Genomic DNA, 225,218 nt, shown 5'->3' on the forward strand with positions numbered 1-225,218 from the left:
CTGACGCCGGGCTCCGACGTCACCATTCTCAACGTCCTGATGAACCCGACGCGTACAGGTCTTATTCTGACGCTGCAGGAAATGGGCGCCGATATCGAAGTGCAGAACGCACGGCTCGCCGGAGGTGAAGATGTCGCCGATCTGCGGGTAAGATATTCCGAGCTGAAGGGCGTTACAGTCCCGGCCGATCGCGCGCCGTCGATGATCGACGAATATCCGGTTCTGGCTGTTGCTGCCGCTTACGCATCCGGCACGACCACCATGCTTGGCCTCGAAGAATTGCGGGTGAAGGAATCTGATCGCCTTTCGGCTGTCGCGGAAGGTCTGAAGCTCAACGGCGTCGACTGCGATGAAGGCAAGGAAACGCTGGTTGTCCGCGGCCGTCCGGGCGGCAAGGGCTATGGCAATGCTGCCGGCAAGGCTGTCGTCACCCATCTCGATCACCGTATCGCGATGAGCTTCCTTGTGCTCGGTCTCGTATCCGAACATGCCGTGACGGTGGATGATGCCTCGATCATCGCCACCAGTTTTCCCGAATTCATGGATCTGATGACCGGTCTCGGCGCGAAGATCGAGCTCGTGGATGGTGAGGCAGCCTGATGGGCGTCGTTATCGCCATCGATGGGCCGGCGGCGGCGGGCAAGGGAACGTTGTCGCGCCAGATTGCCGAGGCCTACGGGTTTCACCACCTCGACACGGGCCTGACCTATCGCGCCACCGCCAAGGCGCTTCTCGACGCCGGCCTGCCGCTGGATGATGAGGTTGTGGCCGAAAGGATGGCTCGCGAGGTCGAACTCTCCGGCCTCGATCGCGATATCCTTTCAGCTCATGCCATCGGCGAGGCGGCGTCCAAGATCGCCGTGATGCCGAAAGTGCGCCGCGCGCTTGTCGAAGCCCAGCAGGCCTTTTCGAAAAGGACGCCCGGCACGGTTCTCGATGGCCGCGATATCGGCACCGTCGTCTGCCCCGATGCGCCGGTAAAACTCTATGTCACGGCATCAGCCGATGTGCGTGCAAGACGCCGTTATGACGAGATCATCGCCAAGGGCGGCGAGGCGGAGTATGATGATATCTTCGCGGACGTGACGAAGCGCGACGAGCGCGACATGGGCCGCGCCGACAGCCCGTTGAAGCCGGCGCAAGACGCGCACTTGCTTGATACGTCCAAAATGAGTATAGAGGCCGCGTTTCAGGCCGCAAAGTCGTTGATCGACGAAGCTCTGATCAAGAATTGACGAGTTGCCGGGAAGCCGGCTTTTCGTTCGCAGAGATCCCGCAGTTCAGTCCCAGCGCCGGATAGCCTCCCACGGTATGACCGATTGAGAGAGGCGGGCCTGGATTTCGGGCGTGTTTAACACGAACCACCGGCGCATGCGTGTCCTTGAATTAGGACACGATCAGGAGATTTCATGGCAGTAACTAACCCCACGCGCGAAGACTTTGCAGCTCTTCTCGAGGAATCCTTCGCATCCAACGATCTGGCCGAAGGCTACGTTACCAAAGGTCTGGTAACGGCAATCGAGAAGGACATGGCAGTTGTCGACGTCGGCCTCAAGGTCGAAGGTCGCATCGCGCTTAAGGAATTCGGCGCCAAGGGCAAAGACGGTTCGCTGAAGGTCGGCGACGAAGTCGAAGTCTATGTCGAGCGCATCGAAAACGCTCTCGGCGAAGCCGTTCTGTCGCGCGAAAAGGCTCGCCGCGAAGAGAGCTGGGTCAAGCTCGAAGCCAAGTTCGAAGCTGGCGAGCGCGTTGAAGGCGTTATCTTCAACCAGGTCAAGGGTGGCTTCACCGTCGATCTCGACGGCGCCGTTGCCTTCCTTCCGCGTTCGCAGGTCGACATCCGTCCGATCCGCGACGTTACCCCGCTGATGCACAACCCGCAGCCCTTCGAAATCCTCAAGATGGACAAGCGTCGCGGTAACATCGTTGTTTCGCGCCGTACGGTTCTTGAAGAGTCGCGTGCCGAGCAGCGTTCTGAAATCGTTCAGAACCTCGAAGAAGGCCAGGTTGTTGACGGCGTCGTCAAGAACATCACCGATTACGGTGCGTTCGTTGACCTCGGCGGCATTGACGGCCTGCTGCACGTCACCGACATGGCATGGCGCCGTGTGAACCATCCGTCGGAAATCCTGTCCATTGGCCAGTCGGTCAAGGTTCAGATCATCCGCATCAACCAGGAAACCCACCGCATCTCGCTCGGCATGAAGCAGCTCGAGTCGGATCCGTGGGATGGCATCGCGGCCAAGTACCCGATCGGCAAGAAGATCTCCGGTACCGTCACGAACATCACCGACTACGGTGCATTCGTAGAGCTGGAGCCGGGCATCGAAGGCCTGATCCACATCTCCGAAATGTCCTGGACCAAGAAGAACGTACATCCCGGCAAGATCCTGTCCACGAGCCAGGAAGTCGACGTTGTCGTTCTCGAAGTCGACCCGTCCAAGCGCCGTATTTCGCTCGGCCTCAAGCAGACGCTGGAAAACCCGTGGCAGGCATTCGCCTACTCGCATCCGGCCGGCACTGAAGTCGAAGGCGAAGTCAAGAACAAGACCGAATTCGGCCTGTTCATCGGACTCGAAGGCGACGTTGACGGCATGGTTCACCTTTCCGATCTGGATTGGAACCGTCCGGGCGAACAGGTCATCGAAGAGTTCAACAAGGGCGACGTCGTCAAGGCTGTCGTTCTCGATGTTGACGTCGAGAAGGAGCGTATCTCGCTCGGCATCAAGCAGCTCGGCAAGGATGCTGTTGGTGACGCAGCCGCTTCCGGCGACCTGCGCAAGAACGCTGTCGTTTCGGCTGAAATCATCGCCGTCAACGACGGTGGCATCGAAGTGAAGCTCGTTGCCCACGAAGACCTCGTAGCCTTCATCCGCCGCGCTGACCTCGCTCGCGACCGCGACGACCAGCGTCCGGAGCGTTTCTCGGTTGGCCAGGTTGTCGACGCCCGCGTCGTCAACTTCTCCAAGAAGGACCGCAAGGTCATGCTTTCCATCAAGGCGCTCGAAATCGCCGAAGAGAAGGAAGCAGTTGCACAGTTCGGTTCGTCCGACTCGGGCGCTTCGCTCGGCGACATTCTGGGCGCAGCCCTGAAGAACCGTGGCGGCAACGAATAATCGTTGTTTCCTGAAGAATAAGAAGCCGCCGGATCGAAAGGTCCGGCGGCTTTTTCATGGTCACTTGCAGAAGCCGAACACGTGCTCGGCAGATTTCCGGATTACGTCCAGCCGGCCATCCGCCAGTATAGATCGCTCGGTTGCACCTCGGGCACGTCCGCTTCCAGCCTGACCTCGCCGGCCCTATATCCGGCCGCCCTCTCCGCTCTGGTCATCGTATCGCTGACGATTTCCTCGCCTTCCGCATCGTTGTCCTGCGGCTCCTCACCTTCCGGCTCATGCTCGTCGCCAAAAGTGTGCTGCTTTGATGATTCGTCCTGCTCTTCGTCTTCCAGCGCCTCGATCGGTTCTGCCTGCCGCTCTTTATGTCTCGGTTCTTCATCGGCAGGTGGATAGGCTGCGACATAGGGCCAGGGAAGAGCTTCACGTGCCTGGGTCGGCACGGTGTTCGCAGCAACCGCCAGCGCGGCCATATTCTGTTCCGGCGCATCTGCTCTCGCCGCCGCCGCCGCCGCCGCGGCACGGGCGGCATCCGGCATGGCGCCATTGGTGGTTTGCGGTGACGCCGCCGCCTGTCCGCCATGAGATGTGCTTGCGGAAGGTACGTTGCTGGTCGCACGCTGTTGGTCGCCAAGCCCGTCATCCGCTGTAGCCTGGACCGCAGGCGAGGACATCGGCAGATGCTTGCTTTCCGGCAGATCGAGTTCGGACAGGACCGTTGCCAGCCAATTTGCCAGTTTCAGCAACGTTTGATCGGAAAGCGCCGACCAGAGACGCGCAGGCACCGGTATGTCCAGCTTGAACATTTCCACCGCGGTGCGCGCCAGAGCCTGCATTTCTTCGGGCTCGGCTGCCACTGCCTGCTGGGCGACCTGGGCTGCCGAGATTTGCAACTGATTGCTGATTACCGCCGCTGGTGTGCTGACACTGCCGGGATTGATTTCGGGTCGCACCGCATTCGCCTGGGATCCATCCTTCAAGGCAGAAACAGACATTGTCGGTTTTGCTGCAGCAACTGCTTCACTTGTCGGGGTAACTGGACGACTGGTTGGGGCTTGCGACGCCGCTGCATTGGCGGGGCCGGTCAGTGAGTCTGCGGGCTTTGACGCCTGCTCCGCCTGTTGCGGCTTGAGTTCAGGTGATGCGGTGGCCGGGGCTGGTGAACGCTGATTCTGACCTTCGCCAAGCTTCGGCGAGGCTTCGTTCCCGGTCGGCTGGCGAAGCGAGGCAATATGGTCGTCGTTCGAAGTTGTTTGTGATGGACCTATCCGGCCGGTCTGTGCAGTCGCAGGGCTCGCACCTTGCTGCAGACGCGGACCATTGCCCGCTGGCGGTGTGTCAGCACTTGCATTCTGCCGATAGAAACTGACGACCGTCTTGGCCGCGAGATCGCGCTGGGCAATGTTCGCGGTCTCGATATGGGCCGCAAGCCGGGCGGCTGCCGGGCCTGAAGGTTCTTTTAGGATTTCAGCCATCAACCGCAGGGAAATGCCCTTGACGATCTGGTTGAGCAGCCGCTCCACATTGGCGACCTCTTGCGGCTTCAGCGCCTGAACGGCTTCGAAAAGGCGTGCCGTATAGTCGATCAGCGTCTCGTTTTCTCGCCGCGGTGTCTTCAACAGCTTGCCGATCGTCTCGGCAAGGATGGAGGACCCCTGCGCCAGCTTGAGTTGAGCCGACAGGGAGGCGGCATCGAGCCGTGCGCCTGAAAGAAGAGTAGCGTTGCTTCCTGACTGCGACTGTGCGGTCATCAGCGATGAGGTCACACGCGCAGGAGTGACTGCAACCTGCGTCTGGTTATGGTAATCTGCAGTCGAACTCAACGCGGCACGAACGGGTGGCAGCATCGCATGCTCCATCTGTTATCTGCGACGGTGGAACAGTTCGGCCGTGTTTGGGTAATGGTGCGACGGCTGTCGCTACGCCTCATGGCGGGATGATGCCGATTGACAGACGTTAAACGAAAATGGTTAACGGTCGGCTAATTATCATCGAATTCGCGTCGGGAGCCCGGCAAACTGAGAGCGCCGCCTGCAGGAACAGGCGGCATGGCTCAGCTATGCGCGAAAATATCCGTCTCTTCCCAACCGAGAAGATCAAGCCTCGCGCGTGTCGGCAGGAACTCGAAGCAGGCGGCGGCAAGATCCGTGCGGTTGTCGCGGATCAGCCGCATGGTCAGCTTGTCGCGCAAGGCATGCAGATAAAGCACGTCCGAGGCCGCATATTCGAGTTGCGCCTGTGATAGCGTTTCGGCCGCCCAATCAGTCTGCTGCTGAGCCTTGGAAATGTCGACCTCGACCAGTTCCCGCAGATTGTCCTTTAGCCCGTGACGATCGGTATAGGTTCGGGTCAGGCGTGAAGCGATCTTGGTGCAGAAGACCGGCGTGGCCAATACCCCGAACGTATGGAAAAGCACGGCGATATCGAATCGGCCGTAGTGAAAGATTTTCTGCCGCGACGAATCAGCCAGAAGCGCGACGAGGTTGGGCGCCTGATTCTGTCCTGCAGCAATGCGAATGACGTCGGCCGTGCCGTCCCCGGGAGATAATTGCACAACACATAGGCGATCACGACGTGGGATAAGGCCAAGCGTTTCGGTATCGATTGCCACCGCACCCGTATAGCGGGCCGCTGCCGCCGCCGGAAGATCTCCCTCGTGATAGCGAATTTCAGCCATAATCCCGCCTTTCCAAGCATTTGAATCGATATTGCCTATAATCCAGCTTTGCGCATATCGATATAGCGATGATCCCTGCTATGATATCGACGCTATGGGCAAATGCTCAGCATTGCACCTATTGCATTGCTGCAATGCGCCTAACCGGCTTGGCGAGCATACCAGTATTAGCCTATATGTCAGTCATCGAACGACGCACTCCTCCTCCCAGTGTCGTTCGATACGGATCGACAACATCCTCCTCCTCCCAGTTGTCGATCAAGTTTAAAGCCTGGCGCATCCTCCTCCCGCGCCAGGCTTTTCGCTTTTCTGGAGGTAATTTTCCCGAAAGACAGTTGAACGACAGCGTTTGAAGCGCCTGGAGCCGGTGCCTTATGCATCTCTGTCGCTTGGCGGCCCTGGCCCCTCCATGCGAGGTTATCCCAGGGTGCCGCGTTATCGTCTTGCGATCAGCGAAGCGCGTCGATCGCCTTCAATACGTCGTCCTCGACTTCTATTCCATTTGCCATGGCATCAGCCCTCAGGCCTTTGCCGCGGCGGCCTGGAAGCCGCACGCCCTCCTGCCTGGCCATCTCTTCGGCAAGGGCTGCCATGCGCATGGCTGTACCGCCGCCATTGGCCGCGTCCGGGTCGATTGCGATGATCGAGTGGCCGAGTTCCGGCGGCGGCCCGTTTTCATCGAAGAGCGAGCTTGCCTCATGGGAGAAATTGGCGCCTGCAAGGCCTGCCGAGAGCACTTCCACCATCAGCGCCAGTGCAGCACCCTTTGCACCGCCAGAAGGCGCCATCGTGCCTTTAAGCGCCTCTGCAGCGTCTGTGGTGGGGTTTCCATCAATATCGAAGGCCCAGTCGTCGGGTATACTCGTTCCCTTCTGGTGGGCTTCCATGACCTTGCCACGTGCGACCTTTGAGAGCGCCAGATCAATGACCAGGGGATCGGCATTTGCGACAGGGACGGCGAAGGCAATCGGATTGGTGCCGAAGAGCGGGCTTCTGCCGCCCCAGGGCGCCATGGCGGCCGGTGCGTTTGCGAACATCATGGCGATCAGGCCCTGCTCGGCAAAACGCTCCACCGTCAGCGCCATCACCCCGGCATGATGCGAGCGGCCGATGGTCGCAAAAGCGATGCCCTGTTCGCGAACAATGGCGGGAAGTTCGGCGACCGCAAGATCGAGTGCCGGGTAGGCAAAGCCATGCGCGGCGTCGATCGACATCACCGCGGGGCGGGGGCGCGAGAGCTTGGGCTCCGCTTTGCCATCCACCTTGCCGGTGCGAACCTGCTTCACATAAGCCGGAACGCGGCGCAGGCCGTGGCCGGATTGACCGGCAGCTTCAGACTGCACAAGCGCACGGGCGACGGACAAGGATGTCGTGGGTAGCACGCCGTTATCTTCGAAGATGCCGCGAACCAGCATTCCGGCTTCAGTTAATGTCATATGCATGGGTGAGGGGGTCCAGAAATTCCATGTTGAGACGAGGGACCAGAAGTATCTGGCTCCCCTTCAGGGCGGAGTTTCTAGCCGGACCCTTCTATGCGGTCACTTGCATTCTACCAACTGAGTGAGCGTGCTTGCAACACCAGCGGGCGGTACCGGAATTGGCGAGGCCCTACGAATGGCCGAAGCCATATAATCGTCGATCTGGGCGTTGCCGGAGGAGCGTGAAACGGACACGCGTCCGATGTTTCCGCCATTGTCAAAGCTGAAATTGACCATCACCACACCCTTGTCGCCTCCCGGGCAACGGCGAGCGCTGCGGGCAATCTTCGCCCTGACGCGCGTCAGCCATCGGGCAGGAGGAACCGACGATGTTGCGACGGAGCCGGTTGAAGATTGGCTGGCGGCATTCCGGTCTGATTGCTGGACCTGCGCCTTGGCCTGAGCCAGCTCTTTTTGAGCTTGCTGCTGTTGCGGCTTGCGGCGTTCCACCTTCTTCTGCTCTTTTTTGGGTTCCGGTTTTTCCGCGATTTCCGGCGGCGGTGGTGGTGGGCGCACGACCGGTAGCGGGACCTCGACATTTTCTAGAGCTGCAGTCATCTGCTGCTCAAGCGGATCGGGCTCTTCGATCGTCTCCGGCGGAGGTTCGGGCAGAGGCTGGGCGATTTCAGGCTCTGGTGGTGTGGGCTCTTCCTTCACCACTTCTTCCGGCGGGGGCTCGACCGGATCCGGAATAGGCTCGGGCTCCTGCTGAACCTCTTCGACAGGCTTGAGCTGCTCGCTCTCCACCTTTTCGGAATCGGTCGAGTCGGGAGAAATCTGCTCTTCCTCCGTGTTCACAGCCTCCGGTTCAGGCGCAAGCTCGATCATGATTGCAGCCGGCGGCGAACTGTCTGCGTCGACGATCGGCTCTTCCTGCATCATCAGGGCAGCAGCAGCGATATGCGCAGTCAGCACGAATGCGCCGGCGCCTGCCCAGAGTGATATTTCGCCGATCTTCTGTACCCGGCTACGATAGGGGGCGGCTGGGTTCATCGCGAAACCCCTGGTGCTGGCGAAGCCGGTGAGGAAGGCTGACCTGCTGCGGGTTGACCCGCTGCAGACTGGGCAGCGGGTGCTGCGGCACCGGGAAGAGTTTCCAGTCCGACCAGCGCGATTTTCAAATAACCGGCGTCACGCAGAAGGTTCATCACTTCCATGAACTGGCCGTAGCCGACAGCCTTGTCGGCACGCAGGAAGATGCGGGTATCCTTGTTGCCGCCGGTAATCGTGTTCAGCCTGGTCGTCAGCTGCTCGCGCGCAACCTGGTCATTGCCGAGATTGAGCGTGAGATCTTCCTGAACCGTCAGATAGAGAGGTTCTTCAGGCCGCTGTGCGGGCTTTGCACTCGATGCGGGCAGGTCGACATTGACATCGACCGTGGAAAGCGGCGCGGCGACCATGAAGATGATCAGGAGCACCAGCATGACGTCAATAAAGGGCGTCACGTTGATCTCGTGGTTTTCCTGCAATTCCTCGCCGTGATGTTCGCGAATGCCGCCGGCCATGGACTTATTCTCCGGCCATCAGGGACATCGGGGTTGCCTTGCGGCCGCCCGGCGGAACCTTGCGGAAGTCGAGGTCGCGGCTCACCAGTCGCTCGACGCCGCTGGCTGCATCGGCAAGAAGCGCGCGATAGCCGGTAACCGAACGGGCAAACAGGTTGTAGATCACGACGGCGGGAATGGCGGCGACGAGGCCGATGGCCGTTGCAAGTAGCGCCTCGGCAATGCCGGGCGCGACGACGGCAAGATTGGTCGTCTGCGTTTCGGAAATGCCGATGAACGAATTCATGATGCCCCAGACCGTGCCGAATAGGCCGACAAAGGGAGCGACCGAGCCGATCGTCGCCAGAATGCCGGTGCCGCGGGCGATACGGCGACCGGCAAAGGCCTCGATGCGCGACAGGGAGGAGCCGACGCGTTCCTTGACGCCGTCACCTTCGACATGGTCGAGCGCATCCGCGGACATCTTTATTTCCTCGGCTGCGGCCTGGAGCATGTAGGCGGCAGGACCGCCGCGTCCAGCGGAGGCATCGACAGCTTCGGCGAGCGTACGGGAATTGCGGATGATCTTGATGATGCGACCGGCGCGGGTGCGGGCGCCGGCAAGCTCGAGCGTCTTAACCAGCCAAACGGTCCAGGTTGCCAGCGAAGCGATGGCAAGCCCGATCATGACGCTTTTAACAACCCAGTCCGCCGCCATGAACATGCCCCAGGGCGAAAGGTCGTGCGGGATTGTCAGTACCGGCGTTTCTTCTTCCGCCGGCACAAGGTCGGTTACCGTTTCCTGCGGCGCAGCCTGGGCCTGTGCGGGCTGGGATACGCCGGGAGCCGTTGTCTCGGTAGAGGGAGCAGGCTGGGCGGATTGTGCCGGAGCCTGAGCGGCGGGAGCCCCCTCTGTGGCGGTCGAGGCATCCGGCGCTGCAGGGCTGGCCGGTGCTGCATTTTCCGCCGGAGCGGAAGGCGCGGTCGGTGTCGTCGCCGGCGTTGTGGCGGGAGCCGTCCGGCCGGTGGTTGGTGCTGCAGACGAAGCCGGAGCCTGCTGCTGTGCACTATCCGCCTGCGAAGTGGTTTGTGCCTGAGGAGCCGGGGCAGGGGTCTGAGCCATCGCCATCGCGCTCAGAAGCGCAAGCGTCGCAGCCGTCATCCCGAGCTGTTTCGCGACCTTGCCAAGGTGGCGGTTTCCGGCAACGGCAGGGACAAGGGCAGCAGACATTTTAGGCGATACTCCGACTATTGCCGAAAGGCATTTTTGCCGGCTCGGCACGATATCATCAGGTCGCGGCCGGCATCGAGGCCAGCAACAGACTATGCTGCTATGCGATAATAAACATGAGTTCAAATGGCAACTAATAAATCTTGAGTGAAGCTGCCAATTTTACCTTCACGACGTCGGGGATGGCAGAGCTCAAGGCGAAAATGTATCTGCGCCACCGGAGATGGCGCAGATCAGGCATTCTAAAAGTGAGTTCGCGTAAAGACTTAGCGTGCCAGCCAGCCGCCATCCACGGGCAGCACGGTGCCGTGAATGTAGTCCGAGGCCGATGATGCGAGGAAGACGGCTGCACCACCAAGCTCTTCCGGTTTGCCCCAGTGCCCGGCTGGAATGCGCGCCAGAATGGCGGCGTTGCGGTCCGGGTCATCGCGAAGAGCTTCCGTATTGTTGGTCGAGAAATAACCGGGAGCAATGGCGTTGACGTTGATACCCTTGCCGGCCCATTCGCAGGCCAGGAGCCGGGTCAGGCCTGCAAGGCCGCTCTTGGACGCCGTATAGGAAGGAATACGGATGCCGCCCTGGAAGGAGAGAAGTGAAGCAATGTTGACGATCTTTCCGCCCTTATCGGCTGCGACAAGCCGCCGGGCGAAGGCTTGCGACAGGAAAAACACGTTCTTCAGGTTCACATCCATCACCGCATCCCAATCAGCCTCGCTGAATTCGAGGGCATCGGCGCGGCGAATAATCCCGGCATTGTTGACGAGAATATCAGCACCTCCAGACCAGGAAGTGGTTTCGTCGAGAATACGTTCGATCGGTTCGAGGGTGGAAAGGTCGGCCGATATGGCGAGGCTCTCGCCGCGGCTAGCGCTGATTGCGGCCTCGGTTTCCGCCATCGATGAGCGACCGACCAGCGCCACCTTGGCCCCGGCCTGGGCAAGGGCAACTGAAATGGCCTGGCCTAAACCGGTATTGGCGCCGGTGACAATCGCTGTCTTGCCGGTCAGATCGAACGAAATAGCCATAAAAACCTCCACATAAAAAACCGCCGGGAATTTCTCCCCGGCGGTTCCTAACATGACAATTGTCAAGCTTAAAGCGTGCGCGTGATATGTTCCACGCGGAAGCACTCGATCGTGTCGCCGGCGCGGATATCTTCGTAGTTTTCGAAGGCCATACCGCATTCCTGACCCATCGGCACTTCGGCAACTTCGTCCTTGAAGCGCTTGAGCGTCTTGAGCTTGCCTTCGTGGATGACCACGTTGTCGCGGATGAGGCGTACGCCTGCACCACGCTCGACCTTGCCTTCGACCACACGGCAACCGGCAACCTTGCCAACCTTGGTGATGTTGAAGACTTCCAGGATCTCGGCATTGCCGAGGAAGGTTTCGCGGCGTTCCGGCGACAGAAGACCCGACATGGCTGCCTTAACGTCATCCACCAGATCGTAGATGATGTTGTAGTAGCGGATGTCGAGGCCGTTACGCTCGGCGATCGTACGAGCCTGTGCATTGGCGCGGACGTTGAAGCCGATGATTGCGGCATCCGATGCCTCGGCGAGCGAGATATCCGACTCGGTGATCGCGCCGGCGCCCGAATGGACGATACGGGCACGAACTTCGTCGGTACCAAGCTTGTCGAGCGACGCTATGATCGCTTCGACCGAACCCTGCACGTCACCCTTGATGACCAGCGGGAATTCCTTGAAGCCGGTATTCTGCAGCTTGCTCATCATCTGCTCGAGCGAACCGCGCTGGCCGGACTGGCGGGCAACCGCCTTGTCGCGAGCAAGACGCTGGCGATACTCGGAGATTTCGCGGGCACGAGCTTCGTTTTCGACGACGGCGAAGCGGTCACCGGCAGCAGGCGTGCCAGATAGACCAAGCACTTCGACCGGGGTTGCCGGACCGGCTTCCTTGACGTGGTCGCCCTTGTCGGTGACGAGAGCACGAACACGGCCCCACTGATCGCCGGCAACGATGATCTGGCCCGGCTTCAGCGTACCCTTCTGGACGAGCACGGTCGCAACCGCACCACGACCACGGTCGAGTTGTGCTTCAATGACCGTACCTTCGGCAGTACGCGTCGGGTCGGCCTTCAGGTCGAGAATTTCGGCCTGTAGCAACACGGCTTCGAGCAGCTTGTCGAGGTTTGTCTTGTTCTTGGCCGAAACCTCGACGTCGAGCACTTCACCGCCGAGCGATTCGACGAAGACTTCGTGCTGCAGGAGCTGCTGACGAACCTTGTCCGGCTTGGCTTCATGCTTGTCGATCTTGTTGATTGCCACGATGATCGGTACACCCGCCGCCTTGGCATGGTTGATGGATTCGATCGTCTGCGGCATCACGCTGTCGTCGGCTGCAACCACCAGGATCGCGATATCCGTCGCCTGCGCACCACGGGCACGCATGGCCGTAAAGGCGGCGTGGCCGGGGGTGTCGATGAAGGTGATCTTCTGACCGTTCTTCTCGACCTGGTAGGCACCGATATGCTGGGTGATGCCGCCGGCCTCACCGGACACGACATTCGCCTGGCGGATAGCGTCGAGCAGCGAGGTCTTGCCGTGGTCGACGTGACCCATGATCGTAACGACCGGCGGGCGCGATACCATTTCGCCCGCATCGTCGGCCTTGTCAAAGATGCCTTCTTCGACGTCGGATTCCGAGACGCGCTTGACGGTATGGCCGAATTCGGCGGCGATGAGTTCTGCTAGATCGGCGTCAATGACGTCGCCCGGCTTCATCATCTGGCCTTCCTTCATCAGGTACTTGATGACGTCGACCGCGCGTTCGGACATGCGCTGCGACAGTTCCTGAATGGTGATCGTTTCCGGCAGGATGACTTCGCGGACAACCTTTTCACGGGTTTCCTGCATCTGGCTGCGGCGGAATTTTTCCTGACGACGGCGCATCGCGGCCATCGAACGGCCACGGGCGTTACCGTCCTCGTCCGAACCGGCAGTGGTGATGGTCAGCTTGCCCTGGCGACGGCCTTCGTCACCCTTCGGGCGTGCCGGCGGCTTGGCAGGAGCTGGAGCGACCACGCGGCCACGACCGGGCGCACCGGCGCTGCGGGACGGGCCACGGTCATCATCTTCGTCATTGGCACGGCGGCCACGTACGGCACCCGGCTGCGCTGCGGGAGCATCGGTGCCTGGGCGCGGCGACTGCGGACGACCGTCCTGCGGGCGGCCAGCGGCTCCACGATCGGCAGGTGCGCGATCGGTGTTGCGCTCGGGCGCACGGGCAGCGACCGGGGCCGGCTGAGGCGCGACGGGTTCAGGTTCCGGCTCTGGAGCCGGTTCGGCTGCACGACGAGCTGCTTCCGCAGCCTCTTCGGCCTTGCGGGCCTCTGCTTCGGCTGCACGGCGGGCTTCGTCTTCAGCGCGCTGCTTGGCTTCGATGACTTCGCGTGCCTGTGCTTCCACCAGAGCGCGGCGACGGGCTTCCATTTCGCCGGCGGAGAGATCGTGAAGCACGTTCGGGCGGTTCTGTTGCGGACGCTGACCGGACTGCTGCGGGCGTTGACCCTGCTGCGGACGCTGGCCCTGTTGCTGGCCGTAGTTGGAGCCCGGACGCTGGCCCTGGTGCGAACCGGGGCGCTGACCCTGCGGCTGCGCAGGGCGCTGTGCCTGTGGCGCAGGCTGGTGCACCGGCGCTGCCGGTTGCGGGCGCGGCTGCTGCGGAGCAGGCTGTGCTGCGGCTTCAACCGGGCGCGGAGCCGGGGCTGCAGGGGCCGCGATCGGGGTAATCGGCTTTTCGTCCTGCGGGCGGGTCGGGCGGCGTTTCACCGTTTCGACGACGACCGCTTTCGTGCGGCCGCGACCCATGTCCTGGCGCACAGTACCCTGGTTCATGCCGGATGGCTTGAGCGAGAGGGTCTTCTTCACGCCGAGTGTCTTGTCGTCTTTGTTGTCGGTCATTCCGTTCCTGTTCCTTCGTACAGGAACGGATGGAAGCCATCAGAACCTGTCGTTCAAGTCGTATAAATCGATCTGCGTCCGGCTAGAGCCGGTGACAGCGTCATGGTTTAGGCATGTCAAAGACATCCTTTGTCTGGGGCAGACCGCCTTTACGGTACTGCTCAAGTAGGTTTGCGCGCTTCACTACACCCTCACCTGCCTGCCCTGCAAGCGCGCAAGCATGGATAAAAGCATTCTCGCCCATCACTTCGTCCAATTCCGCCCCGGTGAGGAGCAAAAAGGCCGGAATGTCATGTTCGGCATCGGTGCCGAGCTTAAAGGCCTTTCGGGCCTGGTCTATCTTTCGAACGCCGTCTGCCGCGGCATCGGAAGCATGGAAAACGCCGGCGGCGGCTCCCGAGCGGACTGCGGCATCGACCTTCATCGCGCCGGAAACGAACTGACCTGCCTTACGCGCCATGTTCATCATTCCGGCAAGGTCGGCGACCAGAAGCCGATCGACCAGTGCGCCGAGATCGTCCGCCGCTTTCGTCTCGCTCTTGAAAGCGCGAGAAAACAGCTTCCGCTTCACCGCCCGGTCGACAAGCTCTCGTTCCGCCTTGATCCAGCAGCCCCGTCCGGGAAGCTGCCGTTTCAAATCCGGAACCACGCTCCCGTCGGGAGCGCGGACGAACCTGATAAGGTCCTTCGGGTCTGTCGCCTCGCGGGTGACGATGCAGGTACGGTCGTTCACGACGAAATCGTCCGGCCAAATATCTGCATCATCCGTACCATTGTCGTCCGCGATCATTCCTGATCGGCGGCGACGGCCTCCTCCTCGGCCTCATCATCAGCCTGTTCGTTGGCGAGATCTTCTTCGGTGATCCAGCCTGCGAGCAGACGGGCCTGAACGATCATGTTTTCAGCCTCGACGCGGGAAACGTCGAACTTCGAGAACGTGCCTTCGAACTTCTTGGTCTCGCCATCCTTGCGTTCCGACCAGCCGACGAGATCGTCAGCAGCGCAGCCGGCAAAGTCCTCGACCGTCTTGATGCCTTCTTCGCCGAGCGCGACCAGCATCTGAGCGGTGAGGCCTTCGATCTGCTTCAGCTCGTCCTGGACGCCGAGAGCAACGCGCTTGGCATCGTTTTCAGCTTCGATACGCTCCAGATACTCGCGGGCGCGGGTCTGGATCTCGTTGGCGGTGTCTTCGTCGAAGCCGTCGATCGACGAGATTTCGTCGAGGTTGGTGTAGGCCAGTTCCTCGACCTGGGCAAAGCCTTCCGAAGCAAGCACCTGGCCGACCATTTCGTCGACATCGAGAGCTTCCATGAACAGGTTGGTGCGCTCGTTGAATTCCTTCTGACGGCGTTCCGACTCTTCGGCTTCCGTCATGATGTCGATATCCCAGCCGGTCAGCTGCGAAGCGAGGCGAACGTTCTGGCCGCGGCGGCCGATGGCCAGCGACAGCTGCTCATCCGGAACCACGACTTCGATACGCTCTGCATCCTCGTCGAGAACGACCTTGGCGACTTCAGCCGGCTGCAGGGCGTTGACGATGAAGGAAGCCGGATCCTGGCTCCACGGAATGATGTCGATCTTTTCGCCCTGCAGTTCGCCGACAACGGCCTGAACGCGGGAACCGCGCATACCGACGCAGGCGCCGACCGGGTCGATCGACGAGTCGTTCGAGATGACGGCGATCTTGGCGCGCGAACCCGGGTCACGGGCAACCGACTTGATCTGGATGATGCCGTCGTAGATTTCCGGAACTTCCATGGTGAACAGCTTCACCATGAACTGAGGATGAGTACGCGACAGGAAGATCTGCGGGCCGCGCTGTTCGCGACGGACGTCGTAGACATAGGCGCGGACGCGATCGCCGTAACGCATGTTTTCGCGCGGGATCATCTCGTCACGACGGATGATGCCTTCGCCACGGCCGAGATCCACGATGACATTGCCGTACTCGACGCGCTTGACGGTGCCGTTGACGATTTCACCGACGCGATCCTTGAATTCGTCGAACTGACGGTCACGCTCGGCTTCGCGCACCTTCTGGACGATGACCTGCTTGGCGGACTGCGCGGCGATACGGCCGAAATCCATCGGCGGCAGCGGGTCGGCAATGAAGTCGCCGATCTTGGCATCAACATTGCGGTCGCGGGCCAAAACCAAAGGGATCTGCGTTCCGTAGTCTTCGGCGACTTCAACGACCTCAAGAAGGCGTTGCAGGCGGATTTCGCCGGTCTTGGAATTGATGTCGGCGCGGATATTGGTTTCCGAACCGTAACGCGAGCGGGCGGCCTTTTGGATGGCGTCAGCCATCGCAGCCAGCACGATCTCGCGGTCGATGACCTTTTCGCGGGCCACAGCGTCTGCGATCTGCAGAAGTTCAAGCCGGTTTGCGCTCACTGCCATTGTCGTTGGTCTCCGTAGGTCCAATTCTGGCGGCCCTCCCTCCTCGGAAAGGCCAGTGTGTTGGTCGATTATTCTTCGTCTTCAGCTTCGTCGTTCTGGTTCGCGGCCTGCTGCTTGGCGAGCTTGTCGGCGCGCAGCGCATCGCGGATCAGATCGTCCGTCAGGATCAGCTTGCCTTCGGCCAGCGCCGAGAACGGGATCGTTACGCGTGGTTCCTCACCATAGGCGACTTGGTCGCGCTCGACGGTGAAACCTTCTTCGTTGACTTCGGCGATCTTGCCGCGGAACCGCTTGCGGTTGTCGATCATGATCGACGTCTCGCATTTCACCAGATGGCCGGTCCAGCGTGCAAAATCCGACTTGCGCACCATCGGCCGGTCGATGCCCGGCGAAGACACTTCGAGATGATACTCGCGATCGATCGGATCTTCTACATCAAGAACGGGTGAGATGGCGACCGATACGGCTTCGCAGCCTTCGACATCCATCGTGCCGTCATTGCGCTCGGCCATGACCTGCAGGGTCATGCCGTTCAGGTTCAGCATGCGCACCCGGACCAGACGGTAATCCATGGCGGTCAGTACCGGCTCGATGATTTCGGCGATCCTGAGGTCGAGACCAGTCTCGACGATGAGACGCGGCTCGTGGTCTGTCTGCTGCATAAGCTCTCCGGTTCAATCCCCGCTCACAGTGCGGGTTGAAGCGATCGCCTAACAAAAAAGAGCGGGTCCGGTGTGGGCCCACTCTTCATCGGACGATCAAGAATATGGGCTGCATATACGCGCTTGGACCGGCAATTGCAAGACTTCCGCATTTCCGCCATTCAAAGCTGGAATTAGCCTGTTCGACGTCTATAACCGGTTCAGAGAGTCGGGAAGAGGAGCAAGAGCCACATCGTGCCGGACAGGATAGCCACACTCGCGCCGTTCAAGAACCAGACCTTCCGCACAATATGGATAGCGAGCCTTGCATCGAATTTCGGTGGCTTGATTCAGGCCGTCGGCGCCGCCTGGATGATGACCTCGATCTCCAATTCCCAGGACATGGTGGCGCTCGTCCAGTCTTCTACCACCCTGCCGATCATGTTGTTCTCGCTGATTGCGGGGGCTCTCGCCGACAATTTCAACCGACGCAGTATCATGCTGACGGCGCAGCTCTTCATGCTGGCCGTCTCTATAGCGCTGACTATCTTTGCCTATCTGGACCTGCTGACGCCCTGGCTGCTTCTCTGTTTCACCTTCCTGCTCGGGTGCGGCGTGGCGCTCAACAATCCCGCATGGCAGGCGTCCGTCGGCGATATCGTCTCGCGTGAAATGCTGCCCCAGGCCGTGACGCTCAACAGCGTCGGCTTCAACATTACCCGCAGTGTCGGACCGGCGATCGGCGGCGCTGTCGTCGCAGCGGCAGGTGCTGCTGCCGCCTTCGCCCTGAATGCCGCAAGTTACGTTGCGCTCATGTATGCGCTGTTGCGCTGGAAGCCGGAGCGTCGCGACGATGCGCTGCCACGCGAAACACTTCTAAGGGCGCTTTCGGCAGGTCTCGGCTATGTTTCCATGTCGCCGAACATCCTCAATGTTCTTTTGCGCGGCATGCTATTCGGCTTCTCTGCCAGCGCCATTCTGGCGCTTTTGCCGATCGTCGCGCGCGATCTCGTCTCGGGCGGGCCGTTGACATACGGCATTATGCTCGGCTGTTTCGGTGTCGGCGCGATCGGCGGCGCCATGTCGAATGCGCGGCTGCGCGAAAAGCTGACGAGCGAGAGGATTGTCCAGTTCGCTTTCCTCGGTTTTGCGGCAAGTTCCTCCGTCATAGCGCTCAGCACCAATACCGCGCTGACGGCGCTCGTGCTGATCGTGCCGGGGGCGTGCTGGGTTCTGGCCCTGTCGCTTTTCAACACGACCGTGCAGCTGTCGGCACCGCGCTGGGTTGTCGGCCGCGCACTATCCTTCTACCAGACGACGACATTCGGCGGCATGGCGGTCGGCAGCTGGATCTGGGGCGTTGGTGCTGAAAATCTCGGCGTTTCAGTCTCCTTGAGCCTCGCCAGCCTGGCGATGCTTGTAGGTGGACTAGCAGGTTTGAGGAATCCGCTGCCGCAGTTTACCGATATCGACCTGAGCCCGCTGAACAAGTTCAACGAACCGATGCTGCGGCTCGACCTGCAGCCACGAAGCGGCCCGATCGTGTTGCAGATCGACTATGAGATCGCCGAGCACGATATCCCCGAATTCCTCACCCTGATGGCGCGCCGCCGCCGGGTACGCATTCGTGATGGCGCACGCCAATGGGCCTTGATGCGCGATCTAGAACATCCAGAAATCTGGACGGAGACCTATCACACCGCCACCTGGGCAGATTATGTCCGCCATAACCGCCGCCGCCTGCAGATAGATGAGGAGATCTGGGATGCGATCCGAAAGCTTCACAAGGGCGTGGATGGACCACGGGTCCACCGTATGATCGAACGGCAGACCATCCCGCCCAAGGACGATATCTTTCACAAGCATCATGTCGATCTGCATTGAGGTCGAGGGATGTTCCGCAATGCAAGCTCCACCGATCTGCCCGCAATCATCACACTTCTGGCAGATGATCCGATCGGCGCAACCAGAGAGGTTGCGTCCAAGGAGATGGATCAAGCCTACTTGGAGGCTTTCGCCGCAATCGAAGCCGATCCCAACCAATTGCTGGCCGTTGCCGTCGATGACGATGGAGAGGTGATCGGCTGCCTGCAGCTCTCCTTCATTCCCGGCTTGTCACGCAAGGGCATGTGGCGAGGCCAGATCGAAAGCGTGAGGATTGCTGCAAGCCATCGTGGCGGCGGATTGGGCGCCGCCATGATCGAGTGGGCGGTCGAGCAGGCGAAAGAAAAGGGCTGCGGCCTTGTGCAACTGACGTCGGACAAACGGCGGCCAGATGCGATCCGTTTTTATGAAAGACAAGGTTTCGTCGCGAGCCACGAGGGGCTGAAACTCGACTTATCTTAACTTGGCCTTGAGCGAGGCATCCGGATAGCATGTTGGAGAAATGCCGGCCTTTGCCTGCCAGTCGCCGAGCGAGCGGCGGGTCTTGAAGCCCGGCAATCCGTCGACATTGCCGACATCATAACCCTTGGCGACCAGCGCCTTCTGCATCGCAAGTACATCGGAGCGCAGCATCTTGCCGACATCGCCCCACTTGGCCTGGAACGGGCCACCACCGTAAGCGATGCGATCAGCCAGATTGCCGATGAACAGCGCATAGAGGTCGGAATTGTTATATTCCTTCAGCACATAGAAATTCGGCGTGACGATGAATTCCGGCCCGTTTCTCCCTGCGGGAAGCAGCATCATCCCCGGCGCTTTCATTTCCGAAGCCGGAAAAGCCTTGCCGGAAATCCGCGTGATCCCGGTCGAATTCCAGGCGGAGATCGGCTTGGCAAGGTCCGGCCCTTCCTGCGCGCAGGAGACATTGGCGGGAATCGACACTTCGAAGCCCCAGTCGCGACCGCGCTGCCAGCCTTCATGCCTCAGATAGTTGGCTATGGAGGCGAGCGTGTCCGGCACCGAGTTCCAGATATCCGGATGGCCGTCCTTGTCGAAGTCGACGGCATATTTCAGATAGCTCGTGGGCATGAACTGCGGCTGGCCGAGCGCTCCGGCCCATGATCCCTTCATCGTCGCAGCACTGACATCGCCGCGCTCGATCATGGTCAGCGCCGCGATCAGCTCTTCGCGGAACATCGGCTTGCGGGTCGACATGAAGGCCTTGGTTGCCAGTACCTCGACCGCCGAATAGGGGAGTTTCGCCCTTCCAAAACCGGATTCACGGCCCCAGACAGCGATGATGATCTCGCCGGGAACGCCATAGGCTGCTTCGATCTTCTTCAGGCCCGCCGCATAGGTGCCGGCCAGCCCGCGCCCTGCCAAGCCCAGCGTCTGCAGCCGGTTCTCGTTGAAGTATGCGCCGGGAGAAGAAAATTCCGCCTGGCTCTGGTCCTGCTGCTTCGGCGGTTTGGAGCCTGGCGGAACGAGATCGGGCAGGCTCCAATTGAGCTTGATCCCGTCAAATGCCGCGCGCAGCGTCTTGTCCGAAATCCCCGCCTTGCGCGCCTCCGGTCCAAGATCGGTCGCGATCCACTGCTGGAACTGGCGCTCAACATCCGGCCGGTTCTGGGCGGAAGCGGGGAGAGGCGAGACGATGGCGGTGAGGGCCAGAAGCAGTGCTGCGGCGCGACGGCGGATACCCCCCTCTGCCCTGCCGGGCATCTCCCCCACACGGAGGGAGATCAGATGGGCGCGCTGGCCTGCCTCGTTCAACGGCAGTGCTGCCGCACAGCGTTTCGCAATTTGGGAATGGTGGTCGTGATGCTTGTGATCTCCCCCCTTGTGGGGGAGATGCCCGGCAGGGCAGAGGGGGGCTTGCTTCACCATCGTCGTCCTCCTCGAAAAATGTCAGATCGCCGTCCGTGCTCGCAGCGCTGCCGTCAGCGTGCCCTCGTCGAGATAATCGAGTTCGCCGCCGACCGGCACGCCATGGGCAAGCCGCGTTATCTTGACGTTGAAATCGGAAAGCTGGTCGGTGATGTAATGGGCCGTCGTCTGCCCTTCGACAGTCGCATTGACCGCGATGATGATCTCCTTCACCGTCCCTTCACTGACGCGATCGACAAGTGCGCGGATGTTCAGGTCATCGGGACCGACGCCATCGAGCGGCGATAGCGTACCGCCGAGAACATGATAGGCGGCATTCATCGCGCCGGCGCGTTCCAGCGCCCAGAGGTCGGAAACGTCTTCGCAGATGATCAGCATCGAGTGATCACGGCGGATATCGGTGCAGACGGTGCAGGGATCGGACGTATCGACATTGCCGCAGCGCGAGCAGATCTTCACCTTGTCATAGGCCTCGCCCATCGCATGAGACAAAGGACCGAGCAGCTGATCCTTCTTCTTGATCAGGTGCAGCGCTGCCCGGCGTGCAGACCGCGGACCAAGGCCGGGGACTTTTGCCAGAAGCTGGATGAGTTTTTCGATTTCGGGGCCGGTGACTCGCTTTGCCATGTGCTTCCTTTAGCCCATATGTCGGTTGAACGGAAAGACCGAAGGACCAGGACCCGCATGAAACTTGTCGCGATCTGCATCGGCCACGCGCAGCGTTTGCCGGGAAAGAGTTACAAGACGGGCATCTACAAGGCACCGGTCAACGGTCAGGTGCTGATCGACAAAGTCGGTCTGGTTGGAGATGCCGTCTGCAACAGGAAACATCACGGCGGGCCGGATCAGGCGATCTTGCTCGAAGGATCGCTGACACTTGACTGGTGGGCGGCAGAACTCGGGCGCGACCTGCCGCCCGGAACATTCGGCGAGAACCTTGTCATCAAGGGCCTCGACAATCGGGACGTGGCGGTGGGAGACAGGTTTCATGTGGGCGATGTCGTGCTTGAAGCCACCTCTCCGCGTTCGCCCTGCAATACGCTTACTGCTCGAATCGGCGATCCGGTATTTGGCAGGACCGTTCTCAAATCAGGTCGCCCCGGCATTTATTGCAGAGTTATCAACCCGGGGATGATCCAGGCAGGACACGATGTGAGTTACGAATTCTATCGCGGCGAGCGTGTACCTGTTGCCGAGCTTCTGGCGTCGATGGGGCGAAAGCTGTCTGAGGCCGAGACGCTCCGTTTTCTCTCCGCGCCGATCGCGAGCCGCTGGATAGAACGGTTTCAGCCGACCGTATAATATATCACGAAACCGTGATCTATGGTGATATGGTTGCTTAGGTTTAAGGCCCTATACCGCTTGATTGATGGCTATGCGGAGCTTTGTATGAGTTTTTTGAGACGCATCCCCTTCGGGTTCATGTCCGGCGCGCTGGTCGCGTATCTTGCGACCTCAGGTCTGGCTGCGGCCGAGGAAACCGATGTCGAGCACTCGATCTTCGCGTTCGGTGGAGCGATGGTCGATGGTGATATGGCCGAAGCGGCCAATCCTTTCGGTGTGGATTACGAGAACCGCCCGATCTTCGGCATCGGCTATCAATTTTTTCCCTACAGCATCGGTTCGGTAAAGCTGGGCCTTGAGGCAGGCCTTGCCGGGCGGTTCAACGGCAATACCAATGCGGAGATCTGGGGCGGTGTTGTCGGTCGTTACGATGCGATCGAGATTGCCAATACACTCCGCATCATTCCCTCATTCACCTTCGGCATCAGCCATGTGACCGGTACGATGAGCGGGCGTGAAAGACGCAATGAAATCGAGCGCGACGGCGATGCCTCGACGCTTTTCTATCTTGGGCCGGAACTGAGTTTCAGCAGCGTCACGAAACCGGAGCTAGAGCTTTTCTGGCGCCTGCATCACCGCTCCGGCGCTTGGGGCACGCTTGGCGACATGCATGGCGGCTCCAACGCCAATGTCGTCGGCGTCAGGTATAATTTCTGAGTTTTATCGGGTCGCGATGGCGGCAGCCGCACCGGCCATGGTGCCGGCCGAGATGCGGTTGGCAAGCTTCAGCGCGCGCGGGCTTTTCAGAAATTGCCGCGCCTTGTTCGCCAGCGTGATCCAGACGATATCGACGGTCGCAAGCACGATCAGCATCGCGGCGACCAGTTCCAGCCAGCCGATCAGCGTGACGCCGTTGAGATCGATGATCGACGGCAAAAGCGCGACATAGAACATCATGATCTTCGGGTTGCCGAGTGTCACGGTCAGTCCGGCGAAGAACATCCTTGCCGCAGAACGGCTTTCAGGCAGTTCGCCGTTAGCAGCATCTGTTCTGGCAAACCACATCTTCCAGGCGAGATAGAGAAGATAGGCGACGCCGATCCACTTGATTGCGACGAAGACGGGCTGAAAACTTTCGGCGATGGCGGAAAGGCCGGCAACCGCAAAGGATAGCCATACGGTCTCCCCCACCCACATCGCCATCAGGAAGGGCAAAACGTCACGCCAGCCCTTTGTCAGCACGCGCGAGACGAGCGCGGCGATGCTGGGGCCGGGAGAGCCCGCCGCGACGAACAGCGCGGCGGCAAATACGAGCACGGAAGCCAATGTCATCGGAACCGCCCTTCTCGAGACAGGATTAGAACGGCAGCTTCATGCCGGGCGGGATCGGCAGGCCGGCGGTCAGTTCCTTGGTCCTTTCGGCGGTAATCTGCTCAGCGCGATCCTTGGCCGACTTGTGTGCGGCAACGATCAGGTCTTCGAGTATCTCGATATCGTCTTCCTTGAACAGCGAAGGATCGATCTTCAGGCCGAGCATTTCGCCCTTGCCGTTCATCTTGACGGTCACGAGACCACCGCCAGCCGTGCCTTCGACTTCGAGAGCAGCGATATCCGCCTGCATCTTCTCCATCTTGGCCTGCATTTCCTTGACCTTGCCCATCATGCCCATGATGTCGCGCATCGGTAATTCCTCTTCTTCTTTATAGCTCGATGTCGTCGCCGGGCAGGATATCGCCCTCAGCGGATTCCACGATGGCCGGTGCCGGCGCATCCTCGACCTCGTTGTCTTCCTCAAGCACACGGATCCTGACGTCGGTGATCTTGGCGCCCGGAAATTGCGACAGGATCGCTGCGACATCCGGATCGGCCCGCGCATCGGTCATTCGTGCTTCGCGAGCGCTGGCATCAGCCTCCACCAGCGTCGGCTCGCCTTCGTCCTTGCTGAGCGTAACGATCCAGTGGATGCCGGTCCATTCCTTTAGCTTGACGCCGAGTTCACCGGGCAGCGTGCCGGGACCGCCATCCGTCATGCGGATATCGAGACGGCCGGGTTCGATCTTCACCAGCCGGACGAAATTGCGCACCAGCGCCTTCAGCCTCGGGTCGCGGTTCTCGGTGCAGAGGTCAACGACATCGTGCAGCGAACGGACGGCAACCTTCGGCTCCGGTCTCTCGGACGGGCGTTCTTCGATGCGGCCGACGGGCATTTCCCGAGGCGTCGTGTTTGGCACCGCCTGCAGCATGGCTGTCGGTCCGCCGGATGGAGCGCGCTGGCCTCCGCCATCGAAACCACGGGCGTTGACGGTCGTCTGCTGCGCCATCTGTGTGCCGCGCCCGCCGTCATTTCCGCCGCCGGCATTGGGCATAGGCTGGCCATCGCTATTGGCAAAATCCGCCAGCCGCCGCGCCGCATCCTCGGGGGAGGGGAGCGATGCCGCATGCGTCAGCCGGATCAGTACCATTTCGGCAGCACCTGCCGGGCGCGAAGAACCTTCCGCCTCCGGAATGCCCTTGAGCAGCATCTGCCAGATACGCGACAGCGCGCTGACCGCCACATTTTCGGAAAACTCCCGGCCGCGCACGCGCTCCACTTCGCTCAGCGAAGGATCGTCGGCAGCTTCGGGAATATATTTGAACCGGGTGACCAGATGGGTGAAATCGGCCAGATCCGTCAGGACGACGACCGGATTGGCGCCGGCCTCGTATTGAGCGTTGAATTCGGAAAGTGCAGCCGTGATATCGCCCTTCACAATATGCTCGAACAGGTCGACGATGCGGGCGCGGTCGGCAAGGCCCAGCATGCCGCGCACGGTATCCGCATGCACGCTGCCGCCGCCATGGGCGATCGACTGGTCGAGCAGCGAAAGGCCGTCGCGGGCGGAGCCTTCGGCGGCACGCGCGATCATCGCCAATGCTTCCTGCTCGGCAGGCACGCCTTCCTTCTCCAGAATGGTGGTAAACAGGCCGACCAGATCGGCAGCGCTGATACGGCGCAGATCAAAACGCTGGCAGCGGGAAAGGACAGTGATCGGAACCTTGCGGATTTCCGTCGTCGCGAAAATGAACTTCACATGTTCCGGCGGCTCTTCGAGTGTCTTCAACAGCCCGTTGAAGGCCTGCGTCGAGAGCATGTGCACTTCGTCGATGATATAGACCTTGTAGCGCGCCGAAACCGGGCGGTAGCGCACCTGCTCGATGATCTCTCTGATATCGTCGATACCGGTATGGGACGCGGCATCCATCTCGATCACGTCGACATGCCGGCCTTCCATGATCGCCTGGCAATGTTCGCCGGGTTCACGCAGGTCGATTGTCGGACGATCGATTTCGGCCGTCTTGTAGTTGAGCCCCCGAGCAAGAATACGTGCGGTGGTCGTCTTGCCGACACCGCGTACGCCCGTCAGCATATAGGCTTGCGCAATGCGGCCGGTCTCAAACGCATTGGTCAGCGTGCGGACCATCGGTTCCTGACCGACCATCAGGTCGGAGAAATCCTTCGGCCGGTACTTGCGGGCGAGTACCCGATATCCGGTGCTGCCCGAAGGGGCAGGGGATGAGGGATTGATTGATGTCGGCCCGCTATCGCTCATAAGGTCCTGACTATAGGCCCTCGGGCCTGTACGGCCATTCCGGCAGTCAGGCGATCTTGACCGGACCGGGCGTTGACCAAGATGAGAAGGTGGGAGGCTGGCACGGCGACCCGTGCCTGGCTCGTTAGGGCTGCTTCCTTCCGGACCTGACCCGGTTGGCGAGTGGCTCGTCCACCACCAACCTCCCGCCGCACATATCGGCAATAATGCTTCCAAATGCAAGCCAACCCTGTAAAAAACTATCAGTATCGAAAATCACAACACCGAAAATGCCGGGAGGATCGCTTGAGCGCCTTTGAACTGGATCCACGGCTTGCCAGGGATACCGAGCTTGTGGAGAGCTTCGGCCTCTGTCAGCTCAGGATGATGAAGGACAGCCGCTGGCCTTGGTTCATGCTGGTGCCGCAGCGCAATGATGTGAGCGAGCTGTTCGAGCTGACGCCGCTCGACCAGGCGCTTCTGACCTTCGAGACCAATATGGTGGCGGTCGCGCTGAAAAAGGCGACAGGGGCCGAAAAGATCAATGTGGCTGCGATCGGCAATATCGTTCGTCAGCTGCATGTGCATATCGTCGCACGGTTCGACCGTGACCCGAACTGGCCGGGACCGATCTGGGGTTATGGCCAGGCGGAGCCTTATGAAGATACAGCCAAGCAATTATTGATCAAAAGCCTGACGGAAAATCTCGTATCATGACAAGAAAACTTTTCGAGACGGATGCGCCTCATCCGGAGCCCGGCAACCTGACGGCCTTTTCCGGCAATAGGCTCGACCGTCGGGGCGAATATCGCGCCGACGACTGCGTTAGCGAGGCGCTGGCGATCGAGGGGACCCATATTCTCGCCTTCGCCGGTGCAAAGCTCATCCTCAAACATGACGAACAGGTTCTGGACCCGCTTTTCGCGGCTTACGAACTGGCGGAACTGAAGCCTGATTTCGACAATGCCATCCTGCTCGGCTACCGCGAAAACGGTGAGCCGCGCGTGGCGATTCCCGTCAATGTCCCGGCGGAAGAACTTGCCGGCCAGTACAAGCCCACGGATGCCCGCGCGCTCTACCGCGAAGCGCTGATCGACGCGGAGCTGCAGGGGGAGGTCGCCCAGGCGATCTCGCTTTTGTCCTGGAACGCGGCCAACCGCTTCTGCGGCAAATGCGGCTCGCCGACTGAAATGAAAATCGGCGGCTACAAGCGGGTCTGCACGGCGTGCGAACATATGATGTTTCCGCGCACCGATCCGGTCGTCATCATGCTGACGGTCGATGTCGAGAACGATCGCTGCCTGCTCGGCCGCAGCCATCATTTTCAGGAGGGCATGTATTCCTGCCTCGCCGGTTTCGTCGAACCGGGCGAAACGATCGAGCATGCGGTTCGCCGCGAGACGGTCGAGGAATCGGGCATCGAGGTCGGTCGCGTGCGGTATCACGCTTCCCAGCCCTGGCCCATGCCGCACTCGCTGATGATCGGCTGTTATTCCGAGGCGCTCTCCACCGAGATCACCATTGATCCGCAAGAAATGTCGGATGTCCGTTGGTTCACCCGTGATGAGGTCAGGCATATGCTCGACGCCGGCCCGGATATGAAACCCTTCGGCCCCGCCAGCGGCGCGATCGCCTATCGGCTGATGAAGGATTGGATCGACTGGCCGGATGAGCAATCGGGCGTCGCTTGAGTAACAGTTCTGCGGCCCGCGCGAGTAGGCTGGAAACCGGAGGCGCCTGATGACAGTGGCCCGCTCGGAGCGCCTTCTTGTCCTTCTACAGGTCATGCGGCGGTATCGGCAGCCGGTCAGCGGTGCAACGCTTGCCGCCGAAACCGGCGTCAGCCTCCGCACGCTCTACCGCGACATCGCCAGCCTTCAGGCGCAAGGGGCCTTGATCGAGGGAGAAGCTGGGCTCGGCTATATCCTGAAACCCGGTTTCATGCTGCCGCCGATGATGTTTTCGCAAGAGGAGATCGAGGCTCTCGTGCTCGGCTCCCGCTGGGTTGCGAAAATGGCCGATCCGATACTTGCAGCCGGTGCCGTGGATGCGCTGCAGAAGATCGCCGCAGTCCTGCCGGCCGAACTCAGGGAAGAGATCGATAATTCCACTCTGCTCGTGGCAGCGCCGCGAAACAGGGAGGACAGGAGCGATCTGGCGATGATCCGCAAGGCAATCCGCGCCGAACACATGCTCGACCTCGCCTATGAAGATGAAAAGGGTGCACTGACCGAGCGCCGCGTCTGGCCTTTTGCGCTCGGTTTTTTCGACAGTGTCCGGGTGATGGTAGGCTGGTGCGAGCTGCGACAGGGATTTCGCCATTTCCGCACGGACCGCATCGTCTCCGCGGTCTCGACAGGAAAGTGTTACCCGCGCCGCCGCCCGGCACTGCTGAAAGAGTGGCGACGCGCAGAAGGCATTCCCACGACCGACTAAATTGCTGCTGACAGAATTTGACAGCATGGTGGGCTAGATCCGAGTCGGTCTCAACAAGGAGCACTGACATGATCCATCCTGATTTCACTATTCTTTTCGTCGACAACCCGCTCGCAAGCGCTGCATTTTATCGCGATCTGCTCGGTGTTGAACCGGTGGAAAGCTCACCGACATTCGCACTGTTCGTACTGTCCAATGGCATGAAGCTCGGTCTGTGGTCGCGCCACACGGCGCAGCCGTCGGTGACGGCGGAAAGCGGCTCCATGGAAATCTGCTACCGGCTCGAAAAAACTGCTGATGTTGATCGCACCTATGGCGAATGGGCAAAGAAGGGCCTGCGTGTGCTGCAGACACCGGCGGAACTGGACTTCGGCTATACCTTCGTCGCGACCGATCCCGATGGCCATCGCCTGCGCGTCTATGCCAGGATCGAAGCGGTCTGAAACACAAAAGGCGGCGTTGAACACGCCGCCTTTTGCAAATCCCTTACTAGTCTTCCGATGCCTCGTTCTGGCTTAGCGCGTTGAAGCGCCTTATGCTTTCTGCAGCGCGCCGCGCATCGGGTGTCCCTTGTAGCTGCCGAGAATGCGGACCTTTTCGGAGAAGAATCGCAGCTCTTCCAGCGCCCGGCGCACCGGCGCGTCATCCGGATGGCCTTCGATATCGGCATAGAACTGGGTGGCGACGAACTTGCCACCCAGCTGGTAGCTTTCGAGCTTCGTCATGTTGATGCCGTTGGTCGCAAAACCGCCCATCGCCTTGTAGAGGGCTGCCGGGATGTTGCGCACATTGAAGACGAAGGTCGTGACGATCACGTCTTCCGGATTGTTCCGTTGTACCCACTTCTCGTCGCGCGACAGAACGACGAAGCGGGTTACGTTGTTTTCCGTATCCTCGACGTTTTCGGCCAGGATCTCGAGCTTGTAGAGATCCGCGGCAAGCCGCGGCGCAAGTGCCGCCATCGAGTGATCGCCCTTTTCAGCCACCATCTTGGCAGCCCCCGCCGTATCGCCGGCAACAACGGCTTTCCAGCCGTTCGAGCGGATGATTTTGCGGCATTGGCCCAGCGCATGGATATGGCTGTGAACCGTGCGGATCTCGTCATGCTTCACACCCGGCAGAACCATCAGCTGGAAGCGAATCGGCATGAAATATTCACCGATAATATGCAGCCGCGATTCCGGCAGCAGCGTGTGGATGTCCGCCACGCGCCCGGCAATCGTGTTTTCGATCGGGATCATCGCAAGATCGGCTTCGCCGCTTTCGAGCGCCTGGAAGGCATCTTCAAAGGTCGCGCAGGGCAGCGGCTCCATGTCGGGAAACATGTCGCGGCAAGCCATGTCGGAATTGGCGCCGTAGTCGCCCTGGAAGGCAATGCGATTGGTCAGCGTGGTCATCGGGTGCCTCTTTTCAGGATTGGCGCGACGTCAGGATTGCACGGGCTTTCTCAAGGTCGGCAGGGGTGTCGACGCCGAGCGGGATCGAGTGCACGATTTCGGCATCGATCCGCATGCCGGCCTCGAGTGCCCGAAGCTGCTCCAGCCGCTCGCGCATTTCCAAGGGGGACGGGCCGAGCGCGACGAATTTTTCCAGAGCCGCGCGGCGATAGGTGTAAAGGCCGATGTGATGGTAAAGCGGGCCATCACCATAGGGAGCGGTCGCGCGGGTGAAATAGAGGGCCTTCAGGCGGGTTTCGGAAATCGGCGAGCCGACGATCTTCACCACATTCGGATTGGTTTTCTCGTGTTCGTCGGTGATTTCGACGGTCAGAGTCGCGATATCGGTCGAGGGATTGTCGAGAAGCGGTCGAAGTGAAGCACGTACCACGTCCGCCTCGATCGTCGGCAGGTCGCCCTGGACGTTGATGACGAATTCCGCCTTGCCATCCGGGTCGGCCTTCTGCAGCGCCTCGTAGATGCGATCCGAGCCGGACTGGTGATCCTGGCGGGTCATGACGACATCGAAACCGGCTGCCTTGACGACATCGAACACGGCCTGATCGTCGACCGCCACGACAATGCGCCCGGCTTTTGCTTCCTCGGCGCGCTTTGCCACCTGAACGATCATCGGCAGGCCGGCGATGTCGGCGAGCGGCTTGTTCGGCAGTCGGGTCGAGGCCATTCGGGCCGGGATCAGGACCAGTGTTTTTTCTGCTGCCGGTTGTGTCATCGAAGGCCTTCTATTCTCGCGTCAAGAGTGTCAAATAGTCTCATGCGGCGCGTTTTGTTTCCAATTGCAACGATTTGGCAAAAGACATAGCTTCCGCGCGATTGCAAGATGGCCGTTTGTACCGCAAGTTGGTCCAGAGGGTAGTCAACGAGATGGGAAGGAGCTCTGGATGAACCCCTACGTGAATATGTCGGTTGGTGCGTTGCTTGCCACTGTTTTCGTGATGATGTCGGTTTCGATCGCTTCGGAGGGGATTTTTCACTCTCCCGTTCCTGAAAAGGAAGGTTTCGCGATTGCCGCAGCGGAGGAAGCATCGGGCGGCGAAGCAGCCGGCGCAGAAGCCGCACCCGCTGCCGTGCCTGTTGGCCAGCTCATGGCGAGCGCAGATGCCACCGCCGGCGCCGCCGTTTTCAAGAAGTGTCAGAGCTGTCACTCCATCGAGAAGGGAGGGCCGAACAAGGTTGGCCCTGACCTCTGGGGTCTTGTGAACCGTCCGGTCGCCACGCACGAGGGTTTTTCTTATTCTGCTGGGATGAAGGATTTTTCCAAGGGTGGCCAGGAAACCTGGACCTTCGATCATCTCAACCACTTCCTTGCCGGCCCGAAGGCTTATGTAAAGGGCACGGCCATGGGCTTTGCCGGTATCAAGAACGACAAGGAGCGCGCCAATCTGCTCGCCTATATACGCGAGCAGTCCGACAGCCCGGCGCCGCTGCCGGATCCGAACGCACCGGAACCAGCTACGAACTGATTTTACTTCTTGAGTTCCTAAGAGATAACGCCCGGCTCAGCCGGGCGTTTTGCATTCTGCCTCCGGTCAGGAAAGCAGCCAGGCCCACATGCTGACGGAGATGACACCGAAAGCGGTTGTGATGCTGATGACGGAAGCGGCAAGGCTCTGGCTGGAGCGGAAACGCTGTGCAATCAGCCAGGCATTGATGCCTGTCGGAACGGAAGAGGTCAGAACCAGCGCAGCGGTCCAGTCCGGCCGTAGGTTCAGTAGCTGGCAGGCCGCAAATACGGACGCCGGCATCAGGAATAGCTTGAGCACGGCCGCGGTAGATGAGAGCCCCAGATCGCCCTTGATCGGATAACGCGTCAGCGCCATCCCGATCGAAATCAGTGCGGCCGGGCTGGCAGAGCCGGCAATCTGGTCGACGACAAGGGCAACTGGTGCGTTCATCGACAGGCCGGAAAGATTGAAGGCAAGTCCGAGTGTCAAGGCGATGACGAGCGGATTACGCGCAAGGTTTGTCCCTACCTGCTTGAGAACAGCGACAATACCGCGGGCAGCCGTGCCATCCACCTTGGCTGAGGCGCTTTCCATAAGCACCGTACCGACAATCATCATGATCGGCAGATGGATTGCGAGAAGGATGGAGATGGCAACAAGCCCATCCTGACCGACGATATGATCGACCAGCGGAAGGCCGATGAAGACATTATTGGCGAAGCTTGCCGACATGCCTGCAATCACGGCAACTTTGGCATCACGCCCGAAGGCGCGTTTTGCCATAAAAGCCCCGATGGTCCAGGTGATCGCGACACCTATAAAATAGGCGGTCCACAGTCTGAAGGGCGAAACGCCTTCGAAATGCGCCGTTGCTAGCGTGCGGAAGATCAGCATGGGAACGGCGATCTTGAAGACAAATTCGCCCAGCGCATCGCCGGTCTCCGCTTTGAGAAGGCCGGATTTGGCGATCAGCCAGCCGAGCAGAATGAGAATGAAGACCGGGAGGACATTGGCGAGGACGAGCGACACGGTAGGACCTTGGAATATTCCGATCCTATGCGTCTAGCGCATAAGCTTCCGAGCAACAAATGCATATATGCAACCGTGCTCTGGTCCAGATCTGTAATGGAATGAAAAATCCGGCAGTCAGCCGCCAGTACATCCGTGGCAGCCAACCTTACCGGACGGGATCAACATATGCGAAAACCGTGACGGCCAGATGACAGATGATAAACTCACGACCAACCCGAAGCATAGTAGGCATGAATGGAGACATTTCTTCTTCCCTTGGGCGGAAAAGGCCACTACCCATGGCGCAGCTTGAACGCAAAAGGATGAAGAGTGAATGCCAAAGTTCGACGTGCTGACCATCGGCAACGCCATCGTCGATATCCTCGCCCGTTGCGAGGATTCGTTTCTTGAAGACAATGCGATTATCAAGGGCGCCATGAACCTGATCGATGCCGAGCGCGCCGAATTTCTTTATTCAAAGATGGGACCTGCGGTAGAGGCATCCGGTGGTTCGGCCGGCAATACGGCTGCCGGCATTGCAGGTTTTGGGGGCAAGGCCGCCTATTTCGGCAAGGTTGCCGAGGATCAGCTGGGCCAGATCTTCCAGCACGACATCCGCGCGCAGGGCGTTCATTACCAGACAAAGCCGGATGGTCTTCATCCCCCCACGGCTCGTTCGATGATCTTCGTCACGCCCGATGGCGAGCGTTCGATGAACACCTATCTCGGCGCCTGCGTCGAACTTGGCCCCGAACATGTCGAGGAAGACGTCGTCGCCGAAGCCAAGGTTACCTATTTCGAGGGTTATCTCTGGGATCCGCCGCGTGCCAAGGATGCTATTCGCGAGGCAGCTCGCATTGCCCACGCGCATGGCCGTGAAGTGTCCATGACGCTCTCCGACCCCTTCTGTGTTGGGCGCTACCGCTCGGAATTCCTCGATTTGATGACGTCCGGCACAGTCGATATCGTCTTTGCCAACAAGCACGAACTGCTGTCGCTCTACGAGACGGAAGACTTCGAACTGGCTCTCGGCAAGATCGCCGCAGACTGCAAGCTGGCCGCGGTCACGCTCAGCGAAGAGGGTGCCGTCATCGTTCGCGGTAGTGAGCGGGTAAACATCGATGCCTATGCAATCGACGAACTGGTCGATACGACTGGCGCCGGTGATCTCTTCGCCTCCGGCTTCCTTTATGGCTACACGCAGGGTCGTTCGCTGGAGGACTGCGGCAAGCTCGGTTGCCTCGCTGCAGCCGAAGTTATCCAGCAGATCGGCCCACGTCCGCTGGTATCGCTGAAAGAAGCGGCAGCCGAGGCAGGCCTTATTTAAAGGCTTCGCCCGGGTAAACGCCCCAGACTTCGCCCTGGGCTACCCAGCCCTCGGCACCACCGGTTTCCGCCTGGCACCAGTCACCGTTGCATTCCTTGATGGTGAGCTGAACGCCCGGCTGAAGCTTGGCGGTGATTGCGGCCGAGCTTTGCGGGTCGCGGCGCATGTTGACATAGATGTCCTGGCCCTTACCGCGCATCCATGGAGCCGCGACGGCCGTACGCTCGCCCGAAAGCAGCGCCTGGTTCACCCAGCCCTCGGTACCCTCGGCGTCACGCACGCGCCGCCAGTTGTCGTATTCCTGGATGATTTCCATGGGCGTACCTGCCTTCATGTACATCCATGAAACCGCATAGTCGGTGCTCGGCCCGATACGGATATTGACTTTCTTTGATTTCAGGCTGGCAAAACGCGGTAGCGGCAGGCCGCTCGCACCTTTCGCAGCACCCTGTGCATAGACTGGGACGATGGCGGAAAGCGTTGCGATCAGGGGAAAGCAGATGGCTACGATGATGATAATGAGGCGGCGCATTGTGTGGATCCTGACTGACGATCCGCGGATGTGCTTCATGGCCCGTTTGCGAGGTTTTGTTTGTCTTCGCCGGTGGGTCTGCTAGAACGCCCAAGGATAGGATCGACTATCGCGCGACTTGGTTAATGACCTGCTAAAATTGCGGTGGCGGAGCGATGACTGCGAAGAAAAGACCCAGGGTTTATATCACGCGCAAGCTGCCGGACGCCGTCGAGACGCGCATGCGCGAACTCTTCGACGCCGAGCTCAACATCGATGACCGGCCGCGTTCACGCGAAGAACTTGCGGCTGCGATGGCGAGTGTCGACGTACTTGTACCGACAATCGCGGACAAGATCGATGCCGAGCTTCTGGCCTCAGCAGGCCCGCAACTGAAGCTTATTGCCGGTTTTTCCAACGGTACGGATCACATCGATGTCGATGCGGCGGCTGAGAAGGGCATTACCGTCACCAATACGCCGAACGTCCTGACAGAGGACACGGCTGACATGACGATGGCGCTCATCCTCGCCGTCAACCGTCGCCTTGCTGAAGGCTCGCGCATTCTGACCGACAATCCCGGCGATTGGGCCGGCTGGAGCCCGACCTGGATGCTCGGACGCCGGATCTGGGGCAAACGGATCGGTATTATCGGGATGGGTCGGATCGGCACTGCGGTCGCAAGACGCGCCAAGGCTTTCGGTCTTTCCATCCACTATCACAACCGCAAGCCGGTCAATCAGGCGACCGAGAGCGAACTGGAGGCGACCTATTGGGACAGCCTCGATCAGATGCTGGCCCGCGTCGATATCGTTTCGGTGAATTGCCCATCGACGCCCGGAACCTTTCATCTTGTGTCAGCCCGGCGTCTGGCGCTGATGCAGCCGACGGCGATCATCGTCAACACGGCGCGTGGCGACATCATCGACGAGATGGCGATGATCAAGCTTCTGCGTGAAGGCAAGATCGCCGGTGCCGGTCTCGACGTCTATCAGAACGAGCCGGCGATCAACCCGAAACTCGTCAAGCTTGCGAATGAAGGCAAGGTCGTTCTGTTGCCCCATATGGGTTCGGCCACGATCGAGGGCCGGATCGACATGGGCGATAAGGTCATCATCAATATCCGAGCCTTTTTCGACGGCCACCGTCCGCCGAACCGTGTTCTGCCCGGCCGGAATTGAATTTAGGCCGGGGTCGGCTCGAGCTGCTTGCGCATTTCGATGAAGGTGATCCGGTCAAAGCCCAGATGGGATTTTTCGGCCGTTTTCTGAAATCCCCAGCGGCCGAAGGTCGTGTGGTTGCCGACAAGCTCGATGCGCGTTTCCAGCCTGAGCGCCGGCAGATTCAGCTCATGCGCAGTATCTTGCGCAACCTTTAGCAGCCGGCGACCGACACCCTTGCCTTGCTGGCCCGGCGCGACCGCGAGTTTCCCGACATAAAGGCAATCGGTTTCGGGTTTCAGGAACACGCAACCGACCAGACGGTCTTCCTCCAGTGCGGCGAAAGCAATCTCGCTCGTGGCCTTTTGCGCGAGTGAGGCAAGTGTCAGCCGGTGTGCCGAGGAAGGCGGATCGATGATCTCGTCCATATAGGAAAAGGACGAGAGGATAAGCGCGAGCAATTCGTCCCAGCGGCCAAAGCCGCTGTCGATTCTGGTAATGGCGATCATTCTGCCGACGACCTCTTTCTGCGTTTGTATCTGATCGTGTCGAACCGCGCCGAAAGCGCATCGTAGAGCATCAGTCGGCCGATCAGCGGTTCGCCGATGCCGGTGATCAGCTTGATGACCTCCATCGCCATCAGCGTACCGATGACGCCGGTCAGGGCACCAACGACGCCGGTCTCGGCGCAGGCTGGGATCAGGCCCTCCGGCGGCTTTTCGGGAAACAGGTCGCGATAGGTCGGGTTGAGCAAGCCGTCTGTGCTGCTTTCATAGGGCATAAGCGCCGTGACGGAACCGTCGAAGCGTCCGACGGCGCCGGTGACCAGCGGGATCTTCGCCATCTCTGCCGCATCTGCCGCAGCATAGCGCGTGTCGAAATTGTCGGAGCCATCGACAAGAAGATCGAAGCGCGGCAGATGCAGCCTCGCCCATTCAAGCGAAAACCGTTCCTCGAAATCGACGACCCGGACATGCGGATTGAGGCGGGCTATCTTGTCGCGCGCGCTCTTGGTCTTCATTTCACCGATCGTGCCGGAATCATGGATCACCTGGCGTTGCAGATTGGAAAGCGACACCCGGTCGTCGTCGGCGATGCCGATCGTGCCGATACCGGCTGCGGCGAGATATTCCAGCACGGGGGCGCCAAGTCCGCCGGCGCCGATCACCAGAACACGGGCGGCTTTCAGCTTCTGTTGGCCGGTTCCGCCGATTTCCGGCAGCAGGATATGGCGTTTGTACCGCTCGATCTCGTCCGGGGTGAGTGCCGTCTCCGGCAGTTGCGAAGCCTGGTTTTCCATGATCGATTTCATATCACCACCACCTCTTCCGGTTAAGCATCTATCGTCAGGCTTTTCCCGGCGTCACGCTTCCGTGGCTCACCGTAAAGAACTGTGCGCGGTCTCCGAGCGCTGCAAACATCGAGTGGTCGGTGCCGGTCATGAAGGCCTGGCCGCCGAGCCCGTCTACCAGATCGAACAATGTCGCACGCCGCCCCTCATCGAGATGCGCGGCGATTTCGTCGAGCAACAGGATCGGTGCGAAACCGGTCATATCCGCAGTTAATCGGGCATGGGCTAGAATGAGTCCGATCAGCAATGCCTTCTGCTCTCCGGTCGAGCATCGCGAAGCCTCGATATTCTTCTCCTGATGGCGCACGAGAAGATCGACGCGGTGCGGGCCTTCGAGTGTACGGCCCGCGGCCGCGTCACGCCCGCGTCCGTTGCGCAGGGCGATAAGATAATCCTCTTCCAGATCGGCCGCCGGGCGATCCATGCCGCCATCCATGAAACCTTCGAGTGCCAGTGCCGGTGTCGGAAACGGTGTCTCGGCGGAATGGACCGAGAGAGACTGGAGCAGACCCAACATTTCATGCCGTGCGGCAGCCATGGCTATCCCGAGTTCGGCCATCTGCGTTTCGATTGCCGTCAGCCATGCGGGATCGAAGCGGCCCTCTGAGAGAAGCCTGTTACGGCTGCGCATGGCACGCTCGAAGTCGCTTGCCCTTCGAGCGTGAGTGGGATCGAGTGAAAGCACAAGCCGGTCGAGAAAGCGCCGCCGGTCCGATGACGAGCCGGTAAACAGCCCATCCATCGACGGCGTCAGCCACAACACGTTCAGATGGTCGGAAAGCTCCTCGGTGGATTTAGCCGGCGTGCTGTTGATCCTCAGCTTGCGGCTGACACTCTCGCCGTCACCCGGCTCTGTGCCTGTGCCAATTGCAACCTCGCCCTGCATTCCGTCGAGATCGACAAAGATGGCAAAACCTCCGTCAGCACCCACCCGCGTCACGTCAGTAAGCACGGCGCGCCTGAAACCTCGCCCCGGTGAAAGGAAGGATATTGCCTCCATCAGGTTGGTCTTGCCGGCACCGTTTTCTCCCGTCAGCACCACATGCCTGCTGTCGAGCACAAGCGAAGCCGCCGCGTAATTGCGGAAGTCGGTAAGCTTGAGCCGTGAGATCGAAGTCTTTTGCGCCATGGAGAATCGCGGTTTGCCTGTTGCACAGGAGCTAAGGATTTGCACGGCAGAACGCAAGCGATTGGGTTGATCGAGCCAGTGAACCGCCCCGCGTGACTGAAGTCTCAATTCGTCGTCCGTTAGTATATCGGCAACAAGTTATGATTAATAAAAGCTTAGGGTGATTGGATAATAGTGAATTAAACTTTCGCGGGTAGACTTCATTGTAGAGTGATGCCGCGTGCAATCCGCAAAACCGCTCAACATGGGACCGGGGGCAAAATGAGAAATCAAGACCAGAAGGCCGTTCTTGCAGAGCGCCTGAATTTCGTCGGGCTCGGAGAGATTGAGCGCCGCCATCTCGCGAATGTCCAACCGGTAGTCACAAGCGCCGTTGGTCCGGCTCTTGACGCTTTCTATCAGAAAGCCAAGGCGCATCCGCATACCGCGAAATTCTTTTCCAGCGACGCTCACATCGCGCATGCGAAAGAACGCCAGGCGAGCCATTGGGACGTCATCTCGTCCGGTCGGTATAATGGCGATTATGTCGATGCGGTTTCCGCTATCGGCAAGACGCATGCCCGGCTTGGCCTTGAGCCGCGCTGGTATATCGGTGGTTATGCACTCATTCTCGACGGCATCATCCGTGCCGTTATTGCCAAGGAGATGAAGGGGTTCTTCCTCGACAAGAAGGCCGGTGTCCTGGCAGATCACCTTTCGGCAGTGGTCAAGGCGGCGATGGTCGACATGGACTATGCGATCTCGGTCTATCTGGAAGCGCTGGAAGACGGTCGGCGCAAGGTGGAGGCCGAACGCGTTGCGGCCAAGCAGGAGCAAGATGGCGCTCTCGAGGCGTTGGGGCAGGCGCTGAAGGGTCTTGCCGGTGGTGATCTCACGGCAGAGCTTGATCAGGAACTCGCGCCGAATTTCCATACCCTCAAGGCGAATTACAATTCCTCAGTTGCTGCACTGGATGCGGCTATGGGAGAAATCAATCAGTCTGTCGGTCAGGTTCGTGCAGAAGTTGGCGATATCTCAACTGCGGCGGACAACATGGCAAAGCGCACCGAACAGCAGGCTGCGTCGCTCGAGGAGACCGCAGCAGCGCTTGAGCAGATTACAGCACTGTCCGGTCAGGCGGCCAAGCGAACGCAGGAGGTGCAGTCCATCATCCGCGAATCGGCCGTAGAGACGCAGAGAAACGGAGAGGTTGTCCATCAGGCGATCTCCGCCATGGACGATATCGCTGAATCATCCCAGAAAATGACGCAGATCATCGGTGCAATTGACGAGATCGCATTCCAGACGAACCTGCTGGCGCTGAATGCTGGTGTTGAAGCGGCGCGTGCAGGTGAGCAGGGCAAGGGCTTTGCTGTCGTTGCCCAGGAAGTACGTGAACTGGCACAAAGATCGGCAGCGGCCGCAAAGGAAATCAAGGAACTGATCGATCGCTCCGCCGGCGACGTGCAGCGCGGCGTCGGTCTCGTCAACCGGGCCGGTGAAGCGCTGACCGGCATCGGCACGCGGGTGAAGGCGATCGACGAACATATAACCCTGATCGCCCATTCGGCACAGGAGCAGGCATCCGGCATCGATCAGATCAATGCGTCCGTCCGCAGCATGGACCAGATCACCCAGCAGAATGCTGCGCTGATGGAAGAAACGAATGCCGCAGCCCAGAGCCTTGTCGGCATCAGCGGCAGTCTTGCGGCGCTGGTGACGCGTTTCAGAACGAGCGGTTCGGCAAGTGTTTATCAGGAGCGTCCCAGGCTCCGTGCCTGATCGAAGGCTGGACCGCGCCAAAGGCATCCTCTACATCCCCGACTAGACAGGTTGGAAGATGAGAGGATTGCCGCCGTGAGCAACGAGACGAGACTGGTGCAGCTGGAAGAACTCGCTGCCCATCAGGCCAAGGTGATCGATGAACTGTCCGACCAACTTGCCGAGCAATGGAAAGTGGTTGAGCAGACCCGTGCCAAACTCGATCGGTTGACCGAACGGTTTCTAACACTGGAGGAATCGACCCGCGAGGCGGCGCCAGTGACGAGGCCTCCGCATTACTGATCAGAGCAACTCCGGCAAACGCGGGACCGGTCCTGCGTCCCCCAACTGCTTGCAAACTAATAGACGGATTGGTTTCGTATTTCGACGAAAGGCGGAAAACTTTAAGCAGACGCACGGCGAAATCGCCTAAGCGCTATATATTCCCAGAGGGCTACAGCAAGAAGAATGGCGGCCGCCATAAGCTGCAGCAGGAAATTTTCTGCGTAGGGAACAAAAATGAAACCCGCGAGAATGGCTGTGATCCCGGTGCAATGTGACCACGGCACGCTGCGGGACGATACCGTCTTCATCCATAGAGTGCCGGCAAGAAACAGCAGCGGGCCGCCGAGAATTGCCAACGCGTTGGCCTGATCACTCTGGTTGTGAGGATGCGTGAGCGTGAAATCCTCTCCCACCGCGGTCAGGATAATGCCTGCTACGATCGGTAGGTGCCCATAGGTGAAAAGATGGTCGGCTGTGTTTTGCGGCTCGGTCGCATCTTCCGCCGTGTCGGCGGCGCGTTCCTGTCCGTCGTGGAAATAAATCCACCACATCAAAACGGTTGTCAGGAATGCCAGGACGAGAACCAAAAAGATGATGCTGCCCTCATCGGCGTGGTCAGAGGCGGTCTTGCCGGTGGTGATGATCGTTTCGCCGAGCGCGATAATGACAAAAAGGGCGCATCGTTCGGCGAGGTGTTCGCCGTTTACATCAAGTGTTTCGGCAGGCGAGGCGCCGATCCCCGGCGTCCAGTAGCGAACGAGGGGTGCCGAATATTCGATTGCCAGTGCTGCGATCCAGAACGCGGCACGGCTTTCCGGACTGACGAGACCGCCAGCGACCCAGAAAGCGCTGGAGACGAGCAGCCACATCGTGATGCGCGCGAATGTCATGAACGAGCTGGCGTCGGTCCCTTTGAAGGCATAGAGCGCGAACAACGAACGGCTGAGCTGCATCGCCGCATAGGCCAGTGCGAAGACCAGCCCCGCCTCACCAAAGGCTTTGGGAAGGGCAATCGCCAGTACGATACCGAGAAACATCAGCCAAAACAGAAGCAATCTCACCGGCACGACTTCGGCATCGAGCAGGTTGGTCACCCATGTCGTGTGGATCCACACCCACCAGAGTGCGAAAATGAAGATCAGGGCATCAAATGCAATCCCAAAGGAGAAATCCGATGCCAGCGTCTGTGACAGCTGGATCAGCGCGAAGACAAAAACAAGGTCGAAAAACAGTTCGGGAAAGCTGGCCTTGGTCGATTCGGCGTCGTCCTTGCGCAACCAGTGATGTTTGCCTTCAGCCATTCTCGTTTTTATCCTTCATTGCATGGCAAGCCGAAGGAGGGATTTAGGGCGGCGAATCATAAGTGGAGAGGATGGTCGGGAATATTTGCTGGGCTACAGGGGGTAGAAAAACAAAAAGGCCGGGGCAAGCCCGACCTTTCCAATCCCGTTCATTGTGCCAGTACATCCGTGGTCACGTCAAACGGGTCAAGCATTCCGTCTCGGCTGCGTTTCTGATCGTTATGACCGCGCAGCTCTGTGGCACTCATCATCTCTGAAACAGGTTAATCGATCGTTAAGTGAATCCATTGCCCGTTTCGAAATGGCACGGTTGCCCGTATTCGCCTCAGTATTTGTCTGAAATGCCGTTAGATTTTAAATGGGATGGCGCTCAGGTCGTTTCAAGACGTCGCCGGGACCGATAAGTGACGGTGATCTGGAAGCTCGCGGCGACCGGGTCGCCGCGAGCAAAGCTTGATTAGGCAGCCTGCAGCTGGTCAGCAGCAACCTTGCCGGAACGGCGGTCCGTTACCAGCTCGAAAGAGAGCTTCTGGCCGTCCTGAAGCTGGCCGAGGCCTGCACGCTCAACAGCGGAAATGTGAACGAAAACGTCCGCACCGCCATCATCAGGAGAAATGAAGCCGTAACCCTTGGTCGCATTGAACCACTTAACTGTACCCGTCGCCATATCGATGCCTTTCTTTGCAATGACCGACAGCCCCTCCCGGAAAACCGGAAAGAACAGATTGAACTTCGAACTTTGCAGAGTAGAACGTCGCAAGCGTGGCAGTAGCCCGGTGCTGGCCATCAGACAAATTTCGATCATACGCACTTAGGGCTTGCCCCAATGTTCGTCAAGATTGATGCGATGCTGCGGGTGCGTATCAAACTGGAACTGCAATCTTTAAGGGTAATTGCGAAGTTATACGTAATATCAATAGCTTAATGGTGAGAAATCAGCATTGAAGGCGCTGGAGCGTACTCTCGATCGCTGTGAAAAAGGCATAAATACAGAAAACCCGGCGCGGGAGGAGGTGCGCCGGGTTTCTGAAACTGACCAACAACCGGGAGGAGGAGGTGTTGCTGGTCCCATCGAGGACACTGGGAGGAGGAGTGCGTCCGTCGATGATTTGACTATACAGGAGGCGAGCCTAAAAAACAGCCATGATTACGCACCGCAGTATTGCGCGTCGCGCATGGCTGCATACGGCTTGCCTAATAACAATTCATGCGCAATGTTTGCGACATGAGTCTCCTGTCGGTCCAAGCCTTTCTCGCCGAGCGCGCGCCAAACATCAAAGTAATCGTTACCGAAGCCAGTTCCGCGACGGTTCCTCTGGCTGCTGCCGCACATAGGGTAGAGCCGGATCAGATTGCCAAAAGCATATGTTTGCGCGCTGGCGAGGAAATCATGATCGTAGTAATGGCTGGCACTGCTCGCTTGGACAACAAGAAGTTCCGTTCCCGCTTCGGTACCAAGCCACGCATGCTCGGTGGGGAAGAGGTTGTTGAAATTACCGGCCACCCGGTCGGCGGCGTGTGCCCCTTCGGATTGGCTTCGCCGCTATCGGTGTATTGCGACATCTCTCTCAAGCGCTTCGACGAAGTCGTGCCAGCTGCCGGTGCTACCAATTCGGCAGTTCGGATCGATCCCGTCCAAATGGTCGAGTTGACGGGCGCCGTCTGGATCGACGTCGCCCAAGATGTAGTTGCGGCTAGTGAAATATCATCGCTGTGAAGGCAATCAGAAGCGGTCGCCCAGATAGCGCTGGTACCATGCCTGCTTGCTTTCCGCAGAGGCCGAAGCGACGGCATAACCGATTGCAAATCCTACCGCACCGATAAGGGTGAATAGGGTTGTCGTCGCTGCTGGGTGTTCTTTGATCGTACCTGCTACCGAATTGGCTTCCGAAGAGACATAACTTGCCGCACTGCTGGCACGATCTGCAACGCGCTCGTAAACCTCGCCAGTCTTTTCCGACATAAGTGCACGCAACCTGGATATCTCGGAACGCAGGCCCTGAATCTCTTCGGCGATTGCGCTGTCGCTCGGCTGATGATCGAATGAAGCGATAGCGTTTTCGCGGGTAAAGCTTTTGACTGACTCTGCCATTCCGGCCTCCATCATCTTGATCCTGGAGACCGTTCAACTTTCGACGCGACGATTAGGTTCCGTGGTCCGTCAAAATACCGCGCAAGAATTGGGACAGACTGCAATCAGCGCGTTTGTATCAACGCGCCGGCCAGAGCTTCCAACTGCTCTTTTTCAGCGGAACCTTTCTGAAGCGAGTTCACCAGAATCAGTGCGAGTGCTTCACCATCAGCGCTCGCCTTGTCGATGCCATGCTCAGCGCATGTTTCATCAAAGACTTGCTGTACAAGGGTGAGCTGTTCCGGATTAACCGGATTTCGGATCAACTGAGTCGGCATCAAACCCTCGCGTCGCGGTTGGGACCCAATGGCAGACAAGTCAGTTCCCGACTTTGCCTGGGCAGGTCAAAAAGCACGAGCACAGCCCTGCGAATTGCAAGCCTGTGTCAGCGAAATGTCCTTACCCGGGCGGCAATCTGATATCCGGTTGATAAAATGGCAACAACAAGTTAGCGCGGGTACGATTTGGGGGTTAAAAAACGCTGCCTGTTCTCTATCGCGATATGTAATCGGGTTCGGGCGGCGCATTACAGTGCTTCCGCCCGAAAGGCCTGAAGCCAATTTAGGCCATGCCAGCCGGATCGCCTGTCGGCAACAGAGCCGGATCGAGAACAGGGTCCTGCGGATTCTTGTTGTCGCCCTTGTCCTGCGCAGGTGTCAGGGGTGGCTTTTCCTGGATCCTGTCCGGCACTCCCCCGGTAGGTGTTGGCCCCCGTGGCGTATCTGCCGTCGGATTGGGGATCGGATCTCTGTGCGGCATTACAACCTCCTTTTCTGGATTTCATAGAACCCAACGGAGATCGGCTGACTAGGTTCCAGCTCTATTGCGGCTTGCTGCGCCGGACAAATGCCCGGCGCAGGGCATCGGTTATTGAGTGGCTTTCTGGCTATCAGCGGCAGGGTCGCTTGGTTGCCCCGCCTGCTTCATCTCCTGCTGCACTGGAGTGGAAGCAATGCTTGCGGTGGTGATTTCCTTGTCCACCGCATTGGAAGCCGTCACTTTATGACCGGCACAATCCGCAAGTGCTGCGGATGACGTGAGGCCCATGACGGCAGCGACGACGAGAAATGTCTTCATGTCCATTCTCCTTTCGCTTGTTGCACTGAGGAGGATAACAAGTAATCTCCAGCTGCCCAAATCACGAATACGCGTAAGCCTTGTGTAATCGGACACACAACGTCGATAGGACACAGTCACATCAGCTTCTGCAAGACCTCTCGGCCGACAAAGATATCCGTCTTGCCCGCTTCGTGTTCAGGATGGCTGAACTCGAAGACAAGTTTCTCGGACATTTCCAGGGCCTGCTTGAGATTGACGAGTGCTACTGGCACTCGCTGGTCGCCGTTCCGAACGACGGCCTCGAAGATTTTGTTCATGGCTCCCTCCCCGAGCGCTGAACGCGGCAGTCCGGAATTCTTCCCTTTATCTGCCTGACGCATAACTTCAGTAGCCCCTGATATTACCAAATCCGGAATTCTCTGGAAAGCCGTGGTTTTCAAGGTAGAAAGCCACGTCTCGAAACAGTTGGCTGAACATCTAGCTATCTTCTTCAGGTTCTGTTTGCCTTTTACCCCTCCTTAAATCGCCGCATTTAGAGTCCAGCGGAAACCTGATGGCAAAAGGCCTGCTGTTTTTCGCAGGCATAAGACGGGAGACCGCCGGCTCGCATGGTAGCCAGAGGCAAATCAGACAAGCGCGTCGAACCTTCCTTCGAAGCATCGCACGACGAAGATCAGGACGAATTTCGCCTTGAGGCTGACGATCGCATTGTCGGTCATCGCAAGGCGTCTAAACGTGCGCCCAAGTCTGATGCGAAGGTCGACACCGCCCGTCGCCAAAAACGGGGAGCCGCAAAATCTGGATCTCGCTGCGGCAGCGGTTCTGCCGGTGGCGGATTATTCGCTCCGTTGCGCAGGCTGATCTACTGGTGTGTCGTTCTCAGTATCTGGGGTGCAATCGGCATAGGTGGCCTTGTGCTTTATTACGGCGCGCAAATGCCTGCGGCCAGCAGCTGGTCGATTCCCGATCGTCCGCCGAACATGAAGATCACTGCGATCGACGGTTCCGTCATTGCCAATCGCGGCGCAACCGGCGGCGAGGCCTTGGCGCTGGAAGAGATGTCGCCCTACCTGCCTCAGGCGGTGATTTCGATCGAGGATCGGCGTTTCTATTCACATTTCGGCATTGACCCGTTGGGTCTTGCGCGTGCCTTCGTCAATAACCTGACCGGTCAACCGATCCAGGGTGGCTCGACGATTACCCAGCAGCTGGCAAAGAACCTGTTTCTCTCCCCGGATCGCACTTTCGAGCGAAAAATCCAGGAAGTGCTTCTGTCTTTCTGGCTGGAGCACAAGTTCACCAAGGACCAGATCCTCGCCATGTACCTTAACCGGGTTTTCTTCGGTTCTGGTGCCTATGGCGTCGAGGCGGCATCGAGGCGTTATTTCAACAAGTCTGCCCGCGATGTGAACCTCGGTGAGGCGGCGACGCTCGCCGGCCTTCTGAAGGCGCCTTCACGGCTCTCTCCTGCCCGCGATCCGAAAGCGGCCGAAGAGCGTGCTCAGGTCGTCCTCGGTACGATGCGCGAAGAAGGCTACATAACCGACAGCGATTTCAACAAGGCGATGGCGCAGCCGCCTTCCAATGCAAAGAGCTACTGGTCCGGTCCGCAGCATTATGCCGCCGATATGGTCGTGGACGAGGTTAAAAGCCTGATCGGCGAGCCGAAGGTTGATGTCACCGTTGAAACGACGATCGACCTCAAGCTTGAAGAAGCGGCCGACAAATCGCTGAACGACATCCTGAAAAAGGAAGGAAGCAAGCTGAACGCCTCCCAGGCTGCGCTGGTTTCGGTTGACGCGACGGGAGCGATCCGCGCCGTTGTCGGCGGGCGTGATTATGTCCAGAGCCAGTTCAATCGTGCCTTCAAGGCCAAGCGTCAGCCGGGATCGGCATTCAAGCCGTTTGTTTATGCCTCCGCACTCGAAGCCGGTTACGGTCCCGACACGATCGTCAACGACGCGCCGGTGAAGATCGGTAACTGGACGCCGGAAAACTATGAGAAGGAATATAAAGGTCCGGTTCCGCTCTCTTATGCCCTGACACATTCGCTGAACACGGTTGCGGCACAGCTGGTCATGGCCGTGGGACCGGAAAAAGTGGTCTCGATGGCGCATCGACTCGGCGTTGATTCCGATATCCAGCCAAATGCCTCGATTGCACTTGGTACTTCGGAAGTCTCGCTGGTGGAGCTGACGTCATCTTACGCAGCTTTCATGAACGGCGGCTACAAGGCGACGCCGCACATCGTCAAACGCATCACCGATCCGGATGGCAAGGTTCTGTACGAGGCCGATTACAGCAATCCGCCGCGTGTCTTGAGCGAGCCCATCGCCGCCACGATGAACGGCATGATGTCCGGTGTCATTCGCGAGGGTACCGGCAGGGCGGCACGGCTTGACGGCTGGCAGGCGGCCGGAAAATCCGGTACGACGCAGAATTCCCGAGATGCGCTTTTTGTCGGCTTTACCAGCATTCTGACGACCGGTGTGTGGTTTGGCAATGACGACGGCAGCTACATGAAGAGGGTTACCGGCGGCACGTTGCCTGCCAAGGCCTGGAAGGAATATATGACTGTGGCGATGAAGGGATACACGCCGACGCCCTTGTTTGGTTTCGGCAACGGCGCTCAGCTGCCGCCCGCAACCGATCAGCCGCAGTCGCCTTCGACCTCGATCGGCGACATCATTTCCGGTATCCTGCCCGGAGCCTCTCAGGAGCAGCCGGAATATTCGGGCTCTGACAGTTTTCCGCCGGCCCCACCGGCACCTGCCGGCTCGGATATCGTTCGCTCACGCCCGCTGCCGCCGATGCAGCCGCAGGCAGAGACTGCCTTGCCACCGGCCCGAAACTTCGATCGGTCGGCTTCACCGCAGCCTCCGGGCGCTATTCCCTGTGCTTATGGCGATAACGCCATTTGCAACAACGGCAATGGTGGCACGGTTTACGACAATCGGCAGCAGCGCCAATATCGCGGCAATACCGACGCCGAACAGGCCGGCGGCTACCGCGATTATCGCCAGTATAAAGGCCCGTATGATTCGCAGGCTCCCTTACCGCCCGGAAGCGTTGGCGGCGGCCCTGTGCCTCCCGGAGATGTCGGCGCTGACGGCGGCCATGTCTACCAGCCGCAGCAAGCTCGCAGGACCACATTGCTTGACGTAATCATGGGCCAGTAATGTCTCCGGCGGTATGCTTGCATGCGTCAGCAGATGAATCGCGCTTTTTGCCGGAAGGCTGGCGATTTCCTGCCTTGCAGTCGGAAAAACCCGTCCTTATATACGCCGCATGACGGCAGCACTGGCTGCCAAGGAATTCAAAAGACCATCCCAGTCGAGGAACTGTCAGTGGAATGCCTTTCGGGGTCCCGACGGTTCGCTTAAAGGAGAGAGAAGATATGGCTAAAGTAATTGGCATCGACCTCGGTACCACCAACTCCTGCGTTGCCATCATGGATGGCAAGGATGCGAAGGTCATCGAGAACGCCGAAGGCGCGCGCACCACGCCCTCCATGGTCGCATTCACCGAAGACGGCGAACGTCTCGTCGGCCAGCCGGCCAAGCGCCAGGCGGTGACCAACCCGACCAACACCCTGTTTGCAGTCAAGCGCCTGATCGGCCGCCGCTTCGAAGACCCGACGGTCGAGAAGGACAAGGGCCTTGTTCCGTTCGATATCGTCAAGGGCGATAACGGCGACGCATGGGTCAAGGCACACGACAAGAACTATTCCCCTGCTCAGGTTTCCGCGATGATCCTTCAGAAGATGAAGGAAACCGCTGAATCCTACCTCGGTGAAAAGGTCGAAAAGGCCGTCATCACCGTTCCGGCATACTTCAACGACGCGCAGCGCCAGGCAACCAAGGATGCCGGCCGCATCGCGGGTCTTGAAGTCCTCCGCATCATCAACGAGCCGACTGCTGCGGCCCTTGCCTACGGCATGGACAAGAAGGACGGCAAGACGATCGCCGTTTACGACTTGGGCGGCGGTACCTTCGATATCTCGGTTCTGGAAATCGGCGACGGCGTCTTCGAAGTGAAGTCGACCAACGGCGACACCTTCCTCGGCGGTGAAGACTTCGACATGCGTCTGGTCGAATATCTTGCAGCCGAGTTCAAGAAGGATCAGGGCATTGACCTGAAGAACGACAAGCTTGCGCTGCAGCGCCTCAAGGAAGCTGCCGAAAAGGCCAAGATCGAACTGTCGTCCTCGCAGCAGACCGAAATCAACCTGCCGTTCATCACGGCGGACGCGTCCGGTCCGAAGCACCTGACGCTGAAGCTGACCCGCGCCAAGTTCGAAAGCCTGGTCGATGATCTGGTTCAGCGCACTGTCGCACCGTGCAAGGCAGCGCTGAAGGATGCCGGCGTTACTGCAGCCGAGATCGACGAAGTCGTTCTCGTCGGCGGCATGAGCCGCATGCCGAAGGTGCAGGAAATCGTCAAGCAGCTGTTCGGCAAGGAGCCGCACAAGGGCGTCAACCCGGATGAAGTCGTAGCCCTCGGTGCTGCCATCCAGGGCGGCGTTCTCCAGGGCGACGTCAAGGACGTTCTGCTTCTCGACGTGACTCCGCTGTCGCTCGGCATCGAAACGCTCGGTGGCGTCTTCACCCGTCTGATCGACCGTAACACCACGATCCCGACCAAGAAGAGCCAAACCTTCTCGACCGCTGACGACAACCAGCAGGCCGTGACGATCCGCGTTTCCCAGGGTGAGCGCGAAATGGCGGCAGACAACAAGCTGCTCGGCCAGTTCGACCTCGTCGGCCTGCCGCCGGCACCGCGCGGCATGCCGCAGATCGAAGTCACCTTCGACATCGACGCCAACGGCATCGTCCAGGTTTCGGCCAAGGACAAGGGTACCGGCAAGGAACAGCAGATCCGGATCCAGGCTTCCGGTGGTCTTTCTGACGCCGACATCGAGAAGATGGTCAAGGACGCTGAAGCCAATGCCGAAGCCGACAAGAAGCGTCGTGCAGGCGTTGAAGCCAGGAACCAGGCCGAGAGCCTGATTCACTCCAGCGAGAAGTCGCTCCAGGAGTATGGCGACAAGGTCACCGAAGCCGACCGCAAGGCGATCGAAGATGCGATTGCTGCGCTGAAGACCTCGGTCGAAGCTTCCGAGCCGGATGCCGATGACATCCAGGCAAAGACTCAGACCCTCATGGAAGCTTCCATGAAGCTCGGCCAGGCCATCTACGAGGCCCAGCAGGCTGAAGGTGGAGCTGAAGGCGGCAAGGACGACGGTGTCGTTGATGCCGACTACGAGGAAATCAAGGACGACAAGAAGTCGGCCTAAGGCTCCGTTGACGGAAGCCTCAATATAGTCGACTAAAAGTTCCGGCTGCCTTGTGCAGCCGGACTACGTTTCCGGAGCCGGATACCTGAATGGCCAAAGCAGACTTTTACGAAATCCTGGGCGTCGCCAAATCGGCGGACGAGAAGGAGCTGAAGAGCGCCTTCCGCAAGATGGCCATGAAATACCACCCGGACAAGAATCCCGGTGACGCGGAGGCCGAAAAGAAGTTCAAGGAACTGAATGAGGCCTACGAAACCCTAAAGGACCCGCAGAAGCGCGCAGCCTATGATCGTTACGGTCATGCAGCCTTCGAACAGGGCGGCATGGGCGGTGGCGGCGGTTTCGGCGGTGGTGCCGGTGGCTTCTCTGATATCTTCGAAGACATCTTTGGCGAGATGATGGGCGGCGGTCGTGCGCGCCGTTCTTCCGGTGGCCGCGAACGCGGCGCCGATCTTCGCTACAACATGGAAATTTCGCTGGAAGAAGCATTTTCCGGTAAGACGGCGCAGATCCGGGTTCCGACCTCGATCACCTGCGACGTCTGCACCGGTTCTGGCGCCAAGCCCGGCACGCAGCCCAAGACCTGCGGCACCTGTCAGGGTTCGGGTCGCGTTCGCGCTTCCCAGGGCTTCTTCTCTGTTGAGCGCACCTGCCCGACCTGTCATGGCCGCGGCCAGACGATCACCGATCCCTGCACCAAGTGCCACGGCCAGGGCCGTGTGACCGAAGAGCGTTCGCTCTCAGTCAACATCCCGGCCGGCATCGAGGACGGTACCCGTATCCGCCTTCAGGGCGAGGGCGAAGCCGGTGCCCGTGGCGGCCCGGCGGGCGATCTCTATATCTTCCTGTCGGTTACGCCGCATGAATTCTTCCAGCGCGATGGCGCCGACCTTTATTGCGCCGTTCCGATCTCGATGACCACGGCAGCGCTTGGTGGCACGTTCGATGTCGGCACGCTGGACGGCTCGAAGTCGCGTGTGTCGGTGCCGGAAGGCACCCAGGCCGGCAAGCAGTTTCGTTTGAAGGGCAAGGGCATGCCGGTTCTGCGCTCTTCGCAGACGGGCGACCTTTACATTCAGATCGGCATCGAGACGCCGCAGAAGCTGACCAAGCGTCAGCGCGAACTGCTGCAGGAATTCGAGGAAATCTCGTCCAAGGAGAACAATCCGGAATCGACCGGCTTCTTCGCCCGGATGAAAGAATTCTTCGACAACTGATCGAAGACGATCCAGAAATTGAAAACGCCGGCTGAAGAGCCGGCGTTTTGCGTTTGTGGTAAAGTTGCAGGGCTTCGTTCCGGTCGTCATGCTCGGGCTCGTCCCGAGCATCTATTGTCGTTCAACCCAACCTCAACGTGAATGGACCCTCGGGACAAGCCCGAGGATGACGTCGAGAAAAATTACTTCTGAGCCAACGCCGTCATGATCCGTGCCCAGGAGCGGATGCCCTTGTGGTAGGACTTGAGATCATATTTCTCGTTCGGCGAATGGATACGGTCATCCACGAGACCGAAGCCGACCAGCAGCGAATCCATGCCGAGCTGCTTCTGGAAATCGCCGACGATTGGGATCGAGCCGCCCATACCAATGATGACGGCCGGGTTCTTCCACTCTTCCGAAAGGGCAGCTTTTGCCTTGGTCAACTCCGGCGAATCATAGGAAAGCTGGATGGCAGGTGATGCGCCATGTTCATGGAATTCCACCGAGCAATCGCCTGGGATTTTCGAGCGCACATAGGCGCGGAAGGCTTCGCGAATCTTTGCCGGGTTCTGATCTCCGACGAGGCGGAAGGAAACCTTGGCCGAGGCTTGGGCCGCGATCACAGTCTTGAAACCTTCGCCGGTATAGCCGCCGGTAATGCCGTTCACTTCGGCCGTTGGGCGTGCCCAGGTCAGTTCCAGCACGGAGCGGCCTTTTTCGCCGGACGGGATCGAAAGACCGACGCCGCCAAGAAAGCTCTCGGAGCTACGACCGAGCGTTTCCCAGCCTTCCTTGATATTGGTCGGCGTCTCTTCCACGCCCTCGTAAAAGCCTTCCAGCGTCACGCGACCGGTCTCGTCATGCAGGCCGGCGAGAATGTCGGTGAGGATGTGGATCGGGTTGGCGGCAGCTCCGCCGAACAGGCCGGAATGCAGGTCGCGATCGGCAGCCTTGATGACGATCTCTTCGCCGACTAGGCCACGCAATGCAGCTGCGATTGCCGGCGTATCGCCGTCCCACATGCCGGTATCGCAAACCAGCGCAAACTCGGCCTTGAGTTCTGCGGCATTGGCGTCGAGGAAGGGCTTCAGCGACGGCGAACCGGACTCTTCTTCGCCTTCAAACAGGATAGTGACGCGGATCGGCAGCGAACCGTTGATCTCCTTGTAGGCGCGGCAGGCCTCGACGAAGGTCATCAACTGGCCCTTGTCATCAGCGGTGCCGCGGCCGGTCAACACTTTACGGCCGGGTGAGATTTCCTTGATCTTCGGCTCAAACGGACTGTCCTCCCAGAGCTCGATCGGATCGACCGGTTGTACGTCGTAATGGCCGTAGAAAAGCACATGTGGGGCATCGGCTGTCGCGCCCTCGTGATGGGCGACAACCATCGGGTGCCCGGCCGTGTCGCGCACGGAGGCGTCAAAGCCGATACCCTTCAGTTCGGTAACCAACCATTCGGCTGCCTTGCGGCACTCGGCCTTGTAGGCCGGGTCCGTGGAGATGGACTGGATGCGGACGAGCGAAAAGAGGCGGTCGATGCTGTCTTGAAGGTTCTGGTCGGCGCGATCGAGAACGGCGGAAATATCGGTCATGGAAAATCACCTTGTCTTGGAGCGGTCGCACACGCGGGCGGCCAGCTTGCCTAAACTGTTAGCAAGCAAGGGCAGGGCGGCACAATGGCAAAAGCCGCTGCCGGTTCGCCGAATGCACGGGCAATGCAACTTTGGTCGAAGGAGTACAACTCTGGACTGTCGGCAAAGTGGAGATATATGCTCAAATTCGGACATCGTTTCGTCCGGCCTTGGGAGGGGCTTCAATGTGGAATCAAGTTTATGACCCCACGGGCAGCGCTGTTCTGTCCACCATACTCGCCGCAATTCCCGTTCTCATTCTTCTCGGCCTTATCGCAACCAATGTGGTGAAGGCACATATCGCAGCCATCATCGCGCTCATCATTGCCAATCTGATCGCAATCTTCATCTTCACCATGCCGGCAGCGATGTCGATCCGTGCCACTATTCTGGGAGCGATCACCGGCTTTTTCCCGATCGGCTGGATCGTCCTCAATGTCATCTTCCTCTACCGGCTGACGGTGGAGAAAGGGCAGTTCGAGAAGCTTCAACAGACGATCGGCAGCGTGACGGACGACCGCCGCATACAATTACTGCTCATCGCCTTTGCCTTTGGGGCTTTTTTCGAGGGCGCATCCGGCTTCGGTACGCCGGTAGCGGTTACTGGCGCGATCCTGATCGGCCTCGGCTTTTCGCCGCTCGCCGCTTCCGGCCTGTCTCTTATCGCCAATACCGCGCCGGTCGCCTATGGCGCGCTCGGCACGCCGATCCAGGGCCTGTCTCAGGTCACAGGCATCGATCCCTACCTGCTTGGTGCCATGGTCGGCAGGCAGCTGCCATTCTTCTCGGTGCTTGTGCCCTTCTGGCTGATCTGGGTTTTTGCCGGACGCAAGGGCATGATGCAGATCTGGCCGGCTATCCTGGTGACCGGCGCGTCCTTTGCCATTTCGCAGTTCGCCATCTCCAACTACATAAATCCATGGATCGTCGATATCGGCGCCTCACTGATCTCCATGGCATGCCTCATTGGCTTCCTGCAGGTCTGGCAGCCCAAGGAGGTCTGGACTTCACCCAAGCTGCGCGGCCACGATATTTCCGATGACGGCACATTGAAGGAAGCAAAACCGATCGTGCGCCCGTCGCGGGCCGAGATCCGTGCAGCACTGACACCCTGGGTAATCGTCTGCGTGATCCTTTTGATCTGGGGCACCGGTTTCTTCAAGTCGGCGGTCAATTCATGGGCGGTGTGGAACTATCCCGTCCCGGGCCTCGACAAGATGATCGCCAAGATGCCGCCCGTAGCGCCCGGGCCAACGCCGGAAGCCGCGACCTTCTCCTTCACCTGGCTGTCATACACGGGCACCGGCATGTTTATCGCAGCCGTACTTTCCGGCTTTGCCATGGGCTTCACTCCGTTGGCGATGCTGAAAACCTACGCCAGGACAATAAAACTCTGCGCCTATTCGCTGATTACGATCGCCGCGATGCTGGCGCTCGGTACGCTGACGAGACTGTCGGGCATCGACTCCACGCTCGGCCTTGCCTTTGCCGCGACCGGCGTCTTCTATCCGTTCTTCGGCACGCTGCTCGGCTGGTTGGGCGTGGCGCTGACCGGGTCCGATACGGCGTCGAACATCCTGTTCGGCAACCTGCAGAAGGTGACGTCGGAGCAGCTGGGGCTTTCGCCGATCCTGATGGGGGCTGCGAACTCGTCCGGCGGCGTCATGGGCAAGATGATCGACGCGCAGTCAATCGTCGTCGCATCCACTGCGACCGGCTGGTTCGGACACGAAGGCAGTATTCTGCGCTTCGTCTTCTGGCACTCGATCGTGCTTGCCTGCCTTGTCGGTGTGCTGGTGACGTTGCAAGCCTATGTCTGGCCATTCACGGCTATGGTCGTCGTTCAACCCTGATGGATTTGAGGAGGCATCGCTCGTTTTGGGCGGTGCCTCAGGCTTTTCGGCTGTTGCCAATAATAAGCCGCATATATTCCATCATCAGCTCCCGCTCGAATGAGCGGAAGCCGGAAAACAGCGCGCTGTCCGCCTCGGCGGCGGCATCGACAGCACTCGTTTCCAGCGATCTGCCGAGTTCCGTCAAAGTGATGATCTGGGCGCGTTTGTCGCTCGGGTGCGGTGTGCGCGCAATCAGCCCATCGCGCTCCATCCTTGCAAGCGTATTGGCGAGCGTTGCCTGCTCTACTTCAAGCTTGTCCAGAAGCTGTTTCTGCGTCAGCCCGTCTTCCTGCCAAAGTTCGAGCAGAACCGGAAACTGCCCGGGCGAAAAGCCGAGTGTTGACGCGCGCTTCTGCAGCGATCGTGAAAAAACCCTGGCGAGCTGACCGGCCAGATAGGTAGCCGACTGCGAGCGATCGAATCCCATGGCCTCCGCCACTACTTTCCCGGGGGAGCCAGCTTGGCTGGCAGACGATAATCGATATCAGGCAATGCTTTTATGGAGATTGGGGCACAGGTGCGGTGTTGGCAAGATGGGCACTGATAATTCGGCTGCCGATGTCGGAGGTAACGCAAACAAAAACGCCACGGCTGGGAGGGGGCAGCCGTGGCGTTTCTTATAGAAGGACAAAGACCCGGAGAGGGGGATAGGCCTTTGTCCGGTCTGGTGAGGCGGGGGACGGGCCTTCTGCCAGACTGCGGCGTTACGATCGCCGGTAACCCTGAGATGATAGGCGGATTGCGGCTTTTCAAGGGAAAGCTGGATTACAATTCGGTAAGGTAGAGCAAAGCTTGCCGGTGTGGTTCCGAAGAAGTTTTCGTGGACGCCGATCCTGTGCCACGCTATGCCATGCCCATGAAAAAAGGCGATCACCTCTTCCTAGTCGACGGTTCCGGCTTCATCTTTCGCGCGTTTCACGCGCTGCCACCGCTGACCCGAAAAACCGATGGCCTGCCGGTCGGCGCGGTCTCAGGCTTCTGTAACATGCTCTGGAAACTGCTGACCGATGCGCGTGATACGTCGGTCGGCGTGACGCCCACCCATTTCGCCGTCATCTTCGATTATTCGTCGAAAACGTTCCGCAAGGATCTCTACGACGCCTACAAGGCGAACCGCTCGGCCCCGCCGGAAGAACTGGTCCCGCAGTTCGGCCTGATCCGCCAGGCGACCCGTGCCTTCAACCTGCCCTGCATTGAGACCGAAGGTTTCGAGGCGGACGACATCATCGCGACTTATGCCCGTCAGGCAGAAGCCACCGGTGCAGACGTTACCATCGTGTCTTCCGACAAGGACCTGATGCAGCTCGTGACGCCGATGGTCCACATGTATGACAGCATGAAGGACAAGCAGATCGGCATTCCGGAAGTCGTCGAAAAATGGGGTGTGCCGCCGGAAAAGATGATCGATCTTCAGGCGCTGGTGGGTGACTCGGTCGACAACGTTCCGGGTATTCCCGGTATCGGACCGAAGACGGCGGCCCAGCTTCTGGAAGAGTTCGGCGATCTCGATACGCTGCTGACACGCGCGGGCGAAATCAAGCAGGTCAAACGTCGCGAAAACATCATTGCCAATGCGGATATGGCCCGCCTGTCCCGCCAGTTGGTGGAGTTGCGTACCGATGTGCCTCTGGATCTTGATCTCGACGCGCTGTTCCTCGAGCCACAAGATGGGCCAAAGCTGGTCGCATTCCTGAAGGCGATGGAATTCGGCACGCTGACCCGCCGCGTGGCCACGACCTGCGATTGCGATGCCAATACCATAGAGCCGGCCACGATCGAGGTGGAATGGGGCGCCGAGGCAAGAGGGCCGGATCTTGATGCCGGAACTTCCATCAATACCGGCGATGCCGTAGCCCAGGCACCTGCAAATCCCGCCAAGGCGGCTGTTGCCAAGGGCGCCGATGGAGCAACGCCGAGCGAGCTTGCGGATACGCGTATCGCCGCTTTTTCCACTGCGAAAATCGACACGACGAAATATGTCACGATCCGAGACGCTGCCGTTCTCGACGACTGGATCAAGGCCGCGCGCGAGACCGGTCTTGTCGGTTTCGATACCGAGACCAATTCGCTCGATCCGATGCAGACGGAGCTGGTCGGTTTTTCGCTCGCCATTGCCGACAATACCGATAATCCATCGGGGCTCGATGTCCGCGCCGCCTATGTGCCACTGACCCACAAGACCGGTGTCGGCGATCTCCTTGGCGGCGGAATGGCCGAAAACCAGCTTTCCACCCGCGATGCGCTGGATCGTCTGAAGCCTCTGCTCGAAGACCCGTCGGTCCTGAAGGTCGCCCAGAACCTGAAATTCGACTACCTCGTCATGAAGCGCCACGGCATCACCGTGCAGGGTTATGACGATACGATGTTGATGTCCTATGTGCTGGACGCCGGCAAGACCACGCACGGCATGGACACATTGTCCGAACGCTGGCTGAACCATAAGCCGATCGCGTTCAAGGATGTTGCCGGTTCGGGGAAGAGCGGTGTCACCTTCGATTTTGTCGATATCGAGCGTGCAACGACCTACGCCGCCGAAGATGCCGATGTGACGCTGAGGCTCTGGATGGTGCTGAAGCCGCAACTGGCGGCAATGGGCCTCACCCGCATCTACGAGCGGCTGGAACGTCCCCTCGTCGAAGTTCTGGCGCGCATGGAAGAGCGTGGCATATCCATCGACCGCCAAATTCTGTCGCGCCTCTCTGGTGAATTGGCCCAGAAGGCAGCTGCCTTCGAGCACGAGATCTACGAACTCGCCGGCGAAAAGTTCACCATCGGCTCGCCCAAACAGCTCGGTGATATCCTGTTCGGTAAAATGGGGCTTCCAGGCGGTTCCAAGACCAAAACCGGCCAGTGGTCGACTTCCGCGCAGGTTCTGGAAGATCTCGCAGCCGAAGGCGCGGAGCTGCCACGCAAGATCGTTGATTGGCGTCAGCTGACCAAGCTGAAATCTACCTACACGGATGCGCTTCCCGGTTATGTGCACCCTGAGACGAAGCGAGTCCACACCTCCTATTCGCTGGCTTCCACCACGACGGGGCGCCTGTCATCGTCCGAACCGAACCTGCAGAATATTCCGGTAAGGACGACGGAAGGCCGCAAGATCCGCACCGCTTTCATTGCGTCGCCGGGCCACAAGCTTCTGTCTGCGGATTACAGCCAGATCGAACTGCGCGTACTCGCCCATGTGGCCGACATTCCGCAGCTGCGCCAGGCCTTTGCCGACGGGATAGATATCCACGCCATGACCGCATCCGAGATGTTCGGCGTGCCGGTGGAAGGCATGCCGAGCGAAATCCGCCGCCGTGCCAAGGCGATCAATTTCGGCATCATTTACGGCATCTCCGCCTTCGGTCTTGCCAACCAGCTGTCGATCGAGCGCTCTGAAGCGAGCGATTACATCAAGAAGTATTTCGAGCGCTTCCCCGGCATTCGCGACTACATGGACAGCACCAAGGCCTTTGCCCGCGAGCACGGCTATGTGGAAACGATCTTCGGTCGCCGCGCCCATTACCCGGAAATCAAGTCGTCCAACCCCTCGATGCGCGCGTTTAACGAGCGTGCGGCGATCAACGCACCGATCCAGGGATCTGCGGCAGATATCATTCGCCGTGCCATGGTGAAGATGGAGCCGGTACTGGCTGAAGCCGGGCTTGGCGAACGTGTGCGCATGCTGCTTCAGGTCCACGACGAACTGATTTTCGAAGTCGAGGATGCGGACGTCGAAAAGGCCATGCCGATCATCGTCTCGACCATGGAACAGGCGGCAATGCCCGCGATTTCGATGAAAGTGCCGCTCAAGGTTGATGCGCGCGCCGCTTCCAACTGGGACGAGGCGCACTGAAAGTGCCGCTGATGTTTTCTGATCTGGCGATCAATGCGCAGATCAGGCTGACCCGGTTTCCGGATAAAGCGAAGCCAGTGCCGTGGAAAGCAGTTCCTCGGCATAGGTATCTGCCGTTTCCTGCGCACCTTTGGTTAGACCGACCTCGCGCGATCGTTGTCGCACCGTGTCTTGGATCAGGGCTGCTATACCGCGGGCCTGATCAGCATTGCCGTTCTCGGAGGTGTCGAGCGTCAACGCCAATGCGGTCATGGCAACGATCTCCAGCACGACTATTCGCGCTTCCAGATCATTGCTTGCCACACTGTCAGGGTCCGCTCCATCCCTTGCTCGTGTTTCTATCACCGCCCCAGCTCCAATTGGCCTAGCCTCCATTAGGCATGCCGAATAAAGCAGGTAGGGGAGCTATTGGAACTTTAAAGCGTGCCAGGTTTTATTTTTCTCTCGGAATGAAAGACTAGGATAATAAAGTCGAAACGGCGTCGACAATCGCTTTGCCCGAAATTTCTATTTCATCGCTATTATCGATCGTGATGACCTTATAGTCGCCGATCACGCCAAGCGAACTTCGTTTCAGCCGGCGCAGAATGTCTTCTCTGCTCTCTCGTCCGCGCGCTTCAAGCCGCAGTGCCAGCACTTCCGGGCGTGCTGTTACGTTGATGACGACGAGGTTCGGATAGGCTTGCCCGAACAGGCCGAGCGCCGAGCGCGATCCGTTTGCGATAACGACCGCGCCGCTCGCCACGGCATTCTTCGTCTCGACGGGTATGCCGTAATGCAATCCGTGAGCTTCCCATGAAACGGCAAAGCGGCCATCGGCTTTGAGCTTTTCGAACTCGGCTTCGCAGACGCCATCATGATTCTCGCCGCCGGCAGCAGCATCGCGGGTTATCACGCGACGGGCAAACACCACATCGGGGTTGCCCGAGAGGGCGCGGGCGGCGTAGGCCATCAATGTGTCCTTGCCGGCCCCACTGGGGCCGACGACCGCGACCATGCAGCCTTCACCGGCTTTTCTGCGGGGTTCGGATGATCCGTGCATTAGGCCACCCGGCGCCCTTGCCGCCAGACGGCGCGCGATACCGGCACGCCTGCCTCGCGATGAACCCGTACGAGGTCGGCACGCAACCCGGTCGCGATCCGGCCGCGATCGGCAAGGCCAGCTGTTCGGGCCGGTGTGGATGTCACCATGGAGATCGCCTTTGGCAAAGAGATCCCCTCGACATCGTCTGCAAGAATGAATGGCGCGTAAAGCAGGCTGAGAGGCACGTAGTCCGAGGAGAGGACATCGAGAACGTCTCCGGCAGCAAGATCGCGGGCGGCAATATTGCCGGAATGCGACTTGCCGCGCACGACGTTCGGCGCGCCCATCAGCACGTTCATGCCAGCCCTATGCGAGGCGGCGGCGGCTTCGAAACTGGTTGGGAATTCGGCAAGCTTGACGCCGTTTTCGATCGCCTCGTCGACATGGGCAAGCGTCGCATCGTCATGGCTTGCAACGGTGATACCGTGCTCGGCGCAATGCTTGGCAATCGCGATACGATGCGGCGTCGAATTGCGCTGCGATTCCGCCACGCGCTTGTCGACAAAGATCTTAAAGGCTTCGTCGGTCAGGCCGCGCTTCTTCTGATAGTAGAAGATATACTGATCCATTGTCTGGAACTGACGCTGACCGGGAGCGTGGTCCATCAGCGAGACGAGCCGCACATGGCTGTCATTCTCGAAATCGGCAAAATGCTCCAGCACGTTATCGGCCGAAACCTCGCAGCGGAGGTGGATCAGGTGCTCCGAGCGCAGCCGCCCTTCGCGTTCGGCCGCCTGGATCGCATCGGCCATGGCCCGCATCTCGCCATGCTCGAAGCCACCGTCCTCGTCCGATCCCATTCTCAGGCAATCGAAGACGGTCGTGATGCCGGAAGAGGCGATCTGGGCGTCATGTGCCTGGATCGCCGCCGTCGCATTCCAGCGCACGCCGGGACGCGGAGAATAATGCTGTTCCAGATGGTCGGTATGCAGTTCCACCAGACCCGGGATCAGATAGTCGCCCTCGAAATCCTCGCCCGTGTGAACGCTGCCTTCGGAAAAGTCAGCGATCTTGCCGTCACGGATCTGTACGGAGCCGGAAATAACGCTGTCTTCCAGCACGATGCGGGCATTCTTGAATACGGTCTCGGTCATGAGGCGGTCTTTCTGATCTCGGAAGCGGGCTTCAGGGGCAGCCAGCGATGGGCAATAAAATCTGCGCCGCGGGCAGGCTCGACGAAGAGCGCTATGCCGTTAATGGAGAGCGGCCTGTTGATGAATTCCGCAAAACGGAGCTCGAGAGCGGCGCGCATGGCAGGCGCCTGTTCGGGCGGAACCTGGCCGGACAGCGTCATGTGAAAGCGAAATTCTCCCATCACATGGGGATAACCCCAGCGCATCAGGTTGTCGCGATGCTGCGGCGACAGCGTTTCCGGCTTGCGACGGGCAATATCGGCATCCGACAGCGGCGCCCGGAATGGCTCGAAATCCTCAACGATGCGGGCAGCATAGTCCTGCAGCTCGGGATAGACCCGATCCGGCACCAGCGCGAAGAACCGTCCGAGCTGACCGACAATCAGGTTGGGTATATCGAATGCCTCAGTCGTCGCGGCAAACTCTTTGAAAGCTTCGATCAGTTCCGCTTCCGTCTTGCCGTTTGCGAGTTCGAACGGAGCCTTCAGTGTTGCGTGAAAGGCGTAGCGGCGAGGATCGGCGGTAAGCGCATGAACCTCGTCCACGGAAAGGCCGTTAACCTCGGGCGTGGGAAAGGCCTCGCCGGTATAGGCATCACGGCCGAGCCAACGGGATGCGGTCGTCGTCAGCGGATGGTCCGCAGCGGGGGAAAAGTAGAGGGCGTAACGCAAGGCATCATTCCGGAATCAGGAAGGGGCAGAGACGGAAGTCTAGACATCCGTCGTATCCGAAGACAGGCCCAGCGCCTAAAAGATTTCCATGACAGAATGATGATGCGGGCGCGCTTTAATGCGTCGGGCCGCCGATCAGTCGCGAGCGGATCGCATTAGACACGTTGTCGAACAGGAAGACCACGAAGAGGATGAGGAGAACCATATAGGCGACCTTGTCCCAGTCGGCATTGGTGCCCATCGCTTCGAGGAGCTTGAGGCCAATACCGCCTGCGCCGACGGCACCGATGACGGTGGCCGAGCGGGTATTCGATTCCCAGAAGTACAGCGACTGGGAGATAAACACCGGCAGGACCTGCGGCACCACGCCGAAGCGGTTGACGATGATTGGCGAGGCCCCGACCGATTTCACGCCCTCGCGCTGCTTGTCATCCACGTTCTCGACCGCTTCCGCATAAACCTTTCCAAGCGCGCCGGCATCGGTAAAGAAGATCGCCGCAATGCCGGGGATCGGCCCGGGGCCGAAGGAGCGGGTGAAGAACAGCGCCCAGATCAGCATGTCGACCGAGCGCAGGAAGTCGAACAGACGCTTCATGCCCCAGTTGGCGACGCGGCTTCGCGTGATGTTGCGCGCAGCGATGAACGCGAGCGGGAAGGCACAGAGCGTGCCGAGCAGCGTGCCAACGAAGGCCATGACCAGCGTCTGCATCAGCTTCGACAGGATGTCGGCATGCTGCCAGACATTGTTGCCGAGAAAATCGTCGACCATGTGCGAAACGTTGGAGCGCGCGGGATCGAGGCGTTCGCCGACCGTGGCAAGGCTGACCAGTTCGCCCCAGCTCTTGCCCCAGAAATCCGACTTGGTGTCGAACAGGAAGTTTGCCCAGCCGAGGAAACGGCGCTGGATATAGACCTGGGAGGTCCGGATTTCAGCCTGTCCCTCGAAGCCGTAGTCAACGATGACCTTGGCTCCGTCCTGGATGATCGCAGCCGGCGCGCCTGCCGGTGCTGTTGCTGCATCCTCGGTGATCGTGACGGGGTAAGCAGTACCGTTGACGTAGACATCGACGCGGCTTGACGAAACTTCCAGCCTGTCGTTGTCGCTGCCGTAGGTGACCGTATAGCCGCCACCCTGGGTCGGCTGCAGCCAGAATATGTCGGCGCCCGCGGCATATTGTCCGCGGCTTGACCACTGCGCCCGCACGGTGCCGTCATCCTGGAAGCGCAGGCGCGGCTGTGCGCGCCACGAATACCAGTCCTGGATATAGGAAGACGCACGATCCCACTGACCATTCTGGAAGGCGGGACCGACATTGAAGGCGAAGAAGCAGATCACGAGATAGGCAAAGACGATGCCTGAACCGATGACCAGCCCGTAGCGCTTCATGACCGAGCGGTGAAAGACCTCCGGATGGGCCGAGCGCAGCCGCTCGCGATCGGAAGCGTTGATGCTGGGGACCGAAGATGTCATCAGGCTGCTCCCCTGCCGAATTCGAAGGATTGTTGGCCGATCAGCCGGCGGCGAAGCCAGCTCGAGAACTGATCGATCGCGATCACGCTGACAAGTAGCAGGATGATGATCGCATAGGTCTTGGCGGCATGGTCGCGGCCGATCGCCAGACGAAACACTTCGCCGATGCCGCCGCCCCCGACAGCCCCGATGATTGTCGAGGCGCGCACGTTGATCTCGGCGCGCAGCAGCGTGTAGGAAACGAAATTCGGCAGCACCTGGGGAACGATGGCGAAGCGCACGCGCTCGACCCATGAAGCACCGGCGGCACGCAGGCCTTCATCCGGCCTCATGTCGGAATTTTCGACAACTTCGAAGAACAGCTTTCCGAGCGCACCGATCGTATGAACGGTGATCGCAATGATCGCGGCAATCGGGCCGATCGACAGGATCGCGGTCAGAAGCCCGGCAATGACGATTTCCGGGAAGGCGCGCATCACTTCCATGATCCGGCGCACGACGAAACGGGTAGCGCCGGCGCCCACCAGATTGGTCGAGGCGAAGAAGCACAGCAGGAAGGCAAGGGATGCGCCGACGATCGTTGAAACCAGCGCAATGTTGATCGTGATGATCAACTGGTAGAAGAAATTCGGAATGTAGAGCGTGTCGGTAATGTAGACCCGGTCGGCCGTGTAGTCGTATTTCAGCGATCCGTCGGCATAGGGCGACGGCAGGTCGAACATCGCTCGGAAAATTTCCATCGGGCTGTCCGGCACGAAGCTGCGGATGAAATCGAAGAAATAGGGCAGGCGTTCGAAGAACTTGCCCGCATTCGCGTCATTGGCGAATTGCAGCGAGTAGAAAAGTGCGATGAGAAAAATGCCGATCGAGATCGCGGTGTAGATCCGGCGTGTCCGAAGCTGCTGCCGGTAATGCTGCATCACCAGGGATGCGGCAGGGCCGAGCCCGCCAGAGGTATTTTCGCTGATGGTCGCCATGATCCGCGCTCTCGTTTGACGAACGGCGGCACTCAGGGAGTGCCGCCGTCAAAGGATGGAAAGAAGGATCAGCCGCCGATGACGGACTTACGAGCGTCGACGATCGTCTGGTAGAAGGACGGATCGACCTTGATGTATTCCTTGTTGTCGCCCTGGGTGTAGGACTTGAAGCAATCGTGGTCTTTCTTCGGAAGGTCCATGAAATAGGCTTCGACCTTGGCGCGCATGGCTTCCGGCAGCTTGTTGTTGACCATCAGCGGGCCGTTCGGGATCAGCGGCGACTTCCAGACTTCGACGATATCGTCCATGTCCAGGTTACCCTTGTTGACCATCTGGTGCAGGTTGCCGCCGGTGTAACCGTCTTCCCACTTGCCAACGCCCGAACCGAAGGTCGTACCGGCATCGAACTTCTTGTCGAGAACGGCAAGAACGAGGTTCTCGTGACCGCCGCCGAAGCCGGTTTCAGAGAAGTATTCCTTCACCGGTGCGCCGATTTCCTTCGGCAGGGCGACGTTCGGGACGAGATAGCCGGAGGTCGAGTCCGGGTCGGCGAAGCCGAGCTTCTTTCCCTTCAGGTCGGCGAGCGTCTTGATGCCCGAATCCTTGCGGGCGACCATGATCGAGTAGTAACCGCTGGAACCGTCCGACTGGGTGTAGGTCAGGATCGGGTCGACAGCTTTCGGGTCCTTGATTGCGATGGCGGCATAGGAGGAGGCGCCCATCGAAGCGATGTCGATCGTGCCGCCGAGCAGGCCCTGGATGACGCCGTTATAGTCCGGCGACGGGAAGATCTGGACTTCCGGAACGCCGGTCGCAGCCTTGAGGCCATCGGCAACACACTGGGTGTTGCGGATCTGGTCGGCTTCGTTTTCCGAGCCGTCGAGACCGATGCGCAGAACCTTGACGTCCTGTGCCATTGCGGAGCCGGCGAGCACGCTGAGTGCAACGGCAGCGAGAAGAGTTTTCTTCAGCATGGTGATCTCCTGTTTCCGGATCATCCGGAGTTGGGTCATGAATGAATGGTTTGCCCTTTACGCGGGCTGTCGATCTGGGTGCGGGTATCAGGCGCTGGCGCTCGCCAGCGAGCCGATCCCACCCGATTGCTGTTCCCGGCCAGCCTGGGCTGCGGGAATGTTGATGCTGGTCGAGGTCATCGTTTCGTCGATACCGGCGCCATCCTTGTCGGAGCCGTAGATTTCCTGCACGGCAGCCGCCGTGAGTTCAGCTGGAGTGCCGTCGAAGACAACGCTGCCATGAGCCATGCCGATGATGCGCTCGCAATAGCTGCGGGCGGTATCGAGCGTGTGCAGGTTGGTAATGACGGTAATGCCTTCACGCTCGTTGATATCGCGCAGCGCATCCATCACGATCTTGGCGTTGAGCGGATCGAGCGAAGCAATCGGCTCGTCGGCAAGCAGCATCTTCGGCGCCTGCATCAGCGCACGGGCAATCGCCACACGCTGTTGCTGGCCGCCCGAAAGCGTTCCGGCGCGCTGCATCGCGGTCTGTTCGATACCGAGACGTTCGAGCGCCGCAATGGCTGCTAGTCGCTCGTCGTCGGAAAAGATGTTGAGCAGGCTCAAGACCGTCGAGCGATGGTTCAGGCGGCCGAGCATAACATTGGTCAGCACGTCGAGGCGCGGCACGAGATTGAACTGCTGGAAGATCATCGCGCAGTCACGCTGCCAGTTGCGCAATCCGGCGCCTTTCAGCGAGGACACTTCGACGCTGCCGAAATGGATAGAGCCGGAGCTCGGCTCCTGCAGGCGGTTGATCATTCGCAGAAGGGTGGACTTGCCGGCACCGGACCGACCGATAATGCCGACCATCTGTCCCTGGGGAATCTCTACATTGACGGCATTGACCGCGATACGATCGCCGAAACGTCGAGTGATATTCCTCAGTTCAAACTTCATGTTCTGATGCCTGTTCAATCCCCTGGTGGGGATCGGATTAGACTTGGTTGATGAAGTCTGAATGTCGATTCGATGTCAGTTTGATTACAAGCGTGACGCTTCTGTAACGCTTTCGTTACAACGCATGACGCGCAAGAAAATCCTCTGCTGAAAGTGTCCTGAAATCTTCGAGTGCGCTGCGTAACTTCTTATGATCCCAATCCCACCAGGCGAGCCGGTCCATTTCTTCTCCGATTTTCTTGGTAAAGCGCTCGCGGATCAGTTTGGCCGGCACACCGCCGACGATGGTGTAAGGCGCGACATCCTTGGAGACGACAGCGCCGGCGCCGATCACCGCGCCATTTCCGACATTCACACCCGGCAGCAGAGTGGCGCCGTGGCCGATCCAGACGTCATGACCGATCGTGATCCGGCTTTCCCGACGCCAGTCGAAGAACTCCTTTTCCATATCCGCGTCATCCCAATAATAGGCGGCGCGATAGGTGAAATGATGCAGTGTGGCGCGCTGCATCGGATGGTTGGTGGCGTTGATGCGCACTGCGGCGGCAATGTTGACGAACTTGCCGATCGTGGCGCACCAGATCGAGCCATCGCGCTCGATATAGGAATAGTCACCGAATTCCACTTCATCCAGGCGGCAGCGCTCGGCCACTTCCGTGTAGTGTCCGAGCGTCGCGTTCGTCACGCTTGCCGTTTCGTGGATATTCGGCGCCTCGGTCAGTTTCCTGCTCATGCCGCAATGGCCTTTCGTGGAGAAAAGGCACTGACGTCGAGAATACGGTCTGCGACTGCCTCGCGTACTTCCTCGTCATGGAAGATACCAAGCATGGCGACGCCCTCTTCCTTCTTCGCTGCGATCATCTCGACCACGACGCGCCGGTTGGTGGCATCTAGCGAGGCGGTCGGCTCGTCGAGAAGCAGGATGCGATGGCTGGTGATGAAACCGCGAGCGATATTGACGCGCTGCTGCTCGCCGCCGGAGAAGGTAGATGGCGGCAGCGACCACAATTCGCGCGGCAGGTTGAGCCGGGAAAGCAGCTCGGCCGCATTCTCTTTGGCAACCGATGCCTCGACGCCGCGTATGACGAGTGGTTCGGCAACGACATCTATTGCTGCGACGCGCGGCACGGTGCGCAGGAACTGGCTGACATAACCCATCGTGTGACGGCGCACGTCGATGATCGTGCGCGGGTCGGCATTGGCGATATCGACGATCTTGTCTTTGTGATCGACGAGGATCTGGCCCGCATCTACCGCATAATTGCCGTAGAGCATTTTCAGGATCGAACTTTTGCCGATGCCGGACGGGCCGCCGAGCACGACGCATTCGCCGGCGGCGACGGAAAAGTTCACGTCGTTGACGACCGGCAGCTTGATACCGTCGCGCAGATGCATGGTGAAGCTCTTGAAGACTTCCGAGACGACGAGGGGAGTGGCCATCTGGATCTCCTATACTTGCAGGATCGAGGAAACGAGAAGCTGGGTGTAGGGCTCGCGTGGATCGTCGAGCACGCGGTCTGTCAGTCCGTGTTCGATCACATGTCCGTCCTTCATCACCATCATCCGGTGGGAGAGCAGGCGGGCGACCGCCAAGTCATGGGTGACGACGATTGCTGCAAGGCCCAGATCGTTGACGAGGCCGCGGACGAGATCGAGCAGGCGTGCCTGCACCGACACATCGAGACCGCCGGTCGGCTCGTCCATGAAGACGAGCCGCGGACCGGTGACGAGATTGCGGGCAATCTGCAGGCGCTGGCGCATGCCGCCGGAAAAGGCGCGCGGCTGGTCGTCGATCCGGTCTGCGGAAATTTCCACCCGGCCGAGCCAGTCCGTCGCCGTCTCGCGGATTTTGCCGTAATGCCGATCGCCGACTGCCATTAGCCGCTCGCCGACATTGGCACCGGCAGAAACCGCCATGCGCAATCCGTCCGCCGGGTTCTGGTGAACGAAACCCCAGTCGGTGCGCATCAGGAACCGGCGATCGGCCTCGCTCATGTGATAGAGATCGCGGAAATTGCCGTCGCGCATCCGGTACTCGACGCTGCCGGCGGTGGGCAGAAGACGAGTGGAGATGCAGTTCAGAAGCGTCGTCTTGCCCGAACCGGATTCACCCACGATGGCGAGAACTTCGCCCGGCCAAAGCTCGAAATTGACATCCTTGCAGCCGATCCGGCTGCCGTAGAATTTCGACACACCGCTGACTTTGAGAAGAGGGGTATCGGTCATTCCGCAGCCTCCTGATTAGGAGCAAGCATCGCCCCGACATGCCCGTGCTCGCGACGATCCTCGCAATGGTCGGTATCGGAGCAGACGAACATTCGCCCGCCCTTGTCGTCGAGCACGACTTCGTCGAGATAGACGCCATGCGCGCCGCATAGCGCGCAATCCTGTTCGAATGTCTGGATCTCGAACGGATAATCCTCGAAATCGAGACTGACCACTTCGGTATGCGGCGGCACCGCATAGATGCGCTTCTCACGCCCGGCACCGAAAAGCTGCAGCGCGTCCGACATGTGCATTTTCGGATTGTCGAATTTCGGTGTCGGTGACGGGTCCATCACATAACGGCCATCGACCTTCACCGGATAGGCATAGGTCTTGGAAATGCGGCCGTTGATGGCGATGTCTTCATAGAGCTTCACATGCATCAGGCCGTATTCTTCCAGCGCGTGCATCTTGCGCGTTTCGGTCTCGCGTGGCTCGAGGAAACGCAGCGGCTCGGGGATCGGCACCTGATAGACGAGAACCTGATTTTCGCCGAGCTTCTGTTCCGGAATGCGGTGACGTGTCTGGATGATCGTTGCATCCTTTGTATGCGTCGTCACCGCCACGTTTGCGACCTTCTGGAAGAAGGCGCGGATGGAGACGGCGTTGGTCGTGTCGTCGGCGCCCTGGTCGATCACCTTCAGCACGTCTTCCGGCCCGATGATCGAGGCGGTCACCTGCACGCCGCCGGTGCCCCAGCCATAGGGCATCGGCATTTCGCGCGATGCGAAGGGGACTTGATAGCCGGGTATCGATATTGCCTTGAGGATCGCGCGGCGGATCATCCGCTTCGTTTGTTCGTCCAGATAGGCGAAATTGTAGGTGGCGAGATCGGCACTCATTCGGCAGCATCCTTCATCACGGTTTCACCCCGGTCGGCAGTGCGCGCGGCTTCGATATCGGCGCGCATCTTGCGGACCATGGCGAGTTCCGCCTGGAAATCGACGTAATGCGGCAGCTTTAGGTGTTCGACGAAGCCGGTCGCCTGCACGTTGTCGGAATGGGAAATGACGAATTCCTCGTCCTGCGCCGGCGCGGTAACGTCCTCACCGAGTTCTTCTGCACGAAGCGCGCGATCGACGAGCGACATCGACATCGCCTTGCGCTCGCTCTGGCCGAAGACGAGGCCGTAACCGCGGGTAAACTGCGGCGGCGCCTTGGATGAACCCTTGAACTGGTTGACCATGTGGCATTCGGTCACGCGGATATGGCCAAGCGAAACGGCAAAGCCGAGTTCCGGTATCTCCATCTCCACCTCGACCTCGCCGATGCGGATTTCACCGACGAACGGATGGTTGCGGCCATAGCCGCGCTGGGTCGAATAACCGAGTGCCAGAAGAAAACCTTCATCGCCACGTGCCAGAGCCTGCAGGCGCAGGTCACGCCCCATCGGAAACTCCATCGGCTCACGCGTCAGATCGCCCGCTTGATGATCCTGCGGTAGTTCCCCATCGGCCTCGATCAGGCCCTCATGCGCGAGAATGTCGGAGACGCGCATGATCTCCTCGCCACCAGCCTCCCTGCGGGCAGGCTCTTCGACTGCTTCGTCCGACAGTAGTGAGGGGTCGAGAAGGCGATGGGTGTAGTCGAAGGTCGGGCCGAGCAGCTGTCCACCCGGCAGATCCTTGTAGGTCGCCGAAACGCGGCGTTCGACCTGCATCTCGGCAGTGTCGAGCGGCACTGAATTGCCGAAGCGGGGCAGGGTGGTGCGATAGGCGCGCAGCAGGAAGATCGCCTCGATCAGGTCGCCGCGAGACTGGCGTACCGCAAGCGCTGCAAGCGAACGGTCGTAAAGCGAGGCCTCCGCCATCACCCGATCAACGGCAAGGCCGAGCTGTTCGGCAATCTGGTCGATCGTGACGGAGGGGAGCGAACGATCGCCCCGGCGTCGGTCGGCGAGAAGCCGGTGAGCGTTGCTGATGGCAGCCTCGCCACCTTTGACGGCAACATACATGGTCTACTCTCCTTGAGGACTAAGCCACGATCTTCGTCGTGCGGGGCAGGCACAGAAAACTGCGTCCCGCCGTCAGGATGACATCGACACCGCGTGGAAACAGCGGCCGGTTGTCGGCCCACAAGCGCAGGAACGCCTCGGGCAATCCGGCAATCTCGACGGTCTTAAACTGAAGGATGCCCGGTCCCGACAGCGTGAAGGACTGGCCTTCACCAAGTCCCGCCACTTCGATGACCAGCGTCGTCGAACGATCCGGATATTCTTGGCTGCCGAGCGAAAACAGGCCGAAGGAAGAAGGCGTCACGCCCGCCTCGACGAAGGCAAAGCGTGCTTCGGCCTTTTCGCGGGTTATCGTCGCACCGGAATGGAAGCCGATCCATTCGCCGACCGCCGACTTGGCAAAGCCGGCGCTGAGCCAGGCCGGCGTGTCGTGGTCGCAAAGCGTCAGCGCGATTGCGCCGGCTGCCGCTCCGAGCGGATCGGGCTGTCCGGCATCATGCTCGATCGACCGGATCGATCCCGGCCGCGCCATGCCGTCCATCAGCATGCGAAATACGCTCTGGGACTGGAAGACCGGATCGGAAAAGCCACCGGTAAAGGCTTGTGTATTGGCAGACATCAGTCTTCTCCCCGAACCATTGTGAAGAAGTCGACGCGGGTGGCGGCAGTCTCTTCCGCCTTCGCTCGGTTTTCCGTCGCAACGCGATGTTCGATCGGAGCAAGTAGGACGTTTTCGACATGGTCTCTCGTGGCATCCTCCTGCCAGAGCGCATCGAATATCGCCGCAAGCTTCGCCTTCTGCTTATCCGTGCCGAGCGCTTGCGCGTGGCCGACCGTGCCCGATGCAAGTGCGATGGTCGCGCGTGTCACGGTCGCTTCGCCGAGATTGAACGGACTGCCGCCGCCGCCGATCCGGCCGCGGACCATCACCAGCCCGGTCTCCGGACCGCGAACGGGTTTTGTCTCGGGCTTGTCTTTCAATGCATCCCACGCGGCGCGAAGTTCATCCGTTGTCGCTACGGCGAGAAGGGAAGCGCACCGCCTGCGGCCTGCCTGTTCGGTTGGCAGGGTCTGCTCTGCAACACTCATGGCAACTCTCCAAAATGTCTATTGATATAGACAACTATACAAGATAACTTAGCCATAACTTTTGGATATAACAAGCGTGTGACATGGATATGCAGGAAGCGGCAGTTCGTCGGCAAAACGGTGTAGCGCTCTGGCGGCAGATTGCCGACCGGATACGCACGGCCATCGCCGGAGGCGACTATGACGATACCGGAAAAGTGCCGCCGGAAGTGGTGCTGGCGGCCCAGTTCAGCGTCAATCGCCATACAGTTCGCAGTGCTCTCGCAGCCCTTGCTCAGGAAGGTATCGTCCAGGCAGTGCAGGGGCGGGGAACGCTTATCCTGCGCAAGGAGAGGCTGAACTTTCCGATCTCGCGGCGCACACGGTTCAATCAGGGCATCGGCGATCAGGCGCGGGAAAAGGAAGGTATATTGCTCGCCTCATCCGAAGAGGCAGCAAGTGCCGACCTCGCAGCTCGGCTGCAATTGCCCTTGGGCTCAAGGCTCATCCGGCTCGAAACGCTGAGAAAGGCAGACCGCCGGCCCGTTTCCCGCGCAACCGCGTGGTTTCCCGCAGAACGCTTTGCCGGCATGGCCAATGCCTATCGCGACAGCGGCTCGATCACCGCCGCCTTTGCCGCTTCCGGCCTGCCGGACTATATCCGTGCCTCGACGGAAATCACCGCCGTCCACGCCGATAATGATGATCTCTCGTCTCTCGAACTGTCGCCGGGAGCGATCGTTCTCGTAACGCGGGCTCTGAATGTCGATCCTAATGGCGTACCGGTCCAATATGCCGTCAGCCGTTTCCCAGCAGACGCGGTGCAGTTTACAATTGAGAATTGAGCAATTCTGCAGTTGCATTGGTGATGCACCTAATTAGTATAAAAGTCTCGTCGCGTGTGGCTTTACAAATGACAATATCAGACTGGATGATCATATTTGCTACGTTGATTGGCCCTATACTTGCGGTCCAAAGCCAAAAATATCTTGAACGTAGCCGAGAAAAATCTGAACGAAGGCTTCAGATATTTCGAGTTTTGATGTCAACTAGAGCTGCATCATTATCTCAAGCTCATGTCGAAGCTCTCAATTCTATCGCCCTAGACTTCTATGGCAAAAAGAAGTCTTACAGAGCCGTCGTGGATGCTTGGAAAAACTATCTAGATCATCTTTCCCCAAATACGACTGATCCAGCAGTTTGGGGGCAGAGGCGTTTAGAGCTCTTTATTGAACTCTTATATAAAATGGCGCCAACTGTCGGTTATGAGTTCTCGAAGGTAGAAATTAGCCGTGAGATATATTCGCCAACAGCTCACGAAAAAATGGAGCTGCAACAGCAGGCTATCCGAGACGGCATGGCCGATCTATTGAATGGCGAAAAAACCTTGAGGGTTGAGATTGTAGATCACAATCCTCAAGGTTCAAACACTGCGTAATTTTGGAGTTGGTCAGTCGCGCTTAGGCTAAACTTAATGCGCGCCGGACATGTCGCCGAGCACTTCCTTGGAAGCGACGGTGGAGTCGGCGTTGAGCTTGTAGACCATAGGAACGCCCGTTGCGAGGTTGACGCCGAGGATCTGTTCCTTGGTGAGCTTGTCGAGCACCATGACCAGCGAGCGCAGCGAATTGCCGTGGGCCGCAACCAGCACCTTTTCGCCGCGAAGGACGCGGGGCAGGATTTCGGTCAGGTAATAAGGCCAGACGCGGGCACCGGTATCACGCAGGCTTTCGCCGCCCGGAGGCGGGACGTCATAGGAACGGCGCCAGATGTGAACCTGCTCCTCGCCCCACTTGGCGCGTGCGTCGTCCTTGTTGAGGCCGGAGAGATCGCCGTAGTCGCGTTCGTTGAGCGCCTGGTCCTTGATCGTTTCAAGGTCCGGCTGGCCGACCTTGTCGAGCACGATCTTCAGCGTCTTCTGCGCGCGCTGAAGGTCGGAGGTAAAGGCGATGTCGAACTTAATGCCGGTTTCGGCAAGTGCCTTACCGCCGGTCTCGGCTTCCTGGATCCCGAGCGGGGTCAGGTCAGGGTCCTTCCAGCCGGTGAACAGATTTTTGAGATTCCAGTCGCTCTGGCCGTGGCGAACGAGGACAAGAGTACCGCTCATGAGAAAGACCTCCGTATATTATTGATTTGAGAGCCCGAGCACGTCGAGCATCGAATATTGACCGGGCTTCTTATTACGCGCCCAGAGTGCGGCTGCAACTGCCCCGCGTGCGAAAATAGAGCGGTCCCGGGCACTGTGCGACAATGTAACCAGTTCGCCTTCACCGGCGAGAATGACGGAATGATCGCCGACGACGGAGCCGCCGCGCAGCGTTGCAAAGCCGATCGTGCCGCCCGGGCGCGGGCCGGTATGACCATCACGAACGCGCACGGACTGGGAAGCAAGGTCGATGCCGCGCCCCTCGGCAGCCGCTTCGCCGAGCAGCAATGCGGTGCCCGACGGCGCATCCACCTTGTGCTTGTGGTGCATCTCGATGATTTCGATATCCCAGCCCTCTGCCGGCAAGGCACGCGCGGCCTGCTTGGTCAGGACGCTCAAAAGATTGACGCCGAGGCTCATGTTGCCGGACTTCACCACTCGCGCATGACGGCTTGCTGCGGTGAACTTCTCTTCGTCGTCGATGGAGCAGCCGGTCGTGCCGATCACATGCACGATGCGCGCCTGCGCAGCGAGCCCGGCAAAGGTGACGCTGGCAGCAGGCGCGGTGAAATCGACCACGCCCTCGGCATTGAGAAAGGCCTGAAGCGGATCGCTGGTTACCGCAACGCCGATCGATCCAACACCCGACAATTCACCTGCATCCTTGCCGAGGAACGGAGAGCCTTCGCGCTCGATGGCTGCATGAAGAGTGACGCCGGGCGTTTCGTGGATCACGCGGATCAGGGTCTGGCCCATTCGACCGCCGGCACCCACGACGACCAGCTTCATCTCGTTTTCACTCATGTCCTGCCTGTTCCTGCTTAATGGTGTTCCGGCGATTGCAGATTGTTGAGCCGAGCGTAGAGACCGTTCTTGCGCTGGGCAAGGTCCTCATGCGTGCCTTCCTCGACAACGCGGCCTTCCTGCATCACCACGATCTTGTCGGCATTGACGACGGTCGACAGCCGGTGCGCGATGACGATCACGGTGCGACCCTGCATGGCTGTATCGAGCGCCTTCTGCACGGCTGCTTCAGACTCGTTGTCGAGCGCCGATGTCGCCTCGTCAAGCAGCAGGATCGGTGCATTGCGCACCAGTGCGCGGGCAATCGAAAGTCTCTGCCGCTGGCCGCCGGAAAGCGTCACGCCGTTTTCGCCGACCGATGTGTCATAGCCTTCGGACTGGGCAATGATGAATTCATGCGCGTGCGCGAGCTTCGCTGCCTCCTCGACCTCTTCGTCGGTTGCGTCCGGACGTCCGTATCGGATGTTGTCGCGGATCGAGCCTTCGAACATGTAGGGCTGTTGCGAGACATAAGCGAGCTGGTGGCGAAGCGAGGATTTCGTAACGTCGGCGATATTTTGTCCGTCGATCAGGATCTCGCCTTCCGCCGGATCGTAGAAGCGCGGAATGAGGTTGATAATGGTCGATTTGCCGGCACCTGAAGGTCCGACAAGCGCAGTCGTTTTGCCGCCTTCGGCGACAAGGCTCACTCCGCGAAGGATCGGTGAACCTGTCGCATAGGAAAAAACGACATCCTTGAGTTCGACCTTGGCCTCGGTGATCGCAAGAGCAGGTGCGCTGGGCTTTTCGCGTTGCGCGGGCTGCAGATCGAGAAGGGCATAGATCATCTGCGCGTTGACCACGGCGCGGTCCATCTGCACCTGCAGCTTGGCAAGCCGGCGTGCCGGATCATAGGCCAACAGCAAGGCGGTGACGAAGGCGAAGAAAGCCCCTGGCGGCACGTTGTCGTAGATCGAACGGAATGCGGCATAGGCCAGCACGCTCGCGATGGAAAAGCCGGCAAAGGTTTCCGTCAGCGGCGAGGTGCGCTCGGAAAGCCGCGCGATGCGGTTGGAGCGGGCCTCAGCCGTCTGGATGATCTTGTTGACCTTCTTCTCGAGCTCCTGCTCCATAGTGAAGGCCTTCACCACCGCAATGCCCTGCACCGTTTCCTGCATGGCGCCAAGAACGCGGCTGTTGATCTCGATCGACTCCCTGGTCGCCAGTCGAAGTCGGCGAGACACATAACGGAGCGCATAAAGGAGCGGCGGCGCGACGGCAAAGACGATCAGCGATAGAACCCAGTCCTTGGAAATCATAACGCCGACAAGCGAGACGAGCGTCAGGAGATCGCGTGCTGTCGAGGTGACCGTCAGGTTCATCACATCGCGGATGCCCGAAATGTTCTGACTGATCTGTGCTGCCAGATGTGCGGAACGGGCTTCGGAGAAGAAGCCGACCGAGAGCGACATCATGTGGCTGTAGAGCCGGCGCTGGTAACGCGCCACGATATTGTTGCTGATCTTCGACAGCGCAACCGCCTGCCCATAGGTGGCGAAGCCGCGAAGCACGAAAGCGGCCAGGATAGAGCCGCAGATCAGCCAGACGATGTCGGCACGACGGTTGGCAAAAGCCTCGTTGACCACCTTCTCCATGATCCAGGCGGTGAATGCGGTCGATAGCGCCACGACGATGAGGCAGCTGATGGCGAATGCGTATCCGCGAACATGGTCGCGGCCATTTTCCGATATGATCCGCTTCAGCACGCTGACGACGGTACCGGAATCAACGTGGCGTTTTTTTTCTTTTTCAGCCTTCAATGGAAAGTCCCAATTCGGCAGGGTTACTGCGCGGTCCAAAAGTAGGGGCTTGTTAGCCCCTTAAGCCTGGTTTTGCCAGCCGACCCTGCCGGATTCGTGAATGGTGTGACTTTCCGGCATTCACCGGCGCCAGCACCGACCTTCGGTAGCGATACCATAAGAGGCAGGCGTGCGGGCATAGCTGGCAAGGCCGGCAAGTGCTGCCTGCGGATGCGTGACGACGAAGGTCGGGATCGTCTTCATCAGTTCCTTATGCGGTGCCTTGTCCTCGAAAGCGGCGCGGAACAGCGGTTTCTTCAGCTCCGGCAGTATTTTTGGCGAAATACCGCCACCAAGGAAAACGCCGCCGCGCGCCATGAAGATGAGGGCCAGATCGCCGGCGAGACGGCCGAGATAGGTCACGAACAGTTCGAGTGCCTCCGCAGCCTGGGCGTTCTTCCCGTTCAGACCCTCTTCGGTCACATCCTTGGGCTGGCTGACGCTCGGTGTAACGCCGTCAGCCGCGCAGACCGCATTGTAGATATGCAGGAGGCCGCGTCCGGAAATGATTTCCTCGGCCGAGACACGCCCCTCGATGGTGACGAGATGCGGAAAGATTTCGAGATCGCGCGGCGTGCGCGGGCCGATATCGACATGGCCGCCTTCACCCGGCACGGGAAACCAAGTGTCTTGGGCGTGAAGCAGGCCTGCAACGCCAAGACCAGTGCCGGGGCCAAGTACGACCCGTGTTGCATCGACGGCAGGCGCATTCGGGCCGATCTGTTCGCGGTCGCTATCGGTCAAGCTGGCAACTGCGAGCGCCTGAGCCTCGAAGTCGTTGAGGACGAGCACCGCGTCAAAGCCGAGTTCGCCGATCATTTTCTTCGGCCGAACGATCCAGTCGCAATTGGTCAGATCGATTTCGTCGCCGTCGACCGGACCGGCAATGGCAAGAATTGCCGAACGCGGCTTGGCAAGCTCGGGATTGTTGAAGACCTTGTCGACGATCGCGTCGTCGATTGTCTCGTAATCCGCAGTCTGCACGTGGACGAAGTCCGTTGCCTTGCTTTCGGCATCGACAAGAATGGAGAAGCGGGCATTGGTGCCGCCGATATCTCCGATCAGGATAGGAAAGGGCAGTGCCTCGGAATGAACATTGGCCATGGGGAGCGGATCTCGCGGATTACTGAAAGTCGATGAGATGTTCTGCAGTGGCGCGATTGAGCGCCATCGGGATGTCATAGACGGTTGCAAGCCGCGTAAGCGCCTTGACGTCGACATCGTGCGGAAGTGCAGAGAGCGGATCGATGAAAAAGACCAGCATGCTGACCTCGCCGGTTGCGATCATGGCACCGATCTGCTGATCGCCGCCCAGCGGCCCGCTTTTCAGTCGCGTAACATCGAGACCTGGAGCAGCTTCCTGCACGCGGCCGCCGGTCGTTCCTGTTGCGACGATGCGAAACTTCGATAATGCCGTCTGGCGTTGGCGGGCAAAATCCGCCATGTCGTCTTTTTTCAGATCATGCGCGATGAGCGCGATGCACGGCTTGGCCGATTCCAAGGCATTCCTCCATCGGGCCTTTGCAGGCCACCTTAATTTGCCTTGGCTTTCTATCGTGCCGTTGCCGATAAGGGAAGGCTCGGCGTTGTCGCTGCAGCTTACGGATGCCAAACGGGCTTACCGGAAAGGCCGCTCGCGTGGCAACGGTATGTCTGCCGGAACATTGGCCGGATTGGAGCTGATCGCATCCATCTGATCGACGGCTTGAGGCACGGAAGGCTGGCTCGAATAGGCGACAGGCTGGCCCCCGAAGGTCGCGTCGGCTTCGGAGCGAGACGGGCCGGCAAGCACTGCAGAACAGGCCTTTGGCAGGTCCGACAGCATGACCTGGCGCGGCTTGACCGGTTTCTTGTTGGGGTCGGCCGGTTTCGGCGGTGCCCATGGTTCCTTGGTGAACCACCATGCGAGCGCCTTGCTGTCGCAATCGTCGGTGACAGGTGTCGCCGCCTGCCTTTCGCAGCCTGTGGCACCTGGCGGGCAGTTCATGCGGATATGAAAATGCTCGTCATGTCCGTAGACCGGTCGCACCTTGCCGAGCAGGCTGCGGTCGCCGGTCCAGGTCTGGCAAAGCTTCTTCTTGATGGCCGGGTTAACGAAAACCCGCTGCACCTGGGGATAGCTGGCGGCCTGCATCACGAGGCGAGCATGCGTGCTCGTCCACTTGCGCGAATCGACAGTCAGGAACTTGCTCTTGTCCAGCATCGAGGTGAACGGCAGGTCTTCCCGCTGCTGCACGCTCATCGGCTGGGCCGGTTTCGGTGTGAACCAGACATCCGCATCGAGCCCGATCTGGTGCGAGGCATGGCCATTGATCATCGGGCCGCCGCGAGGCTGGGAAATATCACCGACCAGAATGCCGGTCCCCCAGCCGAGGCTTGCGGCATCGCGGGAAAACTGTTCGAGCAGATCGATCATTGCCGGGTTGCCCCAGCGCCGATTGCGCGAAAGGCGCATGGCCTGCCATGTCGGGCCGTCCGTCGGTAGTGCGACGGCACCGGACATGCAGCCCTTGGCGTAGAAGCCGAGAGGTGCCGGCGAAGCAGCGTTCGGCAATTTCACCGCGCCGAAGAGCTGCTTGGCCGGAGTACCGTCCTGTGCCATCGACGGATCCGCGATGGAACCGCATAACAGAGCCGTCGCCGCCAGTCCGAGGACCATCTTCGAAATCGATTTCATGAACTTCCGCCGCAAATCACTTTTATCGCCAGTTTAGTCTGGAATGAGACTTTGGTGAAATGGAGATCTCGCCCGTGAGCTGCAGGCGATAAATCGCTTGTGAGCGGCGCCTCCTGTTTTTCGCCCTCTTTTGCCCTATGCTTCGCTGCAACAAATCAATTTCACAAAGGGAAAAGCATGGATTTGACCCGGCTCCGCAAAGGTCTTGTTGTCGCATTGGCAGCGTCATTCATGGCGCCATGGGCGATGGCCGATGAGCCGAAATGGCGTTACGGCATGGCCGTTGTCGGCGAGCCGCAATTGCCGGCGGATTTCCAGGCGCTTCCCTATGTCGACGTCAACGCTCCCAAAACCGGCGAACTCAAGCTTGCCCAGGAAGGCACGTTCGACAACCTCAATCCGGTAATTGACAGGGGCGCCATCGCTTCCAGCGTGACGATGATCTTCGAAACGTTGATGAAGCGTTCGGAAGACGAGGTCTTCGGCACCTACGGATTATTGGCTGAAGCCGTTGCCTACCCTGACGACATGTCGTCCGTAACCTTCCGACTGCGGCCGGAAGCCAAATGGGCTGACGGTCAGCCGGTGACCCCGGAAGACGTCGTCTTCAGCCTGAATATGCTCAAACAGCACAGCGCCCTTTATTCCGGTTATTACCAGCATGTGACCGGAGCGGAAAAGACCGGTGATCGCGAAGTGACCTTCCGCTTCGACGAGAAGAACAACAAGGAACTACCCTCGATCGTAGGCGATTTCCCGATCATGCCGAAACATTGGTGGGAAGGGACAGACAGCCAGGGTAAGGCGCGCGATATTTCGCGCACGTCGCTGGAAGTGCCGATGGCGTCCGGCCCCTACAAGGTTGCTTCGGTTCAGCCCGGATCGGGCATTCGCTATGAGTTGCGCGACGACTACTGGGGCAAGGACCTGCCAATCAACCGCGGCCAGTATAATTTCCGTACCATCAGCTACACCTATTTCTCCGACACCGACGTGCAGTTCGAGGCGTTCCGGGCCGGCAATGTCGACTACCGGCAGGAAAACAGCTCCAGCCGCTGGGCGACCCGCTACGATTTCGACGCGGTCAAGGATGGCCGGGTGACGAAGGAGGCGCTGACGAACCCATTCAAGGCTGTCGGCGTGATGCAGGCATTCGTGCCGAACATGCGCCGCGACATCTTCAAGGATGCGCGGGTCCGTGAGGCCTTGAATTACGCGTATGATTTCGAGGACCTCAACAAGAACCTCGCCTTTGGTGGCCTGAAACGAGTCGACAGTTTCTTCTGGGGCACGGAGCTTGCGACCTCCGGCCTGCCTGAGGGCAAGGAGCTCGAAATCCTCAATGAACTGAAGGACAAGGTCCCGCCGGAAGTCTTCACCAAACCCTACGCAAACCCGGTCAATGGCGATCCGAACAAGGTGCGCGACAACCTTCGCACCGCAGTTGGTCTGCTTAAGCAGGCTGGCTACGAGTTGAAGGGCAACCGCATGGTCAACAGCAAGACCGGCCAGCCCCTGGGGTTTGAAATCCTGCTGAGCAATGCCGGTCAGGAGCGGACTGTCACTCCCTATATCAACAGCCTCAAGAGAATCGGTATCGATGCACGCATCCGCACAGTGGACGCCTCACAATATATCAACCGTGTCCGCAGCTTCGACTACGACATCATTTTCGGTGTCTGGGCGCAGACGATGAACCCCGGCAACGAACAGAACGACTATTGGGGTTCGGCATCAGTCGATCGTCAGGGATCGCGCAACTATGCCGGGATCGCCGATCCTGCCGTCGACATCCTGATTCGCAAGATCGTCTTCCCTCCAAGCCGCGAGGAACAGGTGGCGGCGATCAAGGCCATGGACCGCGTGCTGCTCGCCAACCACTATGTCGTGCCGATGTTCTATTCCGGCGAGGAAAAGATCGCCTATTGGAACCGGATCGCGCATCCGGAAAAGCTGCCGGAATACGGCACCGCTTTCCCCGAAGCATGGTTTGCCAAACAGCCCGGTAAGTAAGATGCTTGCACCTTGAAGGGGCAACTGTTCCAAATGGCCGGATTGATTCGCCTAGAGATGAAGGAAGCCCGCTTGATCGTTGCGCAGACCCGCGGTGATATGCCCGAAACGTTCGGCAAGGTGTCCTGATGGGCGCCTATATTCTACGCCGCCTGCTGCTGATGATCCCGACCATTGTCGGCATCATGGCTATTTCCTTCCTTGTCGTGCAGTTTGCGCCGGGCGGGCCGGTCGAGCAGATCATCGCTCAGGTCCAGGGGCAGGATTCAGGTGACCGCCTGTCGGGAGCCAGCAACGATCTGTCGGCTCAGGGCATAAGCTCTGAATCGAATTACCGCGGCGCCCAAGGGCTCGATCTGGAATTCATCAAGAAGCTCGAGCAGCAGTTCGGTTTCGACAAGCCGCCGCTAACGCGTTTCCTCGACATGATGTGGAACTATATCCGTTTCGATTTCGGCGAGAGCTTCTTCCGCAACACGCCGGTCATCGACCTGATCATCGACAAGCTGCCGGTCTCTATCTCGCTCGGCTTCTGGATCCTGATCGTCTCCTATCTGATTTCCATCCCGCTCGGCATCCGCAAGGCGGTGAAGGACGGGTCGAGCTTCGATATCTGGACCTCGGGCATCATCATCGTCGGTTATGCGGTTCCGAGCTTCCTTTTCGGCATTCTGCTGATCGTCATGTTCGCCGGCGGTTCCTTCTTCGACTGGTTCCCGTTGCGCGGTCTCGTCTCCGACAATTTCGACGATCTCACCTGGTATCAGAAGATCGGCGACTATTTCTGGCACCTCACTTTGCCGCTGATCGCCATGTCGCTCTCGGCCTTTGCCACCACGACGCTGCTGACGAAAAACTCCTTCATCGACGAGATCAAGAAACAATATGTCACGACGGCGCGCGCCAAGGGCCTCAACGAACGGCAGGTTCTCTATGGGCACGTCTTCCGCAACGCAATGCTGATCGTCATCGCCGGTTTTCCGGGCGCCTTCATCTCCGCCTTCTTCACCGGTTCGCTGCTGATCGAGAACATTTTCTCGCTCGATGGGCTGGGACGGCTCGGTTATCTCTCCATCGTCAATCGTGATTATCCGATCGTCTTCGGCACGCTCTTCATCTTCTCGCTGATGGGCCTCGTTGTGAACCTGATTTCCGACCTGATCTATACCTGGATCGACCCGCGCATCGATTTCGAGCGGAGGGACGTCTGATGAACGCAACTTCCGTCACGACGCCGATCGCGGCAGCGCCGCCCGCCAAGCGTCCCTTCCTGTCGCCGACCAGCAAGCGCCGGCTTGCCAATTTCAAAGCAAACAAGCGCGGTTTCTGGTCCTTCTGGATTTTTCTGGTCCTCTTCACGCTCAGCCTGTTTGCCGAATTCATCGCCAATGACCGGCCGATCGTCGCCTCTTACAAGGGCGAGATCCTCTATCCGGTTCTGGTCGATTACCCGGAGGAAAAGTTCGGCGGCTTCCTCGCGACGACGGACTATCGATCGGACTTCATCCAGGGAGAAATCAATGCCAATGGCTGGATGATCTGGCCGCCGATCCGCTATTCCTATCAGACGGTCAATTCGCAGATCCCCCATTCCGCCCCGACCGAACCTTTCTGGCTGATGGCCAAGGCCGATCGCTGCAAGGCCTATCCGCAAGGCGATCAGGACCCCAACTGCATTCTCGGCAACATGAACTGGCTCGGCACCGACGATCAGGCGCGTGATGTCATGGCCCGGATGATCTACGGTTTCCGCATCTCCGTCCTGTTCGGTCTGGCACTCACCATCTGCTCGGCCATCATCGGCGTCGGAGCCGGTGCCGTGCAGGGCTATTTCGGCGGCTGGACGGATCTTCTGATGCAGCGTTTCATCGAGATCTGGTCGGCCATGCCGGTTCTCTACATCCTGCTGATCATCGCTTCGATATTGCCGCCCGGCTTTTTCATTCTGCTCGGCATATTGCTGCTCTTCTCCTGGGTCAGCCTCGTCGGCGTGGTCAGGGCGGAGTTCCTGCGTGCCCGCAATTTCGAATATGTGCGTGCGGCCCGTGCGCTCGGCGTCGGCAACTGGACGATCATGTATCGCCACCTCCTGCCCAACGCGATGGTGGCGACGCTCACCTTCCTGCCCTTCATCCTTTCCGGCTCGATCGCGACGCTGACGTCGCTGGACTTCCTCGGCTTCGGCATGCCGCCCGGCTCGCCGTCGCTGGGTGAAATGATCGCTCAGGGTAAGAACAACCTCCAGGCGCCATGGCTCGGCCTGACGGCCTTCTTCACCATGTCGATCATGTTGTCTCTGCTGATCTTCATCGGCGAGGCCGTGCGTGATGCCTTCGACCCCCGCAAGACGTTCCGGTGATATGATGACAGACGCACTCCTCTCCGTTCGTGATCTGTCCGTCGCCTTCCATCAGGGGGAAACGGAAACGCTCGCCGTCGATCACGTGTCATTCGACATAAAGCCGGGTGAAGTCCTGGCTCTGGTCGGCGAATCCGGCTCGGGCAAATCGGTCTCTGCCAATTCCATCCTGAAACTTCTGCCCTATCCGGCCGCAAGCCACCCCTCGGGCGAAATCCTGTTTCAGGGCAAGGATCTTCTGAAGGCATCGGAAGCGGAACTGCGCCATGTGCGCGGCAATGACATAACGATGATCTTTCAGGAGCCGATGACATCGCTCAATCCGCTTCACTCGATCGAGAAGCAGATCGGTGAGATCCTGGAAATGCACCAGGCGATGGTAGGCACCGCTGCCCGCAGCCGAATCCTGGAACTGCTCAATCAGGTCGGCATCCGAGAGCCGGAAAAACGCCTGACCGCCTATCCGCACGAACTGTCAGGCGGCCAGCGCCAGCGCGTGATGATCGCCATGGCGCTTGCCAACCGGCCGAAGCTTCTGATCGCCGACGAGCCGACAACCGCTCTCGACGTTACGGTTCAGGCACAGATCCTCGAGCTTTTGCGCAAGCTGAAGGGCGACCACGGCATGTCCATGCTGTTCATCACCCACGATCTCGGCATCGTCCGCAAGTTCGCCGACCGCGTCTGCGTCATGACCAAGGGCAAGATCGTCGAGGAAGGTTCGGTCGCTGATGTTTTCGAACATCCGCAGCATCCCTATACCCAGCATCTGCTGGCCTCCGAACCGCGCGGCGAACCACCGGTAGCCGATCCGGCACATCCGGTCGTCATGGAAGCCAAGGACTTGCGCGTCTGGTTCCCGATCAAGGCCGGTTTCATGCGCCGTGTCGTCGATCACGTTAAAGCGGTCGATGGTGTGGATCTGACGCTGCGTGCCGGCGAAACGCTCGGCATCGTCGGCGAATCCGGCTCGGGCAAGACGACACTCGGCTTGGCCTTGGCAAGGCTGATCGCATCGGAGGGTCGGATCGTTTTCATCGGCGATGCGATCAACGGCCACTCTTTCAAGCAGATGCTGCCCTATCGCAAACGCCTGCAGGTCGTCTTTCAGGATCCCTTCGGCTCGCTCAGTCCCCGTATGCCGGTGGGAGAGATCATCGCCGAAGGCCTGAAGGTCCACGAGCGGCAGCTGTCAGCAGACGAGCGCGATCAGCGTGTTGCCTGGGCGCTGCAGGAAGTCGGCCTCGACCCCGAGACCCGCTGGCGTTACCCGCACGAGTTCTCAGGCGGCCAGCGGCAGCGTATCGCCATTGCCCGTGCCATGGTGCTGAAGCCCCGCTTCGTCATGCTGGACGAGCCGACCTCGGCGCTCGACATGACGGTCCAGGCGCAGGTCGTCGACCTTCTGCGCGATCTGCAGGCCAGGCATGACCTCGCCTATCTCTTCATCAGCCATGACCTGAAAGTGGTGAAGGCGCTCGCCAACCACGTTATCGTCATGCGCACCGGAAAGGTGGTCGAGGAAGGTCCGTCCGAACAGATCTTCCGCGCGCCGAAGGAAGATTATACCAAGGCGCTTATGGCTGCGGCTTTCAATATCGAGGCGGTCGAAAACGGGGCCGTCGGCCAATAACAAAAGTGGGAATAGCTTTGTCTGAAAAAGGTTCTGTCGTTATCGACCTGAAATTCGAACGCCGTGATGTGGATCAGGCTCTGGTCGGCGCTCTCGCCGGACGCCAGATCCTGCACGCATCGGACAAATCGGCGGATCTTTCCAATGCAAGCTATGCTTTTCTCTGGAAGCCTGACCTCGATCTTTTCCATCGCGCCCCCAATCTGAAAGTGTTGTTCTCGGGCGGCGCCGGTGTCGATTCCATCCTCGCCACACCCGGCCTGCCGGATATCCCGATCATTCGTTTCGTCGATGAGAGCCTTACCACCCGCATGAGCGAGTGGGTCGTGCTTCAATGCCTCAGCCATCTGCGTCAGGCCCCGGCCTATCTCGTCCAGCAGCGCGTCCGCATCTGGAAGGAATTGCATCAGCCTGAAGCGAAGGACCTGATCGTCGGTGTCATGGGGTTAGGTGTGCTCGGCCAAGATAGTGTCCGTAAGCTGAAGATCATGGGTTTCAACGTCATCGGCTGGTCGCGGACGAAGAAGGCAATCGAGGGCATCGACACCTACGATGCGTCCGAACTCGATGCCTTTCTGGCCCGCACGGACATCCTCGTCGGGCTCTTGCCGCTGACGGGCGAGACGCAGGGCATCTTCAACGCCTCGCTCTTTTCCAGACTTCGCCAGAACGGCGCGCTCGGTGCGCCCGTCTTCATCAATGCCGGGCGTGGTGGCAGCCAGGTGGAGAAGGATCTCATCGCGGCTCTTGACGCCAAGATCCTGGGCGGCGCATCTCTCGATGTGTTCGAGCAGGAACCGCTGTCGCCGGACAGCCCATTCTGGTCCATGGATAATGTCATCGTCACGCCGCATGCTGCCTCTGCCTCCGATATCCGGGCCTTGCTCCGCAATGCGGAAGCTCAGATGGAGCGTTTCGAAAGAGGAGAGCCGCTACAGCACGTCGTCGACAGGACGACGGGTTACTGAAGCTTCCGGTTTATTTTCGGCAGTACCGCGACAGTTGAACTGCGTCTGGACTTAATCGATTTTTTTCACGATAAAGCTGCCGGGAGGTAGGATCGTTAGCTTGCCTCTATAGCGAGTGAGGCCGACCGGTCACAGGCGACCGGGACAGGGGCAGGCATGACCAAGACCGATATCGCAACCAGGGTGTATAACCACAGCTGGAAGCTCGATCCGATCATCCGCAGTCTGATCGACACCGACTTTTACAAACTTCTGATGTTACAGATGATCTGGAAGCTTTATCCGGACGTCGACGCGACATTCTCCGTGATCAATCGCACCACCAGCGTGAAACTGGCGGAAGAGATCGATGAAGGTGCCCTGCGGGAGCAACTTGACCACGCCCGCACGGTTAGTCTCTCCAAGAAGGAGATGATCTGGCTGGCAGGTAACACATTCTATGGCCGCAACCAGATCTTCGAACCCGAATTCCTGACCTGGCTTTCCAACTACAAGCTGCCGGAATACGAATTGTCCAAGCGCAATGGGCAATACGAGCTGAATTTCCATGGCAAGTGGATGGATACCACGATGTGGGAAATTCCGGCGCTGGCAATCATCAACGAGATGCGTTCCCGCACGGCCATGCGCTCGCTCGGTTACTTCACGCTCGATGTGATCTATGCTCGTGCCAAGGCCAGGATGTGGGAAAAGGTGCAGCGCCTGCGTGAATTGCCCGGCCTGCGGATTTCCGATTTCGGCACCCGCCGTCGCCACAGCTTCCTGTGGCAGCGCTGGTGCGTCGAGGCCTTGAAGGAAGGCATCGGCAGCGGATTTACCGGTACCAGCAACGTATTGCTTGCTATGGACAGCGATCTGGAAGCTGTCGGCACCAATGCACACGAGCTGCCGATGGTCGCAGCCGCCTTGGCGCAGACGGATGAAGAGCTGCGCAACTCCCCCTATCAGGTGCTGAAGGACTGGAACCGGCTTTATCACGGCAATCTGCTGATCGTTTTGCCGGATGCTTTCGGTACTGCCGCGTTTCTGAGGGATGCGCCGGACTGGGTCGCCGACTGGACGGGCTTCCGCCCCGACAGTGCCCCGCCGATCGAAGGCGGCGAAAAGATCATCGACTGGTGGAAGAAGGTAGGCCGAGATCCGAAGGAAAAGCTGCTTATCTTTTCAGACGGCCTCGATGTCGATGCAATCATTCAAACCTACAAGCATTTCGAGGGCCGGGTGAGAATGAGCTTCGGCTGGGGCACCAACCTTACCAACGACTTTGCCGGGTGCGCGCCAACCGAGATCAACGGATTGAAACCGATCTCGGTCGTCTGCAAGGTCAGCGAAGCCAATGGTCGCCCCGCCGTTAAGCTTTCGGACAATCCGCAGAAGGCGACCGGCGACGCGAAGGAAGTGCAGCGCTACCTCCGCCTGTTCGGCGAAGAGGATAGGATTAGCCAGACGCTGGTGGTCTGAGATCTCGTTTGGCAGTTTAACTGAAAAGCCCCGCATATGAAGCGGGGCTTTCGCATTGTGGGCGTTACTTGATAATCTGCACCACGGTATGGGTCTGCGGATCGACGATCACGCGCTGATTGTTGACCACCGTATAGGCATATCGGGTGTTGCTAGGAACTGGGGTTAGCACAACCGTCTCGGGAACCGGCTTGCCGACGGCGATCGGCTGTTCCACGGTCACGGCCGTGGTTGGCGCGGGCTGCTGTTCAACATAGGTAACCACTTCGCGTGGCGGCGGATCGATTGCCGTGCCGGCGATGGCACCGACAACACCGCCCACGGCTGCACCGACGGGACCACCGACCACAGCTCCGGTCACGGCACCACCGGCTGCGCCGGTCACCGTGCTCTGTTGTGCATAGGCCTGGCCTGCAAAGGTTGCTGCGAAGATTGCGCAGGAAGCAAGAATGATATTTTTCATGGTTCTTCTCCTCTTTTGACTTCCGGCAAGAGAACCCGCTTGTCGATAAAACGGTTCCGGATGCTTCCTCACCTTTCGCCCGACTCTGAAATATTTGGCGATCACTCAGTTGCCGTCTTCTGGCTCCTTGCGGGATCGTCGCATATGGGCCTGACGCGCAAAAACGCCGAGGTTCAAAGGCTTAACCACGCCCCTAAAAATGACCGCGATCTCTAAAGTACCTATTGCCAAGCGGCAAGCGCCGACTATTTGCCGCTTGAGTGATAGGAGAATGCGCGTGGAATATCGCTTTCTGATTGTCGAAGACAGCCTGCTAGTCGCCATGGACATAGAGGAGGCAGTTCAGCGTAGTGGACATGATGTGGTTGGCATCGCGCCTGATATGAAGGTGGCGCTCAACTACACGCGTGACACGGATATCGCTTTCGTCGACGTGCGGCTTGCCGATGGCGAGACGGGGCCGGAGATCGCCAAGGTCTTGGCCGAATACGGTATTGTCGTCATCATGATCACCGGAAACCCAGGCGTAGTGGCTTCTGGTGTGAACGGTGTTGTCGGCGTCATGGCCAAGCCTCTCACCGACCAGGCTTCGATGGATCTCATCCAGTTCGCTGTCGATCGCAAAAATGGCAAACCAGGGGTTCCACCGGCGCGCCTCAGGCTTTTCCATTAGCGGCTCGTTGCTTCGACCCGTTTGGTTGGGTATGTGATCCCCATCAACAGCGGAAGCGGACATGCGTTATTTCATCACCGGTACGGCGGGCTTCATCGGGTTTCATCTGGCGCGCAAGCTTTTGCAGGATGGTCACGAGGTTGTCGGCTTTGACGGGATGACGGCCTATTACAGCCTGCGCCTGAAGGAGGCCCGCAATGCCGGGCTGGCACAGTTTCCTTCCTTCCGCTTCGTACAGGGCATGCTGGAAGACAGAGCTTTGCTTGAAGAAGCGGTCAAGGGCTTCAATCCGGACGTTATCGTTCATCTGGCAGCTCAGGCAGGTGTTCGTTACAGCCTCGAAAATCCAAAGGCCTATCTCGACTCGAACCTCATAGGCTCGTGGAACATTCTTGAGATCGCCCGAGAAGTCGGTGTCGGACACCTGATGTTGGCGTCCACCTCTTCCGTCTACGGTGCCAATCAGGGCATTCCGTTCCGGGAAACAGACAAGGCTGACGAACCTCTGACTTTCTATGCTGCCAGCAAGAAGTCCATGGAGGTGATGGCTCATAGCTACGCCCATCTCTACAAGGTTCCGACGACGGCTTTCCGTTTCTTCACGGTTTATGGTCCCTGGGGCCGGCCGGACATGGCGCTGTTCAAGTTCGTCAAGGCGATGCTCGACGATCAGGAAATAGAGATCTATGGTGAAGGCAAGATGAGCCGTGACTTCACCTATATCGACGATCTCGTCGATTCGATCATTGATTTGTCCAGGGTTGCTCCATCCGAATCGAACCGTGTTGCTGATATCGATACGCTTTCGGAGCAAGGACCGTTCCGTACAGTCAATCTTGGCGGCGGTCAGCCGGTCGGGCTTCTCGATTTTATCGAGGTCATCGAAAAGACAATGGGCAAGCCGGCAAGGCGCAAGATGCTGCCGATGCAGAAAGGCGATGTGCCGCGCACATTCGCCAGCCCGGACCTTCTGCTGGCGCTGACCGGGCGTAAGCCGGAAACCGGATTGGATGAAGGTGTCGATGCTTTCGTCCGCTGGTATATGGAGCATCGGTCCGAAATCGATTGAGCGTGGGCGATAGCAGGCCTGAGGGATAACGACGCATCACGTCTTCAGGATAGGGCTTGTGCCTCAAGCGATAACTCCCAAGTTCGAAGCGCATATCGTTCAAGACAGGGTCCGTGAGATCCCTTAGCTGCGGCCTCGGCCTGACTTGGCTTCGCTTTTGAAAGACTTTATGTTGCCGGGAAAGACAATTCAGATGTTACCTAAGGTCAAGGGCATGTCACAGGGTTTCAGAGATGCCCGCATTCTCATGTATAGCCACGATACGTTTGGGCTAGGCCATATTCGCCGCTGCATGACGATCGCCAATCACTTGGTCGAAACCTTTCAGGGCGCGCATGTCCTGATCATTTCCGGCGCAACGATTGCCGGTGCCTTCGATTATCGCTCGCGCGTCGACTACGTGAAGATCCCGAGCGTGATCAAGCTGCGCAACGGCGACTACACGTCGATGGATGAGCATATCAATCTGGAGGAAACGCTGGAAATGCGTCAGGCGATCATTCGCCAGACGGCGGAATCCTTCCAACCGGATATCTTCATCGTCGACAAGGAGCCGCTCGGTCTTCGGCGCGAAGTGGAAGACACGCTCGTTTATCTCAAGAGCCGCGGCACGCTTCTCGTGCTTGGCCTTCGTGACGTCATGGATGCACCGCATCTTCTGGATGCCGAATGGCGGCGCAACGATGTGATGGCGAAGATCGATCAGCTCTACGATCACGTCTGGGTCTACGGCCCTCCGGATTTCCACGATCCTCTCACCGGGCTCGATGTGCCGCCATCATTACGTCGCAAGATGACCTTCGTCGGCTTCCTACAGCGAAAGGCATGGAAAAGCCGCGCGACGGCTCTGCCGAAGCGGGATGGCGATTATATTCTGGTGACCACAGGCGGCGGCGGTGACGGGTATGAACTCGTTCGCGACGTGATCAATGCGTATCAGGCTGATCCGGATCTGACAGAAAAAGCCCTGATCGTGCTTGGCCCTTACATGCCCGGCGAGCAGCGCGAAACGCTGAAACAGGCAGCCGCTTCGCATAACTGTCTTGAGGTCATCGAATTCGATAACCGCATGGAAGACCTGATCGCCAATGCGCGTGCGATCGTTGCCATGGGCGGTTATAACACCTATTGCGAAATTCTGTCCTTCGATAAGCCGGCGCTGATTATTCCCCGCATGGTGCCGAGGCAGGAGCAGTTGATCCGCGCAATGCGTGCCACGGAACTTGGGCTGGTTGCCATGCTGCATCCCGATCATTCTTCGGATGGGATGCGGCTCTCTGCGGCAATCAAGGAACTGCTGCTGCGGGACCCGCCATCTGCAACGGCGCCGGATTATCGCCTTGAAGGTCTGCCCAATCTTTCTGCCATCGTCCAGGAATACCTGCAGGGAAAGCGTCCAGATTATCTCACCGCCGTCGAGAGCTGAAATCAGTTCTCGTGGTTGATTTCGCGGCGTAGCAGCCGCGCCGTTTCGCGCGCTCCATCCATGTTAAGGTCCAGACGGGCCTTGCCACGTTGTGCAAGGGCCTTGCCGATTCCGCTTGCCACCAAGTCTGGTGTAATTGCCGCTTCCTCGATGAATTCCGCCAGCCCGAGTTCCCGCAGCTTTACTGCGCGCGCCGTCTGTTCCGTCTCGCCGCCAGCCGCAAAAGGCACAAGCAGTGACCCGCAGCCGGCTCTCAGCACGTCGCAGACGGTATTATAGCCCGCCTGTGAGATCGAAAGCTCGGCACTTCCAAGCAACTGCCGGAAATCGCTCCTGAAGCGAAACACATCTATCTCGCCGCTGCCCTTCGAGGCAAGACTGTCGAAGCTTGCCGCATCGAGGTTCGGTCCGGTGATCACGCACCAGCGGCCGGGCGCGGAGATCAGGTCGCGAGCAGCAACGGCGGCACTCAGCAGTTTCTGTCCCACTGCTCCACCACCGGCCGAAACCACCACCCGGTATTTTTCGAGCGAGGGAACAGGGGCTGCAGGTGCAACGAGACCGGTATAGAGCACCTTGTCCGCGATCTCGCCTGCAAGCGGAAACGTGTCTTCGATCCGTGTCAGGTTTCTATCGCCATGCACGAGCACGCGATGGAAATGTTGCCTGACCAGCGCCACTGTTTCTTCGTCACGCCCAGGCTTCTTGTTCACTTGCAGGATATCGCGGATCGAGGCAAAGAGCAGCGGCTTCGGGCGCATCGCCTTGATCGCATCGAGAAACGGCAAAAGCTCGAAACGCATCTGCCGGCGGCCGAACGGAAAGGCTTCGGTGATGACAATATCCGGCTTGGTGTCGCCAAGAACCGCCAGCAGTTGCTCCATGCGCTGGCGCTCTCCGTCAGGCCCGAGCGTTGCTCCATCTATGTCCTGCAGGCCTGAAAATCCTTCGCGAGACGTGACCTCCGGCATCAGTCGAATATGGTTGATGCCCGGTCCCGGAAAACCGGGCACGGGCAGTCCACCGGTTACCATCGTCACCTCAAAGCCATCCTCGGCAAGAGCTGACGCAACGAGGCTTGCCCGGGCGATATGGCCGATCCCCAGCAGATGCTGGACATAGAAGAGCACGCGCGGTGATGTCATGGCTGCGAGGGCTCCTTGTTGGCGAGTGTCGAATAGGCGGCTGAGAACAATCTCTCCAGATCCGATATGCTGGTCTTGTGGTCGAAATGACCACGGACCTTCGCTTCTGCATTCCTGGCCATGCGGTCCCGTTCCGATGGGTTGCGGATGGCGATTTCGAGCACTTTGGCGAGCGCCAATGGGTCTTCCGGTTCTACCAGCAGGCCGTTCTCCTGATCGACGAAAAGTTCCGGAATGCCGGAAATTGTTGTCGAGATGCAGAGGATCCGCTGGCTGGCCGCCTCGACCAGAACATTCGGCAATCCGTCGCGATCGCCATCCTTGCCGATACGGCAGGGCAGGGCGAATATGTCGGCCTCGCCGTAACGCTGCAGCACTTCCTGCTGCGACATCGCCCCGTGCCAGCTGACGCGGCCGGCAAGCCCGAGTTCTTCCGCAAGCGGCTTCAGCACCTTCAGCTTATCACCGCCGCCGACGTGATCGAGCCGCCAGTGAAGGTCGGCTGGAAGCAGGGCTAGCGCCTTGAGCAGGATATCAAAGCCCTTTTTCGGCACGGCACGGCCGACAGCCAGTATCGTAATGGGATCATTCGGATTGGAGCCATCGCGCGTCGCAGCTGCGCGATCCGGCGAGGGAAAACGGCTGAGGTTCAGGCCATGATAGCTGAGATGCACCTTGCCGGCGTTCTCTGAGAGTGTGCGCAGGTGATCGGCGCCGCCGCGGGTGCAGGTCACCGTCCAGCTTGCATCATCGAGCTTGTCGGAAAGCTCCCAGTCTGGGCTCGTCCAGATATCCTTGGCATGGGCGGAAACGGTGAAGGGTATGCCAAGCAACTGCGATGCATAACGGGCGACCGAAGCCGGTGTGTGGATGAAATGCACATGCAGCCAGTCCGCCCCTTTAGGCCATTCGCGGGCAAGCACCAGCGCCTGGCCGAAGCGGCGAAAACGGTTGCGGCTTATGTCGCGCGGCAGGTCTTTCAGAAATGCTTTGGCAGCCGCCCGGAAGGATGGCTTGCCGAACCAGTGGAAAAAGGCCTTGACGACCCGCAGAGGCTCTTCGTGCAGATATTCCGGCAGATAGTGGACGGGCGCCTCGATCTCGTCATGTACCGGATGCCGCTTCTTGTCGGTCGGTCGGCGCATCGACATCAGTTCCAGCTTGAAGCCGGCGAGTTCCAGGCCGCGCAGTTCCTGCGCGATAAAGGTCTCTGAAAGGCGCGGATAGCCTTTAAGCAGCACGACCATCTTTTTCGGTATGTTCAACGTCGTTCCTTGCGGTCTTTGCCGGTCGATCCCTCATCCAGGGTTCGGCCGGCAAAACCAGTATCCGCCCGCTTTTATGCGCGCAAGTCAGTGATAGGGGTCCGCCGCGTCACGCAGGCCATCGCCTAAGAAATTGAAGGCGAGGATGACCAGGATGACCGGGATCACCGGGATGAGCAGCCAGGGATAAAGCGCCACGACATTGACCGTACGCGCTTCGGTCAGAAGCACACCCCAGCTCGTGACCGGTGGCCTGAGGCCTAGCCCGAGAAAGCTCAGCGTCGTCTCGCCAAGGATCATGCCGGGAATGGTCAGCGTCGCGCTGGCGATCAGGTGCGACATGAAACCGGGAATAAGATGCCGACCTATGACACGCCAGTGATTGGCACCCATCAGTTGCGCCGCCATCACATAGTCTTCCTCCCGAAGCGCCAGCAGCTTGGATCGCACCGCGCGCGCAAGTCCGGTCCAGTCTAAGAGGCCCAGAATGAAAGTAATACCGAGATAGATGACGAACGGGCTCCAATCCACCGGCATGATCGCGGCTAGCGCCAGCCATAGCGGAATGCTCGGGATCGACTGCAGTACTTCGATGATGCGCTGCACCACAAGATCGAACTTGCCGCCCCAATAGCCTGCAAGCCCGCCGATCAGGATGCCCAGCACGAAGCTGGTGGTGATGCCGAGAAGACCAATCGTCAGCGAAATCCGTGCGCCATAGATGACCCGGGACATGACGTCCCGTCCGAGCCGGTCGGTGCCGAACAGGAACATCTGGCCGCCTTCAGCCGGGCAGACGAGATGTCGCTCTGCGGAAATGAGGCCCCAGAATTTGTAGGGATCGCCCTTGCAGAAGAAGCGGAGCCGCTGCACCTGGTTGGGATCGTCGGTGTAGACGCGCCTCAGGTTCTCCATGTCCAGCGTCATCTTCTGGCCGTAGACGAATGGCCCGACGAACGTCCCGTCATGAAACAGATGCACCGATTGCGGCGGCGCATAGATGTGATCCATGTTGCGCGTGTGGAGATTATACGGCGCAAGAAACTCGGCGATGATGATCGACAGATAGCAGAACAGCAGGAATATGCCTGAGAACAGCGCCAACCTGTGCCGCCTGAACCTCCACCACATCAAACGGAGCTGGGAGGCTCGCTTGGCAAGCGGTGCACCTTCGCCCGTCTTATCGAAAGCGTATGGATCGAAAGCAGCTTCATTGACGTAATGCGGCAGCGGCTGGCCGTCCGGTGGCAGTTGCATGCTCATCGCGTCCGACCTCCATAAAGGCGAATGCGCGGGTCGAAGAGTGCAAGCGCGATGTCCGAGATCAGCACCCCGACCACGGTCAATATGGCAAGGAACATCAGGAAGGAACCCGCCAGATACATGTCCTGCGTCTGCAGCGCCTTGATCAGCATGGGCCCCGTCGTCTCGAGTGACAGCACGACGGCGGTGATTTCCGCTCCGGAAATGATCTGTGGCAGGATCGAGCCGATGTCCGAGATGAAGAAATTGAGCGACATGCGCAGCGGATACTTCGTCAGAACCTTGAACGGGTGAAGCCCCTTCGCCCGCGCCGTCATCACATATTGCTTGCGCAGCTCATCAAGCAGGTTGGCGCGCAGCCGGCGCACCATGCCGGCGGTGCCGGCCGTGCCGATAATGATCACTGGGATCCACAGATGTTCGAGGATCGACTTCGCCTTGTCCCAGCTCATCGGCTGGTTCAGGTATTTCTGGTCCATCAGATGGCCGATCGATGTGCCGAACCAGACGTTGGCGAAATACATCAGGATGAGCGCCAGCACAAAATTAGGCACGGCAAGGCCGATAAGGCCGAGAAGCGTCAGCCCATAATCGCCCCAGCTATACTGATGCGTGGCGGAATAGATGCCGATCGGGAAGGCCAGCAGCCAGGTGAGGATGATCGTCACGACGGATACGAGAATGGTCAGCCACAGACGGTCGCCGACAACGTCCGAGACGGGCAGGCGGTATTCGAAGGAATAGCCGAAATCGCCCACCATCATGCCGCCCACCCAATGCAGGTAACGGATCGGCAGCGGCTGGTCAAAACCGTAGCGCGCCCTTAATTCCTCGATTTCCTGCATGTCGGCCGGTTCGCCGATTGCCCGCATCTCGGCGACATAGCTTTCGAAATAGTCGCCCGGCGGCAGCTCGATGATGGTGAAGACGAGCATGGAAATCAGAATCAGGGTAGGGATCATCACTATGATCCGCCAGAGAATGTAGCGGATCATGCGTGATCCTCCTCATACCAGAAGGTGTCAGGCATATAGACGCCAAGGAAGGATGTCGGATCGTAGCCGAACAGGGCCTTCTCGGGAATGTTGCGCAGTTTCGAAGAATAGACGAGCGGCTGCAGAGCCTGGTTGACGATGCCGATGGTGAAGACGCCCTGTGTGTAGATGGTCAGCATCGAATGCCAGATTGCTTCCCGCTCCTCGTGCGTTCCGGCTGTTTTCCAATCTTTCAGCAGGTCGAGAAGCTGCCTGGCCTCGGCAAGATCCGGTGGATGTCCATCGCGCCCGCCGGAGAGATAATGAAGCCCCCAGACCGGCCACTGCATCTGGTCGTCGAATGTCGGCGCCAGTTCGTTGGGCGACATCTCGGCCGTCGGCACGCCGTTGTCGAGACCCATCCACACGCACATCAGCGTCTCGCCGCCGATCACCCGTTTGCGGAAGATCTCGCGTTGCGACACGCGGGTGAAGATCGCAATGCCGATCTTCGACCAGTGATCGGTGATCAGTTCCAAGACGTCGCTCTCGAACGTGCTTTCTCCCGCACTTTCGACGATGATTTTTGCCGGGCGCCCATCGGGCAGCAGTCGCAGGCCATCCTCGGTGCGGTTCGCGAGGCCCGCCTCGTCCAGCAGCCGGTTGGCCATGTCGATATCGTGGTTCGCCCAGGCCTGTTCATATTCCGGCTTGAACAATGGGCTGTCGGGCAGCACCGAATTCCCGGCCGCATGCGCCAGGCCGAAGAAGACCGCCTTGTTGATCTCCTCCCGATCAATCGCCAGAGATAGCGCCCGCCTGACCCGAACGTCCTGGAACAGGCCGCGCCAGACATCGTCTTTGCAATTGAGATTGGGAACCAGCGCCACGCGGGAACCCTGCGTGCGCTTCCACAGATCCACTTTCATCGGCAGGCGTTTTTCGGCGGCTTTCAGGAACGTGTAGTCGGAGAAATCAACATTGGCGAATTGCAGGTCGCTGTCACCCGAGCCTGCTTTTGCGGCGATCAGATCCGGCGCACTGACATTCAGCACCATTTTATCGATGTAAGGCAGCTGCAAACCGTTCTCGTCGACACGATGGAAGAATGGGTTGCGCAGAAAGACGAATTGTCCGGCAGGCGGCTTGGTGCTGTTGTACCAGGGGTCGAGTGTCGGCAGTTCCGGGTTTTCCGGTCGCACCGTACGCGACATCCGCTGGTGCAGGTCGGTCCAATCCTGCGCCTTGTAGGTCTTCAGCATCGCGGCAATCTTGTCCGCGCTTTGGTAACGCGGGTGGAATTGCCTCAGATAAGCCGACGGCATGTAGATCACGAGCGGCGAAGGTTTCGCCAGCTGTGCCAGGAAATCGGGATTGGGCTCATTCCAGCTGTATCTTACCGTGCGCTCGTCCAGGATCTCGAAAGTCGGGCCCTTGCCGTTCACCCTGAGATCCACCGGAATACCGCCGCGATGAAGCTCCTTGTTGTTCATCACGTCTTCCCAGCTGTAACGGAAATCCTCCGTCGTCAGCGGCGAACCGTCCGACCACTTGTGCCCTTCCCGCAGTGTGAAGGTGAAGACGCGGTCGTCTTCCGATGTGAAGCTTTCCAGAATATCGGCCTGGAGGTTCAGTTGCTCGTCGTAACCGACCAGCCGTGAATAGCTGTTGATCGGCATGAGGCGGATGTCGCGCTGACCGCCGATCAGCATGCGCACAACGCCGCCGTGATGTCCGGGCTTCAGGTTTTTTGCGCCGATATTGACGACACGCGGATTGCGCGGCAAGCGCTCCGCAACGTCCGGCAATTTGCCGGCCTTGATGTCGTCGGCGAGATAGTCCGATCCGGTGAAGGCAGCCTTCGCGTTGAAGGGAACAAGCGCGGTCGCCATCATACCGAGCACGGTTCGGCGTTTCATCATGGCTGCAGCTCCCTGATTTTCACCTGAGGTTTTGCCAGGACGAAATGCCCGCCACCTAGGTCGATCTGGGTCAGCCGTTCTCCCTCGTCCTGAATGAAGGCGGGGTGCCAGTCTTGCGTCGGCTTTCTAGGAATGTCGAGAGAATCGAGATCGAGCGGACGGTCGAGGTCGGGGATCGGCACGGCCGCTATCAGCCGTCGTGTATAGGGATGCGTCGGGTTGCGCATGATGATCTCGCAAGGACCGATTTCGACAATCCGTCCCGCATACATGACGGCAACACGGTCCGCCATGTAGTTCACTACCGCAAGGTTATGCGAGATGAACAGGTAGGTCAGCCCCAAGTCGCGCTTGAGATCCTTCAGGAGATTAAGGATCTGCGCCTGGATCGACACGTCGAGCGCCGAGACGGGCTCGTCGCAGATCAAAAGTTCCGGGCCGAGCGCAAGGGCGCGGGCGATACCGATGCGCTGTCGCTGGCCGCCGGAGAAACTGTGCGGGTACCGGCTGAGCGCATTGTCGTCGAGGCCGATCGTGCGCAGCAGCCGTCGAACCGCATCCAGCCGCGTGGCGCGCGAACCGCGACCATGGATCTCCAGACCCTCGCCGATAATCTCCCTGACCGTCATGCGTGGCGAAAGCGACGAGATCGGATCCTGGAAAACCATCTGGATTCGCTGGCGCAGCATGTCCAGTTCTTCACCTTGAGCGGAAAGGACATCGATCGGGCCTTTCTCGCTTTCGAATACGACAGCGCCCGTGTCAGCCGTCAGACCGCGCATCAGGATCTTGCTCAGCGTGGTCTTGCCGCAGCCGCTTTCACCCACGAGACCGAGGCTCTCGCCGCGCCGGATATCGAAACTGACGTCATCGACCGCGAGCGTCACATTGCTTTCGTGGCTGCCGAGCTTGCGCTTCTTCGCCTTGAAGGTCTTGCTGATATGGTTGACCGAGAGGATCGTCCGCGACCCGCCGGAATTGAGGTAGCCGGTCTCCATCAGGCTGGCCGTATCGACCGCGATTTCGCGCAGCGGCTTCAGACGCTGGTCACGCTTCATCTCGAAAGTCGGGATCGCCGAGATCAGGCCCTTCGGGTAGGGATGAACGGGTCGGCGGAAGATATCGTCGACCGTGCCGGCTTCCATGATCTCGCCCCGATAGGCGACAACCACTTCGTCCGCAAGATTGGTGACGATGCCGAGATCATGGGTGATCAGCAGCATCGCCATGTTGAAGCGGGACTGCAGATCGCGCAAAAGCTTGAGAATCTGCGCCTGGATCGTCACGTCGAGTGCCGTCGTCGGTTCGTCGGCGATCAGAAGGGCAGGGCGACAGACAAGCGCCATGGCAATCATTGCGCGTTGGCGCATCCCGCCGGAAAGCTCGAACGGATACATCGCGTGGACCTTTGCGGGATCCTTGAACCCGACGAGAGACAGCGTGTCATAGACCCGCTCGCGCTGTTCGGCAGGTGACGACGCATCATGGATCCGCAATGCCTCGTCGATCTGGTTGCCGATCGTGTGCAGCGGCGACAGCGAGGTCATCGGTTCCTGGAAAATCATCCCGATCCGGTTGCCGCGAATGCTGCGGATCTGTCGTCCGTCCTGCGGCAGTTGAAGCAGATCCACGGGCTCTTCCGAGGTCTCCGGGTCATTGAACAGCACGCGGCCCGATATCGATGCGAGGGGACTTTCGATCCCGACGATCGTGCGGCCGATCACCGACTTTCCCGAGCCCGACTCTCCGACCAGCGCCGTCACCTTGCCGGGCTTGATCCGCATGCTCAGATTGTTGACGGCTTGAATTCTGCTGCCGAAGACCGGGAAGCTCACGCTCAGGTTTTCTATCCGCAGCAGATCGGGCACGAATGTCGTCATCGGGCAGTTTTTCCTACGGTGCCACTTAGCAGACCCCCGCATTTCCGTATAACGGCAAAATCAGATTTGTCGGAATGCATCGTTTGGCACCTGATCAGGTTGACGCTGTAACGGAATTGAACGTAGCGCAGAGCTATGATGATAGTCCATGCCATATGAAGACTGCCGGATAGCTGCGGATGATTAACGAACCAGACTATAAAAGGATGCTTGGCGAAGCCAAGGCACTGATCCGCTCAGGTAATTTCGAGGCCGCGCGTGACCTGCTGCAGGAAATCCGGGCGCAGGATATCGGCAAAACCGATGCGCGGACGTCACTCGGTCTGCCGCGTCGGCTGCAATCGGCGCTGTTGAAGCTGGCAAAAGCCGAACGCAATGCTGTCGCCCGGATCGGTTATCAGTTCCATCTCGTCCCTCCGCCCGAAAAGCTTGCACGATACGGCGTGTTCTCGGCGCAGGACAAGGCGGCAATGGCCGAGCTGTCGCGTGTCCCGGTGCCGCGATGCATCCACCAGATATGGCTCGGCTCAAGACCAGTTCCTCCGACCGTTGGCGCCTGGGCAGCGCATGCCGCGGCAAATGGGTATCAGCATAAACTGTGGCGCGAAGCCGATCTTGCCGAAAATGGTTATGATCGACACACGTCGCTTCGACATATGCTGAGTATCGGCGATTTTCCGGGCGCGGTGGATGTGGCCCGCTACATGATCCTGCGTGATATCGGAGGCATCTATCTCGATTGCGACTGGTATCCGGGCGGCAATCGCGGGAGCTTTCATGATTTCCTGCCGCTAACCGGCCTCTCTGTCTTCGCCGAAGACATCCCGCGCAATACCGGTGCGGGCAGCACGCTTTTCGCCAACTCCTTTCTCGCGACGCCAGCAGGCAATCCGGTCTTCTCACGATTGTGCGATGCACTGCCCTCGGTGATCGAGGAACTCGGCGACGCCCCCGCATGGTGGTCGACTGGCCCGCTGATCTTCACCGTCGTCGCCAGATCCGGTCCGCTCAACCTCGCAGGCGCCGGGTTCGTTGCTCCTCCGGCGTCGAATGGAGCATCGCTTCCGGATGTTCGGGCGATGGCTGCCGATGCCGACGGTCTGCTTATCCCCTGGAAGCCCTGGTAGCTTTCAGCGCGCGTGCATCAACGCGCTGACCGGAACCCATTGGCAGGCAGGGTGCCCGGCTGTGAGGGCGAAAAAGTCATCGAGAAAATCCCAGGCGGCATCGTCATGGACGAGATGGTGGGTAAGCACGCCGAGGTTTGTCGATCGCGTGTTGCCAGTGCCGAGGTGCGCTGAGGCTTCGGCGTAGAGAATATCCATCGGACGTCCGCCGCGCGTGCTTTTCCAGTCGATGATATCGACATGGGTATTCACCAGCTTAACCGGGGTCTCCTCCCGTTCCGGCCCGAAGACCGAGAGCGCCACGTATCCAAGCGACGGCAGATGGCCGAGGAGCGCCGGCGCAATACGATTCCACGGCGGCACGAGCAGCGGCACGGCGCGATCACCGAACAGGCCGGCAATCCGCTCCAGCCCTTCCGCCAGCCGCGCAAGCACCGCTTCCTCGCCGCGATGCAGCCCGAGTTCCTGCTTTTTCTCCGATGCCGGTGCGTGATTTGTATGATCCCAACCGTGTACGGCAACCGATATCAGTGGCAGTTCGATCAGCAATCGAGCCAATGCGGTTGTCGCATCGGCAGGAATTGCAGCGATCGTCATCGGCGCATTCCAGCGCGCCGACAGGTCGAGCAGAAGCGACAGCGCCGCAGTCGGCGCGATGGCGTCGTCATCGCGCAACCACAGCTGCACCGTCCTGCCATCCTTGGCATATGCATCGAGCGTATCGATGAAGTGTTGTCTGCTCATCCTGTTATCTCACATAGGTATCGAGTATCCGGCGCAGGTTTTCCGCTGCACCGCTAATCGATCGTTCCTCGCCCGCGAAAATCCTTGCTTCGCTGGCAAGTCGCTCTCTTGATTGGTCGTCACGGAGAAGATCGCTGATCGCTTCCGCAAATGCAGTTCTGTCACCTTGTGCCGTCAGCAGGCCGGTCCTGCCGTGTTCGACGACTTCGGGAACACCGGCAATTGCCTCGGCGACAACCGGAAGGCCCGCAGCCTGGGCTTCGAGATAGGCAAGCCCGTAGGCCTCTCCATGTCCCGGCCACACGAAGATCGAACCGCGCGACAGAAGCTCGGCGATTTCGTCTTCCGGCAAGGTGCCCAGCCATTCTATCCGGTTGGGGTCGAATATTGCAAAAGCGCGCTCCACCTCCTGTCGGCACTCGCCATCACCTGCGATCGAAAGCGTCCATGGCAGATGCCGGATCAGGCTCAGGCTTTCTGCCAGTGCCAGATAGCTGGACAGCTTGTCCCCCGGCCGCATCATCGCCACGCTGATCAGCCGCCCCGGCTCGGGGGACGGCGTGCGTTTGAGATAGGGCGCAGTGTCTATGAAGGGGGCGATCATTTCCAGCCGGGCCTCGGGAGCAGCGGCGTTCAACCCGTCGCGGTCCCGTCTGGTGAAGCAGAGATTGACCGTGGCACTCTTGATGCTCTCGAGCAGTATCTCCTGCGACACCTCCCACACGCCGATATTCCGGCGCAACGAATAGGAAGCCTCCGCATTGATCAACGGGATGCCGAAATGCCGCGCAATCGCCGGGCCCAGCAGGTCGGGTGCCTTGTAATAGGGATGATAGGTGAACCAAAGGTCGGGCGCAGTCGTGCCGGAATATTCGGCGGTGATCCGCTTGATCTCTTCTGCGGCCTCCACCTTGTTCGCCTCGAAGAGATCCTGCATATCGGCCGAGCGCATGAAACTGCGCATTTCGGACGCTATCGAAACCTCGTGCCCGAGGCTGGTCAGTGCCCGGACGATAAGCCGCGCCATCAACCGGTCTCCAGACGGAACGGGATGGTTCGGTGATTTCAGCGGCGAATAGAACAGGATTTTCATAGGCCTGGCATCATGCGGGTATGATCATCTCCCCGTGACCACTCTTGACACGTCGGCGCATCTCTCACAACTGTCAGCCACCGCCTCACCGCTAGGATTTCTCCCGTCATGACTGATACCGCCCTTTCCTCGACGCTTCATGCGAAGATCACCGCACGCACGGCCAAGGCTGGCGTCGTGGGGCTTGGCTATGTCGGTTTGCCTCTGGCGATGGCCTTTGCACGGGCAGGTTACTCGGTCACTGGCTTCGATATCGACCCGTCCAAGATCGAGTTCATCGATCGCCGCGAAAGCTATATCGAAGCGGTTCCGACAGAGGTTTTGAAGGCTGAATGCGAGGCCGGGCGTTTCGCGGCAACCTGCGATTTCAGCCGCCTGGCCGAATGCGATATCATCGCCATCTGCGTGCCGACGCCGCTGACGGCGCATCGCGATCCTGACCTCTCCTATGTGGCGAAGACGGCAGAGGCGATTGCCAAAACCCTGCGCCCGGGCCAGCTGATCGTCCTCGAATCGACCACCTATCCGGGCACGACCGACGAGGTTGTAAAGCCGATCCTCGAAAAGACCGGCCTGAAGTCAGGCGTTGATTTCTTCCTCGGTTATTCGCCAGAGCGCGAAGATCCCGGCAACCGCCAGTTTCACACGGCCAGCATCCCGAAAGTGGTCGCCGGCGATGGTGAAGCTGCGGCAGGACTGATGCAGGCTTTCTATGGCGCGACCGTCGAGACCATCGTGCCGGTCTCCACCACGGCCACGGCCGAGGCTGTAAAGCTCACCGAAAACATCTTTCGCGCCGTCAACATCGCGCTCGTCAACGAATTGAAGCTCGTCTACGACGCTATGGGCATCGATGTGTGGGAGGTTATCGATGCGGCAAAGTCCAAGCCTTTCGGCTACATGCCCTTTTATCCAGGCCCCGGCCTTGGCGGTCACTGCATCCCGATCGATCCGTTCTATCTGACCTGGAAATCCCGTGAATTCGAGACGCCGACGCGCTTCATCGAACTGGCCGGCGAGATCAACACCGCCATGCCGCATCACATCGTCACCCGCCTTGCGGAAGCTCTGGATATCCGCAGCGGCAAGGCGCTCAGCCGTTCGAAAGTGCTTCTGATCGGTCTCGCCTACAAGAAGAACGTGCCCGACATTCGAGAAAGCCCATCCCTGCGGCTGATGGAACTGATCGAGCGCCGTGGCGGGTCGGTAGCCTATTTTGACCCTTACGTATCGGAAATCCCGTCGACCCGCGAATATGCCGAACTGAAGGGCCGTCGGTCGATAGAGTGGGATGAGGCCGCGCTCAAATCGTTCGATGCCGTGGTCATCGCTACTGACCATGATAATGTCGATTACGACGCTATATCCCGCCTTGCCCCATTGATCGTCGATACCCGCAACATCTTCGCCCGCAAGGGAATTTCCTCCGACGTCATCGTCAAAGCCTGAGACACTGGAAAGACCATGAGCCGCCTCGACACATTCATCAATCGCATGTCTGCCCAGCGCGATATCCTCAACCATGTTGCCAATGACCTCGGTCTTCCGGCGCAAGGGGATGTTCTTGAGGTGGGATTGGGCAATGGCAGGACCTACAGCCATCTGCGCGAGCTTTTTCCCGAGCGGCGGGTCATCGCATTCGATCGCGCGATGAATGCACATCGCACAACGGCGCCGCATGAAGATGATTTCGTCACCGGCGAGATCAACGAGACGGGGCAGGAGTTTGCCGGAACCGGCGCAGCGCTGGTCCACGCGGATATTGGTACGGGTTATCCGGACAAGGATGCCATCACGCTGTCATGGCTGCCGCAGATGGTTGCCGCCATGCTTCAGCCGGGTGGTTACGCCGTCAGCGGCCTGCCGCTCGAACACCCGCAGCTCGACGCACTCCCTCGCCTGCCTTCGGTCAATGAAGGCAGGTATTTTATGTATCGCAGGCTATGAGAGTATGAGGCCGCTCAGGCCTTCTGCAAGGCGCGAACCTGATCAAGTTCCGACGATGTCAGGCGCAGCCGCTCGGCGATTGCGCGCGTCATCTTCATGGTCATGCCTGGGCAATCGTCCATGATCCGGAACAGGTAGTCCTTGTTGATCTTCAAGGCTTCGACCACGCCGGCAGCCTGAACCGTCGAGCTGCGTGGCCCATCGCAGAGCAGCGAGATGTCGCCGACGATCGAGTTGGGACCGCGTTCGCTGACCTTCACAGGGCCGTCAGGCGTGCTGACAAGAAACTCCACGCTGCCGCTGAGAATGAAATAGGCGGAATCTCCCGCGTCGCCCTGGGTGAAGAGGCGTTGACCAGCCTTGAACGTCACGCGTTCGGATGCGAACGCGAGCAGTTTGAGCTTGCAGGTATCTACTTCCGCAAAATACGGGAGTTTCCGCAGCAGCTGGACTTCATCACATAGCAACATCGCTCTTCCGCCTTTCCTGTCGGACAGATGGCTAAGCCACCAGAGCCTTGAAGGTTCCGCTCTCCTGTTCGAGCGTCTCGTACGAGCCCTCTTCGAGGATTGCGCCTCCGTCAAACATGACGACCTTGTCAAACAAACGTGACAAAGAAATATTTGACAAGACCCAGATTACAGCTGGATCATTCTCCTGTTGACCCAGAAATGCAAGTACGTTCTGCACAATTTCCTCCTGGGTGTGTCTTTCGAGCCCAGGAAGCGGTTTATTGAACACGTAATAGTCAGATCGCCGAATTAATGCGCGGGCAAGATTAAGTTTTCGTCGCTGGATTGGTGTCAAACGTCGTCCGCCAGCGCCAATGTCGTAATCGAGACCGGCTTTTAGAAGCTGGTTGGCAAAGCCGAGCTCGCGTGAAACAGCGCCTGCCAACGTGCGAAGCTCGACGACGCCATCCGCGTTACTGTTGCTCAGCTTTCCAAAAACAATATTCTCACGCAGCGTCGCAACGGAAACGTATTTATCGGGATCGTAGCGTTCGATAAGTTCCCGCAGATGAGCTGGTAGCTCGGTGTAAAACAGTTCGCGTGAACCGACGATCTTGTTCTGAAGCTCGGTTGTCAAAATGCCAAGGCGGTATCGTGGCTCGATATATTCCAGCGTCAGGCGGATGAAGGCCTTGTCTGCACTGGATAGTCGGAAATTGACCGGCTTGGGTTCATTTTTTCGCTGCAGCAGGCTCTGGTAGTAGCTGATATCTTCTGCAGACAGCGTTGTGACCTGACGGAAGAACGGGTGGTCTGCCGGTAGCCCACCGAATATTTCAACGAGGTTCCGGGCGACTGTCCGCCCCATTTCGACGAATGGCCGCTGCAGCCCGACCTTGTTGAGCGCGGTATAAAAATGCTCGCTGGATAGCAATTCATTGTCCGGCGTGAGAGGCGCCAACGTCGCGCCGAACAGCAGGTTTTCGGCGACTGTTGCCTGGGAGTTGTAGCCGTCCGGCTCGAACGGGATGACGAGGGATTCCATGCCCAGTTCGTTCATACGGGCACGCAAGGCCCTGCGCATCTCTACCACGCGCGTTGCAAATTCCGGATCCTCGTCCGGATTGATTGTGGAATGAAGCGCAAGTTCAAGCACGTCGTCAGTCAGCTGCACGGCATCGAGTGCTGCGAGAAGCGATTTCTGCAAGTCCTCCTTGGCGCCGTTGCCGAGCGCCGCGTAACTGTAGTCCACCCAGCCGGCACGGATGTCGAGGTGTGGATTGCCCGCCTTTTTGGCTTCGCGGATCTCCCAAAGTCGTTGGCGCATGTCCTTGCCTTCATACTCGTGTCTTTTGACCGGAGCATGTTTGAGACCGTAAAGAAGGTTGTCCTTCAGGCTGCCATGGAAGAAGTAGCTATCCGTGGAGACATAGGAGATATGGCGTCCGGTTACGGATTCCGGAAGTTCCCGGATATCCTGATCCCCGAGGCAGATTCGGCCGCTCGAAGGCCATGAGAGCCGACCGAAAGCTTCAGCCATCGCTTCTGCGCCACGGCCTGTATGATCCACCATCGCAACCGTTTCGCCACGATCGATCTTCAACGTGACGTGGTCGACAACCTTGGCGCCGCTGTCGTCGTTGAGCGACACTGAAACAGCGTGAAGTGTTTCGAGCTTCTGCTGTGTCGATGCCGGAGTGAGAGTGTGAATGGCCGGGTTGATGAGATCCTCGACTTCGAAGTTCTCGAAGACCTGCTCGTATTTTACCTGCACGTCCTGGCGCGCCTGGTCCCAGTCAATCAGCTCCTTCAAAGGTCCCGGCAAGTCCTTGTAGGCATTGATGACGGCGACAAGCTGACCGACGTCGAGGGTGCCGCGCAGCGTCAGATAGCCGCCGATGAGATAGAAAAGGAACGGCGTGACCTGCGACAGGAAGTTGTTGAGGAATTTGACCAGGAACTTCCACTGGTAGAGATCGTAGCGGATGCGGTAGATTTCACCCAGCCGGCTTGCCACGTCCGCGCGCTCGAAATTCGATGTGTCATAGGCGTGGATCGTGCCGAGGCCCTCGACCACTTCATTAACCTTGCCAGCCAGCCGTCGTGCCGTGATCTGCCGCTGCCGACCGAGTTCGATCAGCCGGCGGCGCATCTTCGGAATGATGATCACCTGGATCGCGACCATGAACGCCGCGACCATGCCGAGCCAGAAGTTCTGCAGGATGATGAAGAACAATGCGGCGAGAGCCTGGCCGCCCAGCAGTGCCGGCTGGACGAAGGCATCTCCGGTGAAACCGCCGAACGGCTCCACTTCGTCCTTGATCATGCTGGCGATCTCGGCGCCGTTCAGGCTCTTCGCGTGGCGGGGCGGAAAACGCAGCACTCGATCGACAAGCTCGAAGCGGATGCGGCGCAGCAGGCGCTCGCCGAGCCGGCCCTTGTAGGTATTGATGTAGTATTTGAATGCGCCGTTGATGATCACCAGAAGCAGGAAGACGCTGCTGAGCGCGACCAGCGTCTGCATGCGGTCGAGCGGAAAACCGTCGAAGCCGAATGTGTAATCAACGAAAGGAATGCTGATCGAGAAATCCAGAAAATTCTGGGTGGTGCTGAGATCTTCGAAACCCTGGCCTTGGATCGGGCCGTTGATGATCTGTTTGGGAAGGTCGAAGGCAAGGAAATACGGGATCATCGACAAGGCGACGATCAGCAGGATGAAGACCTGCTGTGGCCTCGTATGCGTCCAGATATAACGTAGCAGCGTCTTCTGCATATGCCTTCACCAAAGCAACAGCGTTATCAACTCGGGTATGGGATAAGCTGCATCCGGCATTGTATAGCCTGTCTTCCGGGTTTTAACGAGTGCTCATCAACGCGTTCTCGCTGCCGGAATGAAACTGAAACCGCAAGCGAGATGGACGCCAACAGCGCCCACTGCGACAAGTTGGCATCTCGTGTCGGCAGGTCGGCGGTTCAAGATGAGGTGGAAATTATTCTTACAGTGTTGCGACGGTGCCTTCCAGCAAGTGCCACACCGCCCGTCAGGTCTCCTTGCGCAGGAAGCGCGGGATCATGATCATGGCGGCAAAGGACATGATGGCCAGCGCGAACCATGTCAGCGCGTAAACGAGATGGCTGTTTCGGAACTGGATGACTGTCAAACCGCCCACGGGATATCCGCCAGGATTGGCAGTCGCATCTGCATCAACGAAATAAGGAACGAGCTTCACAAGCTGCTTGTTCTCTCCGATCGCCTGCACATCTCTGGAATACCAACCGCCCGCCGCGGGATTGTTACTCCGGAGGAATGCCCCTCCCGGCTCGCTGAGCCGGAGCAATCCGGTAACGGTGACCTCTCCTTGGAGTTGCCCTTCCGCACGAGAGGTTGGGTCGCGGCGATCCGGCGGCACGAAACCGCGATTGATCAGGACCGTGCCACCATCCGCCGTGGCAAGCGGCGTGAGAACCCAGAAGCCGGGGCCTCTCTCGGTCACGGCTTGTACCAGCGTCTCGCGTAAGTTGTCGAAGGTGCCCTTCAGCACCACATGCCGATATTCGGCATCGGTTGACTTGATGATCGGCCACTCGTTTGCGGTCGGAGGGGCAGCCGCTGCGGCGTGGACGCGCGCATCAACTCGGGCAATCAGATCAAGTTTCCAGAAAAGCCGCTGGACCTGCCAGATACCGAGAGCGGTGAAGACGATAGCCGCAAAAAGCAGAAACGCCCGAAAGCCTAGGTAAGATTTCACGGGCGTTTCCATTTCATGAATTGTGTATGCCGGTCGGTAGTCTCTGAGGTTAGGGAGCCCGCATGGGCTCCCTGATCACCTCAAGGCAGGTTCTTCATCATCTCAGGCGACATGACCATCATGTTTGTATTGAGATGATGCATGACCCAAAGCGAGCCGACCAGAGCGATTGCAACGATGATGACCGTGAAGATCAACGCCATCATCGTCCAGCCGCCTTCCGACTTGGTGTTCATGTGCAGGAAGTAGATCATGTGGACGACGATCTGGATCGCGCCGATGATCATGATTGCCGCAACGGTGGCAACTTTGCTGTCGAGCACGTCACCCATGACGAGCCAGAACGGAATGGCTGTCAGGATAACCGACAGGATAAAGCCCGTCACATAGCTCTTGAAGCTTCCATGGCCGGCTTCGTGGCCATGGCTGTGGGCGTGATGGGCTTCGTGTGCATCTTCGTGCGAGGTGGAGTTGGTGGTCATCCGACGACTCCCATGAGATAGACGACAGAGAATACGCCGATCCAGACGACGTCGAGGAAGTGCCAGAACATCGACAGACACATCAGGCGGCGGCGGTTTTCAGCGATCAGGCCGTGCTTGGAAACCTGAACCATCAGCGTGACCAGCCAGATGATGCCGAAGGTGACGTGCAGACCGTGCGTGCCCACCAGGGTGAAGAAGGCCGACAGGAAGGCCGAACGCTGCGGCGTCGCGCCTTCGTGGATCATGTGATGGAACTCATAGAGTTCGATACCCAGGAAGGCGAGGCCGAAGAGACCAGTAACGGTGAGCCAGAACAGGGTTTCCTGCTTGGCACCGCGTTCCATCTGCAGCATCGCAAAACCGTAGGTGATCGACGAGAACAGGAGCATGGCGGTGTTGATTGCCACGAGCTTCAGGTCGAACAGGTCGGCAGGTGCTGGGCCGGCCGCATAATTGCGGCCGAGCACGGCATAGGTCGCGAATAGCGTCGCGAAGATGAGGCAGTCGCTCATCAGATACAGCCAGAACCCGAGGTTCGTGCTGCCTTCCGGATGGTGATCTTCCTCGAGGTAGAATTGCGGCTTTTCCGCAGATTGGCTCTGAATGTTGCTCATTGTCACACCTGCTTCGCCAGCAGTTCTGTACGCTTGGCTTCTTCAGCGGAAACGGTTTCCGCCGGAATGTAGAAGTCGCGCTTGTAGTTGAAGGTATGGCCGATCGCGACTGCGATGATGGCGACGAACGATACGACGACAAGCCACCACATGTACCAGATCAGGCCGAATGCCAGGGCAATGTTGAGGGCTGCCAGAATTGCACCCGTGCCGGTGTTCTTCGGCATGTGGATCGGCTTGAAGCCCTGCAGCGGACGTGCGTAGCCGCGGTTCTTCATGTCGTACCAGCTATCGTGGTCATGCACGACCGGAGTGAAGGCAAAGTTGTATTCTGGCGGCGGCGAAGACGTCGACCATTCCAGAGTACGGCCATGCCACGGATCGCCCGTTTCGTCCTTCAGTTCCTCGCGCTTGATGTAGCTGACGACGAGCTGGATGATGAAGGACAGGATGCCAATGGCGATCATGCCTGCACCGATAGCGGCGATGACGAACCAGATCTGCAGCGACGGATCGTCGAACTGAGACATGCGGCGGGTAATGCCCATCAGGCCGAGAACGTAGAGCGGCATGAAGGCGAAGTAGAAGCCGATGAACCAGAACCAGAAGCTCATCTTGCCCCAGAAGGGATCGAGCTTGTAGCCGAAGGCCTTCGGATACCAATAGGTCACACCAGCCATCAGGCCGAACAGCACGCCGCCGATGATCACATTATGGAAGTGAGCGATCAGGAACAGCGAGTTGTGCAGTACGAAGTCTGCCGGTGGGACTGCGAGCATGACGCCGGTCATGCCGCCGATGACGAAAGTCACCATGAAGCCGATCGTCCAGAGCATCGGAACTTCGTAACGGACGCGGCCACGATAGATCGTGAACAGCCAGTTGAAGATTTTCGCACCGGTCGGGATCGAGATGATCATCGTGGTGATGCCGAAGAAGGCATTGACCGAAGCGCCCGAACCCATCGTGAAGAAGTGGTGCAGCCACACGAGGTAGGACAGGATCATGATCGCGCAGGTGGCGTAAACCATCGAGGCATAACCGAACAGACGCTTGCCGGAGAAGGTGGCAACGACTTCGGAGAAGATACCGAAGGCCGGCAGGATCAGGATGTAGACTTCCGGATGGCCCCAGATCCAGATGAGGTTGATATACATCATCGGGTTGCCGCCGAGATCGTTCGTGAAGAAGTTCGTACCGACATAACGGTCGAGCGACAGAAGAACGAGGGTAGCGGTCAGGATCGGGAAGGTGGCGACGATCAGGATGTTGGTGCAGAGCGAGGTCCAGGTGAAGACGGGCATCTTCATGAAGGACATGCCGGGTGCGCGCATCTTGACGATCGTGGCGATCAGATTGATGCCTGACAAGGTCGTACCGACACCGGCCACCTGCAGACCCCAGATATAATAGTCGACACCGACACCGGGACTGTATTCCACGCCCGAAAGCGGCGGATAGGCAAGCCAGCCGGTACGCGCGAACTCACCGACGAACAGCGAGATCATCACGATGATCGCACCTGCGGTCGTCATCCAGAACGAGAAATTGTTGAGGAACGGGAACGATACGTCGCGTGCGCCGATCTGCAACGGCACGACATAGTTCATGAAACCCGTCACGAAAGGCATCGCGACGAAGAAAATCATGATCACGCCATGAGCCGTGAAGACCTGGTCGTAGTGGTGCGGCGGCAGATAGCCTTCCGATCCGTTAAACGCGATAGCCTGCTGGATACGCATCATGATGGCGTCGGAGAAGCCGCGCAGCAGCATGACGATCGCCAGGATGATGTACATGATACCGATCTTCTTGTGATCGATACTGGTGATCCAGTCGTTCCACAGCGGACCCCACCACTTCATGTAGGTGATGAACGCGCAGAGGGCGATGCCGCCCAGCGCGACAGCAGCGAAGGTCGCTACCAGGATTGGCTCGTGGTAGGGGATGGATTCGAGAGTCAACCGGCCGAAGATAAACTTCAGGAGGTCAGGATTGGAAAACATGGGACAACCCGTTCATTAAAGTCTTGCGACGCTAGGCGCCAGGTTAGTTTGTTTTTGGCGCCTCGGAGGCGTCGCCCTTGGCCATATCCGTGCCCTGCATGGAATGGTTGCCGTGCGACATGCCCTCAGCGGGCATGTTCTTGGTGGACTGAGAGCCCGCGGCGGGCTCGACTGCGGAATGCTCTTCGCCATGACCGCGAAGGTTGATGTCGATCGGGCCGCCGTCATACTTCAGGCGATCACGATTCTCGTGGCTTTCCAGGCCGGCGCCGCCCATCATGTCGATATGCATCATCTCGTCCATGCACATCTTGCCGGGCGTGGCGCAGACGTTGAGGATTGCTCTGTAGAGGCCGTCTTCGACAGTTGCGTAATAGCGGACAGGCTCTTTTTCGCTCGGCTTTTCAAGCTTCAGGTAGGCGTCGCGGTTGAGCGCGGTGCCATTCTGCTTGACCTGGGCGATCCAGCCGTCGAAGCCCTGCTCGTTGAGGCTGTGGAACTTGAAGCGCATGTGCGAGAAGCCCGGTCCGCTGTAGTTCGACGACAGGCCATCGAATACGCCTTCCTTGTTGATTACCGCATGCAGCTTCGTTTCCATGCCCGGCATGGCGTAGATCATGCCTGCCAGTGCCGGAACGTAGAAGGAGTTCATCACTGACGAAGAGGTGATCTTGAAGGTGATCGGCCGGTCGACCGGCGCTGCCATCTCGTTGACGGTGGCGACACCATATTCCGGATAGAAGAACAGCCACTTCCAGTCCAGCGCCACGACTTCCACTTCGAGAGGCTTGGTGCCTTCCGGAATGGTACGTTCCGCATCGATGCGATCGAGCGGACGGAACGGGTCGAGCTTGTGGGTGCTGATCCAGGTGATTGCGCCCAATGCGATGATGATCGCCAGCGGTGCGGACCAGATCACCACTTCAAGGCGGGTCGAGTGATGCCATTCGGGGTCATATTTGGCCTTCGTGTTCGAATGGCGATAGTGCCAGGCGAAGTACAAGGTCAAAAATAACACCGGCACGATGATCAGAAGCATCAGCACCGTCGACACGACGATGAGGTCTGCCTGCTGCTGCGCGATATCGCCCGACGGAGACATGACCACAAGGTCACAGCCTGCCATGAATGGGAGGATAAGAAGGATGGAAAGCTGGCAAAGACGCCTTACGATTGGGGACATTGATCTGCTCAAATTTGCTTTTTATCTAGTTCGCCTATCGGAGCATTGCCCCGATCTCCATGAGGTGTTTCGTCGCAGTGCTACAATTTTTCGCACTGCAAATCACCACCTGCTCCATTTCGATGGAGGGCGGCCCTGCGGCGCGCAATCTAGTCTATAAAGTTGACAGAAGACATACCTTATCGCGCGAAACCTGACGATTGTGGCAAAATTTGCTAATTTTCGAAATTTCACAAATTCACAGTTGAAATCTTGATTGACAGCAAGTCCGGCCAACATACTCATTGTTGCAATGACGCGAAGGAGGAACGTTAGTCATGGCAGAGGCAACAATTCTTGCGACTGGTCCGTCGTCATCAGCACTGGAGCGCGATGCAAGGCATATTCACGACGACAAGCCGATTTCGGCGGGTAACATCGCCATCGGGGTCGTGATCGGCCGCACATCCGAGTTTTTTGACTTTTTCGTGTTCGGTCTGGGCTGCGTGCTCGTTTTTCCCCGTCTGGTCTTCCCGTTTGCTCCGGACCCCGTCACTGCCACTCTCTATTCATTCGCCATTTTCTCGCTCGCCTTCCTGGCAAGGCCGGTCGGTTCTTTCGTCTTCATGTGGATTGATCGCACCTTCGGCCGCGGCACGAAGCTGACGACGGCGCTACTCATTCTTGGTGGCTCGACCGCATCGATCGCTTTTCTGCCGGGATACGAGACGATCGGCATGTGGTCCGTGGCGCTTCTGGCGCTTTTCCGGCTCGGCCAGGGTTTTGCGCTTGGAGGAGCGTGGGACGGGCTGGCTTCCCTGCTTGCGATAAGCGCTCCGCAAAACCGCCGTGGTTTTTACGCAATGATCCCGCAGCTCGGAGCGCCGGTCGGCTTTGCTCTGGCCAGCATCCTTTTCGGTTATTTCGTCGTCAATCTTTCGGATGCCGACTTCCTTGACTGGGGCTGGCGCTTCCCCTTCTTCGTAGCCTTTGCGATCAACGTCGTGGCCCTGTTCGCAAGGTTGCGCATCGTCGCCTCGCATGAATTCGGCGCCGCCATGGACAATCACGAACTGGAAGCCAAGCCGATAACCGAGGTTTTGAGGCTTCACGGTTTCGATATCGTGATCGGTGCCTTTGCGCCGCTTGCCAGCTTCGCAATGTTCCATCTGGTGACGATCTTCCCGCTGAGCTGGGTGACATTGTATGGCGGCCAATCCGCAGGCACCTTCCTGTTCGTTCAGGTGCTGGGCGCGCTCTGCGGTTTCGCCACCATCATGCTTTCGGGCTTTCTGGCCGATCGCATCGGCCGTCGGCGCCAGTTGCTGATCGGTGCCTTCATCATCGCGATCTTCAGCTTCACGGCGCCCTTCCTGCTTGATGCAGGCGTGACTGGACAGTCGGCCTTCATCATTCTCGGCTTCGCGATCCTTGGCCTGTCCTTCGGCCAGGCGTCCGGTTCGGTTTCCTCGCGCTTCAGCGCCGGTTACAGATATACCGGCTCGGCGCTCACCTCCGATCTTGCATGGCTGATCGGTGCGGGTTTCGCGCCGCTGGTCGCTCTCGGGCTCGCCAGCAATTTCGGCATCATCTTCATCGGCGGTTATCTGATCTCCGGTGCGATCTGTACTATTCTCGCATTGCTCCTCAGCCGTACGCTCGACAGCGTCGATGGCGTGACGAAAACCTAGAGGAATGGATGGCGGAGTGGCCATGCCACCCCGCCATCCATCAATTCCATTGGAAAATCGATAATGCTGCGATCCGTTTCTCTTTCGCGGCGCAGCCGGGGCTTCCGCCTTGGTCTGGCGGCAACGCGGTCACGGTTCTCAACAAAATAGTTGATTTGCCGCTTGCACTCACCATGAACCTATGGCAATAGGCCGCTCACCAACGACGCGGCTTGAGCCGCGCCGCTCAGATGCTGCTATAGCTCAGGGGTAGAGCACTCCCTTGGTAAGGGAGAGGCCGAGAGTTCAAATCTCTCTAGCAGCACCATTTTTCTCCCGAATGACAAGTACTTAACGCACGGACACCGTGTCGGATAATTTGGCCGTCGTTGCCATATGCAGGCGATGGCGCTATCGTTTGATTCAGGACGCCGGTGTTTGAGGGAAGAGATCTGCGCGATGAGGCTCCTTCGGGCGTTTTTCCATTTTTTGAGTTTCGCAGCGCTTGCTGCTGCTGTCCTCGTCGGCACTATCGATGCGATCCAGTCCGTTTCATCGTCGGATGTGGTTCTGACTAGCCTCGGCAATGCTTGGCTTAATCTCGATCCTGAAAGTCTGACACTGGCAGAACTGTCGGCTGATGACTATATGAGCGCAGATATATGGCGACCCTATGTGGCGCCGGTTCTGGCGCAGCCTGCCGGTGTCATGTTCCTGGTCCTTGCGCTGCTTTTCTGGATGGTGGGCTACAAGAGAACGTCTTTCGCAGGACGTTTCGCGGCCTGAACCGGCAGGCGGTGCCGGGGAGTGATGCAGTCCAGGAAAAGTAGACAACCAATGTCGCCAAAGATGGAGGCAGAAATGTTCCTGAACGAGATCTTCAGCAAGAAGACTGTAATGCCATCAGAGCAGACGGCTCTGCCCGGTAGGCCGCAAGAGATCCCGACATCCGAGATCCATTTCGTCAACGGCCACGCCCTCAAGGGCCCTTATCCGCAAGGCTTGGAAGTTGCCTATTTCGGCATGGGCTGCTTCTGGGGTGCCGAGCGCCTGTTCTGGAAGGTGCCGGGTGTCTACGTGACCGCGGTCGGCTATGCCGGCGGTATCACGCCGAACCCGACCTATCATGAAACGACGACCGGGCTCACCGGCCATGCCGAGATCGTCAAGATCGTCTTCGATCCGAAAATCGTCTCCTACCGCCAGCTGCTGAAGCTGTTCTTCGAGGAGCATGATCCCACCCAGGGCATGCGTCAGGGCAACGATATCGGAACCACCTATCGTTCCGCGATCTACACGACGAGCGAAAACCAGGCCGAGCAGGCGCGCGAGGCGCTGGATGTTTTCCAGGATGCCCTGAACAAGGCTGGCCGCGACACACCGATCACCACGGAACTCGCTCCCGTGCCGACATTTTATTATGCCGAGGACTACCACCAGCAGTATCTCGCAAAGAACCCGGCCGGTTATTGCGGTCTCAAAGGCACCGGTGTGTCCTGCCCGGTCGGCCAGGCGGCTTGAAGCTGCGATAATATGATTTGAGCGCCGCGGATTTGTGCAGGTCCGCGGCAAATTCATGCAGGCTGCCAAAGGGATAGGCGTTTTTACCGGATGAAAAAAATCTGGTGAATTTTTCTGGCGCACATGCAAGAGTAGGTATAGCCAAGCCTTCAAAGAGGGGGCGGTAACCGCATGGCGTTCGCTGGTCGGACCCGCGGGAGGACCTAACATTAAAAAAGCAAGGCTGCACCATGAAGAAAACCTTTTTGAGCCTTCTCGCCGTAGCTGCGATGTCGACGACAGCGCTGGCCGCCGAGATCAAGCCGGCGCTGGTCTATGGCACCGGTGGTAAATTCGATAAATCCTTCAACGAGGCCGCCTATGCCGGTGCCGAAATGTACAAGAAGGAAACCGGCACCGACTATCGCGATTTCGAGCCGACAAGCGACACGCAGGGCGAGCAGGCTATTCGCAACTTCGCAAGCCGTGGCTATAACCCCGTCATCGCGGTTTCCTTCGCCTGGACTTCGGCCATGGAAAAAGTTGCTGCTGAATTTCCCGACACCAAATTCGTCATCGTCGACTCGGTCGTCGATCTGCCGAACGTTCGTTCCGTTGTCTATAACGAAGCGGAAGGCTCCTATCTCGTCGGTCTTCTCGCTGGCATGGCCTCCAAGACCGGCAAGGTCGGTTTCGTCGGTGGCATGGATATCCCGCTGATCCGCAAGTTCGGCTGTGGTTATGTTCAGGGCGCCAAGTCAGTGAAGGCCGATATGCAGGTCTTCCAGAACATGGTCGGCACGACCGGCGCTGCCTGGAACGACCCGGTTCGCGCAGGCGAGCTCACCAAGAACCAGATCGACCAGGGCGCCGACGTCATTTACGCGGCAGCCGGTGCATCGGGCCTGGGCGTCATGCAGACCGCTACCGACAACAAGAAGCTCTCGATCGGCGTCGATTCGAACCAGAACCATGTACATCCGGGTTCGGTTCTGACCTCGATGGTCAAGCGCGTCGATCTGGCGGTCTATAACGCCTACAAGGATACCGCAGCCGACAAGTTCACCGCCGGTGTCCAGTCCAACGGCATCAAGGATGGCGGCGTTGTTGCGGCCATGGACGACAACAACAAGGCTCTGATCACGCCGGAAATGCAGGCCGCGCTCGATAAGGCAAAGGCCGATATCATTGCCGGCACCGTCAAGGTGCATGACTACATGACGGACAATTCCTGCCCGATGTAAGTCAAGGATCGAAGGGGCGCATGGTGGAACCGCCGCCATGCGCCCTTTTTGCATATTAAGAGCAAGGTCGGACCATTGAGCCTTCAGTCTTCAGCGAATGAGCCCGCGATCGAACTTGTCGGCATCGACAAGAAGTTCGGCGCAGTCCATGCGAACAAGAACATCAACCTTTCCGTCGGCAAGGGATCCATCCACGGCATTATCGGCGAAAACGGTGCCGGTAAGTCGACACTGATGTCGATCCTCTATGGCTTCTACCACGCCGACGAGGGTGAGATCCGCATTCAGGGTAAGCCGGTCACGATCCGTGACAGCCAGGCCGCGATTGCGGCGGGAATCGGCATGGTCCACCAGCATTTCATGCTGGTCGAGAATTTCACCGTGCTGGAAAATGTCATGCTCGGTGCGGAAGGCGGGCAGTTGCTCGCCAAGGGCGTTGCAGGTGCGCGCAAAGAACTGAAGCGGCTCGAAAAGGATTACGGTCTGGAAGTCGATCCGGATGCGATGATCGAGGAGTTGCCGGTCGGCAGCCAGCAGCGTGTCGAAATATTGAAAGCGCTTTATCGCGGCGCCGAGATCCTCATTCTCGATGAGCCTACGGGTGTTTTGACCCCGGCCGAAGCAGATCACCTCTTCCGTATCCTTGAGGTTCTGCGCGATCAGGGCAAGACGATCATCCTCATCACCCACAAGCTGCGCGAGATCATGGCGATCACCGATACGGTCTCGGTCATGCGTCGCGGCGAGATGGTCGCCACCCGCAAGACGGCCGAGACGACGGTTGCCGAACTCGCCGAACTGATGGTCGGTCGCCGCGTGCTGCTGCGTGTCGAAAAGGGCGATGCCAATCCCGGCCCGGTGCTTCTGTCGGTGAAAAATCTGACGGTGAAGGACGGCCGTGGCGTCACCATGGTCGACGACGTGTCCTTCGATGTCCGCGCCGGAGAAATCGTCGGCATCGCCGGTGTTGCCGGCAACGGCCAGTCTGAGCTGCTCGAAGCGCTTGCCGGCATCCGCAAGCCGGTCTCGGGAGAAATCCTGATCGATGGCAAGCCGGTCGAATCCGCCGACCCCGCAGTTCTGCGTCAACTCGGCCTCGCGCATATTCCCGAAGACCGGCACCATATGGGTCTTGTGCTGAAATTCGAGGAATATGAAAACTCCATCCTCGGCTATCACCACGATCCGCGTTATGGCCGCGGCGCGATGCTGGATCTCGACGCAATTCGGAAGAGCGCCGAGGAGCAGATCGAAAAATACGATATCCGCCCGCCGAACCCGCGACTGAAGACTGCCAATTTCTCCGGCGGCAACCAGCAGAAGATCGTCGTTGCCCGCGAGATCGAGCGCGATCCGAAAATGCTGCTGATCGGCCAGCCGACTCGCGGCGTCGATATCGGCGCGATCGAATTCATTCACCGGCGCATCATCGAGATGCGCGATGCTGGCAAGGCGGTGCTTCTGGTCTCTGTCGAACTCGACGAGATCCGCTCGCTGTCGGATCGCATCCTCGTCATGTTCGCCGGCAAGGTCGTCGGCGAAAAATCGTCGGATGCGGACGAGCAGACGCTTGGCCTGATGATGGCGGGGATCGCAGCGTGACGGTCTCTGCTTTTACTAGAATTTCGGAGTATGGGATGAGTGAAGCACGGATCGGAACCGGGCGAACGGGGAGGGTCGCATGAGCACGGCGTCCGTCCCATTGCCCGCCTGGATCAATTACGGCGCCATTCCGCTGTTGAACCTCATCCTAGCATTCTTCTTTTCCGGCCTCGTCGTCTGGGCGATCGGCGAAAACCCGCTTGAGGCGCTGAATTTCCTTATCCAGGGGGCGCTTGGCCGCGGTGATGCGATCGGTTTCACCCTGTTTTACGCCACGAGCTTCATCTTCACCGGCTTGTCCGTTGCGGTTGCCTTCCATGCCGGCCTGTTCAACATCGGCTCCGAAGGCCAGGCCTATGTCGGGGGGCTCGGTGCGGCGCTGGTCGCCCTGTCGCTCGATCATTACGTGCCGTGGTATGTGACCATGCCGTTTGCCATCGTCGGCGCGGCCCTCTTCGGCGCGGCATGGGCTTTCATCCCCGCCTGGCTGCAGGCCAAGCGCGGCAGCCACATCGTCATCACCACCATCATGTTCAATTTCATCGGCGCGGCGCTGATGGTCTATCTGCTGGTCAACGTCTTCATCGTGCCCGGCAAGATGGCGCCGGAAACCCGCACTTTCCTGCCCGGTGGGCAGTTGCCGAAGCTCGATTGGCTTATGGCGCTGTTCGGGCTGAAGCTCGGCCCGGCGCCCTTCAACGTCTCCTTCATCATTGCGCTTGTCATGTGTTACCTCGTCTGGCTGCTGATCTGGCGCACCAAGCTCGGTTATGAGATGCGCACGCTCGGCATCAGCCCGACGGCCGCCGTTTATGCGGGCATCCCGTACGTCCGCACGGTCATCATCGCCATGCTGATCTCCGGCGGCCTTGCCGGCATGATGTCGCTCAATGCGGTCATGGGTGCTTCGGCCCGCCTGCAGGTGGAGTTTGTCGCCGGGGCAGGTTTCGTCGGCATTGCAGTTTCACTGATGGGACGAAGCCACCCGGTCGGCATCATTCTCGCGGCACTTCTGTTCGGCATCCTCTATCAGGGCGGCGCCGACCTCTCCTTCGAAATGCCGAATATCACCCGCGACATGATCGTGGTCATCCAGGGCCTCGTCATCTTCTTTGCCGGCGCGCTGGAATACATGCTGCGTCCGGGCATGGTGCGGCTCTACCAGACGGCGACGGGGAAATAGCCATGGAATATTTCGACACCTTCGTCAGCATTCTGGGTTCGGCGATCCGCCTGTCCATCCCGCTATTGTTTACCGCACTCGCAGGTCTTTTCTCCGAGCGCGCCGGCATTTTCGATATCGGCCTTGAAGGTAAGATGCTGGCTTCCGCCTTCGCCGCCGCCTGCGTGGCTTATTGGACCGGCAATGCCTGGGCAGGCCTTGGCGCCGGCATCATGGTCTCGATCATCTTCTCGCTGCTGCACGGTTTTGCCTCGATCACCAACCGCGGCAACCAGATCGTCTCCGGCGTGGCGCTGAACTTCATCGCGGCGGGCCTGACGATCGTGCTTGGCACCGCCTGGTTCAACCAGGGCGGACGCACCGGCCAGGTGCCGGCGGAAGGGCGCTTCTCCGGCATCATCCTGCCGGGTGCCGACATGATGCGCGACGTGCCGATCATCGGGCCGCTTTACGCCAATGTCATTTCCGGCAACAACATCCTGACTTACATCGCCTTCCTCATGGTGCCGATCTCCTGGTGGGTGCTCTATCGCACCCGTTTCGGCCTGCGCCTTCGCGCGGTCGGCGAAAACCCGGGCGCGGTCGATACGGCAGGCGTATCGGTCGTCTGGCTGCGTTATCGCGCGCTGATCGTCACCGGTTTTCTTGCAGGCTTTGCCGGCACCTATCTGTCGATTGCCCAGTCCGCCGCCTTCATCAACAACATGTCGGCCGGCAAGGGCTATATCGCGCTCGCAGCGCTCATCTTCGCCAAGTGGAAGCCGGTGCCGGTCATGTTCGCCTGCCTGCTCTTCGGTTTCCTCGATGCCTTCGCCAATTTCATGCAGGGCAAGTCGCTGCCGATGATCGGCGAGGTTCCGGTGCAGATCTTCCAGGCGCTGCCCTATATCCTTACCTGCGTCCTGCTTGCCGGTTTCATCGGCGTCGCCCGCCCGCCCAAGGCCGGCGGCGTCGCCTACACCAAGGAGCGCTAAAGAGATGTCGCACGAACTATTCGAAGCAGCCCGCGAGGCGATGACCAAGGCTCATGCGCCCTATTCCAAGTTCCCGGTCGGTGTTGCGTTGAAGGCGGATGACGGAAAAGTCTATCTCGGCGCCAATATCGAGAACCTCTCCTTCCCTCAAGGCTGGTGCGCCGAGCCGACGGCGATCGGCGCCATGGTCATGGGCGGCGGAAAGAAGATCGTCGAACTGGCGGTGATTGCCGAAAAGCTGCCGCTCTGCACTCCCTGCGGCGGCTGCCGCCAGAAAATCTCGGAATTCGCTTCGGCCGATACGCGCATATATCTCTGCGACGAGGCAGGCGTGGCGAAGACCGTCACCATGGCCGAACTGCTTCCCTACGCCTTCGAAACGGATGTCATCGGATGACGACGGTAACCGATCTGCTGGTCGAACGACTGGATGGCCTCGTGCCGCGTGTAGCGATCGTGCTCGGCTCCGGCCTCGGCTCGCTGGTGGAAGGCGTGACCGAGCAGGTCCGCATTTCCTACAGGGAACTTGAAGGTTTCCCGGTAAGCGGTGTTACTGGCCATGCGGGCGAACTGGTGGCGGGTTATCTCGGCAGCCAGCCGGTCATCATGCTGTCCGGCCGCGCCCATTATTACGAGCATGGCGATCCCAAGGCAATGCGGTTCCCCCTGCAGGTGCTAAAGGGCCTTGGCGTGCAGTCGCTGATCCTTACCAACTCGGCAGGGTCCGTGCGTGAAGACATGCCGCCCGGTTCGGTCATGCAGATCACCGACCATATCAACTATTCCGGCATGAACCCGCTGATCGGCGAACATGGCGATCAACGCTTCGTCGGCATGACCAGTGCCTATGATGCCGATCTGGCGCTCAAGATGCGCAATGCCGCGATCCTTGCCGGTGTGACGCTGTATCAGGGCGTCTACATGTGGTTCTCTGGCCCGAGCTTCGAAACGCCGGCCGAAATTCGCATGGCACGCACGCTCGGCGCCGATGCCGTCGGCATGTCGACCGTGCCGGAAGTCATCCTCGCCCGCTACTTTGGCCTCAAGGTTGCGGCCGCCTCGGTCGTCACCAATTACGGGGCAGGCATGACCGGTGCCGAGCTCAGCCACGAGGAAACCAAGGACATGGCCCCTGTCGGTGGTGCCCGGCTCGCCGCGGTCCTGCATGAAATGCTCAGCCGCGATGCCTGACTTATCAATGCCCTAGCGGCAAGATACCACATTTCGCGACCTATGCGGGTTGAATCAAATCGGTTCAACGCTAAAACTTGCACTTCAATCCACACCGGAGGACACCATGGAACTGCAGAGCCCGCGCGAGGCTGCGGCATTTGCCCTGTCTCTTCTCGACCTGACGAACCTGCGTGACGATTGCGACAATGCCGCGATCGAAAACCTGTGCCTGCGCGCCCAGACACCCTATGGCAATAGCGCCGCGATCTGCATCTGGCCGCGCTTCATTACCCATGCCCGCAGCATTCTGGGGGGCGGCCATCCGGTCAGGATCGCAACCGTCGTCAACTTCCCTTCCGGTGATCTTGCCGTTGGCGAAGTGGTCGAGGAAACGAAAAAGGCCGTCGAAGACGGTGCCGACGAGATCGATCTCGTCATTCCCTACAAGGCCTTCATCGCAGGCGATGAGGAGGCTGTCACGACGACAGTCGAGGCCGTCCGTGCCGCCTGCCTACAATCCACGCTCAAGGTCATTCTCGAAACCGGCGAAATCCGCGACATGGCGCTTGTCAGGCGCGCCTCCGAACTGGCGATTGCCGCCGGTGCCGATTTCATCAAGACCTCGACCGGCAAGGTGCAGGTCAATGCGACACTGGAAGCAGCAGATATCATGCTGCGGGCGATCCGCGAATCAAAAGCCAAGGTCGGCTTCAAGCCGGCAGGCGGCATTTCAACGGTCGCCGATGCCGATCTCTATCTGAGGCTTGCGGAAAGCATTCTGGGACCGAACTGGGTCATGCCTTCCACTTTCCGCTTCGGCGCTTCGAGCCTGCTCGATGACATTCTGGCGGTCTTGAGCGGAAGCACCGCGCCGCGCGCCGCCGCTGGCTATTGACGCACTGGCATGCTGCCGCAGGAAATCATCCGCCGTAAACGCGACGGCCACGGTCTTTCGAGAGAGGAGATCGCGGCCTTTGTGGCCGGCGTAACCGATAGATCAGTGTCGGAGGCGCAGGCAGCGGCCTTTACCATGGCTGTCTTCTTTCGGGGAATGTCCCGAAATGAAACGGTAAGTCTGACGCTTGCCATGCGCGACAGCGGTTCCGTCCTGAAATGGGACGGCATTGATCGACCGATCGCCGACAAGCATTCGACCGGTGGCGTCGGTGACAATGTCTCGCTGATGCTCGCCCCCGTGACTGCCGCCTGTGGCCTCGCCGTGCCGATGATTTCCGGCCGCGGTCTCGGTCACACAGGTGGCACGCTCGACAAGCTGCAATCCATTCCGGGTTATGACATCGCGCCGGATCAGGCGCGCTTTTCCAAAGTCGTACAGGAAGTTGGCTGTGCGATCGTCGGCCAGACATCGGATCTGGCACCTGCCGACCGCCGACTCTATGCCATCCGCGATGTCACCGCGACGGTCGAATCCGTGCCGCTGATCACCGCCTCTATCCTGTCGAAGAAGCTTGCCGCAGGCCTTCAGACCCTGCTGATGGATGTAAAGGTCGGCTCGGGCGCCTTCATGCAGGATATCGGGGAAGCCCGCATTCTGGCCCGCTCGCTGGTCGATGTGGCAAACGGCGCAGGCGTGCCGACCGTCGCACTCATCACCGATATGAACCAGCCGCTGGCTGATGCCACCGGCAATGCACTGGAAGTGATGAACTGCGTCGATTTTCTCGCCGGTCGGAAGACGGGAACGCGGCTTGAGACGGTCGTTCTGGCTGAGGTCGCCGAAATGCTGGTTCAGGCAGGCCTCGCATCGACCGTTGAAGAGGGCAGGGGCATGGCGCGCTCGGCTCTCTCGTCCGGCCGGGCAATGGAAACTTTTGCCCGCATGGTGCATGCGCTCGGCGGTCCTGCCCATGTCTGCGAGCACCCGGAAACCTGTCTGCCGAAAGCGCCCGTCATGCTGGATGTTCTGGCCCCGGCCACCGGTTATCTTGCTGTCTGTGATGGTCGCACCCTCGGGCTTGCCGTGGTGGATATGGGCGGCGGCCGCCGCAAGACAACCGACACGATCGACCACAGCGTCGGCTTCGATCGCATCCTGCCGCTGGGCTCTGCGGTCGAGAAGGGGCAAGCGATCGCACGCGTTCACGCGGCGTCCCGCGAACAGGCGGATCGCGCAGGCGACGCCTTTCTTACAAGCTACACGATCGCGGAAAGCGCACCGGAACCGTCGCCGGTCATCATTGAACGTATCGGCTGATCACCAGCCTCAATTGGCAAGCGTCAGGCTGCCGCCCTTGACCTGGTAGGATTTCAGCTTCGTCAGAAAACTCATGCCGACCAAAGTGGTGCTCAGCGCTTCGTCGCGCAGCACCATGGCATCGACATCGCGCACCCGCACATTGCCGATCTCCACGCGGTCGAGCACGACATGCGCAGCCAGCGTCTGCCCGTTCGCCGTCTGCATCGGGTAGCGGAAGTCGAGGCTGTTTGCGCCATAACCCAGCATCCGGGCCGTGCGTTCGTTGATCGCCACCACTGAAGCGCCGGTATCCACCAGGCCGGTAACGGACTTGCCGTTCAGCTTGAACGTACCGATGAAATGGCCGCGGCCATCGGCGTTGAGAACCATCGTCCCCGGAGTAAGCGATGCGGCCTGCGGAGTGGTCGCGACCTGTGATTTGGCGGCGGGCGCCTGCACCACCGGCTCTTGCTGTGCCGGGCCGGTGTGTTCGAGCAGGGCAGGGATCTGCGTCGCCACGACAACGGCGACGGCTGCGAACATGGCGGTGCGAATAAGCATGGGTCGATCCCCTGGGTTCAGGGAAAACACGCTAGGCCGCAATGGTTACGAAAAAGCGGCCTGACCCTTTCGGACCGGCCGCCTTCTTCATCATTGGTTAGGAAATCCTGAAAACCTTATTTCGTGCCGTACATGCGATCGCCGGCATCGCCGAGACCCGGCACGATATAGCCCTTCTCGTTCAGATGGCTGTCGATCGATGCCGTGTAGATCTTCACGTCCGGATGGGCTTCCTGGAAATTCTTGATGCCTTCCGGTGCAGCCAGCAGGCAGAGGAAGCGGATGTTCGTCGCACCGCGCTCCTTGAGCTTCTGGATTGCGGCGATTGCCGAATTGCCGGTCGCCAGCATCGGGTCGACGACGATCAGCAGGCGCTCGTCGAGACCATCCGGAGCCTTGAAGTAATATTCCACCGGCTGCAGCGTATCGTGGTCGCGGTAAAGACCGATGTGAGAGACGCGGGCCGACGGAACAAGTTCGAGCATGCCTTCCAGAAGGCCGTTGCCCGCACGCAGGATCGAAACGAAGACCAGCTTCTTGCCTTCCACGATCGGCGACTGCATCTCGGTGATCGGCGTCTCGATCGTTTCCATCGTCAGCTCAAGATCGCGAGTTACTTCGTAGCAGAGAAGCATCGAGATTTCCCGCAGCAGTCTGCGGAAACCGGCGGTCGACGTCTCCTTCTTGCGCATGATCGTCAGCTTGTGCTGCACCAGCGGATGATTGATGACTGTGACGCCGTCCATGACCTTTTATCCTTTTCGTTGCTTGTCTCTTCTTTTTCGAAAAACGTCCTGTTCTGCAAGGGGCGAGATCCTGCTCCAGGCATGATCCCCAGCCTGAACCTCAACTTTGCGCGTCGAAACGCTGCAGCAATCCCGCTTTCGTACCGTCATCCACGAATGCCGCCTCAAGCGCCATGCGGGTCATCTGGTTGATCTCCGCATCGCTCATGCCCATCGCCTGCGCGGCAATCTCGTATTCGCGGGCAAGCGACGTGCCGAAGAAAGGCGGATCGTCGGAATTGATGCAGACCTTCACTCCGGCTGCCTTGAGCCGTTTCAGGGGATGGCTGTCGAAATCGGCAAAGACGCCAAGCGCGATATTCGAACCGGGGCAGACTTCGAGCACGGTGCCGAGTTCCGCCAGCCGCGCCACCAGCGCCTCGTCCTCGATCGCCCTGACACCATGGCCGATACGCGCCGGCTTCACCAAATCCAGCGCATCCGTCACGCTGAATGGCCCGCACACTTCGCCTGCATGGATGGTGAGGCCTAGCCCCGCATCGCGGGCGATGTCGAAGGCGCGGGCGTAGTCAGCCACGCGTCCCATGCGTTCCTCGCCCGCCATGTTAAAACCGGTAACCAGAGGATTTTTCGCCCGCGCAGCATATTCGGCTGCCGAAATGACCCGCTCGGGTCCAAAATGCCGCTCGCCGGTGACGATGATCCGCGCCTCGATGCCGGTCTTTTCCTTCGCAGCAAGAATTCCGTCGCAGATACCGGCGAGGTAGGCATCCGCGCCAAGCCCGATCCGGTCGCCATGATCCGGCGACACGATGATCTCGCTATAGATCGTGTTGATTGCGGCGAGTTCGGAAAGATAGGCTTCGGTCAGAAGCGCATAGTCTTCTTCCGTGCGGAAAAGGGCAGCCACCGCGTCATAGGCGACCAGGAATTCGGAAAAGTCACGCCATTGATAGGCGCCGTCTAGCAGGAATGCACTAGCATCGACGCCATATTTGCGTGCCTGCGCTTCCGTCACGCTCGGCGGTGCGGCACCCTCGATATGGCAGTGGATCTCGGCCTTCAGAAGATGTTGCGTCACAGGAAACTCCATCCATGCCGACCGGCGGGAATGCCGAGATGTGCGGCGATCGTTTCGCCGATATCGGCATAGGAGGACCGGACCCCGATCGAGCGGGTGCGGATACCAGGACCAAAGGCCATGATCGGCACGCGCTCGCGGGTATGGTCCGTGCCGCGCCAGGTCGGATCGCAGCCATGGTCGGCGGTCAGTATCACCAGATCGCCCGGCTTCAGCCTGCGGTGAAAATCCGGCAGGGTCAGGTCAAAGGCTTCAAGCGCTGCGGCATAACCCGGCACGTCACGCCGATGACCGTAGATCATGTCGAAATCGACGAAATTGGTGAAGACCAGATCGCCGTCCGCCGCCTCGTCCATCGCGGCAAGCGTCGCTGAAGTCAGCGCCGCATTGCCATTCGCCTTGATCACGCGGGAAACGCCCTGATGCGCGAAGATATCGCCCACCTTGCCGACAGCGTGAACACTGCGGCCAGCTTCCACCAGCCGGTCGAGCAATGTCGGCTCCGGCGGAAGCACGGAGAAATCGCGCCGGTTGCCGGTCCTCTCGAAAGTCTCTGCCGTTTCGCCGGTGAAGGGGCGCGCAATCACGCGGCCGATATTGAGCGGGTCAAGCAGGCCACGTACCACCTGGCAAAGCTTGATCAGCCGCTCCAGGCCGAAATGCGTCTCATGTGCGGCGATCTGGAAAACGCTGTCACTCGATGTATAGCAGATCGGTTTTCCGGTTCTGATATGCTCCTCGCCAAGCCTTTCGATGATTTCCGTTCCCGAAGCATGGCAGTTACCGAGAATGCCGGGGATTTCGCCATCGCGGCAGATCGCCTCCACCAGTTCCGGCGAAAAAGCATCGCCTTCGGTCGGGAAATAACCCCAGTTGAACATGACGGGGGTACCGGCGATCTCCCAATGCCCGGACGGCGTATCCTTGCCGTTCGACAACTCGCTCGCCGCGCCATAAAGCCCGAACAGCCGCTCTGGAAGCGGCATGCCGACTGGATAATTGCCGCTTGCCATCTTGGCGATGTCCATCAGCCCGAGCGAGGTCATGTTGGGAAGCTTGAGCGGTCCCTCCCGCAGGCCCGCCCGGTCGGCCGCTCCGGCGGCGCAGAATTCTGCGATATGGCCGAGCGTGTTGGATCCCAGGTCGCCGTAATCGGCTGCGTCTCGCGCGCCGCCGACGCCGAAGGAATCAAGTACGAAGAGAAAGGCTCGCGCCATCTGTCACCAGTGATCTGAATGCCGTCTTGTCCGACCTCGTGGTCGAACTGAATCGCGTAACATATAGTTCGTGGATGCGGTTGGCAAAGACCTCGGCTGGTCGGTTGGGAAGCGTCGAAGAGCTTATCGGCCTCGAAGTCTCAGCACCCGTCACAGGTGATGCTGGTTCCTACACGCTGGCGATAATAAAACTCGCGGTTCAGCGTGATGGTTTGCAGGCTGCTCGGCATCAGCCCGGGCATAAACATCAACAGTTGGTGCGTGACCGAAACCTCGGCCCGAACCAGAAACGTGCTGGCCGAACGCATGTCGGTTGGCACGTTGACCGCGGAGCCATTGGAATAGGGCCGGCTGCCGTCTTGCGCCCAGGACCAGGCCACAGTCGGATTGCTCGAACCATCTATTGTGACGCCGGTAATCTTCATTTTCAGATTTTGAGGCTGGTAAGGCGTGAAAATGGCGTTTGCGACGCTCGTCATCTGCTGCAGGTCGCTTGTTGTAACCTTTGCCTGTTGCGTTACGAGATCTGCGACCGTGCTGGCCGTGCGGGTTACCCGCTTCGATACGCTGAGACCAATCGTCAATTCGAAAGAGGTGATGTAAAGGAAAAGCAGAAGTGGCGCGATCAGAGCGAATTCCACTCCGCCTATCCCCCGCACATCTGCCGCGAAGCGCCGCATCTGTTCGGTCAGCGGTAGTCGCGAGAGAATGTTTTGCAATTTCGCCCGCATCACGGATAATCCTCATTCCTGAAAGCAGAGGTTTCCACGATCAGGACGTAATTGGAGCCGCTGGTCGGGCGGATGTTGGAAATATACGGGCGAAGCAGATCGGTCGTGACGTCCCACTTGTAGTAGGCACGCAGCATGTTCTTGGTGCCAGATCCGCCCGGAGCAAAGCCAAGGCCTGCCGTATTGAGATCTCCGTTTGCCATCGGGATCGTCGTCGGCATGTCGGAGAAATTCGTATAGGGCTTTGCGTCGATAAACAGCTTGTTGGCTTTGGAGACCTCGGCCTCGCTGCACTGGATCAGGATCGAGATTTCACCGCAAAAGGCGCGGCGGAATTGGGTCTCGTTCATGTAGGTGGAAGCGGTACTGCTCGTGACTGTGATATTGCCGGTCCGCAGCTTGCGGCCCATCGTGTCGACGGCATTGGCGACCAGTTGCTCGGCCGTGTAGGCCACGAATGTCTCGACGATGGCAAAGACAATGAGAAAATAGGGAATAGCAAGCAGTGCGAACTCAATCGCCGCGGCACCGTCTTTCGAGCGAAAGAGCCTCTTCAAGCCGGATTGTGGTGCTTTCGGCGAAGTCGAGCCGGTCATTGGCGAGCGATCCTGATGCGTCTCTTCCTGACCGCTTGAGCGGCGAAAGTGAGTACGGACCATAATCAACGATTATTGAAAATCCGTTTCGCAACTGATGCAAATTGGTGCATTCGAGATGGTCAGGGTGTCTTCGCGGTTGTGTCGAACTCGGCATGCTGCTCGCAGTTCGGCGTACAGGAAAGCACGGTCCGTTCGGTCTGCTTGAATACCCGTACCGTATTACCTTCGTCGATGGAAACGAGAACCCGCTCGTCGGCAATCGCATTGCCATCCTGGTCAAGCAGCACGAGATTGGTTGTGCCAAAGCTGCGCCCAGTAAGAACAATCGTTGTTGCATCCGCCACGGTCGCATCTGCAACTTCCGAATTACCAACGATGACCTTAGCGACCGGCCGGTCAAGCTTGAGCACGCGCGCCTGATTCATGAATACGCGCAACACATCATGTCTGTCGTCGGCAGTGGATATGTCTGCGCTTAAAAGGGTTGAAGCAAGCGTGAAGGCGGCCAGTACAAGACGCAGCGCCATATTTAAGGTCCCCGGGCGGATTTCGATGTGAATAGAAGATGACCTTGATTGGTGAATGAAGCCTTAAGCTGGGGCGTAAGGCCGGCTCCGTTGCTCCCTGATCATCGCCATAGGCGGGCAAAATTGCTGTGCTTGGCCAGACCGGATCAATTAACTAGCTGAATTATATGTACTTCAATTGTTGGGCGAGAGTCTTCTTGTTACTCAAAAATGCTCTGAATTTCTGTCAGGTTCTATTTACCAAAGTGCTCCGAACTGCCTCGATTAACGATTGGGTAACGTTCCTCTTTAAGCGGTTGGCAATCGTCCGGCTGTAGTTTCCACGTCAACCGAGCAACGGGAAAACAGTTGTCGGTAAGTGCTGAACAACAATTGTGTGGAGTAGGAGAGTCCAATGACCAAGATTTTCGCTCGTTTTCGTAAAGATGAGTCCGGCGCAACTGCCATCGAATATGGCCTGATTGCTGCTCTCATTTCCGTTGCTATCATCGCCGGTGCTTCCACGCTGGGCAATACGCTCAACGCTGCCTTCATCAACATCTCCAACAAGGTTTCGAAGCCGAACGGCTAATATTCCTTGCCGCCGTCGTTTGGCACCGAAGACATTGGTTAAAGCCGTCCCGTGTAGGGCGGCTTTAAGCCGTTTCCAGCGATCTCGGGAAAAACTCTATGCTGAATGACATCGTCGCCGTTCTTGTACTAGCTGCCTTTCCTGCAGCCTTGGCTGCTGCGGCGATGAGCGATTTTCTGACGATGAAAATATCCAACCGGCTGTCGTTGGCTTTGGTTGCTGCTTTTCTCGTTCTTGCGCCGCTCGTGGGCGTGACGCTGGTCGATCTTGGCCTTAGCCTCGTGGTCGCTCTCATTGTTTTTGCAGTTTGCTTTGCTTTGTTCGCCGCCAATATCATGGGTGGCGGCGATGCCAAGCTTTTGACCGCGGCCAGCCTCTGGTTCGGCTTTGACCAGTCGCTTATCGCCTTTCTCGTTCTGGTGGCCTATTCTGGCGGCGCTGTGACCCTGCTTTTCCTGTTTCTACGGGTCAAGGCCGATCTTGTAATGTCGATCGGCATCCCGCTGCCCGTATCGATCGTTGGTACCAACAAGATCCCTTATGGCATTGCCATTGCAATGGGGGGCCTGATGGCATTTGGAACATCGCCAATTGCAATATTGGCGCTCAAGGCCTTCTGACCTCGCTGAGATCTATCGCAACATTGCGTTAACCAGCATTCTAAGCTTCTCATTAACCATAATTACACCATTGCCGCCCATCCTGTCGCGAAGATCAAGGATTCTTCTGGGACATGGCAATGAAGCCCGCTCGCATCATCATTTTGACGGTGGCCGTCGTGGCTGCAGGCCTGGCCGGTCTGCTGGCAATGAACATGTCTGGCACACAGGCGCCCCAGCTGGTGGAAACGGTGGTGAAGGAGCCGACGATCAATGTTCTGGTTTCAGCCGATAACTTGCCGGTAGGCAGTCGTCTGAACGAGAAGTCTGTCGAATGGTTGAACTGGCCGCGCAGCGGTGTTGCGGAGGGCTTCATCACCAGCGACGCGCGCCCCGATGCCATCAAGGAGCTTGAAGGCTCAGTCGTCCGCCTTCCAATCTTCAAGGGCGAGCCTTTGAGAGCCGAGAAGGTTGCAGACTCTTCCAGCCGCATCATGTCTTCGCTTTTGCCCTCCGGCAAGCGCGCGGTCGCAACGGAAATATCGGTTGCAACGGGCGCTGGTGGTTTCGTTCTGCCGAACGACCGCGTCGATGTCATCATGGTCCGTCAAAACAAGGATACCGGTGGCGGTTATGTCACCGAGAATGTCCTGAACAACGTTCGCGTCCTGGCCATCGACCAGAACATCCAGGAAGCGCCCGACGGCAGCAAATCCGTTGTCGGCACCACTGCGACCCTCGAACTTACACCCGATCAGGCAAAGGTCATTGCCGTTGCGCAGCAGATGGCTGAGCGACTGACGCTCGCCTTGAGGTCGGTGGCTGACGCACAGGAGGCGGACACGCAGGCCGCGGACTACCTTCTGCATGGCGGTGGCAAGGCGGATATCCAGGTCATCAAATCGGGGTCGATCATCACCGGCTCGACGCAGGCGAATTGAACGGAGCGATTGGTTATGATTTTGAAACGCAAGACCCGCGCAACCGTTTCGACCGGCCTGGCTTTCTGCCTGGCCTTTTCCGGCATTCCGGGCAGCTTTGCACCATCCTTCCTGACTGTTCCAAGCGCTTCTGCAGCCGATAGCGGAGTGATCCGCATTGCGCAGGGCGGTGTTGGGATCAAGCGGCGGGTGACGATTGGCCTGAACAAGGCACTGGTGATCGACCTTCCGTCCGATGCCCACGACATTCTGGTTGCCGATCCCTCAATGGCCGATGCCGTCACCCGCACCTCGCGGCGGATCTATCTTTTTGGCAAGACCGTCGGTCAGACGAATATCTTCGTCTTCGGTCCGGGCGGCGAGGAAATCGTCACGCTCGACGTGGAGATTGAGCGCGATATTTCCGGCCTCGAGGCAAACCTCCGCCGTTTCTTGCCGGATTCGAACATCAAGGTCGAAATCGTATCCGACAACATCGTGCTTTCCGGCTCGGTGCGCACGCCGCAGGATTCTGCCAAGGCCGCGCAACTCGCCAATGCCTTTCTGAAGGGCGGTGAGGCGACTACGCGCGAAATCACGGCGACAAGTGGCAACAACGGCGGCGACTCTGCAATCTATGCCGAAGGCCGACAAACCTCCACGGTCGTGAACCTCCTTTCAATTGAAGGTGAGGACCAGGTCACGCTGAAAATCACCGTGGCGGAAATCCGTCGCGAGGTTTTGAAGCAGCTTGGTTTCGACAACACTTTCACGCGTACCACGCCTTCCCGCAACGCCCTTGATGTTCTGACCGTCGAAGCAGGCACGCAAGGCCTGAATGGCACGATTGCCGGGCAGATCGGCAAGCTTGGCATTGAAACGGCGTTGAGCGCCCTGGAGCAGGCCGATGCGATCCGCACGCTTGCAGAACCGACACTGACGGCGATCTCGGGGCAGGCCGCAACATTCAATTCGGGTGGAGAACGTCTGTACTCCACCACCGGCGTCGATGGCGTGACCACTGTAACCCCTTATCAGTACGGCATCTCGCTTGCATTTACCCCGACGGTTCTGTCGTCCGGCCGTATCAGCCTGCGTATCCAGACACGGGTTTCGGAGCCTGTGCTCACGACGTCGGCAGCCGAATATCGCAAGCGCGATGCGGAAACGACGGTTGAACTTCCGTCCGGCGGCTCGCTCGCCCTGGCTGGTCTGATCCGCGATGATATCTCTCAGAGCATGAAGGGTACCCCGGTCGCCTCGAAGGTTCCGCTTGTCGGCGCGCTTTTCCGGGCAAAGACCTATGAGCGCAACGAGACCGAACTGGTCATCATCGCGACGCCTTATCTGGTCCGTCCGGTCAATCGCAACGAACTCTCTCGCCCGGATGACAATTTCCAGCCCGCCAGTGATGCCGAAAGCGTCTTCTTGGGACGGGTCAACAAGATCTATGGCCGTAAGGAGGCGTCCCCGCCGCCTGCGCCTTATCAGGGCAATGTCGGGTTCATCTACAAATGACGAAGCAAGCTCAGCTCCCAAACTTCGGCGGCAGCCGCTCGCAAGAAAGGCATCCATTTATGGATCCGAGAAAGACAACGCGATATTCGACGGGCCGCCTTTCGGCAGCGCTCGTCCTCGGCGCCGCAGCGCTGCTGTCTTCCTGCGCGGGCAAGGACAGCATGACCACCGGTTCCCTGCCGGACGATTACCGCACGCGCCACCCGATCGTGGTCGGCGAAGCGGAAAGAAAGATTGATATCCCGGTCGCCGCTGGTGATACCGGTCTCACGAAAGGCCAGTCGGAAGTCATCGCCGGTTTCATCGCGGAATACCGCCGGTCCTCGTCCGGCATTATCCAGATCATCACGCCGCGCGGATCGGCCAATGAAGGTGCGGTCGCGTCTGCCGCCTCCTCCACCCGCAAGCTGATGGTAAAGATGGGCGTTCCGGCCCAGAATATTCTGCAGGCGCATTTCCCCTCGGAATTCGGAGAATCCGCTCCCATGCGCCTGACCTATGTGGCGATTGCCGCCAAGACGGAGCAGTGCGGTACCTGGCCGGCCGACATGACGCTGAATATTCAGAGCAACAAGAACTACTATAATTTCGGTTGCGCCAACCAGAATAACCTTGCGGCCCAGATCGCCAATCCGAACGACCTTCTCGGCCCGCGCCGCATGACGCCGCCGGACGGAACGCAGCGCGGTCAGGTGATGGAGCGCTATCGCGAATCGTTCACCGAGCTCAAGGATATGGACGAATGATGAAGCGTAACGGTTGGGCCTGATCCGATGATAAGCACCGTTCAATACGACGTAAATGGACAGCCGTCGCAGGCTCATGATGCCGAGGAACATTCCTCGGCGCTTGATCTCGAATCCGTGCGGCCGTTGCCGCGGATCTCCATTCATGCCTTCTGCGAAAGCGAAGGCGTCCAGCATATGATCGACAAGATGTCGCGTGACCGGCGCATGGCAAAGGTCAACCTGCGTGTGACGAGCGGCGGCACAACGGCGGCCGCCAATATGTACACGTCTTCGCCGACCCCGAACCTGATCGTGCTGGAGACGGCGGCAGAGCCGCGCAATCTTCTTGCCGAACTTGCTCCTCTGGCAGAAGTCTGCGATCCTTCGACCCGCGTCATCGTCATTGGCCGTTACAACGATATCGCGCTTTATCGCGAACTGGTCCGCAACGGCATTTCCGAATATCTGGTGGCTCCCGTTCCGATGGTCGACATGATGGCAGCGATCTCCGCCATCTTCGTTGATCCGGATGCAGAGCCCCTGGGCAAATCGATCGCATTTATTGGCGCAAAGGGTGGGGTCGGCGCCTCGACGATCGCCCACAACTGCGCCTTCGGAATATCGAGCCTGTTCTCGACCGAAACCATTCTAGCCGATCTCGACCTGCCCTTTGGGACGGCCAACATCGATTTTGACCAGGATCCGATGCAGGGAATTTCCGAGGCGGTTTTTGCGCCGGAGCGTCTGGATGAGGTGTTTCTGGACCGCCTTCTGACGAAATGTTCGGATCATCTGTCGCTTCTTGCTGCGCCGTCGCTTCTCGATCGGGCTTACGACTTCGAAGGCCGCGCTTTCCAGCCCGTCATCGAAATCCTGCAGCGCAGCGCGCCGATCGCTGTTCTTGATGTACCCCATGCATGGAACGAGTGGACGACGTCGGTTCTTGCCGATGCGGACGAAGTTGTCATCTGCGCCGCGCCGGATCTCGCCAATCTTCGCAACACGAAGAACATTCTGGATGCGCTGAAGCAGTTGAGGCCAAATGACCGCGCACCGCATCTGGTTCTCAACCAGGTGGGAATGCCGAAGCGTCCCGAGATCAGCCCGTCCGATTTCACCGAGGCGCTGGAAATGGAGCCGATCGCCATTCTGCCGTTTGATTCAGCCCTTTTCGGCAATGCTGCCAATAGCGGCCGTATGATCTCGGAAATCGACGCCAAGTCTCCGGTGGCCGAAACCTTCTCGCAGATCGCCCATGTCGTCACGGGGCGCATCGCGGTCAAGAAGGCAAAGAAGGCTGGTCTCGGCAAGTTTCTTGGCATGCTGGGACGAAAGTAAGCCGCATCACGAAAGAGTTAGGTTTTAAGAAGCATGTTTGGAAAACGCGGAAACGACGGGTTTGGAAAGGGAGGCGCTGTCGTATCGCCGCCTGCACCTCAATTTACGCCCGCGCCAGCCGCATCGACGGCCTCGGAAGCCCCGATCAGGCCGCCTGCTTCGGCCGAAAACGCGACGATGCGGCAGCCCGTGGCGCCGCCCCCGCTCGCTCCGGCCGCGCCCGCACGCAAGCGGCCGGCCCGCAACGACCAGTATTACGATACCAAAAGCCAGGTTTTTTCGGCGCTTATCGACACGATCGACCTGTCGCAGCTCGCAAAGCTCGACAACGAGAGCGCGCGCGAGGAAATCCGCGATATCGTCAACGATATCATCACGATCAAGAATTTTGCGATGTCGATCTCCGAGCAGGAAGAGCTGCTTGACGATATCTGCAACGACGTTTTGGGCTACGGCCCGCTGGAGCCGCTGCTCGCCCGCGATGACATCGCCGACATCATGGTCAACGGGGCCGGGCAGACCTTCATCGAAGTTGCCGGCAAGACGATCGAATCGGAAATCCGTTTCCGCGACAACGCTCAGCTTCTGTCCATCTGCCAGCGTATCGTCAGCCAGGTGGGCCGACGCGTTGATGAAAGTTCGCCGATCTGCGACGCGCGTCTGCCTGATGGTTCGCGTGTCAACGTGATCGCTCCACCGCTTTCGCTTGATGGTCCGGCTCTCACCATCCGTAAGTTCAAGAAGGACAAGCTGACACTCGACCAGCTGGTCAAATTCGGAGCGATCACGCCTGAGGGCGCTGTTCTGCTCCAGATCATCGGTCGTGTCCGCTGCAACGTCGTCATTTCCGGTGGTACCGGTTCGGGCAAAACCACCCTTCTGAACTGCCTGACGCGTTATATCGATCTGGATGAACGCGTTATCACCTGCGAGGATACTGCCGAACTGCAACTGCAGCAGCCGCATGTTGTGCGCCTTGAAACCCGCCCGCCAAATATCGAAGGCGAAGGCGAGATCACCATGCGCGATCTGGTCAAGAACTGCCTGCGTATGCGCCCCGAACGTATCATCGTCGGCGAAGTGCGCGGACCGGAAGTCTTCGACCTCTTGCAGGCGATGAACACCGGTCATGACGGTTCCATGGGGACGATCCACTCCAATACGCCGCGCGAATGCCTGAGCCGTATGGAATCGATGATCGCCATGGGCGGTTATACGCTGCCGGCCAAAACTGTACGCGAGATCATCAGCGGATCGGTCGACATCATCATTCAGGCGGCACGTCTTCGTGACGGCTCGCGCCGGATCACCCAGGTCACCGAAGTGATCGGCATGGAAGGCGACGTTATCATCACCCAGGATCTGATGCGTTACGAGATGGATGGCGAGGACGCGAACGGGCGGATTATTGGCCGCCATGTTTCCACCGGCATCGTCAAGCCGCATTTTTGGGACCGTGTTCGCTATTTCGGTGAAGAGCGCCGCCTTACGGCAGCACTCGACGCCATGGAAACCTCCAAGGATTGAGACGGTTGAGAGGCAGTTCGCATGTTCGGGCTTGATTTGACCATGCTGTTGATCGTTCTTCTGGCTGCCGTATCGGCGGCCTTGGTGGCCTATGCGCTATTGTTCTCACGCCTGGAGACCGAAAAGAAGGCCGGTGCCCGATTGACGCGAGTGAAGGCCGCCGAAAGCGATCTGGGCAAGGCCAAGGCCGCGCGTGATCGCGTTCAGGAACTGTCCAAGCGGCGCAAATCCCTGCAGGATTCCCTGAAGGATCTGGAAAAGAAGCAGGAAGAGAAAAACAAGTATATCGGCGACAATAGCCTGAAATCCCGGCTTTCTCAAACTGGCTTGCCGGTGACGATGGGCCGTTTCTACGCAATGTCCGTTGGTCTCGGTTTCCTTGCTTCCCTCGTTGCGCTGATCGTCGGCATGCCCTTGCTTGCTTCGCTTGGTGCAGGTTTCGTTTTTGCCTTCGGTTTTCCACGCTGGGTCATCGGTTTCCTTATCAAGCGGCGACGCAACAAGTTTCTCGAGGAATTCCCCAACGCTCTTGACGTAATGGTTCGCTCGATCAAATCCGGCCTGCCGCTCAACGATGCGATCCGGCTGATTGCGGCCGATGGCAGGGAGCCTGTGAAACGCGAGTTCCAGCGGGTCGTGGAATCGCAGAAAATCGGCCTGAGCATTCCTGAGGCCTGTGCGCGCATGCTGCAGACCATGCCATTATCCGAGGTCAGTTTCTTCTCCATCGTTATCGCGATCCAGAGTCAGGCGGGGGGCAACCTCTCCGAGGCGCTCGGCAATCTCGGCAAGGTGCTGCGTGAGCGCAGGAAGATGAAGGCCAAGGTCAGCGCACTTTCGATGGAGGCCAAGGCCTCTGCCGTCATCATCGGCGCATTGCCGTTCATCGTCGCGACGCTCGTCTATCTCACCTCGCCGCAATACATGATGATCCTCTTCACCGATCCGCGCGGGCATATCATCATGCTTGTATCGGGAGTGTGGATGTCGATCGGCATCCTTGTGATGCGCAACATGATCAACTTCGAAATCTGAGGAGCGGACGGTGAAGGATCTTGCAGCAGCTATCACCGAGCCAACCCTGATCTTCGCAGTTCTGGTGGCGCTTGCCGTTTTCGCAACGCTCTATTCTCTGGCTGCACCGTTCATGGAACGCGGCGATCTGGATAAGCGCATGAAGGCAGTTTCCACTGAACGGGAGCAGATGCGCGCGCGCGAGCGGGCGCGTATGAATGCCGATGGCAAGGCAAGTCTGCGAACCCAGAACAATCAGTCGGTCCGCCAGATCGTCGAACGCTTCAACCTGCGCGAAGCACTGGTTGACGAAGGCACGCTCAACAAGCTGCGCGCAGCGGGATTGAGATCACAGAACGCTCTGAACATGTTCCTCGTGGCGCGTTTTCTTCTGCCTTTCCTGTTCCTGATCCTCGCTGCAGTCTGGGTGTTCGCACTTGGTAACCTGGCCTCCAAACCGATAGGGATCCGGATTCTCGCGGTTGTCGGCTTCGCCTATGTCGGGTTCTACGCACCGAACATCTTCGTTTCCAACAAGGTCGGAAAGCGGCAGAAATCGATCAAGCGTGCCTGGCCCGACGCGCTTGACCTGATGCTCATCTGCGTCGAATCCGGCAACTCGATCGAAGCCGCCATGCGTCGCGCGGCGGAAGAAATCGGCACGTCTTCGCCCGAACTGGCTGAAGAGCTAGCACTGACGACGGCGGAACTCTCTTTCCTCCAGGACCGCAGGACTGCGCTCGAAAATCTCGGGAACCGCACGCAGCTCGATATAGTCCGATCGGTCGTGCAGGCTTTGATCCAGGCCGACCGTTATGGCACGCCGGTATCGCAGGCGCTGCGCGTTCTGGCTCAGGAGAGCCGCGACGAACGCATGAACGAGGCGGAAAAGAAAGCTGCAGCCCTTCCGCCCAAACTGACCGTTCCGATGATCCTGTTCTTCCTCCCTGTTCTCGTGGCCGTTATCCTCGGCCCCGCAGGTATCCAGGTCTCCAGCAGGTTCTAATCTCTATCGCGTTCCTTTATGCATAAATCCTTGCCGCCGGAGGATAGCTGATGCTGGATGAAAATATCGACGAGATCGACGGAGCCTGCCACTGCGGAACTGTACGATTTCACGTGCGATTGGCAAATGGCCTGCGCAGCGCTCGACGTTGCACCTGCTCTTACTGCAGAATGCGTGGAGCGATCGCAGTTTCGGCAAATCTCGACGATATTAAGATCGTGTCAGGCGAAGCGGCGCTGACGCTCTATCAATTCAACACGAAGACCGCGAAGCACTATTTCTGTTCGGTCTGCGGTATCTATACCCATCATCAGCGGCGATCGAACCCGCAGCAGTATGGCGTCAACGTCGCCTGCCTTGAGGGCATCAGCCCGTTCGACTTCTCATCCGTGATAGTCAATGATGGCGTGCAGCATCCGTCGGATGGCATCGTTCCCGGCAAGTCCGGCCGCGCCGGAGTGCTGAAATTCATCGCGGAATAACCGCTGTTATTTTTTCGGTCCGCTCGCTTCGACCAGCATCCATAGGACATCGGGATTCTCGAATGCTCGTAATGGTATAAAGCGCCATCCCCCCGGCCGGATTTTCAGGACAAGGTAGCCTCGCCATATCTTCCGTCGGCGGACCATGCTCCAAGGTATATGGCCAGAAGCGCCTGCTGCGTCTGAGATCGATACCCCGGTAGTATCGATCGTGAAGATAGCGCGCTTGTTTTCAGACGGCACCAACATCCATTTGATCGCGTTGCAGAATGCAAGCGCGATGGGATAGGCTAACCAGCCGATCAACAAGGCTATCCATGTGTCTTGGAGTGTTAAGAATAGGGTTTCGACAGGTTCATCGAAGATCGATGAAATGCCTCTTGATGTATAGTGGTAAATCCCGATAGCCGAAGTTGCAAGAGACATCGAACTGCCGAAGATCAAAGTCGGTTTCCAAAGGTTATGCCATAAAAATTTCATGTTGTCGGAGAGCGCAAGCGTGGCAGAGCCACAGAACGATGTCACATTCGAGGATGTCATGAAATATTCCGACAAGCGAAATTGATCTGTTGAAAAGTAAACTTCGACTGAGCGTTTTATAAGCACCTCAAGCTTAGGTTGCAATTATGGTGCGGTGAAATTTTTTCGCGATATTGGATCGCGCATCAAGCTGCCAGATAAACGTGGGCTACTACAGGTTTGTAATGATATTCCTGGTGGTCCTTCAAGCCTCGGATGGGCCTGAATTCCGAGCAACCGTCAAAGGCTATGTCTTAGACCTCAGTTGACCGCAGATTTAGCTGCCTTGTCCTTGTCAGCAAGCTTTGCCCAGGAATTCTGCTGGGAGAGCATCGAGCGCAGATAGGTGACGTTGGTATCCGCCTGTTGCTGCGAAAGTTCCTTGCGGGCAATGGTTTCCGCTTCCGAGAAGCGTCCCTGCAATCCGACCACCAGTGCGAGGTTCTGCCGTACGCGGCTGTCGGCCGCCGGCTGCTGAGCCGCGTTGCGCATATAGGTTTCCGCGGTTTTGAGGTCGCCTGATAGAACATAGGACATGCCGAGATTGGACATGATGCTCGGTTCGTTCGGTTGGGTCTGCAATGCCGAGCGATATTTCTGCCGGGCTTCCTCCGAGCGTCCGAGCTGGTCGAGCACGGCGCCTTCGGCCGACATCAGTCGCCAGTCAGGATGATCCGGTGTCTGGGCTCTGCCAATCGTGCCGAGCGCCTGTTCGAGCTGGCCGGCTGCCGCCTGGGCCTTGCCATAGGCTGCAAGTACTTGCCGGTCACTGGGATTGGCGATTGCTACCTGCTGCATTACGGCAAGCGCCTGGGCGTGTTTGCCCGTCATGCCCAGCACTGTGGCATAACGTAGCCCGATATCGCGGTTTCGTGGGTCTTTGACATAGGCGCCGCCGATAGCCCGCTCGGTTTCGGCCAGTTGCGCAGCATCCATATTGTCTAGCGGCGTTGAAGACGTCTTCGCGATAGAACCGGTGGTAATCGTGTCGCGTTTCGAGGTGTTGCAGCCGCTTACAGCCATTGCCAGGCAGATGAAGATCGCGGCATGAGCCACGGACGAGTGTGAAATGAATGAACGCGTGGAGGATGTCTTTGATGCAGTCATCATGGTCTCGTCGGTCGTTGCCATGCCGTCTTCCAAGGCAATGAAGAGTGGCGCATTTCCCATCCAGCAATAAACTGTTAACCCTAACGAATTGTTAAGACCAATGATTCCCGAAGGTTATCGAAGCTGCCATGACGCCTTTCCAGCATATCCATCGCTCCTCGTTTTTCGCACCTGCAGGCACCGTCACCAAGCCCGTGACTGCGGTTACGCCAGCCGATCTGGAAGGCGGAACGCTTCCGCCTGATGCCGCTGACTGGGTAAAAGCATCAGGTTTCAAGGCCGACGCGGGCTCTGTTCTCGTCGTCCCCGGTCAAGGAGGATCGATATCCCGAGTGCTTTTTGGTCTCGGCAGCGATCGTGCCGAATCGCCTTTCCTGAGCGGCAGACTTGCAAAGCTCCTTCCCCCCGGCGACTGGTCGATCGATGCGGAAGGTATCGCTGCGGATCACCTGGCTCTCGGCTTTGGTCTCGGCAGCTATTCATTCGCCAAATACAAATCGGAAAAACCAAGGGATGCACGGCTTGTCGTTTCCGGTGATGCCGATGCCATGGATATCGAAAGGCAGCTTGCCGGTGTCCTGCTCGCGCGCGATCTTATCAACACGCCGACCAACGACATGGGCCCGGATAATCTTGAGGCGGCCTTCCGCGCGCTTGGCGAACATTACGGTGCACTCGTCAGCTCGATCGTTGGTGACGATCTCCTGGAGAAGAACTTTCCACTGATCCATACGGTCGGTCGGGCAAGCGCCGTCGCACCCCGCCTGCTCGAAATGCGCTGGGGCAAGAAGGGCAACCCGCGCATCACGCTCGTCGGCAAGGGTGTCTGCTTCGATACGGGCGGGCTGGATATCAAGACCGCGACCGGCATGGCGCTGATGAAGAAAGACATGGGCGGTGCCGCCAATGTCATGGGGCTGGCTTTGATGATCATGGATGCCGGCCTGCCCGTCGACCTCACAGTTCTGGTTCCGGCGGTCGAAAACTCGATTTCCTCCAATGCTTTCCGTCCGGGCGATATCTACAAGAGCCGCAAGGGCATCACCGTCCAGATCGACAATACAGATGCCGAAGGCCGCTTGGTGCTTGCCGATGCGCTTGCCTATGCCGACGAAACCCCGCCCGATCTCCTGATCGACATGGCAACGCTTACCGGTGCCGCCCGTGTAGCGCTCGGACCGGAACTGGCGCCGTTCTTTACCGATGACGAGGACTTGGCCGGCAAGCTTTCACTGGCGGCGAAAGAGGCTGCTGATCCAGTCTGGCGCATGCCGCTATGGATGGGCTACGACAAGGACCTGCGCACACGCGCGGCCGACATCACAAATTCGCCCTCTGGCGGCATGGCGGGTTCGATCAATGCGGCGTTGTTCCTCAAGCGTTTCGTCACGGCATCGCCAAGCTGGATCCACTTCGACATTTACGGATGGAATCCGTCCGAAAAACCGCATGCCCCGGTAGGTGGGGAAGCCTTCGCCATCCGGGCGCTCTATCGCGTCATCCGCGACAGGGCGCAAGCCGGGAAGTGAAAAACAGACCGGTAACGGTTTGACGTTACGATCGGCATCCGTTGGAGATATCGGATGCCGATCGAATTGACCGCAACGGAGGCCTTGGGGCTGTGGCACCGCGTTTCGCTGGAAGAGGTGAGGGGCGAAGCGGCGGACCTGACATTGCGACAGATAGCGATCCTGCTGCAGATCTATCTGATCCCGCCGCCGCATACGGTGCGGGGACTTGCCGAAACGCTCGGCGTTACCAAGCCCGTGATCACCCGTGCACTCGATAGGATGGGCGAACTCGGTCTCGTCGATCGCGTCAGGGATGATCGCGATCGACGCAATGTCGTGATAAAACGAACCATTGGCGGCGCGCTTTATCTGGAAAAACTCGGCGACCTGATCATCCGGGAAGCAAGACGTCCCGCCTCATGAAGGACAAGACAATGGAATTGGACAGACGTCTAAATGCCTTTCGGCCGGATCTCGCAGCGGAAGCGTTGAAGGGACAGGTCGAGGCAGCCCGCTTCGTGAAGGGTGAACCCGCGTCCGTCACCGGCTCCGTAGCGGCTCTGCGGCCGTTCCCGGATATTGGCCGCGGCATTGATACGGAACTTCTCTTTGGTGAGAGTGTCCGGGTGTTCGATCGTGCAAATGGTTTCGCCTGGGTGCAGGCCGATGCTGACGGGTATGTCGGCTATCTGCCGGAAGAGATGATTGGCTCGTTGGCTGAGCCGACGCACCGGATCACCGCCGCGCGGACCTTCCTCTACCCGGAAGCGGAGCTGCGCAAGCCGCCGATCAAGGCATTTTCAATGGGAAGCCTCATCACCGTCATCGGTGATGCGGAAACGCGCGGCACGCGCTATTTCCTTCTGGCCGGTGGCGGGGCTGTTATCGCAGCCCATTGCCTGCCGGTCGGCGAGGCAATGGCGGACGACTATGTGTCCGTCGCAACAAAGTTCATCGAGACGCCTTACCTCTGGGGCGGGCGCTCGGGTTTTGGCATTGATTGTTCCGGCCTCGTCCAGCTGGCTTTGATGATGGTCGGCAAAAGCGCGCCGCGCGATTCCGACATGCAGGCGTCTTTCGGCAATGCGATCTCCCGCGATGAGCTTCGTCGAGGCGATCTCGTCTTCTGGAAAGGTCATGTCGGCATCATGGAAGACCAAGAAACCCTGTTGCATGCGAATGGCCATACAATGACCGTTGCGCGCGAGAATTTCGAAGCGGCCGTCAAACGGATCGGCTGGCTTTATGAGCAGCCGACCGGCTACCGTCGTATAGTCTGACGCGGAGAGGCAGCACTTGTATGATCCTGGCTCCGTCATCACGAGAATGTTGGGCTCCTCTTCATGGTATCTGTGACCTCCTGCACCTATTTGTAAGGGGAAGCGCAGACCGAGATATGGAGTTTAGCCACATGCTTAAAGGTGCATGGATATTGCCAGCAACAATGCTGGTCGTGCTCATCCTCGCGGCGGTACCCTCGGTCGTCTTCGCAGCCGAAGGGGATGCGTTCGGTCCCTCCATGAATACCTATTTCAAGGACCTTCCCGGTGTCGTTCCCGAGGCGTCGCGGGTCGCCAAGGAAGCGCCGGAAGGTTATCGCTGCACGACTGGTGTCGGTTACACGTCCGAGCCGCGCCGGAGATTCCGCGGCAGCATTCTGGATGATCTTCCCGTTCAGGTCTATCGTTGCGAAACGCCGAACGGCGTCACCTACACCGGCACGCATATGCCCAACACCCAATGGGTCCCCGGCCTCAATCCGCGCCATCTCCCCGAGTGATTTTGGCCTGCCTATGGTGGGTAGGTTTGCTTTGAAAAAGGCTGATGCGACGAGCCGAAAGGGATTGCTTGAAGTGCAAATGCTGAAAACAGTAAAGGCCCGCAAGCGGGCCAATTACTAAACATAAACAATGGGAATGGTGCCCAGAAGAGGACTCGAACCTCCACACCCTTTCGGGTACCAGCACCTGAAGCTGGCGCGTCTACCAATTCCGCCATCTGGGCGACGGAGAGCGATGTACGGGGGTGGCCCCGTCCTGTCAACCGGCTTTTTGAAGTTTCTGTGTCAGTTGCCAAAAAAGTTTTCGACGATGGTCTCAAACCGGGTTTTCGGCTCCCATTTTGGCGGCCTGCCGATCGAGGTGACCGAGGTCCCTCTCGGGGTCGATCACGTCGCGAACGCGCTGTTTAAGCTCCTTCGGGCCTGGAAAGCCTCCGTCGCGCTTGCGCTCCCATAAAAGAGCACCGTCCAGCCTTATTTCGAACGCGCCGCCGGTGCCGGGAATGAGGCCGACCTCTCCGAGCGAATCACCGAAAGTCTGCAACAGCTCCTGTGCCATCCAACCGGCGCGTAGCAGCCAGTTGCACTGTGTGCAGTAGAGGATGGTGATGTGAGGTTTGCGGTGTGAGACAGCAACCGGCCTCGCGAGATCGCTCGCAGAGGCCTCGTCTAAAGCGAGCTTGACCATCGTCGCCAGGTCGGCATCGGCAAAACCGGCCTTTGCAGCCGTCTCGAAGCTTGCAAGCGCCGCCTTCATCGCCGGAATGGGCACATCGAGATGCAGGGCGTAGTCACGCACCACGCTAATATCCTTGACCACGCCGGACACGGGAAAGCCGACATGGCTTGTCTCGCCCAGCACGACAGGAAGGCGGCCTTTCATTGCGGGGCTTGCAGCCGGGCTCCCTGATAAGACCTCAATCATTTTCTCGCGGGAAAGCCCGGCCCGGCCCCCGAGCTGCAGAGCTTCCTTCAGGCTTTCCCAAAGGCCACTCAGCATCATGTTGTTGATAAGCTTCGACGCTGCTCCATGGCCTAGCGCGCCAACATGATGAATACGGTCGGAAAGCATCTCCACTACCGGCAGCAAGCGGCGGTAGTCGTCTTCATTCCCTCCGATGTAAAAACCAGCCTTTCCGGTGAGCAGTGTTTCAGGCCCGCCCGATATGGGGGCATCCAGCAATCGCCCGCCCTTAAGCTCGATAGCCGATTGGTGGCTGCGAAGCGTGAGCGGGCTCACCGTACTGGTGTCGACGATCAATTTGCCGGACAGGTCAAGGCTTTCGAGCGCTCTTACCATCGCATCCACTGCTGCATCATCCAGAAGGGCAAGGATGATGACGTCGGAAGTTTCGGCAAGGTCTGGAATGCCGCTGGCGGCAAAAGCCGTTTCGGGAAAGTCCTCCGGAACGCCACTTCGACTCCAGCCGGCAACTTCGAACCCGCTGGAAGCGAGCCGGACTGCCATAGCACGCCCCATGCGCCCCAGGCCGATGATGCCGATACGAGGTTGTGTCATGCTATCTCCTCCATTCTATTCCTGCCGCTAGAACCTTCCTAATCGGTCCTTTCGGTAAATGCCATTTCCATGCAGTTCGGCGTGAATTGCCCCGCTACGGAACAAAATCCGGTAACGCGCATTTTATTGGCTGGAATAGGAGGAAACGAAATGGCTTATGATCCCAATCCGAATGACAATCGTCCTGACCTGCGTACGCCGCCGCCGGCAACGCGAAGCAACTCATCCTGGATGGGGTGGGTAGCTGTTCTCGCCGTGATCGTCGTGGGTGCATTCGTCTGGTCGCAAATGGGTAGTGCGCCCACCGATGCGACGACGACGTCCTCGACGACCCAGCCGGCAGCGCCGGCGGCTCCAGCCCCGGCAACGCCGGCGCCAGCAACGCCGGCGCCAGCAACGCCCGCGCCTGCGCCGGCAGCACCGGCTCCTTCGGCACCGGCAAATAACGGCGGCTGATAACCGCTTACAGGCTGCTGATAAGACAAGAAAAAGCCGCCCTCTCATCGAGAGGGCGGCTTTTCGTTTCAATTCAGGTGATCGGCCTGTAGCGGCATCACGCGTGGCTCAGAAGTCTTCCCAGCCGGGTTCCACCGCCAGAGCAGCAGATCCCGCCGTGCGGAAATGGACAGGGGTGCGGATCGGTTTTGCCGTGGAGCGCATGGCTTTCACTGGCGTTGACGGCGCAGAATGTCCGGATGCCTGACCGAATCGGAACTGTTCGAGCAGCGAAAACAGCGCCTGTGATTCATGAGCGAGACTGCGACTTGCGGCAGTCTGTTGTTCTACCATTGCGGCATTCTGTTGTGTGCCCTGGTCAACTTCGTTGATCGCATGGTTGATGTTGCCGAGTGCAAGCGATTGTTCGCGGGAAGCATCAATGATGGCGATAATGTCGGAGTTGATGTGATGCACCTGTCCGCCAATTTCCTGCAATGCAGTACCGGCCTTGCTAACGAGCTCGACGCCGCTTGCTACGTGGTTCCCGGATGTCGTGATCAGTGCCTTGATCTCCTTGGCGGCGCCAGCCGAACGCTGTGCCAACTCGCGCACCTCCTGTGCGACAACTGCAAAACCCTTGCCGGCTTCACCTGCACGAGCGGCCTCTACACCTGCGTTGAGCGCCAGAAGATTGGTCTGGAAGGCGATCTCGTCGATAACGCCGATGATGTTGGAGATTTCGCGGGATGAGTTATCGATCGAATCCATCGCCTTGATCGCCTCGCGGACGATCTCGCCCGAGCGTTCAGCATCGGCTTTGGCACGGTTGACGAGTGCGCCAGACTCTTCTGCACGCTTGCTGGAATCCTTGACCGTCGTGGTAATTTCTTCAAGAGCAGCAGCCGTTTCCTCAACAGAGGCTGCTTGACGTTCCGTTCGTTGCGCCAGATCGTCCGCTGCGACACGGACTTCGTTGGAGCTGGAAGCTATGGCTCGGGCGTTGTCAGCAACCGTTGCCATGGCGTCACGCAGCTTGGCGGATGCGATGTTGAAGTCGACGCGCAGCTTTTCCAGCGAGGCAATAAAAGGCGCATCGATCGTTTGCGAGAGGTCACCATCCGCCATATTGGTGAGACAGGCGGCCAGCCGTTCGACGTTTTCCACTCGTTGGGTCACGTCTGTTGCAAATTTGACAACCTTTATGACGCGCCCTGTATCGTCGAATACGGGGTTGTAGGACGCCTGGATGAAGACATTGCGGCCACCCTTGCCGATACGGGTGAATTCGCCTGCAACGAACTCGCCCGAAAGCAGCCGCTCCCAGAACCGGGCATAGTCCGCCGACGCAGCATAGGTCTCATCGACAAACATGCGGTGATGCCGACCGACGATCTCGCTGAGGCCATAGCCGAGAGTCGACAGGAAATTCTCATTGGCGCCTATGATCGTGCCATCTGTGTTGAATTCGATCGTTGCCTGGGCCCGGGATATGGCGTCGATTTTGGCCGCGCTGTCGAGCGCATGCAGTTTCGAATCCGTAATGTCATTGGCGAATTTGATGACCTTGATGACTTTTCCGCTGCTATTCTTGACCGGATTATAGTTGCCTCGGATGAAGACTTCCCTTCCACCTTTGGCGATCCGCTTGAAATCACTCGAGAAGAACTGGCCATTGCGTAACGCGCTCCAGAAGGCCGTGTAGTCCTTAGACTTTACGTAGTTGGCTTCGACAAAAAGGCTGTGATGTTTGCCGATTATTTCCTGTGGCTGATAGCCCATCAGATCGCAGAAATTCTTGTTGGCCTTGATGATGCGACCTTCAAGATCAAATTCGATGATCGCCATCGATAGATCGAGCGCATCTAGAACTCGGTCTGAACTGGATTGGAAAGAAAACATAGTTGACTATCCTCAACATAGGAGGTTGCGTTACTGCATAAATTGTAATCGATATATAATATTCGGGTTAACTTACTGATAATACAGTAGGTTATTAATACTACGAGGGGTTTTCTCTCTTTAATGGATTGCACGCAATGGGTGCCTTTTTGGTGCGAATTTTAACTATTCATTAACCTTGTTGAGGGAGGCTTCCGACAATCGTCTCTATGGCGGTTGGTTGAAATGATCGGCAAGGAGAAAGAGCATGACGCTCCAGACGCTGCCCGGAAAGATCCTGGACAATGCCCACCACACGCTGCTTTTGATGCAGGAGGGCACAGCATTCCACGCTGTTTGTGTCGTGAATGACAGCGGCATCGGCAATGTCCGTTCGAAACTGTGCCTCATCGAAAAGATTGCAAGCCGCAAGCTTGATCACGGTGAAGTAGCATTTGACGGTCGCGTATGGATTACCTCGTCTGATCTCCCGCGCCCCGGCCATTAGGCCTTTCCCGGTGAGATCGTATCATGTTGTGGAATCCAACGGGATTGGACAATCGGGTCGCCCGTTTCAGACATGCCGAGGGCTCGGGAAGTTATTGCCCGGTCATGACGCTTTCGATCACCTTTGCAATATCATGCTCATTATAGGGTTTGCGCAGCAGGCCAGCCCGAGCTGGGGCTCCATCGGGCTTTTGATTCTCGCCGGTCGCAAAAATTACGGCGAGGCTCTGCTTGAGCTCGATCGCCTGTTTTACCAGTTCTCCGCCGCTTGTATCCGGCAGGCCGATATCCGTCAGCAGCAGATCGATCTCGGAACTCGCGAGCTCCTGAAGCGCCTCGTGTCCGTTAGAAGCCTCGATCACTTCGTGACCAAACTCCATAAGTATTTCGGCAGTATTGGATCGGATCAGAAAATCGTCTTCGACAAGCAATATCCTCAGTGCCGGTACTGAACGGTAGGCGCCAGGTTCCGAGACATCGGTTCTTGGAGATGCCGATTGTTCCACTTGCTTCTGGTTGGCGATCACATGGCGGATACGGCGCGCCAGCGCCTCGCGAGTATAGGGTTTCGATAGAAGCTCGACACCAACATCGAGAATGCCGCCATGCACGATCGAGTTTTCCGTGTAACCCGAGGTGAACAGGACAGCGAGATTGGGTAAACGCTCCTTGGCACGGCGCGCCATTTCCCTACTCTTCAGCGGGCCGGGCATGACGACGTCGGTGAAGATTACGTCGATTGGAATACCGCTCTCGACCACGTTGAGGCCTGCCTGAGCATCCTTGGCGGAAAGGACCCGATAACCGAGATCGGTCAGCGTCTCTATAACGGTGGTGCGGACCTCCTCGTCATCCTCGACGACAAGCACTGTTTCGGTTCCGCCGACGACAGGGCCGGCAGGAACGACCACCTCGCGATCCTCGTCGGCAACAGAGCGGGGAAGATAGACCTTGACGGTCGTGCCTTGGCCGACCTCGCTATAGATTTTCACATGGCCGCCTGACTGCTTGACGAAACCATAGACCATGGAAAGGCCAAGCCCGGTTCCCTTGCCTTCCGGCTTGGTCGAGAAGAACGGCTCGAACACCTTTTCCAGAACTTCGGGCGTCATGCCTGAACCGGTATCGGTAACGGCGAGCAGGACATATTGCCCGGCTGCAACTTCCGCATGGGCGCGGGCGTAATCCTGGTCGAGGAAGGCATTGCCGACCTCGATCGTCAGCTTGCCAGATCCCTCCATCGCATCGCGGGCATTGATCGCAAGGTTGAGCAGCGCGTTTTCCACCTGCGTAGGGTCCGCATAGGTGTTCCACAGCCCGCCGCTGGCGATGACCTCAACCTCGACTGCCTCGCCCAGCGACCGGCGTAGAAGATCGTCCATGCCTGCAATGAAGCGGCCGATATTGATGACCCGCGGCTCCAGTGCCTGACGTCGGCCGAAGGCGAGCAACTGGCTGGCGAGCTTTGCGCCGCGGTGGACGCCGGCCAGCGCATTTGAAACACGCCGCTCGGCATTTTCGTTGCCGGCGATGTCCTTGGCGAGAAGCTGCAGATTGCCTGCCACGACCTGAAGCAGGTTGTTGAAGTCATGCGCCACACCGCCGGTCAGCTGGCCGATCGATTCCATCTTCTGCGCCTGCTGCAGCGCCCGTTCCGCCAGCCGACGCTCGGCGATCTCCGCCTCGACTCGCGCCTCCAGGCCTTCGTTGAGCTGCTTGAGCTGTTCCTCTGCGCGCATGCGGTGGCGAACCTGCCGCTCCAGATTGCTCGCATGTTCCTGCAGGCTGGCTTCGGCCGCACGTTGTTCGGTGATGTCGGTATGGACTCCGACCCATTCCTCGATCTCGCCATCCGCACCGATGATTGGCACACTGCGGATCGAGAAGGTGCGGTAGACGCCATCATGGCGCAGAACCCGGTGCTCCCAGATATAGGTGGACTTGGCGGCAACCGCGGCCTGCCAGCTTGCTACGGATCCGGCACGGTCATCCGGATGCACGGCATTCGACCAGCCATAGCCTTGATATTCCTCCGAGGATTGACCCGTCAGGGACGCCCAGCCGGATTGTTCGCCGAGCATGCGTCCATCCGCCGTGTTCGTCCACAATACGCCATGGATGGCGTTGACGGCAGCCCGGAAGCGGTTGTTGCTGTGGCGAAGCGCGGTTTCCGAGCGCTTGCGGGCCTCGACATCGATGATCAGCACATAAATGCCGTCGATCTCGCCCTTCGGCGTGCGGCGCGGCACGTAGCGGACTTCCGCCGTGCGTTTTTCACCATCGGGGCGGCGGATCACCGTATCATTGATGATCGCCTCGCCTGAAAAGGCTTTGTTTATGAACGGGATGCGGGTCTTGTAATAATCCTGCCCGACAATGTCGGCGACATGTTTGCCGATCACGTCGGCGGCTGGAAGGCCGAACCATTCCCGGTAGCCTTCATTGGCGAAACGATAGGTGCTGTCGCGATCGATGAAGCCGACGAGGATCGGCAGGGCGTTGGTCAGCTGGGAAAGTTCCTCGCGGCTTTCCGCCAGCGCCTTGACCGCCTTCACCCTGTCGGTATTTTCAAGCACCGTGCACAAAACGCCGTCGACTTTGCCGCTTTCGGCATAGATCGGCGTGTAGAACAGGTCGAAAATCACGTCTTCGGGAACGCCATGCCGATGCAATGTCATCGCCTGGTCGCGGAAGGATTGCACTTCGCCGCGAAAGCCGGCTTCGAGAATTTTTCTGTTCCAGTCCCAGATCTCCGGCCAGATGCCGGGAACGGTGCCGCCGAGCGCGCGGGGATGATAACTGCCGGCGATTTCGATGTAACCGTCGTTGTAGATCATCACATGGTCATCGCCCCACATAAGCACTTGCGGGATGGGCGAATTGACAATCGAATTGACCTTTATTCGCAGATGCTGCGGCCATTCGGAAATCGGTCCGAGCGAGGTCTGCGACCAGTCGAATGCGCGGACAAGTTCCCCCGCTTCGCCTCCGCCAATCGGCCAATGGGCGGATACGACCTGATAGTTCATGAATTCACCGAAACGTGGGAGTAGGACAAGCGCCGATTATATGGAGCAGCAGACCCGTTTTCCAAGAGGTTTCAAGCGCAATTACACGCTGATCGATAGACTGTACGGTCAATGAAAATATCGGTGGCGAGACTTGCTGTCTTCATAGGCCTCCGGCGATCAACAGATAGGCCGAGATGGTCAGGATCGAGAGGATGGTCGATATCAGCACGACGCGTCCGGTCAGGCTTGCCTCCCTGTTGTAGAATTCCGCCAGCATGAATGGACCGGTACCGGTCGGCAGGGTCGCGAGCAGAACCGCTACATGCACCGAGCCCGCAGGCAGGCCGAGCAGCGGCCCGGCAACCACCCAGGTGACGAGCGGATGGGCGATTAGTTTCAGGGCGACCAGAATGCCGGTGGTGGAAAGCCTGTTTGTTGCCGTCGCCGCCTGCGGACCGGCAAGGAAGAGACCGAGCGCGATCAGTGCGCAAGGCGAGGCCGCACCCGAAAGCAGCTTCATGAATGAATGGACCGGCTGCGGTAGCGCCCAGCCGGATAGCATGAAGATGGCGCCGAGCACGGGCGCGACAAGCAGCGGGTTCTTGCAGAGCGAGGCAAGCGTCTTGAACACGATGTCGCGGCGGCGGGTCTCTGACTGAAGCCCGCCCTCGATTAGAATGATGGCGACGGCAAACAGGATGCAGACCGTGAGGATGGTTGCGATCAGCGTTGGTGCCATGCCGCTAGCGCCAACAAGCGACAGGACCAGCGGAAAGCCGACAAAACCTGTATTGGCGTAACTTGCATTCAGCGCATCGACCGCAGCATCTGCGAGATGCCGGCCCTTGGCCACTCGCCAGAACAGCGTACCGACAAAGATGACCGCACAGCCGGCGCTGAAAGCGAGGATGAAACCGGGTTGCCAGATCTGCTCGATCTTTGCATTTGCCATGATGTCGAACAACAATGCAGGAAGGGCAAGATAGACGACCAATCGGTTGACCTCGCGCGTCGCATTTGGCCCGAGTGCACCGCTTTTCCGGGCAATCCAGCCGGCAAGAATAAGTGCAAATATGGGTAGGACGATCAAAAGGTTGGTCAGCATGTGGGCAGGCTCGAATTTTCGCTGTCCCTTGCCTAGCGCTATTGATCGATATAATCCAATGTCATTAAAGTGCCGAATTGATACTCTGGAGGTATCAAATGGATACGCGCCATATGCGCTATTTCGTTGCACTGGCGGAGACCCTCCATTTCGGTCAGGCAGCAGCCCGTATGAACATGAGCCAGCCGCCTTTCAGCCGGCAGATTGCGGCGATTGAAAAGGCGCTCGGCGTCCGGCTGTTCGAACGTAATTCCCGCAATGTCGTGCTGACGACGGCGGGCAAGCATTTCCTCAATGATTGCCGATCAGTACTGGCCGGGTTCGAGGCGGCGTGCCGCGACGTACAGCTTGTCGCGAACGGTGCCAAGGGCGAGTTGAGACTGGGTTTCACCATGTATGCGGCGCAGGGCATCGTGCCGAAACTTGTGCGCCTGCTATCTGATGCTGCACCGGATGTGCGGCTCGTTCTCGAAGAAAGGTTGCCGAGCGATATTGATGAGCTTCTGTTGGAAGCGCGGCTGGATGCCGCAGTCACTCTTGGAAATCCGACGGCGCCGCATCTTCGGACCCGGCTCCTTGCGCGTGATCGGCTTCGCCTGATCGTCCACGCTGATCACCCGCTGGCCTCAGCTGAAAAGGTGGGGGCTCAAGCCTTGGCGTCGGAAAGGCTGATCGCCGCTCCAGCATCGGTGGTGCCGACATTGCGTTCGGCAATCGGAGCCTATTGCGCAGCAGGCGGTATTGTTCCGCATTTCGCGCTGGAGCCACGCCTGCAGCACACGATCATAAGGCTGGTGGGGGAAGGCTTGGGCGTTGCTCTGATCCCGCAATCGCTCTGCAGCGATCTCGGCGAAACCATCGTCTCCCGCCCGCTGATCGATCCGCCTGAATTTGACGTCGTGCTCTGCGCTCCCACTGGATCGAAAAATCCCGCCGTCGGAAGACTTTTCGAGCTTGTGAAGCAATTGTCCTTCTAAAGCGCCGGCCCCAGCTTGATCGCGCTACCGTCGGAAAAGCGCGACAGCCGGAACCGGCTCAGATCATGTCCAACGGCATCACCCTTTATGAGATCGGCAACAACGCGGCCGATGCCGGGCCCGATACCGAAGCCATGGCCACTCATGCCAGTTGCGACGAACAGGCCGCCGATCGCCTCGACGCGATCGACCACCGGCACGACATCCGGCATCGCATCGATCATTCCCGCCCATGCGGTTTTCAGGCGCACCGGGCCAAGATCGGGGAAAAGTCGGGCGAACTCGCGTTGCACCGAACGCAACCCCTTTTGTGAGGGAGCGGGGTTGAGGATGCGCATCCGCTCGAACGGGCTGGTTTCATCGGCCGTCCATGTTCTGCGCGTCGACCATGCATCGGGAAAGCGGGAGGGTGCAGCTGGCAGATAGCGAAGGCCGAAAGGGTTATCCAGCAGTGCGGGCAGATATTTCACCGCGTGGCGGAAAGCGTCCGGCCCGACATAGAGCGCGCTGCCGCTACCGGGCGCCAACGTATAACCGCCATCCTGCCGACGACGGAAGGCGACGTGACTATCGACCGCAGCTCCCGCGTGAACCTGAGGCATCGGTTCGGTGGCTGCGACCGTGGAGCGAACGCTGAGCTGCGGGATGGACACGCCATGCAGACGCAACAGCAGCGACGACCATGCGCCGCCGGCGACCAATACGCTGGAGGTTTCGATCAATCCGGTCTCGGTCCACACGCCGCTGATCCGGCCAGCGGAAATATCGAGGCTGCGGGCGGCGCAGTTTTCGACGATCGTGGTGCCCTTGCGTGCTGCGAGCCGCGCAAGGGCCGGCACGGCAAGCCACGGTTCCGCCCGCATGTCCGAAGGGGTCGTCATCGCCCCATGGAACTTGCGCGCCATGCCGGGAATGAGCGCCGCCGTCTCGGCCGAACTCAACAGTCGCGTATCGACATCGTGCCGGGCGGCGATCGTCATGAAGTCGTCGAAATCGGCCATCTCCTTTGCCGAATTGGCGAGATAAGTGACGCCGGTCTGCGCGAGACCAATATCCTCGCCGCATTCTTCCGCAAGCTGCTTCCATAGCCGGCAGGCTTCTATGACGATCGGCAGCTCGTCCGCATCGCGCCCCTGCTGGCGGATCCAGCCCCAGTTCCGCGACGACTGTTCCGCCGCGATCCGCCCCTTTTCGACAAGCGTCACCGCGACGCCCTTTTCCGCCAGATAAAGCGCGGTGGTTACCCCGATCACGCCGCCGCCGATAATCACCACATCCGAACGTTTCGGGAGGGGGCCATGAAACTGGATCGGATCGCTTTCGGAAAAGGGGAAGTTGGGCACGGGATGCGGTCCTGACTGGCGGAGGTTGAGTGTGTCGACTCCTAGTCAGTCGGATTGGGGCGATCAAGAAGGCACTTCTGCTGAATTTGACCACCAGTGGCGGCAATTCCGCACGGCGCGATCAAAAACGATCATCCGTCATACCGCAGAGCATGGCGGATAAACCCAAGGTTAGCATCGAGAGCCCCATGTATGATTGAGGTCCGGGCGAGCAGGTGAGAGCTTTCTTCACGAGCAGAACAGGAATTTTGCTCATTCAAACCTCTCCGGTCGGTCTTCTTCTTCCGCTCGACATGCGGATTGCAGTGAGCCTGCGGAGACAGACAGATTGAAGGAAACCACGATGAAAATTCTGGCCGACAAGATCCTTTCCCAATCCGCTTATTCCCACGATATCGACATTCCTCTAGATGAGGTCGATATCGCCGACTGGCTCTTCAATCTGCCGGAGGTTGAGTACCAGCGCTGCTGCCAGCCGGACCACATTGCTGCGGGAGCGACCTTCACCGATGACGGACGCCGCATGTCGATCAATGTCGAGATGATCGGCACTGGTCTGGTCGTCCAGCACTATGTCGCGGACGAGGCAACGCCCTCCTATTGCCGGATGAATTCGATTTCGGACGTCTTCACGCCATTGGGTGAGCGCACGCAGGTCAATGTCATCTGGGAACTGATCGCTGAAGCGATTGACGGCAACCGCACCCGCTACACGAACCGCGTCACCTGCCATCCGACTGATATGTTCATGGATTTCATTGCAAAGCACGGTCAGACATTCGAGCAGGCCGCAGTTGCGCGACAGGCGGCCGGCGGCGACCATAATCATCGCGAAACCCCATTGTTTGCCGAAAGCATCGCCCGCAAGGCGCGTGCGAGGGCGGCAATCAGGGCGGCAGCTGAGTGAAGTTGCCGTGATCCCAATAAAAAATGCCGCCTTCGGGGGCGGCATTTTTTGAAAGTCGAGATGTGATCAGTCGTCCTTCATCTTCAGCGCTGCGATAAACGCTTCCTGCGGGATATCGACCTTGCCGAACTGGCGCATCCGCTTCTTGCCTTCCTTCTGTTTGTCCAGAAGTTTACGCTTACGGGTGGCGTCGCCACCGTAACACTTGGCCGTCACGTCCTTGCGCATCGCCGAGATCGTCTCGCGGGCAATCACGTTGCCGCCGATTGCTGCCTGGATCGGAATCTTGAACATGTGCCGCGGGATCAGATCCTTGAGCTTCTCGCACATGTCGCGGCCGCGCTTTTCCGCCGCCGAACGGTGAACGAGCATGGAAAGCGCATCGACTGGCTCGCCATTGACCATGATCGACATCTTCACGAGATTGCCTTCGCGATACCCGTGCAGATGGTAGTCGAACGAGGCATAACCCTTGGATATGGATTTCAAGCGGTCGTAGAAGTCGAACACCACTTCATTGAGGGGCAGTTCATAGCTCAGCATGGCGCGTTTGCCGACATAGGTCAGTTCGGTCTGGATGCCGCGGCGGTCCTGGCAGAGCTTCAGGATGCCGCCTAGATAATCATCCGGTGTCAGGATCGTTGCCTTGATCCACGGCTCCTCGATCGACGCGATCTTGACCACGTCCGGCATGTCGGCTGGATTGTGCAGCTCCTTCATCGAGCCATCCGTCATGTGAAGATGATAGACGACCGAAGGAGCGGTTGCGATCAGGTCGAGGTCGAACTCGCGCTCGAGGCGCTCCTGGATGATTTCCAGATGCAGCAGGCCGAGGAAGCCGCAGCGGAAACCGAAGCCGAGAGCGGCAGACGATTCCATTTCGAACGAGAAGGACGCATCGTTGAGGCGAAGCTTGCCCATCGCCGCGCGCAGGTCTTCGAAATCGGCGGCATCAACAGGGAAGAGACCGCAGAACACCACCGGCTGGGCCGGCTTGAAGCCCGGCAGCGCTTTCGCCGTCGGCTTCTTGTCTTCGGTGATGGTGTCGCCGACACGGGTATCGGCAACTTCCTTGATCGAGCCGGTGAAGAAACCGATTTCGCCCGGACCGAGTGAATCGACAGCCAGCATTTTCGGCGTCAGCACGCCGACGCGTTCGACCTGGTATTTTGCGTCCGTGCCCATCATCCGGATGGTCATGCCCTTGGAGAGGACGCCGTCGAGGATACGCACCAGAACCATGACGCCGAGATAGGTGTCATACCAGCTGTCGACCAGAAGGGCCTTCAGCGGGCCCTTGTCGCCGGCTTCGCTTTTCGGCGGCGGCAGCTGGTGGACGATGGCTTCGAGAACGTCGGGAATGCCGAGGCCGGTCTTGGCCGAGATCAGCACGGCTTGGGAGGCATCGATGCCGATAACTTCCTCGATCTGTTCCTTGATCCGATCCGGTTCGGCCGCGGGAAGGTCGATCTTGTTGAGGACGGTGACGATCTCGTGATTGTTGTCGATCGCTTGATAGACGTTGGCCAGCGTCTGCGCTTCGACGCCCTGGGAGGCGTCGACGACGAGCAGCGAGCCTTCGCAGGCGCTGAGCGAACGCGAGACTTCATAGGCGAAGTCGACATGGCCGGGCGTATCGATCAGATTGAGGATATAGGTCTCGCCATTGTTCGCCTTGTAATGCAGGCGGACGGTCTGGGCCTTGATGGTAATGCCGCGTTCGCGCTCGATATCCATCGAGTCGAGAACCTGTTCCGACATGTCGCGTTCGGCAAGGCCGCCGGTCGTCTGGATCAGACGGTCGGCCAGGGTCGACTTACCGTGGTCGATATGGGCCACGATCGAGAAGTTGCGGATATGGTCAAGCGGCGTGCGGGAATTGGTGCTCATGGTTCGCGCATATATCAGTGACAATCCCCGCCGCAAAGGGGGAAGATAACCGTTTGTTGACTATCAGCCCTCCAGGGCCTGCGCCTTGGCTTCCGCCTGAGCCTCTGCAGCCCCCGGTTCCGTCATGGTCGCGGCGTTCGGCATCTGCGCGCTTCGCATTTCGTGGCTTTCGCGCTCGTCTTCCGGTGCCGGTCCGCGTTCCTTCAGGCGGAAGACGATATAGAGGCCATAGGCGGTCGCCACCAGAATGATCGCATAGATGAAGGTCTGCTGGCCAAGGACCGGCGCGAGGAAGGTGATGCAGAGCGGCACGATCGTTGCAGCCGTCGACCATGCGACGAGAAGGGTGGAGGACAAAGGCACGAAATCGCCCGGATCGGCGCGGTCATTCGCATGCGCATTGGCAACCGAATAGACGGTTTCCACTGCCCCACCGAAAACGAGGAAGACGATCATCAGAAGCACGAAAGTGGTAAACGACACCATCAGCGCCGCAAAACCCGCAACAACGATCAGCCCGCAGGTGAAGAGCAGCACGACGCGGCGATCGAGCCGGTCTGAAATGATGCCGAGAGGATATTGCACGAACAAAAGCCCGGTCTGCATCACCAGCATCAACAGCGCCACCTCGCCCTGCGTCACACCGTTGAGCGTCGCGTAGATCGGGGTAAAGCCCTGCACGACCATCGAAAGCCCGCCCGAGGCGAGCACGCCGACAAGGCCGACCGGCGAGATCTTCCACGCCATCCTGACATTCACGCTGACGCTCGCCGGTGCAGGCGGGTTCGGCAGGCGAGTAAGCCCGATCGGCAGGATGGAGAGCGCGGTGACGAAAACGACGATGAGCGGTGCAAGATTGCTGTCCGCCGGCACCTGCCCGAACAGCCATGCGCCGCCGCCGAGCGCAAGCACAAAGGCCATATAGAAGAAGGACATCGCCCTTCCGCGCCATTCGTTGGAGGCGGCGTGGTTGAGCCAGCTCTGGGCGATGATGAAATTGACGTTGGAAGCCGCGCCATAGATCGCTCGCGCGAGGATCCACCAGGCGGCCGGCAGGTCGGCTGCAACCAGAACCGCGCCGATAATGACCATCGACATCGAGCAGGCGAAGAGGCGCGCGTGGCCGACACGACGGATCAGCGGTCCGGCAAGCACGCAGCCGAGCAGGCCGCCAAAGGCGAGAGCGGGCACGGCAAGCCGCGCTGCCCATGTCTCGCCGCTCTGTGTCAGCACGAAGGGGACGTAAGTGGCCATAATGCCGCTGCCGATGGCGGCGATCGTCATCGATAGGATGATGCTCGCGATGGAGAGGGGCGAAACTCTGACCTGCGCCTGAGCCGTCATGCAAATTCTCCAAAAGCCACTATGCTTTGCGCCATCTACCCGGCCTGCTTATCCTATCGCGCAGTGGTTTCGCTATCGTACAAACGCCACCGCGGCGAATTTTCCGACGAAACGTCAAAATCCTTGACTCCATGATATGAGAGTGAAATTCTCTGATAATGGAAAATTTGGATGATGAACTGGAAATCGCAATCGGCGAGCGGCTGAAAAGCCTGCGCGCCAGCTCAGGTCTGACGCTCGATCAACTGGCGGATCGCTCCGGTGTCAGCCGCGCGATGATCTCCCGTATCGAGCGCGCCGAGGCAAGCCCGACGGCGGCCCTTCTGGCGCGGCTGTGCGAGGGGCTTGGCTTGACGCTCTCGGCTTTCTTTGCACCGGAAGAACCGTCGTCTTTGCCCTTGTCGAGGCGAGCGGAACAGCGGCTGTGGCGAGACCCGACGACCGGATATCTGCGTCGCTCGGTTTCGCCTCCAGGCATGCCAAGCCCGGTCGATATCGTCGAGATCGAGTTTCCGGCTGGCGCCAGGGTCAGTTTTCCGCCGCGGGAGGAAAGCCGGGTCATGACCCAGCATGTCTGGCTGTTCGAAGGCATGCTCGAGATGGTGCTACCCGACGCCACCCATCGGCTGCAGCCGGGCGACTGCCTGTTCATGGATATTGGCGACGCCTTCGATTTCTACAATCCATCCGACAAGCCTGCCCGTTACGCGGTGATCCTGAACCGCGGACGCTAAATAACAAAGGGAACATCAATGACTGCCACGATCCGCATCCTCGATGCGACAAGCGCGCGTGCCGCTATTCCGGACCTCTGCGAGGTGCTATCCGACTGCATCAATGGCGGTGCCTCGCTGGGTTTCATGCTGCCGTTTCAGCCGCAGGATGGAGAGGCCTATTGGAGTGATATCGCCACCGAGGTGGAAAAGGGCGGCATCATTCTCGGTGTGGCTGAAATCGACAGGCGGGTGATCGGCACGGTCCAGGTTGGGCTCGCTTCGAAACCCAACCAGCCGCATCGCGGTGATCTGATGAAGCTGCTCGTGCATCGCTCCGGCCGCGGACTTGGCCTGTCGCGCAGGCTGATGGCGGCGGTGGAGGACGAGGCGGCCCGCCGCGGCCGCTCGCTTCTGGTTCTCGACACGGCGACCGGAAGCGAAGCGGAAAAAATCTATCCGCGCTTCGGCTGGCAGCGCGTTGGCGTCATTCCCGATTATGCGCTATGGCCGCATGGCGGCTTTTGCGACACGACGATCTTCTACAAGCGGATCGGATGAAGGAAGGCCGGTGATCCCGGCCTTCCATTGTCTCAATTGCCGGACTGCAGCGTCCTGCCGAAAGCCTCGACGATAAGCCGGCCAAGCTCCGCATGGATGTCTGCCCGCGGACGCTTTGTTTCCTCGCAGATCGGGTCGGTTTCGCCGACGGATTTGAGGAAATCCGAAGCGCCTGGCTTGCAGACCGGCAGGAAGCTGAAGTGATCGGCATCCTCCACCTGCAGGTAAGACGCGCCGGGAATATCCTTCGCCAGCTGGTCGGAAAGTACTGCCATCGGCACCTGGCCGGGGCTGCCGAGATTGATCAGCGTTACCGGCACGTCGATGCCTGCAAGGCTTGTCTTCTGGAACGTGGTGGCAAGGCCTGGATCGACCGCGATAACGGAAGTGATCCGCGCATCGCGGTTCTGCTGTTCGAAACGTGTCCTGTCGATGTCGGCAAGCTTGAAGGGTGCAACCTCCACCTGCTCGCCCCCCGCATAACCGCGACCGCCGGCAAACCAGCTGCAATCCATCATGCCGGGGTTTTCGTCGCAATAGCGCGTGTAGGCGGAAAGATCGCCTTTGGCTCCGGCCAGTTCCATTGCCGTGGACCCGCCGAGAGAGAAGCCGAGAATGCCGATATGTTTCTGATCTATGGACGCCCGCCAGCGGGCATCTGTCGTCAGCGCGCCGATCAGGACCGAAATATCCTGGGTGCGCTCCCAGATCTTCGGTGTGGCAGCCGGTGTGGAATCGCCGCTTGTCGTGCCGGGATGGTTCGGTCCGGCGACGATGTAGCCGGCCTTGGCCAACTCGGTGGCGATCCAGCCCATGCCTTCGGCGCGCGAACCCGAACCGTGGGAGAGAAGCACAAGCGGAAAGCGGCCTTCGCGGATCGTCGCATTTGCGGCGGCGGAACCCGTATCGAAAATCCTGTCGTAGTTCGGCTTGTCCACCTGCCCGTCGCCTTTCGACGGGTACCAGACGGTGACCGCAAGCGGCCGCGGATAGTCCTGGGTGATGACGCTGATCTTGTGAACGCCGACGGGTTCAGCGGCAATGGCAGCGGTTGCTGCCGTGCACAGGGAAAGGGCGATGAGGAGAGATTTCAGTCTCATTGTGTAACCTCGCTGGTTGAAGAACGGGGTTACCGATGAGCGATCATCGCCGGACGTTCGACCTTGAACATGATCGAGGTCGTTTCACGGCATGTTTTGCGGCCCGCCGACAGGCGGGCCACAGAAACGTGCGGCATCAGGCCTTGGGATGCAGGTTGTGGTGATGCGGCTTCCGTTCGGTCAGGAAATAGACGAAGGCGACGACCGAAAGCGAAACGCCGATCGTCGAGGCGAGCAGCCAGCCGCCCTCGGCAAATGCCCAGGCGCCGATGGCCGAGCCGAGAGCGCCGCCGACGAAGAACGTCGCCATGAACAGGCCGTTAAGCCGCGAACGCAGGTCGGCCCCGAGCGTGTAGATCGCCCGCTGGCTGATGACGAGCGTCATGGCGACACCGAAATCGAGCAGGATCGCTGCTATCGCCAGAACGACGAGCGCTGCCGTGGTGCCATCAGAGAACAGATGAGTCATCACGAAGGCGATGCCCACCGAGATAATACCGAGCGCGGTCGCCGGGCGACTTAGATTTTTGTCGGCAAGGCGACCGGCGATCGGCGAGGCGATAGCGCCGGCAACGCCGACAAGTGCAAAGAGTGCGATGCCCGTCTGGCCGAGATTGAAGGCGGAACTGGCCAGAACCAGCGGCGTGACTGTCCAGAACAGGCTGAAGGCGGCAAACTGACAGAACTGGTAGAAGGCGCGGCGGCGCAATATCGGCTGGGTGGCGTAAAGGGTGCCAAGTGAGGCAAGCAGGCCGCCATAGGAAAGCTGCGTGTGCGGCGTGCGCTTGGGCAGGCGGGCGGCCAGGATAAAGCCGAGCACGACCATGACGGCAGCCGAGGCGAAGAAGATCACATGCCAGTTGGTGAGACCGGTGACGAAGCTTGCGATCGGTCGCGCCATCATGATGCCGATCATCAGGCCGCTGACGACGTTACCGACAACCCGACCGCGATGTTCTTCCGGCGTCAGGCTTGCGGCAAAGGGAACGATCATTTGCACCGCAGACGAGGTAAGCCCGATGGCAAGCGATGCCAGCAGGAAGGGTAGGGCGGCGCTCGAAAGGCCTGCGCCGACGAGCGAGATCGCGGTTGCTGCGATCATGATCAGGATCAGTCGGCGGTTTTCGAGAAGATCGCCCAGCGGTACGATGAACAGCAGGCCGAGGCCGTAGCCGATCTGGGTCAGCGTCACGATCAGGCCGGTCAGATGCGGCGGAAGGCCGATTGCTGCGGCGATCGGGCCCGCAAGCGGCTGGGCGTAATAGAGATTTGCGACGATCAGGCCGCAGGCTGCGGCCATGACGAAAGTGAGGCCGGCGGTCATCCGGCCATGGTGTGCCGGCGTTTCAATCGCCGCGGACGTGCTGGTCATTGGGGTATCCTTGAACAGTCTCTTGTATTTTTCAGTCGAGCAGCTTCATCGCCACATCGACTACGGAAAAGGTTTGCTCGCGGCTGGGGCTGGTCTTGCCCAGAACGCGAAGCCCTTGAACGACGGACAGAAGCAGCCGCGCCGTGGCATTGGGTTCGATGGAGCGGTTGATGGAGCCATCCTCCTGGCCCCTTCGGATCAGCGCCTCGAACGTAGTCTCGAAACGATCCATCGAACGCTCGACACGTCGTGCCGCCTCGTCGTCGAAGATCGCCAGTTCGACGGCCGTCCCGACAGCCAGGCAGCCGCGTCGACCGCCGTCGCCGTGGGCGCCCTCGGCATAAAACACGAGCATGCGGTAAACGCCGTCCCGCCCGTTGTCTGCTTTCTCCAGCTCCTCGTCGAGAAGCGCGGTGCGCACCTGCTTGTAGCGGTCGAAGCTGGCAAGGAAGATCGCATGCTTGTCCTTGAATGCCTTGTACAAACTTCCGGCCGTAAGCCCCATCGCATCGCGCAGGTCTGAGATGGATGTGCCGTGATAGCCCTGTTCGCTGAACACGGTGATCGCCTTGTCGAGCGCATCGTCGATATCGAATTCACGCGGCCGGCCGGCGCTGCGGCCGGGATTGGGGCTGATGTCGATGCTCATGGCAAAATCCAATTGGGAAATGATCGTTTCCAAATAGGCGCGAAGCACTTTCTCGTCAAGCGGCCTGTTCATCATCGACGATAAAATATCGGAACGGTTTTGCATTTGAGGGGTTGGCTAATCGTCACCAACCCAAAAGCTGGAGGACAGACATGAGCAAAAGTGACGTAAAACAGGCCATCAAGCGTGCCAAACGGCAGGTCGAAAACACCAGTTCGGGCGGCCATCTTGGCGGCACCTATTACGGGCAGAGCCCGGACGGCAAGACGTCGTCGATGAACCACAATGTGGGCAGCAACCGCACCAATAGCGGCAGCTGACGTCACCGCAGCGCATGACAATGAAGGCCCCGCCGCGTGCGGGGCCTTTTCTTGAGCGAGGCATATTCCCGAAAATAATCAAACCTCCCTGTCGGCATCTCATCACCTGCACGTCCTTGGTGTATCGTGGCGCATTCATGCGCCGGAGGACTTCGACAGGAGGGCAGGATGAAAAGCAGCCACTATCGGTGGGTCATCGTTTTTGCCGGCGGCCTGATGGGCTGCGTGGCGGTGGGCGTGATGTTTTCGCTCGCAGTGTTCCTAGAGCCGATCGCCCGCCAGACCGGCTGGTCGCATGCGGCGATCTCCAGCGCCATGACAGTCAATTTCATCGTCATGGGACTGGGCAGTTTCATATGGGGCGCGGCCAGCGACCGGTTCGGCGCGCGCATCGTCGTGCTGATCGGCTCGGTCCTTGCCGGACTGGCCCTGGTTCTCGCCAGCCGCGCGCAGAGCCTTTTCGCCTTCCAGATCCTCTATGGCTGTCTTGTCGGCCTGTCTGCCAGTGCCTTCATGGCGCCGATGATCTCGCTTACCATGCGCTGGTTCGATGACCACCGCAGTCTCGCCGTATCGCTTGTCTCCGCCGGCATGGGCATGGCGCCGATGACGATTTCGCCGCTCGCCCGGTTCCTGATCGACGAATTCGGCGACTGGCGCACGGCCATGCTGGTGATCGGCATCGGTGCCTGGATCATTCTCCTGCCGACCGTACTTCTGGTCCGCAACCCGCCAGATGAGGCGGCGGTTGAGGACGCGCCGCAGGCGGAAGGGGCGGGGCAGCCGATTGCAAAAGTCTTTCGCTCGCCGCAATTCCTGGTGCTGGCCTTCACCTTCTTCGCCTGCTGCACCGCCCATTCAGGGCCGATCTTCCACATGGTCAGTTATGCGATGTATTGCGGCGTGGCGCCGATGGCCGCCGTGTCGATCTACAGTGTCGAGGGAGCGGCAGGTCTGGGCGGGCGCATCGTCTACGGTCTTGCGGCAGACCGGTTCGGCGTCAAGCCGGTGCTGATAATCGGTCTTCTGATCCAGGCACTGGTGATTGCCGCCTATACGATGGCGACCGATCTCGCGCATTTCTACGCGCTGGCGATCATTTTCGGCGGCACCTATGGCGGCGTCATGCCGCTTTATGCCGTGCTGGCGCAGGATTATTTCGGCGCAAAAATTCTCGGTACGGTGCTGGGTGCTGCTTCGATGCTGTCAAGCATAGGCATGGCTTTCGGGCCTCTTGCCGGGGGCTGGGCCTTCGATGCCTTCAATAACTACAACTGGCTATTTTTCGGTTCCGCTCTTGTCGGGCTTGCCGCAGTACTTATCGCGCTTGCCTTTCCGCCCCTGCCGGGCCGCGAGGAGGAAAAGCTGCAGCCGGCGTGACACCAAAAGCAAAGGCCCGGAGTTTCCGGGCCCTTGGCAGTCTGATCAGTGGTCTTTCTTGCTGCCCGCCTTGCGCTTGGCTGGCGGAGCTTTCGCCTCGACCGCCTCCCGCTGCAGGCGTAGCAACCGCAACCTCTCGGTTTTCGCTTCCCTCGAAGACGCCTCGGCGGCAATGATTGCACGTGCTGCCTCGTTGGTCACGGCGGCCTTTTCCCGAGCTGAAAGCTTGGTCGTGGTCGACGTTTCTTCCTTGATAGCGGTCATGAAGTCATCCTTCCTGAAGTCTTGGGAAAATGGTGGAAGCGGGAATTAGCGCGTACGCGCAACCTTCTTGGGAGCAGGGAGCAATCCCTCGCGCTGCATCTTCTTGCGGGCCAGCTTGCGATAACGACGAACCGCCTCGGCCTTTTCGCGCACACGCTTTTCCGACGGCTTCTCGTACGAGCTGCGCGCCTTCATTTCGCGAAACACACCTTCGCGCTGCATCTTCTTCTTCAAGACGCGCAGAGCCTGATCGACGTTGTTATCTCTGACAAGAACCTGCAAATTATATCCCTTCCGATCTAAACAGTGCCGTACCCGATATTCTCGGTGGCCAAACAAAAAAGGCCGGGCTTGCCCGACCTTTCCAGGACCATAGACCAAATCTCGCTGCCGGTACATCCGCGGTCAGGAGAGGCTGATGGCATCCATCGGCATTCACGTGTGTCTGAGCGCACAAAAACGCGCTTCATCGTGCATCCGATTGAGATTTCGATATGCATCATATGGGTTGCCGCGCGGAAAAATCAATGAAATCGAGGAATTAATTCCGCGGCCGAATGGGCGCTTGCCGCAAATGCAAAAGCCCGGAGGCATGCTCCGGGCTTTTGCATCCATGTCCTGGAAAGTTCAGAGAGCGCCGTTTCGCTGCTGCATCATCATGAACGTATCATAGCTGTATTCTGCCACCTGCGCCCAGAGATAGGAATCCTTCTTGAACACCTGCTGATGGTCATAGATCTTCTTGAAGGCAGGGCTTTTTGCAGAAAGGTCGGCATAGACTTCCATTGCCGCCTTGAAGCATGTTTCCATGATCTCCTTGCTGAACGGCTTCAAAACCGCGCCTTCGGCCACGAGCTTGCGCAACGCGACGGCGTTATGCGCGTCGTAATTGGCAAGCATGCTGGTATTGGCCGAAGCGCAGGCGGTCTTCAGGATGGCCTGGTAGCTCTTCGGCAGCGCGTTGAATTTCTCCAGGTTGAAGAAGGCATGCATCGCAGGTCCTCCCTCCCACCATGCCGGATAGTAGTAATATTTGGCGACCTTGACGAAGCCGAGCTTCTGGTCGTCATAGGGACCGACGAATTCGGTAGCGTCGATCGTGCCCTTTTCGAGCGCGGCATAAACGTCGCCGCCGGCAATCTGCTGCGGCGTCACGCCGACCTTCGTCATCACCTGGCCGGCAAGCCCGGCAATGCGCATCTTCAGGCCCTTGAGATCGTCGATGGTGACGATTTCCTTGCGGAACCAGCCGCCCATCTGCGTGCCGCTATTGCCGGCAGGCAGGGCGTAGAGACCGCGGGGTGCCAGGAATTCGTTGATCAGGTCGTTGCCGCCATTGGCAAACCAGGCATTGGTCATGCGGGCGTTGAGGCCGAAGGGAATGGCGGTTCCAAGCGCAAAGGCCGGATCCTGGCCGATATAATAGTAGGAGCAGGTATGCGCCATCTCGACCGTGCCGTTGGCCACCGCATCGGCGGCCTGAAGGCCGGGCACCAGTTCGCCGGCTGCATAGGTCTGGATGTTGAAATTGCCGTCGGTTGCATCGCGAACGATCTGGGCAAGCTCGTTGCCGGCGCCGAAGATGATGTCGAGGCTCTTCGGGAAGGAGGACGTCATGCGCCAGGTGATCTTTGGCTGTTCCTGGGCAATTGCCGGTGCCGCCAGTGTCGTCGCCGCTGCCGCGCCGATGCCTGCCGCCGTCGCCTTTTTGAAGAAATGCCTGCGATCCATCGAATTCATCCTCCCGCGCCAGCGCGCGTCTGTGGTTGTAGGCCTCGTGTTAAGCGCATTGATTTGGCAAGAACAAGCCGAGCCGCGTCATAACCGATGATTTCTTGTTTTTCGTAAATGCGAAGAAGCCCGGACGTGCGCCGGGCTTCGAGTTTCGATCATGTCGGAGAACTTACAGCGTTCCCTTGCGCTGCTGTGTCATCATGAAGGCGTCATAGCTGTATTCGGCGATCTGGTTCCACAGATAACCATCCTTCTTGAAGGCCTGCTGGCTGTCATAGATCTTCTTGAAGGCGGCGTTCTTTGCGTTCAGGTCGGCATAGACTTCCTGTGCCGCCTTGTAGCTGGCTTCGAGGATTTCTTGGGTGAACGGCTTCAGCACCGCACCTTCCGCAACCAGCTGGCGCAGCGCCTTTGCATTATGCGCATCGTAACGGGCCAGCATGTTCTGGTTGGCGTTGGCGCAGGCGTCTTTCAGGATGCGCTGGTAGCTTTTCGGCAGGGCGTTGAACTTTTCCAGATTGAAGAAGGCGTGAACAGCAGGTCCTCCCTCCCACCATGCCGGATAGTAGTAATATTTGGCGACTTTGACGAAGCCGAGCTTCTGGTCGTCATAGGGACCGACGAATTCGGTAGCGTCGATCGTGCCCTTTTCGAGTGCGGCATAAACGTCGCCGCCGGCAATCTGCTGCGGAGTAACGCCGAGCTTCGACATCACCTGGCCGGCGAGACCGGCAATCCGCATCTTCAAGCCGTTCAGGTCCGCAACCGTGTTGATTTCCTTGCGGTACCAGCCGCCCATCTGTGCGCCGGTATTGCCGGCCGGAAGAGCATAGAGACCGTAGCCGGCGAGGAATTCGTTAAGCAACTCGTTGCCGCCGCCGATCGAGAACCACGAATTGGTCTGGCGGGCATTGAGACCGAAGGGCACGGCGGTACCGAGCGCGAAGGTCGGATCCTTGCCGATGTAATAGTAAGAGCAGGTATGCGCCATCTCGACGGTGCCGCTGGAAACCGCATCGGCCGCCTGCAGCCCGGGCACGATTTCACCGGCCGCAAAAGTGTTGATGGTAAAGTTGCCGTCCGAAGCTTCCTTTACGCTGGCGGCGATATCGGTGCTGGCAGCCCAGAGAATGTCTGTGTTCTTGGTAAAGGAAGACGTCATGCGCCAGGTGATTTTCGGGCTCTCCTGGGCAATGGCAGGAGCGGCGAGCGCGGTTGCGGCGACGGCACCAGCCCCGGCTGTAGCGGCTTGACGGAAGAAATGTCTGCGGTTCATGAAAAAGAAAGCCTCCCAGATGCTTTGGCGCGCCCTGATATCCATGCGTGCCAAATCGCTCATAAGCCGTTTGTTTCATGCCCGGCAAGAAGTATTTTTCAAATATTACGCTGCACTGCAGCATTGCTTTTCATAAATTGCGAAAGGCAGTCGTTTTACCATCGCGAGCATGCTCATCGATCGAGTTGCAAGTCGGCTTGCAATTTTTCGGCCAAGGGCTTAGTTTAGAATTATTCTAAGTGGAGTTTTCGATGTTTACCCGCCTTCTGCCGTCCTCCCGCCGGTCATTTTCATCATTGTCTGAAGAAGAAATCCTCGCGCTGGCGATTGCCTCCGAAGAAGAGGATGCCAGTATCTATCTCGGCTATGCCGATGGCTTGAGGCAACAATATCCTGCCTCGGCCAAAGTGTTCGAAGACATGGCAGAGGTCGAGCAGACCCATAAGAACTCGCTGATCGAGATTTTTCGCACCCGTTTCGGCGAGCGCATTCCGCTCATCCGCCGCGAACACGTTCAGGGATTTTATGCACGCAAGCCCGATTGGCTGCGCAAGAACCTGCCGCTGGAAACTGCGAGAGCGGAAGCAGAAGCGATGGAGCAGCAGGCGGCTCGCTTCTATCGCGAGGCAGCCAAGCGTGTCTCCGACGCTTCGACTCGGCAACTGCTTGGCGATCTGGCGCTGGCCGAGGAAGGCCACGAGGATATCGCCCGCATGCTGACGGAAAAGCATGTTTCTGAAGAGGCGAAAAGCGATGAGGACCAAAACGCTCGCCGCCAGTTCATCCTGACTTACGTCCAGCCTGGCCTTGCGGGCCTGATGGATGGATCGGTCTCGACGCTCGCGCCGATCTTTGCGGCAGCCTTTGCTACCGGCGATACCTGGTCAACCTTCCTGATCGGCCTCTCGGCCTCTGTCGGCGCCGGCATCTCGATGGGCTTTACCGAGGCCGCGCATGACGACGGCAAGATTTCCGGTCGCGGATCGCCCGTCAAGCGCGGTCTGGCTTCCGGCATCATGACGGCGCTCGGCGGTCTTGGCCATGCGCTGCCCTATCTGATCCCGCATTTCTGGACTGCAACCATCGTTGCCGCCATCGTAGTTTTCTTTGAGCTTTGGGCGATCGCCTTCATCCAGAACCGCTACATGGAGACGCCGTTCATGCGCGCCGTCTTCCAGGTCGTGTTCGGTGGTTCTCTGGTTCTGGCTGCCGGTATCTTCATCGGCAATGCCGGATAGGTCGGTTCAGGCAGCTTCCGCTGCCTCTTCCGTCGTCGGCACGGTCAGCGTGAACACCGCGCCTCTGTCATTGTGGATTTCGGATTGCCCGCCCAGCTGGCGCACGAAGCTTGAAATCAGCTTCGTGCCCATGCCGGTCGTGCGGGCATCCTCCGCGATCCCCGGCCCGTCGTCACGAATGACAAGCTTCAGCATGCCCGCCTCCTGAAACAGGCGTACGCTGAGCTTGCCTTCACTGCGACCGGCAAAGGCATATTTGAAGGCGTTGGAAACCACCTCGTTGATGATCATGCCGAGCGGCAGGGCAAGGTCCCGGTCGAGCGCGATCGGCGCAAGATCGAGATCGAGTTTCACTGGCATGTCATAGCCCGACGCGATGTCTGAAATCAGCCGCGTCGCATAGGGCGCGACTTCAATCTCTTCGAACTGGTCGGTGTTGTAGATCTGCTCATGCACGGCGATCATCGCACTAATCCGCCGCGCCATGTCGTCCCGCACTTCCTGCGGCAGCCGCTGCAGCCGCACAAGTGCCAGCACGGCCTGTAGATTGTTCTTCACTCGGTGATGGATTTCGCGCAGCAGGAAACGATTGCGCTCGGCCGCCTGCTCCAGCTGTTCATTGCGTGCAGCCGTGCGGTAGAGCAGTGCATAGATCCAGAAAGAGGCGCCCACCAGGATCGCCATCATGGGCACGACAAACAGCGCATCACCGAACAGATTGCGCCAGAACTGATCGAGCACTTCCTGCCGTTCGATCGCCGCAAGCGCGATCAACGGCCAGTCCTGCACCTTCCAGAAGGCGACGATCCGCGCAAAGCCGTCGATCTGCGACACCGGATTGTGGTGGAAGCCGCTCGCCTTCTCGCGGGTCAGTGGATACCATTCGGTCGTGCTCAGGTTGATCGGCTTGAGGGCCAAGGGGCGTCGTGCGACCAGCCAGCCATCGTCACGAATGACCGAGATCGTTGAGTTTGGTCCAAGATTCATAGACGACCAGAACCGGTCGAGATTGTCGTTCGGGATGGTGATCGAGGCAACGCCGAGGAAATCGCTGCCGATCCGCCTGGCAATGATGAAGGCCGGCTTTCCCGCCTGTTCGTTATCGAGCAGTCGGCTGAATGTGAGCGCTTCGCCTTCCTTCAGGCGTTTGAAATAGGCGCGCTCGGCGTGGTTCGGCAGCGTATTGTCCGGCGCGCTGGAAAAACGGGTCTGGCCGTCCTGATCGAGAATGGCATATTCGAAGCCGACCGGCAGCTCGCCCACGGCCCGTTCCAGATCGAGGATCAGCTCAGTGGAACTGTCGATCGGGCGCCCGCTGATCGCCGCCTCGATGCGGCGAAGCGCAAGATCGCTGGCCTCCATCATCCATTCCATATGGGCGGCAACCACATGCGCGGATGAAACTGCGCGCGCTTCGCCTTCGCGAAGGGCATTGTTGTAATTCTCGTAAACGGTAAGAGCGCCGAAACCCAAAACGACGGCTGTCAGGACACCGGCAAGCCAGAGCGGCAGGGTGGGTCGGGCGGAACCATGGGGGCGCATCAAGCCTGTCAACCGTTCGTTACGCACCACAGGCCTCCATCGCAGAAAAATCCGCTCTGCCGGACAGGCGGCGGCGCGACCTTCTGATTCCCGAAAGAGTAGAGAGAACAACCCGCCGCTGCAAGCAGGGCGGGTTGTATGCTTAATGACTTATGTCTGAGATTCTTTTTACCGCAAGGCACCGACAAGCAGGTCGCGACCGTTTTCGATCGTCACCCAGCGCCCGGTATTGAACGTCGCTTGGCGCTTGAGGAACGTGTAGGGCGTCTGGTTCCAGGCAAGAACATCGTTGTCGAGATTGTCGAGGATGAAATCGCCATCGGTGGTGCGCAGGGTCAACACGGCATGGCCTTCGCCATCAGGCTTGCGCACGACGGTGATCAGGAGATCGGAAAGGGCGAAACCGAGCTGGGCCAGTTCCTTGCGCTTCTGCAGGGCATAGTCCTCACAATCTGCAAAGACGGTCGGATAGGTCCAATATTCCTCGACGCCATAGGCTTCGAGATCGGTACGGGCAATATAGCGGGTGTTGACTGCGCGGTTGACGTCGCGAACGACGTTCCAGGCATGGTCGTCCATGCGTGCGGCAGGCGCTGACCGGCTTTTGACGTTGCACTCTGCCGGCAGGCGCTGACAGAATTCGTAATGTCCGATCGGCTGCGACGTCACAGCACCCGTAACCATAGCCATCGGAGCTTGTGGTGCTGGTATTGCAGCGCCGGCAGAAGCAAGCACGCAAGCGAGGATCACGGCTACATGCCGCACCTTCAGGGCTAAATTCATTGACCCGTCCCTTAAATTCCTAACAAAAAGTTAAGAGGTCTTAAGGGTCAGAGTCAATTGTTCAGCTTTTGTTAAGGTGAAGCTCTTTGCGAATATGGTTAAGACTGCGGCTTTTCCGTCTCAGCCCAATTTTTCATCATCGATTATTAGGGCGCTCACCGCCGCTTCCATTTTTTGCAGATCCTGCGGCCGTGACAGGCGATGATCGCCGTCACGGATCAACGTCAGAGTGACATCGTCGGCGGGCAGGAATTCCATCAGTTTCAGTGCATGCTGATAGGGCACGTCCGGGTCCGCCATCCCTTGCAGGATATGCACCGGGCAACCGGTATCGATAATGCCGGAGAGCACGCGGTTCTTTTGCCCGTCCTCCATCAGGGCGCGGGTGTAGATGTTCGGTTCCGGGCTGTATTGCGAATGTTCCTCGAAATAGCCTAGCTCTGCCAGAGACTGTCGCTCCTTGTCCGTCAGCTTGGGCTCGATCAGCTCACTGGTGAAATCCGGCGCCGGCGCGATCAGCACCGTTCCGTCGATCTTCGGGCCTTCTGTACGCTTTCTCAGTTCCTGGATCAGTCGCAGCGCAACCCATCCGCCCATCGAAGAACCGACAAGGATGACGCTCTTTGGTGCGGCTGCATCGATCACCGCGATCGTTTCTTCCAGCCAGCGCGAGATCGTCCCGTCGCGGAACTCGCCACCTGATGCGCCGTGGCCGGAATAGTCGAAACGGATGCAGGCCGCGCCAAGTCTCTCGGCCAGCGCATCGAGCACGACAGCCTTGGTGCCTGTCATATCGGAGCGATAGCCGCCCAGCCAGACAAGCGCAGGTTTTTCGGTTGTCGCCGTGGCGGCGCGGTAGATGATCGCGATCTCGCGGGCATCCGATCCCGTTCCGACAGTAGTGGTGGCAGTTCCGGTGGCGGTGATCTTGCTCATAGTCTTACTCCTGCGAATGACGGGAGCTATAAATCAGAACTAAAGCGGTTGTCAGGAGGTGATTTTTTCGCGCCGTCATGCTATTGACATCCACTCGGTAATCACGACATTCCGCTCGGCTCCCGGCCGCGCGCGAATTTCGTCGTTGCCTGTGCCCGAAAACGATCTAGGAGAATACGACCATTCGCAGACCATTCAAAGCCGATGCCCCCGTCAAGGAAGGCCCGCGCTCCAATCGGGAAATTCGCGTTCCCAAGGTCCAGCTTATCGATGCCGAAGGCGTGAATCTCGGTGCAGTACCCACCGACCAGGCCCTCAAGATGGCCGAGGAAGCAGGACTGGACCTCGTAGAAATCTCGCCGAACAATGATCCGCCGGTGTGCAAGATCCTCGACCTCGGCAAGCTGAAATACGCGAACCAGAAGAAGGCGGCCGAAGCGCGCAAGAAGCAGAAGATCGTCGAAGTCAAAGAAATCAAGATGCGCCCCAACATCGACACGCATGACTATGACGTGAAGATGAAGGCGATGAACCGCTTCTTTGAAGAAGGCGACAAGGTAAAGGTGACGCTGAAGTTCCGTGGCCGCGAAATGGCTCACCAGGAACTCGGCATGAAGCTTCTGCTGCAGGTCAAGGAAGATACGCTGGAGATCGCCAAGGTTGAGGCTGAGCCCAAGCTTGAAGGTCGTCAGATGATGATGGTACTGGCGCCGAAATAAGCGCCGTGCCGACCCGCCTCGAGGAAGCCGCAAGGTGGCGGGAATGCCGGTCTCTGGCCGGTCGCACTGGAGGATTTCCCCCATTGCGCTTTTGACCGACTGCGGTTATAAGCGCGCGTCCGAACGGTCCGGCAGGGCATGCCGTGGCCGTTCTAAATGCTTGAAGCAGACCTCTTCAGTCGGCTTCGATACAAGAATGGAGTAGCAAAATGCCCAAGATGAAGACGAAATCGTCTGCCAAGAAGCGGTTCAAAGTCACCGCAACTGGCAAGGTCGTTGCAGCTGCCGCCGGCAAGCGCCACGGCATGATCAAGCGTTCCAACAAGTTCATCCGCGACGCACGCGGCACGATGGTCCTCGCTGAGCCTGATGGCAAGAAGGTCATCAAGAACTACCTGCCCAACGGTCTCTGAGACTTTCAGGCTATTTGGAAACGTTTAAGGAGATCATGACATGGCACGCGTAAAACGTGGCGTAACTTCCCGCGCCAAGCACACCAAGACCCTCAAGGCAGCCAAGGGCTTCTACGGCCGCCGCAAGAATACCATTCGCGCCGCAAAGGCTGCTGTTGACCGTTCGCGTCAGTTTGCAACCCGCGACCGTCGCGTCAAGAAGCGCAACTTCCGCGCTCTGTGGATCCAGCGCATCAACGCTGCTGTTCGCGAATCCGGCCTGACCTACGGCCGCTTCATCGACGGCCTGAACAAGGCTGGCATCGAAGTCGACCGCAAGGTTCTGTCCGACATGGCTATCCATGAGCCGGCAGCATTCGGCGCACTGGTTGAAGCTTCCAAGAAGGCTCTGGCCTATCTGAAGAACACCGGCAACGCCAACGAGTTCGAAGCCGCGGTCAAGTAAGCCCGCGTTCGTCTCTACTTTTGTAAAAGACCCGCGCGGCTCTGCTGGCGCGGGTCTTTTGTTTTCTGCCGTTTCATATTTCGATGAGACGGACCAATCACGGTATTCAGGAGCGCTGCGGTGCCAAATGATGTCGTTGACATAAAGAACGGACCGTCGCTGCCGTCGGAAGACGCGGCAACCTTGCTTGCTGCACTGGTTTCCGATGCAAGGCGGGTACAGGCGGTGACGCTCAGTTGTGGCACGGTCTGGATCAAGCGGCACGGCGACAAGGGCAGGCGCGCTATCGTTGCGGTTCAAAATGCTGTTGCGCGCGTGTTTCGGCTTCCCTTCATGCGACCGTCCCCTGCCGAGACGGCTGAAGGAATGGTGCAACGCGACCTGCGCAGAATTGCGAAGTACTCGCACGCCGGCGTGCCGACTGCTGCCGTCATTTATTCTTCCGGCAGCGCCATCGTTCTGAGCGATATTGCTCCGACGGTGCAGCAACGGTTGAAGTTTCTGCGGAATGACGATCCGGCGGCACATGACGAACTTCTCGTCTTCTGTGCCAGTGAACTTGGAAGGCTGCACGGCGTCGGGCTCTGTCACGGGCGGCCCTATCCGCGGGACATGTTCATCAGGGGTGACCGCCTTGGTTTCATCGATTTCGAGGAAGAGCCGGAAGCCGTCATGCCGATGGAAACGGCGCAGGCGCGCGATTTGTGGCTGCTCTTTCTGCAACTGAGCGAAAGAGCGACGGAGCGCCGGAAAACGCAGGATCGCGCTTATGCGGCATGGGCTGCGGCTGCCCCGAGGGCGGCAATCGCCGAACTTCGCGAAATCACCCGTTCCATGGGCCGCTTTTTATGGCTTGCCCGGTTGATTGGCCGATTTCACATGGGTAGAGATTTGCGGCAATTCATCCTGGCTACCACCTATCTGACAACGATGTTCAACGGCTGAATTTGCCGCAAAGCAGGAAAAGATGACCGAACTCGAAACATTGAAGAGCGCGCTCCTGGCCGAGATCGCCGGCGCGGGCGACGAAGCGGCAATCGAGGCTGTCCGTGTCTCGGCCCTGGGCAAGAAGGGTTCGGTTTCCGAACTCCTGAAGACCTTGGGCTCGATGACGCCGGAAGAGCGCCAGACCCGCGGTGCGGCGATCAACGCGCTGAAGAACGAGATCACCGAGGCGATTGCTGAGCGCAAGACCGTGCTGAAGGACGCTGCGATCGATGCGCGCCTGAAGGCCGAGACGCTCGACGTGTCGCTGCCGGTCCGTTCTTCGCCGGCCGAACGCGGCCGCATCCATCCGATCAGCCAGATCATCGACGAAATCACCGCCGTCTTCGCCGACATGGGTTTCTCGATCGCCGAAGGCCCGGATGTCGAAACCGACTATTATAACTTCACCGCGCTGAATTTCCCCGAAGGTCACCCGGCCCGCGAAATGCACGATACCTTCTTCTTCCAAGCGGATGAAAAGGGCGAGCGCAAGGTTCTGCGCACCCATACCTCGCCGGTTCAGGTCCGCACCATGGAAGCGCAGGATCCGCCGATCCGTATCGTTATTCCGGGCAAGACCTATCGCCAGGACAGTGACGCCACCCATTCGCCGATGTTCCATCAGGTTGAAGGCCTCGTCATCGACAGGAAGTCGAATGTCGGCAACATGCGCTGGGTGCTCGAAGAATTCTGCAAGACCTTCTTCGAGGTGCCGTCGGTGACGATGCGTTTCCGCCCGTCCTTCTTCCCCTTCACGGAACCGTCCTTCGAAGTCGATATCCAGTGCGACCGCTCCGGCCCGATCGTCAAGTTCGGTGAAGGCACCGACTGGATGGAAATTCTGGGCTGCGGCATGGTCCACCCGAACGTGCTGCGCTCCGGCGGGCTCGATCCCGACGAATACCAGGGTTTTGCCTGGGGCATGGGCCTCGACCGCATCGCCATGCTGAAATACGGCATGCCGGACCTGCGTGACTTCTTCAACGCCGATGTTCGCTGGATGAACCATTACGGCTTCCGCCCGCTCGACATGCCGACCCTGTTCGGCGGTCTGAGCCAGTAACGGAAGGGATAAGATCATGAAATTTACGCTTTCCTGGCTCAAGGATCATCTTGAGACCGACGCAACTCTCGACCAGATCTGCGAGCGCCTAACGGCGATCGGCCTCGAAGTCGAGGATGTCGATGACAAGGCGGCCTACAAGCCTTTCGTCATCGCGAAAATCCTGACGGCCGAACAGCATCCCGAGGCTGACCGCCTCAGGGTTCTTTCCGTCGATGCGGGTCCTGACGTCAACGGCGGCAAGCCGCTGCAGATCGTTTGCGGCGCGCCGAATGCCCGCGCCGGCCTCATCGGGGCCTTGGCGCGTCCGGGCGACTATGTTCCCGGCCTCGACGTGACGCTTGGCATCGGCAAGATCCGCGGCGTCGAAAGCCACGGCATGATGTGTTCCGAGAAGGAACTCAACATGTCGGATGAGCATAACGGCATCATCGACCTCCCCGAAAATGCGCCGGTCGGCTTGTCATTCGCTGCCTATGCCGGTCTCGACGATCCGATCATCGAGATCAACCTGACGCCGAACCGTCCGGACTGCACCTCGATCTACGGCATTGCCCGCGATCTGGCAGCCTCCGGTCTCGGCACGCTCAAGGTTGCCTCTGCTCCGGCTCTGAAGCTGGAAGGTGAGACCACGGTCGGCCTGACCATCGATCTCGACGATGAAAAGCTTTGCCCGGGCTTCAGCCTGCGCCTCGTGCGCGGCGTCAAGAACGGCCCGAGCCCGGCTTGGATGCAGACCCGTTTGAAGGCAATCGGCCTTCGCCCGATCAACGCGCTGGTCGACATCACCAATTACATGACTTTCGACCAAGGGCGCCCGATGCACGTCTTCGACGCCGCCAAGGTCAAGGGCGATCTGACCGTCCGGCGCGCCAAGGAAGGCGAAACGGTGTTGGCCCTCGATACGCGCGAATACAAGCTCGGCCCGAACAACGTCGTCATCGTCGATGACAATGGCGTCGAGTCGATTGGCGGCATCATGGGTGGCGAACATTCCGGCTGTGACGAAAATACCGTCGACGTGCTGATCGAAAGTGCTCTGTGGGACCCGATCAACATAGCAAAATCCGGCCGTACGCTCGGCATCATCACCGATGCACGTTACCGTTTCGAACGCGGTGTCGATCCGGAATATATGGTTCCTGGCCTCGACCGCACGACGCAGCTGGTTCTTGACCTGTGTGGCGGCACGCCCGCCAAGGAAAAGATCGTCGGCTACAACGAGTATGAGACGAAGACCGTCAATTTCCCCTTCTCGGAAGTGAAGCGCCTGACTGGCCTTGAGGTTTCGACCGATGAAAGCCGCGAAATCCTCACCCGCCTCGGCTTCACTGTCGAAGGCTCCGGCGAAACGGTTTCCGTCAAGGTTCCGTCCTGGCGTCCGGATGTCGATGGCAAGGCCGATCTCGTCGAAGAAGTCATGCGCATCCATGGCGTCGACAACATCAAGCCGGAGCCGCTGGAAAATCTCGGCACGGTCAACGGCAAGATCCTGACCACGCTGCAGATCCGCACCCGCACGGCCAAGCGCGCGCTTGCCTCGCGCGGCATGCTGGAAGCCGTCACCTGGTCCTTCATCCCGGAAGATCAGGCCAAGCTCTTCGGCGGTGGTTCGTCGGCACTGAAGCTTGCCAATCCGATCGCAGCCGACATGTCCGACATGCGCCCGTCGCTTCTGCCCGGTCTGCTGACCGCTGCCCAGCGCAATGCCGACAAGGGTTATGGCGATGTGGCGATCTTCGAAGTCTCGGGTACCTACGAGAACGACACGCCGGAAGGCCAGCGTCGCGTCGCTGGTGGCATCCGCCGCGGCACAGCTTCGATCAACGGCGCCGGCCGCATGTGGTCGAATGCAACGAAGGGCGGCGGCAAGCCGGTCGACGTTTACGACGCCAAGGCCGATGCACTGGCCGTGATCGAGGCCTGCGGCCTGCCGATGGGCAATGTCCAGATCGAACAGGGCGGTCCTTCCTGGTATCATCCGGGCCGTTCGGGCACGATCAAGATGGGTCCCAAGGTCATACTCGGCACGTTCGGCGAATTCCATCCGAAGACGCTGGCGGCGCTTGATGTCTCCGGCGCTCTGGCAGGCTTCGAGATTTATCTCGACGCCATGCCGGAACCAAAGAAGAAGGCGACCCGCACCAAGCCGGGCCTCGAGCTTTCTCCGTTCCAGGTGGTGAAACGTGACTTCGCCTTTGTGGTCGGCTCGCAGGTGGAAGCCGGCGCCATAGTCAAGGCGGCAACCAGTGCCGATCGCAAGCTGATCACCGGCGTCAACGTCTTCGACGTCTTCGAAGGCGTCTCGCTTGGCGAAGGCAAGAAGTCGATCGCAATCGAGGTTCTCATCCAGCCGGTCGACAAGACCCTTACGGACGAGGATTTCGAAGCCTTGACCGGCAAGATCGTCGCTAATGTCGAAAAGACCACGGGCGGTGTTCTGCGCGCCTGATTTCGGGTGGCGTGAGTTTCGATGAAAGATTAGCCTGCTCCTAACGGGGCAGGCTTTTTTCTTTTGGAGCGAGAATGCGCAAGCCGAATTCGATGAAAGGTCTGGAAGACCTCGGCCGTGCGCGGCTGTCGAAGAATTTCTTCTTCCGCGATTTCCTCCATTCCGAAATCGCCGATTTCTACCGCATTCCAAATATCCCCGATGATCCGGACCTCGCGATCGAAGCCGGAAGCCGTCTCTGCGAAGAGCTTCTGGAGCCACTGCAGGCGACATTCGGCCGGCTGCATATCCGCTCCGGTTATCGCTCACGCGCGGTCAACGAGTTCGGTAACCTGAACAAGCTCAATTGCTCAACCAATGCCGCGACCGCCGCCGACCATATCTGGGACATGCGTGACGCCCACGACTGCATGGGCGCGACGGCCTGTGTGGTCGTGCCGTGGCTGGTTGATACTCATGATCGCCAGGAGGATTGGCAGCGGCTCGCCTGGTGGATCCATGACCACCTGCCTTATGCCTCGCTGTGCTTCTTTCCGAAACTATGGACATTCAACATCCAGTGGCATGAGCGACCAGCGAGGCGGATTTCAAGCTATGTCGTGCCGCGCGGTGTCCTGACCAAACCCGGCATGGCCAATCACGACGGCAGCCATGCCGAATGGTATGTGGCGTTTCCAGAGCTGCAGCGCTGAGGCGGCCTAGGAATGCAGGTGATAGAGCTTGTTGACGATCATCCAGCGGCCCTCGACCTTGAGGAGGGACAGATAGTCCGAAAACCGCATTCCGGCGAATTCATCGACCACCTTGACGGTTGCGGCATCGCCGGTCACGTCGATCGCCTCAATCTGGATCAGCGGCTGTGAGCCGGCAACCGTCGGGCCTTCTGATGCCACGGCATCGATGAACTCGTTGAGTGACATCCACTCGACCTTGCCCTGATAATTGCCGATGATCGAGGCATTCGGATGAAAGGCTTTTCTGAGCGCGCCCGCATGGGCGAGCGCCATGCCGTCAACATAGAGATGCACGACGGATTCGACTGATTGTTCTTCCGACATCGCTGAAATCCTCCCACCCGCGACTATAGCAAAGCCGCAAGCGGGAGCAATGTTGCGTTGTGAGATGTCAGCGCTTCGGCGTCCATGCCGCACCCGTGCCATAGCGCGCGCCGGCAATCTTTTCGGGCGACAGCATCTCGTCGAGCTTGGTCACCTCTTCGGCGCTCAGCGTCACGTCGGCCGCAGCGGCGTTCTGCTCCATGTTGGGGATCTTTCGGGCACCCGGGATCGGCACGATGAAATCACCCTTCGCGAGAACCCAGGCAAGCGCCAGCTGCGCGGCGGTCACACCCTTCTGTGCCGCCATCTCCTCCACCAGCTTCACCAGCGCCAGATTGGCCGCCATGTTGTTGGCCTCGAAGCGCGGCAACTTGGCGCGCAGGTCCCCCTCGCCGAAATCGGCCGTGCTCTGGATCTTGCCGGTAAGAAAACCGCGGCCCAGCGGGCTGAAGGGTACGAAACCGATGCCGAGCTCGCAGCAGGTATCGAGGATGTCGCCTTCCGGATCACGGGTCCAGAGCGAATATTCGCTCTGCAACGCGGAGATCGGATGCACGGCATGCGCCCGGCGGATGATCTCGGCGCTTGCCTCGGAAAGACCAAGCGCCTTCACCTTGCCTTCCTTCACCAGATCCGCCATTGCGCCGACGGTATCCTCGATCGGAACGTCGGGATCGACACGGTGCTGATAGAAGAGGTCTATGACATCGACGCCAAGGCGTTTGAGCGAAGCTTCCGCCACGTCGCGCACATGTTCAGGCCGGCTGTCGAGGCCGGACATGGCAGCGGAATCGCTTTTTGTCGGATCGATCTTGAAGCCGAACTTGGTGGCGATGACGACGTGATCCCGATAGGGCTTCAGCGCTTTGCCGACTAGTTCCTCATTGACGAAGGGGCCATAGACTTCGGCGGTGTCGAAAAAGGTCACGCCGATCTCGACGGCGCGCTGCAGCGTCCTGATCGACGTTGCCTCGTCCTGCCCGCCATAGGCGTGGCTCATGCCCATACAGCCGAGGCCGATGGCCGAAACGGTAAGGGCTTTTCCCAGTTTGCGCGTCTGCATGATTGTCTCCGATCCTGGAAGGCAAGGCGGGCCGGTTGCATGGCCCGCCTGTTATGGGCTCAGGCGCTTGCGTCGTTGAGCAGCGCCATCTGGTTGCCGGTCAGTTTGAGATTACCCGCTGCAATCAGCGTGTCGAGCTGGCGGGCGCTGGTAGCGCTGGCGATCGGCGCCGTCACGCCGGGCCGCTGGGCAATCCACGCAAGCGCCACCGATGCCGGCTGCGAATGGGTTTCCGCGGCCACTTCATCCAGCGCGGCGAGGATCTGCGTGCCGCGCTCGTCGAAATACCGCGCCACCATGCCGCCCCGGTTTTTATTCGCCTCGGCTTCGGCCTTGCTCTTGTATTTGCCGGTGAGGAAGCCGGATGCCAGGCTGAAATAGGTGATTACGCCGATATCCTGCGCGTTGCAAAGATCCGCCAGCGGCCCGTCGAAGCCTGAGCGATCGTAGAGATTATATTCCGGCTCCAGCACGTCATAACGCGGCAGGCCGGCCTTTTCCGCAGCCTCGAACGAGGCCTTGAGCTGCTCGGCGTTGAAATTCGAGCAGCCGATGGCGCGGATCTTGCCCTGTTGCTTCAGCTTGGCGAAGGCGGCGAGCGTCTCTTCATGCGGCGTCTGCGGGTCCGGCCAATGCGAGAGGTAAAGGTCGATATAGTCGGTCTGCAGGCGCTTCAGCGAGCTTTCGATCGCATCGATGATACGTGCGCCGGCAAGGCCTTTTTCCATGGCGCTGCCCTGTGGTGTCGAGCCGACCTTGGTGATGATCACGGCCTTGTCGCGTGCGCGGCCGGATTGCTTCAGCCATTTACCGATGATCGTTTCGGATTCGCCGCCGGCATTGCCCGGAACCCAGCCGGAATAGCAATCGGCGGTATCGATCGTGTCGAAACCGGCATCGAAGAACTTGTCGAGAAGGTCGAAGGAGGTTTTCTCGTCTGCCGTCCATCCGAAGACGTTACCGCCGAAAACGACGGGCGAAATGGAAAGGCCTGTCCGGCCAAGTACGCGCAGATCCATGATAATCTCCAATATCTATTTCAGGATTTAAGAACCGGCGAGCGCCGGTTCTCTTGATCTAGGGACGCGATGTGACCTTCGCACTGCGTAGATGGTCACGATGATGTTAGCCGTCCTTTTCAGGCCGCGTCGTTGAGCAGCTTCATCTGGGCGTCGGTCAATGTCAGCTTGCCGGCTGCGATGATCGCGTCGAGCTGCCTGAGGCTGGTAGCGCTGGCAATCGGTGCGGTAATGCCCGGGCGTGCCGCGACCCAGGCGATTGCGATCGTCGCCAGGCTTTCACCGGTCTCGGACGCGACTTGATCGAGTGCCGCCAGCACCTTTGTGCCCTTGTCGTTCAGGTAGTCCGGAATGCGATAGCCGCGGGCGCTGCCCGTTGCGTCTTCCGGCTTGCGATACTTGCCGGTAAGGAATCCGGCAGCAAGCGCGTAATAGCTGATCACGCCGATGTCCTCGGCGATGCAGAGATCGGCAAGCTCACCCTCGAATTTTTCGCGGGTGTAGAGATTATATTCCGGCTGCAGCACGTCGTAGCGCGGCAGGCCATCTTTCGCGGCGGCGTCGAGCGAGGCCTTCAGCTGTTCGGCGCTGTAATTGGAGCAGCCGATGGCGCGGATCTTGCCCTGTTCCTTAAGCTTCGCATAGGCGCCGAGCGTCTCTTCATGCGGCGTCTCGTCATCCGGGAAATGCGAGAGATAGAGGTCGATATAGTCGGTCTTCAGGCGCTTCAGCGAATTGTCGACGGCCTCGACGATCCAGCTTGCCTTGAGTTTTCGGTCATCCATCGAAGGATGGCCAACCTTGGTGACGACAATCGCCTTGTCGCGGGCAACCGTGCCGCGCTTCAGCCATTTGCCGATCACCGTCTCGCTTTCGCCGCCGGAATGACCATCGACCCATTTCGAATAGACATCCGCCGTATCGATCGTGTTGAAGCCTGCTTCGAAGAAGCGGTCGAGCAGATCGAACGAAGTTTTCTCGTCGGCGGTCCAGCCGAACACGTTGCCGCCAAACACGACAGGGGAAATGGAAAGACCGGTCCGGCCGAGTTTGCGCAACTCCATGGGATATCTCCAGCTATTTTTGATTTTGAGATCGTCAGCGGTGGGGAGTTGGAGGTTAGTCCCGCAAACGGTGAGGCCGCAATCCATTATTTTGCGCCTCGGGTTCATTTTTCAAGAAAGCCAAAAGCGCGCATTGAACCTCTCCCGTCGCCACCCTAAGCTGGCGCAAACATGTGCAAAGGGAGAGTGTCATGCTGCGTTTCGGGATTTTGTCGACGGCCAAGATTGCAAGAGATGCCGTTATGCCGGCGATACAGGATGCCGAGAATGCGGTGATCACCGCGGTCGCCAGTCGTGATGTGACAAAGGCAAGGGCGCTGGCCGATCGTTTCGGCGTACCGCATGCCTTCGGTTCCTACGAAGAGATGCTCGCCTCCGACGTGATCGATGCCGTCTATATTCCGCTGCCGACCAGCCAGCACGTCGAATGGTCGATCAAGGCCGCCAATGCCGGCAAGCATGTTCTTGTCGAAAAGCCTCTGGCGCTTAAGGCTTCGGAACTGGATGCCCTGATCGAAGCGCGCGACCGCAACAAGGTTATTGTATCGGAAGCCTTCATGGTTACCTACGCGCCGGTCTGGCACAAGGTGCGGGAACTGTTGAAGGACGGCGCGATCGGTGAGCTGAAACATGTCCAGGGCGCTTTCAGCTATTTCAACCGCGATGCTGGAAACATGCGCAATATCCCCGAACTCGGCGGCGGTGCGCTGCCGGATATCGGCGTTTATCCGACGATCGTTACCCGCTTCGCCACCGGCGAAGAGCCCCGGCGCGTCCAGGCCGTCGTGCGCCGTGACCCGGATTTCGGCACCGACATCTATTCAAGCGTCAAGGCCGATTTCGGTGGTTTCGAACTGAGCTTCTACATCGCTACCCAGATGGCGAACCGGCAGGTCATGGTCTTCCACGGGACGGAAGGGTTTATCGAGGTGAAGTCGCCCTTCAACGCGGATCGTTATGGCGCGGAAGAGATCGAACTGAACAACCAGAAGCACAATGTCTCGCAGGTCTTCCGTTTTCCCGACAGCCGGCAATATCGCCGCCAGACGGAAGCCTTTGCCAAGGCTGCTGCGGGCGAAGCCTCTGAAATCGTTACGCTGGAGAGCTCCGTGAAGAACCAGCGTTTCATCGACGCGATCTATCGCGCCGGCGAACACGATGGCTGGGAGACAGTCTAACCCTGGTTTTTGTGGCGAAACACGAAGCGGGAATAACCGAAGAAACTGTAGACCGTCGCAGCCGCAGACGCGAAAACGATCGCGACCGCCGGCTGGATCGGCGCGCGGGCGATCAGGGCGGAATAGATCGCGTAATTGATCAGCGCTGACGTGATGCCGACAGTCCAGTAGCGAATTCCCTCCACCGCGAGAGAGTGGGGGGAGGGGTCGAAAGTGCGGTTGCGGTTGACGAACCAGGTAAAGCTCATGGCGGCCATGATCGCCGGTATGCGCGACAGGAACGGCCCGATCGGCGTATAGGTCAACAGCAGGTGGTTGACGCCGACATCGATCAGGAAGCCGATTCCACCCGCAAACAGAAACCAGGCCATCCGCCTCATGCCGCGCTCTTGCCGCCCCGTTGAGCCGACGTCTCGACGAAGGTTTCGTTGATTGGTGTTGAGTTGGTCCGGCTCTGCAGCGGCAGGCTCATGTAGTGGATGCGCAACTGTTCGGCACGCGCCCGTGAAACGGAATCGAGAATGAGTCCTGCGGTGAACATCAGCGACGACAATACCATCAGAACCAGCGAGAAGACCCAGGTCGGCATGCGCTCGACAAGTCCCGTTTCGAAATAGGAAATCAGGACCGGTGTCATGAAGATCAGGCTCATTGCCATAAAGACAGAGCTGATCGCACCGAAAAAGGCGAAGGGCCGCGTTTCCTTCATCAGCATTGCGAACATCCAGAGGATCTTTCCGCCATCCCGATAGGTCGAAAGCTTGGAATGCGAGCCTTCCGGACGCCGCCCGTAATCGAGTTCGATCTCGGTGACCGGCAGTTTCAGCCGAGATGCATGAACCGACATTTCCGTTTCGATCTCGAAGCCGCCGGAAACGGCCGGAAAGCTTTTGACGAAGCGGCGGGAAAAAGCGCGGTAGCCGGAGAAAATATCGGTGAAGTCGCGGCCGAAAATGGCGCGATAGAGAATGTTGAACAGCCGGTTTCCGGCGGCATGGCCCTGGCGCCCGGCATCCGCATGCACGCCGCGGCGCGTGCCGACGACCATGTCGGCGCGTTCTGTGAGCAGGATACGGATCAGTTCTTCGGCATCCTTCGGCGAATAGGTGCCGTCGCCATCCGCCATGATGTAGAGGTCGGCCTCGATATCGGCAAACATGCGGCGCACCACATGGCCCTTGCCCTGGCGGCGTTCGCGCATCACCTCGGCGCCGGCCAGCATTGCTTTGAGCGCGGTGCCATCGGTGGAATTGTTGTCGTAGACGTAAACGCGCGCAGTCGGGAGAACCTCCCGAAAGCCATGCACGACATCTCTGATCGTCGATGCCTCGTTATAGCAGGGGATCAGGACTGCAATCGACAGATCACCGGAAATGGAGCCCGCCAAAATGCCGGCATGTGCGCTGGCATGATCACCGGCAGAAGTATCTTTCATGATTTTCACTCTGTACGCGGAAAATCCAGTGCAGATACGGCCTGCCCTGTCTGCTTTACTATTTCTTGGGAAGGTTAAGTTTAGGTTGCGGGACTTACTTAACTGCTCAAAACAAGTGTGAATGATGAACACGACGACAGATGAGACGTCCCGGCAGCATGCCGTGCCTGCTTCAGCCTCCGTTCTGTCCCGGCTTTTTCCTGCAGTCGCACTTTATTGGCTGATGACTGCCGGCGCCGTCGCACTTATCTCCCTGCCGAAAGCAAAGGATCTGATCGGCCCCGACAATGACGATGTCATGCGATTGGTTGAAGTTCGCGACTGGCTTGGTGGCCAGGGCTGGTTCGACCTTATGCAGTACCGTCTCGGCCTTTCCGGCGGCACCTTGATGCACTGGTCCCGCTTCATCGACGCTCCGATCGGCGGACTTATCAAGCTGTTTTCGCTGTTCATGCCTGTAGAGATGGCCGAAGGCGTAGCGGCCAGTGTCTGGCCGCTTCTGCTCATTGGCCCGCTTCTGCTCGCCGTCGGTTTCGCTGGTCGGCGCCTGGGTGGAGCGACCGATGGGCCACGGGTGATGCATATCGCGCTTGGCCTAGGTGCACTCTATGCCTTTACCTGCATGAAGTTCCGTCCGGGCGCGCTTGACCATCACAATGTCCAGCTTGTTCTGGCAATCGGGATCACTGCACTTCTGGCAGATCGCCGTGGAAATACGTTGGGCCACGCGGTCGCGGGGATCGCTACTGCTCTGGCAATTGCCATAGGGGCGGAGACCACGCCTTTTGTTGCCATTGTATGTGTCTGCGTCGCCGCCCGCTGGATTTGGCAAGGGGCCGTATTTGCTTCCGCTGCGCGCGCATTCGGCCTTTCTCTCACACTTGCTATCACGGCTGCCTTTTTTGCGACAATCCCACCAAGCGCATACGCCGCCGTCACCTGCGATAACCTTTCACTCGGCTTCTTTTCCCTCTCCGCGCTGGGAGGGGCTGGGCTTTTCAGCCTTGCCTGCCTTCCGGCGCGCGCCGGGATGGGTATCAGGCTCGCCGCGTCCTTCGTCCTAGGCACGATTATTGGCGCATTGGCTCTGCTCATCGCGCCGCAATGCCTTGGCAGTCCGCTCGCCAATCTTGATCCCATACTGGTTGAGCTCTGGCTGGATCACGTCACCGAGGCGCAATCCATAACCGCACAGATGCAGCAGCTTCCGGAAACCATTGCAGGTTTTTACGTCGTCGGACTGTTCGCTGTCTTCGCCTGTGCCTTACGCATCTGGCGCGGTGACGATCGTGGCCTGCATCTCCTGTTTCTGGCGCTTGTTTCTGCGAGCTGGGCGGTTGCTCTGGTCCAGATCCGTGGCAGCCTTTTCGCAAATCTCCTGAGCATTCCGCCGCTCGCATTGCTGATTGCCGATCTTCAGAAAAAGGCGCGAGACAATCCGAAGAGTATTTCGATCAATCTTGGATTTGTCCTAGCAACCTTGGCATCCGTCCCCGTCGTCTGGGGGCTGGGCGGCGTCATCCTGAAACAGGGTATCGGCGCCACAAGCATGGACGTTCTTGCTATGGAGAACGCCGGTGAAGACAATACATGCGGCGATGCCCAAGATATGGCGGCGCTTCGCGGTCTTCCGCCGGGAATGATTGCCGCTCCTTCAAATCGTGGTGCGGGTATTTTGAGGTTTACGCAGCATCGGGTTCTGGCCGCTCCCTATCATCGCAACCAGGGTGGCATGCTGGCCGAACTTCACATTGGCATGGCAAAGCCGGATGATGCACTCGCACTGCTCAAAAATGCGGACGTAACCGCACTTGCATTCTGCAGAAACGATCCGCAAACCGAAAATCTTATCGAGCTTTACCGTGATGGCCTCTACGCATCATTGGCGCGAGGCGAGTTGCCGACCTATCTCTCGCCGGTCCGATCGGATGGCAGATTCCAGCTTTTTGTCGTTAACGAAGCTGATCCGAAATAAGTCAGGCGTGACGGAATGACTGGATGAACGCAGCCGCAACGATCAGATTGATCAGACCGAAGTTGAAGCCGAGTATAGCGATAAGCAAGCCAAGCATGCTCGTTGCGCCAAAGACGGCAGCAACAAAAAAGACAACGGGAATAAGCAATGCAGCCGCGATTATAGACGCGAGACTGCGTGTCATGCCGGCCAAGAGGCCAATGGTTGTTGCCGTTAGAAATAACACGGCGGATCTCCTTCCTGTGTGTCGGAGATCGTATATCTTACGACCCTCTAAAGAATGCTTTCGCATCATGCCTAACGGCGGGTCATTTTTTTAGCTACGATTGACCGATCACTGTTAAGACTTAGGTCGCTTGTCCTCCGACCTAAGTCCGTTCCTCCATATGGACGCAACGCGGCAGCATTGGTCGGGTTCCATTATTGTCCGGTTCGCATATTAGAACAATGCGACGATTGCGCCCGCTGTCGTGCCCGTGGAATGCACCTGGACCACGCGGATCGGCAGGAAGCTGCCGGACGATACGCCGGTGAACGAGAGGTCGTCGCCGGAGAGCATCCGCACCGCAAGATCGCCGCCACTGCCGACGTAAAGCGCACGGCTGGGAACCGAAAACGTGGCCGTGTCGCTGAGTGTAACGGCACCTCCGGCAGAGGCGGGGCTTGAAAGAGAAGGCTGGGTATTGGCAAAAGGATCGGTCATGGCAGTTTCTCCGGTTTGAACTGCCCGGATTATCTCACGGCCACGCGGGCCGGGGACGCACGCACGGAAAAGGATCGGTGCCGCTCTCCATCTCGTCCACATCAATCCGCATGCCGGCGGATGAAATCCTTATGACGATCGGTTAGAACAAAAAGATGAGCAGCACGTTCGCACCCGAAGCACAAAGCAATCTGACTGAATTTTCGGTCTCGGAGCTTTCCGGCTCGATCAAGCGAACCGTCGAGAATGCCTTCGACCATGTGCGCGTCAGGGGCGAGATTTCCGGTTATCGCGGGCCGCACTCGTCCGGCCATGCCTATTTCAGCCTCAAGGATGACAGGTCGCGCATCGATGCCGTGGTCTGGAAGGGCACGTTTTCCCGCCTGAAATTCCGCCCCGAAGAGGGCATGGAAGTCATCGCCACCGGCAAGGTCACGACCTTCCCCGGCTCGTCGAAATACCAGATCGTTATCGAGAACCTGGAGCCCGCCGGTGCCGGCGCGCTGATGGCGCTCCTGGAGGAACGCCGCCGCAAGCTGGCAGCAGAAGGGCTTTTCGACAAGGAACGCAAGCGGCCCTTGCCCTATCTGCCGCGTGTCATTGGCGTCGTGACCTCTCCGACAGGCGCTGTCATCCGTGACATCCTGCATCGCATTACCGACCGTTTTCCCGTCCATGTCGTCGTCTGGCCGGTCAAGGTACAGGGTGAGGGTTCGGGCGAGGAGGTCGCAGCCGCCATCCGTGGCTTCAATGCCGTCCGTCCCGGTGATCCGATGCCGCGGCCGGATGTGCTGATCGTCGCCCGCGGCGGTGGCAGTCTTGAGGACCTCTGGAGCTTCAACGACGAGATCGTCGTACGGGCTGCAGCAGAGAGTGCGATCCCGCTGATTTCAGCCGTCGGCCATGAGACCGACTGGACACTGATCGATCATGCCGCAGACGTGCGCGCGCCGACGCCGACAGGGGCCGCCGAAATGGCGGTGCCGGTAAAGGCCGATCTTGATGCCCAGCTTGCAAACCTTTCGGCGCGTTTACGCGGCAGCGCATCGCGGCAGATGGATCATCGCAGCCAGTCCTTGCGCGCGCTTGTGCGGGCACTTCCCTCGCTCGACCAGTTGCTGGCGCTTCCCCGCCGGCGTTTCGATGAGGCGGCAGCAGGTTTGGGCCGTTCGCTGGAACGCACGACGATCGCCAAGCGCCGTACCTATGAGCGTGCCTCGTCCGGCTTGCGGCTTGACCTGCTGACCAACCGGCTGGTGCTGCAGCGGCAGGCTCTCACCGACCGGCTCCTGCGGGCGGATCGCTGTGTTGAGCGACAGATCCTCAGCGAAAAGGGGCGGGTTGCACGTATCGACGCCTCGCTGAAATCATTGCCTGCCCGTCTGGCCGGCCACCTGCAGCGCGAGAGCCAGCATCTTGCCGCCCTGATCCGTCAGGCTGACACGGCACTTGCCCACACCTTGTCCCGCAGCCGCTCGGTGCTCATGGGGCAAGATCGTGTGCTCCAATCACTCTCCTACAAGAATGTGCTCAAGCGCGGTTATGTGGTGGTGCGGGATAGCGCGGATCGCGCCCTGACGCGCGCCGCAAATGTTGCGGAAGGCAGCGCGATTTCGATCGAGTTTGCCGATGGCCGTGTCCTTGCGGTTGCTGGTGAAGCATCGGGTTCGGCCGATCCCGGACAAGCGGCTCCGGCTGCAGTTCCGCCGAAGCGGAAAGCGCCGAAGCCCGATGTCGCATCTGGGCCGCCGAAGCAGGGCAGTCTCTTCTGAATTGATTGGCTGGAAGGGGACGTTCCAGCCGATTTAGGTAGGATCAGGCGGCTTTCTTGGCAGCCGCGGTTTTGCGGGGTGTCTCCGCCTTTGCCTTGGCAGTCGCTGTCGATTTGGCAGTTTTCGGAACCTTGACGGGGACGGGAGCAAACTGCGCGATCTCGTCGACCAGCAAGCGTGCATTGTCCTGAGCCTTGGCAAGATTGCTGACGGCTTCCGGATCGAGCGCATCGATCAGGGTACCGGCATCGAACATGTCACGATAGGCAGCGCGTTCGATCAGCGGAGTTGCCAGCACATGGACGCCCTGTTGCGCCAGCATGCCTTTCACGGCAAGAAGCGCCCGTGTGGTGATGATGGAACTGACACGGGTAAGCGCCACCGAATGCGCGATATGGATGTCGCATTCGCTTTTGAGCTTCTTCAGGATGTCGAGCACCTGCGCGCCGCCCGCGGCATCGAGCGCGCACCCCTGAACCGGCACGAAAACGTGGTCGGAAAGCCCCAGCCCCTTGGCGAGCAACGGTGTGACGCCGCCGGGCAGGTCCACCACCACATAATCGTTACGTTTCTTCAGGTCCTTGATCGTCTTTTCGATATTGTCGGCGTCGATATCGGCGATGATCGAGAATTTCGGCACCTTCGCCATCCGCACCATCCAGCGGGAAACCCACTGCTGCGGATCAGCGTCCAGCATGGCAACGCGAAAACCTCGCTTTGCCAACTCCCCGGCCACAACAAGCGCCATCGTGGTCTTGCCGGCGCCGCCTTTCGTATTCGCAAATGTAATCACTGGCATTCACAACCCTCCGGTTCATATGAACACCACAGAGGAAAGCCATGTTTCTTGGCCTGTTCTTATCCGCTTCCGTCGTGATGATTTGCGGATGCTTGACGAATAAGCTTGCGCCGCGCTGGTGAAGGAAGCGCGGCGCTGGAGATCAGGTACATCAGCGCACGCGCATGCCGGCCTGCTCATCGAAATGCAGCGGCTTGTCGAACTTCTGCAGCGGGGCTTCGGGGATTGAACCGATCGTCATGCCATGGGGCCAATCGGGTGGGCAAATGGCGATGTAGCGCGCATAGCCGCCCACGCCGCCGCCGAATTTCGGATACCCGATCGCGACGAGTGCGCCCGTTTCCGGCACCTTGTCCAGATTGGCGACGCCCTCCGCCTGGGCATATCCGTTGTGCATCAGCCAGTATTCGCCTTCCAGATTGGGCGTCGTGTCGGTGTCGAGTGGTTCATGCCCGTGAAACAGGATCTTGCGCTCGTTATGCAGGAATTTCAGTGCCTCCAGCCCCACGCCCGGGAATGGACGAGCTGTCGAAAGAGCCGGATCGGGCCATGTTTTCGACCAGCCGGAGCGGACGAAGACCACCGAACCTTCCGGTATCAGGCCATGTTTCGCCTCGAAATCGGTGATATCGGAGACCTGCAGATGATAACCGGCATCCGTATTCACCTTGTCCTCGATGTTGATGACCACCAGCGGCCGTATGGCATAGGTCGCAGGCAGCTCATCGATCGCCGCATATTCTGGTGCCCAATGCGCCGGAGGATCGAGTTGAGTGCCGAGCTGGTCGGTCGTCAGATTGTAGGTGGAAGCGGCAAAGCCGTGTTTTTCGAAGGTAAAGGTTTCGCCCTTCTTGGCATAACCCTCAAGATCGGTGCCGGCGGCGGCTTGGCCGAAGCTCGGTTTGCCGAAACCGGCCCAGACCGGAATGTTCGGCGTGATCGTATGGGTCAGATCGACGTATTTGGCGCCTTTCAGGCTGTCATTAAACTTTCCACAAGCCTTGTTCCTCCGCCAGGGCGGGTGAAAAGGACAGGGCGGCAAGCAATATCGGGAGGATCGTCTTATGCGGAAAAATCTGCATGCTGTATTCCTTCGTGAAAGAGATCAGCCAGCTTTTGGCGGGTCGCAGAAAGCACCCGCCGGGATTTCATCGCAAAGAATGTGAGCCGGCAACAGATGTTATGCCGAAGGGACGACAGAAGCCGAAAAAATCCTGCCCAACATGATGCCGGCGCCGCACAGATGTGCTGCGCCGCTGTTTTGACTGGCAAGGGGCCGATTAGGCCCATTCACCCTTGCGCATAACCGGAACCTTGGAGCCGTCCGGCCGGATGCCGTCGATATCGACCTTGTCGGAACCGATCATCCAGTCGATATGGATGAGCGAGGAATTGCCGCCCTGCGCGTTGATCTCATCAGGCGTCGACGAAGCGCCGTTGAGGAAACATTTCGAGTAGCACTGGCCGAGCGCGATGTGGCACGAGGCATTTTCGTCGAACAGCGTGTTGTAGAAAAGGATGCCGCTTGCCGAGATCGGCGACGAATGCGGCACCAGTGCCACTTCGCCGAGCCGGCGTGCACCTTTATCCGTATCCAGCACCTTGTTCAACACTTCCTCGCCCTTCGAAGCTTTCGCCTCGACAATGCGGCCGCCTTCGAACCGCACCCGGATATTGTCGATCAGCGTACCTTGATGCGAGAGCGGCTTGGTGCTCGATACATGGCCCTCAACCTTAAGCGCATGCGGCGTGGTGAAGACTTCTTCGGTCGGGATATTCGGGTTGCAGGTAATCCCGTTCTTCGCCGTGGACGCGCCGCCATGCCATTCATGGCCATCTGCCAGGCCAACGGTCAGGTCGGTGCCGGGACCGGTGAAATGCAGCGCCGCAAAACGCTCACCATTCAGCCAGGTCGAACGCTTCCTAAGGTTTGCATTATGCTCCGCCCAGGCTGCTACCGGATCTGCGACGTTGACGCGCGAGGCGGCGAAGATCGCTTCAGCCAGCTTGGCAACGGCAGCATCTTCCGGCAGATCCGGAAAAACCTGACGTGCCCAAGAGGGATTGGGATAGGAAACGATGTTCCAGTTGATGTCGAAATTGGCGATCTTTTCGAGTGCCGGCTTGTAGGCGATGGAATTGGCCTTGTTGGCGCGGGCAACTTTGGCCGGATCTTGCCCGGAAAGCAGCATCGGATTGTCGCCGGCGATTGCAAGCCGCGCGGCACCGTTCTCATAAGCCTTGGCCATGCCCTCGTAGAGCCAGCCGGAGGCCTTGTCGAAGCTGGCATCAGGTGCATGCTGATAACGAGCCAGCGTCGTTTCCTCGTCGGAATAGAAGGCCGAAACGATGCCCGCACCTGCCATATAGGCGTGTTTGGTGATGAACCGAACTAGCGGCAGCGCGGCGATCGGCGCGGTGATGACGAGGTCCTGCCCCTTTTCCAACCCAAGCCCCACCTTCACTGCGACTTCGCCAAGCTTCTCAAGCTTGATCGGATCGATGGATGTCTGGATGTTCGGGACGATGGTCATGGCTCAGCCTCTCGATTATTCGTGTGAGGCTAGACTTAGAGAGCTTTGGGGCAAAATTGAAGTCTTGGACATGCGGTCGTCAGGCAATCAGCGGAGCGGCGATCGCCTTCAACGCCTCTTTCGCATCGGCGGGCACTAGGCGTATCTGCAGCCCGCGCTGCCCACCGTTGATGAAGATGTAGGGCTCGTCCAGTGCGGTGATTTCGATCGCCGTCGGTACGAGCTTCTTCTGGCCAAGCGGGCTGATGCCGCCGACATGGTAACCCGTCAAGCGTTCCGCATCGGCCGGCTTCATCATATGGGCGGATTTTCCGCCAAAGGCCGAGGCGAGCTTTTTCATCGACACTTCATGATCGGACGGCACCACGACACAGATAGGCTTGCCATCAAGTTCGGCCATCAGTGTCTTCAACACGCGTTTCGGCTCTTCCCCGATCGCCTCCGCCGCCTGCAATCCGATCCGGTCGGCATTGGGATCATAGTCGTAGGAAACGATCGTATAGGCGATTTTCAGCTTGTCGAGGGTTTGGGTTGCGCGTGTGGTCTTCGACATTCTCAGGCGCCCGGAAAAGCGTTTTCGTAAATCTCGGGCTTGAAGCCGATCAGCAGCTTTCCATCCGCTTCCAGCACCGGCCGCTTGATCATCGACGGCTGCGCCAGCATCAACTCGATCGCCTTTGCCTGATCGATATTCTGGCGATCGGCCTCACCGAGTTTCTTGAAGGTCGTGCCGGCGCGGTTCAGCACCGTTTCCCATCCGGCTTTATCGACCCATGCTTGCAAATGGTCGCGATCGATACCCGAGGCCTTGTAGTCGTGGAATGCATAGCTCACACCCTTCTGGTCCAGCCATGTCCGCGCCTTCTTCATCGTGTCGCAGTTCTTGATGCCGTAGATGGTGATCGCCATTTCGCCGTCCTTTTGTCCCCTTTGCCCGCATCACGCGATGCCGGACTGGTCAGCGAAGCGATAACAACACCACATCGCAGAATGCAAGCCAATGAGGCAGATCAAATAGTGGCATGCCAAGTTCGCATGGCTGATCTGTGCGCGTATGCGTTGTGAAGATGAAGTCTTGGGCGCATATATTAGCCGACAGAAAAGGAGTTGATGTCATGTACGCCCAGAACAAAAACCGTGGTAGCCGTATCAGCCGCGCCTTCGCAATTTTCGGCGCTGCAGTTTCTGCTTCGGCTGCCGTTGAAAACCATCGTCGTCCGAAGAATAGCGATCTGACCATTCTCGGTATCGATCCCAAGGCTTTCGACCGCATCGGCTAATTGCCTAATATCACCTCGTTTCTCGCGGGCCGTCATTTCGCATGGCGGCCTTTGTTGTGAGAGCGGGGTTTCGGTCGCCGCCGGTGATTGGTTCATCCAAAAGCGATAATTGGCTTGCCGGCCTGGCATATGGTGGAGCGTCGGCGTTAAAACGCCAGCATCCAAATGGCTCATGGCGTGTTTCGCCCTTGTGGCTGTAGACAAGCGCAAATTCGCGCGCCTGCCATGTAAATGATTTCCCAATATTCAGAACCTCCTTGCGCCCGTAGCCATAGATGATGGTAACGTGAGGTGAAGGTGTGCGAAATGCCTGGCGTGGCAGGTTATGCCGGCTGAGCGCGCCATGAAGCATCCGCACGAATGCCTGAATATCGGTATTCCTCGCCGCACTTGTCAGCGCCAGATGCCGTCCGCCTCCGTAGATAGCACATGCGTCCAAAGTCACTGTAAGCGGGCATGCCCTGATCGATCCGATTGCAGTTTCGATCCGGGGAATGAGATCGTAGGGCGGCTTGTCAAATTCGTCCATCAACAGCAGGCTCACATGCAGCAAATGCGCCGGGTGACGTTGGCGGTTGGTGCGACCATGCGCATGCTCGCAAGCCGCCTTGTATATCTCCTCGGCCAAGGAGGGCGGCGGTTTCAGTACGAAAAAGAGTTCACTTCTCCACCGAGGCGCGAAGTGCGGTTGTCCGGATCGGTTTTTCCCAGGAACATTGCCTGTCAGCGGCAGGCATGGCTGGTGGTACGGCAACTCTGCACCTCCCATTATTCATCAACGCGGGATCATGCGGATGACGCAGTATAAGAGAATTCAATTGACAATAAAGAACAAAAAGAGAACGTAGGCAAGCGATCTAGGCGATCACAAATCTTCTGGTGCAAGAAACGGGTTGATTGCCTGTTCATGACATAGGATTCTGACAGGGGAAATCACACGAACGGAGTGAGCTCATGTCCGGACATCGATATGCGATCTTCGAAACCGCTGGCGGCTTCTGCGGCATTGCGTGGAATGTTGCCGGTATCACCCGTTTTCAGCTACCGACAAGCAGCGAGTTGTCGACCGAGAACCTTCTCCTGCGCCGGATCGGTGACGGTCAAAAATCGCCACCGCCCGTGGAGATTGGAGAGACGATCGCGCTGGTGAAACGGTATTTCGCTGGCGAGCGGATTGATTTCTCCGAGATCCGCCTCGATCTTGAAGGCCAGGATGAGGTCTTCAGGAATATCTATGCCGCAGCCCGCCGCATCGGCTGGGGTCATACGAGCACCTATGGCACGATCGCCAAGGAACTCGGCCTTGGGCCGGAGGCTGCGCGTGATGTTGGCCAGGCCATGGCGAAAAATCCGGTGGCGCTGATCATACCTTGCCACCGGGTACTGGCCGCCGGCGGCAAGCTCGGCGGTTTTTCAGCCCCTGGTGGATCGACCTCGAAACAGCGTATGCTCGAGCTTGAGGGTGTGCGTTTCACGCCGCCGGAGCCGGCACAGCAATCCCTCTTTTGAACTTTTGCCGACGCTCAGTGCGCCAGAAGAAGCTTGTACCCCGTGAAGGCGACGATCAGCACAGAAGCACCGATCATCGCAATCTTGCCAAGACGCTTCTCGATGAAGTGGCGAATGCCCTCGCCGTAGCGGCGCAACAGCCAAGCCAGGAGGAAGAAGCGTGCTCCGCGCGTGACGAGCGCCGACATGATGACTAGCCAGATGTTTACATGCACCGCACCGGAAAGGATCGTCACCACCTTGATAGGCGGCAGATGCGCGAAACCGGAGGTCACCAGCATCAGCAGGATCGTCTCGAAGGTGATCCCGGCTTTAAGCTCGTTGAACGTGTCGAGCTTGCCCCAGAATTCCAGGATCGGAGCGGCGATCGCATCGAAGGCAAATGAGCCGATCCACCAGCCTGCAATGCCGCCGAGAACCGAAAACACCGTCGCGACCAGCGCATAACGCCAGGCACGTTCGGGCCTCGCCAGCGCCATGGGCAGGAAAAGCACGTCGGCGGGCACGAGAAAGATTGAGCTTTCGACAAAGGCGATGACGGCGAGCCAGACTTCCGCAGACTTGCGGGCGCTGAGCGCCATCGTCCAGTTGTAGAGGCGTTGGAGCATGGGAAGATATCCAGAGCTTGGGGGAAAACTCGAAGGTGATGAAAGATGCCGTGGAGGGAGCGCTATTGTCTGTCTGCCCTATCCATCCACAGATGCGGTTGAACCGCAACCTTAGACCTTGAAGCTGATAGTTATCTGAACGGTCTTTCTCTTTTGGAATTTTGAACAAGCCACGCTTGTCTCGGTATCCAATTTCCCGAAAATGCCTTCCCATGACGGAAACAGGCACAGTAAAATACGCTATCGGCGCGCCTGAAGGTGAAAGCGCGCCGATAGATTTGTCAGTCTGTTATTCCCACTCGATCGTGCCGGGCGGCTTGCTCGTCACGTCGTAGACGACGCGGTTGATGCCGCGGACTTCGTTGATGATGCGGGTCGCCGCGCGGCCGAGGAAGTTCATGTCATAGGGATAGAAATCCGCCGTCATGCCGTCGACCGAGGTGACAGCGCGCAGTGCGCAGACAAAATCATAGGTACGGTAATCGCCCATGACGCCGACAGTCTGGACCGGCAGAAGCACGGCAAAAGCCTGCCAGATCGTGTCGTAGAGACCGGCCTTGCGGATTTCGTCGAGATAGATCGCATCCGCCTTGCGCAGGATATCGAGCTTTTCGCGAGTGATGCCACCGGGGCAGCGGATCGCGAGGCCTGGACCCGGGAAGGGGTGGCGGCCAATGAAGCTCTCCGGCAGGCCGAGTTCGCGGCCAAGCGCGCGGACTTCGTCCTTGAAGAGTTCGCGCAGCGGCTCGACGAGCTGCATGTTCATGCGTTCGGGCAGGCCGCCGACATTGTGGTGGCTCTTGATCGTAACCGAAGGGCCGCCGGAGAAGGAGACGCTTTCGATCACGTCCGGATAGAGCGTGCCCTGTGCCAGGAACTTCGGAGCACCCTTACCATCGGCAGCGATCTTGGCAGCTTCCGCCTCGAACACTTCTATGAACAGCCGGCCGATCGTCTTGCGCTTCACTTCCGGGTCGGTCACGCCTTCGAGCTGACCGAGAAACAGGTCGGACGCGTCAACAGCCACGAGTGGTATATTGTAGGCGTCGCGGAACATGCCGACAACCTGTTCGGTCTCGCCCTGACGCATTAGGCCGTGATCGACATAAATGCAGGTCAGCTGATCACCGATCGCCTCATGTATGAGGATCGCTGCAACGGACGAGTCCACGCCGCCGGACAGGCCGCAGATGACGCGTTCGTTGCCGACCTGGTCCTTGATCTTGCGGATCATCTCGGCGCGGTAAGCGGCCATGGTCCAGTCGGATTTCAGGCCGACGATCTTATGCACGAAGTTGGAAAGAAGCTTTGCGCCATCCGGCGTGTGCACCACTTCCGGGTGGAACATGGTCGTGTAGTAGTGGCGGCTCTCGTCGGCAGCGATGGCGAACGGGGCGTTCTCGGAGGTCGCAATAACCTCGAAACCGTCGGGCAGCTGTGTCACGCGGTCGCCGTGGCTCATCCACACCGGGTAACGTCCGCCCTTTTCCCAGAAACCGTCGAACAGCGGGCTCGATTTCTTGACTTCCACATCGGCGCGGCCGAATTCGGCGGCATGACCACCTTCGACGACGCCGCCGAGCTGGGTGCAGAGCGTCTGCTGGCCATAGCAGATGCCGAGGATCGGCACGCCGCTGTCAAACACGGCCTGGGGTGCGCGCGGGCTGCCTTCGGTGGTCACCGAAGCCGGGCCACCGGAGAAGATGACGCCCTTGGGCGCGAGCCTGTCGAAAGCTTCGGCGGCGTTCTGGAAGGGATGGATTTCGCAATAGACACCCGCTTCGCGGATGCGGCGCGCAATCAGTTGCGTCACCTGGCTGCCGAAATCGATGATGAGGATGCTGTCGGGATGAGCTATCTGGGTCATGGCGAGCCTTTAATGAAGAACCCCGATTTTTGCAACTGCTCAGAAAGCCAAATTGCCGCTTTCTAGGGCGTTTCCTAATCTGTCGATGACGCCAGCCAGCTTCTCGTCGATGACATGCAGATATTCAGTCCAGTTATCGACATGCTTCAGCTCCGCCTTCCCGTCGGAAATCCCGCGCAAACCGATCAGCGGAATACCGAACAACTGGCAGCAGCGCATGATGGCGAAGGTTTCCATGTCCACCATGTCTGCAGCGATCAGATCGTAGGCAGCGCCAGAGACGATATTGCCGCCCGTGGAAAGCGCAGCCTCGGGCACGCCTGGAATGCGAAGTGGCAGCGGCATGATCGCCGGATGGTCGAGAAAGGGTGTGCGACCTTTCTCGAAACCGAGCGGCGAGGCGTCCATGTCGCGATAGGCAACGGAGGAGGCCTGATAGACTTCCGTTTGTTCCAGCGTCCGGGAGCCGGCCGAACCGAGCGACACGATCAGATCCGGCATTTCGTTTTTCGCCTGCAGCTTCGTCAGCGCGTGCGACAGCACGATTGCGGCCTCGATCGGACCGACGCCGGTCATCAGCGGTTTGATGCGAGACTTGAGGTGCGGCCCATATTCGGCGTCGACGGCCATGACGAATAGCACCACATGCCGGCCGAGCCGTGTCAGTTCGAAACTCATTCCACCACGTCCTGACGATCGCGGATGACCATCATCGACGTGGTCATGGAGGCGATCAGTTTTGCCGGCCCGTCGCCGATCGCATAGGCACGGCCATCGGCCACAATGATCGTCGATCCGGGCTTGGTGACCTCGCCACGGAAAAGGAAACGCTCGCCGCGACCGGGCGAAAGAAGGTTGACCTTGAACTCGATCGTCAGAAGCGAAACTTCCGGCGCAATCACCGTATAGGCGGCATAGGTACAGGCAGTCTCGAGTGGTGCGGAAATCACCCCGCCATGCAGGAAACCGTGCTGCTGGGTAAGCTTCTCATCGAAAGGAAGCTCGATCTCCACCATGCCCTGCTGGATGCGCGTCAGTTCCGCGCCAAGCATCTCCATGGCGTTCTGCTTGGCGAAACTGCGCCGTATGCGTTCGTGAAAGTCGCCTGGATCGGTAATCTTCATGGTCTGCCCTTGGTGTCGCGGCGAAACTGGCATGCTGCAGGCGGATCGGCAAGCGCGACAAAATGACTATTATCAATTCAACAGAACGATCGAAAGGTTCAATACTGCGGCAAATGCAACCCAGAATGCGTAAGGCACGAAAAGCCAGGCGGCCTGCCGGTTGGGCCTCCAACTCATCACGATGAACAGCAGGATGAAGGCCAGCATCGGCACGATGATGACGAGGCCGAGAAGCGGGCTTTGCAGGCCGAAAAAGGCTGGCGACCAGAAGATGTTGAGAAAACCCTGTATGGCGAAGACGATCAGCCGGCCGGTATTGTTCTCATCGAACCATGTCGTGGACAGCGCAACGCCGATCATCACGTAGAGACCCGCCCAGACCGGTGCGAAAACCCAGTCGGGTGGATTGAAGAACGGTTTGTTCAGCGACTGGTACCACTCGCCCGGTGTGTTGGCGTAACTGCTGAGTGCACCGATGGCAACGCAGGTGACAATGAAGAAAGCACAGGTCAGTATTTTACCCATGGAGGGTGATCTAGGGTCGCTGCAACCTGAGTAAAGATCATTTTATTTGGATAATATGCTGGTCCCAGGCGACGTCGCTGCGTGTGTCGTTGAAGCGGCCATCGTAGGATGACACAGCAATACCGTGGGCCGCAGGCGCCACACCGGCCGCCTCGTGGACGCTCTCTTCTGTCAAGACGATGCCTGTCCTCGCATCGAGTGTCACTGACGCGCCGCCGATCGGCGAGGTAAGTCCAACGATGTTTTCACGGCGATTGACGGCGATTGCGCCGACATAGTTGGCAAGCCGCGCCGTCGTCTCGTCCGGCAGCGAGAGAAGTGCAATATCCTCGCCCTTCGAGAACCAGCCGGCAAGCGGCGGTGTTTCGTTGCGTGCGCCTTCCCATTGGCAGGCAAACCAGATGCGGCCATTCTCGGCTATATCCAGATGCCGGGTCGAGAGCTGGCTGAGCGATGAAGGCATCCTGTGTTTCTGGATGAGTGACCCGGTTCTGGCATCAAGCATGACCAGCGACGGCTCCATGCGGTCGAGATTGAGCTTGGTGCGGCCGAAATCCGGATGGGTCTCGATGCCGCCATTGGCAATCACCAGAAGAGCACCATCATCCGAGACGGTCATGTCATGCGTGCCGATGCCATGAGCGTCGAATTCGCCGATCCGCCGAAACGAATCCCGGCCGTCATAGAGCCCGATCATGCCACGATTGCCGGCGAAATCGTTTTCGCTGGCATAAAGCACCGAACCATCCGGCGAGAAATGCCCGTGGCCGTAGAAATGCCGGCCCTCCGGTGCGGTGATGACGATCGGCTCCGCCTGTCGAGAGGAATCGAACACCATCGCAAACGTGCCGGGTCTACGGGCAAAGGCGACGGCGCGGCCCGTCGTGGAACTGAAAGCCATGCCATGCGCACGGGCGGGCAGGGCCATCCGGTCGATGATCTCGCCCCGTTCGGAAACCGTGGCAATGCCGAATGTGCCGTCAGAGGCGCGATAACCGGAGGCATAGACCGCATCGGCCCGCTCTAGCGCATAGAGCGATCCGGGAGCGAACGTGGCCGCAAAACCGATGCCGGCAGCCTTCAGAAACGCCCGGCGGTCAATTGTCTCGCCGTTCCAGGCCATCTCAGTCTCCGTCGGCGAAGGAGAAGCCGGAAGAGAGGCCGATCGCGCCGCCATATCCGTCATTGAGCTTGGCGATCACATCCTTGCCATCGGCCAGCAGCGTATCGAGCTTTTTGCGTTCGCCCGCGTCCTCTACGGCCTTTTCGAGATCCGGCGTCACTTCACCCGTCAGGGCAGACATGGATTTCAGCTTCTCTTCCGTGGCGGCGACGATCGGCCTGTCCTTTTCAGGAAGAAGCTCGACCATGCCGGATGTCGTCAAAAGTTCGGACAATCCATCAAGATTTGCCTTGATCATAGGCCAGGTATTTTCCGAGCGCCAGAACAGCGCCTGTTTGGGGAATTTCGCCTTGTCCGCCCCCTTGTAGAAGGTCTCGATCCGCTGGTCGCGCACCGCTTCGGCGCCATGCACGAGAATGCCGAGCAGCCCGGTGATCGCTTCACCGCCGGTCCGATAGATGGGATTGTCTGCTCCCGGCTGTTCCCAGGCCTTCTGAATACCGTCCGGTGCATCCCAGATGCCGGATATCTCGGCGGCGACATTCCCTATATTTTCGGCAACGGCAGTGCTGTAACGGCAACGGAAGTCATTTCCGGAAATAAGCGTATCTGAGTCCGTACCGAACAGAAGATATTCCAGTGCGCCCAGCCCTTGCGTCGCGACGCTCTTGGTGGCGAGCGTCTTGGCATCGGTGGCCGTCTCGTCGGATTTGGAAAGAACTGCCTGGACCTGTTTCAGGCCCGTGCTCTTGCGGTCAGGATAAAACAGGATGCGCTCGAACCTGTTCTGCTCGATCACGGGGCCGGTGCGGACGATCTCGATATGCGCCCAACTGGCCGCGAGCTCGCCGAAGCCGGCCTTTGCGGCATCGTAATTGGTTTGAGACGGCGCCGCACAGAGTGTCTTCATCTTCGCCGTCATGTCTTCAGCGGATTTTTGAAACGCGTCATACCCCGGCCGTATGAAGCCACCCACTGCGGCCGTCATCACCTTCGTCACGGTTGCCACCGGCAGTTCGACGGTCGGCGCGGTATCAGCCTCCTGCGCAAACGCGGCGGAAGCGAATGCTGCGGGAAGCAGTGCGATCAGGCTGGCGGCCAAGGTCTTGCGCATCAGAGCGACTCCAGGAAGGTAAGAAGGGCGGTGCGATCCTCTTTGCCCATGGCTGCAAATGCACTGCGCGCGGCTTCCGCCTCGCCGCCATGCCAGAGGATCGCTTCGGTGAGATTGCGGGCACGCCCGTCATGCAGGAAGAAGGTGTGATTGTTGACGGTCTTGGTAAGCCCAATGCCCCAGAGCGGCTGGGTGCGCCATTCCTGCCCGTTCGCTACGCCCACCTGCTGACCGTCCGCCAACCCTTCGCCCATGTCATGCAGCAGGAAATCAGAATAGGGCCAGATCAGCTGGAAAGCATGTGCCTTATTGCCGGCATCGCGGCGGGTGACGAATTTCGGCGTGTGGCAGGCGGTGCAGCCGGCCGAATAAAACATCTCCTTGCCCTTCAGCACTGTCGGATCGTCGATATTACGACGCGCCGGCACGGCAAGGTTTTCCGAATAAAAGGTGACGAGTGACAGCACCGGATCGGGCGCTTCGACCGGCCCCAACCGCTCTTGCACGCCGGTCGGCATGGCAAGACAGGCGGCCTGCGCCTTGGTGCAATCGCCATGCGAAAACGGCGTATCGGGTGTCGAAATGCCGATATCGCCGGTAAACGCGCCCGAGGACTGGTCGCGGATCGAGGCATTCTGCGCCTTGAAGCCGAACCGCCCGAGCTTTAGTTCGCCGGTCATGTGATCACGCACCAGCGCCGCCTTGCCGGATATGCCGTCGCCGTCTCTGTCGTCAGGATCGGCATTCGCAAGGACATCGGCCTCGTGGATTGCCTGGATCAGCCCCATGCCGATCATCGGCGGTGCAATACGCGGTGATAGCGTCACATCATCTTCAAGTGGTCCGTAACCGAGATTGGAGACAGAATAGGTCGGCTTGCGCAGGCTGACGATTTCGCCGTCACCAAGCGTAATCGGGATTTCCTCATAGGAAATCTCCATCTTCCCCTCCGAGGCAAGACCCGGAACTGCCAAATCCTGAAACTGCTCGCCATAGACCGCATCGGGAAAATTCAGCTTGCGGTAATCGCCGATCGCCTCGCGCTCCTCGTCGGTGCGGGCAGGCCGCGCCAGCCGCAGGAACATCGAGGTTGCGTCGGCCGCACCTTCCGGCGGATGGCCGCGGCCATCCTTCAGGTGACAGCTCTGGCAGGCGCGCGCATTGAACAGCGGCCCGAGACCGTCGGAGGCCTGGGTGGAGGAGGGCGACGACACCCAGAGCTTGGTGAACAGCGCGTTCCCCAGCTTGAAATTCTGCTCTTCCTCGAAGGTGATGTTCGGCGAAAAATGCGAGAACGCGTCGCCATTGACGATCGCTTTGGTCGTAGCAGCGCCGCCGGACATGGTCTCGAACTGTTCGGCCTTGGAAAAATCCGTGGTCGGCTTGGTCACGCCGGTGACGCGTTTCAGATCCTTCGGATTGAGATCTGTCCGCGCTTTAGGGAGCAGGCTGTCGCTGCTGGTGGCGATCAGCGGCACCAGCACGAGCGCGCCGGAAAGCAGAGGCAGCAAGTATGGGAAGGCTCGGAATGCGCCCATGGGTGGATCGGGCCTCACCCGGAAGCGAGGCCCGCCTTTTCTTCGATCATTTAAAGACAGCGTCAGGATTATCGAGGCTGTCGGAACCTTCAAGCTCGATCTTGCCGAGATCCAGCGATGCAATGACGCGTTCGATGCTCTTGGTCTGATCGATCAGGCCGTCGATTGCCTTCTGCACGACCGCATTGCCCTTGGCATTGTTCTCGCCGATCATCTGGTCATAGGCTTCGACCTTCTGGGCGCGATCCTTCATGACGTTCATCGCCGCAAGCGTCGCATCGAGTTTGCCCTTGATTTCCTTGTCGAGCGCCTTGTCCTTGGCGGCAACGAGATCGGAAAGCGACGGCCCCTTCATCTTCGTGCCGTCCACACGGGTATATTCACCCGTATAGGCGGACTTGATGCCGATCGCGTCGTTGAGATGCGATGCATAGGTGTTGTCGGAGAAGCAATCATGTTCTTCTTCCGGATCATGCAGCAAAAGGCCGAGCTTCATGCGTTCGCCGGCAAGCTCGCCATAGGAAAGCGAACCCATCCCGGTCAGGATTGCGGTGAGGCCCGCATTGCCATCGGCCTCGACATTCTTGGTGGCGTCGCCATCCGGAGCCCAGGCTTTCACCATGTCGCCGAGATCCGCGACAAGCAGGGTCGATGCGGCCTTGAGGTAGGCGGCACGACGGTCGCAATTGCCGCCGGTGCAATTGGCCTTGTCATAATCGGTATAGGGGCGGTTGCCCGCGCCCGGTCCGGTGCCGTTCAGATCCTGTCCCCAGAGCAGGAACTCGATCGCATGATAACCGGTCGCGACATTCGCCTCGATCTCACCCGCTTCGTGCAGGCTCTGGATCGTCTCCGGCGTGATCTCGGTTAGGTCGACTTCCTCGCCGTTGATCTTCAGCTTGGGGTTGGCGATCACATTGGCGGTGTAGAGCGCGTTTTCATCGCTTTCGGTGCCGTAGGACGCATCGACATAATCGATGAGGCCTTCGTCGAGCGGCCAGGCATTCACCTTGCCTTCCCATTCGTCGACGATCGGATTGCCGAAACGATAGACCTCCGACTGCTGGTAAGGCACGCGGGCGGCAATCCATGCGGCCTTGGCGGCTTTCAGCGTTGCATCGCTGGGCTTGGCGATCAGGGCGTCGATCGCCTTGTCGAGAGCCTGCACCGTCGTCAGCGAGTCCTCGTATTTCGCCTGCGCCAATTCGGCATAGTGCTTCAGCACAGCGGCCGGTGTAGTTTCTGCACGGGCCGGTATCGACGTGAACACCGTCGAGGCGGCAAAAAGCGCCATAGCGGCGCCGAGCAAGGTTTTGCGGGTCATGTCCCTCTCCTTCGCGGCGTCGATCCCACGACGTCGCCAATGAGAGTTCTTGGCGTGAATTAAAAGTGGTGTCAAACGTTCTAGTTTAGAACTATTTGAAGTTATGGTTGATCCTTGCGACCGAAATTTACACCTTGCGTTGCATGCGGCAGAAAAAGAATCCGTCCGTATCGGTACTTGCGGGTGACAGTGTGATCGTGCCTGCATCCGCAACGCGAGGACGGGGCGCCTGAGCGCCGAATATTTTCGTCCAGTCGGCAGCGACCGAAGTGATCGAGAAGGTCGGGTTCTCGGCGCAGAAACGCTCGACCTGGCGATCATTCTCTTCCGGCAACACGGAGCAGGTGACGTAAAGCAACGCTCCGCCCGGCTTCACGAACTTTGCAGCTTCGCCAAGCGCGTCCTGCTGCTGGGAAATCCGCTCGTCGAGGTTTTTCTGCGTCAGTCGCCATTTGGTGTCCGGGCGGCGGCGCCATGTTCCGGTGCCGGTGCAGGGCGCATCGACGAGAACGGCATCCAGCTTGTCCTTCAGGGCATCGAGCTGGCGCGGGTCGTCATGAACCTGAACATTGCGGGTGCCGGCGCGGCGCAGGCGCTCGATGATCGGAGCCAGACGCTTGCGGTCGGCATCATAGGCATGAACCTGACCCTTGTTGTTCATCGCAGCCGACATGGCGAGCGTCTTGCCGCCACCGCCGGCGCAATAATCCAGCACCTGGTCGTGTTCGCCGGGCTGGACCAGATCGGCGACGATCTGCGAGCCCTCGTCCTGCACTTCGAACCAACCCTTTTGGAAGGAAAGCTCGGCCGTGACGTTGGGCAGGCGCGATGCGCCTTCGCCGGCTGCGATGCGGATGCCGTTGCGGGCGATTGCGGCTGCCTTTGCGCCAGAGCGCTCCAGCGCCTTCACCACCTTGTCGCGATTGGCCTTCAGCGTATTGGCGCGAAGATCGAGCGTCGGGCGATCGGCTAGCGCCTTTGCCTCGGTAAGCCAGTCGGCGCCGAAATTGGTTTCAAATGAAGGCTGCACCCAGTCCGGGATATCACCCTGCACATGCAAAGGCGCATCATTAATATTACGGCTGGAAAAAGCGGCAATATGAGCGTCGGTCAGTGCCGGCGGTGCAAACTTGTCGTCGGCAAATTCGGCTGCAAGCGTCTCGGTGGTAAAACCCCACTGGCGCAGCAGGACAGAATAGGCAAGTGCAACGGGACTGTCGTCATCCATCAGCCAGGCATGGGAAAGCCGCATGCGAAGCGCGTCGTAGACGATATTGCCGATGGCTGCCCGGTCGCCGGAGCCGGCGAAACGGTGGGCAAGGCCCCAGTCTTTCAGTGCATCCGCCACCGGGCGTTTGCGTGCTTCGATATCGGCCAGAACTTCAATTGCTCCGGCTACTCGCCCGCCCAGTCGCATGTGATACTCCGTATCGGTTGAACCCGTATGGAGCCGGTCGTAACCGCGATCGGGCAGAAGGGCAAGGGGGAGGCCTGCCGCAGCAAGGCCCGTACCTTGAAGTTCGAAGTGTCGAATGGCTTAGCCGTCGACGCCCTTGATGCCCTTGCCTGCAACCTTCTGGGTGTCGGCAACAATCTGATAACAGACCTGCGCGGTACCGGATGACACCATGCCGATGTTCTGGGCTGCGGCCTTGGATACGTCGATAACCCGGCCGCGGATGAATGGCCCGCGATCGTTGATGCGCACGATCACGCTTTTGCCGTTGCGCTTGTTGGTCACCAGTACCTTGGTGCCGAAGGGCAGCGAGCGATGCGCGGCGGTGAGCTTGGCCGCATTCATCCGTTCACCGGATGCGGTCTTGGAAGTGAGAGCATACCAGGATGCGTGTCCGCATCCGGGCGCCGCATTGGCTGGCGCCTGGCCGAGTAGTGCAAAAGCAGCAATGGCGGCCGTGGCGGCAGTTAGGCGTCGAACTATTTTCAAGTCGGTCGTCCCCGTCGTTAAGTCCCTGCACGTTGCGTGCAATTGGCTTAGGCGAGGCGAAAAATGGCGAAAACGTGGGATTTTATATCACGGAATGTTAATGAACGTAACATTTGTGATTACATTGCTATCGATCTTTTTAACGAGCCGGCTAATTGATGTTGGAATAAAACCTTAGGAATCAGTCGGTAAACGGAATCACGTTCCTGCAAGATTCCGTGATGCGCCGCGATCACAAAATGACGCGAAAAAAATTTGTTGTCGCACGGTGATTTCTGCCCAAATTGGACAGATTATGTGGCGCATTGCCGTAAGGATTAAGAAATATTAACTCGAAAGATGCCTAAGGATGGAAATTTCAACCGTTTCAAAATGGGATTTTCAGCCGCGCCAGGTAGTCTCCGACCACATTTGGGCGAGTGAAGTGTGGTAATTGGGGAATGCAAACTGGAAACCCAGCGAACGGATTTTTTCATTCGAGACACGCTTGTTGGCGCCATAGAAAGAGCGTGCCATGGGCGTCATGTCGGCGCTGTCGAAATCCACTTCCGCTGGCGGCTCGACACCCATCAGGCGGGCGGCCTCCGTGATCACATCCTGGGGCGCACAGGGTTCGTCGTCGGTCACATTATATATGCCGGCAAGATTACGCTCTGCGAGAAACAGCGTGGCGCTGCCGATATCCTCGACGCGGATACGGTTGAACACCTGGTCCTTCTTTATGATGCGGCGTGCGGTGCCACGGTCGAGATTGACGAAGGCGTTGCGCCCCGGTCCATAAATGCCGGAAAGACGCAGCGCCGCGACCGGCACGCCCGCAATGCGACCCTGCTCGGCCCATGCCTCTTCGGTGCCGACCCGTTCGATCGACCGACCGAGGATCGGGCTTCCCGGCGTTTCTTCCGTCACCCAGCCGCCGCCATGATCGCCGTAAACGCCGACTGTCGATAGATAACCAATCCATTTCAGCTTCGGGCAGAGCGCCGTAAGCCGTCCGGAAACGAGTTTCAGCAGCGGATCGTGCTCCTTGCCGGGCGGGATCGACTGGATGAGGTGGGTGACATCCCGTAGTGCCGCCAGCAATTCCGGGCTGAATGCAGTGCCGTCGAAAATGTAAGGCTTGATATGATGCGATGCGAGCGCTTCGGCGCCTTCAAGCGTGCGGACCGTACCGGCAACGGAAAAGCCCTTTTCTGCAAAGGCTCTCGCAATCGCCTTGCCCGAATAACCGCATCCGAAAATCATCACCGTCATCAATCCACTCCTGCCATCTGCCATTCCCGGCGAACCTCGGGATCATTATCTGCTGCGCGGCCTCTCGCGAATGCGGCAAACGCGCCATCGTCCATCAGCTGCCTCAAGGCCCAGACCGCCATGCCGCGCACGATAGGAGAAGCGTCATCGGCAAGAAGGTGACATTGCGCGATGAACTGGCGATCACCGGAATTGCCGGCTGCGATCAGCACATTGCGAACAAAACGGTCGCGCCCGATACGTTTGACCGGCGAACCCGAGAAGAAGGTGCGAAACGCCGGATCGTCCAGCGTCAGCAGAAAGGCGATCGATGGCTCCTTCAGATCATCGCGCGCCTTGAGCTTCATCTCGGATGCGCTCGCTGCAAACTTGTTCCACGGACAGGCTGAGAGACAGTCATCGCAGCCATAGATGCGATTGCCGATCAGCGGCCGGAATTCCACATCGATCGGCCCTTTGTGCTCGATCGTCAGATAGGAAATGCAGCGCCGCGCATCCAGCCGGTAAGGGGCCGGGAATGCGGCTGTCGGACAGGCATCGAGACAGGCTCGGCAGGAGCCGCAATGATCCTTCTCCGAACTGTCGATCAAAAGTTCGGCGGTGGTGAACAGGCTGCCGAGAAACAGCCACGACCCATGGGTTCGGCTGACGAGATTGGTATGCTTACCCTGCCAGCCAAGCCCCGCCGCCTCTGCTAGCGGTTTTTCCATGACGGGCGCGGTGTCGACGAAGACCTTGACGTCTTCGCCCGCACGCGCTGCAAACCGAGTGGCGATTTCCTTCAATCGCCCCTTGATGACGTCATGATAATCGCGATTGCGCGCATAGACTGAGATCGCCGCCTTGTCCTTCATGGACTGGAGATAGCGCGGATCCTCCTCGGGGCCGTAGTTCAGCCCGAATATCACAATCGAACGCACTTCGCTCCAAAGTGTCTTGGGATCTGCGCGGCGCTCTTTCGTTTCCGCCATCCAGTCCATCGTGCCGTGATGGCTATCGTCGAGAAATACGGAGAGCCTCTCCGGTGCACGCGGAATGCTTGTCGGCAGGGTGATGCGACAGAGATCGAAGCCCTGAGCGATGGCTTCCTCGCGAATGAAGGCGGTCAGCTTCTCCCGCCGGCGAAGCGCCTTATCGTCTCCGGCTTTGTCGGCGCTAGAAATCGAGGTCCGCATAATGGGAGACCGGGGTCAGGCCGCGAATGCGCTCGGCAAGCATCGGGCGGAAGGAAGGGCGCGATTTCAATCGCTGGTACCAGTCTTTGGCGATAGGGAAATCCGACCATTCGATTTCGCCGAGATAGTCGAGAACGGAAATCGAGGCCGCAGCAGCCAGATCCGCATAGCTCAGCCGTTCACCGGCAAGCCACTGGCGGGAGCCTGCAAGCCAGGACAGATATTTCATGTGCTGACGGATATTGGCGCGCGAGGTGCGCAGCGCCTTTGAATCCGGCGCGCCGCCGCCCTGCGCTGCTGTCATCTGCAGCTTGTAGACCCGTTCGCGGGTCAACGGCCGGGTCACGTCCTGCTCCATCTTCTGCAGGAACCATTCCGTCAGTCGGCGGATTTCAGCGCGGTGCCAGGGATCTTCCGCCAAAAGACGGCGCTCGCGCTTCAGCACGCCATGGGTTTCGTCGAGAAACTCCATCAGCACCGAGGGACCACAGAGCACACGCATGCTGTCATCGACATAGACGGGAAGCGTCGCTGCCGGGTTGATGCTGAGAAATTCCCGCCGCTTTTCCCATGGCTGCTCCTCTACCAGATCAGCCTGAAATCCATACTCGGCAAGGATCAGGCGAACAAATCGCGAGGCGGACGACATGGGATGGTGGTAGAGGGTGGGCATCGGGCTTCGGCTATCGTGTGCGGGGTGTGGGTGGCGTAGGCTTATATCGCGCCCGCCTGACTTAAGGTCAGCTATATGGACTTGATAGGGCCAACACAAGCAAGCGGCATAAATTCGCGACAAGTCGCAAACTGCCTGCATTTCGTCAGCAAATAATTAAGAACGATTGCAATTGCTGGTAACCGTGCGAATTGCGGGGCTTGCGGCCGGTTTTCCTGGGGCTCTCGGCTACGTCGCTATTAAATATGAGAGCTAAGCCGGGATGGCGTTCGGCGCTAAAGAAAGAGCGGCTTGTCGCCGCTCTCTTGTCTCGCTTAGCGAGGAATGGATGCCGTGGCGCAAGGGTCGACGCCGTAAGCCGGAGCGCAACCTTCCTTGCCGCTTGCGGCGGTCTGGGGCGCCATGAAAGAGCCCGCGAGAATAACAAGTGCCGCGCATGCAAAGAAAAGGGCGATAGGCTTGCCCATGAAAGACGCCTTTCAAACAGGTGATTTGCAGTGAACTAATTTCGTGCGACCGATTTATTGGTCACCGCTTCTGAATTCAATAACGGTTTTTGCTAAACCTGCGGTTAACGCACACTCATTCGCGTGTGAGGACTTTATGCCACATCGACAAATGTCAAGTTGCATAAACCCAAGGCTTTAGAGGTGTCTGCCCGATAGGCAGGCACTTGAAGCGCGCTGGATGAAAATGATGAAAGCTAAGCTCAGGCCGCCTTGCCACTGCCGGTGAACTGACCCTGCGGGCGGAAGTGCACGAGGTAGGATGCAAGGATTGAGCCGGGAACGACCGGACGAATGCCAAGCCCGCAAAGCGTGCGGCCTTCCTTGATCGCGCTTTCGGAGACGACGTTGTCGCTCTTCAGCAGTTCCACTTGGTCCGCCGTGACTGGCGGTTTTACGAACGGGATCAAGGATGCGATACTTCCGATCATCGAAGCGATGCCGAAGGGCAGCGAAACCAGCGCGCGATCGCGGCAGGTCACGCGCAGCACGGTCTCGAGACAGTCACGGAAAGTCATCACTTCGGCGCCGCCCAGTTCATAGGTCGTACCGGGCGTCAGCGTGCCGTCGACTGAGCGGCCGACGACTTCGGCGACATCCTCGACATAGACCGGCTGCAGCTTGGTCTTGCCGCCGCCGATTAGCGGCAGTGCCGGAAGCTGGCGAGCCATGGCGGCAAACCTGTTGAAGAAATTGTCTTCCGGCCCGAAAACGATCGACGGCCGAAGGATCACGGCGTCGGGGCTCAGGGAGAGGATGCTTGCTTCGGCGCGGCCCTTGCTGCGGGCATAGGATGAGCCGGAATTGACGTCGGCACCGATCGCCGAAATATGGGTGAACTTGGCGCCGGCCTTGGCGGCAGCTTCTGCAATCGAGCGCGCACCGGTGTCCTGGATCGCATCAAACGTGTTGCGACCGCTCTCGAACAGAATGCCGACGCAGTTGACCACATGGGCCGCGCCTTCCACGGCGCGGTCAATGGACTGGCGATAGCGAAGATTGGCCTGAACCAGCGAAATCTGGCCGACATATCCGGCCGGCAGAAGGAAACCCGCGAGATCCGGGCGGCGCACCGCCACGCGCACGCGATAGCCGCGCTTTACCAGCGTCCGGACCACATGGCGACCTACGAAACCCGATCCTCCGAAAACGGTAACGAGCGGCGGAAGATTGTTCACGGTCATGGTCTGCCCCGAAAGCTGTCTCTTACTCATTGGTCTTTAGCTTAAACCTCAACGTGGTGGAAGAGACTTGCGCGCCCCAGATGTCGCAAGTCTCCTGGAGCATCGACACGAAAACCGGAATCGGTTTCGGAAAGTACGACGCGCAGGTTAGGAAGCGCCATAGGCGTGTCAGATCCCCTGCACGACTACCATCTCGCCATCGGCGACTTCCTGCCGGATTTTTGCGGCAATCTGGTATTCCGGCGAGTTGTAGCAATCGATAGCGGCCTGCATCGACGGAAACTCGATCACGACATTGCGATGGCGTGACGAGCCTTCGAGTTCTTCCGCTGCGCCGCCGCGCGCCAGAAAATGGGCGCCATATTTCTCGAATGCCGGTTTTGCAGCTGCCACATAATCCTTGTAGCGCTCGGGATCATGCACATCCATTCGTGCGATCCAATATCCCTTGGTCATCAAATATCCTCCTCTCCAGTTTAGGTATATTCGAGATCGGGCGAATCAGGAGGCAAGTCAATATGGTGCGCTACGCATTCCCTTTGGCAGCGAGTGTATTTCTGGCGATCGGCTCGCTGATATTCACCGGATCATCCGATGCGCGGGCCGATGCCTGCCCGGCAAACGTCATGGATGCGCTTCGTGCGCCGGCCAAGAAGGATTCAAAACCGGTCGATATTCGATGCGACGTCAGCCTGAACAAGGGAGACAAGATCACCCAGCGCATCACGTTTTCGGGCAGTCGTGCTTCTGGCGTGGTTTTCGATTGCAACGGCGCGATGATCGACGGCACTGGAACCAAGGCGAGGACGGTGCTGATCCAGTCCCGCAAGGGAAGCGACGGAAAATGGGACGTGCCGACCGACATCACCATTCGCAATTGCCAGATCAAGGGTGATCTGCGCATCCAGGGCCTGGGCAATAACGGCCAGGCAAAGGAAGTGAAGGCATCCTCGAACCGGGACGGACATACGCAGCGGGCACAGGCGGCAGCGCCGACCGGCGTCCTGCTCGACAACATTACATTCTCTGGCAGTGTCGGGGTGCCGCTCTATCTCGCGCCCGGCGTGACACGAGTCACGCTGCAGAATTCCCGCTTCACCGGCAAGGCAAGCTCGACCATCGTTTATCTCGATGCGGAATCGGCCGGAAATGTCATCACCGGCAATACGTTTTCGGCCCGCCCCGAATGGCGGGAAGTCATTGCCGTCGACGGATCGGCGAACAATCGCATCGAGAACAATACATTCGTGAACCCGCTCAGCGGCGGTATCTATCTCTACCGCAATTGCGGCGAGGGCGGCACGTTCCGCCATCAATCACCGCAGGGCAATACCATCCGCGGCAACACGTTCCAGTATCAGGTGCCGGTCGCACGTCCTGCCGTGTGGATCGGCAGTCGGGAAGGACTCAGCATGTTCAACAGCTATTGCCTCGTCCAGCCCAAGATGTTGCTCGGCGGTCTGGATCACGATGACGGCGCCAATAACAACACCGTCATGGATAACCGCCTGATCGGCGGCTCTCCGAGCCTGATTGTCGATGAAGGTGCACGCAATCGGGTCGCTAACAATCGCTAGTTAGCTACGCGTATCAGGCGTCGTTTGCTGGCCAGAGAGCCTCGCGCATTTCGGCAAGAATTGCTTCGGCGGATGCTTTCGGGTCTTCAGCCTTGACGATAGGGCGGCCGACGACGAGATGCGTCGAGCCTGCTTTCAGGGCGTCGAATGGCGTCACGACACGTTTCTGGTCGCCTGCATCCGCGCCTTTCGGGCGAATACCCGGCGTAACGATTGCCATGTCGACACCGACGATTTCGCGCACGGCGGCGGATTCTTCGGCCGAGCAGACGATGCCGCCCATGCCGGCGTCGCGTGCTTGTGCAGCGCGAGTGCGAACCAGTTGCTCCGGCGTCTGGGCATAACCTGCCTCTGTAACGTCTGCAGCATCCATTGATGTCAGCACCGTTACGCCAAGCAAGCAGAGGTCAGAGCCTTTTGCGGCTTCGACAGCAGCCCGCATTGCCTTGGGATAGGCGTGCAGCGTCAGCATGGTCATGCCCATCTTCGCAATGTTCTCGACACCCTTCGCCACCGTGTTGTCGATGTCGAGAAGCTTCATGTCGAGAAAGATCTTCTTGCCGTCCTTCGCGAGGTCACGGGCAAATTCCAGTCCGCCGGCAAACACCAGCTGGTAGCCGATTTTGTAGAAGGAGACGCTCTCGCCGAGCGTGGCGACCATTTTTTCGGCTTCGGAAACGGTCGGGATATCGAGGCCCACGATCAGTCGGTCACGCGCTTGCATGTTGGTCATTCCCCTTGCCATGTTTCTATCGGGGTCCAGTCGCACGAGATGGTCCGATCCGCAAGGGAGAAGCAGAAGAGATTTCCGCCGCCGCCCGGCTGATCTTGGCTTCTTGTGATCGGGATCTGCAGCAGATGGCACTTCAAAAGTGTGCCGACGCCGCCATGGCCGACAAAGGCGATCGGCATGTCGGGATTGTGGTCGGAAAGGATGCGGTCGAAAGCCGAAACAATGCGGGCCTGTGCATCCGCGGCCGTTTCCCAGCCCTTGAAGCTTTCCGTCGGATTGGCGAAGAACCAGTCTGCCGCCGCTTCGAATTCTGGCGGTGCGAGAAAGCCGGTCGCCGACCGGTCGTTTTCATGCGTGTCAGGGGCAAGCATGATCGAGACATCGGAGGCTGCGGCCAGGATCTCGGCCGTTTCGATCGCCTTGGTCTCGTCGCTCGAAACGATCCGGCCAAGCTTTTGCGCCCAAGGCTGCTGCGCAGCCTTCTCGGCGCGCTGCCGGCCGATATCCGAAAGGCTCCATTGCGGCACCGGTACATCAGGATCGATGCGCACCTGAGGGTGAGTGATATAAAGGCCGAAGGTCATGTCGGTCAGAACTCCAAAGCGGGTCGAAATCGATCCCGCTTACCTCGGCCAGTTGACGCGCGTGTGAATCAAGTCCGAGTGTAGGTCCACAACTGCGCCGGCGGTATATTCCGCACGACGAAATCGTAATGCTTGATCTTGTAACGATCCGGATTGGCGATGATCGGCGAGACCGGGCCATAGGTGATCTGCATCACCGGCCTACCTGCCGGCATGCGGTCGAGCAGGTCTTCCAGAAGCGCGATACGGCTTTCCATCGGAAAGCTCAGCATCGGGATGGCGGAGATCACACTGTCGAAGATGACCGACTTCATCTCGCCAAGCGTCTTGTCGAGTTCGAAAGCGTCACCATTGATGAAGTGAACGCCTTCATAGGTCTTGATCAGGTTCTGGTAGAAATCCGTCGAATATTCGATCGAAACCAAGTTCTCCGGCGCAATGCCGCGTTCCAGGATCGCCTTGGTGATGACGCCGGTGCCCGGGCCGAGTTCAAGCACGGGCAGGCCCGATGAAGGGTTGATGACGCTCGCCATGCGCTTGGCGGTGACGGAAGAGGTCGGGCAGATAGCGCCTACGCTTTTCGGGCCATCCATCCAGCCCTTGAAGAAACGGATTTCCTCGTCGAACTTACGGCCGAGCCGTTCCTTCAAGCGTAATTCCATCTAGTTACCTCTCCCGGTTTTCAAGCCTATTTGGTCGTCTGGCCTCAGGGGTCAAGGTCGATGACGCAAAGGCAGGCAAAAATGTCGCAATTAGAAAACGGCATAAAAAAGGCGGCTCGAAATTTCCGGCCGCCTCGATTGTCTTAAACGCGCATTGGCATAAGCACGTAGAGAGCATCGTCTCCCGCGGTATCTCTGACCAGTGTCGGCGAACCCGCATCCGCAAGCATGAAGATGGCGTCGTCGCCCGAAAGCTGGGCCGTGATGTCGAGCAGATATTTTGCGTTAAAGCCGATTTCCATCGGATCGTTTTCATATCCGACCGCGACTTCTTCCGTGGCGCTGCCCGAATCCGGGTTGTTGACCGTCAGCATCAGCTGGCCTTCCGTCAGGGCAAGCTTTACCGCACGGCCGCGCTCGGACGAAATGGTCGAAACGCGATCGACGGCCTTGGTGAAGGTCTGGCAATCGACGCGCATTTCCTTGTCGTTGCCGGTCGGGATGACACGCTGGTAATCCGGGAACGTGCCGTCGATCAGCTTCGACGTCATGATGATGTCGGCGATCGATAGACGGATCTTTGCGTCGGAAACCTCGACGGTGACCTGTGCTTCCGGATCGTCCACCAGCTTCTGCAGCTCGCCAACGGTCTTGCGCGGAATGATGATGCCCGGCATGCCTTCCGAACCGGAAGGCGCCTGCACGTCGGCGCGCGCCAGACGGTGACCGTCGGTCGCAACGGCACGCAGCTTCAGGTCGCCGTCGGCCTCGATCGTGTGGAAGAAGATACCGTTCAGGTAATAACGGGTCTCTTCGGTGGAGATCGCGAACTGCGTCCGGTCGATCAGCATCTTGAGATCGGTCGCCTTCAGCTTGAACGTGTGGCTGAACGAACCGGCGGTCAGATCCGGGAAATCCGTTTCCGGCAGGCATTGCAGCGAGAATTTCGAACGGCCGGACTGGACCGTCATCGAGCCGCCGTCCGGATTGGTGGCAAGCAGAACTTCCGAACCGTCGGGCAGCTTGCGGACGATTTCGTAGAGAAGATGCGCGGGAACCGTGGTGGCGCCGGCCTGCTCGACCATCGCCGGAACGGCTTCGGTGATTTCCAGATCCAGATCGGTCGCCTTCAGCTCGACGCTCGCGTCGGAGGCGCGCATCAGCACGTTGGAAAGGATCGGGATTGTGTTGCGGCGCTCGACCACGCGGTGCACGTGGCTCAACGATTTCAGAAGATTGGACCGCTCGAGAGTAATACGCATGGACTCAACCGCTTTCGACCTGGGCGTCCCGGGAGGTGGGGCACCTGATATTCTTCGGCTTTCGCAAGCCGGACGATGTGGACGGGCAAAATGGCAGAGATCGACCTTTCAACGCAAGAGGATAAGCGGGAAGTCTGCTTCATTTCGGCACTCGCGACGGAGCTGCACACAGAAAACTTGGCCTTCTGCCGCTTGCAGGCCGCCATCGCCTTGACCATAAAGGGCTTATGATCATCCAACTGAATTGAAAAGCTCGTGGCTGGACCCTCTGAAGCGACCCGGGGTTACCGTGTTGCCAACACTTTCGTGCCATCGCGCCCGCTGGAGCCGGCGCTGTATCTGGTTGCAACGCCGATCGGTAATCTCGGCGACATCACGCTGCGCGCGCTGGAAACGCTCGCCGGTGCCGACGTGCTGGCCTGCGAGGACACGCGCGTCACTCGTGTGCTTCTTGACCGTTACGGCATCGCCAACAAGCCCTATGCCTATCACGAACATAATGCCGACGAGATGGGGCCCAGGCTGCTGGCGGCGCTGGAACAGGGCAAGTCCGTGGCTCTGGTCTCCGATGCCGGCACGCCGCTTGTCTCCGATCCGGGGTATCGGCTCGGACAGCTGGCCATCGAGGCGGGCCATCGGGTAGTCCCCATTCCGGGCGCTTCGGCGCCTCTCGCCGCGCTGGTTGCTTCCGGTCTTCCGAATGATGCCTTCCTGTTTGCCGGTTTTCTGCCGGTGAAGGAAAAAGGACGCCGCGACCGACTGGCGGAACTGTCGAAAATTCCCGCAACGCTGATATTCTTTGAATCTCCGCATCGCATTACCGCCACGCTGGCCTCCGCTGCCGATGTTCTGGGGCCGGGCCGCGCGGCTTGTGTTGGGCGCGAACTGACCAAGGCCTTCGAGGAGATCAGCCGCGCGTCGCTCGGAGAGCTTGCTGAAGCCTTCGACGGTCGCAACGTCAAGGGTGAGATCGTCTTCCTCGTCGGGCCGCCTGCCTATGATGATGTGCCGGCGGCTGTCGATGTCGATGTGCTGCTGGAGGAGCTGGCATCATCCATGCCCGCGGCAAAGGCTGCGGCGGAAGCGGCACGTCTGACAGGCCTTTCGAAGCGAGACCTCTATCAACGGCTGGTTACCATGAAAGATGCCGCCATGAAGGACAAGGATGAGGGCTGATGGGGCGCGGAGCCGAGGACAGGCGGCATAAACGCCGGCGCGCCGAACGGCGCGGCCACGTCTCCGAATATCTCGCAGCTCTCTATCTTCTCTTTAAAGGGTATCGGATCCTGAAGTTCCGATACCGGACACGGCTCGGCGAAATCGATATCGTCGCCCGCAAAAACACTCTTATCCTGTTTGTCGAGGTTAAGGCGCGCGCCCGAGAAGCTGACGCGATCGATGCGGTCGGTTACGGCGCCCAAAGGCGGATAAGGGCTGCAAGCGATATCTGGCTGTCGCGCCGCCGTGACGCCCATCTTCTATCCTGCCGTTACGATATTATCGCCGTCCTGCCCTGGCGTTTGCCCCGGCATTTTCCGGATGCTTTTTGACGGTGTTGTGAAGTTTTTGCAAAGCTGTGCAAACGTCACAAATCTGAAACAGAATTGTTAAGAGCCTGTCACGGGCAAGCCCTATTGCGGTCCTCGATCCAACCAAGGCGGAGAGGACGTAACCATGACCATGATCAAGAAATTCTCGATGGCCGCGATGGCAGTTGCAATGTCTGCAACCTCCTCGCTCGCAGCAACCAACATCACCTGGTGGCACGGCATGGGCGGCCGTAACGGTGAAGTCATCAACGAAGTGTCGCAGAAGTTCAACGCTTCGCAGACCGCTTGCGCTCTGACTCCGATCTCCAAGGGCACCTACGAAGAAGCTCTGGCAACCGGTATCGCCGCTTTCCGTTCGGGCGAACAGCCGAACATCCTGCAGGTATTCGATGCCGGTGCTGCCACCATCATCAACGCCAAGGGCGCAACCGTCGCCGCCGAAGACCTGATCAACAATGCAGGTTACAAGTTCGACCGCAATGCGTTCATCGAGGGCGTTCGCTATTTCTACGCTGACTCGAAGGGCAAGTTCATCGGCATGCCGTTCAACTCTTCGGCTCCGATCATGTACGTCAACCCGCAGGCTTTCGAAAAGGCCGGCGTTGCCGTGCCGAAGACCTGGGAAGAGTTTGAAGCTGTTGCTCCCAAGCTCAAGGAAGCCGGCTTCATCCCGATGACCGCTTCGCAGCTCACCTGGCAGTTCACCGAGAATTTCTTCTCGCGCCAGAACATCCAGTTCGCCAACAACAACAACGGTTACGACAGCGTTGTCGACACCAAGATGAACCTCACCGACAAGAACCTTGTCATGATGTTCGAAAAGCTGAAGGCCTGGTCTGACGCAGGTCTCTACAAGTTCTACGGCGCAAGCTGGAACGACAACCAGAAGCCTTTCGAAGAAGGCAAGGTTGCTATGTGGATCGGTTCTTCCGGTTCCTTCGGTGGCCTGCAGAAGACCGCTTCCATGCCATTCTCGGCTGATTTCCTTCCCTACTGGTCGAGCATCAAGGGCGCCGGCACCAACACCTTCATCGGTGGCGCTGCACTCTTTGCAATGGCCGGCAAGCCGGAAGCCGAAAACAAGTGCACGGCTGACTTCTTCCAGTTCCTGACCTCGCCGGAAATCCAGAAGTTCTACCACCAGGCTACCGGTTACGTCGCCATCACCAAGGCTGCTTACGAACTGGCCAAGAAGGAAGGCTACTACGAAAAGACCCCGGTTGCTGAAGTCGGCATCAAGCAGCTGATGCTGCCGTCGGGCGAATGGTCCAAGGGCTACCGCCTCGGCTTCTACCCGCAGATCCGTTCCATCATGGAACGCGAATACAACAAGATCTTCTCGGGTGAAACGACCGTTCAGAAGGCCTTCGAAACCATCGAGAAGGAAGGCAACGACCTCCTCACCCGTTTCGCCAAGACCGCCGGCTGATAGCCATCTCCCATCATGGTCCGTCCGCTCCTTATAAGGGGCGGGCGGGCTCTTTTGTAATTGCAAGAAAGGGGAGAACTCGTGGCCTATACGACGTCACAACCGCAGCCCGGCGGTTTCCTGTCCCGTCTCGGTTTCGGGGGCAAGGCACGCAGCAAGAAGACTGCCGTCGCGGCGGAAGAAATGAAGCGTGTGCAGTTCACCTCGCCCGTTTTGCCCTATCTGTTTCTTTTCCCGCAGCTCGCGGTGATCTTCATCTTTTTCTACTGGCCCTCGGTCCAGGCGGTAAGTTCGTCCTTTTACCTTGAGGACCCGTTCGGCTTCGGCTCCACCTTCGTGGGCTTGAGCAACTATACCGATGTGATCTTCAGCTCCGAATACCAGTCGATCGCGCTGTTTACCGCAGTCTTCACTGTGCTCGTCACCTTCCTGTCGCTTTCGCTGGGATTGCTGCTTGCCGTCAAGGCCGACCGCGTCATCCGTGGCGCTTCGACCTACAAGACGCTGCTCATCGCCATCTACGCCATTGCGGCCCCCGTTTCGGGCCTGATCGGCATGATGATCTTCGACCAGCATGTCGGCCCCTTCGTGAAGATGATGTCTTATTTCGGCTGGCATATGCAGGTTGGCCTGAACTATTACGACACGGCCTTCGCCATGACGGTTGTCGCCGTCTGGAAGCAGATCCCCTACAATTTCATCTTCTTCCTGTCGGGTCTGCAGAACGTGCCGGTCTCCGTGCGCGAAGCGGCGATGATCGACTGCCGCTCGGGCATGCGCCGTTTCTGGACGGTCATCCTTCCGCTTCTGGCGCCGACCGCCTTTTTCCTTTTGACCATCAACGTCACCTACGCGCTGTTCGACACGTTCGGCATCATCGACGTCATGGTCAAGGACAAGCCTGCCAACAACCCGGTGACGCTGGTCTACAAGGTCTATGCCGACGGCTTCCGCGGCAATGATATCGGCGGCTCTTCGGCCCAGTCGGTCATTCTGATGATCGTGGTTTTCGTCCTCACCATCTTCCAGTTCCGCTTCATCGAGCGGCGCGTCCACTACAATTGAGAGGACTAGCCATGTATCGCACCAAGTTTTCCGATCATCTCGTCCTCATCCTTGGCTCGCTGTTTCTCTGCATGCCGGTCGTGGTCGCCTTCATGACCTCCACCCACACGGCAGCCGATATTCACATGAACGGCCTGTCGCTCGCCTGGGGTGATAATTTCATCGCCACCTACGAGAAGGTGCTGACTCAGAAGGGTGGCTTTACCGGCGATATCACCGGTGCCCGCATGATGATGAATTCGCTGATCCTCGGCATCGGCTTTGCCGTCGGCAAGATCGTGCTGTCGATGATGGCCGCCTATGCCATCGTCTATTTCCGCTTCCCCATGGCGACACTCTCTTTCTGGGTGATCTTCACCACCCTGCTTCTGCCGCTCGAAGTGCGCATCATGCCCTCCTATCAGGTCATGTCGGATCTCGGCCTGTTGAACAGCTACACAGGCCTCATCGTGCCGCTTCTGGCATCCGCCACCGGCACCTTCTACTTCCGCCAGTTCTTCAAGTCCGTGCCCGAGGAACTGTTGGAAGCCGCCCGTATCGACGGCGCAGGTCCATTCAAGTTCTTCATCGACATTCTGGTGCCGATTTCGCGTACCATGATCGCCGCCATCTTCATCATCATGTTCGTCTATGGCTGGAACCAGTATCTCTGGCCGATGATGATGACGACCGACGAGAGCTTCTTCACCCTGATGCGCGGCATCAAATCCATCCTGCAGGTCTGGGTCGGCTCGAACATCCCTGATTACAACGAGGCATTTGCGCTGGCGGTTCTCGCCATGCTTCCGCCCGTGGCAATCGTGGTGATTTTCCAGAGCTGGTTCATCAAGGGCCTGACCGAAAGCGACAAGTAAGGAACGATAACAATGGCCGCGATCGACATCAGCAGCGTTGGCAAGATCTATAATGGCGGCGTACGTGCCGTCTCCGACATCAATCTCGACATAAAGGACGGTGAGTTCATCGTTCTGGTCGGCCCTTCGGGCTGTGGTAAGTCCACGCTTCTGCGCATGGTCGCAGGCCTGGAAGCCATTTCTGAAGGCACGGTGAAGATCGGTGACCGCGTGGTCAACCAGGTCGAACCGGCCGACCGCGATATTGCCATGGTGTTCCAGAACTATGCGCTCTACCCGCATATGACGGTGCGCCAGAACCTCGAATACGGGCTGAAGAACCGCAAGACCCCGAAGGCCGAGATCGACGCGCGCGTCAATGAAGCTGCCCGCATGCTGGAAATCACCCAGTATCTCGATCGCAAGCCGCGTGCGCTCTCCGGTGGCCAGCGTCAGCGCGTCGCCATGGGTCGCGCCATCGTCCGCAAACCGGCCGCCTTCCTCTTCGACGAGCCGCTGTCCAACCTCGACGCCAAGCTGCGTGTCTCGATGCGTGGCGAGATCAAGCGCCTGCAGCGCCGCATCGGCACGACCTCTATCTATGTCACTCACGACCAGCTCGAAGCGATGACGCTTGCCGATCGCCTCGTCGTCCTGAACGGCGGACAGATCGAACAGGTCGGCTCTCCGCTCGACGTCTACCACACCCCGGCCTCCACCTTCGTAGCGAGCTTCATCGGCTCTCCGGCGATGAACCTCGTGAAAGCGGAACTGCAGAGCGACAGGCTCGCGATCGGCTCGTCGCAGATTTCGCTCAACGGCTACGCCCCCACTTCTGGTGCCGTCACGGTCGGCCTGCGCGCCGAAGACCTGCGCGTGGTGTCGTCGGCTGAAGGCATGCCCTTTACCGTCGAATATGTCGAGGAACTCGGCTCCCAGCGTCTGGCCCATGGCCTTGTCGGTGATCAGGCCGTTACGATCGCGCTCTCCGGCGAAGCCGAAATCACGAATGATATGCGGATCGCAATCGACCCGTCCAAACTGCATTTCTTTGATGCCGAAACAGGCAAGCGACTGGAGGCTTCCGTGCCCGCCAAGGCCCCTGCTGCAGTGGCCGAACCGGTCGCCTGAACGGCCGGATGCGGATGAGTTTAATCTGTGCGGTCGGGATTGTTCCCGGCCGCATTGCTTTCGGGCCTATGCCATCCTAAATCAGGCAAGCCCAAATTCAGGCGGCATCTTTATCGGGGACGAAACTCATGGCGCATGTTCGCAAGGTCGCAATCCAGATGGACCATATTTCCAGCATCAACATTGCTGGCGATTCCACCTTCGCAATGACCTTGGAGGCCCAATCGCGCGGCTACGAGCTTTTCCATTATACGCCCGATCGCCTGACCATGCGCGACGGCAAGATCTTTGCCGCCGTCGAACCGCTGCAGGTCCGCGACATCAAGGGCGATCATTTTACGCTCGGAGAGAAGCAGCGCGTGGATCTTTCGCAGATGGACGTCGTGCTTCTGCGCCAGGACCCGCCCTTCGACATGGGCTACATCACCTCCACCCATTTGCTGGAACGCATCCACCCGAAGACGCTCGTCGTCAACGACCCGGCCTGGGTGCGCAATTCGCCTGAAAAGATCTTTGTCACCGAATTTTCCGACCTGATGCCGCCGACGCTGATCTCGCGTGATCCTGAAGAAATTGCCGCCTTCCGTCACGAGTTGGGCGATATCATCCTGAAGCCGCTTTACGGCAATGGCGGCGCCGGCGTCTTCCACTCCGCCCGTGACGATCGCAACTTCACCTCGCTTCTCGAAATGTTCGGTCAGATGTATCGCGGCGAACCCTATATCGCTCAGGGTTATTTGAAAGAGGTTCGCAAGGGCGATAAGCGTATCCTGCTCGTCGATGGTGAGCCGGTGGGCGCGATCAACCGCGTGCCGGCCGAAACCGACAGCCGCTCCAACATGCATGTCGGCGGCCGCGCCGAGCCTACCGAACTAACGACGCGTGAAAAGGAAATCTGCGCCCGTATCGGACCGGCTCTGCGCGAGCGTGGCTTCATCTTCGTCGGCATCGACGTGATCGGCGACTACATGACCGAAATCAACGTAACTTCGCCGACAGGCATCCGCGAAGTGAAGAAATTCGGCGGAGCCGATGTCGCAAGCCTGATGTGGGATGCGATCGAAGCCAAGCTCAACTGAGTTTAGTCTTTGATTCGACAGAGAGGCGCCTGACCGGGCGCCTTTTTTGTTTAGTTTGTTCGATTTTTGTTCTTGTTTAAATTTTCGCGCCGTGTCAGCTTATGGTTGTATTGGGGCGAAGGCAAGCCGTGGGGCAGGGCCGTCGTTCCGGACATGATCTGTGGGAGCGATTGGCATGGTTTCACGCGTCAGTACCATTGCATTCCAGGGCATAGAAGGTGTTCCCGTCGACGTACAGGTCATGGTCGGCCCGGGCAAGATGGGCATGCATATCGTTGGCCTGCCGGATAAGGCGGTTGCAGAAAGCCGCGAGCGGGTGCAGGCCGCACTGCACGCGTCCGGCCTCGCCATGCCGGCGAAAAAGGTAACGGTCAATCTTGCGCCTGCCGACCTGCCCAAGGAAGGGTCGCATTTCGACCTTGCCATCGCGCTTGGCTTGATGACTGCACTTGGCGCCATTCCGGGTGATGCTGTTTCCGATCATGTCGTCATCGGCGAACTGAACCTGGATGGCACGCTGGCGGCGGTTGCCGGTGCGCTACCGGCGGCAATCAGCGCCAATGCCGTCGGCAAGGGCCTGATCTGCCCGGCAGACAGTGGTGCGGAAGCAGCATGGGCAGGGCCGGATGTTGATATTATCGCCCCGCGCAGCCTGATCGCGCTCGCCAATCATTTTCGCGGCACGCAGGTCATCTCGCGTCCGCAACCGGCAATCCGCGCTCTGCCGGCCAATCTGCCGGATCTGGCCGAGATCAAGGGACAGGAAAGCGCCAAGCGTGCCTTGGAAGTCGCGGCGGCTGGCGGACATAATCTACTTTTTGTTGGTCCGCCTGGTTCCGGCAAGTCGATGCTGGCGGCACGACTTCCCTCTATCCTCCCGCCGCTTTCGGCAGCCGAACTGCTGGAAGTCTCGATGATTCACTCGATCGCCGGCCAGCTTTCGGGCGGAAAGCTTTCGGATCGTCGACCCTATCGCACGCCTCATCATTCGGCGACCATGGCGGCGCTGGTCGGGGGCGGCCTGCGGGCAAAACCGGGCGAGGCCTCACTTGCCCATCACGGAGTTCTGTTCCTCGACGAATTCCCCGAATTCTCACCTCAGGTGCTGGATGCTCTGCGCCAGCCACTGGAGACCGGCGAATGCGTCATCGCCCGCGCCAATCACCGTGTTTCTTATCCGGCCAGCATCCAGCTTATTGCGGCGATGAACCCGTGTCGTTGCGGCATGGCGGGTGAGCCCGGCCATTCCTGCGCCAGAGGTCCGCGCTGTGCCGCCGATTATCAGGCCCGTATTTCCGCCCCGCTGATGGATCGTATCGATATCCGCATCGATGTACCGGCAGTGTCGGCTTCTGACCTGATCCGGCCGGCACCGGCGGAAAGCAGTACCGATGTCGCCAGACGCGTTCACGCAGCCAGAGAATTGCAGCAGGATCGTTATCTCACGGCAAGCCTGCCGGGGCCGCTCACCAATGCACGTTGCTCCACGTCGCTGATCGAGAAAGTGGCCGAACCTGATCCGTCCGGCCTGCAACTGCTGAGGGATGCGGCGGAGAAACTGAAATTCTCCGCACGCGGATATCATCGGGTGTTGAAAGTGGCTCGCACGCTCGCCGATCTCGACGGCAAGCCGACCGTTGGCCGGCTGCATCTGGCGGAGGCGATTTCCTACCGCATGGCCAGCGAGCGGCTGGCGATCGCGGCTGCGTGAATGTGTTTTAACCGCCCAAACCGTCGAACAGGGCGGTCGACAGATAACGTTCTGCAAACGAGGGGATGATGACGACGATCGTCT

At 59.1% G+C, this 225,218-nt stretch carries 222 protein-coding genes, 2 tRNA genes, 1 other RNA gene and 1 pseudogene (2 of these 226 cut by a window edge); 92 read left to right on the forward strand and 134 right to left on the reverse strand.

Translation table 11 applies throughout. The features are described from left to right. The 3 genes from aroA to rpsA form a co-directional block, all read left to right on the forward strand. A protein-coding gene (gene aroA, locus MRBLMR1_RS13420; protein ID WP_148146226.1) for a 3-phosphoshikimate 1-carboxyvinyltransferase crosses the window boundary here: on the forward strand, nt 1-600 show its end. The gene continues 768 nt to the left of window position 1, outside the view; 600 of the gene's 1,368 nt are visible here — the last part of the coding sequence; the start codon falls outside the window, past its left edge; its stop codon occupies nt 598-600. After that, nucleotides 600-1,235: a (d)CMP kinase gene (cmk, locus tag MRBLMR1_RS13425; protein ID WP_148146225.1), complete on the forward strand. Its 636-nt coding sequence runs from the start codon at nt 600-602 to the stop codon at nt 1,233-1,235. The genes aroA and cmk overlap by 1 nt, the downstream gene beginning before the upstream one ends. A 174-nt stretch (nt 1,236-1,409) precedes the next feature. Next, on the forward strand, nt 1,410-3,116 hold the full coding sequence (rpsA, locus tag MRBLMR1_RS13430) for a 30S ribosomal protein S1 (protein ID WP_148146224.1): 1,707 nt from the start codon (nt 1,410-1,412) through the stop codon (nt 3,114-3,116). A 101-nt stretch (nt 3,117-3,217) separates the two neighbouring features. On the opposite strand, the gene MRBLMR1_RS13435 is transcribed toward rpsA, so the two are convergent. The 11 genes from MRBLMR1_RS13435 to rimP form a co-directional block, all read right to left on the reverse strand. Further along, nucleotides 3,218-4,963, reverse strand: a complete 1,746-nt coding sequence (locus MRBLMR1_RS13435; protein WP_148146223.1) for a hypothetical protein — start codon at nt 4,961-4,963, stop codon at nt 3,218-3,220. Nucleotides 4,964-5,169: 206 nt separating this feature from the next. Further along, nucleotides 5,170-5,796 carry a ribonuclease D gene (locus MRBLMR1_RS13440; protein ID WP_183685050.1) on the reverse strand — a complete coding sequence of 209 codons (627 nt, stop codon included), beginning with the start codon at nt 5,794-5,796 and terminating at the stop codon, nt 5,170-5,172. 446 nt (nt 5,797-6,242) lie between these two features. Next, entirely contained in the window at nt 6,243-7,235 is a 993-nt protein-coding gene (locus MRBLMR1_RS13445) for an Ldh family oxidoreductase (RefSeq protein ID WP_148146221.1), read from the reverse strand. Between the two features lie 96 nt (nt 7,236-7,331). Beyond that, nucleotides 7,332-8,264: a TonB family protein gene (locus tag MRBLMR1_RS13450; RefSeq protein WP_148146220.1), complete on the reverse strand. Its 933-nt coding sequence runs from the start codon at nt 8,262-8,264 to the stop codon at nt 7,332-7,334. Then, a complete protein-coding gene (exbD, locus tag MRBLMR1_RS13455) occupies nt 8,261-8,776 on the reverse strand; it encodes a TonB system transport protein ExbD (protein WP_148146219.1) in 516 nt (171 codons plus the stop codon). Before exbD ends, MRBLMR1_RS13450 begins: the two co-directional genes overlap by 4 nt. A gap of 4 nt (nt 8,777-8,780) precedes the next feature. Next, nucleotides 8,781-9,986: a tonB-system energizer ExbB gene (gene exbB, locus MRBLMR1_RS13460; RefSeq protein ID WP_500065048.1), complete on the reverse strand. Its 1,206-nt coding sequence runs from the start codon at nt 9,984-9,986 to the stop codon at nt 8,781-8,783. 266 nt (nt 9,987-10,252) lie between these two features. Next, nucleotides 10,253-11,011, reverse strand: a complete 759-nt coding sequence (gene kduD / locus MRBLMR1_RS13465; RefSeq protein WP_148146218.1) for a 2-dehydro-3-deoxy-D-gluconate 5-dehydrogenase KduD — start codon at nt 11,009-11,011, stop codon at nt 10,253-10,255. Nucleotides 11,012-11,079: 68 nt separating this feature from the next. Then, nucleotides 11,080-13,908: a translation initiation factor IF-2 gene (infB, locus tag MRBLMR1_RS13470; RefSeq protein ID WP_148146217.1), complete on the reverse strand. Its 2,829-nt coding sequence runs from the start codon at nt 13,906-13,908 to the stop codon at nt 11,080-11,082. Nucleotides 13,909-14,008: 100 nt separating this feature from the next. Next, nucleotides 14,009-14,698 carry an RNA-binding protein gene (locus MRBLMR1_RS13475; RefSeq protein ID WP_148146216.1) on the reverse strand — a complete coding sequence of 230 codons (690 nt, stop codon included), beginning with the start codon at nt 14,696-14,698 and terminating at the stop codon, nt 14,009-14,011. Further along, the gene (gene nusA / locus MRBLMR1_RS13480) at nt 14,695-16,308 is read right to left on the reverse strand and encodes a transcription termination factor NusA (protein WP_148146215.1); all 1,614 of its coding nucleotides are present in this window, start codon (nt 16,306-16,308) and stop codon (nt 14,695-14,697) included. The genes MRBLMR1_RS13475 and nusA overlap by 4 nt, the downstream gene beginning before the upstream one ends. Before the next feature lie 68 nt (nt 16,309-16,376). Then, the gene (gene rimP, locus MRBLMR1_RS13485) at nt 16,377-16,970 is read right to left on the reverse strand and encodes a ribosome maturation factor RimP (RefSeq protein ID WP_148146214.1); all 594 of its coding nucleotides are present in this window, start codon (nt 16,968-16,970) and stop codon (nt 16,377-16,379) included. Nucleotides 16,971-17,204: 234 nt separating this feature from the next. Between rimP and MRBLMR1_RS13490 the strand changes: the two genes are divergently transcribed. Beyond that, nucleotides 17,205-18,833 (forward strand): MFS transporter, encoded by a 1,629-nt coding sequence (locus MRBLMR1_RS13490; RefSeq protein ID WP_148146213.1) that lies wholly within the window; start codon nt 17,205-17,207, stop codon nt 18,831-18,833. Nucleotides 18,834-18,842: 9 nt separating this feature from the next. Then, on the forward strand, nt 18,843-19,295 hold the full coding sequence (locus tag MRBLMR1_RS13495; RefSeq protein ID WP_148146212.1) for a GNAT family N-acetyltransferase: 453 nt from the start codon (nt 18,843-18,845) through the stop codon (nt 19,293-19,295). Here MRBLMR1_RS13495 and MRBLMR1_RS13500 read toward each other — a convergent pair. Further along, nucleotides 19,287-20,555, reverse strand: a complete 1,269-nt coding sequence (locus tag MRBLMR1_RS13500; RefSeq protein ID WP_183685051.1) for a lytic murein transglycosylase — start codon at nt 20,553-20,555, stop codon at nt 19,287-19,289. The two genes, MRBLMR1_RS13495 and MRBLMR1_RS13500, sit on opposite strands and share 9 nt — an antisense overlap. Before the next feature lie 186 nt (nt 20,556-20,741). Then, nucleotides 20,742-21,347: a recombination mediator RecR gene (gene recR / locus MRBLMR1_RS13505; protein ID WP_148146210.1), complete on the reverse strand. Its 606-nt coding sequence runs from the start codon at nt 21,345-21,347 to the stop codon at nt 20,742-20,744. A 57-nt stretch (nt 21,348-21,404) separates the two neighbouring features. On the opposite strand from recR, the gene MRBLMR1_RS13510 reads away from it, so the two are divergent. Both MRBLMR1_RS13510 and MRBLMR1_RS13515 read left to right on the forward strand, forming a co-directional pair. After that, nucleotides 21,405-22,022: an MOSC domain-containing protein gene (locus tag MRBLMR1_RS13510; protein WP_148146209.1), complete on the forward strand. Its 618-nt coding sequence runs from the start codon at nt 21,405-21,407 to the stop codon at nt 22,020-22,022. A gap of 87 nt (nt 22,023-22,109) precedes the next feature. Beyond that, entirely contained in the window at nt 22,110-22,721 is a 612-nt protein-coding gene (locus MRBLMR1_RS13515; protein ID WP_183684908.1) for a hypothetical protein, read from the forward strand. Between the two features lie 3 nt (nt 22,722-22,724). Here MRBLMR1_RS13515 and MRBLMR1_RS13520 read toward each other — a convergent pair whose 3' ends face one another. From MRBLMR1_RS13520 to ffs, 4 genes are all read right to left on the reverse strand, one after another. Continuing rightward, entirely contained in the window at nt 22,725-23,336 is a 612-nt protein-coding gene (locus MRBLMR1_RS13520) for a LysE family translocator (protein ID WP_148146208.1), read from the reverse strand. Between the two features lie 25 nt (nt 23,337-23,361). Then, nucleotides 23,362-23,685 carry a YbaB/EbfC family nucleoid-associated protein gene (locus tag MRBLMR1_RS13525; protein ID WP_148146207.1) on the reverse strand — a complete coding sequence of 108 codons (324 nt, stop codon included), beginning with the start codon at nt 23,683-23,685 and terminating at the stop codon, nt 23,362-23,364. 19 nt (nt 23,686-23,704) lie between these two features. Next, nucleotides 23,705-25,594 (reverse strand): DNA polymerase III subunit gamma/tau, encoded by a 1,890-nt coding sequence (locus tag MRBLMR1_RS13530; protein ID WP_148146206.1) that lies wholly within the window; start codon nt 25,592-25,594, stop codon nt 23,705-23,707. 89 nt (nt 25,595-25,683) lie between these two features. Further along, nucleotides 25,684-25,780: signal recognition particle sRNA small type (gene ffs / locus MRBLMR1_RS13535), an RNA gene on the reverse strand. Nucleotides 25,781-25,879: 99 nt separating this feature from the next. On the opposite strand from ffs, the gene MRBLMR1_RS13540 reads away from it, so the two are divergent. The 4 genes from MRBLMR1_RS13540 (at nt 25,880) to MRBLMR1_RS13555 (ending at nt 28,452) form a co-directional block, all read left to right on the forward strand. Beyond that, nucleotides 25,880-26,290, forward strand: a complete 411-nt coding sequence (locus tag MRBLMR1_RS13540; protein ID WP_148146205.1) for an HIT family protein — start codon at nt 25,880-25,882, stop codon at nt 26,288-26,290. Continuing rightward, nucleotides 26,287-27,264: an NAD(+) diphosphatase gene (nudC, locus tag MRBLMR1_RS13545; RefSeq protein ID WP_500065056.1), complete on the forward strand. Its 978-nt coding sequence runs from the start codon at nt 26,287-26,289 to the stop codon at nt 27,262-27,264. The genes MRBLMR1_RS13540 and nudC overlap by 4 nt, the downstream gene beginning before the upstream one ends. A 49-nt stretch (nt 27,265-27,313) precedes the next feature. Further along, nucleotides 27,314-28,009 carry a helix-turn-helix transcriptional regulator gene (locus MRBLMR1_RS13550; RefSeq protein WP_148146203.1) on the forward strand — a complete coding sequence of 232 codons (696 nt, stop codon included), beginning with the start codon at nt 27,314-27,316 and terminating at the stop codon, nt 28,007-28,009. Between the two features lie 68 nt (nt 28,010-28,077). Beyond that, a complete protein-coding gene (locus MRBLMR1_RS13555; RefSeq protein WP_148146202.1) occupies nt 28,078-28,452 on the forward strand; it encodes a VOC family protein in 375 nt (124 codons plus the stop codon). A gap of 90 nt (nt 28,453-28,542) precedes the next feature. Here MRBLMR1_RS13555 and MRBLMR1_RS13560 read toward each other — a convergent pair whose 3' ends face one another. Both MRBLMR1_RS13560 and MRBLMR1_RS13565 read right to left on the reverse strand, forming a co-directional pair. Then, nucleotides 28,543-29,406 (reverse strand): prephenate dehydratase, encoded by an 864-nt coding sequence (locus MRBLMR1_RS13560; protein WP_148146201.1) that lies wholly within the window; start codon nt 29,404-29,406, stop codon nt 28,543-28,545. Nucleotides 29,407-29,419: 13 nt separating this feature from the next. Next, on the reverse strand, nt 29,420-30,178 hold the full coding sequence (locus MRBLMR1_RS13565; protein ID WP_148146200.1) for a 3-deoxy-manno-octulosonate cytidylyltransferase: 759 nt from the start codon (nt 30,176-30,178) through the stop codon (nt 29,420-29,422). A gap of 169 nt (nt 30,179-30,347) precedes the next feature. On the opposite strand from MRBLMR1_RS13565, the gene MRBLMR1_RS13570 reads away from it, so the two are divergent. Continuing rightward, a complete protein-coding gene (locus MRBLMR1_RS13570) occupies nt 30,348-30,929 on the forward strand; it encodes a c-type cytochrome (protein WP_148146199.1) in 582 nt (193 codons plus the stop codon). 66 nt (nt 30,930-30,995) lie between these two features. Here MRBLMR1_RS13570 and MRBLMR1_RS13575 read toward each other — a convergent pair whose 3' ends face one another. Continuing rightward, nucleotides 30,996-31,940, reverse strand: coding sequence for an AEC family transporter (locus MRBLMR1_RS13575; RefSeq protein WP_148146198.1), 945 nt, complete (start codon nt 31,938-31,940; stop codon nt 30,996-30,998). A 316-nt stretch (nt 31,941-32,256) separates the two neighbouring features. Here MRBLMR1_RS13575 and MRBLMR1_RS13580 point away from each other — a divergent pair, with 316 nt between their 5' ends. Continuing rightward, entirely contained in the window at nt 32,257-33,249 is a 993-nt protein-coding gene (locus MRBLMR1_RS13580; protein ID WP_148146197.1) for an adenosine kinase, read from the forward strand. Here MRBLMR1_RS13580 and MRBLMR1_RS13585 read toward each other — a convergent pair. Beyond that, a complete protein-coding gene (locus MRBLMR1_RS13585) occupies nt 33,242-33,781 on the reverse strand; it encodes an SH3 domain-containing protein (protein WP_148146196.1) in 540 nt (179 codons plus the stop codon). The genes MRBLMR1_RS13580 and MRBLMR1_RS13585 overlap by 8 nt on opposite strands. Before the next feature lie 155 nt (nt 33,782-33,936). Here MRBLMR1_RS13585 and MRBLMR1_RS13590 point away from each other — a divergent pair, with 155 nt between their 5' ends. Further along, complete coding sequence (locus MRBLMR1_RS13590; protein ID WP_148146195.1) at nt 33,937-34,941, forward strand: 2-hydroxyacid dehydrogenase; 1,005 nt, start codon at nt 33,937-33,939, stop codon at nt 34,939-34,941. Between the two features lie 2 nt (nt 34,942-34,943). Here the strand turns inward: MRBLMR1_RS13590 and MRBLMR1_RS13595 are convergent, their stop codons facing one another. The 3 genes from MRBLMR1_RS13595 to recF are packed head-to-tail and all read right to left on the reverse strand — an operon-like array spanning nt 34,944 to nt 37,400. Further along, nucleotides 34,944-35,426 carry a GNAT family N-acetyltransferase gene (locus tag MRBLMR1_RS13595; protein ID WP_148146300.1) on the reverse strand — a complete coding sequence of 161 codons (483 nt, stop codon included), beginning with the start codon at nt 35,424-35,426 and terminating at the stop codon, nt 34,944-34,946. Next, entirely contained in the window at nt 35,426-36,232 is an 807-nt protein-coding gene (locus MRBLMR1_RS13600) for a molybdopterin-synthase adenylyltransferase MoeB (protein ID WP_148146194.1), read from the reverse strand. Before MRBLMR1_RS13600 ends, MRBLMR1_RS13595 begins: the two co-directional genes overlap by 1 nt. A gap of 34 nt (nt 36,233-36,266) precedes the next feature. Beyond that, the gene (gene recF, locus MRBLMR1_RS13605) at nt 36,267-37,400 is read right to left on the reverse strand and encodes a DNA replication/repair protein RecF (RefSeq protein WP_148146193.1); all 1,134 of its coding nucleotides are present in this window, start codon (nt 37,398-37,400) and stop codon (nt 36,267-36,269) included. 261 nt (nt 37,401-37,661) lie between these two features. On the opposite strand from recF, the gene MRBLMR1_RS13610 reads away from it, so the two are divergent. Continuing rightward, the gene (locus MRBLMR1_RS13610; RefSeq protein ID WP_148146192.1) at nt 37,662-39,161 is read left to right on the forward strand and encodes a globin-coupled sensor protein; all 1,500 of its coding nucleotides are present in this window, start codon (nt 37,662-37,664) and stop codon (nt 39,159-39,161) included. A 75-nt stretch (nt 39,162-39,236) separates the two neighbouring features. Then, nucleotides 39,237-39,443 (forward strand): SlyX family protein, encoded by a 207-nt coding sequence (locus tag MRBLMR1_RS13615; protein ID WP_183684911.1) that lies wholly within the window; start codon nt 39,237-39,239, stop codon nt 39,441-39,443. A 101-nt stretch (nt 39,444-39,544) separates the two neighbouring features. Here the strand turns inward: MRBLMR1_RS13615 and MRBLMR1_RS13620 are convergent, their stop codons facing one another. Further along, the gene (locus MRBLMR1_RS13620) at nt 39,545-40,726 is read right to left on the reverse strand and encodes a low temperature requirement protein A (protein WP_148146190.1); all 1,182 of its coding nucleotides are present in this window, start codon (nt 40,724-40,726) and stop codon (nt 39,545-39,547) included. 457 nt (nt 40,727-41,183) lie between these two features. After that, entirely contained in the window at nt 41,184-41,393 is a 210-nt protein-coding gene (locus tag MRBLMR1_RS13625) for a cold-shock protein (protein WP_112459391.1), read from the reverse strand. Nucleotides 41,394-41,951: 558 nt separating this feature from the next. Between MRBLMR1_RS13625 and MRBLMR1_RS13630 the strand changes: the two genes are divergently transcribed. After that, complete coding sequence (locus MRBLMR1_RS13630) at nt 41,952-42,443, forward strand: YbaK/EbsC family protein (protein WP_148146299.1); 492 nt, start codon at nt 41,952-41,954, stop codon at nt 42,441-42,443. 6 nt (nt 42,444-42,449) lie between these two features. On the opposite strand, the gene MRBLMR1_RS13635 is transcribed toward MRBLMR1_RS13630, so the two are convergent. The 5 genes from MRBLMR1_RS13635 to MRBLMR1_RS13655 form a co-directional block, all read right to left on the reverse strand. After that, complete coding sequence (locus MRBLMR1_RS13635) at nt 42,450-42,818, reverse strand: hypothetical protein (protein WP_148146189.1); 369 nt, start codon at nt 42,816-42,818, stop codon at nt 42,450-42,452. A 104-nt stretch (nt 42,819-42,922) separates the two neighbouring features. Further along, complete coding sequence (locus MRBLMR1_RS13640; RefSeq protein ID WP_148146188.1) at nt 42,923-43,135, reverse strand: hypothetical protein; 213 nt, start codon at nt 43,133-43,135, stop codon at nt 42,923-42,925. Between the two features lie 283 nt (nt 43,136-43,418). Beyond that, on the reverse strand, nt 43,419-43,616 hold the full coding sequence (locus MRBLMR1_RS13645) for a hypothetical protein (protein WP_148146187.1): 198 nt from the start codon (nt 43,614-43,616) through the stop codon (nt 43,419-43,421). A gap of 108 nt (nt 43,617-43,724) precedes the next feature. Beyond that, complete coding sequence (locus MRBLMR1_RS13650; RefSeq protein WP_148146186.1) at nt 43,725-43,934, reverse strand: hypothetical protein; 210 nt, start codon at nt 43,932-43,934, stop codon at nt 43,725-43,727. A gap of 116 nt (nt 43,935-44,050) precedes the next feature. After that, entirely contained in the window at nt 44,051-44,233 is a 183-nt protein-coding gene (locus tag MRBLMR1_RS13655) for a hypothetical protein (protein WP_148146185.1), read from the reverse strand. A gap of 291 nt (nt 44,234-44,524) precedes the next feature. Between MRBLMR1_RS13655 and MRBLMR1_RS13660 the strand changes: the two genes are divergently transcribed. The 3 genes from MRBLMR1_RS13660 to dnaJ all read left to right on the forward strand — a co-directional run bounded on the left by MRBLMR1_RS13660 (nt 44,525) and on the right by dnaJ (nt 50,429). After that, the gene (locus MRBLMR1_RS13660) at nt 44,525-47,095 is read left to right on the forward strand and encodes a transglycosylase domain-containing protein (RefSeq protein ID WP_148146184.1); all 2,571 of its coding nucleotides are present in this window, start codon (nt 44,525-44,527) and stop codon (nt 47,093-47,095) included. 218 nt (nt 47,096-47,313) lie between these two features. Further along, entirely contained in the window at nt 47,314-49,212 is a 1,899-nt protein-coding gene (gene dnaK / locus MRBLMR1_RS13665) for a molecular chaperone DnaK (RefSeq protein ID WP_148146183.1), read from the forward strand. An 89-nt stretch (nt 49,213-49,301) separates the two neighbouring features. Continuing rightward, nucleotides 49,302-50,429 (forward strand): molecular chaperone DnaJ, encoded by a 1,128-nt coding sequence (gene dnaJ, locus MRBLMR1_RS13670; RefSeq protein WP_148146182.1) that lies wholly within the window; start codon nt 49,302-49,304, stop codon nt 50,427-50,429. A gap of 182 nt (nt 50,430-50,611) precedes the next feature. Here the strand turns inward: dnaJ and MRBLMR1_RS13675 are convergent, their stop codons facing one another. After that, complete coding sequence (locus MRBLMR1_RS13675) at nt 50,612-52,003, reverse strand: M20/M25/M40 family metallo-hydrolase (protein WP_148146181.1); 1,392 nt, start codon at nt 52,001-52,003, stop codon at nt 50,612-50,614. Nucleotides 52,004-52,227: 224 nt separating this feature from the next. Here MRBLMR1_RS13675 and MRBLMR1_RS13680 point away from each other — a divergent pair, with 224 nt between their 5' ends. After that, nucleotides 52,228-53,895, forward strand: coding sequence for an L-lactate permease (locus MRBLMR1_RS13680; protein WP_148146180.1), 1,668 nt, complete (start codon nt 52,228-52,230; stop codon nt 53,893-53,895). Nucleotides 53,896-53,932: 37 nt separating this feature from the next. Here the strand turns inward: MRBLMR1_RS13680 and MRBLMR1_RS13685 are convergent, their stop codons facing one another. Further along, on the reverse strand, nt 53,933-54,364 hold the full coding sequence (locus MRBLMR1_RS13685; protein WP_148146179.1) for a MarR family transcriptional regulator: 432 nt from the start codon (nt 54,362-54,364) through the stop codon (nt 53,933-53,935). Between the two features lie 429 nt (nt 54,365-54,793). Between MRBLMR1_RS13685 and polA the strand changes: the two genes are divergently transcribed. After that, entirely contained in the window at nt 54,794-57,778 is a 2,985-nt protein-coding gene (gene polA, locus MRBLMR1_RS13690; RefSeq protein ID WP_183685052.1) for a DNA polymerase I, read from the forward strand. A 42-nt stretch (nt 57,779-57,820) separates the two neighbouring features. On the opposite strand, the gene MRBLMR1_RS13695 is transcribed toward polA, so the two are convergent. From MRBLMR1_RS13695 to phnG, 15 genes are all read right to left on the reverse strand, one after another. Beyond that, complete coding sequence (locus tag MRBLMR1_RS13695) at nt 57,821-58,081, reverse strand: hypothetical protein (RefSeq protein ID WP_148146178.1); 261 nt, start codon at nt 58,079-58,081, stop codon at nt 57,821-57,823. 154 nt (nt 58,082-58,235) lie between these two features. Next, complete coding sequence (gene phnN / locus MRBLMR1_RS13700; RefSeq protein ID WP_500065068.1) at nt 58,236-58,820, reverse strand: phosphonate metabolism protein/1,5-bisphosphokinase (PRPP-forming) PhnN; 585 nt, start codon at nt 58,818-58,820, stop codon at nt 58,236-58,238. Next, the gene (locus tag MRBLMR1_RS13705; RefSeq protein WP_148146176.1) at nt 58,820-59,956 is read right to left on the reverse strand and encodes an alpha-D-ribose 1-methylphosphonate 5-triphosphate diphosphatase; all 1,137 of its coding nucleotides are present in this window, start codon (nt 59,954-59,956) and stop codon (nt 58,820-58,822) included. The genes phnN and MRBLMR1_RS13705 overlap by 1 nt, the downstream gene beginning before the upstream one ends. Continuing rightward, nucleotides 59,953-60,666 carry a DUF1045 domain-containing protein gene (locus MRBLMR1_RS13710; RefSeq protein WP_148146175.1) on the reverse strand — a complete coding sequence of 238 codons (714 nt, stop codon included), beginning with the start codon at nt 60,664-60,666 and terminating at the stop codon, nt 59,953-59,955. Before MRBLMR1_RS13710 ends, MRBLMR1_RS13705 begins: the two co-directional genes overlap by 4 nt. 115 nt (nt 60,667-60,781) lie before the next feature. Continuing rightward, entirely contained in the window at nt 60,782-62,137 is a 1,356-nt protein-coding gene (gene phnE / locus MRBLMR1_RS13715; protein ID WP_148146174.1) for a phosphonate ABC transporter, permease protein PhnE, read from the reverse strand. Beyond that, the gene (gene phnE / locus MRBLMR1_RS13720; protein ID WP_148146297.1) at nt 62,137-63,057 is read right to left on the reverse strand and encodes a phosphonate ABC transporter, permease protein PhnE; all 921 of its coding nucleotides are present in this window, start codon (nt 63,055-63,057) and stop codon (nt 62,137-62,139) included. Before phnE (MRBLMR1_RS13720) ends, phnE (MRBLMR1_RS13715) begins: the two co-directional genes overlap by 1 nt. 125 nt (nt 63,058-63,182) lie before the next feature. Next, nucleotides 63,183-64,088, reverse strand: a complete 906-nt coding sequence (gene phnD / locus MRBLMR1_RS13725) for a phosphonate ABC transporter substrate-binding protein (RefSeq protein WP_148146173.1) — start codon at nt 64,086-64,088, stop codon at nt 63,183-63,185. A gap of 87 nt (nt 64,089-64,175) precedes the next feature. Beyond that, on the reverse strand, nt 64,176-65,030 hold the full coding sequence (gene phnC / locus MRBLMR1_RS13730; protein WP_148146172.1) for a phosphonate ABC transporter ATP-binding protein: 855 nt from the start codon (nt 65,028-65,030) through the stop codon (nt 64,176-64,178). 115 nt (nt 65,031-65,145) lie between these two features. Next, on the reverse strand, nt 65,146-65,763 hold the full coding sequence (locus MRBLMR1_RS13735; protein WP_148146171.1) for a DapH/DapD/GlmU-related protein: 618 nt from the start codon (nt 65,761-65,763) through the stop codon (nt 65,146-65,148). Next, a complete protein-coding gene (gene phnL / locus MRBLMR1_RS13740; RefSeq protein WP_148146170.1) occupies nt 65,760-66,470 on the reverse strand; it encodes a phosphonate C-P lyase system protein PhnL in 711 nt (236 codons plus the stop codon). Before phnL ends, MRBLMR1_RS13735 begins: the two co-directional genes overlap by 4 nt. Nucleotides 66,471-66,479: 9 nt before the next feature. Then, nucleotides 66,480-67,256: a phosphonate C-P lyase system protein PhnK gene (gene phnK / locus MRBLMR1_RS13745; RefSeq protein ID WP_148146169.1), complete on the reverse strand. Its 777-nt coding sequence runs from the start codon at nt 67,254-67,256 to the stop codon at nt 66,480-66,482. Further along, on the reverse strand, nt 67,253-68,137 hold the full coding sequence (locus tag MRBLMR1_RS13750; RefSeq protein ID WP_148146168.1) for an alpha-D-ribose 1-methylphosphonate 5-phosphate C-P-lyase PhnJ: 885 nt from the start codon (nt 68,135-68,137) through the stop codon (nt 67,253-67,255). Before MRBLMR1_RS13750 ends, phnK begins: the two co-directional genes overlap by 4 nt. Next, nucleotides 68,134-69,249 carry a carbon-phosphorus lyase complex subunit PhnI gene (locus MRBLMR1_RS13755; RefSeq protein ID WP_148146167.1) on the reverse strand — a complete coding sequence of 372 codons (1,116 nt, stop codon included), beginning with the start codon at nt 69,247-69,249 and terminating at the stop codon, nt 68,134-68,136. Before MRBLMR1_RS13755 ends, MRBLMR1_RS13750 begins: the two co-directional genes overlap by 4 nt. A 19-nt stretch (nt 69,250-69,268) precedes the next feature. After that, entirely contained in the window at nt 69,269-69,868 is a 600-nt protein-coding gene (gene phnH, locus MRBLMR1_RS13760; RefSeq protein WP_148146166.1) for a phosphonate C-P lyase system protein PhnH, read from the reverse strand. Next, nucleotides 69,868-70,338, reverse strand: coding sequence for a phosphonate C-P lyase system protein PhnG (phnG, locus tag MRBLMR1_RS13765; RefSeq protein ID WP_148146165.1), 471 nt, complete (start codon nt 70,336-70,338; stop codon nt 69,868-69,870). The genes phnH and phnG overlap by 1 nt, the downstream gene beginning before the upstream one ends. Nucleotides 70,339-70,427: 89 nt before the next feature. Here phnG and phnF point away from each other — a divergent pair, with 89 nt between their 5' ends. Together phnF and MRBLMR1_RS13775 are read left to right on the forward strand one after the other, a co-directional pair. Beyond that, nucleotides 70,428-71,162 carry a phosphonate metabolism transcriptional regulator PhnF gene (gene phnF / locus MRBLMR1_RS13770; protein WP_148146296.1) on the forward strand — a complete coding sequence of 245 codons (735 nt, stop codon included), beginning with the start codon at nt 70,428-70,430 and terminating at the stop codon, nt 71,160-71,162. Nucleotides 71,163-71,230: 68 nt separating this feature from the next. Beyond that, complete coding sequence (locus MRBLMR1_RS13775; protein WP_148146164.1) at nt 71,231-71,755, forward strand: DUF6680 family protein; 525 nt, start codon at nt 71,231-71,233, stop codon at nt 71,753-71,755. Nucleotides 71,756-71,788: 33 nt separating this feature from the next. On the opposite strand, the gene MRBLMR1_RS13780 is transcribed toward MRBLMR1_RS13775, so the two are convergent. The 6 genes from MRBLMR1_RS13780 to mepA form a co-directional block, all read right to left on the reverse strand. After that, nucleotides 71,789-72,424 (reverse strand): 2,3-bisphosphoglycerate-dependent phosphoglycerate mutase, encoded by a 636-nt coding sequence (locus MRBLMR1_RS13780; protein WP_183684914.1) that lies wholly within the window; start codon nt 72,422-72,424, stop codon nt 71,789-71,791. Nucleotides 72,425-72,442: 18 nt separating this feature from the next. Next, entirely contained in the window at nt 72,443-73,267 is an 825-nt protein-coding gene (gene dapB / locus MRBLMR1_RS13785; RefSeq protein WP_148146162.1) for a 4-hydroxy-tetrahydrodipicolinate reductase, read from the reverse strand. Between the two features lie 17 nt (nt 73,268-73,284). Continuing rightward, nucleotides 73,285-75,066: an ABC transporter ATP-binding protein gene (locus MRBLMR1_RS13790; protein ID WP_148146161.1), complete on the reverse strand. Its 1,782-nt coding sequence runs from the start codon at nt 75,064-75,066 to the stop codon at nt 73,285-73,287. Nucleotides 75,067-75,186: 120 nt separating this feature from the next. Continuing rightward, nucleotides 75,187-76,209, reverse strand: a complete 1,023-nt coding sequence (locus tag MRBLMR1_RS13795; protein WP_148146160.1) for a glucokinase — start codon at nt 76,207-76,209, stop codon at nt 75,187-75,189. Nucleotides 76,210-76,228: 19 nt separating this feature from the next. Next, nucleotides 76,229-76,606, reverse strand: coding sequence for a methylglyoxal synthase (locus MRBLMR1_RS13800; RefSeq protein WP_148146159.1), 378 nt, complete (start codon nt 76,604-76,606; stop codon nt 76,229-76,231). Between the two features lie 117 nt (nt 76,607-76,723). Next, nucleotides 76,724-77,782, reverse strand: coding sequence for a penicillin-insensitive murein endopeptidase (gene mepA / locus MRBLMR1_RS13805; protein WP_148146158.1), 1,059 nt, complete (start codon nt 77,780-77,782; stop codon nt 76,724-76,726). 177 nt (nt 77,783-77,959) lie between these two features. Between mepA and MRBLMR1_RS13810 the strand changes: the two genes are divergently transcribed. The 6 genes from MRBLMR1_RS13810 to pncB all read left to right on the forward strand — a co-directional run bounded on the left by MRBLMR1_RS13810 (nt 77,960) and on the right by pncB (nt 86,216). Further along, nucleotides 77,960-79,795, forward strand: a complete 1,836-nt coding sequence (locus tag MRBLMR1_RS13810) for an extracellular solute-binding protein (protein ID WP_148146157.1) — start codon at nt 77,960-77,962, stop codon at nt 79,793-79,795. 128 nt (nt 79,796-79,923) lie between these two features. Next, complete coding sequence (locus tag MRBLMR1_RS13815; RefSeq protein ID WP_148146156.1) at nt 79,924-81,006, forward strand: microcin C ABC transporter permease YejB; 1,083 nt, start codon at nt 79,924-79,926, stop codon at nt 81,004-81,006. Next, nucleotides 81,006-82,154 carry an ABC transporter permease gene (locus MRBLMR1_RS13820; protein ID WP_148146155.1) on the forward strand — a complete coding sequence of 383 codons (1,149 nt, stop codon included), beginning with the start codon at nt 81,006-81,008 and terminating at the stop codon, nt 82,152-82,154. Before MRBLMR1_RS13815 ends, MRBLMR1_RS13820 begins: the two co-directional genes overlap by 1 nt. A gap of 4 nt (nt 82,155-82,158) precedes the next feature. Continuing rightward, nucleotides 82,159-83,787: an ABC transporter ATP-binding protein gene (locus MRBLMR1_RS13825; protein WP_148146154.1), complete on the forward strand. Its 1,629-nt coding sequence runs from the start codon at nt 82,159-82,161 to the stop codon at nt 83,785-83,787. Between the two features lie 17 nt (nt 83,788-83,804). Further along, nucleotides 83,805-84,755 carry a 2-hydroxyacid dehydrogenase gene (locus MRBLMR1_RS13830; protein WP_148146153.1) on the forward strand — a complete coding sequence of 317 codons (951 nt, stop codon included), beginning with the start codon at nt 83,805-83,807 and terminating at the stop codon, nt 84,753-84,755. A gap of 156 nt (nt 84,756-84,911) precedes the next feature. Next, nucleotides 84,912-86,216, forward strand: a complete 1,305-nt coding sequence (gene pncB, locus MRBLMR1_RS13835) for a nicotinate phosphoribosyltransferase (protein WP_148146152.1) — start codon at nt 84,912-84,914, stop codon at nt 86,214-86,216. A gap of 64 nt (nt 86,217-86,280) precedes the next feature. Here pncB and MRBLMR1_RS13840 read toward each other — a convergent pair whose 3' ends face one another. Further along, the gene (locus tag MRBLMR1_RS13840) at nt 86,281-86,679 is read right to left on the reverse strand and encodes a DUF1236 domain-containing protein (RefSeq protein ID WP_148146151.1); all 399 of its coding nucleotides are present in this window, start codon (nt 86,677-86,679) and stop codon (nt 86,281-86,283) included. 271 nt (nt 86,680-86,950) lie between these two features. Here MRBLMR1_RS13840 and MRBLMR1_RS13845 point away from each other — a divergent pair, with 271 nt between their 5' ends. The 3 genes from MRBLMR1_RS13845 to MRBLMR1_RS13855 all read left to right on the forward strand — a co-directional run bounded on the left by MRBLMR1_RS13845 (nt 86,951) and on the right by MRBLMR1_RS13855 (nt 89,847). Beyond that, nucleotides 86,951-87,352, forward strand: a complete 402-nt coding sequence (locus MRBLMR1_RS13845) for a response regulator (RefSeq protein WP_246435986.1) — start codon at nt 86,951-86,953, stop codon at nt 87,350-87,352. 61 nt (nt 87,353-87,413) lie between these two features. Next, a complete protein-coding gene (locus tag MRBLMR1_RS13850) occupies nt 87,414-88,421 on the forward strand; it encodes an NAD-dependent epimerase/dehydratase family protein (protein WP_148146149.1) in 1,008 nt (335 codons plus the stop codon). Between the two features lie 214 nt (nt 88,422-88,635). Then, nucleotides 88,636-89,847, forward strand: a complete 1,212-nt coding sequence (locus MRBLMR1_RS13855) for a glycosyltransferase family protein (RefSeq protein ID WP_148146295.1) — start codon at nt 88,636-88,638, stop codon at nt 89,845-89,847. A gap of 2 nt (nt 89,848-89,849) precedes the next feature. Here the strand turns inward: MRBLMR1_RS13855 and MRBLMR1_RS13860 are convergent, their stop codons facing one another. The 6 genes from MRBLMR1_RS13860 to MRBLMR1_RS13885 all read right to left on the reverse strand — a co-directional run bounded on the left by MRBLMR1_RS13860 (nt 89,850) and on the right by MRBLMR1_RS13885 (nt 98,296). Next, on the reverse strand, nt 89,850-90,992 hold the full coding sequence (locus tag MRBLMR1_RS13860) for a glycosyltransferase (RefSeq protein ID WP_148146148.1): 1,143 nt from the start codon (nt 90,990-90,992) through the stop codon (nt 89,850-89,852). Further along, a complete protein-coding gene (locus MRBLMR1_RS13865) occupies nt 90,989-92,239 on the reverse strand; it encodes a glycosyltransferase family 4 protein (protein WP_148146294.1) in 1,251 nt (416 codons plus the stop codon). Before MRBLMR1_RS13865 ends, MRBLMR1_RS13860 begins: the two co-directional genes overlap by 4 nt. Before the next feature lie 105 nt (nt 92,240-92,344). Beyond that, entirely contained in the window at nt 92,345-93,520 is a 1,176-nt protein-coding gene (locus tag MRBLMR1_RS13870; protein WP_148146147.1) for an ABC transporter permease, read from the reverse strand. Then, complete coding sequence (locus MRBLMR1_RS13875; RefSeq protein WP_148146146.1) at nt 93,517-94,515, reverse strand: ABC transporter permease; 999 nt, start codon at nt 94,513-94,515, stop codon at nt 93,517-93,519. The genes MRBLMR1_RS13870 and MRBLMR1_RS13875 overlap by 4 nt, the downstream gene beginning before the upstream one ends. Then, complete coding sequence (locus MRBLMR1_RS13880; RefSeq protein WP_148146145.1) at nt 94,512-96,416, reverse strand: ABC transporter substrate-binding protein; 1,905 nt, start codon at nt 96,414-96,416, stop codon at nt 94,512-94,514. Before MRBLMR1_RS13880 ends, MRBLMR1_RS13875 begins: the two co-directional genes overlap by 4 nt. After that, complete coding sequence (locus MRBLMR1_RS13885; protein ID WP_148146144.1) at nt 96,413-98,296, reverse strand: ABC transporter ATP-binding protein; 1,884 nt, start codon at nt 98,294-98,296, stop codon at nt 96,413-96,415. Before MRBLMR1_RS13885 ends, MRBLMR1_RS13880 begins: the two co-directional genes overlap by 4 nt. Nucleotides 98,297-98,475: 179 nt before the next feature. On the opposite strand from MRBLMR1_RS13885, the gene MRBLMR1_RS13890 reads away from it, so the two are divergent. Further along, nucleotides 98,476-99,423, forward strand: a complete 948-nt coding sequence (locus MRBLMR1_RS13890) for a glycosyltransferase family 32 protein (RefSeq protein ID WP_148146143.1) — start codon at nt 98,476-98,478, stop codon at nt 99,421-99,423. Between the two features lie 3 nt (nt 99,424-99,426). Here the strand turns inward: MRBLMR1_RS13890 and MRBLMR1_RS13895 are convergent, their stop codons facing one another. Next, on the reverse strand, nt 99,427-100,167 hold the full coding sequence (locus MRBLMR1_RS13895; protein ID WP_148146142.1) for a polysaccharide deacetylase family protein: 741 nt from the start codon (nt 100,165-100,167) through the stop codon (nt 99,427-99,429). Nucleotides 100,168-100,171: 4 nt separating this feature from the next. Then, nucleotides 100,172-101,260, reverse strand: a complete 1,089-nt coding sequence (locus tag MRBLMR1_RS13900) for a glycosyltransferase family 4 protein (protein WP_148146141.1) — start codon at nt 101,258-101,260, stop codon at nt 100,172-100,174. Nucleotides 101,261-101,368: 108 nt separating this feature from the next. On the opposite strand from MRBLMR1_RS13900, the gene MRBLMR1_RS13905 reads away from it, so the two are divergent. Beyond that, nucleotides 101,369-102,709: a nucleotide sugar dehydrogenase gene (locus tag MRBLMR1_RS13905; protein ID WP_148146140.1), complete on the forward strand. Its 1,341-nt coding sequence runs from the start codon at nt 101,369-101,371 to the stop codon at nt 102,707-102,709. A 15-nt stretch (nt 102,710-102,724) separates the two neighbouring features. Beyond that, nucleotides 102,725-103,207 (forward strand): class I SAM-dependent methyltransferase, encoded by a 483-nt coding sequence (locus tag MRBLMR1_RS13910; RefSeq protein WP_148146139.1) that lies wholly within the window; start codon nt 102,725-102,727, stop codon nt 103,205-103,207. Between the two features lie 14 nt (nt 103,208-103,221). Here the strand turns inward: MRBLMR1_RS13910 and MRBLMR1_RS13915 are convergent, their stop codons facing one another. From MRBLMR1_RS13915 to cyoA, 7 genes are all read right to left on the reverse strand, one after another. Further along, a complete protein-coding gene (locus MRBLMR1_RS13915) occupies nt 103,222-103,677 on the reverse strand; it encodes a cyclic nucleotide-binding domain-containing protein (RefSeq protein ID WP_148146138.1) in 456 nt (151 codons plus the stop codon). Between the two features lie 31 nt (nt 103,678-103,708). Next, nucleotides 103,709-106,432 (reverse strand): ABC transporter transmembrane domain-containing protein, encoded by a 2,724-nt coding sequence (locus MRBLMR1_RS13920; protein WP_148146137.1) that lies wholly within the window; start codon nt 106,430-106,432, stop codon nt 103,709-103,711. 268 nt (nt 106,433-106,700) lie between these two features. Then, complete coding sequence (locus MRBLMR1_RS13925) at nt 106,701-107,420, reverse strand: SURF1 family protein (protein ID WP_148146136.1); 720 nt, start codon at nt 107,418-107,420, stop codon at nt 106,701-106,703. Nucleotides 107,421-107,488: 68 nt separating this feature from the next. Beyond that, nucleotides 107,489-107,890, reverse strand: a complete 402-nt coding sequence (gene cyoD, locus MRBLMR1_RS13930; protein WP_148146135.1) for a cytochrome o ubiquinol oxidase subunit IV — start codon at nt 107,888-107,890, stop codon at nt 107,489-107,491. Continuing rightward, a complete protein-coding gene (gene cyoC, locus MRBLMR1_RS13935) occupies nt 107,887-108,507 on the reverse strand; it encodes a cytochrome o ubiquinol oxidase subunit III (RefSeq protein WP_148146134.1) in 621 nt (206 codons plus the stop codon). The genes cyoD and cyoC overlap by 4 nt, the downstream gene beginning before the upstream one ends. 2 nt (nt 108,508-108,509) lie before the next feature. Next, nucleotides 108,510-110,513 (reverse strand): cytochrome o ubiquinol oxidase subunit I, encoded by a 2,004-nt coding sequence (cyoB, locus tag MRBLMR1_RS13940; protein ID WP_148146133.1) that lies wholly within the window; start codon nt 110,511-110,513, stop codon nt 108,510-108,512. Between the two features lie 43 nt (nt 110,514-110,556). Next, nucleotides 110,557-111,696, reverse strand: a complete 1,140-nt coding sequence (gene cyoA, locus MRBLMR1_RS13945) for a ubiquinol oxidase subunit II (RefSeq protein WP_148146132.1) — start codon at nt 111,694-111,696, stop codon at nt 110,557-110,559. A gap of 317 nt (nt 111,697-112,013) precedes the next feature. Here cyoA and MRBLMR1_RS13950 point away from each other — a divergent pair, with 317 nt between their 5' ends. The 12 genes from MRBLMR1_RS13950 to deoA all read left to right on the forward strand — a co-directional run bounded on the left by MRBLMR1_RS13950 (nt 112,014) and on the right by deoA (nt 123,236). Then, on the forward strand, nt 112,014-113,366 hold the full coding sequence (locus tag MRBLMR1_RS13950) for an MFS transporter (protein ID WP_148146131.1): 1,353 nt from the start codon (nt 112,014-112,016) through the stop codon (nt 113,364-113,366). Nucleotides 113,367-113,598: 232 nt separating this feature from the next. After that, nucleotides 113,599-113,673 (forward strand) — tRNA-Thr (locus MRBLMR1_RS13955). Between the two features lie 131 nt (nt 113,674-113,804). Next, nucleotides 113,805-114,131 (forward strand): hypothetical protein, encoded by a 327-nt coding sequence (locus MRBLMR1_RS13960; RefSeq protein ID WP_148146130.1) that lies wholly within the window; start codon nt 113,805-113,807, stop codon nt 114,129-114,131. Between the two features lie 75 nt (nt 114,132-114,206). Next, complete coding sequence (gene msrA / locus MRBLMR1_RS13965; RefSeq protein ID WP_148146293.1) at nt 114,207-114,866, forward strand: peptide-methionine (S)-S-oxide reductase MsrA; 660 nt, start codon at nt 114,207-114,209, stop codon at nt 114,864-114,866. Between the two features lie 230 nt (nt 114,867-115,096). Next, nucleotides 115,097-116,089 carry a BMP family lipoprotein gene (locus MRBLMR1_RS13970; protein ID WP_148146129.1) on the forward strand — a complete coding sequence of 331 codons (993 nt, stop codon included), beginning with the start codon at nt 115,097-115,099 and terminating at the stop codon, nt 116,087-116,089. A gap of 75 nt (nt 116,090-116,164) precedes the next feature. Next, nucleotides 116,165-117,691 (forward strand): ABC transporter ATP-binding protein, encoded by a 1,527-nt coding sequence (locus MRBLMR1_RS13975; protein ID WP_148146128.1) that lies wholly within the window; start codon nt 116,165-116,167, stop codon nt 117,689-117,691. 79 nt (nt 117,692-117,770) lie between these two features. Then, nucleotides 117,771-118,874: an ABC transporter permease gene (locus MRBLMR1_RS13980; RefSeq protein WP_148146127.1), complete on the forward strand. Its 1,104-nt coding sequence runs from the start codon at nt 117,771-117,773 to the stop codon at nt 118,872-118,874. Nucleotides 118,875-118,876: 2 nt separating this feature from the next. Next, nucleotides 118,877-119,848, forward strand: coding sequence for an ABC transporter permease (locus MRBLMR1_RS13985; RefSeq protein WP_148146126.1), 972 nt, complete (start codon nt 118,877-118,879; stop codon nt 119,846-119,848). Between the two features lie 4 nt (nt 119,849-119,852). After that, complete coding sequence (locus MRBLMR1_RS13990) at nt 119,853-120,245, forward strand: cytidine deaminase (protein WP_148146125.1); 393 nt, start codon at nt 119,853-119,855, stop codon at nt 120,243-120,245. Continuing rightward, entirely contained in the window at nt 120,242-121,039 is a 798-nt protein-coding gene (locus tag MRBLMR1_RS13995) for a purine-nucleoside phosphorylase (protein ID WP_148146124.1), read from the forward strand. The genes MRBLMR1_RS13990 and MRBLMR1_RS13995 overlap by 4 nt, the downstream gene beginning before the upstream one ends. A 106-nt stretch (nt 121,040-121,145) precedes the next feature. Continuing rightward, the gene (gene deoC / locus MRBLMR1_RS14000) at nt 121,146-121,916 is read left to right on the forward strand and encodes a deoxyribose-phosphate aldolase (RefSeq protein ID WP_148146123.1); all 771 of its coding nucleotides are present in this window, start codon (nt 121,146-121,148) and stop codon (nt 121,914-121,916) included. Between the two features lie 9 nt (nt 121,917-121,925). Continuing rightward, nucleotides 121,926-123,236 carry a thymidine phosphorylase gene (gene deoA / locus MRBLMR1_RS14005; RefSeq protein ID WP_148146122.1) on the forward strand — a complete coding sequence of 437 codons (1,311 nt, stop codon included), beginning with the start codon at nt 121,926-121,928 and terminating at the stop codon, nt 123,234-123,236. 9 nt (nt 123,237-123,245) lie between these two features. Here deoA and MRBLMR1_RS14010 read toward each other — a convergent pair whose 3' ends face one another. From MRBLMR1_RS14010 to MRBLMR1_RS14040, 7 genes are all read right to left on the reverse strand, one after another. Beyond that, a complete protein-coding gene (locus MRBLMR1_RS14010; protein ID WP_148146121.1) occupies nt 123,246-123,779 on the reverse strand; it encodes a TIGR02281 family clan AA aspartic protease in 534 nt (177 codons plus the stop codon). A 116-nt stretch (nt 123,780-123,895) separates the two neighbouring features. Beyond that, nucleotides 123,896-124,525, reverse strand: a complete 630-nt coding sequence (gene upp / locus MRBLMR1_RS14015) for a uracil phosphoribosyltransferase (RefSeq protein ID WP_148146120.1) — start codon at nt 124,523-124,525, stop codon at nt 123,896-123,898. Between the two features lie 100 nt (nt 124,526-124,625). Continuing rightward, complete coding sequence (locus tag MRBLMR1_RS14020) at nt 124,626-125,606, reverse strand: adenosine deaminase (protein WP_148146119.1); 981 nt, start codon at nt 125,604-125,606, stop codon at nt 124,626-124,628. After that, entirely contained in the window at nt 125,603-126,823 is a 1,221-nt protein-coding gene (locus MRBLMR1_RS14025) for a phosphopentomutase (protein WP_148146118.1), read from the reverse strand. Before MRBLMR1_RS14025 ends, MRBLMR1_RS14020 begins: the two co-directional genes overlap by 4 nt. A 140-nt stretch (nt 126,824-126,963) precedes the next feature. Continuing rightward, entirely contained in the window at nt 126,964-127,554 is a 591-nt protein-coding gene (locus MRBLMR1_RS14030; protein WP_148146117.1) for a TadE/TadG family type IV pilus assembly protein, read from the reverse strand. Beyond that, on the reverse strand, nt 127,554-128,150 hold the full coding sequence (locus tag MRBLMR1_RS14035; RefSeq protein WP_183684918.1) for a TadE/TadG family type IV pilus assembly protein: 597 nt from the start codon (nt 128,148-128,150) through the stop codon (nt 127,554-127,556). The genes MRBLMR1_RS14030 and MRBLMR1_RS14035 overlap by 1 nt, the downstream gene beginning before the upstream one ends. Nucleotides 128,151-128,272: 122 nt before the next feature. After that, the gene (locus MRBLMR1_RS14040) at nt 128,273-128,680 is read right to left on the reverse strand and encodes a pilus assembly protein N-terminal domain-containing protein (protein WP_500065090.1); all 408 of its coding nucleotides are present in this window, start codon (nt 128,678-128,680) and stop codon (nt 128,273-128,275) included. Nucleotides 128,681-129,074: 394 nt separating this feature from the next. Between MRBLMR1_RS14040 and MRBLMR1_RS14045 the strand changes: the two genes are divergently transcribed. From MRBLMR1_RS14045 to MRBLMR1_RS14090, 10 genes are all read left to right on the forward strand, one after another. Then, a complete protein-coding gene (locus tag MRBLMR1_RS14045; RefSeq protein ID WP_148146114.1) occupies nt 129,075-129,251 on the forward strand; it encodes a Flp family type IVb pilin in 177 nt (58 codons plus the stop codon). A gap of 98 nt (nt 129,252-129,349) precedes the next feature. After that, nucleotides 129,350-129,871: a prepilin peptidase gene (locus tag MRBLMR1_RS14050; RefSeq protein ID WP_148146113.1), complete on the forward strand. Its 522-nt coding sequence runs from the start codon at nt 129,350-129,352 to the stop codon at nt 129,869-129,871. Nucleotides 129,872-129,990: 119 nt separating this feature from the next. Continuing rightward, nucleotides 129,991-130,791 (forward strand): Flp pilus assembly protein CpaB, encoded by an 801-nt coding sequence (gene cpaB, locus MRBLMR1_RS14055; RefSeq protein WP_148146292.1) that lies wholly within the window; start codon nt 129,991-129,993, stop codon nt 130,789-130,791. 15 nt (nt 130,792-130,806) lie between these two features. Next, nucleotides 130,807-132,288, forward strand: a complete 1,482-nt coding sequence (locus tag MRBLMR1_RS14060; protein ID WP_148146112.1) for a type II and III secretion system protein family protein — start codon at nt 130,807-130,809, stop codon at nt 132,286-132,288. Between the two features lie 59 nt (nt 132,289-132,347). After that, entirely contained in the window at nt 132,348-133,034 is a 687-nt protein-coding gene (locus MRBLMR1_RS14065; RefSeq protein WP_148146111.1) for a CpaD family pilus assembly protein, read from the forward strand. A 27-nt stretch (nt 133,035-133,061) separates the two neighbouring features. Beyond that, nucleotides 133,062-134,354 (forward strand): CtpF protein, encoded by a 1,293-nt coding sequence (locus MRBLMR1_RS14070; protein WP_210297744.1) that lies wholly within the window; start codon nt 133,062-133,064, stop codon nt 134,352-134,354. A gap of 33 nt (nt 134,355-134,387) precedes the next feature. Further along, nucleotides 134,388-135,881 (forward strand): TadA family conjugal transfer-associated ATPase, encoded by a 1,494-nt coding sequence (locus tag MRBLMR1_RS14075; protein WP_148146110.1) that lies wholly within the window; start codon nt 134,388-134,390, stop codon nt 135,879-135,881. 21 nt (nt 135,882-135,902) lie between these two features. Then, complete coding sequence (locus MRBLMR1_RS14080; protein ID WP_148146109.1) at nt 135,903-136,916, forward strand: type II secretion system F family protein; 1,014 nt, start codon at nt 135,903-135,905, stop codon at nt 136,914-136,916. Between the two features lie 10 nt (nt 136,917-136,926). After that, entirely contained in the window at nt 136,927-137,901 is a 975-nt protein-coding gene (locus MRBLMR1_RS14085; protein ID WP_148146108.1) for a type II secretion system F family protein, read from the forward strand. A gap of 50 nt (nt 137,902-137,951) precedes the next feature. Beyond that, nucleotides 137,952-138,383, forward strand: coding sequence for a GFA family protein (locus MRBLMR1_RS14090; protein ID WP_500065094.1), 432 nt, complete (start codon nt 137,952-137,954; stop codon nt 138,381-138,383). Between the two features lie 6 nt (nt 138,384-138,389). On the opposite strand, the gene MRBLMR1_RS14095 is transcribed toward MRBLMR1_RS14090, so the two are convergent. Continuing rightward, a complete protein-coding gene (locus tag MRBLMR1_RS14095; protein WP_148146107.1) occupies nt 138,390-138,923 on the reverse strand; it encodes a hypothetical protein in 534 nt (177 codons plus the stop codon). 240 nt (nt 138,924-139,163) lie between these two features. Then, nucleotides 139,164-140,012, reverse strand: coding sequence for a tetratricopeptide repeat protein (locus tag MRBLMR1_RS14100; RefSeq protein ID WP_394353661.1), 849 nt, complete (start codon nt 140,010-140,012; stop codon nt 139,164-139,166). Nucleotides 140,013-140,140: 128 nt separating this feature from the next. Here MRBLMR1_RS14100 and MRBLMR1_RS14105 point away from each other — a divergent pair, with 128 nt between their 5' ends. From MRBLMR1_RS14105 to MRBLMR1_RS14120, 4 genes are all read left to right on the forward strand, one after another. Next, a complete protein-coding gene (locus MRBLMR1_RS14105; protein WP_148146106.1) occupies nt 140,141-141,541 on the forward strand; it encodes a M17 family metallopeptidase in 1,401 nt (466 codons plus the stop codon). Between the two features lie 54 nt (nt 141,542-141,595). Then, on the forward strand, nt 141,596-141,946 hold the full coding sequence (locus MRBLMR1_RS14110) for a MarR family transcriptional regulator (protein ID WP_148146105.1): 351 nt from the start codon (nt 141,596-141,598) through the stop codon (nt 141,944-141,946). Between the two features lie 11 nt (nt 141,947-141,957). Continuing rightward, a complete protein-coding gene (locus tag MRBLMR1_RS14115) occupies nt 141,958-142,803 on the forward strand; it encodes an NlpC/P60 family protein (RefSeq protein WP_148146104.1) in 846 nt (281 codons plus the stop codon). 131 nt (nt 142,804-142,934) lie between these two features. Then, nucleotides 142,935-143,303, forward strand: a complete 369-nt coding sequence (locus MRBLMR1_RS14120) for a hypothetical protein (RefSeq protein ID WP_148146103.1) — start codon at nt 142,935-142,937, stop codon at nt 143,301-143,303. A 137-nt stretch (nt 143,304-143,440) separates the two neighbouring features. On the opposite strand, the gene MRBLMR1_RS14125 is transcribed toward MRBLMR1_RS14120, so the two are convergent. The 5 genes and pseudogenes from MRBLMR1_RS14125 to MRBLMR1_RS14145 all read right to left on the reverse strand — a co-directional run bounded on the left by MRBLMR1_RS14125 (nt 143,441) and on the right by MRBLMR1_RS14145 (nt 147,159). After that, nucleotides 143,441-143,527 (reverse strand) — tRNA-Leu (locus MRBLMR1_RS14125). 92 nt (nt 143,528-143,619) lie between these two features. Further along, entirely contained in the window at nt 143,620-143,991 is a 372-nt protein-coding gene (locus MRBLMR1_RS14130) for a SelT/SelW/SelH family protein (RefSeq protein ID WP_183685053.1), read from the reverse strand. Next, nucleotides 143,992-144,822: pseudogene (locus MRBLMR1_RS14135) on the reverse strand (NAD(P)-dependent oxidoreductase); the annotation flags it as partial. It lies immediately after the preceding gene. Between the two features lie 155 nt (nt 144,823-144,977). Continuing rightward, nucleotides 144,978-145,307: a hypothetical protein gene (locus MRBLMR1_RS14140; RefSeq protein WP_183684919.1), complete on the reverse strand. Its 330-nt coding sequence runs from the start codon at nt 145,305-145,307 to the stop codon at nt 144,978-144,980. Nucleotides 145,308-145,386: 79 nt separating this feature from the next. After that, on the reverse strand, nt 145,387-147,159 hold the full coding sequence (locus tag MRBLMR1_RS14145; protein WP_148146101.1) for a methyl-accepting chemotaxis protein: 1,773 nt from the start codon (nt 147,157-147,159) through the stop codon (nt 145,387-145,389). A 247-nt stretch (nt 147,160-147,406) separates the two neighbouring features. Between MRBLMR1_RS14145 and MRBLMR1_RS14150 the strand changes: the two genes are divergently transcribed. After that, entirely contained in the window at nt 147,407-147,646 is a 240-nt protein-coding gene (locus tag MRBLMR1_RS14150) for a hypothetical protein (RefSeq protein ID WP_148146100.1), read from the forward strand. A 91-nt stretch (nt 147,647-147,737) separates the two neighbouring features. On the opposite strand, the gene MRBLMR1_RS14155 is transcribed toward MRBLMR1_RS14150, so the two are convergent. Together MRBLMR1_RS14155 and MRBLMR1_RS14160 are read right to left on the reverse strand one after the other, a co-directional pair. Beyond that, complete coding sequence (locus MRBLMR1_RS14155; protein ID WP_500065098.1) at nt 147,738-150,674, reverse strand: hybrid sensor histidine kinase/response regulator; 2,937 nt, start codon at nt 150,672-150,674, stop codon at nt 147,738-147,740. Between the two features lie 142 nt (nt 150,675-150,816). After that, nucleotides 150,817-151,761 (reverse strand): AEC family transporter, encoded by a 945-nt coding sequence (locus tag MRBLMR1_RS14160; RefSeq protein WP_148146098.1) that lies wholly within the window; start codon nt 151,759-151,761, stop codon nt 150,817-150,819. A gap of 98 nt (nt 151,762-151,859) precedes the next feature. Between MRBLMR1_RS14160 and MRBLMR1_RS14165 the strand changes: the two genes are divergently transcribed. Next, nucleotides 151,860-152,738, forward strand: a complete 879-nt coding sequence (locus tag MRBLMR1_RS14165; protein WP_148146097.1) for a LysR substrate-binding domain-containing protein — start codon at nt 151,860-151,862, stop codon at nt 152,736-152,738. Here the strand turns inward: MRBLMR1_RS14165 and MRBLMR1_RS14170 are convergent. Then, the gene (locus MRBLMR1_RS14170; protein ID WP_148146096.1) at nt 152,735-154,081 is read right to left on the reverse strand and encodes an FAD-dependent oxidoreductase; all 1,347 of its coding nucleotides are present in this window, start codon (nt 154,079-154,081) and stop codon (nt 152,735-152,737) included. The two genes, MRBLMR1_RS14165 and MRBLMR1_RS14170, sit on opposite strands and share 4 nt — an antisense overlap. A gap of 343 nt (nt 154,082-154,424) precedes the next feature. Between MRBLMR1_RS14170 and MRBLMR1_RS14175 the strand changes: the two genes are divergently transcribed. After that, nucleotides 154,425-154,988, forward strand: a complete 564-nt coding sequence (locus MRBLMR1_RS14175) for a hypothetical protein (protein WP_148146095.1) — start codon at nt 154,425-154,427, stop codon at nt 154,986-154,988. Nucleotides 154,989-155,054: 66 nt separating this feature from the next. Here MRBLMR1_RS14175 and lepA read toward each other — a convergent pair whose 3' ends face one another. Together lepA and MRBLMR1_RS14185 are read right to left on the reverse strand one after the other, a co-directional pair. Then, a complete protein-coding gene (gene lepA / locus MRBLMR1_RS14180) occupies nt 155,055-156,878 on the reverse strand; it encodes a translation elongation factor 4 (protein ID WP_148146094.1) in 1,824 nt (607 codons plus the stop codon). Between the two features lie 63 nt (nt 156,879-156,941). Continuing rightward, on the reverse strand, nt 156,942-158,222 hold the full coding sequence (locus MRBLMR1_RS14185; protein WP_148146093.1) for an MFS transporter: 1,281 nt from the start codon (nt 158,220-158,222) through the stop codon (nt 156,942-156,944). A gap of 158 nt (nt 158,223-158,380) precedes the next feature. On the opposite strand from MRBLMR1_RS14185, the gene MRBLMR1_RS14190 reads away from it, so the two are divergent. Both MRBLMR1_RS14190 and MRBLMR1_RS14195 read left to right on the forward strand, forming a co-directional pair. Further along, complete coding sequence (locus MRBLMR1_RS14190) at nt 158,381-158,956, forward strand: helix-turn-helix transcriptional regulator (protein WP_148146092.1); 576 nt, start codon at nt 158,381-158,383, stop codon at nt 158,954-158,956. Nucleotides 158,957-158,974: 18 nt separating this feature from the next. After that, the gene (locus MRBLMR1_RS14195) at nt 158,975-159,496 is read left to right on the forward strand and encodes a GNAT family N-acetyltransferase (protein WP_148146091.1); all 522 of its coding nucleotides are present in this window, start codon (nt 158,975-158,977) and stop codon (nt 159,494-159,496) included. Nucleotides 159,497-159,528: 32 nt separating this feature from the next. Here MRBLMR1_RS14195 and MRBLMR1_RS14200 read toward each other — a convergent pair whose 3' ends face one another. The 3 genes from MRBLMR1_RS14200 to MRBLMR1_RS14210 form a co-directional block, all read right to left on the reverse strand. Continuing rightward, complete coding sequence (locus tag MRBLMR1_RS14200) at nt 159,529-160,596, reverse strand: alpha/beta fold hydrolase (RefSeq protein ID WP_148146090.1); 1,068 nt, start codon at nt 160,594-160,596, stop codon at nt 159,529-159,531. A 136-nt stretch (nt 160,597-160,732) separates the two neighbouring features. Beyond that, nucleotides 160,733-161,968 carry an MFS transporter gene (locus tag MRBLMR1_RS14205; protein WP_148146089.1) on the reverse strand — a complete coding sequence of 412 codons (1,236 nt, stop codon included), beginning with the start codon at nt 161,966-161,968 and terminating at the stop codon, nt 160,733-160,735. A 31-nt stretch (nt 161,969-161,999) separates the two neighbouring features. Further along, nucleotides 162,000-162,617, reverse strand: coding sequence for a TetR/AcrR family transcriptional regulator (locus tag MRBLMR1_RS14210; protein ID WP_148146088.1), 618 nt, complete (start codon nt 162,615-162,617; stop codon nt 162,000-162,002). A gap of 152 nt (nt 162,618-162,769) precedes the next feature. Between MRBLMR1_RS14210 and MRBLMR1_RS14215 the strand changes: the two genes are divergently transcribed. Then, a complete protein-coding gene (locus MRBLMR1_RS14215) occupies nt 162,770-162,937 on the forward strand; it encodes a hypothetical protein (protein WP_183684920.1) in 168 nt (55 codons plus the stop codon). A gap of 168 nt (nt 162,938-163,105) precedes the next feature. After that, nucleotides 163,106-164,317 (forward strand): MFS transporter, encoded by a 1,212-nt coding sequence (locus MRBLMR1_RS14220; protein WP_148146087.1) that lies wholly within the window; start codon nt 163,106-163,108, stop codon nt 164,315-164,317. Nucleotides 164,318-164,362: 45 nt separating this feature from the next. Here the strand turns inward: MRBLMR1_RS14220 and MRBLMR1_RS14225 are convergent, their stop codons facing one another. From MRBLMR1_RS14225 to MRBLMR1_RS14240, 4 genes are all read right to left on the reverse strand, one after another. Further along, nucleotides 164,363-164,581 (reverse strand): hypothetical protein, encoded by a 219-nt coding sequence (locus MRBLMR1_RS14225; protein ID WP_148146086.1) that lies wholly within the window; start codon nt 164,579-164,581, stop codon nt 164,363-164,365. A gap of 45 nt (nt 164,582-164,626) precedes the next feature. Continuing rightward, nucleotides 164,627-164,863 carry a 30S ribosomal protein S21 gene (gene rpsU / locus MRBLMR1_RS14230; protein WP_148146085.1) on the reverse strand — a complete coding sequence of 79 codons (237 nt, stop codon included), beginning with the start codon at nt 164,861-164,863 and terminating at the stop codon, nt 164,627-164,629. 345 nt (nt 164,864-165,208) lie between these two features. Further along, entirely contained in the window at nt 165,209-166,312 is a 1,104-nt protein-coding gene (locus MRBLMR1_RS14235; protein ID WP_148146084.1) for a TRAP transporter substrate-binding protein, read from the reverse strand. A gap of 172 nt (nt 166,313-166,484) precedes the next feature. Beyond that, nucleotides 166,485-167,591: a TRAP transporter substrate-binding protein gene (locus tag MRBLMR1_RS14240; protein ID WP_148146083.1), complete on the reverse strand. Its 1,107-nt coding sequence runs from the start codon at nt 167,589-167,591 to the stop codon at nt 166,485-166,487. Between the two features lie 251 nt (nt 167,592-167,842). On the opposite strand from MRBLMR1_RS14240, the gene mbfA reads away from it, so the two are divergent. Then, nucleotides 167,843-168,829, forward strand: coding sequence for an iron exporter MbfA (gene mbfA / locus MRBLMR1_RS14245; protein ID WP_148146082.1), 987 nt, complete (start codon nt 167,843-167,845; stop codon nt 168,827-168,829). Nucleotides 168,830-168,835: 6 nt separating this feature from the next. Here mbfA and MRBLMR1_RS14250 read toward each other — a convergent pair whose 3' ends face one another. From MRBLMR1_RS14250 to MRBLMR1_RS14260, 3 genes are all read right to left on the reverse strand, one after another. Next, nucleotides 168,836-170,398, reverse strand: coding sequence for a histidine kinase dimerization/phosphoacceptor domain -containing protein (locus MRBLMR1_RS14250; protein ID WP_148146081.1), 1,563 nt, complete (start codon nt 170,396-170,398; stop codon nt 168,836-168,838). Nucleotides 170,399-170,539: 141 nt separating this feature from the next. Then, on the reverse strand, nt 170,540-171,154 hold the full coding sequence (locus tag MRBLMR1_RS14255) for a transglutaminase-like cysteine peptidase (RefSeq protein WP_148146080.1): 615 nt from the start codon (nt 171,152-171,154) through the stop codon (nt 170,540-170,542). 120 nt (nt 171,155-171,274) lie between these two features. Then, nucleotides 171,275-172,090, reverse strand: a complete 816-nt coding sequence (locus MRBLMR1_RS14260; RefSeq protein ID WP_148146079.1) for an alpha/beta fold hydrolase — start codon at nt 172,088-172,090, stop codon at nt 171,275-171,277. A gap of 182 nt (nt 172,091-172,272) precedes the next feature. Between MRBLMR1_RS14260 and infC the strand changes: the two genes are divergently transcribed. The 7 genes from infC to MRBLMR1_RS14295 all read left to right on the forward strand — a co-directional run bounded on the left by infC (nt 172,273) and on the right by MRBLMR1_RS14295 (nt 178,861). Next, nucleotides 172,273-172,809: a translation initiation factor IF-3 gene (infC, locus tag MRBLMR1_RS14265; RefSeq protein ID WP_148146078.1), complete on the forward strand. Its 537-nt coding sequence runs from the start codon at nt 172,273-172,275 to the stop codon at nt 172,807-172,809. A gap of 209 nt (nt 172,810-173,018) precedes the next feature. After that, entirely contained in the window at nt 173,019-173,222 is a 204-nt protein-coding gene (gene rpmI / locus MRBLMR1_RS14270; protein ID WP_112454548.1) for a 50S ribosomal protein L35, read from the forward strand. Between the two features lie 40 nt (nt 173,223-173,262). Then, complete coding sequence (rplT, locus tag MRBLMR1_RS14275; protein WP_148146077.1) at nt 173,263-173,667, forward strand: 50S ribosomal protein L20; 405 nt, start codon at nt 173,263-173,265, stop codon at nt 173,665-173,667. 120 nt (nt 173,668-173,787) lie between these two features. Then, nucleotides 173,788-174,612, forward strand: a complete 825-nt coding sequence (locus tag MRBLMR1_RS14280) for a serine/threonine protein phosphatase (RefSeq protein WP_183684922.1) — start codon at nt 173,788-173,790, stop codon at nt 174,610-174,612. A 22-nt stretch (nt 174,613-174,634) separates the two neighbouring features. Continuing rightward, nucleotides 174,635-175,717, forward strand: coding sequence for a phenylalanine--tRNA ligase subunit alpha (pheS, locus tag MRBLMR1_RS14285; RefSeq protein WP_148146075.1), 1,083 nt, complete (start codon nt 174,635-174,637; stop codon nt 175,715-175,717). 16 nt (nt 175,718-175,733) lie between these two features. After that, nucleotides 175,734-178,169 (forward strand): phenylalanine--tRNA ligase subunit beta, encoded by a 2,436-nt coding sequence (pheT, locus tag MRBLMR1_RS14290; protein ID WP_148146074.1) that lies wholly within the window; start codon nt 175,734-175,736, stop codon nt 178,167-178,169. A 74-nt stretch (nt 178,170-178,243) separates the two neighbouring features. Continuing rightward, nucleotides 178,244-178,861, forward strand: a complete 618-nt coding sequence (locus MRBLMR1_RS14295) for a hypothetical protein (protein WP_148146073.1) — start codon at nt 178,244-178,246, stop codon at nt 178,859-178,861. 6 nt (nt 178,862-178,867) lie between these two features. On the opposite strand, the gene MRBLMR1_RS14300 is transcribed toward MRBLMR1_RS14295, so the two are convergent. The 4 genes from MRBLMR1_RS14300 to MRBLMR1_RS14315 all read right to left on the reverse strand — a co-directional run bounded on the left by MRBLMR1_RS14300 (nt 178,868) and on the right by MRBLMR1_RS14315 (nt 182,373). Continuing rightward, nucleotides 178,868-179,227 (reverse strand): nuclear transport factor 2 family protein, encoded by a 360-nt coding sequence (locus MRBLMR1_RS14300; RefSeq protein WP_148146072.1) that lies wholly within the window; start codon nt 179,225-179,227, stop codon nt 178,868-178,870. A 67-nt stretch (nt 179,228-179,294) separates the two neighbouring features. Continuing rightward, complete coding sequence (locus tag MRBLMR1_RS14305) at nt 179,295-180,290, reverse strand: aldo/keto reductase (protein ID WP_148146071.1); 996 nt, start codon at nt 180,288-180,290, stop codon at nt 179,295-179,297. A 59-nt stretch (nt 180,291-180,349) separates the two neighbouring features. Then, nucleotides 180,350-181,309 carry an aldo/keto reductase gene (locus MRBLMR1_RS14310; protein ID WP_148146070.1) on the reverse strand — a complete coding sequence of 320 codons (960 nt, stop codon included), beginning with the start codon at nt 181,307-181,309 and terminating at the stop codon, nt 180,350-180,352. A 119-nt stretch (nt 181,310-181,428) separates the two neighbouring features. After that, on the reverse strand, nt 181,429-182,373 hold the full coding sequence (locus tag MRBLMR1_RS14315; RefSeq protein WP_148146069.1) for an aldo/keto reductase: 945 nt from the start codon (nt 182,371-182,373) through the stop codon (nt 181,429-181,431). Nucleotides 182,374-182,564: 191 nt separating this feature from the next. Between MRBLMR1_RS14315 and MRBLMR1_RS14320 the strand changes: the two genes are divergently transcribed. Further along, a complete protein-coding gene (locus MRBLMR1_RS14320; RefSeq protein WP_148146068.1) occupies nt 182,565-183,551 on the forward strand; it encodes a Gfo/Idh/MocA family protein in 987 nt (328 codons plus the stop codon). Here MRBLMR1_RS14320 and MRBLMR1_RS14325 read toward each other — a convergent pair. Then, nucleotides 183,548-183,931 (reverse strand): GtrA family protein, encoded by a 384-nt coding sequence (locus tag MRBLMR1_RS14325; RefSeq protein WP_148146067.1) that lies wholly within the window; start codon nt 183,929-183,931, stop codon nt 183,548-183,550. The genes MRBLMR1_RS14320 and MRBLMR1_RS14325 overlap by 4 nt on opposite strands. Continuing rightward, nucleotides 183,928-184,986 carry a glycosyltransferase gene (locus MRBLMR1_RS14330; protein WP_500065114.1) on the reverse strand — a complete coding sequence of 353 codons (1,059 nt, stop codon included), beginning with the start codon at nt 184,984-184,986 and terminating at the stop codon, nt 183,928-183,930. The genes MRBLMR1_RS14325 and MRBLMR1_RS14330 overlap by 4 nt, the downstream gene beginning before the upstream one ends. 124 nt (nt 184,987-185,110) lie before the next feature. Here MRBLMR1_RS14330 and MRBLMR1_RS14335 point away from each other — a divergent pair, with 124 nt between their 5' ends. After that, entirely contained in the window at nt 185,111-186,961 is a 1,851-nt protein-coding gene (locus tag MRBLMR1_RS14335) for a hypothetical protein (protein ID WP_500065116.1), read from the forward strand. 1 nt (nt 186,962) lies between these two features. On the opposite strand, the gene MRBLMR1_RS14340 is transcribed toward MRBLMR1_RS14335, so the two are convergent. Beyond that, the gene (locus MRBLMR1_RS14340) at nt 186,963-187,187 is read right to left on the reverse strand and encodes a hypothetical protein (protein ID WP_148146065.1); all 225 of its coding nucleotides are present in this window, start codon (nt 187,185-187,187) and stop codon (nt 186,963-186,965) included. A gap of 213 nt (nt 187,188-187,400) precedes the next feature. Continuing rightward, the gene (locus tag MRBLMR1_RS14345) at nt 187,401-187,664 is read right to left on the reverse strand and encodes a spike base protein, RCAP_Rcc01079 family (RefSeq protein WP_148146064.1); all 264 of its coding nucleotides are present in this window, start codon (nt 187,662-187,664) and stop codon (nt 187,401-187,403) included. A 155-nt stretch (nt 187,665-187,819) separates the two neighbouring features. Between MRBLMR1_RS14345 and xseA the strand changes: the two genes are divergently transcribed. After that, nucleotides 187,820-189,436 carry an exodeoxyribonuclease VII large subunit gene (gene xseA, locus MRBLMR1_RS14350; RefSeq protein ID WP_183684923.1) on the forward strand — a complete coding sequence of 539 codons (1,617 nt, stop codon included), beginning with the start codon at nt 187,820-187,822 and terminating at the stop codon, nt 189,434-189,436. A gap of 43 nt (nt 189,437-189,479) precedes the next feature. Here the strand turns inward: xseA and MRBLMR1_RS14355 are convergent, their stop codons facing one another. The 5 genes from MRBLMR1_RS14355 to MRBLMR1_RS14375 form a co-directional block, all read right to left on the reverse strand. Then, nucleotides 189,480-190,235 (reverse strand): ParA family protein, encoded by a 756-nt coding sequence (locus MRBLMR1_RS14355; protein ID WP_148146062.1) that lies wholly within the window; start codon nt 190,233-190,235, stop codon nt 189,480-189,482. A gap of 151 nt (nt 190,236-190,386) precedes the next feature. After that, nucleotides 190,387-191,277, reverse strand: coding sequence for a cyclase family protein (locus MRBLMR1_RS14360; RefSeq protein WP_500065119.1), 891 nt, complete (start codon nt 191,275-191,277; stop codon nt 190,387-190,389). A 238-nt stretch (nt 191,278-191,515) separates the two neighbouring features. Then, nucleotides 191,516-192,769 (reverse strand): aminopeptidase, encoded by a 1,254-nt coding sequence (locus MRBLMR1_RS14365; RefSeq protein WP_148146060.1) that lies wholly within the window; start codon nt 192,767-192,769, stop codon nt 191,516-191,518. Nucleotides 192,770-192,848: 79 nt separating this feature from the next. Next, nucleotides 192,849-193,322: a Cys-tRNA(Pro) deacylase gene (gene ybaK, locus MRBLMR1_RS14370; protein WP_148146059.1), complete on the reverse strand. Its 474-nt coding sequence runs from the start codon at nt 193,320-193,322 to the stop codon at nt 192,849-192,851. Nucleotides 193,323-193,324: 2 nt separating this feature from the next. Next, entirely contained in the window at nt 193,325-193,678 is a 354-nt protein-coding gene (locus tag MRBLMR1_RS14375; RefSeq protein WP_148146058.1) for an ArsC family reductase, read from the reverse strand. 206 nt (nt 193,679-193,884) lie between these two features. Between MRBLMR1_RS14375 and MRBLMR1_RS14380 the strand changes: the two genes are divergently transcribed. After that, nucleotides 193,885-194,049, forward strand: a complete 165-nt coding sequence (locus tag MRBLMR1_RS14380; protein WP_183684924.1) for a hypothetical protein — start codon at nt 193,885-193,887, stop codon at nt 194,047-194,049. Nucleotides 194,050-194,059: 10 nt separating this feature from the next. On the opposite strand, the gene MRBLMR1_RS14385 is transcribed toward MRBLMR1_RS14380, so the two are convergent. Beyond that, complete coding sequence (locus tag MRBLMR1_RS14385) at nt 194,060-194,677, reverse strand: 2'-5' RNA ligase family protein (protein WP_183684925.1); 618 nt, start codon at nt 194,675-194,677, stop codon at nt 194,060-194,062. A 326-nt stretch (nt 194,678-195,003) separates the two neighbouring features. Between MRBLMR1_RS14385 and MRBLMR1_RS14390 the strand changes: the two genes are divergently transcribed. Beyond that, nucleotides 195,004-195,558, forward strand: a complete 555-nt coding sequence (locus tag MRBLMR1_RS14390; protein ID WP_148146056.1) for a methylated-DNA--[protein]-cysteine S-methyltransferase — start codon at nt 195,004-195,006, stop codon at nt 195,556-195,558. Nucleotides 195,559-195,572: 14 nt separating this feature from the next. Here MRBLMR1_RS14390 and MRBLMR1_RS14395 read toward each other — a convergent pair whose 3' ends face one another. The 16 genes from MRBLMR1_RS14395 to MRBLMR1_RS14470 all read right to left on the reverse strand — a co-directional run bounded on the left by MRBLMR1_RS14395 (nt 195,573) and on the right by MRBLMR1_RS14470 (nt 211,974). Next, a complete protein-coding gene (locus tag MRBLMR1_RS14395; protein WP_148146055.1) occupies nt 195,573-196,166 on the reverse strand; it encodes a YqaA family protein in 594 nt (197 codons plus the stop codon). A gap of 289 nt (nt 196,167-196,455) precedes the next feature. Beyond that, nucleotides 196,456-198,033 (reverse strand): glutamine-hydrolyzing GMP synthase, encoded by a 1,578-nt coding sequence (gene guaA / locus MRBLMR1_RS14400; protein WP_148146054.1) that lies wholly within the window; start codon nt 198,031-198,033, stop codon nt 196,456-196,458. 39 nt (nt 198,034-198,072) lie between these two features. After that, on the reverse strand, nt 198,073-198,711 hold the full coding sequence (locus MRBLMR1_RS14405) for a 5'-methylthioadenosine/S-adenosylhomocysteine nucleosidase (RefSeq protein ID WP_183684926.1): 639 nt from the start codon (nt 198,709-198,711) through the stop codon (nt 198,073-198,075). Next, entirely contained in the window at nt 198,708-199,157 is a 450-nt protein-coding gene (locus tag MRBLMR1_RS14410) for a PaaI family thioesterase (RefSeq protein ID WP_183684927.1), read from the reverse strand. The genes MRBLMR1_RS14405 and MRBLMR1_RS14410 overlap by 4 nt, the downstream gene beginning before the upstream one ends. Before the next feature lie 72 nt (nt 199,158-199,229). Beyond that, on the reverse strand, nt 199,230-199,682 hold the full coding sequence (locus tag MRBLMR1_RS14415; RefSeq protein ID WP_148146051.1) for a TspO/MBR family protein: 453 nt from the start codon (nt 199,680-199,682) through the stop codon (nt 199,230-199,232). Between the two features lie 37 nt (nt 199,683-199,719). Then, nucleotides 199,720-200,805, reverse strand: coding sequence for a DUF1513 domain-containing protein (locus tag MRBLMR1_RS14420; RefSeq protein ID WP_500065126.1), 1,086 nt, complete (start codon nt 200,803-200,805; stop codon nt 199,720-199,722). A 1-nt stretch (nt 200,806) separates the two neighbouring features. Then, nucleotides 200,807-201,919, reverse strand: coding sequence for an imelysin family protein (locus tag MRBLMR1_RS14425; RefSeq protein ID WP_148146050.1), 1,113 nt, complete (start codon nt 201,917-201,919; stop codon nt 200,807-200,809). After that, nucleotides 201,919-203,457 carry a di-heme oxidoredictase family protein gene (locus tag MRBLMR1_RS14430; protein ID WP_148146049.1) on the reverse strand — a complete coding sequence of 513 codons (1,539 nt, stop codon included), beginning with the start codon at nt 203,455-203,457 and terminating at the stop codon, nt 201,919-201,921. The genes MRBLMR1_RS14425 and MRBLMR1_RS14430 overlap by 1 nt, the downstream gene beginning before the upstream one ends. A gap of 46 nt (nt 203,458-203,503) precedes the next feature. Beyond that, nucleotides 203,504-204,781, reverse strand: coding sequence for an imelysin family protein (locus MRBLMR1_RS14435; RefSeq protein WP_148146048.1), 1,278 nt, complete (start codon nt 204,779-204,781; stop codon nt 203,504-203,506). A gap of 127 nt (nt 204,782-204,908) precedes the next feature. Beyond that, on the reverse strand, nt 204,909-206,198 hold the full coding sequence (locus tag MRBLMR1_RS14440) for an RsmB/NOP family class I SAM-dependent RNA methyltransferase (RefSeq protein WP_148146047.1): 1,290 nt from the start codon (nt 206,196-206,198) through the stop codon (nt 204,909-204,911). A gap of 120 nt (nt 206,199-206,318) precedes the next feature. Then, nucleotides 206,319-206,726, reverse strand: coding sequence for a septal ring lytic transglycosylase RlpA family protein (locus tag MRBLMR1_RS14445; RefSeq protein ID WP_148146046.1), 408 nt, complete (start codon nt 206,724-206,726; stop codon nt 206,319-206,321). A gap of 381 nt (nt 206,727-207,107) precedes the next feature. Further along, the gene (locus tag MRBLMR1_RS14450) at nt 207,108-207,980 is read right to left on the reverse strand and encodes an SDR family oxidoreductase (protein ID WP_148146045.1); all 873 of its coding nucleotides are present in this window, start codon (nt 207,978-207,980) and stop codon (nt 207,108-207,110) included. Then, a complete protein-coding gene (queG, locus tag MRBLMR1_RS14455; protein ID WP_148146044.1) occupies nt 207,980-209,155 on the reverse strand; it encodes a tRNA epoxyqueuosine(34) reductase QueG in 1,176 nt (391 codons plus the stop codon). Before queG ends, MRBLMR1_RS14450 begins: the two co-directional genes overlap by 1 nt. Further along, a complete protein-coding gene (locus MRBLMR1_RS14460) occupies nt 209,136-209,828 on the reverse strand; it encodes a glutathione S-transferase family protein (RefSeq protein WP_148146043.1) in 693 nt (230 codons plus the stop codon). The genes queG and MRBLMR1_RS14460 overlap by 20 nt, the downstream gene beginning before the upstream one ends. A 709-nt stretch (nt 209,829-210,537) precedes the next feature. Next, nucleotides 210,538-211,518, reverse strand: coding sequence for a complex I NDUFA9 subunit family protein (locus MRBLMR1_RS14465; RefSeq protein WP_148146042.1), 981 nt, complete (start codon nt 211,516-211,518; stop codon nt 210,538-210,540). A gap of 168 nt (nt 211,519-211,686) precedes the next feature. After that, complete coding sequence (locus MRBLMR1_RS14470) at nt 211,687-211,974, reverse strand: DUF1330 domain-containing protein (RefSeq protein ID WP_148146041.1); 288 nt, start codon at nt 211,972-211,974, stop codon at nt 211,687-211,689. 62 nt (nt 211,975-212,036) lie between these two features. On the opposite strand from MRBLMR1_RS14470, the gene MRBLMR1_RS14475 reads away from it, so the two are divergent. Beyond that, the gene (locus MRBLMR1_RS14475) at nt 212,037-213,095 is read left to right on the forward strand and encodes a right-handed parallel beta-helix repeat-containing protein (protein WP_183684928.1); all 1,059 of its coding nucleotides are present in this window, start codon (nt 212,037-212,039) and stop codon (nt 213,093-213,095) included. A 13-nt stretch (nt 213,096-213,108) separates the two neighbouring features. On the opposite strand, the gene pyrF is transcribed toward MRBLMR1_RS14475, so the two are convergent. The 4 genes from pyrF to dnaN all read right to left on the reverse strand — a co-directional run bounded on the left by pyrF (nt 213,109) and on the right by dnaN (nt 216,336). Then, nucleotides 213,109-213,819, reverse strand: a complete 711-nt coding sequence (gene pyrF, locus MRBLMR1_RS14480; protein WP_148146286.1) for an orotidine-5'-phosphate decarboxylase — start codon at nt 213,817-213,819, stop codon at nt 213,109-213,111. Between the two features lie 5 nt (nt 213,820-213,824). Further along, on the reverse strand, nt 213,825-214,412 hold the full coding sequence (locus MRBLMR1_RS14485) for a histidine phosphatase family protein (RefSeq protein ID WP_148146039.1): 588 nt from the start codon (nt 214,410-214,412) through the stop codon (nt 213,825-213,827). A gap of 68 nt (nt 214,413-214,480) precedes the next feature. Next, nucleotides 214,481-215,074 carry a phospholipid N-methyltransferase PmtA gene (gene pmtA / locus MRBLMR1_RS14490; RefSeq protein ID WP_148146038.1) on the reverse strand — a complete coding sequence of 198 codons (594 nt, stop codon included), beginning with the start codon at nt 215,072-215,074 and terminating at the stop codon, nt 214,481-214,483. A gap of 143 nt (nt 215,075-215,217) precedes the next feature. Continuing rightward, the gene (dnaN, locus tag MRBLMR1_RS14495; protein WP_148146037.1) at nt 215,218-216,336 is read right to left on the reverse strand and encodes a DNA polymerase III subunit beta; all 1,119 of its coding nucleotides are present in this window, start codon (nt 216,334-216,336) and stop codon (nt 215,218-215,220) included. Between the two features lie 90 nt (nt 216,337-216,426). On the opposite strand from dnaN, the gene MRBLMR1_RS14500 reads away from it, so the two are divergent. The 9 genes from MRBLMR1_RS14500 (at nt 216,427) to MRBLMR1_RS14540 (ending at nt 225,134) form a co-directional block, all read left to right on the forward strand. Then, nucleotides 216,427-216,567, forward strand: coding sequence for a hypothetical protein (locus tag MRBLMR1_RS14500; protein ID WP_183684929.1), 141 nt, complete (start codon nt 216,427-216,429; stop codon nt 216,565-216,567). Between the two features lie 24 nt (nt 216,568-216,591). Then, nucleotides 216,592-217,512: a 16S rRNA (cytidine(1402)-2'-O)-methyltransferase gene (rsmI, locus tag MRBLMR1_RS14505; protein ID WP_148146036.1), complete on the forward strand. Its 921-nt coding sequence runs from the start codon at nt 216,592-216,594 to the stop codon at nt 217,510-217,512. Then, on the forward strand, nt 217,512-217,886 hold the full coding sequence (locus MRBLMR1_RS14510; protein ID WP_148146035.1) for a YraN family protein: 375 nt from the start codon (nt 217,512-217,514) through the stop codon (nt 217,884-217,886). Before rsmI ends, MRBLMR1_RS14510 begins: the two co-directional genes overlap by 1 nt. Before the next feature lie 130 nt (nt 217,887-218,016). Next, nucleotides 218,017-219,315: an extracellular solute-binding protein gene (locus tag MRBLMR1_RS14515; protein ID WP_148146285.1), complete on the forward strand. Its 1,299-nt coding sequence runs from the start codon at nt 218,017-218,019 to the stop codon at nt 219,313-219,315. Between the two features lie 81 nt (nt 219,316-219,396). Then, nucleotides 219,397-220,380: an ABC transporter permease subunit gene (locus tag MRBLMR1_RS14520; RefSeq protein ID WP_312404213.1), complete on the forward strand. Its 984-nt coding sequence runs from the start codon at nt 219,397-219,399 to the stop codon at nt 220,378-220,380. An 11-nt stretch (nt 220,381-220,391) separates the two neighbouring features. Next, nucleotides 220,392-221,234 (forward strand): ABC transporter permease subunit, encoded by an 843-nt coding sequence (locus MRBLMR1_RS14525; protein WP_148146034.1) that lies wholly within the window; start codon nt 220,392-220,394, stop codon nt 221,232-221,234. Nucleotides 221,235-221,246: 12 nt separating this feature from the next. Then, entirely contained in the window at nt 221,247-222,344 is a 1,098-nt protein-coding gene (locus MRBLMR1_RS14530) for a sn-glycerol-3-phosphate import ATP-binding protein UgpC (RefSeq protein WP_148146033.1), read from the forward strand. Nucleotides 222,345-222,472: 128 nt separating this feature from the next. Continuing rightward, nucleotides 222,473-223,423, forward strand: a complete 951-nt coding sequence (gene gshB / locus MRBLMR1_RS14535; RefSeq protein WP_148146032.1) for a glutathione synthase — start codon at nt 222,473-222,475, stop codon at nt 223,421-223,423. Between the two features lie 175 nt (nt 223,424-223,598). Then, the gene (locus tag MRBLMR1_RS14540) at nt 223,599-225,134 is read left to right on the forward strand and encodes a YifB family Mg chelatase-like AAA ATPase (RefSeq protein WP_148146031.1); all 1,536 of its coding nucleotides are present in this window, start codon (nt 223,599-223,601) and stop codon (nt 225,132-225,134) included. Between the two features lie 7 nt (nt 225,135-225,141). On the opposite strand, the gene cysK is transcribed toward MRBLMR1_RS14540, so the two are convergent. Continuing rightward, nucleotides 225,142-225,218, reverse strand: the end of a protein-coding gene (gene cysK, locus MRBLMR1_RS14545) for a cysteine synthase A (protein WP_148146030.1). The gene runs 889 nt beyond the window's last position; 77 of the gene's 966 nt are visible here — the last part of the coding sequence; the start codon falls outside the window, past its right edge — the gene reads right to left on this strand; the stop codon is at nt 225,142-225,144.

Origin of the sequence: Neorhizobium sp. LMR1-1-1.1, from assembly GCF_040675795.1 — a bacterium.
Classification (GTDB): Bacteria; Pseudomonadota; Alphaproteobacteria; order Rhizobiales; family Rhizobiaceae; genus Neorhizobium; species Neorhizobium cellulosilyticum.

Bases quoted from the DNA above. Each gene is read 5' to 3' on its own strand.
- MRBLMR1_RS13570 (WP_148146199.1), top strand. From the start codon at position 30,348: ATGAACCCCTACGTGAATATGTCGGTTGGTGCGTTGCTTGCCACTGTT.
- MRBLMR1_RS13860 (WP_148146148.1), bottom strand. From the start codon at position 90,992: ATGACATCACCGCGCGTGCTCTTCTATGTCCAGCATCTGCTGGGGATC.
- MRBLMR1_RS14325 (WP_148146067.1), bottom strand. From the start codon at position 183,931: ATGAGGCGGATGGCCTGGTTTCTGTTTGCGGGTGGAATCGGCTTCCTG.
- MRBLMR1_RS13780 (WP_183684914.1), bottom strand. From the start codon at position 72,424: ATGAGCGGTACTCTTGTCCTCGTTCGCCACGGCCAGAGCGACTGGAAT.
- MRBLMR1_RS13870 (WP_148146147.1), bottom strand. From the start codon at position 93,520: ATGAGCATGCAACTGCCACCGGACGGCCAGCCGCTGCCGCATTACGTC.
- MRBLMR1_RS13515 (WP_183684908.1), top strand. From the start codon at position 22,110: ATGAGTTTTTTGAGACGCATCCCCTTCGGGTTCATGTCCGGCGCGCTG.
- cmk (WP_148146225.1), top strand. From the start codon at position 600: ATGGGCGTCGTTATCGCCATCGATGGGCCGGCGGCGGCGGGCAAGGGA.
- exbB (WP_500065048.1), bottom strand. From the start codon at position 9,986: ATGTCTGCTGCCCTTGTCCCTGCCGTTGCCGGAAACCGCCACCTTGGC.
- pheS (WP_148146075.1), top strand. From the start codon at position 174,635: ATGACCGAACTCGAAACATTGAAGAGCGCGCTCCTGGCCGAGATCGCC.
- MRBLMR1_RS13585 (WP_148146196.1), bottom strand. From the start codon at position 33,781: ATGCGCCGCCTCATTATCATCATCGTAGCCATCTGCTTTCCCCTGATC.
- recF (WP_148146193.1), bottom strand. From the start codon at position 37,400: ATGGCGCAAAAGACTTCGATCTCACGGCTCAAGCTTACCGACTTCCGC.
- MRBLMR1_RS13880 (WP_148146145.1), bottom strand. From the start codon at position 96,416: ATGATGAAACGCCGAACCGTGCTCGGTATGATGGCGACCGCGCTTGTT.
- MRBLMR1_RS14425 (WP_148146050.1), bottom strand. From the start codon at position 201,919: ATGCGCAAGACCTTGGCCGCCAGCCTGATCGCACTGCTTCCCGCAGCA.
- MRBLMR1_RS13875 (WP_148146146.1), bottom strand. From the start codon at position 94,515: ATGATCCGCTACATTCTCTGGCGGATCATAGTGATGATCCCTACCCTG.
- MRBLMR1_RS14320 (WP_148146068.1), top strand. From the start codon at position 182,565: ATGCTGCGTTTCGGGATTTTGTCGACGGCCAAGATTGCAAGAGATGCC.
- MRBLMR1_RS14045 (WP_148146114.1), top strand. From the start codon at position 129,075: ATGACCAAGATTTTCGCTCGTTTTCGTAAAGATGAGTCCGGCGCAACT.
- MRBLMR1_RS14030 (WP_148146117.1), bottom strand. From the start codon at position 127,554: ATGCGGGCGAAATTGCAAAACATTCTCTCGCGACTACCGCTGACCGAA.
- MRBLMR1_RS14415 (WP_148146051.1), bottom strand. From the start codon at position 199,682: ATGGGTAAAATACTGACCTGTGCTTTCTTCATTGTCACCTGCGTTGCC.
- MRBLMR1_RS14120 (WP_148146103.1), top strand. From the start codon at position 142,935: ATGCTTAAAGGTGCATGGATATTGCCAGCAACAATGCTGGTCGTGCTC.
- MRBLMR1_RS14110 (WP_148146105.1), top strand. From the start codon at position 141,596: ATGCCGATCGAATTGACCGCAACGGAGGCCTTGGGGCTGTGGCACCGC.
- MRBLMR1_RS13980 (WP_148146127.1), top strand. From the start codon at position 117,771: ATGAGCACGGCGTCCGTCCCATTGCCCGCCTGGATCAATTACGGCGCC.
- MRBLMR1_RS14060 (WP_148146112.1), top strand. From the start codon at position 130,807: ATGATTTTGAAACGCAAGACCCGCGCAACCGTTTCGACCGGCCTGGCT.
- MRBLMR1_RS14130 (WP_183685053.1), bottom strand. From the start codon at position 143,991: ATGGTCAAGCTCGCTTTAGACGAGGCCTCTGCGAGCGATCTCGCGAGG.
- MRBLMR1_RS14470 (WP_148146041.1), bottom strand. From the start codon at position 211,974: ATGACCAAGGGATATTGGATCGCACGAATGGATGTGCATGATCCCGAG.
- phnF (WP_148146296.1), top strand. From the start codon at position 70,428: ATGCAGGAAGCGGCAGTTCGTCGGCAAAACGGTGTAGCGCTCTGGCGG.
- gshB (WP_148146032.1), top strand. From the start codon at position 222,473: ATGGCGCATGTTCGCAAGGTCGCAATCCAGATGGACCATATTTCCAGC.
- phnE (WP_148146174.1), bottom strand. From the start codon at position 62,137: ATGACATCTTCGGTCCCCAGCATCAACGCTTCCGATCGCGAGCGGCTG.
- MRBLMR1_RS14300 (WP_148146072.1), bottom strand. From the start codon at position 179,227: ATGTCGGAAGAACAATCAGTCGAATCCGTCGTGCATCTCTATGTTGAC.
- MRBLMR1_RS14410 (WP_183684927.1), bottom strand. From the start codon at position 199,157: ATGAAGATTACCGATCCAGGCGACTTTCACGAACGCATACGGCGCAGT.
- MRBLMR1_RS14485 (WP_148146039.1), bottom strand. From the start codon at position 214,412: ATGACCTTCGGCCTTTATATCACTCACCCTCAGGTGCGCATCGATCCT.
- MRBLMR1_RS13630 (WP_148146299.1), top strand. From the start codon at position 41,952: ATGAGTCTCCTGTCGGTCCAAGCCTTTCTCGCCGAGCGCGCGCCAAAC.
- MRBLMR1_RS13635 (WP_148146189.1), bottom strand. From the start codon at position 42,818: ATGGCAGAGTCAGTCAAAAGCTTTACCCGCGAAAACGCTATCGCTTCA.
- MRBLMR1_RS13660 (WP_148146184.1), top strand. From the start codon at position 44,525: ATGGTAGCCAGAGGCAAATCAGACAAGCGCGTCGAACCTTCCTTCGAA.
- MRBLMR1_RS13500 (WP_183685051.1), bottom strand. From the start codon at position 20,555: ATGCCCGGCAGGGCAGAGGGGGGTATCCGCCGTCGCGCCGCAGCACTG.
- MRBLMR1_RS13510 (WP_148146209.1), top strand. From the start codon at position 21,405: ATGAAACTTGTCGCGATCTGCATCGGCCACGCGCAGCGTTTGCCGGGA.
- MRBLMR1_RS14160 (WP_148146098.1), bottom strand. From the start codon at position 151,761: ATGCTGACCAACCTTTTGATCGTCCTACCCATATTTGCACTTATTCTT.
- MRBLMR1_RS13610 (WP_148146192.1), top strand. From the start codon at position 37,662: ATGAGAAATCAAGACCAGAAGGCCGTTCTTGCAGAGCGCCTGAATTTC.
- MRBLMR1_RS14185 (WP_148146093.1), bottom strand. From the start codon at position 158,222: ATGACGGCTCAGGCGCAGGTCAGAGTTTCGCCCCTCTCCATCGCGAGC.
- dnaK (WP_148146183.1), top strand. From the start codon at position 47,314: ATGGCTAAAGTAATTGGCATCGACCTCGGTACCACCAACTCCTGCGTT.
- MRBLMR1_RS13555 (WP_148146202.1), top strand. From the start codon at position 28,078: ATGATCCATCCTGATTTCACTATTCTTTTCGTCGACAACCCGCTCGCA.
- MRBLMR1_RS13865 (WP_148146294.1), bottom strand. From the start codon at position 92,239: ATGGTCGTGCTGCTTAAAGGCTATCCGCGCCTTTCAGAGACCTTTATC.
- rplT (WP_148146077.1), top strand. From the start codon at position 173,263: ATGGCACGCGTAAAACGTGGCGTAACTTCCCGCGCCAAGCACACCAAG.
- phnD (WP_148146173.1), bottom strand. From the start codon at position 64,088: ATGCTGAAGAAAACTCTTCTCGCTGCCGTTGCACTCAGCGTGCTCGCC.
- MRBLMR1_RS13450 (WP_148146220.1), bottom strand. From the start codon at position 8,264: ATGAACCCAGCCGCCCCCTATCGTAGCCGGGTACAGAAGATCGGCGAA.
- recR (WP_148146210.1), bottom strand. From the start codon at position 21,347: ATGGCAAAGCGAGTCACCGGCCCCGAAATCGAAAAACTCATCCAGCTT.
- MRBLMR1_RS13885 (WP_148146144.1), bottom strand. From the start codon at position 98,296: ATGACGACATTCGTGCCCGATCTGCTGCGGATAGAAAACCTGAGCGTG.
- pyrF (WP_148146286.1), bottom strand. From the start codon at position 213,819: ATGCAAGCGCGTGACCGACTGATCGTGGGCCTCGATATCCCGACCGTT.
- MRBLMR1_RS14070 (WP_210297744.1), top strand. From the start codon at position 133,062: ATGATAAGCACCGTTCAATACGACGTAAATGGACAGCCGTCGCAGGCT.
- MRBLMR1_RS14395 (WP_148146055.1), bottom strand. From the start codon at position 196,166: ATGCTCCAACGCCTCTACAACTGGACGATGGCGCTCAGCGCCCGCAAG.
- MRBLMR1_RS13840 (WP_148146151.1), bottom strand. From the start codon at position 86,679: ATGAAAAATATCATTCTTGCTTCCTGCGCAATCTTCGCAGCAACCTTT.
- MRBLMR1_RS13755 (WP_148146167.1), bottom strand. From the start codon at position 69,249: ATGTATGTTGCCGTCAAAGGTGGCGAGGCTGCCATCAGCAACGCTCAC.
- rimP (WP_148146214.1), bottom strand. From the start codon at position 16,970: ATGCAGCAGACAGACCACGAGCCGCGTCTCATCGTCGAGACTGGTCTC.
- MRBLMR1_RS13950 (WP_148146131.1), top strand. From the start codon at position 112,014: ATGGCAGAGGCAACAATTCTTGCGACTGGTCCGTCGTCATCAGCACTG.
- infB (WP_148146217.1), bottom strand. From the start codon at position 13,908: ATGACCGACAACAAAGACGACAAGACACTCGGCGTGAAGAAGACCCTC.
- polA (WP_183685052.1), top strand. From the start codon at position 54,794: ATGAAAAAAGGCGATCACCTCTTCCTAGTCGACGGTTCCGGCTTCATC.
- pmtA (WP_148146038.1), bottom strand. From the start codon at position 215,074: ATGGAATTACGCTTGAAGGAACGGCTCGGCCGTAAGTTCGACGAGGAA.
- pncB (WP_148146152.1), top strand. From the start codon at position 84,912: ATGACCAAGACCGATATCGCAACCAGGGTGTATAACCACAGCTGGAAG.
- cyoC (WP_148146134.1), bottom strand. From the start codon at position 108,507: ATGAGCAACATTCAGAGCCAATCTGCGGAAAAGCCGCAATTCTACCTC.
- MRBLMR1_RS14500 (WP_183684929.1), top strand. From the start codon at position 216,427: ATGGCAGAGATCGACCTTTCAACGCAAGAGGATAAGCGGGAAGTCTGC.
- MRBLMR1_RS13680 (WP_148146180.1), top strand. From the start codon at position 52,228: ATGTGGAATCAAGTTTATGACCCCACGGGCAGCGCTGTTCTGTCCACC.
- MRBLMR1_RS14155 (WP_500065098.1), bottom strand. From the start codon at position 150,674: ATGAACTATCAGGTCGTATCCGCCCATTGGCCGATTGGCGGAGGCGAA.
- MRBLMR1_RS14195 (WP_148146091.1), top strand. From the start codon at position 158,975: ATGACTGCCACGATCCGCATCCTCGATGCGACAAGCGCGCGTGCCGCT.
- MRBLMR1_RS14330 (WP_500065114.1), bottom strand. From the start codon at position 184,986: ATGAAAGATACTTCTGCCGGTGATCATGCCAGCGCACATGCCGGCATT.
- MRBLMR1_RS13920 (WP_148146137.1), bottom strand. From the start codon at position 106,432: ATGCAGAAGACGCTGCTACGTTATATCTGGACGCATACGAGGCCACAG.
- MRBLMR1_RS13655 (WP_148146185.1), bottom strand. From the start codon at position 44,233: ATGAACAAAATCTTCGAGGCCGTCGTTCGGAACGGCGACCAGCGAGTG.
- phnE (WP_148146297.1), bottom strand. From the start codon at position 63,057: ATGCAGCATTACCGGCAGCAGCTTCGGACACGCCGGATCTACACCGCG.
- ybaK (WP_148146059.1), bottom strand. From the start codon at position 193,322: ATGTCGAAGACCACACGCGCAACCCAAACCCTCGACAAGCTGAAAATC.
- MRBLMR1_RS13735 (WP_148146171.1), bottom strand. From the start codon at position 65,763: ATGAGCAGGAAACTGACCGAGGCGCCGAATATCCACGAAACGGCAAGC.
- MRBLMR1_RS14315 (WP_148146069.1), bottom strand. From the start codon at position 182,373: ATGGAGTTGCGCAAACTCGGCCGGACCGGTCTTTCCATTTCCCCTGTC.
- MRBLMR1_RS14205 (WP_148146089.1), bottom strand. From the start codon at position 161,968: ATGACCAGCACGTCCGCGGCGATTGAAACGCCGGCACACCATGGCCGG.
- MRBLMR1_RS14460 (WP_148146043.1), bottom strand. From the start codon at position 209,828: ATGCCCACCCTCTACCACCATCCCATGTCGTCCGCCTCGCGATTTGTT.
- mepA (WP_148146158.1), bottom strand. From the start codon at position 77,782: ATGAAATCGATTTCGAAGATGGTCCTCGGACTGGCGGCGACGGCTCTG.
- MRBLMR1_RS14365 (WP_148146060.1), bottom strand. From the start codon at position 192,769: ATGACCATCGTCCCGAACATCCAGACATCCATCGATCCGATCAAGCTT.
- MRBLMR1_RS13550 (WP_148146203.1), top strand. From the start codon at position 27,314: ATGACAGTGGCCCGCTCGGAGCGCCTTCTTGTCCTTCTACAGGTCATG.
- MRBLMR1_RS14345 (WP_148146064.1), bottom strand. From the start codon at position 187,664: ATGACCGATCCTTTTGCCAATACCCAGCCTTCTCTTTCAAGCCCCGCC.
- MRBLMR1_RS14165 (WP_148146097.1), top strand. From the start codon at position 151,860: ATGGATACGCGCCATATGCGCTATTTCGTTGCACTGGCGGAGACCCTC.
- MRBLMR1_RS14390 (WP_148146056.1), top strand. From the start codon at position 195,004: ATGTCCGGACATCGATATGCGATCTTCGAAACCGCTGGCGGCTTCTGC.
- MRBLMR1_RS13960 (WP_148146130.1), top strand. From the start codon at position 113,805: ATGAGGCTCCTTCGGGCGTTTTTCCATTTTTTGAGTTTCGCAGCGCTT.
- MRBLMR1_RS14260 (WP_148146079.1), bottom strand. From the start codon at position 172,090: ATGAGCAAGATCACCGCCACCGGAACTGCCACCACTACTGTCGGAACG.
- phnC (WP_148146172.1), bottom strand. From the start codon at position 65,030: ATGAAGTTTGAACTGAGGAATATCACTCGACGTTTCGGCGATCGTATC.
- MRBLMR1_RS13590 (WP_148146195.1), top strand. From the start codon at position 33,937: ATGACTGCGAAGAAAAGACCCAGGGTTTATATCACGCGCAAGCTGCCG.
- exbD (WP_148146219.1), bottom strand. From the start codon at position 8,776: ATGGCCGGCGGCATTCGCGAACATCACGGCGAGGAATTGCAGGAAAAC.
- MRBLMR1_RS14510 (WP_148146035.1), top strand. From the start codon at position 217,512: ATGGGGCGCGGAGCCGAGGACAGGCGGCATAAACGCCGGCGCGCCGAA.
- MRBLMR1_RS14105 (WP_148146106.1), top strand. From the start codon at position 140,141: ATGACGCCTTTCCAGCATATCCATCGCTCCTCGTTTTTCGCACCTGCA.
- MRBLMR1_RS13750 (WP_148146168.1), bottom strand. From the start codon at position 68,137: ATGAGTGCCGATCTCGCCACCTACAATTTCGCCTATCTGGACGAACAA.
- cyoA (WP_148146132.1), bottom strand. From the start codon at position 111,696: ATGTCCCCAATCGTAAGGCGTCTTTGCCAGCTTTCCATCCTTCTTATC.
- MRBLMR1_RS14090 (WP_500065094.1), top strand. From the start codon at position 137,952: ATGCTGGATGAAAATATCGACGAGATCGACGGAGCCTGCCACTGCGGA.
- dnaN (WP_148146037.1), bottom strand. From the start codon at position 216,336: ATGCGTATTACTCTCGAGCGGTCCAATCTTCTGAAATCGTTGAGCCAC.
- rpmI (WP_112454548.1), top strand. From the start codon at position 173,019: ATGCCCAAGATGAAGACGAAATCGTCTGCCAAGAAGCGGTTCAAAGTC.
- MRBLMR1_RS14540 (WP_148146031.1), top strand. From the start codon at position 223,599: ATGGTTTCACGCGTCAGTACCATTGCATTCCAGGGCATAGAAGGTGTT.
- MRBLMR1_RS14065 (WP_148146111.1), top strand. From the start codon at position 132,348: ATGGATCCGAGAAAGACAACGCGATATTCGACGGGCCGCCTTTCGGCA.
- phnK (WP_148146169.1), bottom strand. From the start codon at position 67,256: ATGACCGATACCCCTCTTCTCAAAGTCAGCGGTGTGTCGAAATTCTAC.
- nudC (WP_500065056.1), top strand. From the start codon at position 26,287: ATGACAAGAAAACTTTTCGAGACGGATGCGCCTCATCCGGAGCCCGGC.
- MRBLMR1_RS14115 (WP_148146104.1), top strand. From the start codon at position 141,958: ATGGAATTGGACAGACGTCTAAATGCCTTTCGGCCGGATCTCGCAGCG.
- MRBLMR1_RS13815 (WP_148146156.1), top strand. From the start codon at position 79,924: ATGGGCGCCTATATTCTACGCCGCCTGCTGCTGATGATCCCGACCATT.
- MRBLMR1_RS13905 (WP_148146140.1), top strand. From the start codon at position 101,369: ATGACTGATACCGCCCTTTCCTCGACGCTTCATGCGAAGATCACCGCA.
- MRBLMR1_RS13915 (WP_148146138.1), bottom strand. From the start codon at position 103,677: ATGTTGCTATGTGATGAAGTCCAGCTGCTGCGGAAACTCCCGTATTTT.
- MRBLMR1_RS14305 (WP_148146071.1), bottom strand. From the start codon at position 180,290: ATGCAGACGCGCAAACTGGGAAAAGCCCTTACCGTTTCGGCCATCGGC.
- nusA (WP_148146215.1), bottom strand. From the start codon at position 16,308: ATGGCAGTGAGCGCAAACCGGCTTGAACTTCTGCAGATCGCAGACGCT.
- MRBLMR1_RS14220 (WP_148146087.1), top strand. From the start codon at position 163,106: ATGAAAAGCAGCCACTATCGGTGGGTCATCGTTTTTGCCGGCGGCCTG.
- MRBLMR1_RS14190 (WP_148146092.1), top strand. From the start codon at position 158,381: ATGGAAAATTTGGATGATGAACTGGAAATCGCAATCGGCGAGCGGCTG.
- MRBLMR1_RS13620 (WP_148146190.1), bottom strand. From the start codon at position 40,726: ATGGCTGAAGGCAAACATCACTGGTTGCGCAAGGACGACGCCGAATCG.
- MRBLMR1_RS14210 (WP_148146088.1), bottom strand. From the start codon at position 162,617: ATGAGCATCGACATCAGCCCCAATCCCGGCCGCAGCGCCGGCCGGCCG.
- MRBLMR1_RS13970 (WP_148146129.1), top strand. From the start codon at position 115,097: ATGAAGAAAACCTTTTTGAGCCTTCTCGCCGTAGCTGCGATGTCGACG.
- MRBLMR1_RS13925 (WP_148146136.1), bottom strand. From the start codon at position 107,420: ATGGAAACGCCCGTGAAATCTTACCTAGGCTTTCGGGCGTTTCTGCTT.
- MRBLMR1_RS14075 (WP_148146110.1), top strand. From the start codon at position 134,388: ATGTTTGGAAAACGCGGAAACGACGGGTTTGGAAAGGGAGGCGCTGTC.
- MRBLMR1_RS13530 (WP_148146206.1), bottom strand. From the start codon at position 25,594: ATGAGCGATAGCGGGCCGACATCAATCAATCCCTCATCCCCTGCCCCT.
- MRBLMR1_RS14215 (WP_183684920.1), top strand. From the start codon at position 162,770: ATGAGCAAAAGTGACGTAAAACAGGCCATCAAGCGTGCCAAACGGCAG.
- MRBLMR1_RS14240 (WP_148146083.1), bottom strand. From the start codon at position 167,591: ATGAACCGCAGACATTTCTTCCGTCAAGCCGCTACAGCCGGGGCTGGT.
- MRBLMR1_RS14475 (WP_183684928.1), top strand. From the start codon at position 212,037: ATGGTGCGCTACGCATTCCCTTTGGCAGCGAGTGTATTTCTGGCGATC.
- MRBLMR1_RS13895 (WP_148146142.1), bottom strand. From the start codon at position 100,167: ATGAGCAGACAACACTTCATCGATACGCTCGATGCATATGCCAAGGAT.
- MRBLMR1_RS14465 (WP_148146042.1), bottom strand. From the start codon at position 211,518: ATGACCGTGAACAATCTTCCGCCGCTCGTTACCGTTTTCGGAGGATCG.
- phnH (WP_148146166.1), bottom strand. From the start codon at position 69,868: ATGTCTGCCAATACACAAGCCTTTACCGGTGGCTTTTCCGATCCGGTC.
- cyoD (WP_148146135.1), bottom strand. From the start codon at position 107,890: ATGACCACCAACTCCACCTCGCACGAAGATGCACACGAAGCCCATCAC.
- MRBLMR1_RS13600 (WP_148146194.1), bottom strand. From the start codon at position 36,232: ATGAAATCGATCATGGAAAACCAGGCTTCGCAACTGCCGGAGACGGCA.
- xseA (WP_183684923.1), top strand. From the start codon at position 187,820: ATGAGCAGCACGTTCGCACCCGAAGCACAAAGCAATCTGACTGAATTT.
- MRBLMR1_RS13890 (WP_148146143.1), top strand. From the start codon at position 98,476: ATGATTAACGAACCAGACTATAAAAGGATGCTTGGCGAAGCCAAGGCA.
- MRBLMR1_RS14255 (WP_148146080.1), bottom strand. From the start codon at position 171,154: ATGAATTTAGCCCTGAAGGTGCGGCATGTAGCCGTGATCCTCGCTTGC.
- MRBLMR1_RS13495 (WP_148146212.1), top strand. From the start codon at position 18,843: ATGTTCCGCAATGCAAGCTCCACCGATCTGCCCGCAATCATCACACTT.
- MRBLMR1_RS13560 (WP_148146201.1), bottom strand. From the start codon at position 29,406: ATGACCACGCTGACCAATCGCATTGCCTTCCAGGGCGACTACGGCGCC.
- dapB (WP_148146162.1), bottom strand. From the start codon at position 73,267: ATGAGTGAAAACGAGATGAAGCTGGTCGTCGTGGGTGCCGGCGGTCGA.
- MRBLMR1_RS13475 (WP_148146216.1), bottom strand. From the start codon at position 14,698: ATGATCGCGGACGACAATGGTACGGATGATGCAGATATTTGGCCGGAC.
- MRBLMR1_RS13565 (WP_148146200.1), bottom strand. From the start codon at position 30,178: ATGACACAACCGGCAGCAGAAAAAACACTGGTCCTGATCCCGGCCCGA.
- MRBLMR1_RS13445 (WP_148146221.1), bottom strand. From the start codon at position 7,235: ATGCATATGACATTAACTGAAGCCGGAATGCTGGTTCGCGGCATCTTC.
- MRBLMR1_RS14295 (WP_148146073.1), top strand. From the start codon at position 178,244: ATGCGCAAGCCGAATTCGATGAAAGGTCTGGAAGACCTCGGCCGTGCG.
- MRBLMR1_RS13525 (WP_148146207.1), bottom strand. From the start codon at position 23,685: ATGCGCGACATCATGGGCATGATGGGCAAGGTCAAGGAAATGCAGGCC.
- phnL (WP_148146170.1), bottom strand. From the start codon at position 66,470: ATGGCCACTCCCCTCGTCGTCTCGGAAGTCTTCAAGAGCTTCACCATG.
- MRBLMR1_RS14530 (WP_148146033.1), top strand. From the start codon at position 221,247: ATGGCCGCGATCGACATCAGCAGCGTTGGCAAGATCTATAATGGCGGC.
- MRBLMR1_RS14450 (WP_148146045.1), bottom strand. From the start codon at position 207,980: ATGACGGTGATGATTTTCGGATGCGGTTATTCGGGCAAGGCGATTGCG.
- MRBLMR1_RS14515 (WP_148146285.1), top strand. From the start codon at position 218,017: ATGATCAAGAAATTCTCGATGGCCGCGATGGCAGTTGCAATGTCTGCA.
- MRBLMR1_RS13990 (WP_148146125.1), top strand. From the start codon at position 119,853: ATGTCGCACGAACTATTCGAAGCAGCCCGCGAGGCGATGACCAAGGCT.
- upp (WP_148146120.1), bottom strand. From the start codon at position 124,525: ATGGACGGCGTCACAGTCATCAATCATCCGCTGGTGCAGCACAAGCTG.
- MRBLMR1_RS13910 (WP_148146139.1), top strand. From the start codon at position 102,725: ATGAGCCGCCTCGACACATTCATCAATCGCATGTCTGCCCAGCGCGAT.
- MRBLMR1_RS13810 (WP_148146157.1), top strand. From the start codon at position 77,960: ATGGATTTGACCCGGCTCCGCAAAGGTCTTGTTGTCGCATTGGCAGCG.
- MRBLMR1_RS14525 (WP_148146034.1), top strand. From the start codon at position 220,392: ATGTATCGCACCAAGTTTTCCGATCATCTCGTCCTCATCCTTGGCTCG.
- MRBLMR1_RS13985 (WP_148146126.1), top strand. From the start codon at position 118,877: ATGGAATATTTCGACACCTTCGTCAGCATTCTGGGTTCGGCGATCCGC.
- MRBLMR1_RS14145 (WP_148146101.1), bottom strand. From the start codon at position 147,159: ATGTTTTCTTTCCAATCCAGTTCAGACCGAGTTCTAGATGCGCTCGAT.
- MRBLMR1_RS13675 (WP_148146181.1), bottom strand. From the start codon at position 52,003: ATGACCGATATTTCCGCCGTTCTCGATCGCGCCGACCAGAACCTTCAA.
- deoA (WP_148146122.1), top strand. From the start codon at position 121,926: ATGCTGCCGCAGGAAATCATCCGCCGTAAACGCGACGGCCACGGTCTT.
- MRBLMR1_RS14100 (WP_394353661.1), bottom strand. From the start codon at position 140,012: ATGATGACTGCATCAAAGACATCCTCCACGCGTTCATTCATTTCACAC.
- MRBLMR1_RS13825 (WP_148146154.1), top strand. From the start codon at position 82,159: ATGACAGACGCACTCCTCTCCGTTCGTGATCTGTCCGTCGCCTTCCAT.
- MRBLMR1_RS13900 (WP_148146141.1), bottom strand. From the start codon at position 101,260: ATGAAAATCCTGTTCTATTCGCCGCTGAAATCACCGAACCATCCCGTT.
- MRBLMR1_RS13850 (WP_148146149.1), top strand. From the start codon at position 87,414: ATGCGTTATTTCATCACCGGTACGGCGGGCTTCATCGGGTTTCATCTG.
- MRBLMR1_RS14035 (WP_183684918.1), bottom strand. From the start codon at position 128,150: ATGACCGGCTCGACTTCGCCGAAAGCACCACAATCCGGCTTGAAGAGG.
- MRBLMR1_RS14040 (WP_500065090.1), bottom strand. From the start codon at position 128,680: ATGGCGCTGCGTCTTGTACTGGCCGCCTTCACGCTTGCTTCAACCCTT.
- cpaB (WP_148146292.1), top strand. From the start codon at position 129,991: ATGAAGCCCGCTCGCATCATCATTTTGACGGTGGCCGTCGTGGCTGCA.
- cyoB (WP_148146133.1), bottom strand. From the start codon at position 110,513: ATGTTTTCCAATCCTGACCTCCTGAAGTTTATCTTCGGCCGGTTGACT.
- MRBLMR1_RS13845 (WP_246435986.1), top strand. From the start codon at position 86,951: ATGCGCGTGGAATATCGCTTTCTGATTGTCGAAGACAGCCTGCTAGTC.
- rpsA (WP_148146224.1), top strand. From the start codon at position 1,410: ATGGCAGTAACTAACCCCACGCGCGAAGACTTTGCAGCTCTTCTCGAG.
- MRBLMR1_RS13820 (WP_148146155.1), top strand. From the start codon at position 81,006: ATGAACGCAACTTCCGTCACGACGCCGATCGCGGCAGCGCCGCCCGCC.
- kduD (WP_148146218.1), bottom strand. From the start codon at position 11,011: ATGGCTATTTCGTTCGATCTGACCGGCAAGACAGCGATTGTCACCGGC.
- MRBLMR1_RS14175 (WP_148146095.1), top strand. From the start codon at position 154,425: ATGAAAATTCTGGCCGACAAGATCCTTTCCCAATCCGCTTATTCCCAC.
- MRBLMR1_RS14420 (WP_500065126.1), bottom strand. From the start codon at position 200,805: ATGGCCTGGAACGGCGAGACAATTGACCGCCGGGCGTTTCTGAAGGCT.
- MRBLMR1_RS13855 (WP_148146295.1), top strand. From the start codon at position 88,636: ATGTCACAGGGTTTCAGAGATGCCCGCATTCTCATGTATAGCCACGAT.
- MRBLMR1_RS14430 (WP_148146049.1), bottom strand. From the start codon at position 203,457: ATGGGCGCATTCCGAGCCTTCCCATACTTGCTGCCTCTGCTTTCCGGC.
- phnN (WP_500065068.1), bottom strand. From the start codon at position 58,820: ATGCACGGATCATCCGAACCCCGCAGAAAAGCCGGTGAAGGCTGCATG.
- guaA (WP_148146054.1), bottom strand. From the start codon at position 198,033: ATGACCCAGATAGCTCATCCCGACAGCATCCTCATCATCGATTTCGGC.
- MRBLMR1_RS14380 (WP_183684924.1), top strand. From the start codon at position 193,885: ATGTACGCCCAGAACAAAAACCGTGGTAGCCGTATCAGCCGCGCCTTC.
- MRBLMR1_RS14435 (WP_148146048.1), bottom strand. From the start codon at position 204,781: ATGACCCGCAAAACCTTGCTCGGCGCCGCTATGGCGCTTTTTGCCGCC.
- MRBLMR1_RS14010 (WP_148146121.1), bottom strand. From the start codon at position 123,779: ATGCTTATTCGCACCGCCATGTTCGCAGCCGTCGCCGTTGTCGTGGCG.
- MRBLMR1_RS14335 (WP_500065116.1), top strand. From the start codon at position 185,111: ATGAACACGACGACAGATGAGACGTCCCGGCAGCATGCCGTGCCTGCT.
- MRBLMR1_RS13580 (WP_148146197.1), top strand. From the start codon at position 32,257: ATGCCAAAGTTCGACGTGCTGACCATCGGCAACGCCATCGTCGATATC.
- MRBLMR1_RS13995 (WP_148146124.1), top strand. From the start codon at position 120,242: ATGACGACGGTAACCGATCTGCTGGTCGAACGACTGGATGGCCTCGTG.
- MRBLMR1_RS14225 (WP_148146086.1), bottom strand. From the start codon at position 164,581: ATGACCGCTATCAAGGAAGAAACGTCGACCACGACCAAGCTTTCAGCT.
- MRBLMR1_RS13645 (WP_148146187.1), bottom strand. From the start codon at position 43,616: ATGCCGCACAGAGATCCGATCCCCAATCCGACGGCAGATACGCCACGG.
- MRBLMR1_RS14375 (WP_148146058.1), bottom strand. From the start codon at position 193,678: ATGGCGATCACCATCTACGGCATCAAGAACTGCGACACGATGAAGAAG.
- MRBLMR1_RS14025 (WP_148146118.1), bottom strand. From the start codon at position 126,823: ATGGCGCGAGCCTTTCTCTTCGTACTTGATTCCTTCGGCGTCGGCGGC.
- MRBLMR1_RS14440 (WP_148146047.1), bottom strand. From the start codon at position 206,198: ATGCGACTGGGCGGGCGAGTAGCCGGAGCAATTGAAGTTCTGGCCGAT.
- MRBLMR1_RS14355 (WP_148146062.1), bottom strand. From the start codon at position 190,235: ATGCCAGTGATTACATTTGCGAATACGAAAGGCGGCGCCGGCAAGACC.
- MRBLMR1_RS14310 (WP_148146070.1), bottom strand. From the start codon at position 181,309: ATGGATCTGCGCGTACTTGGCCGGACAGGCCTTTCCATTTCGCCCGTC.
- MRBLMR1_RS13795 (WP_148146160.1), bottom strand. From the start codon at position 76,209: ATGGCCAATGTTCATTCCGAGGCACTGCCCTTTCCTATCCTGATCGGA.
- MRBLMR1_RS14200 (WP_148146090.1), bottom strand. From the start codon at position 160,596: ATGAGACTGAAATCTCTCCTCATCGCCCTTTCCCTGTGCACGGCAGCA.
- MRBLMR1_RS14150 (WP_148146100.1), top strand. From the start codon at position 147,407: ATGACGCTCCAGACGCTGCCCGGAAAGATCCTGGACAATGCCCACCAC.
- MRBLMR1_RS13685 (WP_148146179.1), bottom strand. From the start codon at position 54,364: ATGGGATTCGATCGCTCGCAGTCGGCTACCTATCTGGCCGGTCAGCTC.
- MRBLMR1_RS13775 (WP_148146164.1), top strand. From the start codon at position 71,231: ATGACAATATCAGACTGGATGATCATATTTGCTACGTTGATTGGCCCT.
- phnG (WP_148146165.1), bottom strand. From the start codon at position 70,338: ATGAGTGTTGCAGAGCAGACCCTGCCAACCGAACAGGCAGGCCGCAGG.
- MRBLMR1_RS14095 (WP_148146107.1), bottom strand. From the start codon at position 138,923: ATGACATCCTCGAATGTGACATCGTTCTGTGGCTCTGCCACGCTTGCG.
- MRBLMR1_RS13640 (WP_148146188.1), bottom strand. From the start codon at position 43,135: ATGCCGACTCAGTTGATCCGAAATCCGGTTAATCCGGAACAGCTCACC.
- mbfA (WP_148146082.1), top strand. From the start codon at position 167,843: ATGTTTACCCGCCTTCTGCCGTCCTCCCGCCGGTCATTTTCATCATTG.
- dnaJ (WP_148146182.1), top strand. From the start codon at position 49,302: ATGGCCAAAGCAGACTTTTACGAAATCCTGGGCGTCGCCAAATCGGCG.
- queG (WP_148146044.1), bottom strand. From the start codon at position 209,155: ATGCGGACCTCGATTTCTAGCGCCGACAAAGCCGGAGACGATAAGGCG.
- deoC (WP_148146123.1), top strand. From the start codon at position 121,146: ATGGAACTGCAGAGCCCGCGCGAGGCTGCGGCATTTGCCCTGTCTCTT.
- MRBLMR1_RS14235 (WP_148146084.1), bottom strand. From the start codon at position 166,312: ATGGATCGCAGGCATTTCTTCAAAAAGGCGACGGCGGCAGGCATCGGC.
- msrA (WP_148146293.1), top strand. From the start codon at position 114,207: ATGTTCCTGAACGAGATCTTCAGCAAGAAGACTGTAATGCCATCAGAG.
- MRBLMR1_RS13705 (WP_148146176.1), bottom strand. From the start codon at position 59,956: ATGACCGAGACCGTATTCAAGAATGCCCGCATCGTGCTGGAAGACAGC.
- lepA (WP_148146094.1), bottom strand. From the start codon at position 156,878: ATGAGCACCAATTCCCGCACGCCGCTTGACCATATCCGCAACTTCTCG.
- MRBLMR1_RS13435 (WP_148146223.1), bottom strand. From the start codon at position 4,963: ATGCTGCCACCCGTTCGTGCCGCGTTGAGTTCGACTGCAGATTACCAT.
- MRBLMR1_RS14405 (WP_183684926.1), bottom strand. From the start codon at position 198,711: ATGAGTTTCGAACTGACACGGCTCGGCCGGCATGTGGTGCTATTCGTC.
- MRBLMR1_RS13650 (WP_148146186.1), bottom strand. From the start codon at position 43,934: ATGAAGACATTTCTCGTCGTCGCTGCCGTCATGGGCCTCACGTCATCC.
- MRBLMR1_RS14050 (WP_148146113.1), top strand. From the start codon at position 129,350: ATGCTGAATGACATCGTCGCCGTTCTTGTACTAGCTGCCTTTCCTGCA.
- pheT (WP_148146074.1), top strand. From the start codon at position 175,734: ATGAAATTTACGCTTTCCTGGCTCAAGGATCATCTTGAGACCGACGCA.
- MRBLMR1_RS14080 (WP_148146109.1), top strand. From the start codon at position 135,903: ATGTTCGGGCTTGATTTGACCATGCTGTTGATCGTTCTTCTGGCTGCC.
- MRBLMR1_RS13625 (WP_112459391.1), bottom strand. From the start codon at position 41,393: ATGGCGACGGGTACAGTTAAGTGGTTCAATGCGACCAAGGGTTACGGC.
- MRBLMR1_RS13520 (WP_148146208.1), bottom strand. From the start codon at position 23,336: ATGACATTGGCTTCCGTGCTCGTATTTGCCGCCGCGCTGTTCGTCGCG.